This is a genomic window from Shewanella sp. MM_2022_3 (assembly GCF_022557375.1).
In the GTDB taxonomy this organism is placed as follows: domain Bacteria; phylum Pseudomonadota; class Gammaproteobacteria; order Enterobacterales; family Shewanellaceae; genus Shewanella; species Shewanella xiamenensis.
The window spans coordinates 56,748-287,433 of record NZ_JAKZGV010000001.1 but is presented as its reverse complement, the minus strand read 5'-3'; the positions used below and the strand labels follow the sequence as shown (position 1 = coordinate 287,433).

171 protein-coding genes and 3 pseudogenes (2 of these 174 only partly in view) are annotated in these 230,686 nt (G+C 48.5%); 107 read left to right on the top strand and 67 right to left on the bottom strand.

What is annotated here, in order from left to right; translation table 11 throughout:
- From MMG82_RS01160 to rraA, 11 genes are all read right to left on the bottom strand, one after another.
- A protein-coding gene (locus MMG82_RS01160) for a diguanylate cyclase (RefSeq protein WP_037422639.1) crosses the window boundary here: on the bottom strand, positions 1-1,285 show its 5' portion. 593 nt of this gene lie to the left of the window's left edge; only the first 1,285 of its 1,878 coding nucleotides appear in the window; it begins with the start codon at positions 1,283-1,285; its stop codon lies beyond the left edge, outside the window.
- On the bottom strand, positions 1,278-2,081 hold the full coding sequence (locus MMG82_RS01155) for a TatD family hydrolase (RefSeq protein ID WP_241406286.1): 804 nt from the start codon (positions 2,079-2,081) through the stop codon (positions 1,278-1,280). The genes MMG82_RS01160 and MMG82_RS01155 overlap by 8 nt, the downstream gene beginning before the upstream one ends.
- On the bottom strand, positions 2,081-2,611 hold the full coding sequence (locus MMG82_RS01150; RefSeq protein WP_037422753.1) for a hypothetical protein: 531 nt from the start codon (positions 2,609-2,611) through the stop codon (positions 2,081-2,083). The genes MMG82_RS01155 and MMG82_RS01150 overlap by 1 nt, the downstream gene beginning before the upstream one ends.
- Before the next feature lie 44 nt (positions 2,612-2,655).
- Positions 2,656-3,405, bottom strand: coding sequence for a twin-arginine translocase subunit TatC (tatC, locus tag MMG82_RS01145; RefSeq protein WP_037422645.1), 750 nt, complete (start codon positions 3,403-3,405; stop codon positions 2,656-2,658).
- Between the two features lie 3 nt (positions 3,406-3,408).
- Entirely contained in the window at positions 3,409-3,858 is a 450-nt protein-coding gene (tatB, locus tag MMG82_RS01140) for a Sec-independent protein translocase protein TatB (RefSeq protein ID WP_037422648.1), read from the bottom strand.
- A 6-nt stretch (positions 3,859-3,864) separates the two neighbouring features.
- Positions 3,865-4,122 carry a Sec-independent protein translocase subunit TatA gene (gene tatA, locus MMG82_RS01135; protein WP_037422651.1) on the bottom strand — a complete coding sequence of 86 codons (258 nt, stop codon included), beginning with the start codon at positions 4,120-4,122 and terminating at the stop codon, positions 3,865-3,867.
- Positions 4,123-4,181: 59 nt separating this feature from the next.
- Complete coding sequence (gene ubiB, locus MMG82_RS01130) at positions 4,182-5,831, bottom strand: ubiquinone biosynthesis regulatory protein kinase UbiB (protein WP_037422654.1); 1,650 nt, start codon at positions 5,829-5,831, stop codon at positions 4,182-4,184.
- Entirely contained in the window at positions 5,828-6,448 is a 621-nt protein-coding gene (locus tag MMG82_RS01125) for an SCP2 sterol-binding domain-containing protein (RefSeq protein WP_241406285.1), read from the bottom strand. Before MMG82_RS01125 ends, ubiB begins: the two co-directional genes overlap by 4 nt.
- A complete protein-coding gene (gene ubiE / locus MMG82_RS01120) occupies positions 6,448-7,203 on the bottom strand; it encodes a bifunctional demethylmenaquinone methyltransferase/2-methoxy-6-polyprenyl-1,4-benzoquinol methylase UbiE (RefSeq protein WP_037422660.1) in 756 nt (251 codons plus the stop codon). Before ubiE ends, MMG82_RS01125 begins: the two co-directional genes overlap by 1 nt.
- A 241-nt stretch (positions 7,204-7,444) precedes the next feature.
- Positions 7,445-8,497 (bottom strand): formimidoylglutamase, encoded by a 1,053-nt coding sequence (locus MMG82_RS01115; protein ID WP_037422663.1) that lies wholly within the window; start codon positions 8,495-8,497, stop codon positions 7,445-7,447.
- Between the two features lie 130 nt (positions 8,498-8,627).
- Entirely contained in the window at positions 8,628-9,113 is a 486-nt protein-coding gene (gene rraA / locus MMG82_RS01110; RefSeq protein WP_037422666.1) for a ribonuclease E activity regulator RraA, read from the bottom strand.
- A gap of 323 nt (positions 9,114-9,436) precedes the next feature.
- Between rraA and MMG82_RS01105 the strand changes: the two genes are divergently transcribed.
- The 4 genes from MMG82_RS01105 (at position 9,437) to MMG82_RS01090 (ending at position 13,245) form a co-directional block, all read left to right on the top strand.
- Entirely contained in the window at positions 9,437-9,685 is a 249-nt protein-coding gene (locus MMG82_RS01105; RefSeq protein WP_011073879.1) for a YgjV family protein, read from the top strand.
- 351 nt (positions 9,686-10,036) lie between these two features.
- On the top strand, positions 10,037-10,549 hold the full coding sequence (locus MMG82_RS01100) for a phosphatase PAP2 family protein (protein WP_055647629.1): 513 nt from the start codon (positions 10,037-10,039) through the stop codon (positions 10,547-10,549).
- Positions 10,550-10,621: 72 nt separating this feature from the next.
- On the top strand, positions 10,622-11,662 hold the full coding sequence (locus MMG82_RS01095; protein WP_240292903.1) for an MJ1255/VC2487 family glycosyltransferase: 1,041 nt from the start codon (positions 10,622-10,624) through the stop codon (positions 11,660-11,662).
- Positions 11,663-11,802: 140 nt separating this feature from the next.
- Positions 11,803-13,245: a thioesterase gene (locus tag MMG82_RS01090; protein WP_241406284.1), complete on the top strand. Its 1,443-nt coding sequence runs from the start codon at positions 11,803-11,805 to the stop codon at positions 13,243-13,245.
- A 63-nt stretch (positions 13,246-13,308) separates the two neighbouring features.
- Here MMG82_RS01090 and MMG82_RS01085 read toward each other — a convergent pair whose 3' ends face one another.
- From MMG82_RS01085 to MMG82_RS01070, 4 genes are all read right to left on the bottom strand, one after another.
- Positions 13,309-13,920, bottom strand: coding sequence for a DedA family protein (locus MMG82_RS01085; protein ID WP_241406294.1), 612 nt, complete (start codon positions 13,918-13,920; stop codon positions 13,309-13,311).
- A 167-nt stretch (positions 13,921-14,087) separates the two neighbouring features.
- Positions 14,088-15,008 carry a manganese-dependent inorganic pyrophosphatase gene (locus MMG82_RS01080; protein ID WP_011624271.1) on the bottom strand — a complete coding sequence of 307 codons (921 nt, stop codon included), beginning with the start codon at positions 15,006-15,008 and terminating at the stop codon, positions 14,088-14,090.
- A gap of 130 nt (positions 15,009-15,138) precedes the next feature.
- Positions 15,139-15,600, bottom strand: a complete 462-nt coding sequence (locus MMG82_RS01075) for a YhcH/YjgK/YiaL family protein (protein WP_241406283.1) — start codon at positions 15,598-15,600, stop codon at positions 15,139-15,141.
- Positions 15,601-15,727: 127 nt separating this feature from the next.
- Positions 15,728-18,121, bottom strand: coding sequence for a TonB-dependent receptor (locus tag MMG82_RS01070; protein ID WP_241406282.1), 2,394 nt, complete (start codon positions 18,119-18,121; stop codon positions 15,728-15,730).
- Positions 18,122-18,428: 307 nt separating this feature from the next.
- Between MMG82_RS01070 and MMG82_RS01065 the strand changes: the two genes are divergently transcribed.
- From MMG82_RS01065 to MMG82_RS01035, 7 genes are all read left to right on the top strand, one after another.
- The gene (locus tag MMG82_RS01065) at positions 18,429-19,487 is read left to right on the top strand and encodes an alpha/beta hydrolase (RefSeq protein WP_203432632.1); all 1,059 of its coding nucleotides are present in this window, start codon (positions 18,429-18,431) and stop codon (positions 19,485-19,487) included.
- Positions 19,488-19,628: 141 nt separating this feature from the next.
- A complete protein-coding gene (locus MMG82_RS01060) occupies positions 19,629-20,204 on the top strand; it encodes an LON peptidase substrate-binding domain-containing protein (protein WP_047536660.1) in 576 nt (191 codons plus the stop codon).
- 52 nt (positions 20,205-20,256) lie between these two features.
- Complete coding sequence (locus MMG82_RS01055; protein ID WP_241406281.1) at positions 20,257-21,183, top strand: pseudouridine synthase; 927 nt, start codon at positions 20,257-20,259, stop codon at positions 21,181-21,183.
- A 314-nt stretch (positions 21,184-21,497) separates the two neighbouring features.
- Positions 21,498-22,886 carry a hypothetical protein gene (locus tag MMG82_RS01050; RefSeq protein WP_241406280.1) on the top strand — a complete coding sequence of 463 codons (1,389 nt, stop codon included), beginning with the start codon at positions 21,498-21,500 and terminating at the stop codon, positions 22,884-22,886.
- Positions 22,883-24,211, top strand: a complete 1,329-nt coding sequence (locus MMG82_RS01045; RefSeq protein ID WP_241406279.1) for a glycosyltransferase — start codon at positions 22,883-22,885, stop codon at positions 24,209-24,211. The genes MMG82_RS01050 and MMG82_RS01045 overlap by 4 nt, the downstream gene beginning before the upstream one ends.
- Positions 24,211-25,266, top strand: coding sequence for a biotin/lipoyl-binding protein (locus MMG82_RS01040; RefSeq protein WP_203432641.1), 1,056 nt, complete (start codon positions 24,211-24,213; stop codon positions 25,264-25,266). Before MMG82_RS01045 ends, MMG82_RS01040 begins: the two co-directional genes overlap by 1 nt.
- Before the next feature lie 181 nt (positions 25,267-25,447).
- On the top strand, positions 25,448-25,804 hold the full coding sequence (locus MMG82_RS01035) for a hypothetical protein (protein ID WP_037422696.1): 357 nt from the start codon (positions 25,448-25,450) through the stop codon (positions 25,802-25,804).
- A 1-nt stretch (position 25,805) separates the two neighbouring features.
- On the opposite strand, the gene MMG82_RS01030 is transcribed toward MMG82_RS01035, so the two are convergent.
- The gene (locus MMG82_RS01030; protein WP_241406293.1) at positions 25,806-27,653 is read right to left on the bottom strand and encodes an alkaline phosphatase D family protein; all 1,848 of its coding nucleotides are present in this window, start codon (positions 27,651-27,653) and stop codon (positions 25,806-25,808) included.
- A 180-nt stretch (positions 27,654-27,833) separates the two neighbouring features.
- On the opposite strand from MMG82_RS01030, the gene MMG82_RS01025 reads away from it, so the two are divergent.
- Genes MMG82_RS01025 through MMG82_RS01010 form a run of 4 tightly spaced genes read left to right on the top strand, consistent with a single transcriptional unit; the run spans position 27,834 to position 31,095 of the window.
- Positions 27,834-28,754 carry an SDR family oxidoreductase gene (locus MMG82_RS01025; protein WP_241406278.1) on the top strand — a complete coding sequence of 307 codons (921 nt, stop codon included), beginning with the start codon at positions 27,834-27,836 and terminating at the stop codon, positions 28,752-28,754.
- A gap of 2 nt (positions 28,755-28,756) precedes the next feature.
- Complete coding sequence (locus MMG82_RS01020; protein WP_088586598.1) at positions 28,757-30,040, top strand: HAMP domain-containing sensor histidine kinase; 1,284 nt, start codon at positions 28,757-28,759, stop codon at positions 30,038-30,040.
- Positions 30,037-30,582 carry a response regulator gene (locus tag MMG82_RS01015; RefSeq protein WP_037428969.1) on the top strand — a complete coding sequence of 182 codons (546 nt, stop codon included), beginning with the start codon at positions 30,037-30,039 and terminating at the stop codon, positions 30,580-30,582. Before MMG82_RS01020 ends, MMG82_RS01015 begins: the two co-directional genes overlap by 4 nt.
- Before the next feature lie 36 nt (positions 30,583-30,618).
- The gene (locus tag MMG82_RS01010) at positions 30,619-31,095 is read left to right on the top strand and encodes a hypothetical protein (protein WP_144346444.1); all 477 of its coding nucleotides are present in this window, start codon (positions 30,619-30,621) and stop codon (positions 31,093-31,095) included.
- Between the two features lie 60 nt (positions 31,096-31,155).
- On the opposite strand, the gene MMG82_RS01005 is transcribed toward MMG82_RS01010, so the two are convergent.
- The 10 genes from MMG82_RS01005 to MMG82_RS00960 form a co-directional block, all read right to left on the bottom strand.
- Positions 31,156-31,866, bottom strand: coding sequence for an SDR family oxidoreductase (locus MMG82_RS01005; RefSeq protein WP_144346443.1), 711 nt, complete (start codon positions 31,864-31,866; stop codon positions 31,156-31,158).
- A gap of 25 nt (positions 31,867-31,891) precedes the next feature.
- Positions 31,892-33,469 (bottom strand): cryptochrome/photolyase family protein, encoded by a 1,578-nt coding sequence (locus tag MMG82_RS01000; protein ID WP_241406277.1) that lies wholly within the window; start codon positions 33,467-33,469, stop codon positions 31,892-31,894.
- Positions 33,470-33,785: 316 nt separating this feature from the next.
- Positions 33,786-34,697, bottom strand: a complete 912-nt coding sequence (locus MMG82_RS00995; RefSeq protein ID WP_241406276.1) for a hypothetical protein — start codon at positions 34,695-34,697, stop codon at positions 33,786-33,788.
- A gap of 514 nt (positions 34,698-35,211) precedes the next feature.
- Positions 35,212-35,799: a DMP19 family protein gene (locus tag MMG82_RS00990; RefSeq protein ID WP_241406275.1), complete on the bottom strand. Its 588-nt coding sequence runs from the start codon at positions 35,797-35,799 to the stop codon at positions 35,212-35,214.
- A 79-nt stretch (positions 35,800-35,878) separates the two neighbouring features.
- Positions 35,879-36,265, bottom strand: a complete 387-nt coding sequence (locus MMG82_RS00985) for a DUF971 domain-containing protein (RefSeq protein ID WP_133178288.1) — start codon at positions 36,263-36,265, stop codon at positions 35,879-35,881.
- Between the two features lie 145 nt (positions 36,266-36,410).
- Positions 36,411-37,739, bottom strand: a complete 1,329-nt coding sequence (gene hslU, locus MMG82_RS00980) for an ATP-dependent protease ATPase subunit HslU (protein WP_055648059.1) — start codon at positions 37,737-37,739, stop codon at positions 36,411-36,413.
- A gap of 18 nt (positions 37,740-37,757) precedes the next feature.
- On the bottom strand, positions 37,758-38,282 hold the full coding sequence (hslV, locus tag MMG82_RS00975; protein ID WP_011073856.1) for an ATP-dependent protease subunit HslV: 525 nt from the start codon (positions 38,280-38,282) through the stop codon (positions 37,758-37,760).
- 254 nt (positions 38,283-38,536) lie between these two features.
- The gene (gene fliB, locus MMG82_RS00970) at positions 38,537-39,715 is read right to left on the bottom strand and encodes a flagellin lysine-N-methylase (RefSeq protein WP_241406274.1); all 1,179 of its coding nucleotides are present in this window, start codon (positions 39,713-39,715) and stop codon (positions 38,537-38,539) included.
- Positions 39,716-39,958: 243 nt separating this feature from the next.
- Complete coding sequence (locus tag MMG82_RS00965; RefSeq protein WP_047540133.1) at positions 39,959-40,546, bottom strand: type II secretion system protein; 588 nt, start codon at positions 40,544-40,546, stop codon at positions 39,959-39,961.
- Between the two features lie 424 nt (positions 40,547-40,970).
- On the bottom strand, positions 40,971-41,573 hold the full coding sequence (locus tag MMG82_RS00960; protein ID WP_037422732.1) for a response regulator: 603 nt from the start codon (positions 41,571-41,573) through the stop codon (positions 40,971-40,973).
- Between the two features lie 208 nt (positions 41,574-41,781).
- On the opposite strand from MMG82_RS00960, the gene MMG82_RS00955 reads away from it, so the two are divergent.
- On the top strand, positions 41,782-43,587 hold the full coding sequence (locus MMG82_RS00955; RefSeq protein ID WP_088586605.1) for a sensor histidine kinase: 1,806 nt from the start codon (positions 41,782-41,784) through the stop codon (positions 43,585-43,587).
- Between the two features lie 78 nt (positions 43,588-43,665).
- Here MMG82_RS00955 and MMG82_RS00950 read toward each other — a convergent pair whose 3' ends face one another.
- Positions 43,666-44,577 (bottom strand): LysR family transcriptional regulator, encoded by a 912-nt coding sequence (locus tag MMG82_RS00950; RefSeq protein WP_055648056.1) that lies wholly within the window; start codon positions 44,575-44,577, stop codon positions 43,666-43,668.
- Between the two features lie 111 nt (positions 44,578-44,688).
- Here MMG82_RS00950 and MMG82_RS00945 point away from each other — a divergent pair, with 111 nt between their 5' ends.
- The 3 genes from MMG82_RS00945 to MMG82_RS00935 are packed head-to-tail and all read left to right on the top strand — an operon-like array spanning position 44,689 to position 47,470.
- Positions 44,689-45,825: an alkene reductase gene (locus MMG82_RS00945; protein ID WP_169548644.1), complete on the top strand. Its 1,137-nt coding sequence runs from the start codon at positions 44,689-44,691 to the stop codon at positions 45,823-45,825.
- Positions 45,825-46,469, top strand: coding sequence for an ester cyclase (locus tag MMG82_RS00940; RefSeq protein ID WP_241406273.1), 645 nt, complete (start codon positions 45,825-45,827; stop codon positions 46,467-46,469). The genes MMG82_RS00945 and MMG82_RS00940 overlap by 1 nt, the downstream gene beginning before the upstream one ends.
- Complete coding sequence (locus MMG82_RS00935) at positions 46,466-47,470, top strand: polysaccharide deacetylase family protein (protein ID WP_241406272.1); 1,005 nt, start codon at positions 46,466-46,468, stop codon at positions 47,468-47,470. The genes MMG82_RS00940 and MMG82_RS00935 overlap by 4 nt, the downstream gene beginning before the upstream one ends.
- A gap of 60 nt (positions 47,471-47,530) precedes the next feature.
- On the opposite strand, the gene MMG82_RS00930 is transcribed toward MMG82_RS00935, so the two are convergent.
- The 9 genes and pseudogenes from MMG82_RS00930 to MMG82_RS00890 form a co-directional block, all read right to left on the bottom strand.
- Positions 47,531-48,691, bottom strand: coding sequence for a putative sulfate/molybdate transporter (locus tag MMG82_RS00930; protein WP_241406292.1), 1,161 nt, complete (start codon positions 48,689-48,691; stop codon positions 47,531-47,533).
- Between the two features lie 259 nt (positions 48,692-48,950).
- Positions 48,951-70,946 (bottom strand): VCBS domain-containing protein, encoded by a 21,996-nt coding sequence (locus MMG82_RS00925; RefSeq protein WP_241406271.1) that lies wholly within the window; start codon positions 70,944-70,946, stop codon positions 48,951-48,953.
- A gap of 12 nt (positions 70,947-70,958) precedes the next feature.
- A complete protein-coding gene (locus MMG82_RS00920) occupies positions 70,959-72,284 on the bottom strand; it encodes an HlyD family type I secretion periplasmic adaptor subunit (protein WP_050991409.1) in 1,326 nt (441 codons plus the stop codon).
- Positions 72,277-74,361 carry an ATP-binding cassette domain-containing protein gene (locus MMG82_RS00915; protein ID WP_037430690.1) on the bottom strand — a complete coding sequence of 695 codons (2,085 nt, stop codon included), beginning with the start codon at positions 74,359-74,361 and terminating at the stop codon, positions 72,277-72,279. The genes MMG82_RS00920 and MMG82_RS00915 overlap by 8 nt, the downstream gene beginning before the upstream one ends.
- 2 nt (positions 74,362-74,363) lie before the next feature.
- Positions 74,364-76,013, bottom strand: a complete 1,650-nt coding sequence (locus tag MMG82_RS00910; RefSeq protein WP_241406270.1) for an ABC transporter transmembrane domain-containing protein — start codon at positions 76,011-76,013, stop codon at positions 74,364-74,366.
- A gap of 818 nt (positions 76,014-76,831) precedes the next feature.
- Positions 76,832-78,220 carry a tetrathionate reductase family octaheme c-type cytochrome gene (locus tag MMG82_RS00905; RefSeq protein WP_241406269.1) on the bottom strand — a complete coding sequence of 463 codons (1,389 nt, stop codon included), beginning with the start codon at positions 78,218-78,220 and terminating at the stop codon, positions 76,832-76,834.
- 47 nt (positions 78,221-78,267) lie between these two features.
- Entirely contained in the window at positions 78,268-79,998 is a 1,731-nt protein-coding gene (locus MMG82_RS00900; protein ID WP_241406268.1) for a DUF3373 domain-containing protein, read from the bottom strand.
- A gap of 179 nt (positions 79,999-80,177) precedes the next feature.
- A complete protein-coding gene (locus MMG82_RS00895) occupies positions 80,178-80,507 on the bottom strand; it encodes a c-type cytochrome (RefSeq protein ID WP_011718452.1) in 330 nt (109 codons plus the stop codon).
- A gap of 492 nt (positions 80,508-80,999) precedes the next feature.
- Positions 81,000-81,732: pseudogene (locus tag MMG82_RS00890) on the bottom strand (SDR family oxidoreductase).
- Positions 81,733-81,891: 159 nt separating this feature from the next.
- On the opposite strand from MMG82_RS00890, the gene MMG82_RS00885 reads away from it, so the two are divergent.
- Complete coding sequence (locus MMG82_RS00885) at positions 81,892-82,731, top strand: LysR family transcriptional regulator (protein WP_023266905.1); 840 nt, start codon at positions 81,892-81,894, stop codon at positions 82,729-82,731.
- 64 nt (positions 82,732-82,795) lie between these two features.
- Here MMG82_RS00885 and MMG82_RS00880 read toward each other — a convergent pair whose 3' ends face one another.
- On the bottom strand, positions 82,796-84,334 hold the full coding sequence (locus tag MMG82_RS00880) for a tetratricopeptide repeat protein (RefSeq protein WP_172589031.1): 1,539 nt from the start codon (positions 84,332-84,334) through the stop codon (positions 82,796-82,798).
- A 236-nt stretch (positions 84,335-84,570) separates the two neighbouring features.
- Between MMG82_RS00880 and MMG82_RS00875 the strand changes: the two genes are divergently transcribed.
- Both MMG82_RS00875 and MMG82_RS00870 read left to right on the top strand, forming a co-directional pair.
- Positions 84,571-85,053: a hypothetical protein gene (locus MMG82_RS00875; RefSeq protein WP_241406267.1), complete on the top strand. Its 483-nt coding sequence runs from the start codon at positions 84,571-84,573 to the stop codon at positions 85,051-85,053.
- A 418-nt stretch (positions 85,054-85,471) separates the two neighbouring features.
- Positions 85,472-86,647 carry a type III PLP-dependent enzyme gene (locus MMG82_RS00870; protein ID WP_037422364.1) on the top strand — a complete coding sequence of 392 codons (1,176 nt, stop codon included), beginning with the start codon at positions 85,472-85,474 and terminating at the stop codon, positions 86,645-86,647.
- Positions 86,648-86,709: 62 nt separating this feature from the next.
- On the opposite strand, the gene MMG82_RS00865 is transcribed toward MMG82_RS00870, so the two are convergent.
- Positions 86,710-86,922, bottom strand: coding sequence for a DUF465 domain-containing protein (locus MMG82_RS00865; protein WP_037428200.1), 213 nt, complete (start codon positions 86,920-86,922; stop codon positions 86,710-86,712).
- 413 nt (positions 86,923-87,335) lie between these two features.
- Between MMG82_RS00865 and udp the strand changes: the two genes are divergently transcribed.
- Entirely contained in the window at positions 87,336-88,094 is a 759-nt protein-coding gene (udp, locus tag MMG82_RS00860; RefSeq protein WP_037422367.1) for a uridine phosphorylase, read from the top strand.
- Between the two features lie 108 nt (positions 88,095-88,202).
- On the opposite strand, the gene MMG82_RS00855 is transcribed toward udp, so the two are convergent.
- On the bottom strand, positions 88,203-88,955 hold the full coding sequence (locus MMG82_RS00855; protein ID WP_144376309.1) for an outer membrane protein OmpK: 753 nt from the start codon (positions 88,953-88,955) through the stop codon (positions 88,203-88,205).
- Between the two features lie 488 nt (positions 88,956-89,443).
- Between MMG82_RS00855 and MMG82_RS00850 the strand changes: the two genes are divergently transcribed.
- Genes MMG82_RS00850 through MMG82_RS00840 form a run of 3 tightly spaced genes read left to right on the top strand, consistent with a single transcriptional unit; the run spans position 89,444 to position 91,793 of the window.
- Positions 89,444-89,914, top strand: a complete 471-nt coding sequence (locus MMG82_RS00850; protein ID WP_241406266.1) for an NfeD family protein — start codon at positions 89,444-89,446, stop codon at positions 89,912-89,914.
- Between the two features lie 11 nt (positions 89,915-89,925).
- A complete protein-coding gene (locus MMG82_RS00845; protein ID WP_037422376.1) occupies positions 89,926-90,861 on the top strand; it encodes a slipin family protein in 936 nt (311 codons plus the stop codon).
- Positions 90,861-91,793, top strand: a complete 933-nt coding sequence (locus MMG82_RS00840; RefSeq protein WP_037422379.1) for a stomatin-like protein — start codon at positions 90,861-90,863, stop codon at positions 91,791-91,793. The genes MMG82_RS00845 and MMG82_RS00840 overlap by 1 nt, the downstream gene beginning before the upstream one ends.
- 217 nt (positions 91,794-92,010) lie before the next feature.
- Here the strand turns inward: MMG82_RS00840 and MMG82_RS00835 are convergent, their stop codons facing one another.
- From MMG82_RS00835 to priA, 4 genes are all read right to left on the bottom strand, one after another.
- Positions 92,011-92,235, bottom strand: coding sequence for a hypothetical protein (locus MMG82_RS00835; protein ID WP_023266915.1), 225 nt, complete (start codon positions 92,233-92,235; stop codon positions 92,011-92,013).
- 567 nt (positions 92,236-92,802) lie between these two features.
- A complete protein-coding gene (locus MMG82_RS00830) occupies positions 92,803-93,504 on the bottom strand; it encodes an SPOR domain-containing protein (RefSeq protein ID WP_241406265.1) in 702 nt (233 codons plus the stop codon).
- Positions 93,505-93,507: 3 nt separating this feature from the next.
- On the bottom strand, positions 93,508-95,253 hold the full coding sequence (gene argS / locus MMG82_RS00825; RefSeq protein WP_037422386.1) for an arginine--tRNA ligase: 1,746 nt from the start codon (positions 95,251-95,253) through the stop codon (positions 93,508-93,510).
- A 111-nt stretch (positions 95,254-95,364) separates the two neighbouring features.
- Positions 95,365-97,578: a primosomal protein N' gene (priA, locus tag MMG82_RS00820; protein ID WP_172588112.1), complete on the bottom strand. Its 2,214-nt coding sequence runs from the start codon at positions 97,576-97,578 to the stop codon at positions 95,365-95,367.
- 104 nt (positions 97,579-97,682) lie between these two features.
- On the opposite strand from priA, the gene MMG82_RS00815 reads away from it, so the two are divergent.
- From MMG82_RS00815 to MMG82_RS00650, 34 genes are all read left to right on the top strand, one after another.
- Positions 97,683-98,744 (top strand): FimV/HubP family polar landmark protein, encoded by a 1,062-nt coding sequence (locus MMG82_RS00815; protein WP_069454187.1) that lies wholly within the window; start codon positions 97,683-97,685, stop codon positions 98,742-98,744.
- A 179-nt stretch (positions 98,745-98,923) separates the two neighbouring features.
- The gene (gene rpmE, locus MMG82_RS00810; RefSeq protein WP_037422397.1) at positions 98,924-99,136 is read left to right on the top strand and encodes a 50S ribosomal protein L31; all 213 of its coding nucleotides are present in this window, start codon (positions 98,924-98,926) and stop codon (positions 99,134-99,136) included.
- Positions 99,137-99,649: 513 nt separating this feature from the next.
- Positions 99,650-100,894, top strand: a complete 1,245-nt coding sequence (locus tag MMG82_RS00805; RefSeq protein ID WP_069454188.1) for a malic enzyme-like NAD(P)-binding protein — start codon at positions 99,650-99,652, stop codon at positions 100,892-100,894.
- 215 nt (positions 100,895-101,109) lie between these two features.
- Positions 101,110-103,020 (top strand): RNase E specificity factor CsrD, encoded by a 1,911-nt coding sequence (csrD, locus tag MMG82_RS00800; RefSeq protein WP_241406264.1) that lies wholly within the window; start codon positions 101,110-101,112, stop codon positions 103,018-103,020.
- Between the two features lie 238 nt (positions 103,021-103,258).
- On the top strand, positions 103,259-104,137 hold the full coding sequence (locus MMG82_RS00795) for a hypothetical protein (RefSeq protein ID WP_037428193.1): 879 nt from the start codon (positions 103,259-103,261) through the stop codon (positions 104,135-104,137).
- The gene (locus MMG82_RS00790; RefSeq protein WP_037422409.1) at positions 104,134-104,736 is read left to right on the top strand and encodes a PilN domain-containing protein; all 603 of its coding nucleotides are present in this window, start codon (positions 104,134-104,136) and stop codon (positions 104,734-104,736) included. Before MMG82_RS00795 ends, MMG82_RS00790 begins: the two co-directional genes overlap by 4 nt.
- Positions 104,733-105,383, top strand: a complete 651-nt coding sequence (locus MMG82_RS00785) for an MSHA biogenesis protein MshJ (RefSeq protein WP_140907714.1) — start codon at positions 104,733-104,735, stop codon at positions 105,381-105,383. The genes MMG82_RS00790 and MMG82_RS00785 overlap by 4 nt, the downstream gene beginning before the upstream one ends.
- Positions 105,370-105,687 (top strand): MSHA biogenesis protein MshK, encoded by a 318-nt coding sequence (locus MMG82_RS00780; RefSeq protein WP_055648039.1) that lies wholly within the window; start codon positions 105,370-105,372, stop codon positions 105,685-105,687. The genes MMG82_RS00785 and MMG82_RS00780 overlap by 14 nt, the downstream gene beginning before the upstream one ends.
- A gap of 14 nt (positions 105,688-105,701) precedes the next feature.
- Positions 105,702-107,381 carry a pilus (MSHA type) biogenesis protein MshL gene (gene mshL / locus MMG82_RS00775; protein ID WP_188871778.1) on the top strand — a complete coding sequence of 560 codons (1,680 nt, stop codon included), beginning with the start codon at positions 105,702-105,704 and terminating at the stop codon, positions 107,379-107,381.
- Between the two features lie 6 nt (positions 107,382-107,387).
- Positions 107,388-108,317: an AAA family ATPase gene (locus tag MMG82_RS00770; RefSeq protein ID WP_241406263.1), complete on the top strand. Its 930-nt coding sequence runs from the start codon at positions 107,388-107,390 to the stop codon at positions 108,315-108,317.
- Positions 108,314-109,597: a tetratricopeptide repeat protein gene (locus tag MMG82_RS00765; RefSeq protein ID WP_241406262.1), complete on the top strand. Its 1,284-nt coding sequence runs from the start codon at positions 108,314-108,316 to the stop codon at positions 109,595-109,597. The genes MMG82_RS00770 and MMG82_RS00765 overlap by 4 nt, the downstream gene beginning before the upstream one ends.
- Entirely contained in the window at positions 109,594-111,354 is a 1,761-nt protein-coding gene (locus MMG82_RS00760) for a GspE/PulE family protein (protein WP_037422422.1), read from the top strand. Before MMG82_RS00765 ends, MMG82_RS00760 begins: the two co-directional genes overlap by 4 nt.
- A gap of 2 nt (positions 111,355-111,356) precedes the next feature.
- Positions 111,357-112,577 (top strand): type II secretion system F family protein, encoded by a 1,221-nt coding sequence (locus MMG82_RS00755; RefSeq protein ID WP_037428181.1) that lies wholly within the window; start codon positions 111,357-111,359, stop codon positions 112,575-112,577.
- A gap of 38 nt (positions 112,578-112,615) precedes the next feature.
- The gene (locus tag MMG82_RS00750) at positions 112,616-113,113 is read left to right on the top strand and encodes an MSHA biogenesis protein MshF (RefSeq protein ID WP_172589024.1); all 498 of its coding nucleotides are present in this window, start codon (positions 112,616-112,618) and stop codon (positions 113,111-113,113) included.
- A 75-nt stretch (positions 113,114-113,188) separates the two neighbouring features.
- Positions 113,189-113,806, top strand: a complete 618-nt coding sequence (locus tag MMG82_RS00745) for a prepilin-type N-terminal cleavage/methylation domain-containing protein (protein WP_023266932.1) — start codon at positions 113,189-113,191, stop codon at positions 113,804-113,806.
- Positions 113,807-113,876: 70 nt separating this feature from the next.
- The gene (locus MMG82_RS00740) at positions 113,877-114,392 is read left to right on the top strand and encodes a type II secretion system protein (protein WP_241406261.1); all 516 of its coding nucleotides are present in this window, start codon (positions 113,877-113,879) and stop codon (positions 114,390-114,392) included.
- Between the two features lie 250 nt (positions 114,393-114,642).
- Positions 114,643-115,131: a prepilin-type N-terminal cleavage/methylation domain-containing protein gene (locus MMG82_RS00735; RefSeq protein WP_241406260.1), complete on the top strand. Its 489-nt coding sequence runs from the start codon at positions 114,643-114,645 to the stop codon at positions 115,129-115,131.
- On the top strand, positions 115,121-115,675 hold the full coding sequence (locus tag MMG82_RS00730) for a prepilin-type N-terminal cleavage/methylation domain-containing protein (RefSeq protein ID WP_241406259.1): 555 nt from the start codon (positions 115,121-115,123) through the stop codon (positions 115,673-115,675). Before MMG82_RS00735 ends, MMG82_RS00730 begins: the two co-directional genes overlap by 11 nt.
- Positions 115,675-116,523, top strand: a complete 849-nt coding sequence (locus tag MMG82_RS00725; RefSeq protein WP_172589617.1) for a type II secretion system protein — start codon at positions 115,675-115,677, stop codon at positions 116,521-116,523. The genes MMG82_RS00730 and MMG82_RS00725 overlap by 1 nt, the downstream gene beginning before the upstream one ends.
- On the top strand, positions 116,513-116,968 hold the full coding sequence (locus MMG82_RS00720) for an MSHA biogenesis protein MshP (RefSeq protein WP_144344825.1): 456 nt from the start codon (positions 116,513-116,515) through the stop codon (positions 116,966-116,968). Before MMG82_RS00725 ends, MMG82_RS00720 begins: the two co-directional genes overlap by 11 nt.
- Positions 116,961-120,728 (top strand): DUF6701 domain-containing protein, encoded by a 3,768-nt coding sequence (locus MMG82_RS00715; protein WP_144344826.1) that lies wholly within the window; start codon positions 116,961-116,963, stop codon positions 120,726-120,728. The genes MMG82_RS00720 and MMG82_RS00715 overlap by 8 nt, the downstream gene beginning before the upstream one ends.
- Positions 120,729-121,067: 339 nt before the next feature.
- Positions 121,068-122,117, top strand: a complete 1,050-nt coding sequence (locus tag MMG82_RS00710; RefSeq protein ID WP_007651015.1) for a rod shape-determining protein — start codon at positions 121,068-121,070, stop codon at positions 122,115-122,117.
- A 44-nt stretch (positions 122,118-122,161) separates the two neighbouring features.
- Positions 122,162-123,190: a rod shape-determining protein MreC gene (gene mreC / locus MMG82_RS00705; RefSeq protein ID WP_037422442.1), complete on the top strand. Its 1,029-nt coding sequence runs from the start codon at positions 122,162-122,164 to the stop codon at positions 123,188-123,190.
- Complete coding sequence (mreD, locus tag MMG82_RS00700; RefSeq protein ID WP_037422445.1) at positions 123,190-123,678, top strand: rod shape-determining protein MreD; 489 nt, start codon at positions 123,190-123,192, stop codon at positions 123,676-123,678. Before mreC ends, mreD begins: the two co-directional genes overlap by 1 nt.
- A gap of 2 nt (positions 123,679-123,680) precedes the next feature.
- A complete protein-coding gene (locus MMG82_RS00695; RefSeq protein WP_037422448.1) occupies positions 123,681-124,265 on the top strand; it encodes a nucleoside triphosphate pyrophosphatase in 585 nt (194 codons plus the stop codon).
- A gap of 109 nt (positions 124,266-124,374) precedes the next feature.
- On the top strand, positions 124,375-125,841 hold the full coding sequence (gene rng / locus MMG82_RS00690; protein WP_051714234.1) for a ribonuclease G: 1,467 nt from the start codon (positions 124,375-124,377) through the stop codon (positions 125,839-125,841).
- Positions 125,841-130,091, top strand: a complete 4,251-nt coding sequence (locus MMG82_RS00685; protein WP_241406258.1) for a YhdP family protein — start codon at positions 125,841-125,843, stop codon at positions 130,089-130,091. Before rng ends, MMG82_RS00685 begins: the two co-directional genes overlap by 1 nt.
- Positions 130,015-130,863: a carbon-nitrogen hydrolase family protein gene (locus MMG82_RS00680; RefSeq protein WP_047534428.1), complete on the top strand. Its 849-nt coding sequence runs from the start codon at positions 130,015-130,017 to the stop codon at positions 130,861-130,863. Before MMG82_RS00685 ends, MMG82_RS00680 begins: the two co-directional genes overlap by 77 nt.
- A gap of 109 nt (positions 130,864-130,972) precedes the next feature.
- Complete coding sequence (gene tldD, locus MMG82_RS00675; RefSeq protein WP_047540118.1) at positions 130,973-132,421, top strand: metalloprotease TldD; 1,449 nt, start codon at positions 130,973-130,975, stop codon at positions 132,419-132,421.
- 153 nt (positions 132,422-132,574) lie between these two features.
- The gene (locus MMG82_RS00670; protein WP_241406257.1) at positions 132,575-133,993 is read left to right on the top strand and encodes a TolC family protein; all 1,419 of its coding nucleotides are present in this window, start codon (positions 132,575-132,577) and stop codon (positions 133,991-133,993) included.
- On the top strand, positions 133,983-134,957 hold the full coding sequence (locus tag MMG82_RS00665; RefSeq protein ID WP_037430615.1) for an efflux RND transporter periplasmic adaptor subunit: 975 nt from the start codon (positions 133,983-133,985) through the stop codon (positions 134,955-134,957). Before MMG82_RS00670 ends, MMG82_RS00665 begins: the two co-directional genes overlap by 11 nt.
- Before the next feature lie 89 nt (positions 134,958-135,046).
- A complete protein-coding gene (locus tag MMG82_RS00660) occupies positions 135,047-136,258 on the top strand; it encodes an ABC transporter permease (RefSeq protein ID WP_241406291.1) in 1,212 nt (403 codons plus the stop codon).
- A 1-nt stretch (position 136,259) separates the two neighbouring features.
- Positions 136,260-137,405: an ABC transporter permease gene (locus tag MMG82_RS00655; RefSeq protein WP_241406256.1), complete on the top strand. Its 1,146-nt coding sequence runs from the start codon at positions 136,260-136,262 to the stop codon at positions 137,403-137,405.
- A gap of 631 nt (positions 137,406-138,036) precedes the next feature.
- Positions 138,037-139,368, top strand: coding sequence for an APC family permease (locus MMG82_RS00650; RefSeq protein WP_047536238.1), 1,332 nt, complete (start codon positions 138,037-138,039; stop codon positions 139,366-139,368).
- A 415-nt stretch (positions 139,369-139,783) separates the two neighbouring features.
- On the opposite strand, the gene yjgA is transcribed toward MMG82_RS00650, so the two are convergent.
- Positions 139,784-140,317, bottom strand: coding sequence for a ribosome biogenesis factor YjgA (yjgA, locus tag MMG82_RS00645; RefSeq protein ID WP_037422477.1), 534 nt, complete (start codon positions 140,315-140,317; stop codon positions 139,784-139,786).
- A 161-nt stretch (positions 140,318-140,478) separates the two neighbouring features.
- On the opposite strand from yjgA, the gene pmbA reads away from it, so the two are divergent.
- Positions 140,479-141,822, top strand: a complete 1,344-nt coding sequence (gene pmbA / locus MMG82_RS00640; protein ID WP_037430621.1) for a metalloprotease PmbA — start codon at positions 140,479-140,481, stop codon at positions 141,820-141,822.
- Between the two features lie 121 nt (positions 141,823-141,943).
- Here pmbA and MMG82_RS00635 read toward each other — a convergent pair whose 3' ends face one another.
- On the bottom strand, positions 141,944-144,070 hold the full coding sequence (locus MMG82_RS00635; protein ID WP_156143176.1) for a TonB-dependent receptor: 2,127 nt from the start codon (positions 144,068-144,070) through the stop codon (positions 141,944-141,946).
- A gap of 197 nt (positions 144,071-144,267) precedes the next feature.
- On the bottom strand, positions 144,268-145,113 hold the full coding sequence (locus MMG82_RS00630) for a transporter substrate-binding domain-containing protein (RefSeq protein WP_037422483.1): 846 nt from the start codon (positions 145,111-145,113) through the stop codon (positions 144,268-144,270).
- 253 nt (positions 145,114-145,366) lie between these two features.
- On the opposite strand from MMG82_RS00630, the gene MMG82_RS00625 reads away from it, so the two are divergent.
- Positions 145,367-145,600 (top strand): ribosome alternative rescue factor ArfA, encoded by a 234-nt coding sequence (locus MMG82_RS00625; RefSeq protein WP_037422485.1) that lies wholly within the window; start codon positions 145,367-145,369, stop codon positions 145,598-145,600.
- A 200-nt stretch (positions 145,601-145,800) separates the two neighbouring features.
- Here MMG82_RS00625 and rimO read toward each other — a convergent pair whose 3' ends face one another.
- Positions 145,801-147,246, bottom strand: coding sequence for a 30S ribosomal protein S12 methylthiotransferase RimO (rimO, locus tag MMG82_RS00620; RefSeq protein WP_037422487.1), 1,446 nt, complete (start codon positions 147,244-147,246; stop codon positions 145,801-145,803).
- 393 nt (positions 147,247-147,639) lie between these two features.
- Between rimO and MMG82_RS00615 the strand changes: the two genes are divergently transcribed.
- The 3 genes from MMG82_RS00615 to MMG82_RS00605 all read left to right on the top strand — a co-directional run bounded on the left by MMG82_RS00615 (position 147,640) and on the right by MMG82_RS00605 (position 150,236).
- A complete protein-coding gene (locus MMG82_RS00615; protein WP_241406255.1) occupies positions 147,640-148,350 on the top strand; it encodes an oxidative stress defense protein in 711 nt (236 codons plus the stop codon).
- Between the two features lie 186 nt (positions 148,351-148,536).
- A complete protein-coding gene (locus MMG82_RS00610; protein WP_172591345.1) occupies positions 148,537-149,313 on the top strand; it encodes an EAL domain-containing protein in 777 nt (258 codons plus the stop codon).
- Positions 149,314-149,444: 131 nt separating this feature from the next.
- Entirely contained in the window at positions 149,445-150,236 is a 792-nt protein-coding gene (locus MMG82_RS00605) for a class I SAM-dependent methyltransferase (RefSeq protein ID WP_172591346.1), read from the top strand.
- A gap of 897 nt (positions 150,237-151,133) precedes the next feature.
- Here the strand turns inward: MMG82_RS00605 and MMG82_RS00600 are convergent.
- Positions 151,134-152,237, bottom strand: coding sequence for a phosphoribosylaminoimidazolesuccinocarboxamide synthase (locus MMG82_RS00600; RefSeq protein ID WP_241406254.1), 1,104 nt, complete (start codon positions 152,235-152,237; stop codon positions 151,134-151,136).
- Between the two features lie 697 nt (positions 152,238-152,934).
- Between MMG82_RS00600 and MMG82_RS00595 the strand changes: the two genes are divergently transcribed.
- From MMG82_RS00595 to nrfD (MMG82_RS00580), 4 genes are all read left to right on the top strand, one after another.
- Positions 152,935-153,564, top strand: a complete 630-nt coding sequence (locus MMG82_RS00595; RefSeq protein WP_172591347.1) for a pentapeptide repeat-containing protein — start codon at positions 152,935-152,937, stop codon at positions 153,562-153,564.
- 378 nt (positions 153,565-153,942) lie between these two features.
- Entirely contained in the window at positions 153,943-156,225 is a 2,283-nt protein-coding gene (gene phsA, locus MMG82_RS00590; RefSeq protein WP_172591348.1) for a thiosulfate reductase PhsA, read from the top strand.
- Positions 156,226-156,237: 12 nt separating this feature from the next.
- Positions 156,238-156,804, top strand: a complete 567-nt coding sequence (locus tag MMG82_RS00585; protein ID WP_039978442.1) for a 4Fe-4S dicluster domain-containing protein — start codon at positions 156,238-156,240, stop codon at positions 156,802-156,804.
- 2 nt (positions 156,805-156,806) lie between these two features.
- Positions 156,807-157,751, top strand: a complete 945-nt coding sequence (gene nrfD, locus MMG82_RS00580) for an NrfD/PsrC family molybdoenzyme membrane anchor subunit (RefSeq protein ID WP_172591349.1) — start codon at positions 156,807-156,809, stop codon at positions 157,749-157,751.
- A 163-nt stretch (positions 157,752-157,914) separates the two neighbouring features.
- On the opposite strand, the gene MMG82_RS00575 is transcribed toward nrfD (MMG82_RS00580), so the two are convergent.
- Complete coding sequence (locus tag MMG82_RS00575; RefSeq protein WP_172591350.1) at positions 157,915-158,658, bottom strand: sulfite exporter TauE/SafE family protein; 744 nt, start codon at positions 158,656-158,658, stop codon at positions 157,915-157,917.
- 107 nt (positions 158,659-158,765) lie between these two features.
- A complete protein-coding gene (gene metJ / locus MMG82_RS00570) occupies positions 158,766-159,080 on the bottom strand; it encodes a met regulon transcriptional regulator MetJ (RefSeq protein WP_172591351.1) in 315 nt (104 codons plus the stop codon).
- 222 nt (positions 159,081-159,302) lie between these two features.
- On the opposite strand from metJ, the gene metB reads away from it, so the two are divergent.
- From metB to metF, 3 genes are all read left to right on the top strand, one after another.
- The gene (metB, locus tag MMG82_RS00565) at positions 159,303-160,466 is read left to right on the top strand and encodes a cystathionine gamma-synthase (RefSeq protein ID WP_241406290.1); all 1,164 of its coding nucleotides are present in this window, start codon (positions 159,303-159,305) and stop codon (positions 160,464-160,466) included.
- An 11-nt stretch (positions 160,467-160,477) separates the two neighbouring features.
- Complete coding sequence (locus MMG82_RS00560) at positions 160,478-162,871, top strand: bifunctional aspartate kinase/homoserine dehydrogenase II (protein WP_188869328.1); 2,394 nt, start codon at positions 160,478-160,480, stop codon at positions 162,869-162,871.
- Positions 162,872-163,119: 248 nt separating this feature from the next.
- Complete coding sequence (gene metF, locus MMG82_RS00555) at positions 163,120-164,013, top strand: methylenetetrahydrofolate reductase (RefSeq protein WP_037422525.1); 894 nt, start codon at positions 163,120-163,122, stop codon at positions 164,011-164,013.
- A gap of 55 nt (positions 164,014-164,068) precedes the next feature.
- Here the strand turns inward: metF and MMG82_RS00550 are convergent, their stop codons facing one another.
- Complete coding sequence (locus tag MMG82_RS00550; RefSeq protein ID WP_241406253.1) at positions 164,069-165,973, bottom strand: methyl-accepting chemotaxis protein; 1,905 nt, start codon at positions 165,971-165,973, stop codon at positions 164,069-164,071.
- Between the two features lie 218 nt (positions 165,974-166,191).
- On the opposite strand from MMG82_RS00550, the gene slyA reads away from it, so the two are divergent.
- From slyA to MMG82_RS00505, 9 genes are all read left to right on the top strand, one after another.
- Positions 166,192-166,665, top strand: coding sequence for a transcriptional regulator SlyA (gene slyA, locus MMG82_RS00545; RefSeq protein WP_241406252.1), 474 nt, complete (start codon positions 166,192-166,194; stop codon positions 166,663-166,665).
- A gap of 8 nt (positions 166,666-166,673) precedes the next feature.
- Positions 166,674-167,747, top strand: a complete 1,074-nt coding sequence (locus MMG82_RS00540) for an HlyD family secretion protein (RefSeq protein WP_241406251.1) — start codon at positions 166,674-166,676, stop codon at positions 167,745-167,747.
- 16 nt (positions 167,748-167,763) lie between these two features.
- Positions 167,764-168,792: a DUF2955 domain-containing protein gene (locus MMG82_RS00535; protein WP_144344847.1), complete on the top strand. Its 1,029-nt coding sequence runs from the start codon at positions 167,764-167,766 to the stop codon at positions 168,790-168,792.
- 190 nt (positions 168,793-168,982) lie between these two features.
- Positions 168,983-169,609: a c-type cytochrome gene (locus MMG82_RS00530; protein ID WP_037430398.1), complete on the top strand. Its 627-nt coding sequence runs from the start codon at positions 168,983-168,985 to the stop codon at positions 169,607-169,609.
- 10 nt (positions 169,610-169,619) lie between these two features.
- On the top strand, positions 169,620-170,675 hold the full coding sequence (locus tag MMG82_RS00525; protein WP_241406250.1) for a c-type cytochrome: 1,056 nt from the start codon (positions 169,620-169,622) through the stop codon (positions 170,673-170,675).
- A gap of 828 nt (positions 170,676-171,503) precedes the next feature.
- Positions 171,504-172,130, top strand: a complete 627-nt coding sequence (locus MMG82_RS00520) for a hypothetical protein (RefSeq protein WP_241406249.1) — start codon at positions 171,504-171,506, stop codon at positions 172,128-172,130.
- A 94-nt stretch (positions 172,131-172,224) separates the two neighbouring features.
- The gene (locus MMG82_RS00515) at positions 172,225-172,626 is read left to right on the top strand and encodes a hypothetical protein (protein ID WP_172590137.1); all 402 of its coding nucleotides are present in this window, start codon (positions 172,225-172,227) and stop codon (positions 172,624-172,626) included.
- A gap of 698 nt (positions 172,627-173,324) precedes the next feature.
- On the top strand, positions 173,325-173,720 hold the full coding sequence (locus tag MMG82_RS00510) for a cysteine-rich CWC family protein (RefSeq protein ID WP_241406248.1): 396 nt from the start codon (positions 173,325-173,327) through the stop codon (positions 173,718-173,720).
- A gap of 330 nt (positions 173,721-174,050) precedes the next feature.
- Complete coding sequence (locus MMG82_RS00505) at positions 174,051-174,407, top strand: cysteine-rich CWC family protein (RefSeq protein ID WP_144374833.1); 357 nt, start codon at positions 174,051-174,053, stop codon at positions 174,405-174,407.
- Positions 174,408-174,411: 4 nt separating this feature from the next.
- Here MMG82_RS00505 and MMG82_RS00500 read toward each other — a convergent pair.
- Both MMG82_RS00500 and MMG82_RS00495 read right to left on the bottom strand, forming a co-directional pair.
- Positions 174,412-175,527, bottom strand: a pseudogene (locus MMG82_RS00500) (energy transducer TonB).
- A 159-nt stretch (positions 175,528-175,686) separates the two neighbouring features.
- Positions 175,687-176,502: a hydratase gene (locus MMG82_RS00495; RefSeq protein ID WP_241406247.1), complete on the bottom strand. Its 816-nt coding sequence runs from the start codon at positions 176,500-176,502 to the stop codon at positions 175,687-175,689.
- A 319-nt stretch (positions 176,503-176,821) separates the two neighbouring features.
- Here MMG82_RS00495 and MMG82_RS00490 point away from each other — a divergent pair, with 319 nt between their 5' ends.
- Entirely contained in the window at positions 176,822-177,796 is a 975-nt protein-coding gene (locus MMG82_RS00490) for a DMT family transporter (RefSeq protein WP_037422558.1), read from the top strand.
- 23 nt (positions 177,797-177,819) lie between these two features.
- Positions 177,820-178,443 (top strand): HAD-IA family hydrolase, encoded by a 624-nt coding sequence (locus tag MMG82_RS00485; RefSeq protein ID WP_037422561.1) that lies wholly within the window; start codon positions 177,820-177,822, stop codon positions 178,441-178,443.
- Positions 178,444-178,486: 43 nt separating this feature from the next.
- Here the strand turns inward: MMG82_RS00485 and MMG82_RS00480 are convergent, their stop codons facing one another.
- From MMG82_RS00480 to uvrA, 6 genes are all read right to left on the bottom strand, one after another.
- Positions 178,487-178,861, bottom strand: coding sequence for a hypothetical protein (locus MMG82_RS00480; protein WP_188869338.1), 375 nt, complete (start codon positions 178,859-178,861; stop codon positions 178,487-178,489).
- Between the two features lie 67 nt (positions 178,862-178,928).
- The gene (locus MMG82_RS00475; protein ID WP_156143179.1) at positions 178,929-179,084 is read right to left on the bottom strand and encodes a hypothetical protein; all 156 of its coding nucleotides are present in this window, start codon (positions 179,082-179,084) and stop codon (positions 178,929-178,931) included.
- Positions 179,085-179,250: 166 nt separating this feature from the next.
- Positions 179,251-181,122, bottom strand: coding sequence for a DEAD/DEAH box helicase (locus tag MMG82_RS00470; protein WP_037422567.1), 1,872 nt, complete (start codon positions 181,120-181,122; stop codon positions 179,251-179,253).
- 191 nt (positions 181,123-181,313) lie between these two features.
- Positions 181,314-182,348 carry a M28 family peptidase gene (locus MMG82_RS00465; protein ID WP_241406246.1) on the bottom strand — a complete coding sequence of 345 codons (1,035 nt, stop codon included), beginning with the start codon at positions 182,346-182,348 and terminating at the stop codon, positions 181,314-181,316.
- Between the two features lie 84 nt (positions 182,349-182,432).
- Positions 182,433-182,771, bottom strand: a complete 339-nt coding sequence (locus tag MMG82_RS00460; protein WP_224021592.1) for a hypothetical protein — start codon at positions 182,769-182,771, stop codon at positions 182,433-182,435.
- Positions 182,772-182,843: 72 nt separating this feature from the next.
- On the bottom strand, positions 182,844-185,696 hold the full coding sequence (uvrA, locus tag MMG82_RS00455; RefSeq protein ID WP_241406245.1) for an excinuclease ABC subunit UvrA: 2,853 nt from the start codon (positions 185,694-185,696) through the stop codon (positions 182,844-182,846).
- A 408-nt stretch (positions 185,697-186,104) separates the two neighbouring features.
- Between uvrA and MMG82_RS00450 the strand changes: the two genes are divergently transcribed.
- From MMG82_RS00450 to yidZ, 6 genes are all read left to right on the top strand, one after another.
- Positions 186,105-187,472: an MFS transporter gene (locus tag MMG82_RS00450; protein ID WP_241406244.1), complete on the top strand. Its 1,368-nt coding sequence runs from the start codon at positions 186,105-186,107 to the stop codon at positions 187,470-187,472.
- Positions 187,473-187,580: 108 nt separating this feature from the next.
- Positions 187,581-188,300 carry a single-stranded DNA-binding protein gene (gene ssb / locus MMG82_RS00445; RefSeq protein ID WP_047536353.1) on the top strand — a complete coding sequence of 240 codons (720 nt, stop codon included), beginning with the start codon at positions 187,581-187,583 and terminating at the stop codon, positions 188,298-188,300.
- Between the two features lie 220 nt (positions 188,301-188,520).
- A complete protein-coding gene (locus tag MMG82_RS00440; protein WP_241406243.1) occupies positions 188,521-189,114 on the top strand; it encodes a hypothetical protein in 594 nt (197 codons plus the stop codon).
- Positions 189,115-189,398: 284 nt separating this feature from the next.
- A complete protein-coding gene (locus MMG82_RS00435) occupies positions 189,399-192,230 on the top strand; it encodes a M16 family metallopeptidase (RefSeq protein WP_241406242.1) in 2,832 nt (943 codons plus the stop codon).
- 200 nt (positions 192,231-192,430) lie between these two features.
- Complete coding sequence (locus MMG82_RS00430) at positions 192,431-193,621, top strand: MFS transporter (RefSeq protein WP_047540344.1); 1,191 nt, start codon at positions 192,431-192,433, stop codon at positions 193,619-193,621.
- Positions 193,596-194,561, top strand: a complete 966-nt coding sequence (gene yidZ / locus MMG82_RS00425; protein ID WP_047536357.1) for an HTH-type transcriptional regulator YidZ — start codon at positions 193,596-193,598, stop codon at positions 194,559-194,561. The genes MMG82_RS00430 and yidZ overlap by 26 nt, the downstream gene beginning before the upstream one ends.
- Positions 194,562-194,578: 17 nt before the next feature.
- Here the strand turns inward: yidZ and MMG82_RS00420 are convergent, their stop codons facing one another.
- Positions 194,579-197,296: a DEAD/DEAH box helicase gene (locus MMG82_RS00420; RefSeq protein ID WP_241406241.1), complete on the bottom strand. Its 2,718-nt coding sequence runs from the start codon at positions 197,294-197,296 to the stop codon at positions 194,579-194,581.
- A gap of 369 nt (positions 197,297-197,665) precedes the next feature.
- Here MMG82_RS00420 and MMG82_RS00415 point away from each other — a divergent pair, with 369 nt between their 5' ends.
- Positions 197,666-199,027: a DUF4397 domain-containing protein gene (locus MMG82_RS00415; protein WP_037421894.1), complete on the top strand. Its 1,362-nt coding sequence runs from the start codon at positions 197,666-197,668 to the stop codon at positions 199,025-199,027.
- A 77-nt stretch (positions 199,028-199,104) separates the two neighbouring features.
- Here the strand turns inward: MMG82_RS00415 and MMG82_RS00410 are convergent, their stop codons facing one another.
- Entirely contained in the window at positions 199,105-200,541 is a 1,437-nt protein-coding gene (locus MMG82_RS00410) for a LysM peptidoglycan-binding domain-containing protein (RefSeq protein ID WP_037421898.1), read from the bottom strand.
- Positions 200,542-200,889: 348 nt separating this feature from the next.
- Between MMG82_RS00410 and MMG82_RS00405 the strand changes: the two genes are divergently transcribed.
- The 5 genes from MMG82_RS00405 to MMG82_RS00385 all read left to right on the top strand — a co-directional run bounded on the left by MMG82_RS00405 (position 200,890) and on the right by MMG82_RS00385 (position 205,763).
- Positions 200,890-202,218 (top strand): leucine-rich repeat-containing protein kinase family protein, encoded by a 1,329-nt coding sequence (locus MMG82_RS00405; protein WP_172590854.1) that lies wholly within the window; start codon positions 200,890-200,892, stop codon positions 202,216-202,218.
- A gap of 109 nt (positions 202,219-202,327) precedes the next feature.
- Positions 202,328-204,106 carry a sel1 repeat family protein gene (locus MMG82_RS00400; protein ID WP_241406240.1) on the top strand — a complete coding sequence of 593 codons (1,779 nt, stop codon included), beginning with the start codon at positions 202,328-202,330 and terminating at the stop codon, positions 204,104-204,106.
- 67 nt (positions 204,107-204,173) lie between these two features.
- On the top strand, positions 204,174-204,584 hold the full coding sequence (locus MMG82_RS00395; protein ID WP_055647846.1) for a DUF2391 family protein: 411 nt from the start codon (positions 204,174-204,176) through the stop codon (positions 204,582-204,584).
- Between the two features lie 92 nt (positions 204,585-204,676).
- Positions 204,677-204,907, top strand: coding sequence for a hypothetical protein (locus MMG82_RS00390; RefSeq protein ID WP_088586666.1), 231 nt, complete (start codon positions 204,677-204,679; stop codon positions 204,905-204,907).
- Between the two features lie 154 nt (positions 204,908-205,061).
- Entirely contained in the window at positions 205,062-205,763 is a 702-nt protein-coding gene (locus tag MMG82_RS00385) for a DUF3581 family protein (protein ID WP_037421914.1), read from the top strand.
- A gap of 109 nt (positions 205,764-205,872) precedes the next feature.
- On the opposite strand, the gene MMG82_RS21545 is transcribed toward MMG82_RS00385, so the two are convergent.
- From MMG82_RS21545 to dsrO, 4 genes are all read right to left on the bottom strand, one after another.
- Positions 205,873-207,183, bottom strand: a complete 1,311-nt coding sequence (locus MMG82_RS21545) for a PAS domain-containing methyl-accepting chemotaxis protein (protein WP_347154030.1) — start codon at positions 207,181-207,183, stop codon at positions 205,873-205,875.
- Positions 207,184-207,418: 235 nt separating this feature from the next.
- Positions 207,419-210,526 (bottom strand): tetrathionate reductase subunit A, encoded by a 3,108-nt coding sequence (locus MMG82_RS00370; RefSeq protein WP_241406239.1) that lies wholly within the window; start codon positions 210,524-210,526, stop codon positions 207,419-207,421.
- Positions 210,527-210,574: 48 nt separating this feature from the next.
- Complete coding sequence (gene nrfD, locus MMG82_RS00365; RefSeq protein WP_241406238.1) at positions 210,575-211,675, bottom strand: NrfD/PsrC family molybdoenzyme membrane anchor subunit; 1,101 nt, start codon at positions 211,673-211,675, stop codon at positions 210,575-210,577.
- Positions 211,665-212,420: a sulfate reduction electron transfer complex DsrMKJOP subunit DsrO gene (dsrO, locus tag MMG82_RS00360; protein WP_037421925.1), complete on the bottom strand. Its 756-nt coding sequence runs from the start codon at positions 212,418-212,420 to the stop codon at positions 211,665-211,667. Before dsrO ends, nrfD (MMG82_RS00365) begins: the two co-directional genes overlap by 11 nt.
- Before the next feature lie 205 nt (positions 212,421-212,625).
- On the opposite strand from dsrO, the gene MMG82_RS00355 reads away from it, so the two are divergent.
- From MMG82_RS00355 to MMG82_RS21640, 9 genes and pseudogenes are all read left to right on the top strand, one after another.
- Complete coding sequence (locus MMG82_RS00355; RefSeq protein ID WP_241406237.1) at positions 212,626-214,563, top strand: PhnD/SsuA/transferrin family substrate-binding protein; 1,938 nt, start codon at positions 212,626-212,628, stop codon at positions 214,561-214,563.
- Positions 214,560-215,171: a response regulator gene (locus tag MMG82_RS00350; protein WP_241406236.1), complete on the top strand. Its 612-nt coding sequence runs from the start codon at positions 214,560-214,562 to the stop codon at positions 215,169-215,171. Before MMG82_RS00355 ends, MMG82_RS00350 begins: the two co-directional genes overlap by 4 nt.
- Positions 215,172-215,397: 226 nt before the next feature.
- Positions 215,398-219,069 carry an ATP-binding protein gene (locus MMG82_RS00345; RefSeq protein WP_241406235.1) on the top strand — a complete coding sequence of 1,224 codons (3,672 nt, stop codon included), beginning with the start codon at positions 215,398-215,400 and terminating at the stop codon, positions 219,067-219,069.
- Positions 219,070-219,077: 8 nt separating this feature from the next.
- Positions 219,078-219,731 (top strand): hypothetical protein, encoded by a 654-nt coding sequence (locus MMG82_RS00340; protein WP_037422308.1) that lies wholly within the window; start codon positions 219,078-219,080, stop codon positions 219,729-219,731.
- Between the two features lie 42 nt (positions 219,732-219,773).
- Positions 219,774-220,994, top strand: coding sequence for a hypothetical protein (locus MMG82_RS00335; RefSeq protein WP_037421933.1), 1,221 nt, complete (start codon positions 219,774-219,776; stop codon positions 220,992-220,994).
- Positions 220,982-221,854, top strand: a complete 873-nt coding sequence (locus MMG82_RS00330; protein ID WP_241406234.1) for a Wadjet anti-phage system protein JetD domain-containing protein — start codon at positions 220,982-220,984, stop codon at positions 221,852-221,854. Before MMG82_RS00335 ends, MMG82_RS00330 begins: the two co-directional genes overlap by 13 nt.
- 390 nt (positions 221,855-222,244) lie before the next feature.
- The gene (locus MMG82_RS00325) at positions 222,245-223,489 is read left to right on the top strand and encodes a dicarboxylate/amino acid:cation symporter (protein WP_241406233.1); all 1,245 of its coding nucleotides are present in this window, start codon (positions 222,245-222,247) and stop codon (positions 223,487-223,489) included.
- A gap of 294 nt (positions 223,490-223,783) precedes the next feature.
- A pseudogene (locus MMG82_RS00320) lies at positions 223,784-224,410 on the top strand (cache domain-containing protein); the annotation flags it as partial.
- Between the two features lie 42 nt (positions 224,411-224,452).
- Positions 224,453-225,490, top strand: coding sequence for a methyl-accepting chemotaxis protein (locus tag MMG82_RS21640; RefSeq protein ID WP_347154066.1), 1,038 nt, complete (start codon positions 224,453-224,455; stop codon positions 225,488-225,490).
- 111 nt (positions 225,491-225,601) lie between these two features.
- Here MMG82_RS21640 and MMG82_RS00310 read toward each other — a convergent pair whose 3' ends face one another.
- A complete protein-coding gene (locus MMG82_RS00310; RefSeq protein WP_037421945.1) occupies positions 225,602-226,090 on the bottom strand; it encodes a TIGR00645 family protein in 489 nt (162 codons plus the stop codon).
- A gap of 609 nt (positions 226,091-226,699) precedes the next feature.
- Between MMG82_RS00310 and MMG82_RS00305 the strand changes: the two genes are divergently transcribed.
- Positions 226,700-227,269, top strand: coding sequence for a hypothetical protein (locus tag MMG82_RS00305; RefSeq protein ID WP_037421948.1), 570 nt, complete (start codon positions 226,700-226,702; stop codon positions 227,267-227,269).
- A gap of 607 nt (positions 227,270-227,876) precedes the next feature.
- A complete protein-coding gene (locus MMG82_RS00300; RefSeq protein ID WP_241406232.1) occupies positions 227,877-228,920 on the top strand; it encodes a DUF4325 domain-containing protein in 1,044 nt (347 codons plus the stop codon).
- A gap of 157 nt (positions 228,921-229,077) precedes the next feature.
- Here the strand turns inward: MMG82_RS00300 and MMG82_RS00295 are convergent, their stop codons facing one another.
- Complete coding sequence (locus MMG82_RS00295; RefSeq protein WP_241406231.1) at positions 229,078-230,055, bottom strand: class 1 fructose-bisphosphatase; 978 nt, start codon at positions 230,053-230,055, stop codon at positions 229,078-229,080.
- Positions 230,056-230,351: 296 nt separating this feature from the next.
- Between MMG82_RS00295 and MMG82_RS00290 the strand changes: the two genes are divergently transcribed.
- Positions 230,352-230,686: the 5' portion of a S9 family peptidase gene (locus MMG82_RS00290; RefSeq protein WP_241406230.1), read on the top strand. Its footprint extends 1,957 nt past the window's final position; only the first 335 of its 2,292 coding nucleotides appear in the window; its start codon is at positions 230,352-230,354; the stop codon falls past the right edge of the window.

Genomic DNA, 230,686 nt, shown 5'->3' with positions numbered 1-230,686 from the left:
CCATTTGTTCCAGTCTTTCGTTAGTTTCTGCTTCTACTTTTAATGCATCTTCACGTGCGCTACGAATTTTTTGTGCTTGTTTTAGTGCTTCTTGTTGAATGCGTTGTTTGGCTTTACGTTCGTCGTTATAGCGGATAGCAAGCACGAGTGACATAAAGATGATTTCAAAGGTTAACCCCAGCATTACAGGTGTCTGAGGTTTGATATTCAGCTCGATAACGCCTAAATACAGTAAGCTACTCAGGCACGCACCCGTCAGCATACTCACCCAGCCAACAGTATAAAGTTTGGCTAATTTTTGCCCTCTAGCGGCTTGAATAATTGCGAGTATCATCATAATGATACTGAGCACGACAACCGAGATAATCTCAATGTAAAGTACAGTGCCATAACGCAAAAAGGGGACTAATAAACAGATTAAAAGGATATAAACGGCACTATAACGGCACATCAATAGCATGCGGCGATTATAGTATTTTAATTGTAAAATTTTTTCGGTAAACATTAAGGCGAAAGCCATAACTAAAGGGAGTAGCACAGGAACCATCAGTTGCTGCAATGTTGGCCAATTAGGCCAGAGGAAGCGGAATGCGAAACCATTAATCGTAGCAACTAAGAGAGTCATGCTAAGGACGTAGCCGGAGTAATAGCTGTAACTGAATGAACCAGAAGCTAACGCGATAAATAGACTGAAGATACCTATGGCGGCGAGTACCCCAAGCTGAAATCCATGTTCGACAGCTGTTGATTCCGCTATTTGCGCCAAATCGTTGGCCGACCACAAATTTAAAGGAACGGCCGCATTGCCTTCCGTTTCAATATGTATATAAAAGGTATGTTGTTCATTGGTGTTAATTTTAAAAGGGTATAGAAAAATATTACTCAGCAGTGGACGCTGTTTATAGGGAAGTGTATCTCCCATATACGTTGTGTTGACGAGTTGGTTATCTACAAGATGGTAAATAGTTACTTTATCTAATAAGGGATTATCTAAGGCAAGAATGCGTGAAAGGCTTTCGTTGTTACTACTAAGATTAACTGACAGCCAAAAATTATGCAGGCTAAGACGTTGAATATCTTTACTGGTAAACTTATGCCATTGTGCCTTGGGAAGTGCTTCAATGTCCGCTAACTGACTTTCAGAATGGGGATGAGTCACCATTAGCCAAGGTGTTAGACTGAGCGGCGTCGGAGTGTGTTCATTGATGTTGATTATGCTTGCGAAGCTACCAGATGATATGAGCATGCTGATAAGCAAAACCAATAAGCAACTTAATTTAGCCATTCTGTTGACTCAAATTAAAAAACGCTAGGCTATTTTGATAGCATTGTTCTGCAAATTCAGCCGGATCTTCTCCGCGTAGATTGGCAATATACCGAGCAATATAAGGCAAATATTCGGGTTTATTTTTACTGGATTTAGGCTTAGGACGCATGCTACGCGGTAGCAGATAAGGACTATCTGTTTCGATCAATAAACGATCTTTTGGAATCAATGGCACTAGCGCTGCTAATTCTTGGCCACGCCTTTCATCACAAACCCAACCTGTAATTCCTAAGTGTAAATCGAGATCGATATAAGCTTCCATTTGCGCTTGGCTGCCAGTAAAGCAGTGCAATAAAGCGCCGCGAAGATGTGGGCGGTACTCACTAACGATGCTTAAAAAATCACTATGGGCATCTCGCTCATGCATCAGAACGGGTTTTTGAAGGTCAATCGCCTGTTCTAATTGGGCGATAAATGCTTGGCGCTGAGCCGGACGGGGGGAAAAGTCTCTATTGTAGTCTAGCCCGCACTCGCCTACAGCAACAACCTGTGGTGCTTCACATAAATTTGCGTGAATTTGTTTGGAATCAGTTTGCCATTCGCTAGCATGGTGGGGATGCACGCCTGCGGTGCAATAAAGCTGGTTAGGGTAGTTTTGGCATAATTGAATGGCTGCCGCGCTTTCACTTAAATCACTGCCAATAACAATTAACGGCGAAACCCCTTGGTCCGCCGCTGCTTGTATGATTTGCGTTATGTCTGGTTCGAGTGCGCTGCCAAGCAAGTTGACAGCGATATCTATATAAGATGACATTATTTTAGGCGTTTTACCCTCACCTTAGCATTACGACTTTCTGTGCCCATTAAGAAAGAACCAAGCGCTGCTTTTTCGATAAATACTTTTTCACCGACTTTGAGGTTGAACTTACGGTTTTCGGTTTGTTTCCAAACTTGGCCATTGGTAAAGGTAATCTTTAAGGCACCGTAGGCATCTTCTGCTATTGACTCCACATCGAGATAAATTTTGTCAGTCGTATTCTCTTGGACGCGTTTAACTTCCATACCGAAATTATCTTCGACATTGGTCGCGGCGGCAGCAACAGGAGCTGCAGTCGCCACAGCTGCAGGGGCCGCTGCGGGAGTGACAACGGGGGCGACAGCTATCAGTGCCGTGGTGTTATTGGTCACTGTGGTGACTTGAATGCTTGCTGCGAGATTGTCATAGCATACCAAGCGCTCGAGTTTGTCTGCTATCCCTGCACATTGAGTTAATTGCTGCTCAATACCGGCATTAGCCTGTGCAGATACCAGTAACACTGCACCAGTCAGTAGAGTTAAACGCATCCCAGTTTCCTTATTATTATTTTCCTCTAATGCCGATTGAGGCATTAGTCATTCGTTGGTTGTTCTTCATCGGTCTCGTCATCAGGTTTACTGTAAAAACGAGCCGCAAATAATCCGCCTTCGAACAATAACAGCATTGGCACGGCAAGCATAGTTTGGGAAATAACATCAGGTGGTGTGAGCAGCATACCCACCACGAATGCGCCGACAATAATATAGGGGCGTTTTTGCTTGAGATCTTCAGGTGTTGTCACACCGGCCCAGCAGAGTAAAACAACGGCAATCGGGATCTCAAAGGATAAGCCGAATGCAAAAAATAATTTCAGTACAAAATCAAGATAGCTGCTGATATCGGTTGCAACTTGTACTCCCTCTGGAGCAGTGTTGGCAAAAAAGCCAAATACAACTGGGAATACAACGTAATAAGCGAAGGCTATACCTAAATAAAATAGCACTGTGCTGCTAAAAAGTAGCGGCATAACTAAGCGTTTTTCATGCTTATACAAACCCGGTGCTACGAAGGACCAAATTTGAAAGAGCACATAGGGTACGGCCACAAAAAATGACAGAACTAATGTCAGTTTAAAAGGGGCGAAGAAAGGTGCGGCCACATCGGTCGCAATCATACTGCCACCTAAGGGCAAAGACTGCATTAAAGGGATTGCCATGTAATGGTAAATATCATTTGCCCAATACACACTACAAATAAATACAATCAATACACTGGCAATGGATTTAAGCAGCTTGGACCTAAGTTCAAGCAAATGGCTGATAAGTGGCTGCTGTTGCGACATGAATTATCCGTTAGCTTTCGGGTTAGAACGGGTATCCTCGCCCTGAATGGACTCACTATGTGGGGCGGAGGAAGCCGAAGTTGGACTCGCCTCGGTAGAAACCGTTTGGCTTGCAGGATTGTGGATCTGGTTTTCCTGTGCACTGGGAATATCTTGCACTTGGTAAGGACGATTCACTGACTGCGCGGCTTGCTTCAATTGATCGATTGACTCTTGCAGCTCGGGAGAGAGGTTAGATAAACCTTTGCTCTCCGCTTTTTTGAGGTCGGCGTGCAACTGCTCGATCTTTAGCTCTTGCTCAAGTTCTTCTTTGACTGAGTTGGCCATGCGTTTCATCGCGCGGATCCAACTGGTTACTGAACGTACTGCAACCGGTAGACGTTCGGGGCCAAGAACGACCAGCCCCAGAACACCGATCAGCAGCAGCTCCATAAAGCCGATACCGTCAAACATAAAGAGTTACGCCTGTTCTTTGTGAGACTCAGGTTTCTTTTCAGTCGCCTGTTGAGTTGGTTGTGCGGTTTGTGCTGTTTGCACTGGTTTTGCCGCTTCAGTGTCTTCTAGCGCCTTTTTATCTTCTTCTGAAGACATGGCGTTTTTGAAGCCCTTAACAGCACCACCTAAGTCACCACCCAAAGAGCGTAATTTCTTAGTTCCAAACAATAAGACAACGATTAACGCGATGATAAGAAGTTGCCAAATACTAATGCCACCCATGAAGGTATCCTCTTAATTGATATCGGTTCTATTATGAACCTCTGATTAATTAGTGCTAGCTAAAATTTACGATTCTTTGGCCTAGATCGCCATCCGATAATCCACAGTACCGTACCTGAAATCAGGCACACGTAAGGGCTCAACAGTGTAGCGTCTTGGTTGAACAATAACGTGCCACAGATCAATAAAATTGCAGAAGTGATGAGTAAGTAATTACTCTTATGTGCTTGCTGCTGGTATTTCAGATACTTATCTAGCATTTGTTGCTGAGAACTCAGCAATTTCCTGCCTAATTTAAGGTTGTCATAAATTAGTTCAGGGAATTCCGGAAGTTTATCAGACCAATATGGCAGTTTTGTGGATACCTTTTTAAACATGGCTTTAGGTCCCACTTGCTCGGCCATCCACTGCTCTAAAAAGGGTTTAGCGGTCTGCCAGAGATCCAGTTGCGGATAGAGCTGACGGCCTAAACCTTCAATATACAGCAAAGTCTTTTCGAGCAGCACGAGCTGAGGCTGCACGACGATATCAAAATGCCGTGCGGTACGGAACAGCTCTAACAACACATGCCCGAAGGAGATTTCATCTAAGGGCTTGTTAAACATGGGTTCACACACGACCTTGATGGCTTGTTCAAAAGCTTGCAGATCGGTTTTTTCCGACACCCAGCCCGACTCAATATACAGTTGCGCGATGCGGTGATAATCACGATTGAAAAACGCGAGGAAGTTTTCCGCGAGATAGCGCTTATCGACCTCACTGAGCGTGCCCATAATGCCGCAATCAAGGCCGATGTAGTAAGGATTTTCGGGATGTTCGCGGGAGATAAAAATATTTCCCGGATGCATATCCGCGTGGAAAAAGTTATCGCGGAACACTTGGGTGAAAAATAGCTCTACGCCCCGTTCGGCTAGCAGTTTAAAGTTTGTGCCTTGTGCCTTAAGTGCAGCGATATCCGATACTGGAATACCGTAAATCCGTTCCATCACCATCAAACGTGGATAACAAAACTCTTCATATACATAAGGAATATAGAGCGCGTCTGAGTCGAGGAAGTTATTACGTAGCTTAATGGCATTGAGGGCCTCAAGCTTAAGGTTGAGCTCCCCTAAAATGGTGACGCGGTAATCTTCAATCACCTCGGCTGGGCGTAGTCGGTTACCTTCGCCAAGAAGATAATCGATGACCTTCGCCGTTTGCGACATCAGCAGGAGATCGGCCTGGATTTTAGTTTCTACGTTCGGGCGCAGCACTTTTAATACCACGGCCTTGCCATTGGATTTAAGCGTGGCGGTATGCACTTGGGAAATCGAGGCCGAGGCTAATGGCGTTTCATTAAAGTCATCAAAGAAGGTCTCGATTGGTGCTTTAAGCTCAGCTTCTATCGCGAGTCGGGCGAGTGCGCCATCGAAGGGAGGGACTTTATCCTGCAACATGGCAAGCTCTGTCGCCCATTCATCACTCAGTAAGTCACGGCGGGTGGAGAGCATTTGCCCTAGCTTGATATACACAGGGCCAAGCTCTTGCATTGCTAGCTTTAAGCGCTCGCCACCGGATTTACCTTTGTGTTTATTACGGATCCAAAACAGACTATTGCGGGCGAGTTTAAAGTACCAAGGGGTCATCTTTGGCGGTAAAACATCATCTAACCCATATTGCAATAGGGTCTTAATCACATGATAACCGCGGCGGATACTGGCAAGGGTCATGGCTTAATTGAGTCTCTTAATTGGGCAATCCGTTGTTCGAGCGCGCGAGTGTCGGTAACTAAGTCATTTATTTGATCGCACAAATGAATAAGCTCAATCCGATGGGGCGCAAGCCGATACTCTTCGATAGCGAGTTGCCCTAAATGGGAGCGGGTTTTACGCAATACTTCAAGTGCCAAACCTTTTGCCTGATGGCTTGTACTGATGAGCTTGTGAGTAGGGCCGTCACCCAAATAACGCGAAATGGGTTCGGCAAAATCAAACTCTATGCTACGTAGATATTGGCTAAAGCTTTGTAATAAGTTCAGATCGCCTTCGAGCTTGAGCTTATCTTGCTTGATAAGTTCAGTCAGGTTGGCACCTTCTGACACGCGATAAAGTGTGGTTGCATCAGCGTGCAGACTGACATCAACATCGCCTTCATAGCGACTCATTACTTGGATTTCTTTGGCAAAGACCAAGTAAATTGGCCAGTTGAGTTGCGTTAATTGAATACGAAATACTTTGCCATGTAGCTGGCGCTGGCGCGCATAGGCGTCACCCGCTTGGGTCTGAAGTTGTTTCAGACCCATCTCAATCGCGGCGCAGGCAAGTAACACCACTTCTTGCGGCATCATTAGAATTTATAACCACGGTGCAGGGCGACAATGCCATCGGTCATATTGGTGTAATCGACCTGTTCAAAGCCCGCATCCACCATCATTTGCTTAAGAGTGTCTTGATCTGGATGCATCCGAATGGATTCGGCCAAGTACTCATAGCTGTCAGCGTCTTTAGTAATGAGTTCACCCATCTTTGGTAAGACTTTGAAGCTATATAAATCATACACTTTACGCATGATTTCATGCTGGGGCTTAGAAAACTCTAATACCAATAACTTACCACCAGGCTTAAGTACGCGGTTCATAGAACGAAGCGCTGCGTCTTTGTCTGTTACGTTACGCAGACCAAAGGCGATGGTGATGATATCGAAGTGATTATCGGGGAAGGGCAGTGCTTCGGCATTGGCTTGCACGTAGCTGACATTGTTGACAATGCCTTTGTCACGTAGCTTAGTGCGGCCCACTTTTAGCATAGAATCGTTGATATCAGCTAAAACCACTTCGCCTTTATCACCCACTAAGTGAGAGAATTTAGCGGTTAAATCGCCCGTACCACCGGCAAGGTCAAGCACCTTCATACCCGGACGAGCGCCAGATACTTCAATGGTGTAGCGTTTCCAAAAACGGTGAATACCGAAGGACATAACGTCATTCATGATATCGTACTTGGCGGCAACCGAATGGAACACGCCAGCAACGAGATCGGCCTTTTTATCCGCCTCTACGGTTTTATAACCAAAGTGGGTATTTTTAGATTCACCCTCAGACATCAATGTATTCCTATTGTTTTGCAAAGTATTAGTGGCGAGTGTAAGCCATCGCCTGCATTTGCTGAATCTTTGATCTATCACTCTGTGATCGAGCTAGTAAACTCTCCTCAAGGCGTTAGCTTAAAGAGTTTGGCTTTTGCCAGTGTTTAGTGTGTCGACCCGATAAAATGGACTGGCATTAGACCACAATATCAGGATTTGGTGAATAGCTTCGCGCCTGTAAGGGTACAAGCAAACGATGCTATCGGGCTAAAAATTGGCATCTTGCTTGTACATAGGCATAAATTAACTCGCTGATACTTTGACCCACGTCCCTAAAGCCCGCCTCTATGCCGGCCTCATGACAGCTTGGTGCGGCTTCGGCTAAATGTAAATAAGCACAGGGACATCGGCTGGCGATATAGCTAATGTAGTGGGCGGCATCGAGTAGGGGAATTCCCGCAGCTGTAGAGGCACTGCTCGGCATTTTGGCGATGGCATCGACATCCAACTCTAGCGCTACTGGGAGCGCTGTTTGGTTAAGTTTGTTGGCAATATCCTGTAGCGCCTGTGTCAGGCTAATCTCTCGGCGAATCCAAATTTGTTGGAGGCTATGCCAAGTGCCACCAAACTCGGTGAGTTGTTGTAAATTGGCCTCGCTGTTTTTGAGCTCGTGCAAACCGAGCACATGGTAATACCCCAGCGCACCGCGATTGGCGGCGTAACTAAAGCCATTACCGCTGTGACGCCCTTCGAGCAGGCGAAAATCACTGTGCGGATCTAAATTCACTGCGGCAACTTGGCGTTGATAATGGGCCGAGGTCGCCATTAACAGGCCATAGGCATTGTTGTGGCCGCCACCAATCACTATGGGTTCAAGCCCTGCCGCTTGTATGGCGCTGACTAGTTTAATCACCCGTTCATCGAGCTGCTCAACTGCTTGGCGTAGATGGGTTAGGCTCGCGCCTTCGCCATCCTGTGCCTGTAATTGCAGATCCGCCGTATGAACTTGTCCTAAAATCAGGCATTCGGCGCCCGAAAGAAAACGATTCGACTGTAAATTCAACCACTGGCGCATGCTGGTGGTAAAGGCGTCGGTGGCACCGCCTCTGCCTAGGTTAGCCCGTGGGCCGATATCTTCACCCACTCCGACAATGGCAAATTGTGCACCATGGGCTTTAGCGGTGGTGAGTATCGTTTCTAATGGATGTTCATGGTTAGCCAAGTGTACGCATTGGCCTATTTTGGTCTCACCGGCTCGCGGGCTAACGAGACTGGCGATATCGGCTTGGGTAAATGGGATAAATTCAGACATAGATTAGTATTCTTATCGGGTAGGGACAGGGATATTGTGGCGTACCCAAGGACGAATATTCAATGGTACTTAATGGTATCTGCCAATAAAAAAGCCAGCTTAGCTGGCTTTCTTTCGATGTTATTTAGCATTACTCGATATCGAGTGGTTCTGGCGATAGAATGACGCCAGTGTTATCGGCATAGATATGATCGCCTGGGAGGAAGGTCACGCCGCCAAAGTTGACCGGGATATCGACTTCACCCACTGAATTGCCATCGGCGCCCACAGGAATTGAAGCAAGGGCTTGAATGCCGATGTCTAATTCTTCCAGCGCATCCACATCGCGTACTGAACCGTAAACGATAATGCCTTCCCAGTTGTTGTTGACTGCGATTTCTGCGATAGATGCATCGATCAGGGCGCGGCGTAATGAACCACCACCGTCAACCAGCAAGACTTTACCTTGGCCATCTTCTTGTAAGACCTCGGTGATTAGGCCGTTGTCTTCAAAGCACTTAATGGTGCTGATAGAACCGCCAAAAGAGCTACAACCACCGTAGTTACTGAACATGGGCTCGACTACATCTACGACATCTAAGTACATGTCACATAGTTCTGAGGTGTTGTATTCCATATTTACACTCCTATTGATCCGCGTTGCGTACAGTTTAGCGAGTTTACGCCAGTATAAAAGGGATTCCTGAAAAGAAAAGTGTTATCAATCACGGTATTGTTGCACTTGGACGTTAACACTTATGTTGTAAACTTTCGTCACTTAACAGGTGTTTATCCTCAAAACTTGATATCGGTCATTAAATAACGGTTTTTTATTACAACTCTGTTGCGCGTTTTGGTATTATATCCCAAGTTTAAATTAACTTACTTAACTTAATTTGCTTTAGGGGCAAGGACCCCCCGTTACGCTTATGGACGGTAGAGGGCCTTCGAGAGGTGCCTATGGAAGCTGTAAACACGATTGAAATTATTGGTTATTTTGCCTCAGTAATGGTGGCAATTTCACTTATGATGAAGAATATCATCTGGTTAAGATGGTTAAACTTTGTCGGTTGTACCTTGTTTGTTATCTATGGCGTATTTATTTCAGCCTGGCCTGTTGCGGGGATGAACGCCTTTGTTGCCTGTATCAATATTTACCATTTGACGAAAATTTACCGCGCTAAAGCGCTGGAACAAGCTGTCGCTTGAAGGTTTTCTGACAGTGCTGCCCGTTCATAGCAACTGGGTAGCACTGTATTCTCCCCGTACGTTTTCCCTCTTGCTCCAATTGATCGCTTCATTCCTCACCATTTTCGCCACAGGTGTCATAAAACTTTAGGCCTGATGTCACTTTACCGTCATCGCCAGTTCTTAGTCTCACCTTAACACTGAGCACTTAAGCCATCTCTGTTTAAGTTGTCGTAGGTTTAGCGTGGGGTTCTATCGTGAAATAGTCGTCTGAGAGGGCGTTAACACATGCAGACGCTAACAGCTGTCGAGAGAATGCACTCATTAACATCGCCATGATACTCGCTGGCATGCCAGCAAGGAGCCTGTTTTATGTTGAGTTACATTACAGACTTAGATAAGCGCATGTTTTACCGCATTGTGGATTTGAGCCAACGTCACGGTGTTTATGCTTGGGCGAAGCGGATATCGGCAACTGGAGATGGGCATGTGTATCTGTATCTCTCTGTTGGGTTGATGCTGACACACTCCCAAGGGCAGAACCTGTTCAATCTACTGTTGGCGAGTTTTTTGATTGAATTGCCGTTGTACATATTACTCAAAAATAGCATTCGCCGTACTCGACCCTGTCATGCCTTGGTTGGGTTTGAAAGCGGCTTTGAACCCTCAGATCGTTTTAGCCTACCTTCGGGACACACGGCGGCCGCCTTTGTGATGGCCACAAGTGTGGCGCAGGTGTATCCCGTGGCTGCGCCTTTTGCTTACGTATGGGCGCTCTGTATTGGTGCCTCACGTATTGCGCTTGGGGTGCATTACCCCTCAGATATTGTCGCCGGTGTTCTGTTAGGTACGGGGGCTGTTTTGCTTGTGCATCCCGTGATTTAACACAATCAGGCACTCATTCGTTGGATACCTCCTTGATTCACCACTCTTTCATTCACAGTTAAAGGATAAGCAATGCGAATACTCTACGGAGTTCAAGGCACAGGGAATGGTCATTTAAGTCGTGCTCGAGTGATGGCAAAGGCCTTAGTTGAGCACAATATTCAAGTCGACTTTTTGTTTTCGGGGCGCAAGCCTGAAGATTTTTTCGATATGGAGTGTTTTGGGGATTACCGCGTCCAAGCAGGGATGACTTTTGCTACGCACTCAGGGCGAGTCAATATCACGCAAACGGTGAAGCAGAATTGTTCCTTATCGTTGCTTAAGGATATTCAAGCGCTGGATCTGAGTTGCTATGATCTCGTTCTAAATGATTTTGAACCCGTATCCGCATGGGCGGCGAGGCGCCAGGGAGTCCCCTCGATTGGGATAAGTCATCAAGCTGCCTTGACTCATCCTGTGCCTAAATTGGGAAGCACTTGGTTGAATGAGTTACTACTCAACTACTTTGCACCGGTGGATGTGGCTTTAGGATGCCATTGGCATCATTTTGGTTTTCCGATCTTGCCTCCCTTTGTCGAAGTGGATGTCAGCCCTATTGAACATACCCATCAAATATTAGTGTATTTACCCTTCGAAGAGGCGGATGTGATTGCCGATTTTTTTAAGCCTTTTACGGATTATCAGTTTTTGGTGTATCACGCCAAGCAGCCTACCAAACGCATTGCCGATCATATTCAATGGCATGGGTTTAATCGTGATGGATTTAAACAGCATTTAGCGAGCTGCGGTGGTGTCATCGGTAATGCGGGATTTGAGCTGGCGAGTGAGGCGCTGACCTTAGGGAAAAAGTTGTTGGTCAAGCCGCTGATTGGTCAATTCGAGCAGCTATCGAATGTGGCAGCGCTACAATTATTGGGCGCGGGTGACAGTATGATGAGCTTAGATATCAGCGCGGTTAAGCGTTGGCTTAAGGCCGCATCGCCAAATCCCATTGCCTATCCGCAAGTCGGTGATGCTTTAGTGAAATGGATAGGGAGTGGTCAGTGGCAGAATACTACACCATTGTGCGCCGATCTTTGGAGCCAAGTGAAATTGCCAGACACATGGCGCTAAGATTGATGTGAGCACTGTGATAAAAGGTTATTTCCGCTCTAGCTGGGAATCTGGGGTTAGCGTATAATTTGGCCAATTTGCTGTTAGCCCCAGCAGCGTGTCTTTATTGGCCTAGTCTGGCCACAATTTAGTTGTCATAAATGAGCCTTAAGAAGTTTACTCAGTACAAGTTACTGTTTTTAATGTTGTTGTCCCTCGGTATTTTGCTTCCTTTTATTCCCGACCAAGCCTACCACATGCCCGGCCCTGATACTGCCAAGCAAAATCTGCATGTGATTGAATTTAATGATCAAGGTCAGCCCCACAATGATGGACAATGGCAAGCGCTTAAGGCGCGGATTTTACAACCCAATAATGGCACTGCGCCTGAGTTGCTGATTTTTGTCCATGGCTGGCACCACAGTGCCAATCCTAAGGATGAAAATTTTGTCGCTTTCGAACAGTTTTATCAGCAAATGGCGGCCTCTGATTCTCAACGAAACTTGCTCGGCTTATACATCGGTTGGCGGGGAGATAAGTACGATCCTTTCTGGCTCGATGGTTCGGATGATGCTACTAGTTGGATTGAACCATTGGATTTCCCGACTATTTTGCAGCGTAAAGCCGTAGCAAAACGCATAGGGCAAACGGGTTTATCGCAGTTACTGGATAAATTGGATGGATTGGTCGCTGAGCATCAGTTACTGCGTTATACCGTTATCGGTCATAGTCTTGGTGGCTTAGTCGTGTTGCACGCCAGCAAAGATAGAATTAAGGCGGCTATCGATAATGAGCAAGATAACCCGAATCTATTCTTACTGTTAAACCCCGCCGCGCCAGCGCAGGATTTTAAACCGCTCGATACTTTGATGAGCTTAGATAGGCAAAAACCGAGTATGGTGGTGTTGCAATCTAAGGGCGATTTTGCGGTAAAAGAAGCGTTTAATTACATAAAAGATGGCGAACGGGCACTGGGTAACTCTTGGGCAATAACCCATGATATCGATAAATGTTCAGGCGGTAACTGTGCTACGCCGATGAAAATGCCTTCAGCATTAATGGCTCACGATCAGCTTCCTGGTTGTATGATGACGTTGCCGCATTCGGGCTGGAAAATTCGAGCCCGCTTACAGGCAAGGCGTAGTGTGCAGACCTGTCCCGATGCCAATATGCAGGCGGTTTGGGTGCTGGCTGTGTCCGATGAAATTGTCTCTGGGCATAATGGGATCTTAACGTCGGATCACGCTAAGGCGCTGTCCGAGGTGATGGGTATGATTGATTTATATCGAAATCAATTGCCTAAACATGCGGTTGAAAGCCCTGCGAATGAAGATTTAGCCACCCTTGCGCCAGAGCCTGAAGCCACAAATACAACCAGTGGCCAAACGAGTACTCCAGACGAGCCTGTGGTTATTGTTGAACCTGTTGCTGAAGCTGAAAACCCATCACAGCAACCAGAGCCTCCAGTACCGATTAAGGCAGAATCAACCTTGGAATTGCCACAGCGGGAAGGTGTAAAGGAAGAATCGCCACAGGCTAATCCAGCGAATGAGCATCAACCGCTAGAGGAAACGCCACCTCGACCTAAAGTTGAGAATGAGTAACTCATTACTACAATTGGGTTACCACAATCTCGGCGGTAAAATGAGCATATGGAAGTGCGCACTTTATTGATTTTTCATTTGCCATTTACGCCAACTTAGCAGCAGTAACGAGATTAGCAACAGGCTAACGATCGCCCATGTGGGATATTTATGTTGGTGATAAAACGCGAGTATTGGGGCGATTTCATCGCGGATTAACACTGGTCCTAGACCAAAAAGGGTTACCCAAATGCTGGTGGCGAGTAGGTTGCCCATCACAAATTGTTTAAAGGGCATTTTGGCTAGCCCACAGCCAATAAACATAAACTGCTTAAGCCCTTCGACAAAGCGGCTGAGCACTAGGGCGGCTATGCCATACTGGCCAATCACACTGTGGATCTTGTCCTCAAGCTGCGGCTTTATCCAACCTTTTCGCAGCAATACCTCACCGAAGCGGCGACCGATAAAGTAGCCCAAACTGTTGCCACTCAGGGCGGCTGCGCAGGCAACGATGAGGACTAATGGCAGCGACATTTGCCCCGTCGCGGCCAATAAACTGGCAACAATCAATAAGGATTGCCCAGGTGCGGGAATGCCAAATCCTTCGACGGCAATAGCGATAAACAGCAGCAGATAGCCGTATTGCTGCAACCAAGGTGTCATTTCGGTGATTAGGTGTTGTAAGGCTTCAGGCATGATGAAAACAGGGAACAAGAATGAATCATCCCATCTTACTCGGCGTAGCCAAATTTGGGATAGCTTTATGAGCAAAGTTTCATGCCGATTTTATGGAATGGCGCATATTCAAGGCACAAAAAAGCCGAACTGAGTTCGGCTTTTTTGTATGACAACTTAATGGTTGCTTAAGCGAAAGCGGCCTGCAGTTGCGGCACAACTTGCTTCTTACGGCTTAAAACGCCGTCTAACCACACTTTGCCATCGACTGGGGTTTTACCGTAGGCACGGTTGACCAGATCGGCATCGTCAGAAACCACTAAAAGCTCTGAGCCTTCTTTCATAATGTCTGTCAGCAGTAACAGTACGCTGTGACGGTTGCCTTCAACCTTCAGTGCTTTGATATCGGCTTCCAGTTCGGCTTTGATTGAATCAAATACAGACAGATCAATCACTTCTAACTGGCCGATACCCACTAAGTTACCGTTCATGTTGAAGTCTTTAAAGTCGCGCATCACGAGATCGCGTGCTGGCGTGCCTTCAACAGCCGATTTGACCTTGAACATTTCCATGCCCAGCGCTTTAAAGTCTTCAACGCCAGCGATTTCGGCTAAGGCCTCAACGCAGCGGATGTCGGCTGTAGTGCAGGTAGGTGATTTGAAGATCACAGTGTCGCTCAGGATGGCGCACATCATGATGCCAGCGATATTTTTAGGGATGGCAACTTGGTGGAAGTCGTACATCATCTTAATAACTGTGTTGCTGCAACCAACAGGGCGGATCCAGCACTCTAAAGGCGTATCAGTGGTCAGATCGCCTAATTTGTGGTGATCCACAATCCCTACGATGGTCGCTTGAGCGATATCGTCCGGTGCTTGAGTCAGCTCTGAGTGGTCAACAATGTAGACCTGCTCGCCAGCATAGCTGGTTTTGTATTCTGGCGCTTCAAAGCCAAAACGCTCCAGAATGAAAGCGGTTTCGGGTGATAACTCACCTAAACGTGCGGCAACGGCTTCTTCACCGATTTGGTTTTTTAGATAAGCTAACGCGATAGCACCGCAGATTGAATCAGAATCGGGGATTTTGTGACCGACAACGTACATAGGCATTTCAGGGACTCTCCTTTAAATTTGTGGCAATTTTAACAATATTTCGCCCGATTCGGAAATAGCCAAAGCGCATATCACTGCGCCTTAAGCGGCTATTTCTGCCAAAACTTAGGCATTGTTGACTCAGATTTTAGATCTTCACTTTAATCACGACTTTACGTACTGCTGTCGGTGTATCACTCGTACCGGGCATATGCATATCGCCGGGGAAAAATAATGCGAACATACCCGCCTTTAGTTTAATGTAGGAGGCGTTGGCTTTATTTGACTCGTAATCGAACTCGGCGTAATCGTGTTTTTCGAAATAAGGTTTTGATGGGGTTTGGTCGGCCAATGGTAGATAGCCAAACTCTTCTTCGCCACTGACCACATACTGCACATCGATGTATTTTTGATGTACTTCAAAGGGTTCGGTCGATTGTGGTTTGGTGTGGTAGTCGTTGACTATCACGAAAATATCCTCGCCATCGAGGGGATAATTGCCAACGGGCAGTTGGCTAAAGTCAGTGCTGGCAAGATGCGCTAATGCCGTGGCAATGCGTGGGCTGAGTGATTGATAAATATGGCGATTAGCTAAGGTATCGACAATCATGAGGTACTCGATATGGCGTAAGTAAATGAGTGAATTGTAAAGATTATAATCAGTTCACCGCCGTTAGAACATAAGCGATAGACATAAAAAAACAGGCCATAAATGGCCTGTTTTCATTGTTTGCGGCTTAGTAAGTGTACTTGGCTTCGAGGAAGTAGTATCCCCCATTAAATCCAAACGGTGTATTGGTTAACGGATAGACGAAAATACCATTGAAGTTATTGTCATCTGGGCGTTTTTCAGGATACACATCAAACAAGTTTTGCACACCAGCGGTGAAGCTTAAGGCATCGGTTGCGGCGTAGCGCACGGATAAATCCATCACCCATTGGTCACTGTAATTCACATCACCCGTTGAGTAACCCACAGTGTAATCGCCGAAGTAGCTGAGGCGAATATTAGTCTTAAAGTCACCTAATTCATGGGTCAGACCTAGGTTACCCGTATTGTGCGGCGTGGCCGAGGTCATGCGGGTTTGTTCGATATTATCGAAGAGTTTAGGTCCGAGTCCGTCCAAAATTTCAGGGAAATGAATATCTTGGATTTCAGTTTTGTTATAGGCGTACGCCAAGTTGGCGCGTAAATCGCCCCAGTTGCCGAGATCAAAATCTTGGCTCACCACTAAATCGACGCCGCGAGTACGGGTATCGACGGCGTTAATAAAGAAGCGCGCCGATTCAGCATTGGTATTGGCCAGCGCCGCTGTAACTGCGGGCGAGTCGTTTGGCGTCACTGAGCTTGAGAGGATAATCCTGTCATCGATTGAAATCTGATAGGCATCCAAGGTCAGGGCTAGGCCAGTATCATTGGTGTAGACCAAGCCTAAGCTGAAGGATTGCGACAGCTCTGGGTCGAGCTCGTTAATGCCTAGGGCCTTAGTCACTGGCGATAAAGTGTTGAAAGTGCCTGATTCTGTTGGCACTAACTGGCCGGTAGTCGGATCAGGATTAAACAGGGTCGAGATATTGCTGAAGTACAACTGTTGTACGCTCGGCGCTCTAAAGCCTGTGTTCACTGTGCCACGCAGGGCTAAATGGTCGGTGAAGTCGTAACGGCCTGCGAGTTTCCAACTGGTGTTGCCGCCAAAGTCTGAATAGTTTTCGTAACGCAGCGCTGCCGCCCAATAAAACTCTGTGGTTAATTGGTTTTCAAGCTCGACATAAACACCGGTATTGTCGCGAGTTTCATCGACTTCTGACTCAGGCGTAAAGCCAGTGAAGCCTTGGCTGCCCGCTGCACGGTTATCATAACCGCCATTGATATAAGAACCCGGTTCGCCCGCCTCAATCTGATAACCGTTTTGGCGCCAAGAGACGCCCGTCGCCACTAAAATCTCAGAGTCATTGGCAAAGTTATAGTAGCGCGAGGCATCGATGTTTAGGTTTGCTTCGCTGGTGGACAGTGTGCCGGCATCGAATTCGGTCGGGCTATCTGGGCCGAGTGATGCATTTAGGGTGTTGACAATGTTGTATTCGAACGAGTTTCCGCCATAGCCCGCTGAGGTATCGATATTCCATTCACCGAGGGTGAACTCGTAACCTAGGACTAATGATGAATCGATGATCTTAGGATTGATCTGCGGTAAAAAGCCGTCGGGATATAGCTCGGTCAAGTTACGAGCATCGAGCGCGCGGCGATAAAATGCGCCGGATTTGGTTTCACGCTGGCTAATGCCACCGAAGGCATAGAGTTTACTGTCGCTTGAGAAAGGCTGCGCTGCGTTGATAAATAAGCCTAAGTTATCGTATTCGGCGTCGCCCACTTGGTGGCTCTTGCGGTTGAAAGTCACTTCACGTGGATCGGCAGAACCGTCTGGCAGCTTAGGATATTGTTGGCGTGGATCTAAGCCTGCGCGGTTGGTGCTGTCTTTATGGTGAGCTTCAACGCCAATATTCACAAAACCGTCGTTGTTTAAACTGATCCCGTGGTTCACACCAACGCGCCATTGTTCACCGTCACCCAGATAGGTTTGTCCGGCTTGAGCCGACACGCTACCGCCTTGGTCGTTGTCTTTTAAGACTACGTTTATAACACCGGCAATCGCATCTGAGCCGTATTGTGCCGAAGCGCCATCACGCAGGATTTCGATGCGTTTAATTGACGTCATCGGAATAGCGTTCAAATCGACGTTAGATGAGCCCTTGCCGACAGTGCCGCTTAAATGCACCAGCGCCGAACCATGGCGGCGTTTACCGTTTACCAGTACTAGCGTGTGGTCAGGCGACAGGCCGCGTAAGCTGGCAGGGCGCACCGCGTCTGAGCCATCGGTGACCGATGAGAAGGGGAAACTGTAACTTGGCGCGGCAAATTGCAGCGCCTTAGCGGTTTCGGTCATACCGGTTGATTCGAGTTGCTCCGCGGTAATGATATCGACGGGGGCAACGCTGTCGGTTGCGGTGCGTAGGGCGATCCGCGAGCCGACGACTTCAATTTTCTCAACGTTGCTGGCCTGTTCTTCTGCTTGTACGACAGGAAAAACCAAAGTTGAAGATACTGCTAATGCGATAACGGCTGGACGCATAAAACCTCTCAATGTGGAGTAACCTTTAGGCTGGAACGAAAACATTGAACCAACGAAAGTAACAATTCGATAGGGCGAAGGTTATCACTGTAACAATTGTTACATCTAGACAGAAAAGAACTAACTCAGAGCTTACTGTTCTAGATAATTCTTGAAAGCCAGTCGAATATGTCGCCATAGGAGAAGTGATGGGCTAAGTGAATAAAATCATCTAGATCCATTAGGTGGGTTGAAGGTTTATCGCGCTTGGCGACTGTGTTTTAATGGCACGAAACCTCAGGTTTGAGGCACTTTAAGGAGTTAAGTTTTGCCCGCATTACGCTTTCTTGCAGGTCCTACGGCCTTTAACATTATTAGGGAACAAGGTCTGCATCCCGATGCTTTTACACAACTATTGGCGGCATCCGGTGGACCCAAATGGTTAGGGATTGCGGGGCTTGATAAGTATCTTTTTGCTGAATTTTTTAAAGATAGGCAAACGCCGCTATACACCTTAGGGGCATCCTCTGGCGCCTGGCGTTTAGCCTGTTTAGCACAGCAGGATCCACTACAAGCCTACGCACGTTTAGAGGATTACTACATTGGCCAACGGTATGAAACGATACCGACACCGCATGAGGTGAGCGAGCAGGTGAAGGGCATAGTCCAAGGAATTCTTGGCGAGACGGGTGGTCGCGAGATAGTCAATCATCCCTTTATTCACAGTCACTTAATTGCCTGCCGCGCTAAACACATCAATCGTCTTAGCCATAAATTGCCATTAGCGGCTGGGCTGGCGATGGCGGCTGCGACCAACCTCATTAGCCGCAAAACCTTGGGCTGGCATTTCGAGCGTGTGGTGTTTAGTCAGCAAGTGGCAGCATCACCTTTTAAGCAACTTGACGATTTACCCAGCCAGCAGGCGAGGCTCACCGAGGCCAATATGGATGCTGTGATGTTGGCAACGGGATCTATTCCATTAGTGCTTGCGTCAGTCTCACGGATTGATGGCGCGCCCGCGGGGCAATACTATGATGGCGGCATCACCGACTATCACTTCGATTTGCCCTTATCCCATACTATTATGGGATTGACCCTGTACCCGCATTTTTATCCCCATATGAGCCCTGGATGGTTCGATAAATCCTTGACCTGGCGCCGAGCGCGCACCAATTACCATAACGCCTTGGTGCTGGCGCCTTCGGCGGAGTTTGTGGCGTCACTGCCTTTTGGTAAGGTGCCCGACCGTGAAGACTTTAAACAACTGGATACTGCGCAGCGGATGCAGTATTGGCGCCGTTCTGTTGCCTTAAGCGAGCGGCTTGCTGACGAATTTGCCGAAGTGTATGCAAAGGGCAATGTCGCAGTACACTTAGCGCCGCTGTAGGGTGAGAGGGGTAAACTCGGCCTAAATGCTTTTTACCGTCAGCGACTTTAGGAAGGAAATTATTTCTCCTGCTACACTCTAAATTAATAAGGTGTGGCTGATTTTTGAGCACATTCTTGTATCAGTGGGCAGGAGGTTGCTATGCAAACACGAGAAATGGCGTTAATTATGCGCGATGCCTTGTTGCTGCCACAGGGAAGGATTGAGGTCCGCGTAGTCGAGCCGGGCCAATTGCGCATGGTCGCGGATGTGTTAAAAGGCAAATACGATTTAGCGTTTGCGGCGAGTAAGCCCAGCGGCAATCCGCCCTGTTATCCGACTGCGACACAGTGCGAGATTATCGATTTTAATCAGTTAGAAGATGATACCCTCAGCATCGTTTTAGAGGGGCGCCAAAGGGTTAGTATTCTCTCCGCGGCGCAAGCAAAAGATAAGCTGTGGATGTCCCGCACTTTGCCTTGCCAAAATTGGCAAGAAGAGCCGATAGAAGGGGAGTTCGAACTGATCAGTGCTGCCCTTGAACAATTCTATGAGGTAAACCCTGACTTACTGGAGTTGTATTCCCAAGTGCATTTAGAGGATGCGGCCTGGGTGAGCCAACGTTGGTTAGAAGTGCTGCCCATGTATAACCGCGATAAGCTGGTGTTGGTGAATCAGCCCGACTGCCATAAAACCATGGATTTTGTATTGCAACTTATCAAGTCCCATGTGGACTGAAAAACCACACCAAGGCTAAAATAGCGGCTCATTATCGCCGCTAGTTGTTTCTATGACTCAAACCGCCCGTGCCGCCCAACCTTCTTTTGTGGTTCTCCCCCTAGAAGTGGTTGATAAACAAACCGTATTTTCTTTTTTGATCGAGCATTATGCCCATATTGGCGAAGCGGTTTGGCGTCAGCGCATCCTCGATGGCAAAGTGCATTGGCAAGACGGTAGCTTGATTGGATTAGATACAGCCTATCGCCCAACGGCGAGGGCATATTACTACCGTGAAGTCCCAGTGGAAGCGAAAGTCCCCTTCGAGTCGCCGATTTTGTTTCAAGATGACAACCTTATCTTGGCCTACAAACCGCATTTTTTACCCGTCACCCCCAGCGGTGATTATGTGAATGAGTGCCTAGTGCACCGTTTACGCTTAAGCACTGGGATAGACACTATCGCCCCTGCCCACAGGTTAGACCGGGAAACCGCTGGCGTAATCCTGATGACGACTCGCCCAGAGACGCGGCATATTTATCATCAGCTATTTATCGATGATGCGATCCGTAAAGATTATCAAGCGATTGCCAAACTCACCCCTGAACTTTTGGCACAATATGCCAGTGGGGAATTAACTTTACCAAAGCATTGGACGGTCAAAAATCGCATGCAACGCAGCGAACCCAGTTTTACTATGAAAATAGTTGAAGGCATGGCAAATACTCACTCGGAGATAAGCTTGGTTGCGATTAAAGGCGAGTTTGGTTTATTTCATTTAAGCCCTATTACCGGTAAAACTCACCAATTGCGGGTGCATATGCAAAGTCTTGGTATGCCATTATTAAATGATCGCTTTTATCCGACATTATTACCTAAAGGGCCGGATGATTTTACCAAGCCACTACAACTCTTAGCGCAGCGATTACGTTTTGTTGATCCTCTTTCGGACAATAAACATGATGTTCAATGCGAACACTTGTATATAAATATCGATTGATGTTATTTATTTGTGTTGAAGCTCGTTTATTTGTTTTTTAATACCCTGTCTTTAGTTGAAATATAAGTTTTATCTGTTTATATTTATTGTTCTTAATAAATAATTAAGGTCAATATTGCTGTGGTTTAAGCTATTTTTGATACTTTGTGTTACATCTGTTTTTGATGTTCTCATTGCTCTAGCCTAATCTAGGATAAGATTAAGCGTTAGAAGAGTCTTCTGATGATAACTCAGTGTAAGAATTACTTTTATAAGTTATTACATGGATGTTTGCTTTTATGATGGGTGTTTTTATATCTGCGTAAGGTTTTTATATGACATCTACATATTCAGTAAGTATTGCAGACGATTGTTATTACGAAAATTTTATTTGGATTGGTCCTTGCCATAGACAATCTTGGTATCCTGATTTTGATGCATTTAATTCTGTTGAAGCTTTGTTAGAACTGGGGCATTCAGCAGAACTAATTGTATTATCGTTGCAGGCGGAAGAACAAGATAAGTGCCTCCGTGTTCTTAGAGAAAATGATGCTACTTTTTTGAGTCATATATTAGTCTGCCATGAAAGTGCCTTATCTCCTTATTTAGCAAATGGTTTATGGAATGCTGAATATAATGAACACTATCAAATATACAAACTGAAGAAGCAGCAGGTTAAGTTAGATTATCAAGATGATCCTCGTTATAAGCTGCTGGCTTATCTGTGGTGTCATCACAATGCCATATTAGAACCGCATTCCGTACCTGAAAAAAAATACCTCTATGATTATCCGTTATTACGCTGTTTTGGTATTCATCCTGAGGAAAGCTTTACTTGGTTGGGCGAATTACAAAAATCTCAGTTGATTGAAAAGGCTGAATTATCTAATCGATTACGTTTTTGCCCTGGGTGTCATTCTGGGCATCTTAATTACATCGATGTCTGTCCCCAATGTCATAGTATCGACATCGAGTTGCAAAGTAGTTTGCATTGTTTTAACTGTGGGCACGTTGGTGCTCAAGCATCATTTCGCAAGTTGAACACGCTAAGTTGCCCAAACTGTTTACAAAGCCTGCGTCACATTGGGGTGGATTACGATAGGCCGATAGAGAATCAGCATTGTAATAGCTGCCAAACCTTGTTTGTCGATGCTGTGGTGGAGGCAAAATGCTTGCATTGCCAGCTCAGCAGCAAGTTAGATGATTTGCATGTAAGGAATGTGTACAGCTTTAAACTGGCGATCCCAGGGCGTACCTTAGTTCGTCAAGGGCGTTCGCAATCTTGGTTCGCCTTTGAGCCAGGTGAGCAAATGACCAGTGCACAGTTTTTTTGGTTGGTTGATTGGCAAAATAAATTGGCGAAACGCCATCATCAAACCCATTCTATTTTGTCGATTCAAATGCTCAATGTAGATGAGTTTTTGCAGGCAGAGGGCGAGGCGAAGGGCTTTGCTCAGCTTGATGCCCTGCAAGAGCGGCTGCGAAGCGTTATTCGGGTGACTGATGCATGCAGTAATTATACCCGTGATGGTTTGCTGATGTTACTGCCCATGACGGATATGAGCCAGCTAAAGAGTATTTATAAGAAGTTGTTTGATCTTAAAGAATTGCAATCCGCATCTAAGATTGAACTCAGCGTAAAAGCCCTAACCTTGCCCGCGGACATTGGTGAAAATGTGGGTGAATGGCTAACAGATCAATTAGTTAAAGCTAAGCCAATATGAGTGAATTCAACACCATCAGCTACATGGTGCTCGATATCTGGCACCAATTGGCTGAACACTTAAGCTTTTTCGCTTGGCTGGTGCCGCTCATACTGCTGTATGAGGCGCCGCTAATGCTATTGGTGCTCACTGGCATTATGCGGTTTTACTACACCAACTTCGTACAAGTGCCTCGGCAGTCACTTTATAAACCTAAAGTGTCCTGTGTGATCACTTGTTATGCCGAGGGTGAAGCTGTCAAATCGACAATCGATTCCTTTATCGAACAGGTTTATGACGGTGAGATAGAGATCATTGCTGTTGTTGATGGTGCCGTCCAAAACGCACTGACTTATCAAGTTGCGATGGCGGCGGCCAAGGCTTGCCAAGCACCAAATCGCAAGGTGGTGGTGTTGCCCAAGTGGCAGCGCGGAGGCCGGGTGTCGACCTTAAATGCGGGGCTATCAATTGCCACGGGCGACATTGTGATCAATGCCGATGCGGATACCTCGTTCGACAATGACATGGTGTCGCAGATAGTGCCCTATTTTGAAGATCCTAATGTGCCCGCTGTTGGGGGCGCATTAAGGGTTCGCAATGTGAATGAGTCGATATTGACTCGCATGCAGTCGATTGAATATCTGATCTCAATGCAAGGTGGAAAAACCGGACTTGGGCAATGGAACCTGCTGAATAATATTTCTGGGGCTTTTGGCGCTTTTAGGCGGACCTTTTTAATTCAAATTGGCGGCTGGGATACCCATACTGCTGAAGATTTGGATTTAACCGTGAGGATTAAGCAATACTTTAAGCGTCATCCAGACTGGCGTATTCCTTTTGCGACCTTGGCCGTTGGCCATACAGATGCGCCGGCCGATCTCAAAACGTTAGTGTTACAGCGCCTGCGTTGGGATGGGGATTTATTATTTTTGTATTTTCGCAAACACTGGCCAGCCTTTACGCCTAAGCTGCTCGGCACCGGAACCTTTATCTTTACCTTGCTCTATGGTTTCTTGCAGAACGTGTTGATGCCATTTGTTATCGTATTTTATTCCATCGGAATAGTGCTGAGTTATCCGTGGCAGTTTATTACCTCAATTTCGTTCACGATTTATGGCTTCTATTTTGCCATCTTAGTGTTCTTCTACTTGATGGTTTTATTAGCAATTTCGGAGCGATTGTCCCAGGACTTACGTTTAGCCATTTGGTTACCTTTATATCCGTTTTATGCGCTGTTTATGCGTTTAGTGTGTCTATTTGCGCTATTGAATGAGGTTTTTCGCCGCTCCCATGAAGAAAGTTCAATGGCGCCGTGGTGGGTTTTGAAACGTGGGAGAAAGTTCTAATGAAAGTGAATTATCAACCGAGCGACAAAGCGCAACGACCAACTGATGACAAAGGCATAGGGGTAAAATATGCCGCAGCTAAAAGAGGGGGCTTTAAAGGGCGTTGGTACTTGTTATTAACCTTAGTTATTGCACCTGTAGTTGTGGTCGGCTGGATATTACTGCGCCCTCATTTGTTTATTTTGGCCAGTGGCATAGTGACTACCGAACCCTTAGAGGTGCGTGCCCCAAGTGCTGGAGATGTGGCCGCGATTATGGTGAAACGAGGTGATGTGATTACCAAGGGAGCCGATATTCTCACCTTAGTAGATACGCAGTTAGATGCTCAGATCCAAGAGTTAGAGAAGCAATTATCTCAGCTTGAGTTTGATCATCTCAGCATCAATGCTGAAATCCTCGCGCAATTACAACAGCGTATCGATGTCGCGGCTGAAGGTGTTACGCGGCAGAATGGTTTGCTTGATAGTTTTGAGCGTTACCAACGTCAAGGTGTTGTTCCCACGGCTGATATGGCGGCGGTGTTACAGGCGCATACTGCTGCAAAAATGGCGCTTGAACAGGCAAAAGTCGATTTGATGCAGGCACGTCAACAGCAGAAAACCGAGTTGCTTGCGGGGTCCATCGCTCAATCAAAATATAATATCGAGCTGCAGTTAGCTCGATTAAGAGCGCAAGAGTCGCAATTACATATCAAGGCGCTTAATTCGACTCGCGTGGTCGATGTGCTAGTACAAACGGGAGAGCATATAGTCGAAGATAAACCCCTCGTACTGCTCTCGGGGCGTAAGGAGGCGGTCATCTTTGCCTATCTTGAGCCTAAGTACTTGGAATACACTGCTATTGGTCAAAAGGCAACCATCAAGTTACCCAATGGCACTCGGTTACGCGCCGAGATCTCTGAACCCACCGAGCTGGTGGGGCGCTTACCTAAGCAATTGTCAGGTCCCTTCGATGGCGAAAAACCCGTATTGAAAATCACCTTGAAGCCGGAAACTGATTTGCCTACTGCTATTGAAGGAGTTCCTGTTGAAGTGAGTTTCGATTATCTTTGGTAGCCATTCCTATTGGATAAATGTCGCTCTCAATAAAGCGAAGTGAGGGCGGTGTACAAATTTTAATACTGTTCTGTGCGTGCCAGCTTTGGTTTTAAACTAGTTGGCGGTAGCCTTATATGGTTATGATACTGTCCGACCAACGTTTCAGTGCTGCGTTTTATCGGCCCATTAGGATGGTAAGATGACCAAATCTGCAATCATTTCAATTTTGCTCTGTCTCGCAGTGCTTTTAGGCGCCATGTATGTTGGTAACTGGACGAAACATCCTTATGTTCATGAGTTGACAACAGAGATCCGTAAAGCGAGTGCGGTAATCGAACCCAAAAAGCCAAGTGCAGAGATCATGCAGGAGGATGAGAGTAAAGCCGAATCGTCATCCTCACCAAAGGTCATTTGGGATCAGATGTTAGATAATACCTCGCCGCTAAAGCGTCCCGAGTCACAGCTATTTAATCAGAGCTTACCCAAGCAAGAAGATAGCGCGGTAACGCCAGCTAATTCGGCCGTGGTTGAAAAGCGTGTTGAACCGTTGCAATAAGCTATTCTTGCCTCGGTGGTTCGAACCGAGTTTCGCTCATATCCCCATGTAATACGGCAATTTTAGTGGGCTCACCATTATCAGCTAATACCAAAATGCCGATGCCGCTGCGGTTGACTAAACGCTTGCTCCGTTCGCCATTTGGCCGTCTGCCCCGTAATGACATTCGCTTTCGCTTGGTAAATAGGTTCAATGGTGAGAAGTGGCCGTAAAGCCAACCATTGAGCTTGTCGAAAAGTGGCAGCAGTTTTTCGGGGAACTGGTTTTTAATCCCGCTACAGGTAATTTGGTAAATATTTGGGCTGCTACGGCGAAAGCGAATGCTGATGTCATAGGCAAAGGAATAGTGCACATCCCCCGAGAGGATAACGAATTGCTCTGGGGTCTTGCGGTGCATAAAGATGCTTAGCAAAGCATTGGCTGCGCCCGGATGCGCCATCCAGTTTTCCGCATCAACCAGCAGCGAAGCGCCCATAAAAGTGGCCATGCGTTGCACCGCCTCAATCACTTTGACACCAAACATCGGCGCGGGCGAGACGATAATGACCTTAGATTGACCAAGTAGCGCCTGCTGTAAATCCATTAAGGCTTCCCAATCCATTAAGCCCGAGGGTTTGGCGAGATTCGATTCGCTGCGCCAACGGCGGGTGCGAGTATCGAGTACAACCAGCTTGGGTGAGGTGTCTAAGCTGTAATGCCATTGCTCAAATGTCAGTAAGAGATCAATCAAGGCATCCTGAGTGTTAGGGGCGGGGCGATTGAAAAACGCATCTAACTTTGGGCGAACCTCGGCATTAAATTTATCCGGTGCATTACCTAATCCTTGGAATAGGGTATAGGCAATCAAGGCATTACCAATGATTCGTTTAGAAAATGCATGACCGTAGGCGGCTTGTTCCCATTTAGCGGTGAGATTCCAATCATCGGTAATATCATGGTCATCAAACATCATATACACGGGAATATGCGCCATAAGGCGCCTAACCTGAGTGAGTCCCGCTTTAAAGGCCAGTAAGTTTTGCCATTCTTTTTGCCAACGCAGCTTGTTGGCGGCAGAGAGACCGTCGACATCCTTGGGTAAATCAACCAACTCCCATAGTTCGGGCGACCAAGTGAGTAGGTATAGGGCAATCATCTCACTCAGGCTAACTAAATGGTTTTCAGCGATGGATGAGGTAAATATCGGATGGTTGACATACCAGCGCCAAAGCGCAGTTTTGGCGGGATATTCGGTACGTGGCAGCAGCGTTTTATGGCGTAAGTACAAGCTATCGGCTTGATAACGGATTGCCTCGCTTCCCGCAATAGTGGCGCCGTGAAAGGCTTCATGGTGCAGGCCGAGTTTTTCGATCACCTGACCAATGGCGCATAACATGGGGCCAGCCACATCATCCACATAAACTTGATCGCCACTGAGCATTAACAGGGCTGGGCGCTGCTGCGAATCCTTATCGATAAGTGTTGCTAGCTTAGTATCGGCGGCGACTAAGGCATCCTCGCTATGGTGGTGGGGGTTGCGGCATGAGCCATGCCATACCTGTTTGAGTTCGGTGCAAAAGTAAACCTGGGGTGAGTCGGCACCGCTATAGTGCAATCCATTGACACCATTGAAAATATCGCCAATCTCCTTAGCCGAAACGCGGTATGGAATAGCCGTTTCAGGCGTAAGCAGTGTAGGTCGCGACACACTAATCAAATATTGAAAGGCGTGCTTGCCGAGTGGTATGCAATGGACTTCTTCCTCTGCTAACCCATAACTTTGCTCCCCTAAGGCCAGTTGTAACTCAGTCAATGGCTCGCGGCTCACAAACCAGAGGGTAAAGTGCGAGGCATCGCAGTGGCGCAGCATCGGGCCTGCGAGGATAAGGGGAAGTGCTTGAGTCAAATTCAGCCTTTTGTTGTTAATCAGGTCGAGTGGGATAAACCCAAATCAGCTTAAGTACGGGCAAATAAGAGTAAACAAGTGCGTTGAATATGAAAAGCTTTTAGAATTATCCGCCAAATGGGTGGCTAAGGAGTTTGGGGCAATATGGCAAATATTATGGTGACGGGCGCAACCGGATTGCTCGGCAGGGCGGTCGTTAAACAGTTAACTGCCGCAGGGCATAAGGTGATTGCCACCGGCTTTAGCCGCGCCGAAGCGAATATCCATAAACTCGATTTAACCCAAGCTATTACAGTAGAAGCCTTTATTGCCCACGAACGGCCAGAGATTATCGTGCACTGTGCCGCTGAGCGTCGCCCCGATGTGTCCGAGCGCTCGCCTGAGCAGGCTTTGACGCTGAATTTGAGCGCCAGCCAAACCCTTGCTAAGGCCGCTAAACAGCATGGAGTTTGGCTGCTGTATATCTCAACCGACTATGTGTTTGATGGCACAACGCCGCCCTATGCCGAAGATGCCGCACCCAATCCAGTCAACTTTTATGGTGAGTCTAAATTACAGGGCGAAACCTGTGTGCTGAATACCGACAGCAGTTTTGCGGTATTACGTTTACCTATCCTCTACGGAGAAGTGACTCAACTGAGCGAATCTGCGGTATTAGTGTTAATCAATCAATTGTTAGATAGCAGGCCGCAGCGGGTCGATGCTTGGGCCATTCGCTCGCCCACCTCGACGGCGGATATTGCTGGCGCCATCGCTAAGTTGCTCAAGCGGCAGTTACATGCTGCCGATGTATCAGGGATTTATCATTTTAGTGCGCCGCAAACCATGACTAAGTACCAAATGCTACTGAGCTTAGGTGAGTTATTGGCGATTGATACTGCGCATTTAACTCCAGAAATGACACCGATGGATAGCGCTAAAAGGCCGCAGGATTGCACCTTAAGTTGCGGGCGTTTAGCGGCGCTGGGCATTTATTCTGAGTTGGAATTTAGCGCAGGGCTTAATCAGGCGCTCGCTCAATCCAGTGCAGCACTTGCAGCTGCTGGCCTTAAGCTTAAGGAATAATCATGGTTAAAATTTTAGGAGCGAATCTGCAAGCCGCCGACCAAGTGGCGCTGCTGCGCACCTTAGGTTTATTGCTGCAAATTGGTTTGACGTTGTTTGCCGCCGATACCTTTGGCCTGAGTTTGCAAATGGAGCCGCTCATGCACGTTTTTGTGCTAGAGGTGCTCTATCTTTCGCTCACATTAGCATTACGTAAACCCTTGTTTGCGAAAGAGCGTGGTCTGTTTATCGCCCTAAGTCTGGATACGTTGTTTTGGATCTCTTGGCTGTATTTTTCGGGCGGGGCGACCAATGCGTTTATTTCGCTATTATTGTTACCTATCGCCTTGGCCGCGGTCACATTGCCCATTTGGGCCCCTTGGAGCCTGACCGCGATATCAACCCTCGCCTATAGCTTGATGATTTTTACCGTGCCAGAGTCGCAGATGCAGCACCACGGCATGGATATGAGTTCCCACTATTTAGGCATGTGGTTTAACTTTGTGATTTCAGCCTTAGTGCTGACCACCAGCGTGGCGCTGATCGCCAAACGTATGCGCCGTCAGGATGCGCAGCTTGCCTATATGCGCGAAGGGCAGTTAAGACAAGAACAGTTAGTGGCGCTCGGCACTGTGTCGGCGCAAATGGCCCATCAATTAGCGACGCCACTCTCAACACTGCATTTATTGCTCGATGAATTAAGGGAAGAAACCCCCGAACCCTCAATAACCTTAGTTGAAATGGAAACCGCACTGGGGCGTTGTGAGCACACCTTGGCGGAGCTGCGATTGGCAACGGAGTCGATTCGTGACCGTCGTCAGCGGCCTCAAAATCTCACTGAGCTGGTGGCTGGATTAAAACAGAAAACCCAGTTATTGATGCCGCAAACAGAACTCAATTGGTTGATAACCTGTGAGCCTAAGCTGCTAGAAGAAAAGCAGATCTTAACCGATATGAGCTTAACCCCCGCGATTATGGCCTTGATTGAAAACGCCGCCCGCGCCAGTGTCGAAACCATAGGTACTTCGCAGGTGGATATTAGCGTCGATTGTTCGCCAAGCGAGGGGCAGGCTTATTTGCAGATCCGTGATTATGGCGCGGGTATCGCCCCTTCATTATTGCCACAATTAGGCACCTTATTAATCGAAAGCCCTAAAGGCTTAGGCGTAGCCTTGTTACTGAGCCATGCTAGCTTGGAGCGTTTAGGCGCGGAGCTTATTCTGGCAAATCATCCCCAAGGCGGCACAGTGGCGCAAATTCGTTTTACACTCTTGGCGCCTAAAGTACCAACTGGAGAAACCGTATGAAACGGCTATTGATTATTGAAGATGATCAAGCGCTTGCAGGTATTTTAGCGCGGCGTTTGACTCGCCATGGGTTTGAATGTCGTTTAAGTCACGATGCCAGTAGTGCCCTGCTGGTGGCGCGTGAGTGTTGCCCAACCCATATCCTGCTGGATATGAAATTGGCCGAGGCCAACGGCCTGAGTTTAATTGTGCCGCTGCGTAATTTGTTACCCAAAGTGGTGATGGTGCTACTGACGGGCTACGCCAGCATTGCCACCGCGGTGGAGGCGATTCGTCTTGGCGCGGATAACTATCTGGCTAAACCCGTCGATACCCAAACCCTGCTAGCTGCCTTTGAGCTTGATGCTTACCCTAATACCTTGCAAGAAGATGATGTTGACGACTCACCGCTTAATCCTAAACGGCTGGAGTGGGAACATATTCAGCAGGTGCTCAATGCTAATCAGGGCAATGTGTCGGCTACCGCTCGGCAACTGGGTATGCACCGCCGTACCTTGCAGCGTAAGTTATTAAAGAAACCGGTGAGTGAAACGGGCCGCTAAAGTAAACGAGTATTCGCTCAAGGAAGGAGGCGTGGAATGCGTGAGTATGATGGTGTTGAGGTGCGTTATCGCAGGCCCGATGCCGATTTAGCTAAAAGCTTACAAGTGGTTGAAAATCTATTGGGCTTTGCCCCCGATCCGCAGCAGTTAGACTTTGATTTATCCTTTTGGGCGGGCGGTGCTGGGGTATACGATAAGTTGGCGATCTCCTGCAATGTCACGCCCGAGCAGTGGCAAACACTCAAGCAAAAGCTGGACTTATATTCCCCCGAAGAGATGGTTGCGAGGGATGATTGCCGTGAGGACTTTATTTGGTTAGTCGCCGACGATGGGGAGTGCAGTGATATTTTGGCGGCTTCGGCGCAGTTTATTAACGACAATAAAGCTGCCTTCCAAGAAACTTGCCTTGAATCCCATGCCATTTATTTCAGCTATATGAGCGATGTGAACGGCTGGACCGCCGTATGGGGGCAAGGCAGCCGCATCAATTATGCCTACTTTTGTCAGGGTTAAGAGGTGCCAAGGTTAAGAGGTGCCAAGGTTTATCTGTATCAGTGCTAAACGCTTGTGTCGCTACCAAGGCAGTTCTACCCCATCGTAGGCCAAAAATTGCCCTGTTTGAGTCGGGGTGGCATTGGTAATAATGCCCACTAAACACTGGGCAACGTACTCTGGTGTAAACAATTTTTCTTTGGGCACACTCTGCTGAAAAGGTTTGGATAATGGCGTATCCGTAGTGCCGGGATGCAGTGACAGCACCACGCAGTGTTTGATGCTTCTTTGCCATTCAATCGATAGCGTTTTAAGGAACATATTCAGCGCCGCTTTCGAGGCGCGATAACTGTACCAGCCACCCAAGCGGTTATCGCTAATGCTGCCGACTCTCGCCGAAATCACCGCAAATCTTGCTGAGTTACTTTGTTTTAAGGCATGGTAGAAGTGTTTTGCCAGCATCATGCTGGGAAGGGTGTTTAGCTTGATATTATCCAGGAAAAAGTCCCCATCGAGGGTCTGTAAGCTTTTTTCTGGCCCCTTATCCTCGGTGTGCAGCATGCCAATACAGTTAATCAGCCAATCTAACTGGGGGATATTTTGACTCAGTTGCTTAATTTCCTCCTCAAGGGTGATATCCAACTGATGCCAGATAACGCCATCGTCTCGCCCAGTATCGGGCCTATGCTGTTTATAGGTCGCATGAATAGTGGCTTCGGGATAGGTTTCGCCAAGCTTATTGACCATCGCTTGACCTATACCACCGCTGCCGCCCAGTACTAGAATATGCATGGCTTTTCTCCTCAATACTCAGTCGTTATAGCCGTTCAAGTTGCGCTATATGCTGTTCCGCAGTGGCCAAAATCGCCTGTTTAACCGACTCCTCGGTGTTATCCCAAGTGCGGTACAGCATGGCGATGCGTGGATTATGGGTGAGCTGTGCGCGGTGTTTATCCATAAAGCGCCAATATAGGCTGTTAAATGGGCAGGCTGATTCGCCGCTACGTTCTTTTATCTTGTAATGACAACTGCCGCAGTAATCACTCATTTTATTGATATAACTGCCGCTTGCGGCATAGGGTTTAGTGCCGACGATGCCGCCATCGGCGAATAGCGCCATGCCACGAGTGTTGGGCATTTCGACCCATTCAATCGCATCCACATACACGCCTAAGTACCATTTATCCACTTCATCGGGGGCGATTTCGGTCAATAAACAAAAGTTGCCAATCACCATCAAACGTTGAATATGATGGGCATAGGCAAAATCCAGTGACTGAGATAAGGCGTGGTGCAGGCAATTCATTCGAGTCTTGCCATGCCAAAAGTAGTCGGGCAGCTTGCGCGTGGCCTCGAGGGCATTAATGTTGGCGTAGTTGGGCATATTCGCCCAATAGATGCCGCGCACATATTCACGCCAGCCGAGGATTTGCCGAACAAAGCCTTCGACCTGGGCTATCTCAATAAAAGGATTAGCATGATAGTGCTCAATCACCGCATTGATCACTTCTAATGGGCTGATAAGTTTGGCGTTTAAGCTAAAGGACAGCCGACTGTGATACAGGCTCCACTGCGCTGGATGTTGCTGAGTCATCGCATCTTGAAACCGGCCAAAGGCGGGCAGGCAGTATTCACAAAAATACTGAAGTAATTCGAGGCTTTGTGCGCGGTTTATCGGCCAGAGTAAATGCGTATCCGCCTTGCCCATAGTATTAATCCCATGGCGTTGAAGACGCTCGAGAATGTCTTGCACATTGTGGCCAAACATCAAGGGTGTTGGGAGCGATTTGATATCTTGGGATTTAAGCTTTTGCCTGTTGTTGGCATCAAAATTCCACTGCCCGCCAACGGGCTTGCCATCCGTCATTAAGATATTGAATTTTTTGCGCATTCGCCGATAAAAATGCTCCATCAGCCTGTGTTGCCCTTGGGGGAATTCCCTATCAATTTCGTCAAAGGGGAATAAAAAGTGCTCGGTATCGACGCAATTCACCACGGCATTGGCCAACTTCAACTGGCTTAGTTGCGCGAGGAGTCGATATTCGTCAGGCCGTTGATATTCAAACTTAATCGCCCCCGTTTCGGCGACAAAATACTCTAGTAATGCGTTGAGATCGACAAAGTCTTGGGTATCGTCGAGGGTGAGGTAACGCACTTGATGCCCCGCAGCGCCAAGCTCGCTGGCAAACTGCGCCATGGCGCCAAAGAAGGCGCAAATCTTTTGCATATGGTGCGTCACATAGGTATTTTCTTGATGCAATTCTGCGATTAAATACAGCACCTTAGGGTCGACTTGCTGATACCAAGTATGCAGGGCGTTAAGCTGATCGCCTAAAATCAGCCTGACCGTATGGAAGTGCTGTAATTGCTGCTGTGATTGCTGCCGTAATTGCATTTGGTGGACTCTGGTGGATGACTGTCGCGGTTACATATTTCGCGATGGGATATTGCTGAACATTACGGATTGCAGCACTGTGAGGATCACAAGGCGGGGTATTTGTCGGGATTTCGACAATAAGGTTTACCTAAGCTCGGTTTGATTGCTTTTTAAAAGCAAAGTCAAAGTCGTGGGGCTTCCAAACTTCTGATAGTTAGGTATTAGCTGTTAATCTCAAAAGAATCTTGCCTGCACCATCTTTTACCTTCTTTACGTTTGCGCACAACCTGCACTGACTAAAAATTTAACAATGGTTGTTTCAATAACATTCTTGTTATAAACAACTTCCACTTACATACCATTTACTTATGTTAGGAAAAGGTCGATTCTTTTGGCTTAGGTTTAATCGAACATTATCCCAATCTAACAATAGTGGAAACTTATCTATAGGAGTTGCTGTTGGTTCATCTATTTCCACCATATAAGCATATATTCCTAGTGCATCACCTTTATTCGCTTCTTTGTAACGAACAATTACACCTTCAATATCTGTTCTGGAGGATGAAACATTTTCTTGTATTAGCTCTCGAACCCGACGGTGTACATTGCTAAAACTACCAACATAGATTCTTATAGCTTTAACCAGTTCAACTTTTGAGGGCATTTCATTGAAAACAACTTTTTTAAAGTCTTTATTTTGGGACAAAGTCTCTTTGGTTGAGTAGATTTTCAATTTATGGATCAATTCTCTAGTTTTGTCTTCACCAATCCATGTACTTGGTAAAGAGATTGAATCTACTGCTAAACCGTAATGTTGGACGTGGTTTCTTAAGGCTTCCATGAATCTATATTCAAAGGAAGTGTCGTACTCTTCACTAAAGTAACTTTTTACTTCTTTACCATATTCTTTTTTACAGTTCATACAAATACGAACATGCTTCTCTAAATGGTCATAATATAGCTTTGTTGAAGTAAGTAGGTTTACTACTCTTCTATTTATTTCACTTTGTATTTCATACATATGTTGATATGAGGGAGTATCAAAAATCATTTTCTGAGTAAGTTGAATTAAAATTTCCTTTTCTAATTCGAAGAAGTTAGAGGCAAGAAGATCGTACTTTTCTTCAATCGCTTTTGCCGATAAAAGTACTTCTCTTGAGCGTTTCAGTTTGTCAAACTCTAACTCATCAATTTTTAACGCAACAGTTGGCCCAATTATCATTTGCTTAATAAAGAAGTGCTTCATATTTTCCTATTCGATCTACTTATGACATTTGTATAATGTGCAAAAATAAAGGACATGCAAGACTTTTTTAGATTACAGCTAACACTGAACTCACAGAAGTTCACCTCCCCTCGGAGTTGCCGCAGGGCGAATAGACAAATTGCGTGAGTCTTGCCATGGATGGCAAGCTAGCTTTCGCAGGTGCAGGGGCGAATGAAAATCAGTGATTTTCGCGCTTATGAGCGAGAGGTAGGGACTGCCGAACTGGGCGCTTTACATGGATGTAAAGCCCATCCTTCGGAAGCGATAGCAAATTTGGCAATGAGCCCAAGGGGCTTTCAACTCAGTTAGGGGCGTCTTGGAGCATCCAAGGGCGAAGGCCAAAGGCCGTTTTGAGCGCGAGATAGGGATATCGAGCTGGCTATTTAACATGGACGTTTTTGATAGGACGAGCAGTCCTCCTTGGTCGGCTCTTTATTAAAAATCAGGGGGTGAAGCCCCACGACTTTAAGTGTTATTGCGATAAATAGAATATTTATCGGCTAGATACGACCAATCCAGTTTGTATTGCATAGCTCTCTAGCTTGATATCAAGATTATCCAAATCTTTATAAAACTCATCATCGAGTTGATTGAGTCGGGCTTCGGCGACTGGATTATCGGTTGCGGCGAGGCGTTGGTCTCTGTCGGTAGGGACGGGATGGTCGCCAAATACCGCCTGTTTAGCCTGTTGTAATAGGGCTAACGAGTGCAAAGCGCCAATTTGCTGAAGGCCGCGCTCGGCAACTTCATAATGCCCGCCCGATGAGTTATCGAAGTACTGGATAAAGCCGCCGTTATAGACTTCGCCAGAGAGACAATTGACGGCGTAATAGTGCTGCGCCGCTTCGCTTAACGTGTGAAAGCCCTGTTTATCATCGTGCACCCGCACCACAATATCTCGCCACAGCGCTCTAAAAGGGCAGGTTTTATCTAATTCCCGCTCCTTTTGATAATAGGCTTTTGCCTGTTCGATATTTTCGCGATTGCCGTTTTTGCAGGGCATACATAAGCCTGCGTTTCGCTCGGCAGTGCTGGGCATGATTAAGGTTTGGCAAGCTGTGCAGGGGACTTTTTCCGACATTATCTTTCCTTAGACTCGTCAGCGGGTAAGCACTCAAGGAGAGTCTTGAGCGCTCTCCTTGAACAATGGCGTTAACTGATTAGTTGTACTTAATATTCATCGCGATCAAGGGTTCGCGGGAAGCCTTTTCGGCTCGCAGGCGTGCTAGGTACTTTTCCCATAGTTCCACTTGGTGAGTGGCGAGATCATAAAGCACTTGCCATGAGAACAGCCCAGTATCGTGGCCATCGTCGAAGACGATTTTTACCGCGTAGTTACCTACGGGTTCGATGCGGGTGATATTCACATTTTTCTTATGGGTGACCAGCTTAGGGTTACCGTGACCATGCACTTCGGCGGAGGGAGAATAGACGCGTAACATCTCACAGCTGAGTTGATACTGCTCGCCGTTATCGAAGCTGATTTCTAAAATGCGCGATTTACGCTTGAGCTTAAGATCGGTGACATTGGGTGTGCTAGTGGTCATAGGTAGTGCCAAGAAAATGCTGAGAATGGACAAGCTGTAACATAACAATTTGTGGCTAAGGTTACAAAGTGTAAGCCTTAGCCACAGTCACAATTTTGCACTCAATGTTCGGAACGAACATTGTAGGCTTGGATAACAGCCCTGGTTACAGGATAAAGCGGCTTAGGTCTTCGTCTTGAACCAGATTATCTAAGTGAGCACTCACATAATCGGCATCAATCACAAATGAGCTGCCAGACTTGTCAGAAGCCTCATAGGAGATATCTTCCATCAGCTTTTCCATCACGGTATGCAGACGACGGGCACCAATGTTTTCGGTGCGCTCGTTCACCTGCCATGCCGCCTTGGCAATGCTCTCAATGCCTGACTCGGTAAACTCAATGGTTACGCCTTCGGTCGCCATCAGCGCGATATATTGCTCGGTCAGTGAGGCATGTGGCTCGGTTAAAATGCGTTTAAAATCATCGGCTGATAACGCATCTAGCTCAACGCGGATCGGTAAACGGCCTTGTAGCTCAGGGATTAAATCCGATGGTTTTGACATCTGGAATGCGCCCGAGGCAATAAACAGAATATGGTCGGTTTTCACCATGCCGTGTTTAGTGGTTACCGTGCAGCCTTCGACTAAAGGTAATAGGTCGCGCTGTACCCCTTCGCGGGAAACGTCTGGGCCTGAGGTTTCGCCACGTTTACAGATTTTGTCGATTTCGTCGAGGAACACGATACCGTGCTGCTCAACCAATTCAATGGCTTGCTCTTTTAAATCTTCTTGATTTACCAGCTTGGCCGCTTCTTCTTCGATCAACAGCTTAAAGGCTTCTTTGATCTTCATTTTGCGACGTTTAGCCGGTGCTTGGCCCATATTTTTAAACAGGCTTTGCAGTTGGTTAGTCATTTCTTCCATGCCGGGCGGTGACATGATTTCAATACCAATTTGTGGCTGGGCCACGTCGATATCGATTTCTTTGTCATCTAATTGGCCTTCGCGCAGCTTCTTACGGAAGATTTGACGGGTATTGGAGCTGGTATCGCTTTCCGTGTTATCCCAGTCATTTTTCGGCTTGGGCAGAAGGGCATCGAGAATGCGCTCTTCAGCGTGTTCTTCGGCGCGTTGGCGGCATTTGCCCATTTGCTGCTCGCGGGTCAGCTTGATGGCGATGTCGGTTAAATCACGGATGATTTGCTCGACTTCTTTACCCACGTAACCCACTTCGGTGAACTTAGTGGCTTCAACCTTGATAAATGGGGCATTGGCGAGCTTTGCCAAACGGCGGGCGATTTCAGTTTTACCTACGCCAGTTGGGCCAATCATCAGAATGTTTTTTGGGGTGACTTCTTGACGGAAATCGGCATCTAGCTGCATGCGGCGCCAGCGGTTACGCAGGGCGACGGCGACGGAACGTTTGGCCTTTTTCTGGCCGATAATGTGGGCATCCAGTTCGTGGACAATCTCACGGGGGGTCATTTCAGACATAATATTCCTCACGCCCTGTTAGTAATTAAGTTCTTCAATTGTCTTGAATTGATTGGTGAATACGCAGATATCGCCGGCAATCGTCAATGACTTTTCAGCAATTTCCAGCGCCGATAATTCGGTATTTTGCAGTAGTGCTAACGCCGCCGCTTGGGCATAGTTACCGCCCGAGCCAATGGCGACTAAATCATGCTCCGGCTGCACCACGTCACCATTACCTGTGATAATAAGTGAGGCTTCGGCATCGGCGACCACAAGCATGGCCTCGAGTTTGCGCAGCATACGGTCGGTACGCCAATCTTTGGCAAGTTCAACAGCCGATCGTAATAGATGACCTTGGTGCATCTCGAGCTTGGACTCGAAACGCTCAAATAGGGTAAAAGCGTCGGCGGTGCCGCCAGCAAAACCTGCTAATACTTTATTGTGATACAAGCGACGCACTTTTTTGGCGTTACCTTTCATGACGGTATTGCCTAGGGAGACTTGGCCATCGCCGGCGATGACAACTTGGTTATTACGGCGTACTGATACGATAGTGGTCACAATGAATCCTCTTCTCTTGCCCGCAATGAAAATCCTGCGGTGGATGATGGAGTAAATATGGGGATGGATAGTCAGAATTCAAGTTATTGCAGAAAAAGCCAATGGGGTTTGCGTGTTCGCGCGCCTTTTGCAACCAAATAACGGCAAACGGGGAAGTGGCGGCCTGCTTCAGTCTTGCCACGACTGAAGCGTCGGCTGATTCGCAAAGACTGCCGTTGGCGCTATTTCGGCAGTCTCGGTTTTACCATAGGCGATCACGAGGTTTTTAATAGACTGATGGCGGCGGGAATACTATCAATACCACATTCTTGCAGGGTCTGATTGATGCCCTCGGCAAATTTCGCTTTATGTTGGCGCACAACGCTATAGATCTGAAAACAAAGCACTATGTCACTTTCTGTCAGTCCATTATTTTTAAATGCCATGGCAGATAAGTAACAGCGGATCATAAAGCAATCTATCACGAGCAGGCGAAATGCCATCCAAGGCTGCTGTGAATCACTCATGGGGAAATGCTCATGGTAAAGCGAATATAAAATATAACGGTCAAATAAATCCTGATAATTGCTCAACGCAGGCAAGGCTTTTTCTTCCCACGCTTTATTTAAATCGTCAATTTGATATTGATTACTCTCATTACACAGCAAACCAATTGCGTCATTAAGCGAGGTAAAACGAGGCTTTAAGCTTCTTGAGTGGAGTTTGCATAATTGATCATGTATGGAAACAAAAGCATGGGTTTGAGGCTGTGGTGTGTAGGGTATTTTTTGATATTGCTCATCGATTTGATTGGTTTGGGCCAGCAAGATTAATTGTTCAAAACGCTGATCTATTTGTGCAATAGGAAGAGTATTTTGCCTCACTTGGTCACTGACTTTTACCAATAATCCTATGGCCATGAGTGCCTGTTGCCAATCCACACCCATATTAATTAATAAATCCAAACTGTAATCGTAGGTTTTTTCTAACCATGCAGGATTGGCCGCGGTTGGACGTTTGGCGCCACCGCTCTTTGCCTCAAATTGAAATGCATTGGCGTCAAATAGCACCAAGCGGGCAGCCTCAGGGCAAGATATCGTTAAACTTTCGTATTTAGTGGTTGCGATAACATTGTCACTACGGGGGTAGGTTTTACAGGTGTGACTTAAGGCTGTTTCACCAGCAGCCGCATGGATGGAACATAACTTCTGCTCGTTTACAAACGGGCATATTCCATTGGCGTTAAGTTTGATTTTTGCCCACTGATTAGCATCGGTTTTGGTTTCAATAAATGCCTCTTTGGCAAGAGACGCGAGTTTTGGATGGTTAAGGGTATTTTTGTAGCTTTTTTTGTCAAAAATGATGGTCCAGTCATGGCAGCAACTGTCTTCACATGCGGCACCTATACAACTGAATTGTGAAGCGTAGCCTGGTGTAACAATGAGATTATTCATTGGCGTTTATTCATCTGAGTGTTCCATAAACAAAAAGGTAACAAATCTATAGGATTAAGGCCAATCTTTGGTGAATTTGACGGCCGAGTGTAAAAGAAACCTTAGTGTCTACTCTTAATGAAAATGATGCGGAGGAAAACAAAGTCACTATAGGATGGATAGTCAGAATTCAAGTTATTGCATAAAAAGCCACAGGACTTTGTTGATTTTTGTCCTGTGGCGAAAGCGGATATGCTGGATGGATTAAGGTGCAGATAACGAGGAGCGGCCGACAACAGTTCGTCCATCGAGGGGATAGTATTTTAGCTCCCAATTCTCGCTGCCAAGGCGGCGATCATCCGACACATAGTTAAAGTAACAATAAGTATTAGGGTCACTTATCGCGCCGCCGCTATACCAGTAGACGATGTCGATATTGGGTGCTTGTTGCGTTTCCCAATCCGTGTGTGTGGTAAGGACAAAGTCCTGATTATCGAGTAACGATTGCCACAGTTCTCCGCAGTAAGCGCCTTGTAATTGAGTGCCTTGGCTGCTGCTTTGAGCCGTGTCTTTTCCGAGTGGAAAGCCCGTGGTGGTCGAGTCGATAGTGCCATCACCATAGCAAGCGAGATTTTGGGTATATCCCGAGTGTCCGCCCGCAAGCCAACAACTGTGATACAGCTTGACGCCAGAGGTAAAAGCAGCAAAAGCAGCTTTTGCCCGAGTATCGTGGGCATCTTGACTTAGATTCATAAAGCGCGGGGCTGCGACTACAGCAAGAATGCCTAAAATGATGATAACCACCACTAGTTCGATTAGGGTGAATCCCTTAGATGTGTGTAAACGACTCATACTGCTCACCTGTTGCCAAGATAGTCGCATTCTAACTTCATTTTGAAAAATTATCATTAAGTTATTGATAGATATTAATTTAGTTAACAATAGCGCTACATTGGTTGTTCGGGTTTTGGGCGGCGAGGCGGGGTTTGTAGGGATAAAAAAATCCCCGAGAACACTGGCCGTACTCGGGGAAAGGTTCAAAAGCAGTGGATCTTTAATGCCTACGGAGCATAAAGGAGAGAACCTAACTTTAGTGTGGCAGTGAATGGTGTTTGATACAAAGCCAAAGATGCAAACTGCGACAGCTTGTCGCAGTTTGGATGAAAACGCCGCCATCAGCGCATTCTAAATGGTCTGAGTTATATGGAATGAGCGGTTTAATCGTGACAAGCGTGGCGAGAATATATTGCGATTGTTTAGCGTGCTGGTCACTGATTTATAAAACAGAATTTAGATTTCCTAAGTGTTGTACTAACTCTGCCATATTGTTCACTTCAAGCTTTTTCATAATCTTTGCGCGATGCACTTCGATGGTTCTTAAGGATAAATACATGGCTTCGGAGATCTGTTTGTTGGTCATGCCTTGAACCACATGGGCTAATACTTGTTGTTCGCGCTCAGTCAGTTGGGCAAATTTCTGCTGCAGACTCTGTTGCTCAAAGCTGGATTGGCTTTCTTTATGTGCTTTTTCAATCGCTTGTACAAGGGCTTTACCCGACACAGGTTTTTGAAAAAAGTCGCATGCGCCTTTACGAAAAGCGCTTAATGCCATGGGTAAATCACCGTGCCCAGTGAGAAAAATCACTCCTAATGGACTTTGGGTTTCAAGTAGTTTTTGCTGCACTTCTTGGCCAGTGATCTCCGGCATTCGGCTATCTAAGATGACACAGCCCGCTTGAGTTAACGGGCATTGGGCTAAAAAATCCCGTCCACTGCTAAAGGTTTGTACTTGGTAGCCAAATTGCCCGAGCATAAATCCTAAAGAGTCGAGAATCGCTTCATCATCATCGACTAAATACAGTGGCAGCATAGTGGACATGGTTTTCCTTTTGGTGGTGGGGCTCTTTATCAGCTTAAGCCTGCCTTGTCGTAGGCTCAATTTTAAGCCTAGGTCTTGGGAGGTTTATCACTAAATTAGTCAAATCACTTTAGGGGGAATGCCAGAGTTTGGTGTTATTCACAGCATCATTTTGGCCTTGCGTATAAAGTACTCCGAATACAAAAGCATACAAGACAGGGCGATAGCAATGAGAACTTGGTGTAGGGCAATACTCGTGAGCTGCATATTGAGCGTAATGATGCTTAATTTGTCCTATGCCGATGAAGATATTCCCGTTCATGAATTTAAAGTGGGAGTGCTGGCGAATCATGGGGTGTTGCAGGCAAAACAGCGCTGGCAGCCTATGATGGATTACCTTAGCGAAAACGTCCCTAATAGCCGTTTTGAAGTGGTGCCTGTCGACTTTAATGGTATGCGTAGCCAGTTACTGAGCAATGAATTGCAGTTTATTGTGACTAACCCCGGCCAGTATCTGCACTTGAGTAATAATTTCCCCCTCTCTTGGCTCGCGACCATGAAAAGCCGTAAACATCAGGGCAGCACTTTTACCATAGGCGCGACCATTATTGTGCGTGCCGATAGCCCTATACGTAGCTTGCAGGATTTACGCGGTAAGAATGTGGTTGCTAGCGATCCGCAGGCACTTGGTGGCTATCAGGCTGCGATGGGATTACTGCATAAAATGGGTTATTTACCGGAGCAATTCTTTGGCCAAGTGCGATTTTTAGGATTTCCCCTCGCGCCGCTGATCTATCAAGTGCGCGATGGGAGTGCCGATGCCGCCATTGCGCCTTTTTGTACCCTAGAGGAAATGATTGAAACAGGGCTTATCAATAAGACGGACTATCGTGTCATTCATCCAACCCATCCTCCTGGATATGACTGCGAGGTGAGCACCCAACTCTATCCTAATTGGTCATTTGCGGCGGCGGATACGGTTTCGCCACGGATCACCATGCAAATCACCCGCGCCTTGTTTGACCTGCCCCCAGACCATGTGGCGGCGATTACCGCCGATACTTTAGGTTGGACTGCGCCGGTGAGTCAGCTAAAAGTGATTGAATTATTTAAAGAATTACAGCTGCAAGGTGCATCACCTCCCTTATATCAAACCGTGTATAAATGGATGGAGAAAAATAAAGAGTGGGGTGGGGTATTACTGCTGATCTTTATTGTATCGACCATTTATCACCTGTGGCTCGAATATAAATTCCGCCAAAAGAGCGAGTTTTTAGTCAGTACTGAGCGGCAATTAAAAGACAAGGCATTGCAGTTAGAACGCTTACAAAGTGCGGCGATCCTTGGGGAAATCGGTGCTGGGTTGGCCCATGAGCTAAATCAACCGATTGCGGCGATAACCCAATACAGTGAGGGCGCCATGATACAGCTAGAAAGGCTGGGACAGGACAACCCAGAGCTTTATGATATTTTGGGTAAAATCAATGCGCAGTCGATACGGGCCGGGGCGGTAGTACACCGTATTCGTGGCTTGCTTAAACGCCGTCAGTCGAAGGCCGAACCGCTGGATGTGACGTTAGTCGTCAAAGAGGCACTGGCCTTATTACGCCGAGAATTAGACCGAGCGGGGGTACAAGTTGACGTACAGGTGCAAGGTCGTCCCTATGAATTGATGGGCGATAGTGTTGGCTTAAGTCAAATGTGGGTCAATTTGGTGAAAAATAGCCTCGATGCGCTGGAAGCATGTGAGGATAACCGTGCACGTAAGTTAAGGATTGAGATCCACTATCAACCCACTGAAATCAAAGTATTGGTAATTGATAATGGCCAAGGTTTACAGGGGCAAGCTAATGAGTTGATGGCCTCTTTTGCCTCCACCAAAGATGCAGGGCTCGGATTAGGTTTAGCGATCTGTAAGGATGTCGTCAGCCGTCACCACGGCAGTATTGAGATTGAAAACTGCAAGCAATCGACACAAACGCCATTGCCTTGGCAGCAAGGCTGTGTGGTGACGGTGATATTACCTCGGGGCTAGAATGAATCGCCGCAGAGTTTTTAAGTATCTATCTTCAGTTGCGGGTGCAAGCTACTTTTTATCAGACCCAATTATCGTTTAAGGCGCGGGATATTCTTGGCTAAATTGCAGCAGTTTTTGGGCTAAAAATTCAATAGTGCGGCGAATTTTATGGCTAGGATAGTCGGTTTGTAGATAAACCAATTGCAGTGGCACCGCAGGCGCGAGTTTATCGGCTAAGATAAGCTGTAGTCTGCCTTCGGTGACATCCTGCGCCACATCGAGCCAGCTCTTATAGGCGATACCTCGCCCCGCCAGCGCCCAATCGCGCACAACGGCGCCATCATTGCAAAAGCGTTTGCCTCTTACTTCAATCTCTACGGTTTCACCATTATGGCTGAATTTCCATTTCTGCCATGGCTCGCCGCCACGATTTAAGATCAACACTTGGTGTTGGCTCAGCTCGTTCAGTGTTTGCGGCTCACCATATTGTGCAAGATAAGCGGGGGAGGCGACGAGCACCCTTGGCGTCATCGACAGTTGGCGCCGTTTTAGATTGGAATCTTCCAGCTGGCCATAACGCAGGGCTAAATGGATATTTTGATCGATGAGATCTGTCATATGGTCGCCAAAGTACAGCTGAATCGACAGCTCAGGCGCGCTATCCATCAGCTCATCTAGCCAATTGCGGATCCGGCTGCGGCCAATGTCCGAGGGCAGGGCAATGCGCACTTCGCCCTTAAGCTCGCCCCTATGCTCGGCCAAATTAGCGGAAGCGGTTTCGAGTAACGCAAGGGCAGGTTTAGCTGCATCGAGAAATATTCGCCCTTCTTCCGTGAGTTGCAACCGCCGAGTTGATCGCGCAAATAGCTGACAACCTAACTTTTTTTCAAGTCGTTGCAGGGCCGCACTCGCGGCGGCGGGCGTCATGCCGACTTCTTTACTGGCGGCGGACAGGCTTTCTAGTGCAGCAATACGCAGGGCGAGTTGCAGATCATTTATATGATACATATCAAATTATTTTTGAAAATGATTTAAATAATAGGCTGATTATCAATATAGATTAACTAATGCACAATTGCATCCAGATATTCAATCATCATTTATGGTTCGGGAGTGCATATGAGTTTATTTACAGCCTATGAGTCAGCGGCACTGACACTGCAAAATCGTATTGTTATGGCGCCGATGACACGGGCGCGTACCACGCAACCGGGTAATATCCCTAATGATTTAATGGCGCAATATTACGCCCAGCGTGCGTCGGCAGGGCTTATCATCAGTGAAGCGACCCAAATTTCCGACGACAGCCAAGGCTACTCATTTACCCCCGGCGTCTATACCGAGGCGCAAATTGATGGCTGGAAAAAGGTTACTGCGGCGGTGCATCAAGCGGGTGGAAAAATCTTTAATCAAATCTGGCATGTAGGCCGAGTGTCCCATCCGATTTTTCAGCAGGGTGCAGCGCCGATTGCACCATCAGCGATTGCTCCTGTTGGTACTAAGGTATGGATCGTTGATGAGGAGCATCCCGAGGGACAAATGGTAGATTGCCCCGAGCCGAGGGAAATGACCCAAGCGGATATCGACCGCGTGGTGGCCGACTTTGCCAACGCAGGGGCAAATGCCGTTGCCGCGGGTTTTGATGGCATCGAAATCCATGGTGGTAATGGTTATCTCATTGACCAATTCCTGCGGACTAATTCTAACCATAGAACCGACGCCTACGGCGGCACGCCTGAAAAACGTATTCGGTTTTTATTGGAAGTGGTTGAAGCGGTAAGTGCCCAGATTGGCGCCGATAAAGTAGGCGTTCGCCTCGCACCCTATGTAACCTTTAAGGATATGGCCTGCCCTGAGATTGTCGATACTATCCTGTTGGCCGCCAAACACTTATCGGCGTTGGGCGTAGCGTATTTGCACTTGTCGGAAGCCGATTGGGACGATGCGCCACAGGTGCCTGAGTCTTTCAGAATCGAGCTTCGCAAAGTGTTTAAAGGCAGCATTATTGTGGCGGGGCGTTACGATGTCGAGCGTGCCAATGAGGTTATCGAAAAAGGTTATGCCGACTTAGTGGCCTTTGGCCGTGCCTTTATTGCTAACCCCGATCTGCCCTATCGATTAGCCAATCAATTACCCCTATCGCCCTTCGATAAGGGGCCATTATTTGGCGGCAGTGCGGCGGGCTATACCGATTATCCTAGCTATCAAGCGGCACTGCGCGCCGTCATCCGCTCTAGTGACGATGAGGTGGCATAATGCAAAACCGTATTTATTGCCCTGTTTCTCCTTGGATAAGAGTAGGTTTGTGGAGCTCAGGATTACTCGGCTTAGCCATTATAGGCTTTGCGCTTGCGAGTCTAAGTATGACGGCGTTTGCCGCTCAAGGTGGTTCAACCCAAGCCAGTGTTGATGTCAAAACCGCTCTTACTCCTAAGGTAACGGCAATGGAGCTGATCAGCGATGGTTCACCACAGGCTGAATCTATTGCCCACGCCGCTTTGCTATACGCTAGTTTTTGGGATACCGGTGATCCGACATTTGCCCGTTGGGCATTAGCGACCCGTTTTATTGATCGCACCTTGCCCGAAGGTCGTGCACAGGGGATTAGCGGACCGCTCGACGCCTCTAAAACCTTTAGGGCGGCGGTGCCAGATCTCTCGGTAACCGTTGAGCACTTGCTGGTAGTCGGTGACCGTGCGGTTGTGCGCCTCCGTTTTTATGGCCACTTTACGGGGACCTTTGGTGAACAGCGTGGTCAAGGGCAAAAAATTGATTTTCGCGCCGTAGATATGTACCGCGTGCGTGAGGGTTTTATTACTGATAACTGGCACCTAGAGGATTATCAAACGCTATTTAACCAGCTTGCCTCTAACGCTGTGACCACAGGAGCGAAGTCATGAATCAACGTCGACAATTTTTAAAGACCAGTTTACAGGCGGGCGGCGCTTTGATTGCAGGGGTAGGGCTGAGTCAGTCAGCCTTTTCAATGGGAGTTCCGAGCTTAGTGGCGGTCGATGATCAAACTCAAACTTCGGTAGGAGGCAGTATGAATAAGCGTTTTTGGCCTAATGGCGAGCAACTAGTGATCTCTATATCCATGCAGTTTGAGGCTGGCGCGCAGGATAAAAACGCTGAAGGGCCGTTTCCACCAATGGAGAAAGGCTACCCAGATACGATTACTCCCAGTTGGTACGACTACGGGATGAATGAAGGGATACCGCGTTTGCTGCGTATATGGCGTAAGCACAATATTCACGTGACATCCCATATGGTGGGCCGCGCCGCCGAATTACATCCACAACTTGCTAAACAAGTGGCGGATGAAGGCCATGAGATTTCAGGCCATGGGCAGACGTGGACGCCGCAATACAGTATGTCGCCAGCGCAGGAACGTGATTCTTATATCCAGAGTATCAATACCTTAGAAAAGATCACTGGTCAGCGTCCCGTCGGGTTTAATGCGTTTTGGATGCGCCACAGCACCCAAACCTTAAATATCCTACAGGACTTAGGTTTTATCTATCACATTGATGATTTATCAAGGGATGAACCTTCAACTATCCCTGTGCAGGGTAAACCGTTTGCCGTGGTGCCTTATACCTTGCGCAACAATGATATAGGTCGCTTTGGTGGTAACACTGCGATGACGGCTGCCGCCTTCTTACAGGAGCTTAAAGACGAATTCGATATGCTCTATCAGGAAGGAGCATCGCAGCGGCGGATGATGTCGATTAGTGTGCATGACCGTATCGGGGGCACGCCAGGTCTTGCCAATGCCTTAGACAAGTTTATTCAATACGCGAAAGAACACTCAAAAGTGGGTTTTATGCGTAAGGATGCGATTGCTAAATGGGCGCTGGCGCAAAAGGATACGCCAACCAATCCTGCAAGAACATTTTAAGAGATAAAAACACAGCACAGGGATGTGCTGTGTTTTTTACTTTCTTGGGGATATTGGCGCTTAACGCATCGCGAGCATGGCCCAAGTGCGGCGACCTTGCTCAAGAAGAATCCCCACGGCAAGCCCTGCCGCGGCGTTAATGGCTAGGCAGGTCACAGCGGTAGATAAGATCACAAAGATACAGAAGGGCTTACCATCAATAAGGCGTTTTGACCACGCCAGTTGCAAACCGCCGATGGACAGCAAACTGCCGAGAATTGCTACAGGAATAAGCCCGAGCAACCATGCCATTTGGCTATCCCAAAACAGGGCGATAACCACACAAGTACCGCCGAAGATTAATGGTGCGAGGTGGGTTCGTGCGCCAAAGTGATACTGCACCGCAAGTCCTCCTGCGCCATGGCACATGGCCGCTGCACCAAAAGGCGCGAGTAATAAATTGGCCAGCCCAGAGCTAATGGCCAAGTTTTTAGGCGTGAGTTTAGCGGCGTCTTCGGGGAATTTTTCCTGCGCCATGGCCGAGGTGGCTATCACTGCATTGGTTAAGGTGAGGGCGAGCTGGGGCAACACCAGTAAAATCGCCGCCGAGCTCCACTCATTAAGGCTCGGCCAAGCCCAATGCAGTGAGGCGCTCAAAGCGGGAATCGTCAGGCTGCTAGTTATTTCGGTTTGGCTGTTGGCTTGCCACAACATACCCGCTGCGATAACGAGTGGCATGGCAAGGTAACGCAATGGCAAGAATTTACTCACAAACAGTAAGGCAAACGCGCCGAGTCCGAGCAACCAAAAGTCACTCATCATCTTAGTGCCCATCCACATCAATTGCAGACCAATCGCTAATTGAATCCCCACACTCACTGCTTGGGATAATTGCTTGGCAAGCCAAGTAATGGCGCCGCTAAACGCCAAGATTAACAGAATGATACCCATCAGCATGGCACTGGCTTGGAGCATCCCTGGCGTTAAGCCTTGGGCGATCACAAGGGCAGCGATGACCTTCATGGGCTGAACTGGGATCGGACGGCGATAAAATAAGGCGCTAAAGATGGCGAATAGGCCAAAGCCTAAAAATATCCCTTGGGGCGAAAATTGGTTTAGGGCAATTAATCCCAAGACTAAAGGTAAAAATGTGCCTAAGTCAGCAAAGGCTCCGCTGGTTTCACCGAGTAAACGGTTGAGCGGTTGAGTAGGGTGCTGTGTTGGGGTTTTGCCCGCGGTCATAGAGGTTGCCACAATTGAACATTGCCTACTTAGGCAAAATAAATGCCAGATATTTAAGGAGTTAAAGGGGATATAGGGAGTAATTTTCTGAGGTTTTTTTAAGCCGAGAGACATTTTGGCTGTCGAGCGGATGATACTGTGGCCTAAATGTCAGTTATGCACTTTTAGCCTAATAGACCCTAGGTACCTGCCTAGGGTCTATTGCGGATAAGTTATGGTCAGCGAAGAGAACAAGATAAATATTTGTTCTTCCCTTTGACTACATTTGGTTGTGCATGTCGTTTAGAGCGGAATGTAAGAGATCATCATCGTTTGGATTCACCTCTAATTGTGCATGTTCTCCCTGAAAGCCATACTGGTCCAAATGAGGTGTTTTGTGTTCCTCAATCAGTGGATTTTCAAAATGGTTAATCGTAACCATATCTAACATATCAGTATCCATATCTTGGAATGTTGATGATGGTGTGTTTAACGTTGCCAGTTCAATCGGTGTAGTTGGTTGTTGCTCAATAGAATCGGGCATCAGTCCCACCATTTGCAGATAGTGATCGATAGGGGATGTGGTTGCTTGCGCGGAAAAATTGCCTCCCTCAAAAAGGGTTGTATCGACAGATTTATCCTGCGCTGGGTTAGTTTGAGCAGTCTGTTCGTCTACAGATCCCACTAGGAGACTGGCATCATAGTTAACACTACTGACATTCAAGTGGCCACTTGACGCCAAATCAAGGTCATGTGCCGAAGTGGCTAGAGTAGCCGGCTCTGCAACATCAAGATTAACGCTGTCTATAGCTTCAAAGTTTGCTTCATCACTTGATTGTGATGATGTTTGCGCATGGAGTTGCAACTCTCCAAAAGTATATGGCCCGAGGTAGTCTGCCAATGGCGAGACCGCAGTGCCATCCGCCGCACTGCCAAGATCGACGTGTTGCGATGTGTCCGCAAAGTGCAGGTAATCAGCGAGCGGTGAGCCGGTACCACCCTGCTCGTTGGTTACAACTTTAGTGAATACCGGCACCGAGTCGTGACTCTCATCTGTACTATCAGTTGAGGAAGGCAAAGTACTCGCTGCATGGTTCGACAAATCTGATTGATCAGCCTGATGATGCGCGTCCTCCACAATTCCAGCATGCTGTTCAGCGTCAGTGCTTGGTGCCTGTGGCGCCGGAGGAGCAGGTCTGGTAGAGCGCACCGCACTGTCGTCGATACCAGTGATTTCAAGGTGAAGTACTCGCTGATCACTGGTGCCATGCTTATCCGTTGCTACCACCGGAATATCTAGAGAAAGTTTATGCCCTTGAGCAAGGTGATGATAGGCAGCATCGGCAGGGTTGAAACTGAAACTACCGTCTGAGTTAAGCGTAAATCCAGCAACGTGTGCACTGGTACTGAAGGTTCTAGTATCGCCTGAATCCACATCCGAGGCTTGTATGTGACCAGTCAGACGAGGGCCTCCCTCTACAACTGTCAAAACTCCATTCAGATTAGGCATGGCAACTTCCGATGTGGTTTTCTGCACAGAAGATTTGCCGCTGTAGCTGGTGCCATCACCAAAAATAATATCCTCTATATTGTTGGCGGTCCCCCAGCTTTTTCCGGTGGCTATCTCCGTAACCTGTACGTTTCCATAGTTGGTGCCTGAATCGACATGATTAGCAGACGAGGTAATCCGATAAGCACTAGCAGGTTTATCCAGCACAATGTAATCCTTTGGATCTCTCCCATCACTGCCACCGCCATCGGCACCGTGAACAGTGGCCGCATCGCTGAAGACAAAAATATCTCCAACAGAATTGCTCCCATGTGCGTTATGACTCAGAGCTGCGTAATCTGAGGCTTGCCAAACCCGCTGATGGGCGCCTGCGTGTACGACGCCGTCAACAATGGAGAATCCACCTCCTGACGCACCACCATCAATATTGATTACGGTATGCGGAGTTGTGACGCCTGTGATTTGGGGGCGATCATTCGTTCCCGTAATCTGGATAGTCAGATTATTTGTAGCAGTTGCACCGGAGCCATCCCGCACCTCGACAGGGATCGTAAGCGTTTGCGTCTGTCCCTGAGCGAGATGTTGGTAGGCAGCATCACTGGGGTCAAAGGTATAACTGCCGTCAGCGTGCAATGTGAAACCGGAGATTTTCGCGGTGGTGCTGAACGCTTGAGTGTCGCCTGTATCAACGTCGGTAGCGACCATCCTGCCGCTCAACTGTGCACCATTCTCAGCGACACTCTTGCTTTGTGCCGCAAGCGTAGGTGCATCGTTCGTGCCGTTGATCGTTACTGTAATGGTGTGCGCCGTGCCGTCCACAGAATGCACGGTTATCGTGTCCTGAAGAGCGTCATGTCGCCCCAGTGCCTGGATGCGAGGATCAGCGTTATTGGCAACGAAATTCCAGTGACCGTTTGCGCCGACCTCAAATTGCCCCAATCCCTTGTCGCCTGATATCAGGCTGCCTGCGGTCGTGCCGGTCGGAATCAGCCGGGACTCGGCAGCGCCATCCGGGTCGGTCACACTCAGGGTGCCCCCCGTACTCAACTTGCCCCGCAATACATGCTGGTCTTCGGTGACGGAGCCGCTGTCTTGTCCGGAAATGATTGCCGCATCGGGCGCTGCAGACAGCATCATGGTTGCCGTTTGGCTCACGCGCCCTCCGTGCCCATCGACAAGATCGTAGTGGAACGTCACCTGACCGTTGTAGTTCGCGGCTGGCGTGAATGTATAGCTGCCGTCTCGGTGGCTCACCAAGCTGCCGTGATCGGATGTAATGTTGGTGATGCTCAGGTTGTCGCCATCCACATCGCTGACATGCGCCAAGAGTTGCGCCTTGCTCAGGACAAACACAGCATCCTCTCGGCTAGCCGTTAGCACCTCGACTTGGGATACTTTCGGGACGTCATTTCTGCCGGTGATGGTAATGATGAGATTTTCTGTGTCGCTCGCCCCTTCGCCGTCGGTCACGGTGATCGGAATGGTGAGCTTCTGGGTCTGGCCGGCGGCCAGATGCTGGTAAGCAGTATTAGCCGGATCAAAGGTGTAGCTGCCATCGTCATGGAGCACAAAGCCTGCAGTGGTGGAACTGGTGCTGAAGTTCAGGACATCGCCATGGTCTACATCTTGCGCCACCATCTGTCCGCGTAGCACGCTGCCGTCTTCAGTCACTGACTGACTCTGCGCCTGCAGCACAGGCGCGTCATTGCTGCCCTGCACGGTGATGTGCAGCTCATGGCTGCTACCATCGGCGCTGTGCACCATCAGGGTGTCGGTCAGCGTCTCACCGGCCTTGAGCGCCTGCACGGCGGGGTCGGTGTTATCCAGGCGGTACTGCCAGGCGCCCTGCTCGTCGAGGCTGAAGTGGCCGTGCCGCCCTTTCGCGTCGGCCAGGGCGATGAAGTGCGCTTCGCCGGCATCAGGGTCGACCACGCTCAGCTGGCCGCTAACCTGCGCCTGCGCGGTATCCTCGGTGAGTGTTCCGCTGTCCACCCCGCTGATGGTGGCGGCGGTGCGCTGGGAACTGCCGAACAGCTGCACGGTGACGGTGTGACTCGTGCCATCAGCGCTGGTGACGGTGAAGTTTTCGCTCAGGGATTTGCCTGCCGCCAGCAACAGCAAGGCGCTCTGATGACCATCGGCTTGGTAATGCCAGAGGCCCTGCGCGTCGATGCTGAACTGGCCGTACTGGCCCTTGACATCTTGCTGGGCGGTAAAGTGAGCTTGGTCACCATCGGCGTCGAGCACAGTCAAGTGACCCTGAGTCTGCAGTTGAGCGTCACCATCGACGAGCACGCTGCCACCGTCGGCACCGGCCAGTACTGCGGCCGATCCGTGCGGGTTGAGTAGGCTATGGTTGGGCACACTGCCAAGCGTTCTGATGGCAACGTCGTATTTGGCGGAGCCCGCATAATCCAGCTGCTGCGGATTGCCACTGTTGTTCACATAGAACGAACTGCTAGCGCCCGGCGTTCCCTCGAGAATCAGTTGTGAGCCAGGATGGCTCTTGATCAGTTCGACTAGATGCCCCAGTGGTATATGTGTGCCAAAGGAATCTTGATGAGTGAAGCTCTCCAATACATGGCCATCGGCGGCCACTACTGTGGGTGTGCCGCCCGTAAAGGACAGCTCAAGGCCACTCAGGTTAGCGATATTGCCCGAACTGATTGCGCCCCCTATCGCGGGCCAAGGATCCAACTGGTTGAATAGTGAGTTTGCCACATGGGCCATCACATCCAGGTATGCATCATCCGCCCCCTGAAGAGCAACGCTGATGGTATGTGCCGTGCCATCGAAGCTGTGCACAACAAAGCTGTCACTGACGGTCTGCCCCTTGACCAGCGCCTGCACGGCCCTGCTGTTGTTATCTGCTTGGTAAACCCAGGCACCATTCTTGTCCAGGCTCAGATGGCCGTAATGGCCCGCAAGATCCTGAATTGGTTGGAAGACCGCCTGGCCGGCATCGGCATCGGTCACCTGCAACTGGCCGCGAGCCTCCAACTGATGGGCGGCATTGAGATTCTGATCCTCGGTGACTGTGCCGCTGTCAGTGCCGCTGATCACCGCATCCTCGGCCGTGCCCTGGATGCTTAGGGTGATCTGATGGGTCGTGCCCTCGGCACTGATGACGCTCACCACCTCGCTGAGCACTCCCGGCAACGGCGGCGTCTGCCATGCTAGGGCCAGGTGCACCGCAGCGTTCTCCGGGTCGGTGAGCATGGTAGAGCCGGAGAGCGGCAGGCCATGCAGCACCCCCATATCGCCGCGATCGTGGACGAAGAATTGTACATCGCTCTGCGAGCCTTGCAGGTGCACTTCATAGCCTGTGCCCTGATGTAGCCAGCTCAGCAGCTCGTCCACCCCGAGCGTGCTACGGCCCTGGGCGTCCATCGCATAGACCACTGGCGTTGTGCCCGATGGGCCACTGAGCACAATGGCAGCGCCCTGCACCGTCAGATCCAGCACGCCGGCTAAGGCGCCCGATTGCCCTTGCGTCAGCGCCTCGCCCACTGCATGAAAGCCCTCCATAGTGGACTGCACCAAAGCTTGCCCTAGCGCCTGGGCCATATTGCCGGTCTCGCCCAGCGTGCCGCCCGGTTTGAGCGCCTGCACCTCAGGCTTGTTGTTGTCCACTGTGTAGCTCCAAGCACCTAGGGCATCGATGCTGAAATGGCCATACTGGGTTGCCACGCCATTTTGCGCGACAAAGTTGGACTGGCCAGCATCGGCATCCTGGATCTGTAATTGCCCCGAAGCATGCAGTAGACCTTGGGCATCGACGTTCTGATCTTCAATCACTCGGCCTGTGTCGACGCCGCTGATGGTGGCACCATCGTTGGTGCCAGTGAGCGTAATCGTCAAATTCGCAGTGCTAGTTGCGCCAGTGCTGTCGGTAACTGTGATGGGGATAGTGAGCGTCTCAGTCTGGCCTTGGGCTAGATGTTGGTAAGCCGCACTGGCTGGGTCGAAGCTGTAGCTGCCATCGGTGTTGAGCGTGAAGCCATCGACCCCATTGGCGAGACTGAAGGAGAGTGTGTCACCGGTATCCACATCCGTGACCACCATCTGCCCGGTGAGTTTGGCGCCATCTTCGGTGACCGATTGGCTTTGCGCCGTGAGCACTGGTGCATCGTTGCTACCAGTGAGGGTCACTGTGACTGCATGGTTAGTGCCATCGGCGCTGGTAACGGTGAAGCTGTCGGTGAGGGTTTCGCCCGCCTTGAGCTGCTGAATGGCACTTTGGCTGTTATCGGCGCTGTAGCGCCACTGACCGTCGGCGTCGAGGCTGAGCGTGCCGTAACTGCCCGCCACATTGGTTTGTGCGGTGAAATGGTCCTGGCCTGCATCCGGGTCGCTGATTGTGAGTTGTCCATGGGTTTCGAGCTGGCCTGCGGTCAGGTTGGCATCTTCAGTGACGGTGCCGCTATCGACACCCGCAATCACGGCGCCGTCATCATGGCCGTTGATGGTGATGGTCACTGTGTGGGTCGTGCCGCCCACAGACTGGACGGTGATACTGTCGGTGAGGGTTTCGCCCGCCTTGAGTTGTTGAACCGCGCTCTGACTGTTGTCGGCGCTGTAGTGCCACTGGCCGTCGGCGTCGAGGCTGAACGTGCCGTAACTGCCCGCCACATTGGTTTGTGCGGTGAAGTGGTCCTGGCCCGTATCCGGGTCGGTGATTGTCAGTTTTCCATGGGTTTCGAGCTGGTCTGCCGTCAGGTTGGCGTCTTCAGTGACGGTGCCGCTGTCCACTCCCGCAATCACTGCGCCATCATCATGGCCGTTGATGGTAACGGTGATCTGGTGAGTGGTGCCGTCGACCGACTGAACAGTGAGGCTGTCGGTCAGTGTGCCGGTCTGTGAGAGCGCTTGAACAGTCGGGTTGGTGTTGTCCAGCGTGTAGGTCCAGTGGCCGTCCGCCGCGAGCGTGAAGCTGCCATAGCTGCCAGCGGCCTTCGTCTGTGCCGTGAAGGCGGCTTCCTGATCATCGATGTCGGTGACGGTGAGCTGGCCCGCCGTGGTGAGCTGGGTGTCTTCGGTGACCGCACCGGCATCCGTGCCGCTGATGACGGCGCCATCGTTGCTGCCGCTGACAGTGATAACCAGCTGCTGGGTGGCGGTTGCGCCTGCACTGTCGGTCACGCTGACCGGAATGGTCAGTGTCTCAGTCAGGCCTTGAGCCAGATGTTGGTAGGCCGCGTCAATTGGCTCGAAGCTGTAGCTGCCATCGGCGTTGAGCGTAAAGCCATCTACCGAATTGGCGAGACTGAAGGTGAGTGTGTCACCGATATCCACATCCGTGGCAACCATTTGGCCAGTGAGCAACGAGCCATCTTCGGTTACCGATTGGCTTTGCGCCGTGAGCACTGGCGCATCGTTTGTGCCGATGATATCGACGGAAATCGTGTGAGTGGTGCCGTCGGCGCTATGTACGGTGAAGCTGTCGTGCAGGAGCTGGCCTTCGCCAAGCCGCTGGATCTCAGTCTTGCTGTTGTCGACGCTGTAGCGCCAATAGGCCTGGCCGTTGGCCTGCGGGGTCAGGGTAAAGCTGCCGTAGCCGCTCAGGCCCGCGCCCTGCTGGGCCGGGAAGAGGCCTTCGCCGCTGTCCACATCGCCCACGCTGAGGTGGCCTTCGATGGCGGTGTGCTGGTCTTCCTTGATCTGGCCGGGCGTGCCGTGGTCAGTGATGGTGGCGCCGTCGTTGGTGCCGGTGAGCGTAATCGTCAGGTTCTGAGTGCTGCTGGCCCCGGCGCCGTCAGTCACGGTGACCGGGATGGTCAGCGTCTCGGTCCGGCCGGCGGCCAGGTGCTGGTAGGCCGCGTTGGACGGGTCGAAGCTGTAGCTGCCGTCGGCGTTCAGGGTGAGGCCGGCCACCGGCTGGTCGATGTGGAAGCTCAGGGTGTCGCCCGCATCCGCGTCGCTGGCCTGCATCTGGCCGCTGAGCAGGGCGCCGTCTTCACTCACCGACTGAGTTTGCGCGAACAGCACCGGGGCGTCGTTCTTGCCGTAGACCGCCACCGAAACCACATGGCTGGTGCCATCGGCACTGGTCACCATGAAGCTGTCGGTCAGTTGGGCGCCGGCCTGCAGGTTCTGCACCGCCGACTGGCCGTTGTCCACGCTGTAAACCCAGTGGCCGCTGGCATCAATGCTGAAGCTGCCGTAGGTGCCGGCCACATCCTTCTGCGCGTTGAAGTGGCTCTCGCCGGCATCGGCGTCGCTGATGCTGAGCTGGCCGCTGGTCTGCAGCTGGCCGGCGTGATCGACGCGGATGTCGGTGACCGAGATGGTCAGCGAGTCGCTGGCATCGGGCACGGCTCCCGCTGCGCTCAAGGGGGTGGGCAGGCCGTCGATGGGCACACTGCCCAAGGTGTTGTTGTGCACGTTGTAGCGCACATTGCCGGCGTAGTGCAGCTGCCCCTGGTCACCGCTGTCGTGCAAGTAGAAAGCACCGGAGCCGCCCACCGGCCCGTCCAGCACCAGCCGCGCACCCGGATGGCTCTTCAGCAAGTCCACCACCTGACCGAGGCCGATGTCGTAGCCGAACATGCCCTGGTTGCTGCCACTGGCCAGCACATGGCCATCCGCATCCACCACGTGGGGGTTGCCGCCGTAGAAGCTGAGAACCACGTTGCCCAGACTGCCCGCATCCTTGGCGTCGATCGCGTTGCCGATCTGTTTGAACAGGAACACGTTGCTCTTGAGCGTGCTGACGATGCTGGACAAAAGGTCGTGCTGGATCTCGTCGGCGCCCTGGATGCTCAGGCTCAGGGTGTGGGCCGTACCGTCGACGCTGTGCACGGTGAAGCTCTCGGTGGCGCTCTGTCCCGCGCCCAAGGCCTGCACGGCGGGGCTGTTGTTGTCGGCCTTGTAGACCCAATGGCCATCCGCACCCAGCGAGAGATGGCCGAACTTGCCGGCCAGGTCTGAGAGGGGCGTGAACTGGTCGCCACCGGCGTCCGGCGTGCTGGCGTGCAGCTGGCCTTGGGCGATGAGCTGGCCGCCGCTGACGTTCTGGTCTTCGGTCAGGGTCTGGTGATCCTCCCCGGTGATGACCGCGGCATCGTTCTTGCCGGTAATCGTGACGGTCACCTGATGCAGGCCGCCATCGGCGCTGGTCACGGTGAAGGTGTCTGTCACCTGCTGGCCGTCCTTGAGCGCTTGTACCTCGTGCTTGCTGTTGTCGAGCTGATAGCTCCACTGGCCATTGTCCAGCAGCGTGAAGCTGCCATAAGTACCGGCGGTATTGCTTTGCGCCACGAAGTGCGCTTCGCCGTCATCGACATCCGTGATGGTCAGTCGGCCTCTGGTCGCCTGTGTTGAGTCCTCCGTGGTCGCGGCGCTAATGTCACCGCCAATCACCGCGCCGTCGTTGGTACCAGTCAGGTTCAGGCTGAGGTTCTGCGTGCTGCTCGCGCCCGCGCTGTCGGTCACCGTGATCGGAATCGTCAGGTTCAGGGTCTGGCCTTGGGCTAGGTGTTGGTAGGCCGCATTGGACGGATCGAAGCTGTAGCTGCCATCGGCGTTGAGCGTAAAGCCATCTACCGAATTGGCGAGACTGAAGGTGAGTGTGTCACCGGTATCCACATCCGTGGCCACCATCTGGCCAGTGAGCAACGAGCCATCTTCGGTTACAGATTGGCTTTGCGCGGTAAGCACTGGGGCATCGTTGCTGCCGGTGATTGTGATAGTGACGGTGTGGGTCGTGCCGCCCACTGATTGGACGGTAAGGCTGTCGGTGAGGATTTCGCCCGCTTTGAGCTGCTGGATAGCGGTTTGGCTGTTGTCGGCGCTGTAGTGCCACTGGCCGTCGGCGTCGAGGCTGAACGTGCCATAACTGCCCGCCACATGGGTTTGTGCGGTGAAATGGTCCTGATCCGCGTCCGGATCGCTGATCGTCAGTTGACCATGGGTTTCGAGCTGGCCAGCCGTCAGGTTGGCGTCTTCAGTGACCGCGCCGCTATCGACACCTGCAATCACAGCGCCGTCATCATGGCCGTTGATGGTGACTGTGATGGTGTGGGTTGTGCCGTCCACCGACTGCACGGTCAGGCTGTCGGTCAGCGTGGCGTTCTGGCCAAGGGCCTGAACCGCACTGTTCTTGTTGTCCAGCGTGTAGGTCCAGCGGCCATCGGCTGCCAGCGTGAAGCTGCCGTAGCTGCCCGCGGTGTTCGCTTGCGCCGTGAAGGCCGACTCCTGGTCGTCGATATCGGTGACCGCGAGTTGGCCGCTAGTCGTGAGCTGGGTGTCTTCGGTGACCGCGCCAGTATCTGTGCCGCTGATGAGGGCGCCATCGTTGCTGCCAGTGAGCGTAATCGTCAAATTCGCAGTGCTAGTTGCGCCAGCACTGTCGGTCACGCTGACCGGAATGGTGAGCGTCTGAGTCTGGCCTGCGGCAAGGTGTTGGTAGGCCGCGTTACTGGGGTCAAAGCTATAGCTGCCATCGGCGTTGAGCGTAAAGCCCGCCGTCTGGGCGGTGGTGCTAAAGCTTTGGCTGTCGCCGGTATCCACATCGGTAGCAACCATCTGCCCACTGAGTTTGGTGCCATCTTCGCTGACAGATTGGCTTTGCGCGGTAAGTACCGGCGCATCGTTCGTGCCGACGATATCGACGGAAATCGTGTGAGTGGTGCCGTCGGCGCTATGTACGGTGAAGCTGTCATGTAGAATCTGACCTTCATTCAGCTGTTGGATCGCGAGCTTAGTGTGATTGGCTGTGTAGCGCCAATAAGCTTGGCCATTGGCTTGCGGGGTCAAAATAAAGTTTCCGTAGCCGTTTAGACTGCTCCCCTCTTGATTGGGGAACACACTTTCACCGCTGTCTGTATCGCTGACGCTGATATGGCCTTCTATGGCAGTATGCTGGTCTTCTTTGATTTGGCCGGGTGTTCCATGGTCGTTGATCTTGGCGCTATCGTTGGTACCTGTGAGCGTAATCGTCAGGTTCTGCGTGCTGCTGGCCCCGGCGCTGTCGGTCACTGTGACGGGGATGGTGAGCGTCTCAGTCTGGCCTTGGGCTAGATGTTGGTAGCTGGCGTGGGATGGGGCGAAGCTGTAGCTGCCATCGGCGTTCAGCGTGAAGCCATCGACCGCATTGGCGAGACTAAAGGTGAGTGTATCACCGGTATCCACATCCGTGGCAACCATCTGTCCGGTGAGTTGGGCGCCATCTTCACTGACGGATTGGCTTTGCGCGGTGAGTACCGGCGCGTCGTTGCTGCCAGTGAGGGTAACGGTGACTGTATGATTAGTGCCATCGGCGCTGGTAACGGTGAAGCTGTCGGTGAGCGTGGCACCGGCTTTGAGTTGCTGGATGGCTGACTGGTGGTTGTCAGCACGATAACTCCACTGTCCGTCTTCGCTCAGGCTGAAGTGGCCATAGGTTCCTGCCGTATTGGGCTGCACCGTGAAGTGTGCTTGGCCGAGGTCTGGGTCGCTGATGCTTAGTTGGCCACTCGTCTGCAATTGGCCCTTCTTGACGGACAGATCCTCGGTGACTGTGCCCTGGTCGGCGCCACCGATCATTGCGCCGTCGTCCTTACCTGCAATGGTTACTATGACTTGGTGCGTCGTGCCATCGGCACTGGTCACCGTAAAAGTATCCGTCACGTGCTGCCCAGTCTTGAGTGCCTGCACCTCGGGCTTGTTGTTGTCTAGCTGGTAGGCCCACAGGCCATCTGTGTCGAGGTTGAAGCTGCCGTAGGTGCCAGCTGTATCGATTTGCGCGTTGAAGTGAGCTTCGCCATTGTCTGTGTCGCTCACCGTTAATTGGCCGGAGACTACCCGTGAGGCGTCTTCTGTTGTGGTACCGCTGTCTACACCACTGATCACCGCGCCATCGTTGGTGCCTGCGACGGCGATAGTTAGGGTCTGAGTCGCTGTTGCACCGTGCTCATCGGTAACGGTAATGGTAAAGGTCTCGCTGCCAGATTGTCCACCCGCCAGCCCTTGGGTCGCTGCGCGATGGTTATCGATCGTGTAGGTCCATTGACCGCTGTCCGCGTCGATGGCCACACTGCCGTAGGTGCCAACGGTATTAGCAATCGACCATGCGAGGTGCGAACCTGCATCAACATCTGAGGCTGTCAGTGTGCCGCTAGTGGTCGTTGTCGCTGAATCTTCGGTGATAGAACCAGAGGTACCGGTTACCGCCGAAATAACGGGTGCATCGTTAGTGCCATTGAAGGTAATCAAAGCTGTTTGATGCACAGTTTGCGTTGCGCTACCGACCGTCTCGCTGATGTCGTACTTAAGGTAGATGGTGTGCGTCGCGCCGGCGGCCAGACGATCATAGTCTGGGTGGGTTGGGTCGATCTGGAGGGAGTGGCTATCCTGACTGAAGATAAAACCGCCCGGAACAGTGCTGGAGAAATGCTTGCCGTCGGTGGAATACATGAGGTTTTGTACCGTCATGCCATCGGCACCGTCGAGCAGGTCGAGTGTGGCGATAGTACCGCCTTCAGTGACCGCCTTGCTAAGACTACCTTCGTCGATGATCTCGGTTGTGGTGTGCAGGGTAGTGCCATAGCGGTCGGTGGTGGTGACGTCCACCGCCCATTCGTGGTTGCCGACCTTATCTATCTGGGAGTGCGGCACAGTGACTGTCCACAGGCCGCCGGTAACGGTCGTGGTGAGGTCGAAGGTATTAGCTGGGTTGAGCTTATCAACGAGGTGCACAGTAACACTGCTGCCATCGTAGACGCGAACGGCCGAGCCGTGGACGGTGATATCGCCAGTGGTAACCTCGTAAGCATTACCGCTCCAATGCCCACTTTGGCCCGGGTGATTGGCGCCGTGAACATGGTGGATGTCTCCAGCAGTAGTCTGCACCGCCAGAGAGTTGTCGATACTGTTTATAGCTAATAGGCCGTGTGCTTCGATGGTGAGAGTGCTCTGAGCATTACTTGTTGTCGTGCCGTCAGAGACGGTAATCGTGACTGGTACCTTGTCCCCTGTAACGCCAGTAATCGGTGTAAATACCCAGTTGTCGCCGTGGCGGCTAAACGTACCGTACTGGGCGTCAATGCTGACGCTGCTGATCGAAAGCGTGGTGTCGTGGTCAACGTCGCTGGCGTGAACCAGAGCCAGCAACTGAGTCTGGGTGTAGGTCTGGCTGCATGCATCGCCAATCGATCCCATATCTGTGCCCGCTGTGACAGTCGGCGCATCGTTCGTGCCAGTCAGGGTGACGGTGACTGTGTGGGTCGTGCCGCCCACCGATTGCACGGTAAGACTGTCAGTGAGGGTTTCGCCTGCCTTGAGTTGCTGAACCGCGCTCTGACTGTTGTCGGCGCTGTAGTGCCATTGACCGTCGGCGTCGAGGCTGAACGTGCCGTAACTGCCCGCCACATTGGTTTGTGCGGTGAAATGGTCCTGGCCCGCATCCGGATCGGTGATTGTCAGTTGTCCAGATGTGCTGATTTTTCCAGTCGTCACGTTACTGTCTTCAGTGACTGCGCCGCTATCAACCCCCGCAATCATGGCGCCGTCATCATGGCCGTTGATGGTCACTGTGATGGTGTGGGTCGTGCCGTCCACCGACTGCACGGTCAGGCTGTCGGTCAGTGTGGCGTTCTGACCTAGGGCCTGAACTGCTGGGAGACTGTTATCGAGCGTGTAGGTCCAGTGGCCATCGGCCGCCAGCGTGAAGCTGCCGTAGCTGCCTGCGGTGTTCGCTTGCGCTGTGAAGGCAGACTCTTGGTCGTCGATGTCGGTGACCGTGAGTTGGCCTTGGATTGTGAGAAGGGTGTCTTCGGTGACCGCGCCAGTATCTGTGCCGCTAATGACGGCGCCATCGTTGCTGCCTGTGAGCGTAATCGTCAAATTCGCAGTACTAGTTGCGCCAGCGCTGTCGGTGACTGTGATGGGAATAGAGAGCGTCTCAGTCTGGCCTTGGGCTAGGTGTTGGTAGGCCGCGTTACTGGGGTTAAAGCTATAGCTGCCATCGGCGTTGAGCGTAAAGCCATCGACCGCATTGGCGAGGCTGAAAGAGAGTGTGTCACCCGTATCCACATCCGTGGCGACCATCTGTCCGCTGAGTTTGTTGCCATCTTCGCTGACCGATTGGCTTTGCGCGGTGAGCACTGGCACATCGTTCGTGCCGACGATATCGACGGAAATTGTGTGAGTGGTGCCGTCGGCGCTATGTACGGTGAAGCTGTCGTGCAGGAGCTGGCCTTCGCCAAGCTGCTGGATCTCAGTCTTGCTGTTGTCGACGCTGTAGCGCCAATAGGCCTGGCCGTTGGCCTGCGGGGTCAGAACAAAGCTGCCGTAACCGCTCAGGCCCGCGCCTTGCTGGGCAGGGAAGAGGCCTTCGCCACTGTCCACATCGCGCACGCTGAGATGGCCTTCGATGGCGGTGTGCAGATCTTCCTTGATCTGGCCGGGCGTGCCGTGATCGGTGAGGGTTGCGCCGTCGTTGGTGCCGGTGAGCGTAATCGTCAGGTTCGCAGTGCTAGTTGCGCCAGTGCTGTCGGTCACGCTGACCGGAATGGTGAGCGTCAGCGTCTGGCCTTGGGCCAAGTATTGGTAGGCCGCGTTACTGGGGTCAAAGCTGTAGCTGCCATCGGCGTTCAGGGTGAAGCCCGCGACGCGGGTGCCAATGCTGAAGTGCAAGGTGTCGCCCTGATCCACATCGGTGGCGACCATCTGACCGCTGAGGCGGCTGCCGTCTTCCGTCACGGATTGGCTTTGCGCGGTGAGCACTGGCGCGTCGTTGCTGCCAGTGAGGGTCACTGTGACGGTATGATTGGTGCCATCGGCGCTGGTAACGGTGAAGCTGTCGGTGAGCGTGGCACCGGCTTTGAGTTGCTGGATAGCGGTTTGGCTGTTGTCAGCGCTGTAGCGCCACTGACCGTCGGCGTTGAGGCTGAACGTGCCATAACTGCCCGCCACATTGGTTTGTGCGGTGAAATGGTCTTGGCCTGCATCCGGATCGCTGATTGTCAGTTGTCCAGACGTGGTGATTTTTCCGGTAGCCACGTTACTGTCTTCTGTGACTGTGCCGCTATCGACACCTGCAATCAGGGCGCCGTCATCATGGCCGTTGATGGTTACTGTGATGGCGTGGGTCGTGCCGTCTACCGACTGCACGGTCAGGCTGTCGGTTAGCGTGGCGTTCTGGCCAAGGGCCTGAACTGCACTGTTCTTGTTGTCCAGCGTGTAGGTCCAGTGGCCATCGGCCGCCAGCGTGAAGCTGCCGTAGCTGCCTGCTGTGTTCGCTTGCGCCGTGAAGGCAGACTCCTGGTCGTCGATGTCGGTGACCGTGAGTTGGCCTTGGGTTGTGAGCTGGGTGTCTTCGGTGACCGTACCGGCATCTGTGCCACTAATGACGGCGCCATCGTTGCTGCCGCTGACGGTGATAACCAACTGCTGGGTGGCGCTTGCCCCCGCGCTGTCGGTTACGCTGACCGGAATGGTGAGCGTCTGCGTCTGGCCAGCAGCCAGGTGTTGGTAGGCCGCATTGGATGGATCAAAGCTGTAGCTGCCATCGGCATTGAGCGTAAAGCCATCTACCGAATTAGCGAGGCTGAAGGTGAGTGTGTCACCGGTATCCATATCCGTAGCGACCATCTGGCCCGTGAGCAACGAGCCATCTTCGGTTACAGATTGGCTTTGCGCAGTGAGCACTGGTGCGTCATTGCTGCCAGTAAGGGTCACTGTGACGGTATGATTGGTGCCATCGGCGCTGGTAACGATGAGGCTGTCGGTGAGCGTGGCGCCGGCTTTTAGTTGCTGGATAGCGGTTTGGCTGTTGTCGGCGCTATAGTGCCACTGACCGTCGGCGTCGAGGCTGAAGCTGCCATAACTGCCCGCCACATTGGTTTGTGCAGTGAAGTGGTCCTGGCCCGCATCTGGGTCGCTGATCGTCAGTTGTCCAGACATGGTGATTTTTCCAGTAGTCACGTTACTGTCTTCCGTGACTGCGCCGCTATCGACACCTGCAATCACGGCGCCATCATCATGGCCGTTGATGGTGACCGTGACGGTGTGTGTCGTGCCGTCCATCGACTGCACGGTCAGGCTGTCGGTCAGCGTGGCGTTTTGGCCAAGGGCCTGAACCGCACTGTTCTTGTTGTCCAGCGTGTAGGTCCAGTGACCATCGGCCGCCAGCGTGAAGTTGCCGTAGCTGCCCGCAGTGTTCGCTTGCGCCGTGAAGGCCGACTCCTGGTCGTCGATGTCGGTGACCGTGAGTTGGCCACCAGTCGTGAGCTGGGTGTCTTCGATGACCCAGCCAGCATCTGTGCCGCTAATGATGGCGCCATCGTTGCTGCCTGTGACGGTGATAACCAGCAGCTGGGTGGCTGTCGCGCCTGCGCTGTCGGTCACGCTGACCGGAATGGTCAGTGTTTCAGTCTGGCCGGCGGCAAGGTGTTGATAAGCTGCATTGGCTGGGTCAAAGCTGTAGCTGCCATCGGCGTTGAGCGTAAAGCCATCGACCGCATTGGCGAGACTGAAGGTAAGTGTGTCACCGGTATCCACGTCCGTGGCGACCATCTGTCCGCTGAGTTTGTTGCCATCTTCGGTGACCGATTGGCTTTGCGCGGTAAGTACCGGCGCATCATTGCTGCCAGTAAGGGTGACTGTGACTGTGTGGGTCGTACCGCCAACAGACTGGACGGTAAGGCTGTCGGTGAGGGTTTCGCCCGCCTTGAGTTGTTGAACCGCGGTTTGGCTGTTATCGCTGACGTAAGTCCAGTGTCCTGCTTGATCGAGGCTGAACGTACCATAACTGCCCGCCACATTGGTTTGTGCAGTGAAATGGTCCTGGCCTGCATCCGGGTCACTGATCGTCAATTGTCCAGACGTGGTGATTTTTCCAGTAGTCACGTTACAGTCTTCCGTGACGGTACCACTATCGACACCTGCAATCACGGCACCATCATCATGGCCGTTGATGGTGACGGTGATGGTGTGTGTCGTGCCATCCATCGACTGCACAGCAAGGCTGTCGGTCAGCGTGGCGTTCTGGCCAAGGGCCTGGACTGCTGGGAGACTATTATTGAGCGTGTAGGTCCAGTGGCCATCGGCCGCCAGCGTGAAGCTGCCATAGCTGCCTGCGGTCTTGGCCTGCGCCGTGAAGGCTGACTCCTGGTCGTCGATGTCGGTGACCGTGAGTTGGCCACCAGTCGTGAGCTGGGTGTCTTCGGTGACTGCGCTGGCATCTGTGCCGCTGATGATGGCGCCATCGTTGCTGCCGCTGACGGTGATAACCAGCTGCTGGGTGGTGGTTGCTCCCGCACTGTCGGTCACGCTGACCGGAATGGTCAGTGTCTCAGTCTGGCCTTGAGCCAGATGTTGGTAGGCCGCGTTACTGGGGTCAAAGCTATAGCTGCCATCGCCGTTGAGCGTAAAGCCAGCCGTCTGGGCTGTGGTGCTAAAGGTTTGGCTGTCGCTGGTATCCACATCGGTGGCAACCATCTGTCCGCTGAGTTTGTTGCCATCTTCGGTGACCGATTGGCTTTGCGCCGTGAGCACTGGCGCATCGTTCGTGCCAGTCAGGGTGATGGTCACTGTGTGGGTCGTACCGCCAACAGACTGGACGGTTAGGCTGTCGGTGAGGGTTTCGCCCGCCTTGAGTTGCTGGATAGCGGTTTGGCTGTTGTCAGCGCTGTAGCGCCACTGACCGTCGGCGTCGAGGCTGAACGTGCCATAACTGCCCGCCACATGGGTTTGTGCAGTAAAATGGTCCTGGCCCGCATCCGGATCGCTGATCGTCAGTTGTCCATGGGTTTCGAGCTGGCCAGCCGTCAGGTTGGCGTCTTCAGTGACGGTGCCGCTATCGATACCTGCAATCAGGGCGCCGTCATCATGGCCGTTGATGGTTACTGTGATGGTGTGGGTCGTGCCGTCCACCGACTGCACGGTCAGGCTGTCGGTCAGTGTGCCGTTTTGGCCTAGGGCTTGGACTGCTGGGAGACTATTATTTAGCGTGTAGGTCCAGTGGCCATCGGCCGCCAGCGTGAAGCTGCCGTAGCTGCCCGCGGTCTTGGCCTGCGCCGTGAAGGCCGACTCCTGGTCGTCGATGTCGGTGACCGTGAGTTGGCCACCAGTTGTGAGCTGGGTGTCTTCGGTGACCGTACCGGCATCTGTGCCGCTGATGATGGCGCCATCGTTGCTGCCTGTGACGGTGATAACCAACTGCTGGGTGGCGGTCGCCCCCGCACTGTCGGTCACGCTGACCGGAATGGTGAGCGTCTGCGTCTGGCCTGCGGCAAGGTGTTGATAAGCTGCATTGGATGGATCGAAGCTGTAGCTGCCATCGGCGTTGAGCGTAAAGCCATCGACCGCATTGGCGAGACTGAAGATAAGTGTGTCACCGGTATCCATATCGGTGGCAACCATCTGTCCGCTGAGTTTGTTGCCATCTTCGGTTACAGATTGGCTTTGCGCGATAAGTACTGGCGCATCATTGCTGCCGGTGATTGTGACGGTGACGGTGTGGGTCGTGCCGCCCACTGATTGGACGGTAAGGCTGTCGGTGAGGGGGTCGCCCGCCTTGAGTTGCTGAATGGCACTTTGGTTGTTATCGCTGACGTAAGTCCAGTGTCCTGCTTGATCGAGGCTGAACGTGCCATAACTGCCCGCCACATGGGTTTGTGCGGTGAAGTGGTCCTGGCCCGCGTCCGGATCGCTGATCGTCAGTTGTCCAGACGTGGTGATTTTTCCAGTAGTCACGTTACTGTCTTCAGTGACTGCGCCGCTGTCCACGCCAGCAATCACTGCGCCATCATCATGGCCGTTGATGGTGACAGTGATGGTGTGGGTCGTGCCGTCCACCGACTGCACGGTCAGGCTGTCGGTCAGTGTGGCGTTTTGGCCAAGGGCCTGAACTGCACTGTTCTTGTTGTCCAGCGTGTAGGTCCAGTGGCCATCGGCCGCCAGCGTGAAGTTGCCGTAGCTGCCCGCGGTGTTCGCTTGCGCCGTGAAGGCTGACTCCTGGTCGTCGATGTCGGTGACCGTGAGCTGGCCACCAGTCGTGAGCTGGGTGTCTTCAGTGACCGTATCGGCATCTGTGCCACTAATGATGGCGCCATCGTTGCTGCCTGTGAGCGTAATTGTCAGGTTCGCAGTGCTAGTTGCGCCAGTGCTGTCGGTGACTGTGATTGGGATTGTGAGCGTCTCAGTCTGGCCTGCGGCAAGGTGTTGGTAAGCCGCATTGGCTGGGGCGAAGCTGTAGCTGCCATCGGCGTTGAGCGTAAAGCCATCGACTGCATTGGCGAGACTGAAGGTAAGTGTGTCGCCGGTATCCACATCCGTAGCCACCATCTGGCCAGTGAGCAACGAGCCATCTTCGCTGACCGATTGGCTTTGCGCTGCAAGCACTGGCGCATCGTTCGTGCCGACGATATCGACGGAAATCGTGTGAGTCGTGCCGTCGGCGCTATGTACTGTGAAGTTTTCGTGCAGCATCACTCCTTCGCTGAGCTGCTGGATTTCTGGCTTACTGTTGTCGAGCTGGTAGCTCCATCGGCCGTCTGCACTCAGGCTAAAGTGGCCGTAAGTGCCAGCCGTGTCGGTCTGCGCTACGAAGTGTGCTTCACCATCGTCCACATCGGCCACACTGAGCTGGCCGGTGGTGATCTGGGCGTTGTCTTCTTTGGCACTGCCAGTGCTGACTCCGCCGATAGTCGCGCCATCGTTGCTGCCGTTGAGCTTGATTACTAAGTCCTGGGAGCTGGTCGCGCCAGCGGCATCGGTCACTGTAACAGGAATGGTGAGCGTCAGCGTCTGGCCGGCTGCCAGGTGCTGGTAGCTGGCATGACTGGGGTCGAAGCGCCAACTGCCGTCGGTGTTGACGGAGAGACCATCCACTGGCTGCGCGATACTGAAGGTGAGCGTATCGCCACTGTCGGGATCCGTCGCGGTGAACTGCCCAGTGACCTGTGCGCCATCTTCGGTGGTGTGCACCGTGGCAATCGGATTCAGCGTGGGCACATCGTTGGTGTTGTTCACGGTGAGCTCAAAGGTGGTGCTCACTTTTGCGCCGCTGCTGTCGGTTGCAGTGAGAGTGACGTGTGTTGTGCCCACATCGCCATTGGTGGGCGTACCCGAGAAGGTGCCTGTAGCCGCATCGAAGTGCAGCCAGGCCGGCAAGCTGCCGGTGCTCAAAATCAATGTATCGCCGGTATCGATATCGGCAAAGGTGCCCGCAGGAATGCTGAAGCTGAAGGCAGTATCTTCCGTTGCAGTCGTTGTGACCAAGCTTTGAGCCACTACTGGTGCATCGTCGCTGCCCGTTATCGTCACTGTTAGTGTGTGGTTTGTGCCGTCTGCACTCGATATTGTCAGGCTATCAGTGAGGTGCTCACCGGTATTGAGCTGCTGAATAGCTGTTAGTGTGTTATTGGCTGTGTAGGTCCAGTTACCGGTAGCGTCTATGCTGAAATGTCCGTAGCCAGCACTGCCTGTGACATCGGTTAGTGCCGCGAACTGGGCTTGGCCTGCATCGGGATCGGTTATGGTTAATGTGCCGTGTGCCTGTAATTGCCCATGCTGGACAGATTGATCCTCGACAAGCGTTGCAGTGTCGGTTCCACCGATAATCGCTTTATCATCAGCACCTTTGATCAGGATCTCGATCTTTTGGGTCGTTCCATCCAACGCTTTTACAAACAGGGTTTCAGTTACGAATTCGCCATGTTTGAGAGCTTGTATGCTGGGATTGTTGTTGTCTGCTATGTAGGTCCAATGGCCATCACTATTGATAGATAATACGCCGAATTGACCTTGGCGCTGTTCGGCTGCAAATCCTGCTCGCCCGGTATCGGGATTGCTGACCCAGAGTTGACCATCTGTATGGAGTTGTCCTTGAGAAAGGCGTTTGTCTTCAAACACTCTCACTACTGATGTGCCCCTAATCACAGAGTGATCATCGGTACCATGAATGGTGATGGAGATGGTTTGCTGTGTGCCATCTTGGGTTTGCACCACAAGGGTATCAGTGATGGATTCTCCGGTTTTGAGTGCTTGAATTGCTGTTTGCGAGTTATCTGCGATGTAGGTCCAGTGGCCTAATTCATCAATGGTGAGGGTGCCAAACTGACCAGATTGCTCGGTCGCTGTAAATAAGTGTGGTCCGTGGTCGTTATCTGTAATGGTAAGGTTGCCATTAGCTCTAAGCATGCCTTGGTATGTGTCACTATCTTCAGTGAGTGAGGCCGAGGTTGTACCTGATATTTCGGCCTTATCATCGGTCCCGTTAATCGTGACTGTGATGTTTTGCGCGGTGCCATCGGCGCTGTGGATGATAAAAGTATCGGTTAGATGTTCACCCGATCTAAGGCTTTGAATGGTTGCTTGGGTGTTATCAGCGTTGTAGATCCAATGGCCGTTTACATCGATCGTGAGATAGCCAAATTGTCCTTGTAATGAATCTGCCGAAAAATGCGCTTGATTCTTATCTGGATCTTGGATGCTTAATTGGCCTGATACCGTTAATTGACCGTTGATCGTCTGAGTATCTTCCGTCACTAAACCTGTCATCTCGCCTTGAATGATAGCGGCATCATCAGCGCCATTCACTTGAATACTGACTTGTTGGCTTACTGGATGGCCTGATTGATCGGTTGCTGTGACGGTAAAGGTTTCCGTCACCTGTTGGCCAGAGAATAGAGCAAGCGTGGCGTTTGCATGGTTATTTAGTTGGTATTGCCATTGGCCCGTGAGTGGATTGATGCTTAGTTGGCCATATTGACCTTGTCCATCAAGCACTGCCCAAGTGATTACATCGTTATGATCGGGATCGACACTGCGTAGTTGCCCCATCACTGTCTGCAAGGAGTCCGCCGCATTAATGCTAGCAAGGTGCGATCCTAAAATTTGGGGCAGATCGTTACTGCCTTCGACATCAATGATGATTAGAGTGCTGACTTGTTCGCCATTGGGACCGCTGACAGTAACCGTAAATTGTTCGGTTTGATGCTCACCTTCGGCTAATGCATCAGTCTTAGGCGCATTGTTATCGAGTTGGTAATGCCACTCGCCAGTGATTGGATCGATATCAAGGCGACCAAATTGACCTTGATGTTCTGCGACTGTCCATTGGAGTGACGTTATTGCTTCACCATGGGCATGCAGTTTGCCAGAGATGCTCGCCGCTGGGGCATCTTCTTTAATAGATTGATGGGTGACTTGTTCGTCAATGCTCAGTGGTGTGTGGTGTTGCTCAGTGCTAATAATCGGAGGACGCACACTTTGAGTCAATGTGGTCCTCGCCATTGATACCGTTAATGCTGTCGGTTCAATCTGCTGCTTAATATCTCCAATTTCAGGGAGTTGGCTGAGGGTAACAAGGGGAGGCTGTGTGTCGTCAAAATGCGGACCTTGCCCTAAATGGGTTGATTCACTCGAGCCATAATCTTGGAACTTAGGGATGATTGTGGTTTGTGTTTCAGCTGCATTTGCTTGCTGCTGTTGTTCTAGCAAGGTTTTTTCTGAATCAGTACTTGCAGACTGTGTAGTTGAATGACGGTTATCAATATCTGCATCTGCCGTAGTCGATTGCGAATTCGATTTTTGCTCTGTCGATTGTTCGGTATTAGCAAGCTGCGTTGTAGCATGCGTGGCTAAGCGCCAAGACTGAGTTGCCACAATATCTGGGGTTGCAGAGTTTTGGACTTCGCTCTCTCTAAATTCCTTTGCCTTGAGCTTGGCGACATCTTTATCAAGTTTTTTAGCGGCAATTTCAGACTTTTTGGCGAGTTTTGCTGAAATTCGACTTTTACGTTTTGCGGTTGAGAGCGTTAATGGTTTTTTTGGGTTCATAGTTAGTGCTTCCTAGCGTTCACCAAAGGCTTCTGTCACATTGGTAAATACGGGTTTCCACAGGTATTGGAAGACGGTTTTATCCCCAGTGATAATATCCGCTTCACCAGTCATACCGGGGATCAGTTCCAACTTATCGGGTCGTTCGCCAAAGTAGGGCTTATCAATCGAGATTTGTACTTTATAAAAGACACCGCCTTTTTCATCTGCATCTGTGCTTGGGGAGATACGTTTGACGATCCCATCGAGTGCCCCGTAGCGACTGTAATCAAAAGCATCAATTTTTATGCGTGCTTTTTGTCCAACACTGACAAAGCCAATATCCCGAGGGGACAGTTTGGCCTCTAGGAGAGCTGTTGGCGTGGTGGGAACGATCACCGCAACGGTGCCTCCAGGTTGAATCACACTCCCTGATGAGGTGTTAGGAATCGATTGAATAATGCCATCAACGGGGGAGGTGATGGTGTTTTGTTGCACCTGCGAATCGGAGGATTTTAAACGTGCCGTAATCCCCAATAATTCAGCTTGTGCATCTGTGCGTGCTTCACCCACTTCTTTAAATAATGTGGCTTCCTTTTGCTCCAACTGTCGTTGAAGATTTTCAATATCCCGCGCCAATACTTGCTGTTTACCTTCCATACCTTTTAGCTCACGTATATAGGAGTCTAATTTTTGTTGAGATTCCAACATCGTGAGCTTAGAGACTGCCTGCGATTCTTTGATGGACTCCATCATATTGATGGTTTGTTGGGCCGAATTTATTTGATGTTTCAGTGGCGGAATTTCTTGCTCAAGACTTGCCAGCTCGGCCTGAGATTTAGCGATTTCAGCGAGAGAAGATTGAATGATGGCTTGTTTTTCATTATTCATCCGTTCGAGATCACTAATATGTCCTTTCACAAGATTGGGATGACTTTCAACATAGGCATCAAAGTTGGCTTCTCTTGACTCGATAAAAGCACTGTAACGCTCAATTTTGAGCACTAGATTAGCTTGTTTACTTTCCAGCTCTTCAGCGGCAGCTTGGCTATCAATAGCGATAAAGTTGGCGAGAACATCACCTTTTTTCACTAAATCTCCTTCAGAAACCAAGATAGAGGCTAAGGTTCCTCCAGAAAAACTTTGAATCACTTGTTGATGTCCAAGGGGGATAACTTGGCCTTTCGCTTTGGCAATTTCTTCAATATCGGTGAGCAGTGACCAAACAAACATAACGAACACTGAACCCGCAATAAAATAAGTGATTTGTTTGACGATGCGTTTTTCAGCTGGTGTTTCAATGGCTTGAGTGAACTCATGTTCTGGCAAAGAACGATGGTTAAGTTGACGATCATTCATTGAGAGTTATCTCCATACTAGCCATTAATTGGGTTTCATCGCTTGCTGTGGGTTTGTTTGGAATAGGGCCGGCATAAACCACTGTGCCTTTATTTAAGATAACGACCTTATCAGCATGCTGGATCAGTTCTTGATCATGGCTAGTAAACAAAATAGTCGTTTTGCCCTTTAACTTGGTTAAGGTTTCGATAAAGGTTTTTTTCGCAAAAGGATTGCGATTGGCTATGGGTTCATCCATGACAAGCAAAGGTGATTTTTTTAACAGAGCTCGAGCCAGGCTGATATAGCCGCTACCAACCACTGAAAACATATTGGCCCCCTGTGCAGATAAACTGCGATGTAAATCGCCACCGAGCACCTCTTTTAAAGCGTCGCCTCCAGCCTCATACAGGGCTTGGCATAACTCCTCATCGGTGGCATCGGGTTTCGCTAAACGTAAGTTGTCTGCTAACGATCCTGGCAGTAGCTCGGTGTGGGTTGGGCTGAATGCAGCCCATTGGCGTAAAGCTTCGGGATCAAATTGTTTCAGGTTTTTGCCATCTAAAGTCACAAAGCCGGCCTGTGTATCAATCACGCCTATAGCTGCCAGCAATAAGGTCGTTTTACCACTGCCATTCGGACCGATGATGGCGACGGTCTCTCCTGCTTCTACATCAAATGTGACGCCAGAGAGTGCAGGCTCTGCTTCTGCAGTGTAGCGAAGGGTGACATGTTTAAAGCTAAGTGATGGCGCTTTATTTAAGTTGGGTCCATCGAGTCGGAGTTGATTAAATTCGGTCGTTACTTCCATAAAACGATCAAACTGGGTGATAGTGTTGGTTATCATGTTAATTTTAGGCATAGAAGAAAATGCTAATTGAGCAGGGCCTGTAATGCGCCAAATTAACATACCACAGGCGATTAACGCGCCGGGTGATATGCTTTGATTTAACACTAAAAAAATGCCACAAAACACGGTAACTAAGGCTGTCATTAGCCCCATAGCATGGGCAACTGCCGCATTAAGTCCATTACGTTTGGCATATATAAACTGTTGACGGCAGTGCTCGCGGCAGCGACGGATAAAATCCGCGTACCAGCCTTCGGTTTCCCCTGCGGTTTTGAGCTCTAATACATTCTTGGCTAGTTCATTGAGGCTGTTTTGGTAGTCACTGCTGATGGTTGGGCTGGCGGCTTGGGTAAAACGGTTTAGGGCTTTCATGACGAGGTAAAACAGAATGAGCATACAAAGTGGCACTAATACTAACCAACCACTGAGAACGGTGATGGCAATTAGCGCCACTATCGTAAAGGGCAAATCAATCAGCCCGGCTCCGCTGGGGCCAGACAGCAATCCTCTCACCTTTTCGGCATTACGAAGTCGTGCCAAATGATTCGATAGTCCCACTCGGGATAACATCATCAAGGGCATACTGAGGAGTTGATTAAAGGATACGGCTGACAGATCTCGCGCTAATTTATTGCTTGCACTGGCCAGCACTTTGGCGCGCAGCAATCGGCTTGCAATAAAAATGCTTAAGGCAAGCAATGCACCTATTGCGATCCCCGGCAAAATATCAGGGGCTTGTCCTCCTATCACTCTGTCGTATACCGCCATTGTAAAAAGCGGTATCGCTAATCCGGTTAAGCTGGAGATAAGGCTTAATAAAAAAACGGGTTTGAACCACTTTTTTTGCTGCTTAAACTGGCTGGCAAAGCGACTCCTTTTTTGATTGATAGATGGCAGGCTATTAATAATAAAAACTTTTCCATCAGAAGGGAGTGTGAGTGGCTGCCATTGTTGGTGTGGACCTAAATACTCAAAGGTATGATGGTTGCGCCGTCCTATCTGCGGTTCTCCCTCTTCAGGTAGGAGCAGGAAAGGATAGATTGTATGGCTGAGCATTTCAGGATCAATAGAGCGTAGGTCGGCCACAACATGATGTTTTTTGAATAAAACATACGCATCTAAGTAACTCGCATCATCGACTAACGCGCTGCGTTCAATATTCTTAGCTTGGGCATTAAGTCCTAGTTGATTAAATAGTGTGACTAATAGGGATTTTAAATTTGGGACAGACTGCGCTTGGTTATGCATTGCTAAAGTTCCCCATTTGACGACATAGTTGCATCCCCTTGCGATGAAATATGGATACGATAGTCACTGATCGCCGTAATTTCCGTAAAATAGGAGGCCACAATGAGGGTTATGTGGTTTTTGAGTTCGAGTAACAAAGCGAGTAGGCGTTGCTGGGAGTCTGCATCGAGGGAGACCATAGGCTCGTCGAGTAACAGTATCGAAGGGGATTGTGCAAGCGCTCTGACAATGGTGATGAGTTTGATAGCCCCTTGATTGAGCATTTGGTTGTCATTATTACCCACTAAGGTTTGATAACCCGCAGGCAACTGCGCAATCGTGGCAGATAAGCCCAGTTTGTCTGCCAGAACCATGGCATAGGCTTCTCGCTCATGACGAAACAGAGTCAGGTTATCCAAAATCGATCCTGCAAATAACGTTGCCCATGGTGGCACATAGCTAATAGATTGACGATACTCAAGCGGGTCATGTTCAGTCAGTGGGATAGAGTCGATTTTGATCGTCCCCTCAGATACTTGATGATAACCGCCCACGGTACTTAATAATAAACTGGCATGTGTGAGTGGATTTGAAGTGACAGTGACAAGGCTACCCGCGGGGATTGTCAGGTTAATGTGCTTAAGCTTTGCCCCCGTTTGTTGTGCTGATACCTGTTCAAATTCAATAGGGCCTGAGGGTAATTTTTGGTGGTAAACCTGAGTGCCATTCAAGGATTCTGGCGGCGAGGCTATGATTTCATTAACATCCTGCATCGCAGACTGAGCGGTAACAAACTTTGCTTTTAAACTGCCGATTGCACTTAAGGGCGCTACGGCTCTGCCTGCAAGGATTGAACATGCCGCTAATCCCCCTGTTGTTAGATCGCCATTTAAGACTTCAAAACAGCCAATCAGCACCAGTGCCAGTGTGGTGGCCTGCGAGGCCCCTTGGATCCATTCTTGTAACTTGGATGATAGCCAATCAACCTCATTTTGCTGCGCTAACCTTTGGTAGTTGATTTTTTTGTAGGCATAAGTAATTCGCGATTCTAACGCTAGGGACTTTGCAGTCGTTAAGCCTGATAAGACTAAAATGAGTAAACGGGTTCGTTCATCATCGCTGATGGCGAGTTCTCGGGTGGCGACGGAGAGTTTTTTGCCTATTTGCCACACGCCAATGCCTGCTATCCCCCAAACCAGTATGGGGATAAAGACTAAAGGCCCACCAATATAGGCAACTAAGGCTAAAAATATGATAATAAATGGAAAATCCATTAAGGCAACAGCAGCTTGCCCTGAGTAAATTTCTCGCATGGTTGCAATACTGGTGATACCTTGGAGTATTTTGCCTGATCCTAATTGCTCAATGTGATGGTAATCCGCCTTCATTAGTCGGTCGACAAATTGAGTGGTGGTTTGCAGTTCATAATTTGAAGCATTGAGAGCAAGCAACCAACTGCGTGTATAGCGCAACAACAGCTCTAGTAGTATGGCGATCCCAACGCCAATTGCTAATACACTGGCAGTGCCATAGGCTTCATTGGGTAAAATCCGGTCATAGATTTGTAGCATGGTGAATGGTAATGCCAGTGACAGCACATTAATCAGGGTGGATGAAAGCAAAAGCTCGGAAAATGATTTGTGCTGTGCCAATAGACGTAAAGATTCGATCATGTTTCATACACCTTAATATAGCATTACATTCATCACGAAAATCAGAACCGCAACTACATCCTAATTAACACTATCATTAACAATTTGTTGTGTACAACATCAAGTAAGTGAATTTTATTACTTATTTAGCTTAGTCTTAATATGTTGATTTTGAATAATTGTTAATATTTTGTTTTTATCGTGTTTACTGTTGTCATGGTGTTTTCAGTGATGTTAGACAGTTTCATCATGGTTTGTAGTGATAGTGGGGGATGAACAAGTCATGGTGCAAAATAAAGTAGGCGATTATTTTTCTCGTCGGGGTTTGCATTCGGATTGGTGCTAGCAAAAGGCGGGTATTGCATCATGGCTAATAGCGTTATCGCGCTAGATTTGATTTGAAGAGGCTCGCAACTCAATTTCAAAGGTATATGACTTAATCAACTCGACAATGACTGGAAATGCCTCGTTTAGGCACTATTGTGACTTCTACCGCTGAATGAGAACGTCTCTTTAAACCGAAAACCTTTTACTCTAGTTTTGTCCACTGACCGCAATTTATAAAGATAACCAATTCATCTAGTCGTATGTCGTAACACTCCAGGATTAAACGGTCTTGAAAGTCGTAGGGCGAGATAAAATGTAAGTCTGGCGGTGGTGACATCATACTCACTCAGGCAAGTCACGAATTTATTGGTTGCATTTACTCGTCTATTAACTCGAATTAAGGCGATGTTGTGAGGTAAAAAGAGAGCTTAGCCAACGGCATCAGCTCTCGAAGGTCGCAGGGAAGCGATAATCGCTTTAGCCTCGGATAGGCTTTCAGCGAGTCAGTACGATTATTGTTGTTTGTGTTTAGGGCCTTGTTTGTTTTTCATCGGGTCACCTTGATAGCCCAAGGCTTGCCAATCGAGGCGAGTGCCTTTGTTGTGGCAATCATTACAATTAAGCGCTTGTTCTTTTGGTGAGACCATGTGGTTGATCCGCCACCACATTTCGGTGGCGGCAAAGTCATATTCACCACTGTATTTGATGCCTTTTTCAATCATGGTGGTGTTAACCTCCATGCCCAGTTTCGCCGCTAAATTCCAATCAAACTCGCTCCAATATCCGCCTTTGCCGTAGGTTTTCGGGGTGATAAAGATATTGAGTTTTTTGTCGTAAATCTGCTTACCTGTATGTACCTTAAAGGGATAAATCTTGGCTTTAGCGTCGTTAATGTCGCCCATAGGGTAGGTCAGCTTGGTGACGACTTTCGGGTCCATCTTGTCCCCCGCCATATAAGCGTTTGCGGTGCCGTTGTACCAAGCGTACTGTGGCTTGACCATTTTTTCCCACACAAAGTCACCCTTTTTCTTCTGATAGGTGTGTTTGCCGTATTGATCTACGGTCTCAGGTTTATCATCACCCGCAGTTGACCAATCCCAGTGCATCTTGGTGGGCTCATTCTTAGCGAAGAATGGAATATGGCAGGTTTGGCAGGCCACGGTTGCGGTATGGGTATTGAGCTTTTTGTTGCTGTGCGGCGCGCTCTCGTGGCAGTTTTCACAACCAATGTGGTCGAGGCCGCCTGGGGAGACGCCCATGGCATTACCCGAGATTTGATGCTTTTCAGTGGTATGACAGTTTTGGCATTGGAAGTTATTGCCGTCGCTGTCCATGTGCACATCGGTGGCTTTATCGGGATAGGCCATAGAAGAGTCGAGATCCCCGTGCTTGACCGCATCACCACCGCCACCATAGAAATGGCAGCTACCGCAGTTATCCCGCACGGGTTCACCCACGTTTTGCGCGATCTTCACCAGATCGAGTTTAGCCATAGGCTCGCCTGCACCAGCGGGGTCTTTCACATAGGTGCCTGTAGTGTCGTGGCAGACAAGGCAGTCCACTTTAGTTTTGTCTTTAAAGTCAAAAGTGTTGTCCTTCCAGCCATAGCCTGCGTGACAGCTAGTGCAGCGAGGCTCGTTGCTGGAAATTGACACACAGAAGTTATTAATACTGTTTTTCTTACCGCGTAATACGGTTCTATCGGGTAGCTTTTGTTCTAACTCCCATGTCCAGTGGGAGGTTTTCATCATATCTGTGGCTTGTTCTTCGTGGCAGGTTAAGCACTGCGTCGTGACTTCAGAACCTGTGGCGAAGGGGCCTTTAAGGACGTCTTTATGGGGATTAGCGGCCTGCGCTTGCAACGCTATACCCGCCAAGGCAATAACAATGAGTTTTTTCATTCTGTACTCCTGCCCTCGGCGATACCGAGGGCTGAATGGCGTCTAGGTTAGAAGTTAATAGTCAGCGAGGCGTTCACATCGAAGGCCTTATCGACCACCGGCAGCATTGAGTAGGCTGAGCCCGCTAACACGTCATCGATTTTTTGTGGTGCGCCCACAGGCGTGCCGCTACCTGTGTATTCGTAGTCGTAGTAGAGTCCGGCCAGTTTGATAAACATCTTGGGATTGATATCAAAGATGTAATAGGCTTCGCCAACGTGGCCACGGGTGGCTAACTTGCTGCCAATAGGGTCATCTTGAGCTTGGGTGAAGGGCGTCCAGTATTCGGAACCATAGTTATATTCCAAACCGAATTTGCCGTAGGGCGCGGGGATTTGAATACCCACATAGATGCCATAACCATCTTTGCTCTCGGTATCATCGCTGGTTTTCGGCACCATGATGATTTCGGTCCCAGTGCTGTTGAGTTCCGCTTCAAACACCGCATCGGATAACATGCCGCCGAACATGCCGGCATTGCCATTTGGCTCTGCGCGCGTCCAGCCTAGTGACGCAAACCATTTGATATCGTTAGCTTCTTCCCGTGCAAAGCCAATGCCGCCAAGGTACATATCACCAATGACGCCGCTAGGTTGCACTCGGGTGACAAAGTTAAAGTTGTCAAACTTTTGCATATCTTGGTACATGGTGGGGGCAAAAATGCCTGCCAGTTGGGTCGGGAAGGCCATTGTGCCTTTAAAGCCATCGTTGACGTCTTTGGCACCAAACAGGGTGAATTGCAGGAAGTTAGTACCATCGTTAATAGCATCGATATTAAAGCCACCGAGATGAGTATCTTTGGTAACGATATCGCCAAACATTTCGCCATTACCCCATTGGGATTCAAAGCCTTGGCCATAACAGAAGCGAACCACTTGCCCCTCAACGCCAGTGATTTCCCCTAGGTTGTAGCCTAAGGTGGCACCGTCGAAGTTAAAGTTAACTAAATGGCCTGAAGGCGTACCGCCACGCAGTTCGTTTTCACGGTAGTGGCTTGGTGGGCCATAGGTAGATGGGCGGCGGCCAATGGAGAGGTAAAACTCGGAGCCGTTGATGTTTTTCCAGTCGAAATAGGCGCGCTCGACCCGCAGCCAGTCACCACTGGTGTTGCCGCTGCTGGTGCCATCCATTGTGAATGAGCGCCAAGAGTCGAACACTTGCACGCCTGTGGAGTCGCCCCAGTTTTTGTACATGCTCAGACGACCGGCAAAGCTGACGTTATCCCATACCTTGGCCTTAAGGTTTAACCGCAGGCGAGTGGTGTAAAAGATATCGTTATCAATATCTTGGATATGTTGCTGCGCGAGTACATAGGGCATGACGCCCTGTAACATGCCATTTTGAAAGGCGGCGGCCAGATCGGGATTGGCTTGCATCATCTGGCCGAGTGGCGAGTTAGGATCGTTTGGCATCCCAAAGGCGCCGGACATGGCCTTGGCGCCAAAGTCATTAAAGTCCACCTTAATGGCGGGGTTCCAAACAACATCGCGGTAATGCAGTGAGTGGGCCTTGGTTCTAAAGTCGCCGGTGATTTCTAGGCGGTCTAACGAGGTGTGGCGTTCGGTTTTATCGACGCGGCTATTGAGTTCATCGAGCTGTTCGGTGATATCGGCCAGTTGTTGTTTCAGCTCGGCCATTTTTTGGGTGTCGGCTGCTGTTTCGTTGGCTGCGGCAAAGGTTTGGCCGGACATAAACAGCGCATTAGCAACCAATATCGAAATGAGTGTACGTGTACGCATAGGGTTTCTCCCTGAGTGTTCCGCTGGCACTGGCTCAAGGCTCTGTGCCAAATTTACCCAACAGGAGTCCCTAGGGTGTGCTCCCCATGTTGCTCTTATTGGGCTTTAATTTTTATATCAATGGGTTAACTTGCAGTTGCAGGCCTGCGGTTATCCCTTTGCTTTAGGCTTGGCAGCGATTAACCGCAGGTTTGCGGCTGCTCCGAGTCGGCGGCATGGTCATACAGAAATTGCTGTATATCTTTGAGATCTTGCTCGGTGAGGCCGTTGAATACCTCAGGTTTGAGTTTGTGTTTATCTTTGTCGAAGAAGCGATCCCATTGGCTCATGGTTTTGCTCATTGGGGTTAGCTCGCCACCTTCACCACCTTGGCTATGGCAGGCTTTACATTCTTTTTTATAGAGGTGTTTCCCTTTTTTAGGATTACCCCCTTCGGCGGCATAGGCTTGAAGGCCTAAGCTGCTAATTAGTGCGACGGCAATTGCGATCTTAGTTGAAGTTTTCATCATCTCATCCTTTCTTAATTGTCATTCACATGACTTTGTTGGTGGAATGTGGCTATTGCTTCCACCTTGTGAATAAATTTATCAAAGGTGATGGGATGTTTATTTGAGGTATATCACTTTCATTAAAAAAATCTAATTGATAAAAATTTCATTGATAAAAATCTAATTGACTGAAGAGGGAGTGACTTTGACAGATATTTACATTTTCAAAAACAACAGGTTGTTTTTACAGCTAAATTAGTGTTTTGTGTAATAGAGTGGATTTAAGGTTGTAAAGGTCTGAAAATGGAAGTGATCGAGTTAACACTTTGTAAAATTTGCAATATCTAAAGTAGTTATTCGAAATGATTTAGCTCCATTTTCGCTGTATGGAGGGGGAGATTTTGTCTACTAGGTGTTGATAACGCTTGACTGAGTTTTAAATTTTTTAACGCAGCTGCACTCGCACACTGCGTTTCACCCATGATTCTGGCGAGGTCGCGCCAAGTAAGTCGCTTAAGGTTGCTGGCGTGTTGGCGCTAACACTATCTCACGCACACAGACATTTTGTGGTTGTTGCCAGGCAAAGAGTGCCGCTGCGGCAACGTTTTCGGGGGCGATCACCCCGCCCATTTGTGTTTTCCAATCATGGTAACCCGCTTTGATAGCGTCATCCGTTGTGTGGCTTAAGAGTTCTGTTTCTACCGCGCCAGGGGCGATGGTGATCAGGCGCACGTCATCCATTGCCACTTCTTCACGAATATTTTCGGTTAAGGCATGCACGGCAAATTTAGTGGCGCAATAAGCCGCATGGTTGGGGGAAGGTCTTACGTCCCGCCACTGAGCTGATGTTGATAATGGTGCCCGTTTTGCGCGCCTTCATTCCGGCTAAAACCGCATGGATACCATTGAGTACGCCCATTACATTGATATTGAGCATACGGCTCCACTCGTTAGGATCTTGGGTATCGATTTGCCCAAGCAACATGACGCCTGCGTTGTTGATTAGGCAACCCACAGGGCCAAACTGTGCTTCCGCTTGGTTAATCGCCGCCTTGATAGCGTCTGCATCGGTTACATCAACGCTGATGGATAAACTGTTTGGTAAAGCAAGGGCTTGCATTGCCTCGACGCGGCGCGCTAACAGTAAGAGTGGGTGTCCGGCAGCACTAAAACTTTTAGCGATAGCTGCGCCAATACCAGATGAAGCGCCTGTGATCACAACGAGGGATTTATTGGGCTTTGTCATTTGAGTTTCCTATCTTTATCTGCGAAGAATACGGTTAATTGAGCAATATCTAGCTTGTTCATCAGTATAGATGGGGATTTTTAGGCTGGAAAATACTTATTCCCACTGGATATGATAGGATTTTCCTATGACATATGCTGGGCAGACTGGTGAAGGCTGATGGTAGATTTACGCTTATTACGCTTTTTTATCGCAATTTATGAAGAAAACAATATTACCGCGGCGGCAACACGTTGTTATGTCAGCCAGCCCTCGCTCTCTGCTGGGCTTAAACAGTTAGAGGAAGAGCTTGGCGGCGCCTTATTCGAGCGCAGTAAAAAGGGCGTAAAAGCTTTGGATAGTGCCCACTATCTTTATCCACTGGCGGTTAAGTTGGTGGAGGAAGCCAGTAAATTACCCGCTCTATTTATGGCAAAAGCGAGTCGACAAAAGCTGCGCTTAGCCGTGATGCCCGATCTGAGTCAGCGTCGTCTTGCAGGGTTATTAACTCAAATCAATCAGGCGATTAGCCATTTAGATTTAGAGCTGGTGGATTATCAAAGCCCTGCGGATTGCAGGTTAACCTTAGACAGTTTACGCCATGAGGATGAAGTGTTTTTTCCGTTATGGGAGGAGGACTATGTGCTGTGTGTGCCGAGTGAGCATAGGCTTGCGCAGCTCAGCAGTATTCGCCCCGAAGAGTTAAGCCAGTATGACTTTATTGAGTGCCCACCCTGCGAGGCGCATCAGCAAACCATCGGCTTACTCGCCTGCAGCAATTTGTCGCTCAATTTGGTGGCGAAGGCGGAATCTAAGTCTTTAGTGATGTCGCTGGTTCTGGCGGGATTTGGCGTGAGTTTTCTCCCCGATGGATTAATCGAAGACGAGCCTCGACTTAAACAGATTAAATTCGATGGGCCTAGGATGTTTCGCCGTATTGGTTTGTGCTATCCATCCCATCAAACCGTTGCGCCTACGCTGGCAACATTGCTGCGGCATTTGAGCAAAACCACGGCTTAAGCCGTGGTTTTTAATAATAGGGTTTGGCCAAACGGCTAAACCCTAGTAATCAGCAATTTAATCCTTATTCATTACTCTGTAAGTAAGGTGCTAGCTGAGTTTCAATCCTCTCGATTTCATCTTGGGCATACAACAACTCGGACTCTGTTAAGCGGGATTGAGCCTGTTGCTGATACAAAAGCTGATCGCTATTCATCCCGTATTTGCCAAAGTTGCGCAGTAATATGCTCGACCAAATATATGTCTGAACCGGTTTATCAATCGACTCATGGCGGTTGATATCAACGAGGGCTTGCATGCCATCTTGGCTGCCCAAGTCGGCAGCTTTACGGTACCAAGTCTCTGCGGTTTGCAGCGCTTCGCGGCTCGGATGTTCACCCTTGCGGCAGATTTCTGCTTGGTTAAGGTAGTAATAAGTTTGCTGCTCATCGGGGATAGGATGTTGATGTAGAAAGTTATTACACAGGTTTTGGGCTTCGCGGATCTCTAGGGTGCCCAAGCGCTTACTGAGCTTCTCATATGCGTCTTGATAGTCAGTAATATGGCTCATGGCCGCCAGTTGGTAATACATTAAGGCTTTAATCGGTTGGCGTGATACGCCTAAGCCTTCCTCGTAGATTTTACCTAGACCGAATAGGGCTTCTTCTTGCCACTGGGACGCCAGCGTCTCGAATTCTGTTCTTGCCTGCTGGTAGTCATTATCCGTTTGTGGGTCGAGTAGTTTAAGGTGTGCCAGCGCTAATTTGGCAAAGACATTATCAGCGGCGCAGGATTTTTCTAGCCAGTGGCGGGCCTTGCCGTAGTCGACGGCAAAATCTTCACCATAGAGGAAACGTTTGCCTAGGTAATACTGGCGAAAATCATTTTCTGCGGCATATTCGCTGAGTAGGGCTTCGGCACGGACGAGATCCTTGGGGCCACCTTGGCCTGCGGCCAGCATATGGCCTAGGTTATCTTTTGCGAGTTCATCACCGGCGGCGACGGCTTTCTCAAAGTATTCCCGCGCTTTGCTATAGTCGGGCGTGACACGTTCATCATGCCAGTAGAGTGTACCTAAGTGGTAATAGGCATCTTGGTTTCCTTGGGCAGCCGCCTTTTCGAACCAGTAAATGGCTTGGGTTGCATCGGGATCGAGAAAGGGTTGTCTGAGATACAAATAGGCGAGCTCATATTGAAACTCGACTTGCCCCGCTTCAGCACTGGTTTTGAGCTGTTCTACCTGTTCGCGTAACTGCTCGGGTGTTTGTGCCTCTGTGGCGACCAAGCTAGTTAGGGTGAGCATGGGTAAATATTGCGGATCGATCTCGGCGGCTTTTCGATACCAATATTCAGATGCCTTGGGATCGGCGGGGACTTGTAGAAATCGACCCGAATACAGCTCGGCCATGGCAATGGCGGCCACGGCAAATCCCTTATCAACGGCTTGCTGAATATAGTTTAGGCCTGAGTTGACTTCGCCCTGATTGATTAATGTGAGTCCATGATTGAGTAGCGCCGAGGGTTCCCCTGCGGCAAGCGCTTCGGCTTGAATCTTCTTTTTTTGGTACTTTGCGAAAAAAACAAAGAGTACGATAAAGGCTATAATGATAAGTATCAACAACATAGTATTCCGTCACTATCGATATTTTGGCAGCACAGTAAACTTGTAACAGACTAAAATTGCAAGTGTACTGTTTGAAGTTAGGTCGCTAAGTCTGATATATCCCATGCGGGTGGACGTCTTTTAAAGACGTATTCGTGATGCATTGTGAAGCGTATCATGTAATAGCTCGGATTAAATGAGCAGGATACCAGACTCGGGTATGCTATTGCCCGTATCTAAAATGGAGCTAAGTGTTTATGAGAAAGCTGTTGTTGTGCCTGTCCTTCCTTTTCACTCCCATGATGGCGTTGGCTACAAGTTATGTAGCGGGAGACGCGATAAGCCCTATTTCATTGCAAGATCAAAATGATAAGGCGGTCAGTGTTACCGAACAAACCAAAGTAGTGCTCTTTAGTCGTAGCATGAAAGGTGGCGATATCATTAAAGAAACTCTAACGCCTTTAACGGGGGATAAGTTTCCTGCGCATTTAGTTTATGTGGCTGATATCAGTGGTATGCCATCGCTGATAGCCAAATTTGTGGCTGTACCACAAATGCAGGAACTGCCTTTTGCCATTGGTTTAGACAGGGAAGGGCAGATTAGCCGCCTATTGCCCGATAGCAAAGATATGGCAACCATGATTTTATTGGATAATCTCAATATTCAAGATATTGCTTACTTTGACTCCAGCGAAGCCCTAGGCCAAGCCTTAGTCAAATTAAATGAGTCACAGCAGTAAAGTCGTAGGACTACGCCCTATCTGAGGGGGAGATATTTCCCCCTCTTTTATATCTGACTAATCCTTATATAACACTACAGATGTGTTTTCTCGCTCGGTATTACTACGCCGTGGAACTTAAGGTTCATCCTATCGTTTTCTCCCTGATAATCTGCCCTTAGCTAAAGTGGCTGCCATCTTAAAAAATTCATTTTTAGCGCTAATAAAGCTCAAGATTCTTTGCAGAACTCTTATGCATAATTATCTGTTTTAAAAATAGTTTTTTTAGGTCCAATTCGGCTTAATATTTGTTGGAATAAAAAGTTAGTTATTAAGCATAAAAATTCGTTGCGTTAACTAAAAAAATAGCGTTTACTGCGCACGTTTTTAAGACACATAACGACTTTTTATCATCTGACCCAAAGGAGACTCTGGCCCAATGAGCCAATTTCAATCTATTGATGTTGCTGACTATTATGATGCTCAAACCTTCAAACGTATTGAAGAGTTTGCGAAGGATAAAGCGACCCCGTTCGTAGTGATTGATACCAGTATCATTGCGAAACAATACGATGACATGGTTAATAGTTTTCCTTATGCCAATGTTTATTATGCAGTTAAGGCAAACCCCGCGGCTGAGATCCTGACATTACTAAAAAATAAAGGGTCAAACTTTGATATTGCCTCGATTTATGAGCTAGATATGGTTATGAATGTCGGCGTTACAGCTGACCGTGTTAGCTATGGCAATACCATTAAAAAGCGCCAAGATGTACGTGCTTTTTATGAGCGTGGCGTGCGTATGTATGCATCGGATTCTGAAGCTGACTTACGTATGATCGCCGAAGAAGCGCCAGGTTCACGCATCTATGTGCGTATCCTGACCGAAGGCACAGACACCGCCGATTGGCCACTGTCTCGTAAGTTTGGTTGCCAAAATGAGATGGCTTATGAGCTGTTAGTGTTGGCGAAGGAATTAGGCTTAGAACCCTACGGTATTTCATTCCACGTGGGTTCACAGCAACGTGATATCGGTGCTTGGGATTCGGCGATTGGTAAAGTGAAAAGTATCTTCGATCGTTTGCGCGATGAGCACAATATTGTATTGAAGATGATCAACATGGGGGGCGGTTTCCCTGCGAATTATATCGACAAAACCAATCAACTCGGTGTCTATGCTGAGCAAATCACTCACTTCCTGAAGGAAGATTTTGGTGATGATCTTCCCCAAATTATTTTGGAGCCGGGTCGTTCGCTGATCTCTAACGCTGGGGTGCTGGTGTCTGAGGTGGTGTTGATCAGTAAGAAATCCTACACCGCATTAGAGCGTTGGGTGTTTACCGATGTGGGTAAGTTCTCTGGTTTAATCGAAACCATGGATGAGGCAATTAAATTCCCAATCTACACCCATAAACAGGGTGAGCTGGATAAGTGCGTGATTGCTGGCCCAACCTGCGACAGCGCCGACATTATGTATGAGCACTACAGCTATGGTTTACCGAATGACCTAGCGATTGGAGACCGTATGTACTGGTTAACCGCCGGTGCTTACACCACGACTTATTCAGCGGTGTGCTTTAATGGCTTCCCACCACTGAAGGATTACTATCTGTAATCGGTCTTAGATAGCAACAAAAAGGGCGCTGCGGCGCCCTTAGTTTTTCCCGTGATAGCAGCTTAGCTGTGGGATTTGAGAATTTGATAGATCTCTTCTTTTAAGTGGAGTTTTTTGCTCTTGAGCTCTTTCACTGCGGGATTGAAATCACTACCGACACGTTTTTCCAGTTGTTTGATTTCCTCATCTAATTGATTGTGCTCGTTGAATTTACGTTGAAAATGAGCATCTTGGGTCTTTAAGGTGGTAATCAGATCTCGGTACTCTGGAAACATTGGCGTTCTCCTTGTCGTCTTTCTACTGTGCTTTGGTTTCGTCTTAACCCTAACCTTAGGCATAATGAATAAACGTGATATGGATCAATATTTGTCCTTCTACAGGTTAATACTAAAGCGTGATTTCAGCAAATCAGCTATAAATCAATGATCTATATCTTTTATATTGCTTGATGTGGCGATTGAGTCAGATCTGACTCACACTTTATTCCACGTAATTGATACAAGCTCACAGAAGCATCACAGATTTGCTATCTTTGTGATCAAGCTGTAATAGATTTGGTAATTACATTACGGATGAACAATTCTTCTTGCCGATAATTCTGTGATCAAGTTAACCTTCACCGCTTCGATACTAGGTTAAAGTCGATTATATAAGAATTTTACTATCAAAAATGAAAGGGGTTTTCACGATGGCTGATGTATTTCATTTAGGTTTGACCAAAGCGATGCTCGATGGCGCTACGTTGGCGATTGTGCCAGGCGATCCTGAGCGTGTAAAACGTATTGCTGAGTTAATGGATAATCCAACGTTTCTTGCAAGCCACCGCGAGTACACCAGCTACCTAGCGTATGCTGATGGTAAGCCAGTGGTGATTTGTTCTACCGGTATCGGTGGTCCATCAACGTCGATTGCAGTTGAAGAGTTAGCGCAATTAGGCGTGAATACCTTCTTACGTGTTGGTACTACAGGTGCGATTCAACCCCATGTGAATGTGGGTGATGTGATTGTGACTCAAGCGTCAGTACGTTTAGATGGCGCGAGCTTACATTTTGCACCAATGGAGTTCCCAGCAGTGGCTAACTTTGAATGTACCACAGCTATGGTTGCTGCGTGCCGCGATGCGGGCGTAGAGCCACATATTGGTGTTACCGCATCTTCAGATACCTTCTATCCAGGTCAAGAGCGTTACGACACTGTCACTGGCCGTGTGACCCGCCGTTTTGCTGGTTCAATGAAAGAGTGGCAAGAAATGGGCGTGCTGAACTATGAAATGGAATCAGCTACCCTATTTACTATGTGTGCGACTCAAGGTTGGCGCGCTGCCTGTGTGGCGGGTGTGATCGTAAACCGTACTCAACAAGAAATTCCTGATGAAGCAACAATGAAGAAAACCGAAGTCAGTGCGGTTTCTATCGTGGTTGCAGCGGCTAAGAAGTTACTCGCGTAATCTTGGTTCAATATCACTCCCCTGCAAAGCGAGTGGCTCAATAACAAAAAAGGTGCCTTGGGCACCTTTTTAATGTTCAAAAGTAACTTTGATTTTTGCCAGTCACGGTTAGAAGTGGTACTGAGCAATCACAGAGTAAGTGTCTTGGTCGACACCTTTCACGCCGTATTTATTGGTCCACAGATCGTACTCGATACCTACCAGCAGTTTATTTGCCTTATGGTCACCAAATAGGCTCTTACCTAAATCGTATTTAAGCTGAGGGTTAAAGTGGAAGTTCTCTTCATAACCACTGTTGTCTGTTGCAAATACCCAATCGATAAAGCCATCGAGAATGATGTTAGCAGACCCTACAGGGATATCGATTCTGAATACTGGGGTGAACTGCCAACCATCACTGATGTTGCCTGAGCTCATCGCATCGCGACGATAGGTGTTGAAGTTAAGGTAAGTAAAGTAAGGCACGGCAACATCGACCCCTAAGCCATAGAGCAAGCTATGCACAGGGCCTTCACCTTCTTCGTAGGTGAGGGCTAATGAAAGATCGGTAATTGGGCCGAAGGCAATCTTTTCGCCGAGGATTTTACTCGCGCTAAAGCGCGGTGAAATCTCTCCGTAGGTGGTGCTATCCATGCCCGTGTGGTCGCCTTTGAAATAGATAAAATCTTGGAAGGCAAACCAATCACCGTATTTCCATGCACCAGCGGTTTCGAGTGTGACTGTCGTTTGCTTGTCCGAAGGAGCCAAGTCGTAGTCTTCGCCATAAAGGGCGGTTGCACTGAAATCCCACCACTGTACTAAGTCACCAGCAAATGCTTGAGGTGAAAGCATTAATGCTAGACATAGGCATGTCTTTTTCATTGTTATTTCCTGTTGTAGGGGTAGAGGTTAATAAGGTTGTACTCAGTTCCTGCTCTGTGCACTGTATGGCAAAGCGACTCAGGTGTTGTGTCTTGAGTCGACCCCCGACAGAGAGCTAGGTCAAAAGTGCGGGCAATATATGCAAAAATTTACAATTATTCAAAGTTTTTATCGAATGTTGTTGTGAAAATCACATAATCATATTGTGGGTTTGTATTTGCTTAATTTATTGATTTTGTATGATTATTTATTGTTTCCATTCTTGTTTGTTGATGTTTTAAGCTAACTTTTTGAATTGATTGTGCTTAATTTTAGAACAGAAACCCATAGCGTTTTCACTATAAGGCGATTCAGCCTATTAGTCAGCTTCAGTTATTTCCCTTGCTGTCGTGTAAAAATCGGCGTATAAATTTATGACATATTATGTCGCGCGTCTGTTGTTCTGCTGCTATAGTGCTGCACTGGATGCTCTCATTTCAGGGGGAAATATGGAGTTTTCGAATCTGATTGTCATCTGGTCTATTATCGGGATTATCTTGATGCTAGCGGAACTGGTGATACCCGGAGGTATAGTTGTGCTTCTTGGTGCCGCCTGTTTAGTGGTCGCAGGTGCCTTAGGTATTGGCCTAGTGGAAGGCCTAGTTCAAAGTCTGACACTGTGGTTTATGTCGGCCATTGTTCTATTGCTTGCCTTTCGGCAAGTCACACAAAAATTGGTCGGTGGGGATTCCCATGTGGACAACACCGATGAAGAACTTGATATCTACAATCAAATCGCTCGAGTGAAACAAACCATAGGCCCAGGACAAACGACAGGAAGAGTCGAGTTTCAAGGGAGCGAATGGCCCGCATTGGGGGATGGTAGTGTCATTGCTGCGGGCACTGAGGTCAGGATTATCTGCCGTGAAAACATTGCCCTAGTGGTTGAGCCTGTTCATCAGGCAACGTCTCAAAACTAAAGGATGAGTCTATGTTTGTGTTTACCTTAATCATTTTATTTGTCTTGTTTATTCTCTATAAGCTCATGCTAATAGTGCCAATGCGTGAGGTGCATGTCATTGAGCGTTTAGGGAAATTTCGCACAGTACTCCAACCGGGATTTCATTTCTTAATTCCCTTTTTCGACCGTGTGGCCTATCGCCACGATACCCGTGAGCAAGTGCTCGACGTGCCGCCACAAAGCTGTATCTCCAAGGATAATACTCAGCTTGAAGTGGATGGTTTAGTCTATCTCAAGGTCATGGACGGTAAATTAGCGAGCTACGGTATTGAAAACTATCGTAAAGCTGCCGTCAATCTGGCGCAAACTACGATGCGTTCTGAAATCGGTAAGCTCACTTTGAGTGAAACCTTTTCCGAGCGTGACCGCTTAAACGAATCCATAGTGCGCGAGATTGATAAGGCATCTGAGCCTTGGGGGATAAAAGTGTTACGTTATGAGATCCGCAATATCACGCCATCGCGCCACGTGATCCATACCCTAGAAAAACAAATGGAAGCCGAGCGCCGTAAACGCGCTGAAATTACCCTAGCCAATGCTGAAAAGGCTGCGATGATCAATATGTCAGAGGGGGAACGCCAAGAAGCGATTAACATTTCTGAAGGCCAAAAACAGAAGCGTATCAACGAAGCTAAGGGCACAGGCCAAGAGATTGCCATTATTGCTAAGGCAAAGTCCGAAGGCATGGCAATGATTTCCCAAGCGTTAGCGGTTAATGGCGGTACCGATGCGATGAATATGTTGTTAAAAGAGCAGTTTATTGCTCAGGTTGGTAAGATCCTCAACGATTCGCAAGTGTCGGTCGTCCCGGCTGAAATGGCAAAACTCGAAGGATTCTTCGAAGGAATGGAACAAGTCACCCAAACCGTGGCTGGCCATAATGCAACTAGCAAAGGAGCACGCTAATGGAAATCCCATTGAATACTGATGTCGCAGTAATGGTTATTTGGGGACTGATTTTCGCCATATTTGTGATTAAGCTGTTCCAATCCATTCGTTTAGTCCCGACTAAATCGGCCTATATCGTTGAGCGTTTAGGTAAGTACCACTCGACGTTAGATGCGGGTTTCCACACCCTGATCCCATTTGTCGATAAAGTGGCTTATATCCATGACTTAAAAGAAGAGACTATCGACGTGCCACCACAGGAGTGTTTCTCGAGCGATGAGGTGAATGTGGAAGTCGATGGGGTGATTTATATCTCTGTTACCGATCCTGTGAAGGCAAGCTACGGCATCACCGACTATCGTTATGCGGCTATCCAGCTGGCACAGACCACCACGCGCTCAGTGATCGGCACCTTAGATCTCGATCGCACCTTCGAAGAGAGGGATGTGATTTCCGCTAAGGTAGTGGAAGTGCTCGACCAAGCAGGCGCCATGTGGGGGATCCGCGTGCATCGTTATGAGATTAAAAACATTACGCCGCCCGAGACGGTGAAAAACGCCATGGAAATGCAAGTGAATGCCGAGCGTGAGCGCCGTGCATTACTGGCAAAGAGTGAGGGTGATAAGCAGAGTAAGATCAATCGTTCCGAAGGGATTAAAGCGGAAACGATTAACCGTTCTGAGGGGGAAATGCAGCGTCGTATCAACGAGGCCGAAGGTAAAGCGGAGGAGATTTTAACGCTGTCGCGTGCCACGGCGGAATCGATTGAACGTTTAGCAACAGTGATTGCCGCTCCTGGTGGCCATAACGCACTGCGTATGCAACTCGGTGAGCAGTACTTTAAGCAGCTTGATGGGTTAAGCCAAAAGTCTAGCCGTATTGTGTTGCCCGGTAATATGGTCGATTTCGATTACTGGATGAATAGCATAGGCTTAAAAGAGAAAGCTTAAGACACTAAACCATGCAGTTGCTTAAATATTCATAACTTAAGCACCAATAAACCTAAGGCCAAATAGTGATATTTGGCCTTATTTTTTGCGGTTTTGCATAGGATTGACAAGGATGATTGGTTGAAAATGTTTCGGACGAATGTATCTAATTGACGCGGTACAGGGGGAATTCAATGAAGCCATCCGTTGGCGTTACATTGTATTAAGACTAAGCGCGTTAATAGGCCAAACGTTCAGATATTTCGGAGTGGGAATGGGTTTCGATAAGCCGCGCTATAGTGTCTTGTTCAAGTACTGCTAAGGCGGAAATTTCGTTGTAAATCTTATCCTGCACATCTAAAGGCATGTGAACATGCTCCATAAACATCCGGATACTTAAGGCGTCACCACTTTTGAACAGTTGGCTAAATTCAGAGGCTTCGATCTCGATTAATGCATTCATAATACTTCACCCTGAGGTTGGTTTTTGGAGAGTAGACAACAGGTTTTGCTGTTTATTAAGAGATACGCCTAAGTTTGATCTAGGTCAATTAAACGCCATATTAATCTTTCTTAATAAACAAATTTACTGTGTAAAAATAGGTGGTTATAAATTCCATAAAATGAAGTTGTGACTTATACCAATCACATTAAATATCTAATCAGTTCAGAGCCTCACAGGCATCTCAATCCAAGGCGCATTGACGCAGAAATGGTTATTCCCTTTTAAGTCAATGTAACACGGGAGTGAGATGCCTGTGAGGCTCCCGAAGGGCGGGGTTGAACGTGCTTTATACTGCGTTTAAGGCTTTCGACAGAGCGCCACTATGCCTTCAAGCCTTCGCCTTGTCTAAAGCCCGTTTAACTCCCGCTGAATGAACAGATATTTAATACGATTGGTATTAGCTCAATGTTTAAAGCGAGGCGAAAGAGGGTGGTTGGGAGCGGACTTCAGTTGGCAAGAAGATAAAAAATCGCGGCGCGTGATGGCTCACGCGCCGCGATTCAGAGACTCATTTTCCGAGTAGGATTACTTAGGAATGGCTAAGAGTTGGCAGCCATTGATCCCTGCATTTTGCAAGGTGTGACGCTTACGCTCGGCATCACGTTTGCGCTCATAAGGCCCGAGGATGACTTTGTACCAAGTGCCTGAGGTGCCCTCAATTTGTCTGACCTGCGCTTCTAATCCTTGGAATGCAATCACGGCCTTCATCTGGTTCGCCTGCGACTCCTGACGGAATGAGGCGCACTGCAATTGATATTGCTGTGGAGCACGCGTTGCCACGACATCAGGAATATCCACTTCGACGTGTTTATTCTCAAGCTCGTCCAGATAGGTCCATTCTTCCTTGGGTTTTGGCGGCAAGGCATTCGGATCTTTCTTCGGCACTTCAACTTCAACTACCGGCTGTTCCTCTACCGGAGCGGCGACGGCGACTTCTTGGCGCTCAACCTCTTTCACCTTTGGCGTTAGCGTTGCAGCGGGTTCTCTTGCCTTCACTTCTTTTTCTGTTTTGACTTCTACAGGCGCTTCCTGCTTGGCCGTGTCTTTAATGCTCCACAGAAAATAGCCAAAACTGCCTACAGCAATAAAGGCAAACAGGATCAGAGGAATTGGAAGTTTACGGCGAGGAGGGGCCTTTTTAGCCGCAGGCCTTGCGCGTGTCGCGCGAATCGGGCGCGGTTTTGCGCCCGATTGCGGTCTTCTGTTGGCATAGTCACGATTGCTCATGGCTTACATCCGTTCTAGGGTTTCGATACCTAGTAGATTTAGGCCTTTTTGCAGAGTGCTCGCCGTCAGTTGTGACAGCAGTAAACGACTGTGTTTTTGCTCGTCGTTATCGGCTGCAAGCACTGGGCAGGCCTCATAGAAACTAGAGAAAGCCCCTGCTAATTCATAGAGGTAACCGCAGAGCACATGTGGTTGGCCTTTGTCGATAACACGGCTTAGGATTTCACCAAACTGCGCCAGTTTGTTGCCTAGATCTTTCTCTTTTTCGTGGTCGAGTACGATTTTGGCTTGGCTTAAGTCAACATCGGTTGCACGCTTGAAAATGCCAGCGACACGGGTGTAAGCGTATAACAGGTAAGGCGCGGTATTGCCTTCAAAGCTCAGCATTTGCTCGAAGCTGAAGATGTAATCGCTGGTACGGTTTTTCGATAGATCAGCATATTTTACCGCGCTGATCCCAACTACGCGGGCAATCTCTGCAAGTGTCGCTTCATCCATATCTGGATTCTTACTGCGAACTAATTCCAGCGCGCGGCTGTTGGCTTCGTCGAGCAGATCAACTAATTTCACCACACCACCAGTACGGGTCTTGAACGGACGGCCATCTTCGCCATTCATAGTACCAAAGCCTAAGTGCTCGAGTGACATATCCTCGCGGACAAACTTGGCCAGTTTGGCAAGGCTAAACACTTGCTGGAAGTGCAGTGCTTGGCGTAAATCAACAAAGTACAGCACGCGGTCGGCTTTGAGTACACTTGAGCGGTAACGCATCGCGGCTAAGTCGGTTGTGGCGTACAGGTAACCACCATCGGCTTTTTGAATGATAACCGGCAGTGGTTCGCCTTCTTTTGTGCGGAAGGCCTCTTGGAAGACCACTTTGGCGCCGTTGCTTTCGGTCAATAAACCTTGGGCATCTAAATCTTTAACAACTTGCTCTAAATCAGCGTTGTAGGCGCTTTCACCGTGCACATCGGCGCGGGTTAAACTCACCCCTAAACGCTCGTACACTTCGTGGCAATGGCTTAGCGAAATATCGTTAAACTCGCGCCACAGTTTGTTGCAGTACTCATCACCGGATTGCAGTGCAACCACAAGCTGACGGGCGCGGGTAGCAAATTCGGCAGACTCGTCAAAACGCAGTTTGGCGGCGCGGTAGAAGGTTTCGAGATCCGATAACTCTAATTGGGCTTGTTCGCCATTGGCTGCACGTAATTCTTCCATGTAAGCCAGCAACATACCAAATTGGGTGCCCCAGTCGCCCACGTGGTTTTGACGGATCACTTTGTGGCCTAAAAACTCGAGGGTGCGCACCACGCTATCGCCGATGATGGTTGAACGCAGGTGACCTACGTGCATCTCTTTGGCGAGGTTGGGTGATGAATAATCCACAACGATAGTTTGTGGTGCGGGTAATTTGATCCCTAAATGCGCATCGCCAATCGCGGCTTGTAATTGGTTAGCCAGTGCGCTGTCATCGATGAAGAAGTTGATAAAACCTGGGCCTGCAATTTCAACTTTTGCCACATAGGCGGAGGCGGGAAGGTTGTCGATGATCAGCTGTGCTAATTCACGCGGATTTTTACCTGTTGCCTTGGTTAGCATCATGGCTACGTTGGTTGCCAAGTCGCCATGGCTCTTATCCTTGGTTCGATCTACTTGAATTCGGGCCTCAAAATCCGCAGGTAAAATACCTTGTTGTTTAAAGGATTCGATAGTTTGTTCAAGTAATGATTGGATATGTGATTTCATGGGTTAATTAGCTACTAACTTTAAGAGTGAATACAGGGAATAACCGCGTATTTTAGCCGTTTGTGGTGACTAATTGCTATCTTCCCGATGATTTTTTATCAAATTATTGAATCACAACAGATCCTGTGGATCCCTATCTAGGCTCCAGCGGCAGCGTTTGGCTTCGGGCAGTTGTTCCACAAGCGGATAAATACGCTCAAACTCCTGCTGTAATCTATGTCTATGTTTGGCTTGAAACATCAACTGACGGCGGAACTTACCGGCCTTTCGATCGAGTGGTGCGGGCATTGGGCCGATGATTTCAAACTCTTTATCTTGGGGCAGCAAGGATGCAAACGCATTAAGAAAATTGTCAGCATCTAAGGCAGAATGCGCCTCGGCGCGCACCAGTACCATATGCCAAGCGGGTGGCAAGAGCGCCATTTGCCGTTCTTTTAATTGGCTGCGGGCAAACTCACCATAACCGCGGTGGAGTAAATCCCTAAGGATCGGGTTATCACTCTGGTGAGTTTGCAGAAGGACTGTACCGGGTTTATTGGCCCGCCCAGCGCGGCCCGCCACTTGGGTATAGAGTTGGCCGAAGCGCTCTGGCGCCCTAAAGTCGGCGCTAAATAGCGCACCATCGACATCGAGTAAGCCCACTAAGGTAACATCAGGGAAGTGGTGCCCTTTGGCCAGCATTTGGGTGCCGACGAGGATCTTATACTCGCCCTTATGAATCGCACTTAAATGGTTTTCAAGTGAACCTTTAAGGCGGGTGGTATCGCGATCGATACGTACCACTGGATATTTTGGAAACTCCAATTGCAGTGCTTCGGCGAGCTGCTCGGTACCAATACCTTGCCCCATCAACATGGTGCTGCCGCAATTATGGCATTGCCTTGGGATGGCATATTGATTACCACAGTGGTGGCAGCGAATTTCCCCAAGGGATTGATGTACGGTAAAAAATGCATCGCAGCGGTCGCATTCATGTAAGTGCCCACACTCGTGGCAGAGCAGTGCTGGCGCAAAGCCGCGGCGGTTTAAAAATAGTAATACCTGATTGCCAGCCTCTAAATGGCTGCGGATCTCGTTGATCAGTGGCGCCGACATGCCCGCCTTGAGGGGCAGGTTTTTAATATCGATAATACCTTGGCGTACTTTTTTAGCATTACCAGCCCGCTCACCGAGTTGCAGATGATGATAACGGCCACTGAGCGCATTTTGCAGGCTTTCTAGGGAAGGCGTTGCTGACCCTAAAATCACTGGGATTGATTCTAAATGCCCACGCATTACCGCTAAGTCGCGGGCATGATAGCCAACGCCTTCTTGCTGTTTAAAGCTGCTGTCGTGCTCTTCGTCGAGGATGATTACACCGGGAAATGCCATCGGCGTAAACAATGCTGAGCGAGTACCAATGATGATGGCCGCTTGGCCACAGCGAGCTTGCCGCCAGGCTTCGAGGCGCTGATTGTCGGTTAAACCTGAGTGTAGCACGGCAACATTCACTTTAAATCGGCGTTTAAAGCGATTGATGGTTTGCGGCGTGAGGCCAATTTCAGGCACTAGAATAAGTGCTTGTTTACCTTGCTTAAGGATATGTTCGAGCAAGGCTAAATAGACTTCTGTTTTACCCGAACCGGTAATGCCCTCGAGCAGAGTACAGTGATATCCTTGTTGCTGGGTTAATACCGTTACGGCAATTGCTTGCTCTTTATTTAGCCTGTGGGGCGTTTCATCAAGTTCGAGTTGGCTGCGCCAATCGAGATTGAGCTCGGCGAGTTTTTCGTGGCGGGCAATCCAGCCTTTATCTTCTAAGGTTTTGAGCGCGGTCTTGTTCAGCGCTAGGCTGATGACTTCTTCCTGGGTGAGACTGGTTTGTTTTAGCTGTTCGAGTAATTTTTTTTGAGCGGGCGCGCGCTTTAAGGTTTCTGGCGCAATATTACTGCCTAGCTCTGTGATGTGCCAGTACTGGATTTTTTGTGGCGCGGCATCTAGGCCCTTGCGCAGTGCTACAGGTAAGGCTTGAGTGAGCATTTGGCCTTGGCTGCAAAAGTAGTATCGGGCCGCCCATAGGGTTAATTTATAGAGCGATTCTGGCAATAAGGGCGCGTCATCAATAAACTCTATAACGAATTTCAGTTGCGTTGGCGCCAGATCGCAACTGTCAGTAATGGCGGTGACGAGACCAATAAGTTGTTGGCGTCCAAAGGGGACTTTGACCCGAACGCCAATTTGTGGCTTGGCTTGGGGGCTATCATCGCTTTGCTCGTTTGTCTTTACGCGATAAGTAAAGTTTTGCCGCATAGGCACAGGTAACGCAACTTCAACAAACAGTGACATATGCTGGGCGAGTCTAAAAGGGAAATGAGGTTTAGTGTACTCAGCGCGGCTAGCAAGGGCTAGTCCTAATGACAGTTTATCCAAGGATAGTTGAGAGTAAGTAAATGACTAAAATAGCGAAATCATTAGGACTCTTTGCCTTAGTATGCAGTGCTGCTGTGCAGGCACAGGTTTCCCATGTCAGCATCAACAATCGGATGTTTGAATTGGGCGCCTATCCCAAAATGCGCGTGAATGTGATCAGTGATAATCAGGATATGACGCGGCTTGAGTTTGTGTTGCATCAGTCCAGTGGTGAAGAAAAGCTGATGGCTGAGCAGCTTAATCGTTTTTTGATATTGCTGACGGGAGTTGAGGATGTCACTGATCCTAAGGCACGCTTGTTAGTTCGTGAATATCGAGTCGATCGCTGGTATGAAGTGAAAAATCTGCCGCTGTTTGATAATACTTCCTCTGCGACGTCTTCAGTATCGCAAGCAAAAACCGCGGTTGTTAAATCAAGCAAAGCAGCCAAAGCCGAAACTAGTCAGTTGGCGGCAAGCTCTGCTAAAAGTGACAAAACCACAGTTAAATCAACTAAGGTTGTGCAAGAGGTGAATTTAGTCACCGCTGAAGCAGATGTTGCGCCCGTTATTGTGGCGGCTGTGACGGCAAACGTTGCTGCGCCCCGCGCTTCTGGATTTACCTTCCCAGAGGATAAGCCTGACGCGAAAGCATCCTCAGCTTCGAGTTTGTCTACAGAACCTTCTATCGCTAAGCCATCGACCGAACCATCTGCTGCCCAAGTCTCATCTGCAAACGCAGATATGGCAAAAGCTGATAAGAGTATAAATGGGATTGATGTGTCTGAAGCTAAGACAGCCGAAGTGACTAAGATTGCTAGCTCGACAAATGCCAATGCAACAAGCTCGGGTGAGTGTATGTTGGATTATCACAACGAGACCCTATGGCGGATTGCCAATCGCTATGCCCTTGAGTGGCAAGTCAGTGTATATGGTGCGATGTTGGCGATTCATGACGCTAATCCTAAAGCATTTGCTAAAAATCGTATCAATGCCTTAAAGAAAGATGCCATTTTAACTTGTCCATCGGCTGAGATACTCGCGCGTTATCCCGATGCACAGGCCGCTAAGGCGAGTTTCGAAGATAGGGAAGCTGGCCAATAAAAGCTGAGACAAATGGGCAGTAAACAAGTGGATTATCGTTAAAATGCTCAGATAATCTACTTGTATCCGCTTAGGTGATACTGTAATATCCTGCGCCCTAACATATCCGTTATTAACTGCATGTGGTGTCCGACTTCGGGTTGGAAGAGCGACATGGCCTTACTTTTGAGGTAACCCCAATGAAACCAGGTATCCACCCAGAATATGCAGTAATCACTGCAAACTGTACTTGTGGCAACGTAATCAAAGTAAACTCTACTGCTGGTAAAGACCTGCATTTAGACGTTTGTGGTGCATGTCACCCATTCTACACAGGTACACAAAAAATTGTTGATACAGGCGGTCGTATCGACAAGTTCAACAAGCGTTTTGGTATGCTTGGCAAGAAATAATTGCGTTAGCAATATTTCTCTCGAAGGCGCCTCTGGCGCCTTTTTGCTTTTTGTCGTTAGCTGGCACGTAATCGCTACTTTTTAGCCTTTCTGGTACGACTTCAATTAAAAAAACACCACTATCACTTTCTTCCTGTTGAAATTGCGCAAAATCGACTTATTTATAGTAATTAACGATAAGATAATGCGGGTTAGTGTCTTTATTGTAATTTAGTCAACATTTTTTAGGTTTGACCACAGTTTTACCCTTGTTTTATTGCATATTTTCGTTTGTTTTCTACAAAATTAAACAGGTAATCATCCGTTATCGACTAAGATAAGTTTGTAAAACTTAGCTTAGGGCGACAATTCAGCCGTAAAGGCGAAATTTCTCAAGATCTTATTTAAAATGTGACCTAATTGGCGTATCTTACCCCGACCTGCCACCCTGTTTAAATCACCCATAAATGAGGTGATCTTGAGTCGGTCGGCCTTACTTCCATACTTATAAATGTCGCATTTCAGGATGTTAAAATGTCAGATATTCGTCAACAAGCACTCGATTATCATGAATTCCCCGTTCCCGGTAAAACTGCAGTATGCCTCACTAAACCTGCTGAAACGAGCCATGACCTCGCGCTAGCCTATAGCCCTGGTGTGGCTGAACCAGTACGTGAAATTGCCGCTAATCCTGAAAATGCATATCGTTATACCAACAAAGGTAACACTGTTGCCGTTATTTCTAACGGTACGGCGATTCTGGGCCTAGGTAACTTAGGTCCATTGGCTTCAAAGCCAGTTATGGAAGGTAAGGCACTATTATTCAAACACTTTGCTAATATCGACTCGACCGATATTGAAGTAACGCATAACACTGCTGAAGAGTTTATTAATACAGTTGCGGCCATTGCTGGCACCTTTGGTGGGATTAACCTCGAAGACATCAAAGCGCCGGAGTGCTTTGTTATCGAGCGCGAATTGATTGAGCGTTGTAATGTGCCAGTGTTTCACGATGACCAGCATGGCACAGCCATTGTTACCGCAGCTGGCATGATTAACGCTTTAGATATTCAAGGTAAACTGATTAGCGATGCCACTTTTGTGTGTATGGGTGCTGGTGCGGCTGCCATTGCCTGTATGACCATGTTAGTGAAGTGTGGTGCTAACCGCGCCAACATTTACATGCTTGACACCAAAGGCGTGATCCATGCGGGTCGTACTGATCTGAATGAATACAAAGCCTTGTTTGCGAATGAGACTGACAAGCGTACCTTGCAAGATGTGATTAAAGGCGCTGACGTTTTCTTAGGGCTATCCGGCCCAAATGTGATTGGTGCTGAAGAAGTGGCCATGATGGCGGATAAGCCAGTGATTTTTGCCTGCTCAAACCCAGACCCTGAAATAAAACCTGAACTTGCCCACGCGACGCGCAGCGATTTAATTATGGGCACTGGTCGCAGCGATTATCCAAACCAAGTGAACAACGTGCTGTGTTTTCCGTTTATTTTCCGCGGCGCATTAGATGTGCGTGCATCGTGCATTAACGATGAGATGAAGATTGCGGCTGTGCATGCCATTGCCGGATTAGCGAAAGAAGAAGTCCCAGCAAGTGTACTTAAGGCTTATCCAAAGGTAAGTTCATTAAGTTTTGGTCCTGAATATGTGTTACCAAAACCGATGGATCCACGTTTATTACCGCGCGTGGCCCGCGCCGTGGCGCAAGCGGCCATTGATTCGGGTGTTGCTGCAATAACGACTTTGCCCCAATATGCGGATTAAGCGACAACAGAATTAATAGAAGAAGAGGCTAATTAGCCTCTTTTTTGTTTTAACGTTGGCTGAAATCTCTGCTATTGGCGCGATTTTCAATGTCTTTGAAAATAAATCCTAGGTTGCCTTTTAGCTTATGCTACTGAATAATCTTGAGTAGCATTTGTTTAACTCATGTTAAGAGTGCACCAATAATTATAATAATCCTGCAGGATAGCGGCTCGATGAAATTCACTCGAATGTTAACAACAAAACTAACCAGCTTCTGGTTAATGTCTTTAGCCGCTATTGCCTTCGTGTTTTTACTCAGCGCAATGATGAGTTTTGTACAATTAACCTATAAGTTTCAGCAGCAGAAAGTGTCTGAACTTGAATCCCTTCTAATAGAGCATTATCACTCCCAGCCCGATTGGGAGTTGGAGTCTTGGCTGCCTCCCATGTTGCTGGCGTATAACGCCGTTGAATTTCGTTTAACCATGAAGAGCGAAGTGCTTTTCGCCTATCACGGCAATGTGCAGACGCAAAATGCCATGGTGTATACCCATTTGCTCGATCCTCAGTCGGGTCTCACAATGGCTCTGAGCTTGCCACAACCTTTCGAACATTACAGTGTGAGTTGGTATGAGTTGCTTATCTTGGGCATTGGTTTGCTAGCTGTGATTGCTTTGGTTCGTTTCGGACATATATGGTTTTCGCAGCAGTTGGATGGTATTGAGGAACTTGCTCAGCGCAGTCGATTAATTTTACAAGGTAAACATGAACAAGCGCTGGCAACCCCTGGTAATGGTAAGCCAAGGCTAATCAATAGAGCCTTAACCAAACTGCTTGAGGAATTGCAGGATGCCCATAAGGAACGAGGTCGTTTCGATAAGTTTATTCGCTCCAATACCTTTTTAGATGCGCAAACCCGTATTGGTAATCGGTTGTTTTTAAATAACCGCCTCGATGCCATGAGCCATGACCAAGGTATGGTCGCTCATGGGGTGATTTATCTGTTAGAAATGGATGAACTCGATTTGATACAGCAGGCAAAGGGTGAAGCTGCTGTTAAAGAGTTACTCCATGCGACGGTCAATAGTATTAACTCTATCTTGCAAACCTTGCCGAACAGTATTTTTGCGCGGCGTAACCATAATCAATTTGCGATAGTTGTGCCCCACGTCTCTTTGATTGAGGCAGATCAGCTCGCCAGTAAGTTACTTAAAGTCTGCTTGAGTCAAACCTTGCCCGATGATGTGGACAATAGAGATAACTTTTACCACTTGGGCTGTGCTTATTTTACCGCCGGGGATAATGTTAATCAGCTGCTTGATGAGGCCGATATGGCGTTACGTGCTGCTCAATTACAAGGTAATAGTAATTGGTTTATGTACGATAAGGGCGCGATTGATGAGGAGTTTGCCAAAGGTTCAGTGCGTTGGCGCAGCTTCTTAGAGAATGCCTTAGTTCAGCGGCGTTTTTATCCCTTTAGTCAGCCCATTATGGATTTAGATGGGGGAGAGCACCATAAAGAGATCTTTACCCGGGCGCGCGATAATCAAGGGACATTAGTGCGGGCGACGTTGTTTATCCCCATGGCAAACAAATGTGGTTTGATGCCACAAATTGAACGGCAGATGATTGAGCGTGTATTGGGGTTGCTCGGCCAAGAGCAGCATAAAGATCAAATCTATAGTGTGAATCTTAGCTTAGATAGTTTGATGAGCCGGGCCTTTACCCAGTGGCTTAAAACGACCTTACTTGAGCATCGCCATCTGACACCTCAACTGATTTTTGAGGTGTCAGAGGATATAGTGATCCAGCATCAAGACAAGCTTCAGCCTAAACTCGATATGATCCGTAAGATGGGAGCTCGTCTGTGTGTCGACCATGTTGGACAACAGGTTGTTGGCACTTACTATATCCGAGAGTGCCATTTCGACATGATTAAACTGCACCGTTCTATCGTACGTCATATTCATTTACGCCCTGAAAATCAATTGTTTATTCGTAGTTTAATCGGTGGTTTGTACCGTACTGAAGTGCAAGTGTGTGCGGAGGGGGTTGAAGTGTTTGAAGAATGGCAAACTTTGCAAATTCTCGGGGTGGGGATGGCCCAGGGCATGTATTTTAGCGATCCAGCAGAGGTGTTATAAGTCGTATTGTTTTCCCCGAGTGATGTGATCCTCGTGGAAGAATAGGGCTGGGTTGTTGAATTTCTCTATAAAATTCACAGATTAGCGGATAAACTAGCCTGTGCCAAAATTATGACGCTGGATATGACGAATTTCGCATTCTAAATGCTGTGAGCTTATCTCCGTCTGGTGGTGTAGAAATAGCGCAATTCGCTGGCTTATCACTCAAGCTTAACTTTATCGGAAGACAGGCATTTTTATGGATAAAGGACTTTTTGCTCGGTTGGCCTTTTGGCGAGCCAAACAGACGGGTGTTGCACTGGGGGTGTATGTCTGTGCTGATAAGCTGTGGGTCTATGCACCTGCCACCGAACGTCTGCATGAGCAGTGGGTTTCTTTTGAATTACAACAAGATCAATGGCAAAGTGTCTTTGCTGAACTTGCCAGCACTTTCCCCCATGCCGCTTTACAGATCACTCTTAGTAGTGGTCGCTATCAATTGCTCGTCGCCGATAAACCGAATGTCGATAGTGAAGAATTATCTCAAGCTTTGATTTGGTCTATCAAAGATATGGTCAATATTCCTGTGCCGCAAATTCACTTGGATTATTTTGAGTCCCCTTTGCCAAGCAATAAACTCAATGTTGTCGTGGTTGATAAAGATAAATTGATCAATATGGTTCAAGCCATCAGTGAGCAAGGTTTGACTGTTTTAGGGATTAGCATCGAAGAACTCGCGATGACCAACCTGTTTATCGATGATAATCAGGCAAGATTGGTCGTTAGCCATCATTCTGGGCAGGAGTTGTTACTGACGGTGGTAAAACAGGGGCTGTTATATATGCAGCGCCGTGTACGCGGTTTTAGCCAATTAGATAAGGCTGAAGTGGATGAACTAAACTATGGATTGGCAGATAACTTAAGCCTAGAAATTCAAAGATCTATGGATTATTTTGAGAGTCAACTGCGCCAGCCTCCAGTTAACTCCATTGAGTTATTTGCCGACGGTGCGGTCGATGCCTTAGCGAAGTTGGTGTCGGCCAACTTTAATCAAGCTGTAAACGTGGTTAATAAGACCTCCGTTGGCGCGAAAATGGCGGGATTGGCCTTTAGTGAGCTTTCACGAGGTGACGAGTGATAAAATCGAGAGTCAACCTATATTCTGCCGCCCTATTGCCGCCAAAGCAGAGCTTAACCTTCGCTAAATTAATCAGTTATACCGTAGGCTTGTTAGTTGTCTGCGGTGCAGTCGCCGGTTTTAGCTATTGGACATTAAATGAGTCTGTGCAGGCGCTAAGCCAAGCGTCAGCGCAAAAACAGCAATTTGACCAGCAAAAGGCGGAGTTTGAAGCACAAATCGCCGCCCGTAAACCCGATCCTGAGTTAGTCGCGCGCGTCGAGTTAGAGTCACAGCAGCTCGAGCTAAAGCAATTATTAATGAATGAGCTGGCACTGCGTTCCTCCCTCACCAGCCGAGGTTTTGCACCTGTATTGAAGGATTTGGCTATGGTGGCCGATGCGAGTGTTTGGCTTAACCATATTGTGATTAACGAGCAGCACTTTATGTTTGAAGGATTTGCTGATCATCCACAGAGTATCCCGCTTTGGGTGAGTAAGCTAAAAGCGACCCAGACCTTAAAAGGGCAGGCTTTTTCGTCTATGACTATGGATCGCGGTGAGGATAAACCGCTGGCTTTCACGCTGACGAGTGAGACCCCAGAGGAGCAGGCGCGATGAAAGCCCAATTTGAACAATTAGCGCAAAAGTTTGATGCTCTCAGCCAACGCGAGCGTGGGCTAATCGCCATTGCCCTGTTAGCACTGATCGCTATGTTGGCTTATATGCCTATTGAGTCGCTTTGGAAACAACAGCATTCGACGGCGCAGCAGTTAAAGGTCATAGAGCAAGAAAATCAGGTTTCGGTGCAACAGATTGATTTATATCAGCAGCGATTAGCACTAGATCCCAATCAGGACTATCGCCAGCGTTTAACCTTGCTACAGCAACAAAACCAACAGCTTGATACTCAGCTTAACGAGCAGATGGTCGATATGGTGCCCGCCGATTATATGCCTGAACTATTGGGTAATCTGCTTGGGCAGGTTCAGGGAATTACCTTACAGAAGTTTACCTCTATCGCGCCCGTACCACTGCTTGCGGTGGGTGAAGAGAAAAAGTTGAATTTGTATAGCCATGGGATCCGCATGAGCTTAGAAGGTGATTATTTCTCGGTATTGCGTTTTGTTGAAGCAGTAGAAGCCATGCCCGACAAACTTTACTGGAAACGCCTCGACTATAAAGTGGCTGATTACCCCAAAGGGAAAATCGATATCGAGCTTTATACCTTGAGTATTAATAAGGACTTTATCAGTGTTGCTCAATAAGCCTTATATTTTCATCGCATTACTGGTTATTTCGGCACAAGTGTCGGCTGAAAACTTACGGGACCCTACTTTGCCCGGTAAAGGCTATTCGGCTGTAGGCGCTGCGAGTCAAAATCAGCATCAAGCCTTAGTGCTCAACAGTATTGTCAGCTCAGGCAACACGGCTTACGCCGTGATTAATAATAAAATTGTGTCCGTAGGTGATAGCATCCAAGGGGTCAAAGTCGTGCGTATTACCCCCTCGTCAGTATCACTTTCTGACGGACGGAAATTAGCATTATTTCAAGCAATAACAGAGAGATAGGGAATAAGACTCAGATGACCGCCATTAAATACTTCACACCTCTACTCTCACTTTGCCTTATGGCTTGCCAAACCACAGATAGACCGCAGCCTATGGCATCAAAAGAGGCTCTTTCTGCGTCGATGCAGGCCGCGAAGCAGTCAACGCCACCTCCGCCAGCCGTTATGCCAGACGCGGTGCAGCGTGAACTGAATACTAATACCTTAATGGGCAGTTTAGCTGCGCCCATGGAAACTGAACGTCGTATTGATGTTTCTGCCCATGATGTCGATGCGAGGGTGTTTTTTCCGAGCCTCGTTCAGGGCACCCCCTTTAGTGTGGCGGTGCATCCCGATGTGCAGGGCACGATTTCATTGTCGCTAAAAGGCGTGACATTGAGCGAAGCCATTCAAGTGGTTGAAGATATTTATGGCTATGAGGTCAGCCGTGAAGGACGTATTTTGCGAGTATTCCCTGCGGGGATGCGTACTGAGACTTTTCCGGTCAATTACTTATACATGGTACGCGATGGCCTGTCGTTAACCTCGGTGAGTTCGGGTCGAATTTCCGATAACAGCAACTCGAATAACAATAACGGCAATAATAACTCGAATAACGGTAACGTTAGTGGCAATAACAATTCGAGCAACGGTAATAATGCCAACAATAACAGCAGCGATAGCAGCAATGGCACCTTTATCCGTTCGCACACTAAGACCGATTTTTGGGGCGAGTTAAAAGAAACCTTAACCGCCATTGTGGGTGACACGGGCGGCGGTCGCCAAGTGGTCGTCACTCCACAGGCGGGATTAGTGACGATTCGTGCCTATCCGAATGAATTACGTCAAGTGCGTGCTTTTTTAAGTTCGGCAGAGACACATTTACAACGCCAAGTGATCCTTGAGGCAAAGATCCTCGAGGTGACTCTGTCTGATGGTTATCAGCAGGGGATTCAATGGCAAGCGCTTGGCTCAGCGTTAGCAGGGGGAAATACTCAGGTAGAAGTAGGTACGTCTGCTGGTCCAGGTTTGAGTGATCAAATTAGCTCAACGCTGGGTGGCGTAACGACGATTAGTTTCAAGGGTGCGGATTTTGCGGGGATGATTAACCTGCTCGATACCCAAGGTGATGTGGATGTATTATCCAGCCCAAGGGTGACGGCATCGAATAACCAAAAAGCGGTAATTAAAGTCGGTACCGATGAGTATTTTGTTACCGATGTTTCATCAACTACTGTGGCTGGCACTACGCCTATTACGACACCTCAAGTTCAATTAACTCCCTTTTTCTCGGGGATTGCGTTGGATGTAACTCCGCAAATCGATAAAGACGGCAACGTATTACTGCATGTTCATCCATCGGTGATCGATGTCAAAGAGCAGGAAAAAGGCATTGTAATCAATGACCAACCTTTAAAGTTACCCTTGGCGCAAAGTGAAATTCGCGAATCAGATACTGTGATCCGCGCGGCTTCTGGCGATGTTGTCGTCATTGGTGGTTTGATGAAGAGTGAAAACTCAGAAGTGGTATCGCAAGTACCGTTGCTTGGGGATATTCCTTGGGTGGGTGAACTGTTTAAAAACCGCAGTAAGCAGAAGAAGAAAACCGAGCTGATTATTATGTTAAAGCCGACCGTGGTGGGCGGGGATACGTGGAAAAACGAGTTAGAGCGTTCTAAGACCTTACTCGACCGTTGGTATCCAGAAAATAAGTAAGCTTTCATGTATTTGAAGCACTTTGGACTCAGCCAAACGCCATTTTCGTTAACCCCTAATACCGGATTTTTTTTCGGGTTATCCCCGCACGTAGAGGCGCTGCAAGTATTGCAGACTGCCCTACAAACCGGGGAGGGTTTTATCAAAGTCACAGGCGAAGTGGGCACGGGCAAAACCTTAATCTGCCGTAAGTTGATTAATGAGCTGCCGCAGGGCTTTCATTGTGCGTATCTACCCAATCCTTATCTCACCCCCGCCGAGCTGCGCTGGGCGGTGGCCAATGAACTTGGATTAAAATACACCAGCGAAATCGATCAGCAGCAACTCACTGGACTTATTCAGCAACAATTACTCGCCCTGAGCGCCCATGGTCACGCCATTGTATTAGTGCTGGACGAAGCGCAGGCCTTGCCCGATGAGAGCCTCGAAGCGTTGCGGCTGTTTACCAATCTTGAAACCGAAAGCCGTAAGCTGTTGCAAGTGGTGCTCTTTGGTCAGCCCGAGTTGGATGAGCGATTGAAGCGCCAAGCCTTTAGACAACTGCGGCAGCGCATCACCTTTAGTTACAGTCTGCGGCCGTTAACTTGGGATGAAACCGATGCCTACATTCGTTACCGCTTAGCGGTGGCAGGCTATGCGGGGCAAGCATTATTTAGCCCTAAACTGACGCGTAAAATCGCCGAGGCATCACGAGGCATTCCGAGATTGATCAATATTTTAGCCCATAAAGCCCTGATGCTCAGTTTTGGCGAAGGGGCAACTCAGGTGCGCATGACCCACATTAAGGGCGCGATACAGGATACCGAAGATGCCAGTCGCGGTTCGCAAAACTGGCCGACCTATATGGCGATCGCGCTGATAGTATGTGCAGCGGCGATTGGGGCATTGCTGGCATCTGGCGTTAACCTGCAACAGTTGTGGGGAGGCTCCGCATGAGCGTGATCAACAAGATGCTGCAGGATCTCGATAAACGCCAGCAGGGGCATTCTCTCAGCAATGTGGCTGTGCATCAGGCCCAGTTTCTGGGGCGTCCAAATACATCACGTAAATGGTTAGTCATCAGCTTAGTGTCACTGTTTGTAGGTGGTGTGTCGGTTTATGCCTTTCAGGCCATGTACGACTCAAGGAATGCCACTGATAACAGTGTTAACACTGTGGTGAGTGTGCAAACTCCGTCGGATAACACAAACCCACAGGCAGATACGAGTTCTATGGGAGCAGAAACGGGAGCAGAAACGACTATACCAACAGAGCCAACTGCGGAGATGGTGCAAGTGAGTCCGTCGTCGACAGATACTCCAGCAAAGGATATGTCGGCGTCAGTAGAATCTGCCCCAAGTATGGCTCAATCTCCCCGTGTTAATGCGGCGCCCGTTGAGCCAACGAGTGAACCGACAACCGAATCAGTTGCGGTAAACACCTCAACCGATACGGCTAACAAAGCGGCATTAACCCAAGAGTCGGTGCAGGCACAAACTGAGCCACAACAGATTGCGGTTAAAGCAAATCAAGCGGAAGTTAACGTAAATCAGAGTGAAGTAAAAATAACCCAAACAGAGGCCAAGGCGAGTGAGCCAGTCGAGTCTGCTGCGGCTCAGCCAACAGGGCAAATGGCGGTGACGGAAGTAAAGCTTTCTCCAAGCCAGTTAGCACAAAAACAACTGGTATTGGCGAGCGATGCCGAAAAGCAAGGTCAGTTGGTTAAGGCGATGGATTACTACGCTAAAGCGCTCAAGCTTGACCCGAGCTTACACGAGTCGCGCAAACAACTGGCAGCGTTGCACTATGGTCAAGGTGAGCAGCCCCAAGCGGCCGAAGTGTTAGCGCAGGGACGATTACTTTATCCGCAAGAGTTTGAATTTGCTTTGTTATTGGCAAGGGTGCAACATGCGATGGGTGATACTGACGCAGCACTTGCCAGCCTTGCGCAAATTCCCGATAGTCATCCTTTAGCTCGGCAAAAGTGGTTAGCGCAGACGGATTTAGCCCAAAAACAGGGGCAATATCCGTTAGTTGAACAGGCTTACCGCAAGTTATTGCAGCAGGAGCCGCAGCAGGGGAAATGGTGGATGGGATTAGCCTATGCTCTTGACTCTCAAAAGCAATTTACCCAAGCCAGTCAAGCCTATCGTACAGCATTAAGCTATTCCGGTTTATCAACTCAGGCCACGGCTTTTATTGAACAACGTTTACAGCAACTAGGAGATAGCCAATGAAACCCAGATTAAAGATGCGTTTGGGCGATCTGTTAGTTCAAGAATCCATTATTACCGAAGAGCAGTTGCAGCAAGCCTTGGGCGAGCAGCGAAAGACGGGCCATAAACTTGGCCGAACCCTGATTGAGCTGCGCTCTATTACCGAAACTCAACTACTGCAATTTTTGTCGCAGCAGTTAAATCTACCGCTGCTGGATATCAGCAAACGCCCAATTCCCACCGAGGTGGTGAATCTGATCCCTGAGGTGCAAGCAAGGCGTTTTCGTGCCCTTGCGGTTGAAGATCGGGGTGATACGGTATTAGTGGCCATGAGCGATCCGGCGGATTTGCAGGCGCTCGACCATTTAGAAAGCTTAATTGCGCCGAAAAAGCTCAGTGTCGCAGTCGCACCCGAGCAGCAATTACTGCAAGCCTTCGATAATCTGTATCGCCGCACCGACCAAATCGCGCAAATCGCTGGTAAGCTTGAAGAGGAATATGCTGCAGATCAAATGTTTGATTTGGCGAGCCTGACCTCGGGCGATAGCGATAATGAAACCACAGTGGTTAAGTTGCTGCAGTCGATTTTTGAAGATGCGGTGCAAATGCGCGCCTCGGATATTCATATTGAGCCCGGCGAAAAAGCCCTGCGGATCCGCCAACGTATCGATGGCCAGTTACACGAGACCATTCTAAATGAAGTCAATATCGCAGCGGCCTTAGTACTGCGGCTTAAGCTTATGGCTGGGCTGGATATTTCTGAAAAACGTCTGCCGCAGGATGGGCGTTTCCATATGGAAATTAAGGGCCACAAGATTGACGTGCGGATGTCGACCATGCCGATTTACCACGGCGAATCTGTGGTGATGCGTCTACTCGACCAATCCGCAGGCTTGTTGACCTTAAATGAGACGGGGATGCCGCCACATATTTTGGCGCGTATTCGTAAACAGATTAAACGTCCCCACGGCATGTTGCTGGTGACAGGGCCTACGGGTAGCGGTAAAACCACCACCTTGTATGGCATCTTAAGTGAGCTCAATACTGCGGATCGTAAAATTATCACGGTAGAAGATCCGGTCGAATACCAATTGCCAAGGATCAACCAAGTTCAAGTTAACCATAAGATTGGACTCGATTTTTCGAACGTGCTGCGCACTACTTTGCGTCAAGACCCGGACATTATCATGGTCGGTGAGATGCGTGACCAAGAAACCGTTGAGATTGGTCTAAGGGGCGCACTTACGGGTCACTTTGTGTTATCCACATTGCACACTAACGATGCGGTAACCAGCGCGCTGCGTTTACTCGATATGGGCGCCGCCAGTTACTTAGTGGCGAGTGCGTTAAGGGTGATTATTGCCCAGCGTTTAGTGCGCCGCGTGTGCCATAACTGCGGGGTGGAATATCAGCCTACGGCGCAGGAAAAAGCCTGGCTGAATAGTGTGAGTCGTCAGGACTTTTCATCGGCCAAGTTCCGCATTGGCACGGGCTGCCAAAGCTGCAATGGCAGTGGTTATCGCGGCCGTATCGGTATTTTTGAGATCCTCGAGTTGGATGAAAAGATGATCGATGCGATGCGTACCGGTAATCCACAGGATTTTGCCCGTGCAGCCCTGCAAAGCCCAAATTTTACTCCACTCGCCGAGTCAGCACTGCAATATTTGAGCGAGGGCATGACGACCATTGAAGAGGTGGCTAAGCTAGTTGAGGATGTGAGTGAGTCGCAGGTGCCACTCTCGCGGGATATTATCAGTCAGCAAGGCGTTGAGGCGTAATTATGCCGGTTTATCAATACCGTGGACGCAGTGGACAAGGTCAGGCCGTAACGGGTCAGCTCGATGCTGCCTCAGAAAGTGCTGCTGCCGATATGCTGTTAGCGCGCGGCATTATTCCCTTGGAAGTCAAAGCGGCAAAGGTGACGAAGTCATTTTCACTGATACAGCTCTTTGGTAGTAAAGTCGGCTTAGATGAACTGCAAATTTTTACCCGGCAAATGTATTCGCTAACGCGCTCGGGGATCCCAATTCTGCGCGCCATTGCGGGATTATCCGAAACTGCCCACTCCCAACGGATGAAGGATGCACTGAATGATATTTCAGAGCAGTTAACTGCTGGGCGCCCGCTGTCGTCAGCTATGAATCAACATCCAGATGTGTTTGATTCTCTGTTTGTTTCTATGGTTCATGTGGGTGAAAACACTGGTAAGTTAGAGGATGCTTTTATTCAGCTCTCGGGCTATATCGAGCGTGAGCAGGAAACCCGCCGCCGGATTAAGGCCGCGATGCGTTATCCGATATTTGTATTGATTGCCATTGCGTTGGCCATGGTGATTTTAAATATCATGGTGATCCCAAAATTTGCCGAAATGTTTGCCCGTTTCGGTGCCGACTTACCTTGGGCGACTAAGGTGTTGATTGGCACATCTAACTTATTTGTTCACTACTGGCCTTTGATGTTACTGCTACTACTCGGAACTATTATTGGGATCCGTTATTGGCACCATACGGAAAAAGGTGAAAAACAATGGGATCAGTGGAAATTACATATTCCCGCCGTGGGTTCGATTATAGAGCGCTCGACTCTTTCCCGTTATTGCCGCAGTTTTTCGATGATGTTAAGTGCGGGCGTGCCGATGACGCAGGCGCTTAGCCTGGTCGCCGATGCGGTAGATAATGCGTATATGCACGACAAAATTGTCGGGATGCGCCGTGGTATAGAGTCAGGCGAATCTATGCTGAGGGTATCGAATCAAAGCAAATTGTTTACGCCACTGGTACTGCAAATGGTCGCCGTCGGTGAAGAAACCGGCCAAATTGACCAACTGTTAAATGATGCCGCCGATTTTTACGAAGGTGAGGTTGACTATGACCTTAAAAATCTTACCGCTAAGTTAGAGCCGATTTTAATCGGTATTGTGGCCGTTATTGTGTTGGTACTGGCGCTAGGTATTTACCTGCCGATGTGGGATATGCTCAATGTGGTTAAAGGCGGGAAGTAATGCCAAGTCGAGAGTTTAACTCAATTAGGGTCAAATAGATGCAGAGCCAACAGAAGGCTGAAAGCAATCTGTTACGGGTTTATGGGCGGCTCGTTAGCTTGACCTTGGTGCTGATTATTCTCGCGGTGATTGGGGTTAAATATTTTACCGCTATGCCACAACTTGCCGCCCGAAGTGTGGAGGTCGAACATAGTCGCTTCTTAAATGTGTTGGCTATGGTGCGCTCCCAGTGGCTATCCCTTGGCAAACCACAACAAATGCGACTAGATTGGGAAGTGTTTAATGAGCAAAACACTCATAATGAGCAGCAAACGCTGGTGATCATGAGCGCGCAGGGATGGCCGCAACCGACCGAACTTAGTGACCAAGGTTGCCAAGCCTTATGGTGGCAACTCATGGGGCAGGAGGCGGCGGATAACTCCCTCATTGGTAGCTATTTTCTCAAGGATAATAGCTGCCGTTATCGCTCACAAAATGGGGATAGTATTGGCTATCAACTAAACTCTGGCAGGGTCATTTTTTTGACGAACTCCTAAAATATTGTTAAGTAACGGGCTTTTATAAACTGATTTAGCTGTTAGAATGGACTTTCATCAAGTAGGGGGAAACTAATGAAGACTAAACAAAATGGTTTTTCATTGATTGAACTGGTCATAGTGATCGTCATTTTGGGTCTGTTAGCGGCAACGGCAATCCCACGTTTTTTAAACGTCACCGATGATGCTGAAGATGCCAGTGTGGACGGTGTGGCGGGTGGTTTATCTACAGCCGTGAGTTTTGTGCGTTCACAATGGGAAGTCGATGGTCGCCAAAATAGCAGTGTGATCTTAGATGGTACTTCTGTTTCACTCGACCCACGTTTTGGCTATCCAACGGGTACCTCTGGTACCGATGCAACGGCGATGACGGATGCAAGCTGTCAACAGGTATTCAATACGGTATTGCAAAGTGCGCCGCGTAATGTGCTCTATTCGCAAGATGCGCGAAATCAACGTTATACCGTACGCGTTATCGATGGTGCGGGTGGCAGTACTAATTCAATTGCGGGTACAGCAGTGAGCGGTTTGGATTTATGTGTTTATCACCAAGTGGCCTCTCTGGTGTTAAACCAAAATACAGGTGTGCCAACTCCAGCACCAGATTTATCAACCACAGGCGCTAAAGGCGTGGTTTATAATCCAGGTACAGGCAAAGTATTAAGTTTCACTCAAACACCATTTACGCCTTAATTTAATGTTTTAATTGGTTTATCTTTTAATTAGTTTTAGTTAATTGGTTCTCAAAAAAGGGTAGTTTTATATGAAAAGACAACAAGGTTTTACCTTAATCGAATTAGTCGTAGTGATCATTATCTTAGGTATTCTTGCTGTCACAGCAGCACCTAAGTTTATTAATCTGCAAGGTGATGCGCGTGCGTCTGCATTACAAGGTCTAAAAGGTGCAATTCAAGGTGCAAATAGTTTAGTGTTTTCTAAAGCGGCATTAGCTGGTAAAGAAAAGGGATCACAACCAACCTTTTCGTTGGGAGACACTGGAACAATCGCAATTCTTGATGGTTATATGCTGGCAACAAAAGCTTCATTAGAAGCTGGTATGGATATTACTTTTGACGCTAAAGCTGATCCTCAGCCTGTTACTGCAGATTGGATTATAGATCCAACAGCTGGTACACCGGGTACTGCTAAGATTTATCAACATGGCGCACCTGCAAATTGTTTTTTAACTTATACAGAAGCAAAAGCGGCTAATACTTCAGCAAATCCAGCCACCCCAGGTGAACTGCCTAAGTATGTAATTACAGATAGCGGTTGTTAATTTGAATTACTGAAGAAGGCCTGCCTAGCAGGCCTTTTTTTTAGGTCAGCTATCTATCGGAGTGTTGGCTGTAATAAAATGAATTTGTTAATTATTTCTTTTGTTTAGGTGAAATATTTGCCTTACGAATCAAGTTGGCAGAAACTGAACCTAGAACCTAGAACCTAGAACCTAGAACCTAGAACCTAGAACCTAGAACCTAGAACCTAGAACCTAGAACCTAGAACCTAGCATCACGGCAAAGCGGACAATGCGTAGATTTTCCACCGGCAGACAGTTTGGGTTTACCTTAGTCGAACTTGTGACCACTATTATCCTGATTGGGATTTTGTCGGTGACGGTATTGCCGCGCTTATTTAGCCAGTCATCCTACAGTGCCTTTAGCTTGCGTAATGAGTTTATGGCCGAGCTGCGCCAGGTTCAGCAAAAAGCCTTAAATAATACCGATAGATGTTACCGCGTAGTCGTTTCAGCGACAGGCTATCAAGTGAGTCAGTTTGCCAGTCGCGATAGCACTGGTTGTACGGGCACGCCTTTATCTCCTAACCCTTTATCCAGCCAAGCTTTTCAAGGTGGCGCGCAGTTAGCTCTTATCAGTAACAATGCCAAGAGCTTTTATCTTGATTTTGATATCAATGGTCGAGCGTCGCTTGCGTGTAATGGGCCATGTATCAATGTGATTGCCAATGACACTGTGGCGATTAATATCTCCAGCGAGGGCTATATTTATGCGAATTAACCCTCGGCTGTTTTCGATAAGTACATCAATAAAAGCATCCTCAAAAGCTAAACCACAACAAGGGTTTACTTTAATCGAATTAGTGGTCGGCATGTTAGTCATTGCCATCGCTATTGTGATGCTCAGTAGCATGTTATTTCCGCAGGCGGATCGCGCCGCCAAAACTTTACACCGAGTAAAAAGTGCCGAGCTTGCCCATTCGGTAATGAATGAGATTTGGGGCAAACGTTATGATCAAAACACCAATGCCAATGGCGGAGTGCCGGCTTGCGGGAGTCCATTAGGCAGTAGTTGCTCGGCCGTCTTAGGGCCAGAGGCGGGAGAGGGACGCAACGATTTTAACGATGTGGATGACTATCACGGCTTAACCCAACACGCCACAATGCTCAATTCCAGCCAAACTTATGCAGAGGCCTATCCCAACTATCAACTAAGTGTCACTGTCGCCTTTGGGCCAGCGTCTAATACCAAGTTAGTGACCATTAATGTCACCACGCCAGATAACGAAGTGATCACTTACAATTTGGTAAGGAGCAATTACTAATGCGCTCTTTATCAATGAAGCGTAAGCATTTATGCGCAAAGGGTTTTACCTTAGTTGAAATGGTCACTGTGATCCTGATCTTAGGCATTCTAGTGGTCGGGGTGAGTAGCTTTATTATTTTCGGCACGCGGATTTTTGTGGAGTCGAGTTCGGTCGATCAAGTGCTAAGCCAAAGCCGCTTTGCCATTGAGCGTATGACCCGCGAGCTGCGTAGCGCAGTGCCTAATAGTGTGCGACTCAATGGTAATGGCTTAACCTATCAGTGTGTTGAATTTGTCCCTATTGAGACGAGTACCACCTATTTAGCAATGCCGATTGCGCCGAGTACAGCAGCGCTAACGGGCACTGTGATTTTAGATAATCTGACCAGTAAGATTGCAGCGAACCAATATGTGTGGATTTATCCTTTAACCGATAGTGATGTGTATAACAGCGCGAGACAAAAACGCGCACAGATTAACACCGTTAGCAGCGCCGCAAACCAAGTGACCTTAACCTTTACGGCCAATACGAGGTTTGCCGAAGCCTCTCCGCGGCAGCGGATCTATTTTGCTTCAGCACCTGTGAGTTATTGCTTTGAGAAAGCCTCATCGGGCAATGAGTTAACCTTAACGCGTTATACTGGCTATGGGTTGAATGCCAGCCAGCCAACACCTTCGGATATGAGTTCGGGCGTGCTAATGGCACAGAGCGTGGCTAATGTGTTGAGTAATAACGCCGATTTACCGTTGATTTTAACGCCGTCGAGCCTAGTTAATAATGCGATGGTGCACCTACAACCACGGTTTAATGTCAACGGCGAGACATTTCAATATCGACATCAAGTGCAGGTGATTAATGTCCCTTAACTTAGTTAGCCTATCGCGCTCAGAGTATTGTCAGTCTTCGGTTCGGCGCCAAGCAGGTAGCGCCTTAGTCATCGGTATTTTTGTTATTACCGTGATGTTTCTATTGGCCGCCGCCTTAATCAACATAGTCGAAGATGCCGATAGCGGATTAACTCAAGAGGTGTGGGGAACCCGGGCTTTAGCCGCGGCGAATAGCGGTGCCGATGCCGCATTAGCGCAATTATTCCCATTGAATGCGCCTGCCAACGCTACGGCGACTTGTACCAGTGTTGCAAACTCTTGGACGCCGCCCGATGTGGTGGGCTTTCATGCCTGTAGCGTCAGTTTAAGCTGCACATCCTATGCAGTTGGCGCTGTCACTCAATATCGGATCAATAGTAAAGCGGTGTGTGAGAGTGGTGATACTCGTGTGAGCCGTCAAGTAGAGGTAGAAGCCCGTGGTTAGACTTTTGATGATATTAAACTTGGCACTACGTTTTCAAACTCATTATATGCGTGGCTTATCGTCTAATTTACTGCTTATATTTTTTATTCTTACCTCATCGCCAACTTATGCTGCAATTGATTGCAATAGTGTATTTCCTGGGCCAATACAGAGTTTTAGTAGTACCGGCGAACTCTATATGCAAAGCGGTGCGCTCATTGAAAATTATAATGTTTTAGATGTTTGCTTTAAAACGGTAAAAAATTACCATGAAATGAATGCGAATGCTTGTGGTATAGGGAGGTGTCAGATTTCGGGGACTCCCAGTTTGGCAAGGGCAGCACCCACTTTTGTCAGTAGCTCTACCTCTGCAACCAATACTGTAGCCAATTGGACAACGCCTTCTGTAGAGCTTGGAACGACAGCGGGTTATGGTCAACGATTTAATAGTAGTCGTTGGGATATAGGTACATTAACGATTAATACAGGCGGTAATGTCACCGTATCTGATGCTTATTCAACATATGTTATAAAAGATCTGACGTTTTATAATGCAGCGACCATGACCTTAAAGGCTGGTAAAACTTATATTATTGATGGCGATCTTAACCTGAATTCAGGTACGTTAAATATAGTGGGTACAGGCGATACCAAACTGTATATTAAAGGTAATTTTACCATTGCTCTCTCATCAGTTTTTAATGCGCCCACCTCTGTTGATGTATACGTAGGCAATAGGCTAGAAGTACAAAGTAACGCTCAGATTCAAGGGAGCTACTATGTCGCCGATAATGCGACGTTACTCAATAGTGCGGTATTGGTAGGTAGACTCAGTGCTAAAAACGTCACCCTAGGCAGCAATAGTAAGGTGATTTATGATGCCGGTGCACCTGTCTTACAATGCTTTAATGATACTTTTTCCCAAAGTGCATTAAGCAGTGACTGGGTCGTTTCCCGCAGTAGCGGCACTTTTACGCCATCGATTCGTAGTGGCCGTTTACGCTTAACTGAAGCTTCATCTAATCAATCCACCGCATCGACCTATCAACGATTATTCCCTGCCGCGGCAAACTTAGTGGAGATCCAGTTTGATCATTATGCCTATGGTGGCAATGGTGCCGACGGTATTGCGTTAGTGTTATCTGATGCCGCGATCACTCCCCAGCCTGGTGCCTTTGGTGGTCCCTTAGGTTATGGATTCAAGCCCGGTATTAGCGGATTTGCGGGGGGCTGGCTAGGTATTGGGATCGATGAGTTTGGCAACTTTTCCGGTGAAGGCGGGAGCATAAATCTTTCGGGACAACGGCGTCAGTCAGTTGCTGTTCGCGGTTCTGGTTCAGGCACATCCGGTTACCGTTATTTGCGTGGGACTTGTAATAATGGCACGACCAATACCAGTGGTAACTGTTTATCTCCCACGGTCGATGGCAACAATGTGTCACCAGCACATAGATATAAAATCACTATCGACTCGCAGGTATCCGGTCAGTCGATGGTGAAGATTGAACGTAATACGGGTTCGGGATTTGTCACCTTAATTCCCGCTTTTAATGCCATCGCGCAAACGGGACAAGCGGCAACACCGAGTGATTTCTTACTCTCGCTTACAGGGTCAACCGGTGGCTCGAATAACAACCATGAAATTGATAACGTTCAGATTTGTGCGTTGAAATCTAATCCTATTGGCGCGCAAATCGATCATTTTGAGTTTGACCATACGGGTCAGGGGTTAACCTGTAATCCCGAAACTGTGACAATTCGAGCCTGTGCAAACGCCAGTTGTAGCCAGCTTTTTACTGACCCTTTGACGGCGACCTTGCTACCTGAATTCGCCTCCGAAGGCGTATGGATTGGTGGTAATCAGGTGAGCTTTAGTGGGGGTACTACGCAATTACAATTACGGCGCAATACTGCTGGCATTGTGACTTTAGGTGTAAAAGGTTCGAGCCCGACAACCAAACCTTTAAGTAAAACCCTTTGCCGTATCGGAAATGGTGGCCTGAGTGAAAACAACTGTTCACTCACCTTTGCCGACAGTGGTTTTGTCTTCGATGTGCCTGATAAGCGTGCGAATCGCCCCGAGCAGGTAGTAGTTAAGGCTGTGAAAAAATCTGATGTGACTCAGCAGTGTGTTCCAAGCTTCCAAAGTCAGACTAAGACGCTGAATTTCTGGAGCAGTTATCAGACCCCAAGTGCGCCTATCTCGCCGAAAGCCGTCACGATCAACAATACGGCAATTAGTAGCTCGAGCGCCTCGCCAACGGCGCTGAGTCTGTTATTTGATACGAACGGACAAGCAAATATTGCGGTGAATTATCCCGATGCGGGTAAATTACAGCTCGATGCGCAATATATTGGTAGTGGTAATGAACAAGGTCTAGTCATGACAGGCTCCGATCAGTTTGTCAGTGTGCCGGCAGGATTATGTGTCAAAGCCGTGGATGCCAGTGCTAGCTGTCCAAGTGCGGATATGAGCTGTAATGCTTACCGTAAAGCGGGGCAGAATTTCGGTATGACAATACAAGCTATGGCTTGGGAAAAAGATGGCGATACGGATTTTTGTTCGGGCAACTTATCAACTCCTAACTTTAGCGACCAAGCCATGAAGCTTATCAGTAAAGTTGTGGCACCAAGTATCGCCAGTGGTGGCCATGATGGGGTGTTAGGCGTCACTTCCTATAGCCATACCGCGCAAACTAATAATCTCAACACCATCAGTAATCAAAGTATTAGCGAAGTTGGCGTATTTCAAATTACGGCGCAGGCGAGTCCTAATTATCTTGGCTCAGCCAGCAGTTTGAATATTCCGATTGGCTATTCAACCAATATTGGTCGCTTTGTGCCCGATAGATTTTTAGTGGGAGATGTTTCTGTCTTACCTGCCTGTGGCAGTTTTAGTTATATGGATCAACCTTTTCCTATGTCAATGAGCATCAAAGCCTTGAATATCGGCGGCGCGGTGACACAAAACTATTTCCCACCATTCTCCCTTGCGACCGCGAAATTGGTCGGAGAAAACAATAACAATGGTGTCGATTTACAGAGTCGCTTAAGTGCCTTGCCTGTAAAGGTTGATAGTTGGAGTCAGGGTGTGGCGATGGTCGATGGTACTTATCGCGCTTATTTAAACCGAGTAACCCCAAATGTGACGACGAATCTTTATCAAGACGGTCCCTTCGAGCTGCTCGATATTGGCGTGCAGTTGCTGGATAACGATCCTCGGCCAAATGGACTTTACAGCTATGTGGCCTTACCGGATATGGATGCGGCATCTTCGGGCGCTTGCACTAACTGTAATGCTAAGAAAATCACCACTCAACTCCTACGCCACGGCCGAGTGGTGATGGATAACACCTATGGCCCAGAGACTGAAATCCTTAAAATGCCGACAAGAGCTGAGTATTGGAATGGCACTAGTTGGGTAATAAATGGAAATGATAGCTGCACCATTGCCACTTATGGTTTAGGTTCGCAGGTGGATAATGCAGGCCTTGGCTACAATTTTGACCCGGATTTAGCCACGGGGCAGAGTATTACTCGCACTGGTGCATCTTCAGCATTTCAAGCGGGGCAATTTGATTTGCTGTGGCGAGCTCTCACCTCTAGTGGCAACTTATATCGCGGTCAAGTGACCGCGCCTTTAGACGTACCGACTTGGTTAGAATGGTATTGGAACTGGAATGGGGTGTCTCCAACCAGCTTATCCGATCCCCGTGCGAGTGCATTTTTTGGGCGTTACCGTGGTCATGACAGAATCATCTACTGGCGAGAAGTTAATTAGTGGGGTAGATCGATTTTGCTGAATTGGAATTAGTCCGTAGTGATTTATCGTTATGCGATGCGTTTTGTTGCATGAACTCAAAGCATCATGCTAAGGCTAAAATGCAAGATACAGGTTTTACGCATGTTGCCAGCTTGTATTAAATGGGGTTTTGGGTTGTTTGATTTTTGTTCAATAAGGCGCGTTTATCGATTAAATAGTGTTTTTGAGTGGTCTATTTGAAAAAAAATCACTCCATTAGCGATTGTTAACCTCAACGGTCTTGTGGAATCAGGGTGGCATTGATAAAGTTAGCTGATTTTTCTTTTCTTCTGACTCCACAGAATACAGGCTAGTTACATGTTCAAGAAGCTGCGTGGCATTTTTTCTAATGATCTATCGATCGATTTGGGTACAGCTAACACCTTAATTTATGTTCGTGATGAAGGCATCGTCCTCAATGAGCCTTCAGTTGTTGCTATACGTGGCGAGCGTAACAGCTCTGGTCAGAAATCTGTAGCGGCTGTAGGTACAGAAGCTAAACAGATGTTAGGCCGTACTCCTGGCAATATTCAAGCAATCCGTCCAATGAAAGACGGTGTGATTGCAGACTTTTATGTGACAGAGAAAATGTTGCAGCACTTTATTAAGCAAGTGCATAACAACAGCTTTTTTCGCCCAAGCCCACGTGTTTTAGTCTGTGTTCCCGTTGGCGCAACGCAAGTTGAACGCCGTGCAATCCGCGAGTCAGCCATGGGCGCGGGTGCCCGTGAAGTGTATTTGATTGAAGAACCAATGGCCGCGGCTATCGGTGCTGGTTTACCTGTGTCTGAAGCCACTGGTTCAATGGTTGTTGATATCGGTGGTGGTACCACTGAAGTTGCCATTATCTCCTTGAATGGTGTGGTATATTCTTCTTCTGTGCGTATTGGCGGTGACAAGTTTGATGATGCCATCATCAATTATGTTCGCCGTAATTACGGTAGTTTGATTGGTGAAGCGACCGCTGAGCGTATCAAACACACTATCGGTACTGCTTATCCAGGTGATGAAGTATTAGAGATTGAAGTCCGTGGTCGTAATTTGGCCGAAGGTGTACCTCGTAGCTTTACGCTCAACAGCAACGAAATTTTAGAAGCGTTGCAAGAACCATTATCGGGCATTGTGAGTGCGGTTATGGTGGCACTAGAGCAATCACCACCAGAATTAGCTTCTGATATCTCTGAGCGCGGCATGGTGTTAACCGGTGGTGGCGCCTTATTGCGTGATTTAGACCGTTTATTGATGCAAGAAACGGGAATTCCAGTCATGGTGGCGGATGATCCATTGACCTGCGTAGCGCGCGGTGGTGGTAAAGCCCTTGAAATGATTGATATGCACGGCGGCGATCTGTTCTCCGAAGAAACCTAATCTAACTTCGGTATAGGGCGGCTAATCACCGCCTTAGCTTTCCTATGAAGCCAATTTTTGTTCGTGGTATTTCGAACCAGTTCCGTTTAACACTGGCAATTATCCTGTCGGTGATTTTGCTTGCGGCAAATCACCGCCTTGAGCCTGCCCGTGAATCCCTTTCATCCGCTTTAAGCCCTATTCAATACCTCGCGAGTGTCCCCAGTGCGATCCTCGATTGGTCTTCTGAGAGTTTTGCGACCCGCAATATGTTGGCGTTGCAAAATAAAGAGCTGTTAAGGCAACAATTATTAATGAGTGAACGCTTACAGCGTTTCGAGCATTTACGTCAGGAAAACGAACGCTTACGCGCCTTGCTAGGTTCGCCTGCCTATCAGGATTCTCTCAAGATGGTTGCAGAGGTCATGGAGGTTGCCAGCGATCCTTCCCATCATTATGTGGTTTTAAACCGAGGTTCCCGCAGTGGTGTCTTTGTTGGTCAGCCTGTTGTGGATGCGCAAGGTGTGGTGGGGCAAGTTGTGCAGGTCAGTGAGATGACTAGCCGAGTGTTACTACTGTCTGATGTGTCCCATGGCTTACCCGTACGGATTACCCGTAATGATGTGCGCCTTGTCGCCAACGGGACGGGGGAACTTGATGAAATTGAGTTACGCCATGTTGCCAAGAGTACCGATATTCGTGTGGGCGACCTACTGGTCACTTCTGGCTTAGGTAACCGCTTCCCTGAAGGGTATCCGGTTGCGCGGGTAGTGGAAGTCTTTACCGAAGATGGCCAAAGTTATGCGCGAGTCACGGCTCAGCCACTGGCGGCACTCGACCGTATTCGTTATCTCCTGTTAATTTGGCCATCGCCAGATTCGGGTGTGACACTGCCTAATCAAGTGCCAGTACCGGCCGCAGATCATCCTGCACAAGACGTTAAGCCTGATACCAGTAATGGAACGCCAACGACTCAAGGCGGTACTCAGGGCACAAATGTCAATGTGGTACCCAGTAATCCCAATGCAGCATCCAGTAACGCTAATGGGGCATCTAACGCTGCTACTACCCAACCGCCAGCAGAGGTGCACTAATGAGTTTACAAGCTGCTAATGGACGCATCGCGGTTTGGCTAACCCTATTTGTTGGGCTCTTAAGCCAAATTATGCCACTGCCAGTAATTGTTGAGGCCTGGCGTCCTGATTGGTTACTGATGATTTTGATCTATTGGTCCATTGCGTTGCCCCACAGATATAACATTCTGACGGCTTGGGTTATGGGCTTAGCTCTCGATATTCTCTTGGGCGCGACTTTAGGTGTTCGATCTTTGGCAATGTCGTTGGTGATTTATATTGCTATTTTACATTGTCAGCGTTTACGTAACTTCCCGAAATGGCAACAGTCGCTGGTCATAATGCTGTTAATTGCTATCTATCACCTCATTGTTTATTGGGTTGAGTTTGTGATGGATGGCGCAACATTCCACTCTGAACTGTTTTTGCCTGCACTATCGGGCCTCGTTTTTTGGCCTTGGATTTTTTGGATTTTACGTCGCATTCGACGTCATTATAAGGTTCGTTAGTTGTGAATTTAGTTTTAGCCTCGACATCGCCGCGCCGGAAAGAATTACTGACTCATATTGGATTCGGACGGGCTGATTTTACGTTTGCGCAAGTAGCACCAGATATTGACGAAACTCCGAAGACAGGAGAGTTACCACGGGATTATGTTCAGCGCCTTGCGGCTGAAAAGGCCCAGGCTGGGCTTGCATTATGCTCAGGTATGTCACAGCCTGCTGTATTAGGTTCTGATACTATCGTGGTGCTTGAAAATGAAATATTAGGTAAGCCAGTTGATGAGGCCGATGCCAAGCGGGTACTACGTGCGCTTTCTGGAAGAGCACACATTGTGATGACCGCCGTCGCCTTAGCAAGTGTCAATCATACCGCAGTGCGTTTAGTTGAAACCTTAGTGCGTTTTTGTGTGCTTTCTGATGCAGATATCGATGCCTATGTTGCCTCACAAGAGCCCATGGATAAAGCGGGCAGCTATGGGATCCAAGGATTAGGTGGCTGTTTTGTCGAGTCAATTGATGGTAGTTACTCCTGTGTTGTCGGTTTGCCATTAGTCGAAACTCGCCAACTCTTATCTGAGGCGGGCATTATCTAGTCTGCGGTATTGGTTTTCAGGCTTAAAACATACTGAGATTAATTTAATTTCCCTAATGGGGTGAGTCGTGAATACCAGTCGCTTAAATCCGAATAAAATTCAGCGCAAGATGGGTTCAGAATTACTGATTAATGTAACCCCGTCTGAGGCGCGCGTTGCCTTGGTCGAGCACGGCGTGCTGCAAGAAGTCCATATTGAACGGCGCATGAAGCGTGGTTTGGTGGGCAATATTTATAAGGGCAAAATCAGCCGTGTGTTGCCCGGCATGCAAGCCGCCTTTGTGGATATTGGCTTAGATAAAGCCGCGTTTCTACATGCCTCCGACATAGTGCCGCATACCGAATGCGTCGCCGATGTGGAGAAGGGCCATTTTGTTGTCCGTGATATCGCCGAGCTGGTTCGCCAAGGGCAAGATATTATGGTGCAAGTGGTGAAAGACCCTCTGGGCACTAAAGGTGCGCGCCTAACCACAGATATCACACTGCCCTCCCGTTATTTGGTGTTTATGCCTGGCTCGAGCCATGTTGGGGTGTCCCAGCGGATTGAGCAGGAAGAAGAGCGTAGTCGTCTTAAAAAAATCACTCTGCCATTCGTCGATGAAGACGGCGGCTTTATTATCCGCACCGCCGCCGAGGGCGTAGGTGAGGACGAACTTGCCCAAGATGCGGCTTTTTTGCGCCGAGTATGGTCTAAGGTCTCCGAGCGGCGTCAGCGCCGTGGCGTAGCATTACTCTATCAAGATCTGGCCCTGCCGGTGCGCATTGTGCGCGACTTTGTCGGCACCGAATTAGACCGAATTCAAGTCGATTCGCGCCGCACCTTTGCCGAGCTGCAAGCCTTCGCCCAAGAGTTTATGCCGGAAATCGCTGACAAGATTGAGCACTATTCTGGCCCTGCGCCGATTTTCGATTTGTACGATGTCGAAAATGAAATCCAGCGCGCTCTGGGACGTAAGGTGGAGCTTAAATCTGGCGGTTATCTGATTATCGATCAGACTGAAGCTATGACTACGGTCGATATCAACACTGGTGCCTTTGTGGGCCACCGTAATCTTGAAGAAACCATCTTTAACACTAACCTTGAAGCCACCCAAGCGATTGCACGGCAACTGCGGCTGCGAAATCTCGGCGGCATCATCATTATCGACTTTATCGATATGCTGAGCGACGAGCATAAAACGCGGGTACTCAATAGCTTAAATAGTGCGCTCGCCAAGGACAGAGTTAAGACCAATGTCAGTGGTTTCTCTGGGTTGGGTCTAGTTGAAATGACCCGTAAGCGCACCCGCGAGAGCCTAGAGCATGTGCTATGCAGTGAGTGTCCAGCCTGTCAGGGCACGGGTAGCATGAAGACGGTAGAAACTGTCTCTTATGAAATCTTCCGCGAAATTATTCGCTTGAATCGGGCCTATGACGCCGACGAGTTTTTGCTTTACTGCTCGCCCGCTGTCTATAACAGCTTAAGTGGAGATGAAAGTCATTTGGTCGCCGAGCTTGAAGTTTATATAGGTAAGCGTATTCGCCTGCAAAATGAGCCTATGTATTCCCAGCATAAATACGACGTGGTGATGATGTAGTGGCAACGCTTTTTACTGCTAAAAAACTAAGCCGTTTTTGCTGGCAATTACTGGCACTGATCTTAGTCTTGTTTGCCTTGACGGTAAGCTTGATCCGTGGATTATTGCCTCAGGTCGATGAAGTACGCCAGCAGTTAGTTGAGTATGTAAAAAGCGAATATCAAATTGATATCCAAGTTGGCGAGTTATCCGCCCACTGGCAGGCCTTTGGCCCAGCGGTAACGGTTGATAATCTAGTGATCCCTACGCAGGACAAGCTCCCTGTTACCGTGTTGGTGAAGCATGTCCAAATCAAATTGGATTTTTGGCAATCGCTACTGACCACCAGTCCACGCATTGAAGATGTCAATTTCGATGGTGTTCATATTGCCCTCGATATCGATAAATTATCGGGTAATAAGGCGCAGGGGGCGGCCAATCAAACGGCGCAAACCGATTGGTTGTATAAGCTGCTCTTAAAGCAGCTCGAGCGTTTCTCGCTGACGGATGCTTCGGTGCAACTGCTTAGCTTGCAACATGAATATCGACCCATTCATATTCGTCACCTCAATTGGCGTAATAGTGGTGAGCGCCACCGCGGCGCGGGGGAGATTTACCTCGATAACAATACCTTGGTTAAGGAATCGCTCAGCCTGCAACTCGATATTAACGGCGATGCTACAGCGCCCGAGAGTTTAACTGGACAAGTTTATCTGGCGGCTCAGTCCTTAGATTTGGGCGAATGGGCATCACGCCAACCTAATCCCTATGATCCAAGCAAAAAACTGCCCTTAGAAGGGATAGTCAATCTTAAGGCGTGGTTTGATTTTGCCCATCGAAGTTTACGTTCTGGACTCGTGCAGTTTGAGCCAAGTTGGTTGCAATGGTCGATGCAAGGTCAACCGCAAAAGTTTGAGATCCAGTCCGGTAGCATTCATTGGGAGCCAAACGCGGCAGGTTGGGAGATCAGCAGCACTCATTTGGATTTTGTCACCAATGGAGTGCATTGGCCCGAGCTGAAGTTTGCGGCCAAGCAGCAAGACGATGCTTTATATGCCTATGTTAGCCGTTTGGATTTACCGACCTTATTTCCACTCTTGCCATTATTTCCGGGTGTCGATTTAGCCGTATTGCAGCAATGGTTTCAGCTCGCGCCCGAGGGTAGCGTCGGACCGATTCGTCTCTATCAAGCGGCAGATCAGCCTTTGCTCGCAAGCACTAGCGTTAAGCAATTGCACTGGCAGAAAGTGGAAGGAATACCCAATATCAACCCCTTGGATCTGAAGTTGCAATGGCAGGATGAAAAGTTAATTTTTTCGCTTCCCGAGCAAACTTATACCTTCGATTTTGGCGATCAATTTTCAGCGCCTTTAGTGCTGCATGGCGCGGCGTTAACCGGTGCCTTCGATACCCAAAGGGCAACCTTATCTGTGCCTCAGGTGCAGTTCGAAAACGACGATATTGGTCTTGCTGCTGCTCTAAAGCTGGATTTTAGCGCTGCTACCAGTATGTCCCTTGCCGCCAATGTTGAAGTCAAAAATGCCGCCAATGCGGATAAATACTTCCCGATCAAAGCCATGGGCGAGTCACTGGTTGAGTATCTGGATGGTGCGATTAAAGCGGGGCAGAGTCAAAACGCCCAAGTATTATGGCAGGGGGCATTATCGAGTTTTCCCTTTGAGGATAATAGCGGTGTGTTCCAAGCGGCATTTACCTTAAACAATGCCGAATACCAATTCCAACCAGATTGGCCCGCAGTCACTGATCTTTCCCTCGATGCCTTGTTTGAAAATGCCCGCATGGATATCTGGGTTAACCAAGGAAAGTTGATGAATGTGGTTGCCGATGGTGCCCACGTGTTTATTCCCGAGTTAGGCGAGCATTCGCTGTTAAAAATTCAGGCCGATCTTGCGACCCAAGGCAGTGCTGCGACTCAAGTGCTACAGGCTTCTCCCCTTGCCGATACTGTGGGCAAAACCTTAAAGGTTGTGCAAGTGCAGGGCGCGATAACGGGGAATTTAGATATTAGTATTCCCTTGTATGAGGGTGAGGCTGAGGATATCCGCGGTCAAATTATGTTTGATAACACGCCGGTGTTTATTGCGCAGCCAGGGTTACAACTCAAGGCGGTGAAGGGCACAGTGCAATTTGCCAACGAGATAGTCGAAGGCAAAGGGATTAAGTCTCGCCTGTTTGAGCAGCCCTTGGAGTTTAGTTTTGTCACTCAACCCGAAGGTAAAGATTTTGCGCTGAATGTGGATATGAAGAGTCGTTGGGATCTCAGTCGTTTACCCTTAGAGTTACAAAATCCCTTAAGTAAGTTTTACCAAGGTAAAGTCGCTTGGGGCGGTAACTTGAGCATGATATTCGATGAGCAAGGCTATCAAATTCAAGCCAATTTAGGTTCCGATCTGGTCGGTGCCACCTTAACATTACCGGGCATTTTCGCAAAACCTGCTGACGAGCCTAGGCCTTTAATGGCCGAGTTTTCTGGTGATCAGCAGACTTCAACCCTGAGGGTAAAACTCGATAAACAAGCTGAGTTTATTGGCGGCTTTGAGGCTGAAAAAGGTACGCAATTCAATTATTTTGATCTGCTATTAGGGCGACTCTTCGAGGCTACCGAGGTGCCCAATACCGAGCTTGGACACATTAAGATCGATGTAACCAGTGGCAAGTTAGCTAATTGGTTACCCGTAATTAATGCCTTTGTTGCTTCAGATAACAAACCGACTCGCACTGGTATTTTGGTGGAAGAGGCAAATAACGCTAACTTATTCCCTTCAGTGGCTGGGGTTGATGCAAATATCGGCAAGTTTGATTTATTAGGGCAAGGGCTTACAGAGTTGAGACTCAGCGCTAAACCCAATGAAAATGGTTGGCGCTTCGATGCCAAAGCTAGTGAGTTTGAAGGAACGGTAGATTTTTACCCTAATTGGTTGACGCAAGGTTTAAAAGTGACTGCCAGTAAGTTCTATTTTTCACCCAATGTGAAGCCTGAAGGTGAAGCGGATTTTGCGGCGGAGCAGGTGCTCACTAATTTGCCGCCCGTTGCGGTGAATGTAGAGGATTTTCGTTTTTTCGATAAGCCATTTGGCCAGTTAGTGGTGCAAGCAAGTCCGCAAGCCTCGGGTTACCGCATTCAGACGTTATCTTTAACCACTCCTGAGGTGTCTTTGCAGGGGAATGGGATTTGGCAACAGCAGAATGGTCAAAATCAAACCGAGTTATCCGTCAGTTTGAATGCTAGTCAGTTTAGCTATTTGAGTCACCAACTTGGGATCGATCCCGGTGTAAATGAAGCTCCATTGAAGGTGAATGCCGAGCTAGCTTGGCAAGGTGCACCCTATGCGTTTTCCCTTGAAACCTTGAATGGTAAAGTTAAATTTGAATTGGGCAAAGGCCATTTATCCCAAGTGAGCGATAAGGGCGCACGGATTTTCTCACTGTTTAGCCTCGATTCATTAGTACGTAAATTGTCCTTAGATTTCAGTGATGTATTTGGTCAAGGCATGTACTTCAATTCCTTTACCGGTAATCTGCAAATCGATAATGGTGTAGTGAAAACTACGGACACTGAAATGGATGCGATAGCAGGTAATATGAAGGTGCGCGGCTATACGGATCTCACCAGCGAAAGCTTAAATTACGATATCCGTTTTGTGCCGCAACTGGCCTCAAGTGTGCCAACTGTGGTGCTGCTCAGTACCAGTGCGTGGACGCTCGGGCTTGGGGCGTTTGCCTTAACCAAAGTGTTAGAGCCTGTGATTGAGGTGATCTCTGAGATCCGTTTCCGAGTAACGGGCACTATGTCTGAGCCTGTGGTAGAGGAACTGGAACGTAAGAGTAAAGAGATTGAAATCCCCGAGTCGATTCTGCCTATGGTGGGGGGCGAATTGCCAGCGCTAACCGAGGGTGCTGAGCCGAATGATGCGCCACCCGTCAAGAATAGCGCCCCGACCAAGACAGACGATAAGCCGCCCGTCGAGCCCGAAAAAAACAACGAGCAACCTGCGCTAGATGCTGATAAAGCTAAAGAGAAACCTGTAAAAGCTGTTAAGGAAGAGACATCGCCGCAAACGCCGACGCTCCCTAAGGTTGAGCCTGCTGAGCCGCCTAAAGCCGAACCAGAACAACCTAAGCCTGTGAGCCCCAAGGTGGTATTGTCGATAAACACAATTCAAGGAGATAGTCATGCGCATCAGCCTGTTGCAATGTCAGAGCAGTCGCGACGTCAGTGCGAATCTGTTGTTTATCGAATCGCAGCTTGAGGAATTAACCCGTGAGTGCCTGCAATGGGACAAAGATGCCCCGCATTTAGTGGTGTTACCCGAATGCAGTTTATTGTTTGGTGGCCATGAGAGCCAGCAACTAGCCTATGCGGGCGATAGTCATCACAGTCCGTTAAAATCTGCCTTAAGTGCCTTAGCTACGCGCTATCGGGTGTTTATGGTGGCAGGGACGATTCCTGCGCTGGCGGAGGATGGGCGCATCTACAGCCGTTGTTATTTGTTTGATGATAAAGGTGATACCTTAGGGCAATACGATAAACTGCATCTGTTTGATGTGGATGTCGCCGACGGCACTAAGCAATACCGCGAGAGTGAAACCTTCTGCCCCGGCAATCATATCAGTGTCATCGACACCCCTTTTGGCAAAATTGGCTTGACCATCTGTTATGATTTACGCTTTCCGGACTTATTTAGGGCGCTGCGCCTTGCGGGAGCCGAGATTATTACCGTGCCTTCGGCCTTTACTAAGGTCACGGGAGAAGCCCATTGGCAGGTGTTATTACAGGCCAGAGCCATTGAAACTCAATGCTTTATTTTGGCCGCAGCCCAATGGGGCGCCCATAACCAAGGTAGTCGTGAGACCTGGGGGCAGAGCATGGTGATAGGCCCTTGGGGCGAGGTAATTGCCGAGCAGAAAACCGGTACAGGTTGGGTGCATGCCGATATCGATGTGGCCGAGGTGCACAGCATCCGCAGTAAAATGCCCGTGGCGCAACATAATCGCTTTACTGCACCGAACCTTAAACCTTGAACAGATTAAGCCTTCAACAGATTTAGATGAAATAGACTCACAGCGAATTTAAGTTATTTTAAAAATGAGTGAGTTGCCAATTTTAGCCAAGCTTTCAGAGAGAACCGCGATGCCTTTTTTAGCACAAGTAGAGCAAAGTTTATTAAAGGGTGGCTTAGCCCTAGATGGGTTACAAAGTTATTTAAACACCATACATCAACATAAAGTCGATTTTTCCGATCTCTATTTCCAAGGCAGTCGCCACGAATCTTGGGTGCTCGAAGATGGCATTATTAAAGATGGTAGCTTCCATATCGAACGTGGTGTCGGTGTGCGTGCTATCAGCGGCGAGAAAACCGGTTTTGCCTATGCCGATGATATTACGCCAGCGGCCTTAAGCGCTGCGGCCGAGGCGGCGCGCGGTATTGCAGGGGCGGGTGAGCAGGCCAAGGTTCAGGCCTTCAAACGCCGACAAGCCTTGGCGCTGTACGATAGTCTCGACCCTATCGCCGCCATGGAGGAAGTGAAAAAAATCAACCTGCTGAAAGAGGCCGATGCTTATGTTCGTAGCCTCGATAGCCGCATTATTCAAGTGGTGATTAGCCTCGCGGGTGTGCACGAAGAAATCTTGGTCGCTGCCAGCGATGGCACCTTGGCTGCCGATATTCGCCCGTTAGTGCGCTTTAATTGCAGCGTGATTTTAGAAGAAAATGGCAAGCGTGAACGTGGCAGTGCCGGTGGCGGTGGTCGTCACGATTACAGCGTGTTTATGGTAAATGATGAAACCGGTTTATCTATGTGCTTTGCCTTTGCCCGTGAAGCGGTGCGTCAGGCACAAGTTAACCTCAATGCCATCGATGCGCCCGCCGGAGAAATGCCCGTGGTGCTCGGTAATGGTTGGCCAGGCGTGTTATTGCACGAAGCTGTAGGCCATGGTCTGGAAGGCGACTTTAACCGCAAGGGTAGCAGCGCCTTTAGTGGCATGGTTGGCCAGCAAGTGGCGTCGAAACTGGTGACTGTGGTGGACGATGGCACGCTTGCGAATCGTCGTGGCTCATTGAGCATCGACGATGAAGGCGTACAAACCCAGAGAACCGTGTTAATTGAAGACGGTATTCTTAAAGGTTACATACAAGATAAATTAAATGCGCGCCTGATGGGTGTGGCACCAACGGGTAATGGTCGCCGTGAATCTTATGCGCATCTGCCGATGCCGCGGATGACCAACACTTATATGACGGCGGGCGAGTCCGACCCAAGCGAGATCATCAAGTCGGTGAAGAAGGGGATTTATGCGCCTAACTTTGGTGGTGGTCAGGTCGATATCACCTCGGGCAAGTTTGTGTTCTCGGCCTCTGAAGCCTATTTGATCGAAAATGGTGAAGTGACTCAAGCGATTAAGGGCGCAACCCTGATCGGTAATGGCCCTGAAGCCATGAGTCAGATTTCCATGGTGGGTAACGACATGGCGCTAGATAAGGGCGTTGGTGTATGTGGTAAGGATGGTCAAAGCGTGCCTGTGGGTGTCGGTCAACCGACCCTTAAGCTCGATAAGCTGACCGTAGGCGGTACTGCGTAAAACGAGAAGCTAGAAGCTAGAAGCTCCTACCTTGATTGGCTAAGTGCTTATTTTAGAACCCATCTTACACTTCCTGTGGTGGGTTCTAGCCGCCTTCCATGATGGATGTTATCATTTGCAAAGGAAATTAGAGTAACTACTCTAGAGGTGTTAATGAAACTATCACGTTTGGCATGGCTGTGTTTATTGCCTTTGCCCTCACTATTGCCGTTAGCGGCCTACGCCCAGCCCAGTAGCTTTACTGAGGCTTGGCAGCAAGTGCTTAAGGTGAGCGATAAACTCCAGGCTCAATCCCAAGAGGTGAATCGCGCCAAGGGCGAGCAAGAGGCGGGCGAAAGTTTAAATCTGCCGTCCCTCAGTCTGAATGGCAGTTATACCCACCTCGAAAAACCAATTGAATTAGATTTAAGGGATCTCAATCCCCTAGCCTCGGGTTCATTGCCATTACCTCCTGAATTAGGTGGCATATTGGCGAGTATTCCAGGTTCATTATTTGTCACGCCCTTTACCGAGCAAGATATTTTTCGCGCCAGCTTACAGGCGATGTGGCCGATTTATACCGGCGGCCAGATCACTGCGGCTCAAGGCATTCATGCCGCCATGGTGGCCGAGAAGCAACAGGAATTACAGTTAGCGACCCGCGACTTATTCACTCAGTTAGTCGATAGATACTATGCCGTCGACGTGACTCAATCCCTCGTCAGCACCCAAACCGAGCTGGTGGCTTCCTTAACGAAGCACGTTGACCACGCGCTAGCGATGGAGCGCGAAGGACAAATCGCTAAGGTCGAGCGCCTTAATGCTCAAGTTGCCTTAGATAACGCTAAGGTCAATTTAGGCAGCGCTCGCCGTCAACATGAAATGGCCGTGATCGCCCTATCGCGCATGTTGCAACTGAGTGATGTCAGCACTAACTCACCTCTATTTGTGTTGCCGCAGGCGCCTTCATTGGGGGATTTGACCCAAGTGACCCTGAACCAGCATCCCGCACTTAAACTGCTTGAGGCTAAAGAGGCGCAGGCGAATGGCTTGGTTTCCTTAGAGAAAGGTAAATATCACCCCACGGTTTTCCTCTTTGGTAATTACACCTTATACGAAGATGACAGCTTGTTTTCTAAGGTAGAACCGGACTGGATGGTCGGTGTCGGTGTAAAAGTGCCCTTGCTGAGCCGCGATGGCCGCAGCGGTAAAGTGGAAGCGGCTAAGAGTGCCTTGCTGCAAGCCCGTTACACTAAGGCGCAGACACGCCAAGACTTAAGTTTGCTGCTCGACCAAAGTTACCGCCAGTTATTACAGGCCGAAGAAGAGTTCAAGGCCCTGAATACCTCACTCGAACTGGCCACCGAGAACCTGCGTTTAAGGGAAATCGCCTTTAATCAAGGGCTTTCAACGTCTATCGATAGGGTCGATGCCGAATTAAAACTGAGCGCCGTTAAAACCCAGCAGCTTGGTGCCAGTTATCGCTATGTGCAAGCCTATGCCAGATTAATGGCCATCAGTGGTCAATTAGATGAATTTATCGGTCGCAGTGCCACAGGCACTCAATCGCAGGAGACTATCAATGCGCGCTAACAGAATTCTTGCTCTCACGGCGTTGGTCGCATTAGGCCTTATTTTAGCCTATGGGCTCAAACTGGCTTATAGCCCAAAGCCGAGTGTGTTGCAGGGGCAGATTGAAGCCCGCGAATATAACGTATCCTCTAAGGTGCCTGGGCGGGTCGAGCAAGTGCTTGTACGCCGTGGCGATAGTGTCAATGAAGGTGATTTGTTATTTGCGATCCACAGCCCTGAGCTAGATGCCAAGTTGATGCAGGCCGAAGGTGGCCGTGATGCCGCTAAAGCCTTGCAACAAGAGGCAAATAATGGTGCCCGTAGCCAAGAAGTGATGGCAGCTAAAGAGCAATGGCTTAAGGCGCAAGCCGCGGCAACACTGGCAAAAACTACCTATACCCGCGTTGAAAACTTATTTGCTGAAGGAGTCGCTGCACGGCAAAAACGCGATGAAGCCTTTACCCAGTGGCAAGCGGCAAAATATACAGAACAAGCGGCGTTAGCCATGTATCAAATGGCCGAAGAAGGCGCGCGGGTCGAAACCAAAGCTGCTGCGGCGGGGAATGCGCGTATGGCCGAAGGCGCGGTGAAAGAAGTCAGTGCCATTATGGCTGATAGCCAAATGCGTGCGCCTAAATCTGGGGAAATTAGCGAAGTATTATTGCAAGCAGGTGAACTGGCGCCGAGTGGTTTCCCTGTGGTGAGTCTGATTGATATGCAGGACGCTTGGGCGGTATTCCAAGTACGTGAAGATCAACTAAAGCGTTTTAAAAAGGGCGATAAACTGCAATTAACACTGCCAGCGCTGGATAAAACGGTAGAGTTTACTGTCTCCCATATCAGTGTGATGGGGGATTTTGCGACTTGGCGTTCGACCGAAAGCGGCCACGATTTTGATATGCGCACCTTTGAGGTTGAATTACGCCCAACGGCGCCAATTGCTGATCTGCGCGTCGGTATGTCTGTGTTGCTCAGTGCAGAGTAACGACTGTGACCAAGTTACCGAGCGAGCCTAAGCCATTGAGCGAGCATGGCACTAACGCCGATGCGACAGAGTCTGCCTCCGTAGGCTTTATGGCGTTGTTCATGGCATTGGTGCGCCGCGAGCTTAAGGCGCTATGGCGCGATCCTTGGCAACTAGCCCTTATCAGTTACATTCCGTTACTGGGGATTTTGTGCCTGTGGTGGTTATTTAGTGCAGGTTTACCGCGGCAGTTGCCCGTGGCGATTGTTGACCAAGACCATAGCCAACTCAGCCGGATGTTGACCCGTCAACTCAAAGCAAACCCTGTGACAGATCCCCAGAGTTTTACCGATCTTTCCTCGGCCATTACCGCGATGCAGCAGGCGCAGGTCTATGCGGTGGTAGTTTTCCCCTATGATATGAAAAAGGATCTACTCACAGGTCATACACCCACTATCGATGTGCGTTATAACAGCCAATTTTTGTTGGTGGGAAAACTGCTATCGAGCCAAATTCAGCTGAGTTTAGGAGATGGACTGTTACAAGTCGCAGGGCTAAAGCAACTGATGACGGGCACACCAAAATCCCAAGTGGCGGTGAATTTAAGCCCGGTCAAAAGCCAGACCACGGCATTGTTTAATCGTAACAATAACTACATTGGCTTTTTAGTGCCGCCGGTATTGGTAGCCCTTTGGCAGTTGTTATCTATGCTGGTGATGGCTAACAGCTTAAATCGCGAGTTACACCTTAATGCCGCACAGTCAGAGGAGGGGATCTCCAATCAATTGACCGAGCATTTTTGGCCTAAGGTGTTGGCTAAAATCCTGCTGTTTACCCCTATCTTGATGCTGCAAGGCGGGTTTATCCTCGCTTGGTTGTATTTGTATCTGGCCCTGCCTTTTGCGGGCAGTATAGCGCTGCTGCTGTTTGCCCAGTTGATCATGCTGTTGGCGGTATGGAGTTTGGTGTTACTGGTGTTTGTGCTGATGCGTGATAGCGCGCGGGTCATCAGTTTTTGTACCGCATTATTTGCACCAGCCTTTGCCTTTATGGGGATCACTTTTCCTACCCACGAAATGCCACAACTTGCCCAGTGGTGGCGGCTCATTATGCCATCGAGCCATTATATTGAATCCCATGTGAGCGTGGTCAGTTATGGTGCTACTTGGTCAACGATGGCGCAGCAATTGAGTAGTTATTGGGGATTTATTTGCCTGCTCCCCGTGATTTATACCTTGGCGAGTAAACTACTGCCGATAACGCTAACCCCCAATTCGGTAGCGGCTGACACCGATACATCTCTATCAGTGAAGGGGCAATAACATGAATTTATGGCAGTTAGTGCTCACTGAATTAAAGGCGATTATTAGCGATAAGGCTATCGCTGTGACCCTATTTGGCGGTGTGCTGTTTTATTCGGTGCTCTATCCCTTGCCTTATTTGCACCAAGTCCCAACAGAACAGCAGCTTATCGTGGTGGATTTAGACCATTCTTCCCTGAGTCGTCAACTTATTCGCCATGCGGATGCCAGTGCAAAAATCCAAGTGATAGGCCAAGTCGGCTCTATCTCCGAGGCGAAACGCTTTATCGAAACGGGTAAGGCGCACGGTTTATTGGTGATCCCCGAAGGATTTCGCCGCGATTTGTTGTTCGGTAAGGGCGTAACCTTAAGCTACGGCGGTGATGCCAGTTACTTCTTGATTTACTCTGCTGTGGCCGAAGGTCTTGTCAGTGCGGGGATGGATGCCGGTAAACAAATTCAATGGATTGGCATGCTCGCCCAGGGGAAAAATCCTAAAGAGGCCAAGCAGAACCTCAACTCGCTGCACTTAAATAGTGTTCCTGCGTTTAACCCAAGCCTAGGCTATACACCTTATGTCGTGCCGGGGTTATTTTTACTGATCCTGCATCAAACATTGCTGATCGGTACTGGCATTTTAGGTGCAGGCCAGTGGCGCCATCAGGGCTATTGGCAGCAGGTGTCGCCGCTGCAATTGGTTTGCGGTCGAATTATGGCGTTTATGTTGATTTATATGGTGTTTACCAGCTTTTATGTGGGCTATTGCTACCACTGGTATAACGTGAGTATTCAAGCGCGCTTTGGCCTGGTCGCACTGTGGCTATTACCGTTTTTACTGGCGACGGCGGCGGCTGGAGTCGCAATGAGCACCTTGTTTACCCGCCGCGATTTGCCTACTCAAGTATTGCTATTAATTTCAATGCCAATCCTGTTTGTCTCAGGCTTTGTCTGGCCGATTGCCTTAATCCCTGAGCCGCTTGTGCTGGGCTCGCAGATTATCCCTGCGGTGCCCGCCATTATGGGGATGTTGGAGCTGAACCAAATGGGCGCGACGTGGGCAAGTGTACTGCCAAAGTGGTTACAGCTTTGGGGATTATTTGCGGCATTTTTTGGCCTTGCCATTTTAGGGATTAAACGCCGAGCAAATGTATTACAAATATCGATATAGGCTTTAGATTCGCTCGTTTCTTGCCTGTGTTGAGTTATTCTTCTACAGATATTGTTGCCATTGTTAGGGCGTGTTGACGTTTCAGGGTTATTTTTGCAGCTTTATGCAAGGCAAAGTCCGTGCAGTGTAGTTATTCTACATAAACGGATGATAACGCTGCAGAAAAGTCAGCCAAATGCTGCCCGAAGGGTTCGTCTGGCAAGCCCTTGCTCTTACTTTCTGTCATAAGAGCCGCTCGTCATTTGAGTAGAATAACGACACATCATTCCTCGTTTCGCGAGCACGAGCTTGCCAGAACGAACAAAATCTAATCTCGAAACGTCAACACGCCCTAATCTAGGAGACATAAAAGGCACTTAATGTGCTTATTGGGTTGTCTTCTACCCTGTTTTGGGCGAAAATGCGCGCCGAAAAAATAACCGAGGTATTCATTGCCTCGGTTATTTTCTTTTTGAATATATGGGTTTTAAACCAATAGAGGCCGGTAAACATCCGGAAATGATACGAGGTTCGCTTGAACCTACTTTACTGAGGACAATTCAATGGGGCTGTTGTTTACCGGATTTTCGGTCATTGCCGTCAATCAAGATGTTGCGTTAGTCATTCCACCGACGGCACTCGGAGGTGGTATATGAGCCAACAAAAACCGGGCTTAAAGCAAAGCCTTAATCTATGGCAAGTGGTTGTGATGGGGCTCGCTTACCTCACGCCTATGGCCGTGTTTGACACCTTCGGAATTGTTTCTGAGATCACCTCTGGCCACGTGGCCACCTCTTACTTGCTCGCATTAGCGGGTATCCTGTTTACCGCTTTTAGCTACGGTCATTTAGTGCGTAAATATCCCTATGCGGGGTCGGCTTATACCTATGCCCAAAAAACCTTTAGCCCAAATGTCGGTTTTATGGTGGGTTGGTCATCGCTACTCGATTACATGTTTATGCCGATGATCAACATGTTATTGGCCAAAATCTACCTTACTGCCATGTTCCCCAACGTTGAACCTTGGATTTTCATCTTTGGTTTAGTCACCGTCATGACAGTACTCAACCTGAGAGGCATTGATTTAGTTGCGAATTTTAATGGCGTTATCGTATTTGCTCAGATAGCCATTATCTTAGTCTTCATCGGTTTAATGGCCCATAGCTTGTCCCTTGGCGAAGGTGAAGGGGTCATTGCCAGCGTGCGTCCATTCTATTCCGAAGAGATAACCTTAGCGCCGCTCTTTACTGGCGCGACCATTCTGTGTTTCTCCTTCTTAGGCTTTGATGGCTTAAGTTCATTGAGTGAAGAAACCAAGGACGCTAAGCGAGTGATCCCCCGCGCCATTGTACTGACAGCGCTGATTGGCGGGGTGATTTTTGTGAGCGTGTCCTATTTCTTACAACTCTATTTCCCTGATATTTCCCGCTTCCAGCAGTTAGACGCTGTGCTGCCTGAGATTGCCCTGTATGTGGGCGGTAATTTATTCCAGTCTATCGTGCTGGTGGCGACAACGATTGCGGTGCTAGCATCGGGCATGGCGGCTCATGCGGGGGTGGCGCGCATCCTCTATGTGATGGGGCGCGACAATATGCTGCCCAATAAAGGTTTTGGTTATGTTCACCCTAAATGGCGTACTCCGGCATTTAACGTGATTCTGGTGGGGTTACTGGCGCTTTCGGCGGTGTCATTTGATTTAGAAATGGCCTTGGCTTTGGTAAATTTCGGTGCCTTAGTGGCTTTTACCTTCGTAAACCTGTCGGTGATAGTGCAGTTTTATATTAAAGAAAAACGTAATCAATCCCTTAAGGAACATTTGCAGTATTTCATCTTGCCCCTGTGTGGTGCGGCGACCATTGGCGTGCTGTGGATAAACCTCGAGCCTCAGTCCTTAGAACTTGGCTTAATTTGGGGAGCTGTAGGGATGTTGTATTTGGCGCTGCGCAGCCTACGTTTGCGCAAAGCGGTAGAGTTGCAGAGTTAACTAAGGTATTGACTCATAAAGTAACAGCACTGAGGTATGCTAATGTCGTTCGCTTAAGAGTGAACGACATTTTTTTACGCCGACTGGAGACGCCATGTTGTTCGTTTGCAAAACTCGTGGATAAAATTTTCCCAGTTTTGTTGACCCATAGAAAGCAAGGTTAGAGACATTACCTTTTGCTAAATCGCGCCTAGCGCCTAAGGCAATATTCCGAAGTGCGGGGATTGGGGCGTGTTGACTTTCAGGGTTATTTTGTAGCCATATGCTGGCCAAGAGGGTGTTCTGGCAAGCTCTTACTCTTACTTTTAATCATAAGAGCCGCCCGTCATTTGAGTTGAATAACGGTGTGTTATCCCTCGCTTCGCGAGCTAGAGCTTGCTTGAACAGTAAAATGTAATCTCAAAAACTCAACACGCTAGTCTTGGATTTCGCTGCGTAAATATTTAAACAGCTCTTTTGAGGATTTAGACTCAGGACCTTTCGCCAGCTCTTTGGTTGCTTGGCGCACTAAGGTACGCAGTTTTTGTCTGTCCAACTGTGGGTAATGTTCCACTAAGGTTTGGATTTCACCGTCGCCTTGGGTGAGTAAACGCTCACGCATTTTCTCGAACATTTGCAACTTGGCGGTTTCGTTGCTGTTTTTGTTAAGCACGACCGCGAGCGACGCCTTGATAGGTTCAATATCGACGTTACGCATCAGCTTGCCGATATACTGCATATGGCGGCGATAGGCTTCGGTCTTTGGTTTAATCTTATGAGCTTGCTGAATGCTGTCGTACAAGTGCTCGTCCAGCTCGATTTTATCTAGCTGGGTTTTGCTGAGTGAGACCAGTTCCATACCGACTTTTTGAGCCGCTTCGCAGTCACGCTTATCCTCAGTTTTACTGACATAATCGTCGTTACTGTCATAGGGCTGTTTAAAATGTTCTGAATCACCAACAATCTTCATATAGATAAAACCTCAGTTAAATAACGCGCTAATAATAACATCTCCCGCCAAAATTCGCCTAGTTAAAGCGCGATTCAATCAGTAAAGCGCGCAATAAATAATGAGAATGGGATAGGTGTTTGTTATGCTAGCGGCATTGCCTATAACGAAAGAGTTGCTTTGTGTCTTTGAACAGAATCGATAGTGAATTGACCGCGCTGAAAGATGCGGTTGCTGTGGCCCTCGAATATGCGAATAAATTAGGGACAAATGCCGCTGAAGTGGCGATCAGTAAACAACAGGGATTATCGGTTTCAACCCGTTTAAAGGAAGTTGAAACGGTAGAGTTTAATAAAGATGGCGCCCTCGGTATTACGGTTTATCGCGATGGTTGCAAGGGCAGTTCATCTACCTCAGATCTCAGTCCTGAAGCCATTGCTCTTGCGGTTAAAGCGGCAGATGATATCGCCCGTTACACCTCGGCCGACCCGTTTAGCGGTTTAGCCGATAAAGCCTTAATGGCGACTGAGATCCGCGATCTTAAACTCTATTATCCTGAAGATATTTCCCCCGACGAATTAGCCCAATTGGCCATTCGCGCCGAAACCGCGGCGCTCGATGCCGATCCGCGCATCAATAATTCTGACGGCGCCAGTGCAAACGCCCATACGTCGGTTAAGGTTTACGGTAATAGCCACGGCTTCTTAAATGGCTATTGCAGCTCGCGCTATAGCTTAAGTTGCAGCGTGATCGGTGAAGACAGTGACGGCAATATGCAGCGGGATTACGATTACACTATCGCCCGTAAATTCAATGAGATGCTTTCACCTGAATTGGTGGGGCTAAAAACCGCCGAGAAAACCGTGAGCCGTTTAGGGGCACGTAAGATTGCCACCACCCGTTTGCCAATATTACTGGCGCCAGAGATTGCGACTGGCTTAATCGGCCATTTGATTGGTGCCATCAGTGGCGGTAGTTTGTATCGTAAATCAAGTTTCTTACTCGATGCCATTCACACCCAAATCTTCCCTGACTGGTTCAGCATTGAAGAGCAGCCGCATCTATTAGGCGCACTAGCCAGTGCCAACTACGATAGCGAAGGTGTGGCGACCCAAGATAGACGCATCATCGACAGTGGCATATTAGAAACCTATTTACTAACCAGTTATTCGGCGCGCAAATTGAGCCTACCTAACACAGGTCATGCGGGCGGCATTTACAACTGGACGCTGGCGCACACTGGCCAAAGTTTCGATGAGTTAGTCAAAGGCATGGGCACTGGCTTGATTGTCACAGAAGTGATGGGCCAAGGCGTGAATATGGTGACGGGGGATTATTCCCGTGGCGCCGCTGGTTTTTATGTCGAAAATGGTGAAATCCAGTTCCCCGTTGAAGAAATTACCATTGCTGGCAATCTTAAGGATATGTTCCGTGGGATTCAGGCGGTCAGTAAGGACTTCGATTTACGTTCATCTATCCGCACCGGCGGGATCTTATTATCCGAGATGAAGGTCGCAGGTAACTAGCCAGCGGCATATAACGGTTCAGTCAATTGAAACACAAAAGGGCAAATGCAGCTGCATTTGCCCTTTTTGATTTAACTGATCCGCCCTAAATTGCATCACCACTTGTTAGCGGCGGTGCTCATTAGAATTTGTAGCTGGCACTTAATTCAAATGAGCGACCCGAACCTGCGACTTGGCTAAAGCCACCCGTGCTATCAGCCTTAAACTCGGCAAGGTTGACACCACCCAGCGGTAGTTCGTAGTAAGTATCAAACAGGTTGTTGATTGCAAAGGTTAAACTCAGCTCTTGCCATTTAACACTACTGCTTAAATTTAACAGCGAATAGCTGTCGGTCTCATTTTCTAAACGGCGCTCATCGACTTTATCCTTAGTCGCTACCCATTGCCATGATAGGCGGTTTTCCCAATCACCCAGTTGATGGCTAAGGGCTAACTCGGTTTGTAGCGGTTTGATTTGATAAAGTGGCTCATTACCCTCATCACGCTCGCCGCGGGTGATATCGAGCTTACCCTGCATCTGCCATTTACCGCTGTCGGTATTGGCTAATAGGTAGACCGCACTAGACTTAGCGCCATATAAATTGGCATCTTCGTTGGTGAATTTAAGGATATTGCGTTTACCACTGGCAAGGCCAGTACGGTTAAAGCTGCCAATCACCTCGGCATCAATATAGTCTGTCACCGCGCTATACCAAGCCGTGGTAGAGAATTGCCATTCATCGCCATTAAACTTGTAGGCCGCGCTCAGAGTATGCGCCGTTTCGGGCTTAAGATCGGGGTTGCCGACATAGCCGTTACCGTCGCCATACCAGCCAATCATAGTGGTTGCCATCACGCCGCGGCCCCAGCTGTAACGCTCGTACAGGTTTGGTGCGCGGTTTTTACGGGCTAAGCCAAATTCCAATTGTTGTTTGGCCGATAGCTGATAACGCGCCAGCAGCGTAGCATCGATAAGGTTATCGTCACGGCTTCTATCCATGGCATTAAAGGCTTTTGCCGCCTCGGCATCCACATTGGGCATGCCCATCATGGGCATATTGCTGTAAGCCTGCACTTCGCCCGTATCTGTGGTGACATATTCATAACGCACCCCAGCAGACAACCACCAGAGTGGCGTGAGGTTTTGCTGCCACTCGCCATAAACTGCGGCGCGGCGGCGTTCACCGTCATTGATATTGATATAGTCATTGGGTGCCATCATAGTGCCTGGCACCGCTGGCCAAGTATCATCGAGTTGATAGTTATAAAATTCCTGGCCGATGAGTAGCGTGCTGTTATCGCCCATGGGTAGGCGCCAATGCAGTTGGTAGCTGTAATCGCTACCCTCTGTATTCATTGGCATCTTGCCGGTTTTTTCTGGGGTGAAGAAGCCCATTTCATGCTTCACACTGTGCCAGTTTAACTGGGCACTAAACTCGCCGTCGTTGTCTAAATCCCGCAGATAGCGGACTAGGGCACCGTAGCTCTTGTTATCCGTCATATCCATGTATTGGTTAGGAAAACCTTGGAATGGAATTGCTTGGTGCGTTAGCTTAATCGCCAGTTGTTGTGTGTCATCGCGCCATGCCGCTGTTAACGCATGGTTTTGGGCGCGATAGAGGGTATCGAGTACTTTATCGCCGTGACCATCGTGGTAGCTATTGGCGTCTTCATAGGCGCCTTGATAGCTGAAACTTAGGTCCTTACTGGCAATCCCAGCCTTCGCGCCGAGTAGGAATGCATCGCTGGTGCTGCGGTATCCCGATGAAATCTCGCCGCTTTCGAAGCTGAGGTTGTCGCTGTCGTTAAATTTAGGATTCAGGCTATTAACCTTAATCACCCCGGCGATATTGTCACCGCCCGCACTGACAGGGGACACGCCCGCGACCACTTCTACCGAGCTGATTTGATTAGCAGAAACATAGGAAAGTGGTGGGTTCATTTGGTTAGCGCAGGAGGCGGTGATATCCGCACCATCGACTAACACTTTAATGCGATCGCCCATCATGCCATTGAGCACAGGCAAGGCGGAAACGCCGCCCGCTTCGGAGAAATCGACGCCTTGATCTTTCAGCAAAGCATCGGCCGAGCCTAAGGCATTACGGCCAATACTCTGTTCGCCATGGACTTGAATACGTTCAATTTGAGTCTGATTTGTCTCGTCGGCTATGGCCTGTGAGGCAACTGAAGCGCCTAATGCTAAGGTCAGCGCGCTGGCGATTGCGGAGCATTTAAAGCTGTGGGGAATAGTTGAAGCGTTTGCAGCCATCTTATTGTCTTCCATTCACTTAGATAAATTGCGCTGCATTATAAAGATCATCTAAGTGTGACAAGTGCGGCATATTGTCGCAGAGCTTATAAAGATAAAGCTGAAATAGCGGCCTGAAGTTCTCGCTAGCACTAAGATGAGGATAAGCTAGCGCCAAGGTGAGGATATCAAGCGGCGCGGTTTAACACGCCCTTGGATTAACCGAAGTGATTAAAGTAGATCCGCTGGGTTTCCCCCTCTGCATCCATGGCGGCGAGTGCTTTGGCAAATTCATAGGCCTTTGAATCTTCAGCGAGTACGCTTGGGCTGTTATTCGGACTTAAGGGAAGATCGGCGCGATAGTTAGGGTTATGTTGCCCACGAAAATGGCGGCTTTTTTTCGAAAATCCCAGATACATAGCTTGAGGTTGCTGGCAGCAATTAGGGTGTAGCTTAAATTGGCTTGTATCTCGATTTTTAAGGTAATAACTGATGGTTGCTTGATCGTAGATAAAAAAGTCCCCTTGGCCACTAATAAGGTAATCTAAGGCCTTAGGCACATTGAGTTCAGGTGGTTTACGGACCGACATGGTTTCGGATATACCATTAAAGTCGTAGCTGCCCGGGGCAATTAATAGCGTCATACCGCTCTGTGATAACTGCTCTAATGAACCAACATTTGCCGCACCCGCTCGGCTAATTCCAATAATGCGCTCCGACAGACCGTTAGGAATAAAATAGGTAAATTGGGCACGTTCTTCACTAAAATGCAGCCCAGGATAAAAATCGATATTTCCGAGTTTGAGATCCCGCAAAATACGCAGTTTAGGTGCTCGAATTACCCGCAATTTACATCCCACTCTTTCGGCCGCGACTTGGTAAATATCGTAGTAAAACCCTTGGTTATTAGGTTCCTGTTCGATAAAGGGGCGGCGTTCACTGGTGCGATAGCCCATGCTAATAACACACTCAGAGCTTGAAAAAGCCTGCGCTAGGCTGGGGGATAGGATGAGTAATAGGCAAAGTAGGCTCAGTAATGGCCGATAAATCACTGCAAACGGCAAAATTAATCACTCCCTATCCTGTGATTACAAAGAGTAATCGTATCGCTAAATAGCGACTTAAAATGAAGGCTTGTTAGCCTAATGTATTATTTTTGTTGGATTAATCTATCATACTTTTTGATAATAAAAAGAGCGATTCTTTGCGGTTTTGCACAAACTCTGTACATCTTTTTAGATTGGTTTATAGTGTCGCCGCTGGCTGAGAATGATTAACTTGGCCCTTGACCAATATAGGATGAATTGAGGAGTCATTATGACTAAGGTAAATGTGGCAAAAGTAACAGCCCAGAGTGTGCAAGAGCATGAAAATGGTCGCGGCACCATTACAGACAATGCACTTAAGGCGCTGGTGACCAGTCCGTTATTTCGGATGCGTACCGAAAAGCCGAAAAAGGGCAAAGGGTCTTATAACCGTAAAGCAGCAAACCGAAAGGGGTATCAGCACAGGGGCGATACCCCTTTCGACTTTATGGGGATGATGTTTTAACGTTTTTGCCGCGTTAATCCTGCTCATTTAATCCCTGCTAGACTCCTCCCTCACATTGCCTTGCGATTTCCTTTTCAATCCCTTTTGTCGCACTATCTAGCCTTCAACTATTGAGAGAATTAGCCAGATTTTGGCCATAAAAAAACGAGCCACAATTGAGACTGTGACTCGTCTTATTAAAACTTGAATGATTTGAAGGCTTAAGCCTCGACTTCATCCTCTGCATCGGCATCCACTAACTCGGCCCACAGATCGTGCTCGTCCGAGTGAGTGATCACCGCGCGAACTAACATGCCGGGTTCGAGTTCAGTTTCACCGTTGATAAATACCATGCCGTCGATTTCTGGGGCATCGGCGAAGCTGCGGCCAATCGCGCCTTCTTCGTCAACATCATCGATCAGAATATCCATAGTACGGCCAACGAAACGGGCTAAACGCTCAGCGCTGATCTCGGCTTGGACTTCCATAAATCTGTGGTATCTGTCTTCTTTGACGTCTTCACTGATAAGTTCAGCGATGGTGTTGGCGACAGCGCCTTCCACTTCTGAGTACTTGAAGCAGCCAACGCGGTCGAGGCGCGCTTCACGCAGGAAGTCGAGCAGCATTTCGAAGTCTTCTTCGGTTTCGCCAGGGAAGCCCACGATAAAGGTTGAGCGGATCACCAAATCTGGGCAGATTTCGCGCCAACGTTGGATGGCTTCTAACTGACGGTCAACACGGCCTGGGCGCTTCATCATCTTCAGAATGCGTGGGCTGGCGTGCTGCATTGGAATGTCTAAGTAAGGCAGAATTAAACCTTCGGCCATTAATGGGATCAGATCGTCAACCCATGGGTATGGGTAGATGTAGTGTAAGCGTACCCATGCGCCCATCTTGCCCAGTTGGCGAGCAAGGCTGGTGATGTCTTGCTTAACTGGCATACCGTTCCAAAAATCGGTGCGGCCGCCCTTGTCTTTACCATAGGCAGAGGTGTCTTGACTCACCACAAGGATTTCTTGTACGCCAGCTTCAACTAAACGTTTGGCTTCATCTAATACGCTACCTGCGCCGCGGCTATCTAAATCGCCACGCAGTGCTGGGATGATGCAGAAGGTACAACGGTTGTCGCAACCTTCTGAAATTTTTAAGTAAGCGTAATGTTTAGGCGTTAACTTAACCCCAGTTTGTGGGATTAACGAGGTAAATGGGTTGTGCTCAGGTTTTGGCACGTACTTGTGTACATGCTTTAACACGGCTTCGTAGCTGTGTGGGCCAGTAATTTCGAGCACGTCTGGGTGCACTTCACGGATTTGGTTTTCTTTAGCGCCTAAACAGCCCGTTACGATTACTTTGCCGTTTTCTTCTAGGGCTTCGCGCACCGCATCTAAGGATTCTTCAACCGCAGCGTCGATAAAACCACAGGTGTTAACGATTACCAGATCGGCATTGTCGTAGCTGTTGGTGACTTCATAGCCGTCGATGCGTAACTGGGTCAGAATGCGCTCTGAGTCCACGAGGTTTTTTGGACAACCTAAAGACACAAAACCGATGCGATTGCCTGTGGCAGCATTGCCCGTATTAACAGAGTCAGCACTGGCGGCTTCCAATGTTTTGGCAGGGGTCTCAAGCGTGGTAGTTTGCTTAGGATGAAAAGTTTCAACTGTCATGGTGTCTCGCTGATGCTGATAAAAGAGCGCCGTAAAAAGAGCGCGGATTATACCTGAAGTGATTAAAAGGTACAGTGTCTTTGGGTGAAAAGTGTACAGCTAAGAGCGCGTTTCTACCAGTTAGGGACTGACTGGCTCGTATGCGTGCTCGTATAGGAAGTCACTACAGCAGCTTGAGTGCTTGTGGGTGAGGATTTTAGCGATAGGCTGATAAGTTTTGCCAATTTAAAAAGTTTTAAAAAAATTAACCCTTTTTATGTTTACCCGCGTTTATAGGGATAGTTTGTATGATTCGTTTGTATGGCTAGCAGATGGCGAGTCACACTTTTAGCTGATAGCCATCGCATTAGAATCAAGGCAGTCTCGCCTTAAATGATTTAGTTGGAGTTAATAATGAAGCATTCTCTTTTAGCTGTATTAGTGGCTGGTGGTCTTTTCTCTGGTGTATTTACTGCCACCGCAGTGGCTGCCGATGTGGACTTTCCCCATATCGAAACCATGGGCGTAAGCCAAATTCAAGTCGAGCCGGATATGGCTGAGCTTAATGTCGAAGTGGCTGTCACCGAGAAAGACGCTAAGGCGGCTAAGGATAATTCGGATGCGGCGGTGGCGAAATTTATCGCCCGTTTGACGGCCGCGGGGATTACTAAAGAGCAGATCCAAAGCGCCAACTTAAATCTGCAACCCCAATATGTGTATGCGCAGGATAAAGCACCTGAGCTAACTGGTTACACCGCGAGTCGCCAAGTCACTGTGACTATTAACGATTTAGCACGTTTAAATACGATTTTAGACTCCGCCTTAGAGGAGGGGATCAACAGGGTTAATAATATCGCCCTTAAATCGAGTAAAGAGGCCGAGTATGTGGCCAAGGCGCGCCAAGCGGCGATTGTCGATGCCAAACAAAAAGCAGAATCCTTAGCCAAGGGATTTGGGGAAAACCTAGGTAAGATTTGGCAAATTCGTTATTACGATCAACGCCCAGTGCAACCAGTGATGTTACGTATGAATGCTAAGGCCGATGCCATGGGCGCCGCCGAAAGCTATCAATATGGCCAAATGACTATCGAAGATAGAGTCGAAGTGGTTTATAAACTCAAATAAGTCATAACGAGATGCAATGGATGAGGATTCTTTGGCTCATCCATTGCTGTTATGGGGCGCAATCGGTTAATTCTGAGTCAACATATTTACAATATTGCATGTTTTAACAGAGCCAAGGCACTAAACGCTGGCAAAATTAGCGATTTATCCCCACACTGAGAGAGGATAAGGTTATGGAGACCTATGATGGATTTTCCCTCTCGAATCAAGCAACAAACCTGTATGGACTGTTTAAGTGGTAAGTCACTCGGATTTGAAATTCGTATGGCATTTCAGCCCATTATCGATTGGCCAAATCAGCAGATTTACGGTTATGAAGCCCTAGTGCGCGGCCCAAATGGCGAAGGTGCTGCTTGGGTGTTTGAGCGTATAAACGAAAGCAATAAGTACTACTTTGATCAGGCTTGTCGGGTCAAAGCCATTGAAACCGCCGCTAAGCTTGGCCTTGATAAAATATTAAGTATCAACTTTTTACCTAATGCGGTTTATAACCCTGAAACCTGTATCCGCGCCTCGATTGAAGCCGCCGACCTCTTTGGTTTTAATATTCATAACATCATGTTTGAAGTCACTGAGGGTGAGCAAATTGTCGATAGAGCCAAATTGAGCCGTATTTTTGACAGCTACGCTAAACGGGGATTTATCACCGCCATCGACGACTTTGGCAGTGGTTTCGCTGATTTGAGTTGGTTAGAGTTTTTGCGCCCTCAGGTATTAAAACTCGATATGGAGTTGATCAGAGATATCCATTTAGACAAACAAAAACAGTTTGTTATCGATGAAGTGCTCGGGATTTGTCGCACGCTTAACACTCAGGTGTTGGCCGAAGGGGTCGAGAGTAAAGCGGAGTTAGACTATCTTGTTGGCCGTGGTATTCATTATTTTCAAGGTTACTACTTCGCCAAACCCCAACTCGAGTATTTAACTACCTTTGACGCCTTAGATTGTTATGCTGCGCTGTAGCATTGTTTTATTGAATTAATGTGCTCCAAGTGCCTTGCACTCAGATTGGTTGTGGAATTGTGTGTATCGGTTCTGGGCTAACTGATATATCATGCGCCACCCTTAATTGCCCATGCCTTCTCTTCGCTGCTATGTCTTCTAACGCGCTTTATACCGATCTATCCGGTTATTACGATTTAATGTGCTCCGATATTAACTATCAACAACAGAGTGCGAGCATCCATCGATTGCATCAGTTCTTAGGGAATAATGGTAAACAACACCTTGATTTAGCCTGTGGCACTGGCCCACATGTACGGCATTTTATCGACCTTGGTTATCAGTGTAGTGGCCTAGATATTAATCAGCCGATGCTCGATATGGCCATGCGTCGTTGCCCTGAGGCCCAGTTTAATCTGCAAGATATGACCGCCTTTTATCTTGAGCAGCCAGTGGATTTAATTACCTGTTTTTTATATTCCATCCATTACAGTGCGGACATAGAGCGCCTAAAAAGTTGTATCGCCAGTGTGCACAGCGCCCTGAATGACGGCGGGATATTTTGTTTTAACTCGGTTGATAAGCACCGCATCGATAACCGCTTATCGATTAAGCATTTTGCCGAGTTTGAGGGGCATCATTTTGCCTTTGAATCTGGCTGGCATTACAGTGGTCAAGGTGAAAACCAGTCGTTAAATCTAAGCATTGCAAAGCGTCAGCAGCCTTTTACTCAACTCACTGATGTAGACACCGATGCTGATACATCTGCGCATCATACTGAATCATGGCAAGACCAACATACTATGGTCGCGACCAGTTTCGCGGAGCTGCAAGCGTTACTCGCGCCATATTTTGAAGTGCATATCTTTGAACACGATTATGAAAAAATCGTCCCATGGGATTTAAGTTCAGGTAATGCGCTGTTTGTCTGTGTGAAGATTTAACCTTGGGTTGAAGGTGTGACAACTTGGGATGTTAGCTCTTATGTTCTTGCTAGTACATGAAATTGCTTAAGTTTCATCAGTTCTGTTAGCAGGCTAAATCAAAGTCAAAATCAACGTCGTGGGGCTTTATCTCACACTTGTTTATGTAGATGTATCGTCATTGCGGCCTAACGGCCGAGGTTTTAATCGAGCCTGTGTGGCCGTCGCCAATAAACTCGCGAGAATGGCATGGGTTATCGCGGCGCGTGAGGAAGAGTATCGGCTTCCAGTATAGTACTGAATAGATTCAATAAACGTGAATAATTAACCAACCAGCAAGTTGCTAAGACACTTGATTTGATGATGAGACAGTCAGACTGATCTACTAAAAACCTTAGTCGGGCATAGGCTCATTACGAAGCCGCAGGGATGATAAGGACTGTAGAAGCAGATATCCATCAGGGCCAGAGGGATCCCTCAATAACAGGCCGGATATATGGGTGCAATGAACTCTTCTCAAAATCGTTATCGAATGTCTTGCAAACCGGATGGGTCCATATATGCCTCGCTAGCTTTCGTAGGTGCAGGGACGCATCCTTCGGAAGCGATAGCAATTTATCCATAAGACCAAGGCTAGTCTCTAATGCATGTAACTTCGCTAGGGGCGGCAAGGGAGATCCAAGAGGGAATTGCTGTTGATCCCCTCTTGGTCGGGTGTGGGGTGAAGCCCCACGACTTTGACTTTGATTTTAAAAACAGCAAACGAAGTTTGGATTATCTATTGCTTTGCTTGCTCAGCCCTAATGCGAAGTATTCTTGTATGACCAATATGAATACAATTTTGTACAAACAAAAAAGGCGCCTAAGCGCCTTTTTCAATTTAGGTTGAGGGTAACACCCTAACCACAGCAGAGCTGATTAAACAATCAGATCATACTCTTCCCGTAGGATCTTAATAATATCTGCCTTAGGATTGGCTGGCAGCGGAATTGCCGCGCCGGTCACTTTCTCGGCGATGCCGGTGTAAGTGCGTGACACTTGCATCATCGCCTCTAATGGCAGGGCGTTATCACGGGCGAGGGCTTCGCGCTCTGGCATTCTGTCCTTGTTGAGCAGAATATCCGGATCGGGGAAGTGGTTCAGCAGGAACTGACGGAAACCTTCCTTAGAGTTTTCAAGGATTTTACCATCGCGGTAGGCGGCGCCGTCCCAAATGCGGGATGAGTCTGGGGTGCCCACTTCATCCATGTAAATCAGTTTTGAGTTGCCGTTTTTATCGGTCACATAACCAAACTCGAACTTGGTATCCACAAATACTTGGTCAAGGTCGGCCAGTGCTTTAGCGATCACCTTAAAGCCATCTTTTAACAGCTTCTCGTACAGGTCGATATCTTCTACCTTTTCAAAACCAAAGGCTTGGTAGTTGGCTTCGATATCGCTGCGGCTGATGTTCACATCGTCCTGCGCGGGCACACAGGGAATACCAGTTAAAATACCTTTGGTCGAAGGGGTGATCAGCAAATCAGGCAGCTTTTGATCTTTCTCTAAGCCTTCTGGCAGGGTGATACCGCAGAATACGCGCTCGCCCTTGGAGTAGGCGCGCCACATGGAGCCGGTAATGTATTGGCGGCAAATGGCTTCAACTTTAATTGGGCGGGCTTTTTGGACTATCCAAACGAAGGGATGCGGAATATCTAAAATATGGCTGTCGGCTAAACCATTTTCGGCAAATAGCTTAAACCAATGATTAGAAATGGCATTTAATGCCGCGCCTTTACCTGGGATGCCTTTTAATCCGCCTTCACCGTGGAAGATGCAGTCGAAGGCGGAGATGCGATCGCTAATTACCATAATGGCAAGCGGCGTATCTTCGGGCACATTGTAGCCCTTGGTTTTGATTAAACGGCGGCTGTCGGCGTCGGTTAGCCAGTAAACGCTACGTACCTTGCCGCTATGAACTGGGCTATCGGTGCGGATGGGCAAATCGTTGTTTACGGCTAATACGGAATCAGCAAGACTCATGACGAGTATTCCTTTGGATAGAGAGTGTAGGGACGAGTTTTTTATTCGTTGCGGTGTGCTTAAGCATAAGATGCTTAGCCACCTTTTTATTATTGACCAATAGCTTATTGCTCAGTTTGCGTAAAGCCTTGGTGAAGGTTAAGCGTAAAGCGAATAGTGGATTTTCGGGCGATGGGGAGAATAACGTTTGTCTAGATATGGGGTGAAAATGAAACGCAGAGCAAGGTTGGCGCCAGAGTAATACTGGTCTGCTCAAGCGGGGAACCCCCGTGCCATTTTGCTCGAAAAGGCTAACCATTAATCCCAGAGAACCTTGTTAGACAGCCGCGAAAAGTGGCGCCATTTTACCTTTATTCGCAAAATTTTCCACGGCTATTTGTGCGCATCTGTGCGGCGTGTCGGCACAAAGTGAAGGCTGGTAAAAGTAAAAGCTGAAAATGCCTAAAGCGGGAGCGTCGCTCGCAAGCGTTTGAAGCTAGATTGTGGGGCTAGGTTGTTGAGCATAAGTGCTGAGCCTATATTCGATTTATGCCAATTTAGCCATGTAGTGAGTGGCGTTAATCGGGGTATTATCTGCGGCTATAGTGCATCAGCTTGAGGCGCCGCTTCTCGCTTTAACAGCTATTTGTTGTGGATTCAAAAAGACAATTTGCCTATTAGGACGTGCCTAAGCCGTGATGGAGAATATGGAGCGAGTATGACGACAGATGCAAAAACGCCAATGATGGCGCGCGTAGCCTCACAGGGGCGGTATTTTTTCTCGCAGCAATTTATCGCCTTAGCCGAGAGCCAAAGCCAGTGGCTGGACCTTGAGTTTGAAGAATGCGAGTTCCACGATTGCCAATTTAGCGACAGTACATTCCGTAACTGCAAGTTTATCGATTGCCGTTTTGTGGGCTGTAATTTGAGCCTGCTCAAGGTGCCCTTAAGCCAATTTAACGGTGTGAGTTTTGAAGAATGTAAACTGGTGGGCATAGATTGGACTCGCGCTGCTTGGCCGAGATTATCCTTTGCGGCGCCTTTTAGCTTTAGAACCTGCATCTTAAACGACTGCTCTTTTATGGGGCTTACGCTCGATGAAATGGTGCTCGAGGGCTGTAAGGCACAGGATGTGGATTTCCGTGAAGGTAAGTTTAATCGCGCCAACTTTAGTTACAGCGATTTTCGCCATAGCTTATTCGGCCGCACCGAGTTGATGGAGGCAGATTTCTCCGAGGCGACCGATTACGATATCGATATTTTTAATAATAAAATTAAAGGTGCTAAGTTTAGCCGCGACGAAGCCGTTCGTTTACTCAATGGCTTAGAGATCAACCTAGTCGATTAAGCTGCCATTTTACCGAGCTTGTTTTGGTAATTTTTTAGATTTTTTTAGGGTGTTTTTTATCTCAAAATTTAGGCGGGTTAAGCCCTAAATGACTCGCCAATTCAATTGATCCTATTCACAAATTTTTAGAGTATTTTTAACTTTTAGTTGCCGCAGATCACACCAAACTTGCCTATGTGGTTTACCACAATAGCCGCATACCTCTTTCGAGATAACAATTACCCTGGAACAGCAAAATGCCAACGTTTTTTAAGGCATTGGCATTAATAACTAAAAACCTGTGAGCAGATTTAGCCTTTAACCGCAGTGGTGACAAAAAGCCTAAGTTTGCGTGTGCCAATTGGCGCATAAGGGTGGATGAGTGTGATGGAGGTAACCATGATTGAGCTTAATAGGCGAACCTTTTTAAAGGGCGCAGGGGCCAGCGGTGCAACGTGCGCCTTGGCTAGCCTGTTGCCAGGCAGCTTAGCGGCATTAGAAAGTAAGCAGCTGAAGGGAATGGGCAAGGAAATTGCCAGTATTTGTGAGATGTGTTCGACCCGCTGCCCGATTTCAGCGCGGGTGATTGAAGGTAAAAACGTCTTTATCAGTGGTAACAAGGCGGCTAAATCCTTTGGCGGTAAAGTCTGTGCCCGTGGTGGTGCTGGCCATAGTTTACTTTACGATCCACAGCGGATTGTGAAACCACTCAAACGGGTTGGCGAGCGCGGCGAGGGTAAGTGGGTTGAAATCAGTTGGGATGAAGCCTATCAACTAATTGCCGATAATCTCAATAAAATCAAGCAAGCTCACGGCCCAGAGGCGGTGGCGTTTTCCTCAAAATCCGGTTCGCAAGAAAAACACCTATTCCACCTCGCCACGGCGTTTGGTAGCCCAAATACCTTTACCCATGCCTCAACTTGCCCAGGTGGTTATGAAATTGCCGCTAAGGCCATGTTTGGCACTAAGGTAAAGCGCGACTTAAGCAACTCCAAATACATCATTAACTTCGGCCATAACCTGTACGAAGGCATCAACATGTCCGAAACCCGTGGCATGATGGCGGCGCAAATGGATAAAGGCGCCAAGCTGGTGGTATTTGAGCCAAGATTCTCAGTGGTTGCCGATAAAGCCGATGAATGGTACGCGATTCGTCCCGGCACCGATGTGGCCGTCGCTTTAGCCTTATGCCATGTATTGATTGAAGAAAACCTTTACGACAAGGCCTTTATCGAGCGTTATGTGGAAGGTTTTGACGCCTTCGCCGCCGAAGTAAAAGCCTACACCCCTGAGTGGGCCGAAACCGTTTCCGATGTGCCCGCCAAAGACATTCGCCGTATTGCCCGTGAATATGCCGCTAAAGCGCCCCATGCTGTAGTGGATTTTGGTCACCGAGCCACCTTTACCACCGAAGAGTTTGAAATGCGCCGCGCGCTTTACGCTGCCAACATATTGATTGGCAATATTGAGCGTAAGGGCGGTATCTACCTAGGTCAAAAGCCTAGCGATTATAACAAGCTCGCGGGTGAAGATGTGTCGCCTGTGCTGGGTAAACCCGGCGTGAAAGATATGCCAAAACCAGCGGCAAAACGTATCGACCAAGTGGAAGAGCAGTACGCCATGATGTGGTCAGCGGGCGGGATTTATCAAACCATCCTCGATGCGACCTTAAGTGCCGTGCCCTACCAATTACACGGTTGGGTGATGTCCCGTACTAACCCAATGCAAACCATGACCGACAGAGCGCGTGTGGTCGAAGCCTTGAAAAATCTCGACTTTGTTGCCGTGTGCGATGTGTATATCAGCGAAACCGCCGCCTATGCCGACGTGATTTTACCTGAGTCAACTTACCTTGAACGCGATGAGGAAATCGCCGACAAGTCAGGTAAAAACCCTGCCTACTATGTGCGCCAACGGGTAGTTGAAACCTTAGGGGATACTCGTCCTTCATGGCAAATCTTTAAGGATATTGGCCACAAATTGGGCCTGAGTGAATTCTACCCTTGGGACAACATGGAAACCCTGCAACTGTTGCAGGTAAACCGCGACACAGATCTGCTACGCCGGATCAAAGACGAAGGTTTTGTCAGCTTCGGTAAGCCGATAATGCTGCGCGAACCTAAAATGGTGGCCGAATTTACTAAGGCTTACGCCAATGCCAAACCCGTGGATGAAGACGGCACCTACGGCAGTTTACTCAGCTTTAAAACCCCAAGCGGCAAGATTGAATTGACCTCAGCCAAGGTTGAAGCCATGGCGCCAGGACGCGGGGTGATTAAGTTCCGCGAAGTGCAGCTTAAAAAGCCTAATGAACTCTACTTTATCCAAGGTAAGGTTGCGGTACATACCAATGGCGCGACCCACAATGTGCCCATGCTGGCGAATTTGATGTCGGATAACGCCGTATGGGTTCACCCAGATACCGCGAGCAAATTAGGCATCAGCAATGGTGACCCTATCCGCTTAACCAGTAGCGTAGGTACAGAAGAAGGCCATGCGTTAGTCACCCCGGGCATTCGCCCCGATACCGTGTTTGCTTATATGGGCTTTGGCTCTAAAAACAAAGAGTTGGTCAGAGCGACAGGCAAAGGTATCCACTGTGGAAACTTATTGCCCCACGTTACCGCACCTGTGTGTGGCATGACAGTACACACCACTGGCGTCACGCTGGCAAAACGCTAATTGGAGGCTCAAATGACTAAAAGATATGTGATGGTGCACGATGAGAACAAGTGCATCGGCTGCCAAGCCTGTAACGTGGCTTGCCGCAGTGAAAACGGCGTACCAGAAGGGGTGACCCGTTTACAGGTGAGAGTCGAAGGGCCCTATGGCGAAATGCCACATCTGCACTTTAAGTACCACAGAGTGTCGTGTCAGCAGTGTGAAGATGCGCCCTGTGTGAAGGTGTGTCCAACGGGCGCGGCCTACGTTGGCGAGGACGGCATTGTCTCTATCCACGGCGACAAGTGTGTGGGTTGTATGTACTGCGTGGCGGCGTGCCCCTACAAAGTGCGTTTTATGAATCCCGAAACCAAAGTGGCTGACAAGTGTAACTTCTGTAAGGACACCCGCTTGGCCCGTGGAGAACAACCAGCCTGCGTGACTGTATGTCCGACCGATGCATTGGTGTTTGGCGATGCTAACGATCCACAAAGTGATGTGGCAAAACTGCTTAACACTAAGATCACTTACCAAGATAAGACCCATTTAGGCACTCATCCTAGGGTATATCGCGTTCCTACCAAAAGAGGGGGGATTTGATTATGAACAATACTTGGGGCGATATGGCACAATATGATCCCGTCACTTGGCACTGGGTCATCGCCGTGTATCTGTTTATGGCGGGTTTATCCGCCGGAAGTTTGCTGATTGGCATTGGTTTGCGTTGGTTCAATCAAGAAAAAACGCAAATTGAGAGCAATATTCTCAAGGCCGCGGCGATTATTGGCCCTGTGGCCATCAGCTTAGGTTTGGCTTGTTTAGTGTTTGATTTAACTAAGCCTTTCCACTTCTGGTTGATTTTAATTAACTACAACTTCCAGTCCGTTATGGCGATTGGGGTACTAGCGCTACTGGCTTACTCACCCTTGGCATTTGCCTACGCGATTCTTGTGCTGCGTGACGATTTGCCAAAGTGGGGCTTAGGTTTCTTAGTGCCTATCGCTAAGCTGCTGATGCCCTTTAGAAAGCTGATTGAAGTGCTATTGTTTGTCCTCGCGATCGGTGTAGGCGCATACACTGGCTTCTTAATTTCGGCGATGAATGCCTATCCGATGCTGAACACTGCGGTATTACCAGCGCTGTTCTTGGTATCTGGTTTATCGGCGGGCGCTGCGGCCAATGCGGTGCTGGCGCTGGTGATGTTCAAAACCGATAGTCACGACAAGACCTTAGCCAAAATGCATGGCTTAGAGCTGCCAGTGATGGCAATCGAAATCATGTTCCTGTTTATGTTGTTCTGCGCCTTGTACTTTAAGGGCGGTGCGGCGGCTGCGGCGCTGGCATCACTCACCTCTGGCGTGTGGGCAAGCGTATTCTGGATTGGCGTGGTCGGGATTGGCTTTGGTGTGCCATTGCTGTTTATGCTGTTGCCTGCCGCAACTCGCCACAGCAAGGGCGCGATGATTATGGTGGCCTGCGCCAGCTTAACCGGCGTGTTAGCACTGAGACACTTTATCGTGTATGCAGGACAAAGCTACCTGAGCTAAGTGATGTTAGCGAATGCTCTAACCCATGGCATTCAAACTAGCGCAACAAATATGAGTATTACTTTAATACGATTAAGTGATACTCAAATGGGTTACAACACGCATCCCTGCAAGCAAAAAGCACCGGTAACGGTGCTTTTTTATGGCGGCAATTGGCAGAGGATTATTGCGGCAATAGCTCAATCACAGATTTCACCGTAAGCACTAAGGCGCTGATAGCACAGAGGGCTAAGGTCGCCATCTTGGTCTTATGCTTATCCACATTCCCCACCAGTTTGCCCGCCACTAAATAGCCTAAAAACACTGAGGGCAACAGCATCAGGGATAACCATAAATGCTTAACTTCGAGCAGGCCCGTCACCCCAAGAATGACCAGCGCTATGGTCGAGCTGAAGATAAAGAAGGCTGATAGTGCGGCGCGAAACTTTGAGGCATCCTTACCAGCCAACAGAATCGCCATCGGCGGACCACCAATGGCGGCAATATTACCGAAGATCCCCGATATCACGCCCGCGCCAAATAGCGTCGCTTTATTCACTGGCAAGCTAAATTTATACAGACTCAGCACCACGGCGACTGCCACAATGGCTGCAATCGCTAAACCAAGAATCGGCTGCGGCGCAAACAGCAACAGGCTGGCACCGATAAAACCTCCGGGTACTCGACCGATAAGCGCGTATTGCAAGCCATTGAATTCTAAATGGCCGCGTTCACGCAATAGGGTGAGTAGCGCGATGGAAAAGCCCATCACAATCACGGGGGCGGGCACTAATTCGGGGTCGACAATATACAGCAGCGGACTCGCCACCACAGCAAGGCCAAAGCCAATCAGACTTTGGGTGAGGGCACCTAAAAACACAATCACAGACGCAATAGCGAGCGTTTGTGGATCTATCAAGGAGAACATAGGATTCCATCAAAACAAAATAGGGATCGTTACTCTAACCCATCAGGCAAGATGAGTATTAACGATCCCTAATGATTAGGTGCGGCAGGATTATGGACGCCTGAGCGTTATTCCATATCTTCCCACTCGATCCCCATTTCGTCCATCAACCGCTTCGCTTCAGCGGGGATGCTGTCTGGGCACTCTTTCGACAGATCGGTATCATCAGGCAGAGGCTGGCCAGTGTAGGCATGCAAAAATGCTTCGCACAACAGTTCGCTATTCGTTGCGTGGCGCAGGTTGTTGACCTGACGACGGGTACGTTCATCCGTGAGGACTTTTAGCACTTTGAGCGGAATAGACACAGTAATTTTCTTTACTTGTTCATTCTTCTTGCCATGTTCAGCATAGGGGCTGATGTATTCCCCATTCCATTCAGTCATTGACTCACCTGTTATAACGCTAAATTCGGGGCAGATTTTAAACCCTTACAGATTACAGTCAAATTATTGCTACTATTTCTTAGTGATTGCAAACAGATTTCTTTATGTTTAGACGTCTAAACGTCTTAACGCCTATTGACGATACCACTGGGCTTAGGTACATTTAGACGTCCAGACATCTCTTTGTGAACTTAGGAGTTCCCGATGACCGCAGGTAAATTAGTGACCGAACGTCAATTAGCCACATTGGCAGTGCGTCAGGGTATCGAAAGTGATACTCAGTATGGCGCTGTGGTGCCGCCAATTTACCTGTCGACGAATTACGCCTTCGATGGTCATAAAAATCCTCGTGAATTTGATTACAGCCGTTCCGGCAATCCTACCCGCAGCATCCTAGGTGATGCCCTAGCTAAGCTGGAAAAGGGCGCAACCGGTGTAGTGACTTGTACTGGCATGGCAGCCATTACCTTAGTGACCACTTTACTGGGACCAGATGATTTACTGGTGGTGCCCCACGATTGTTACGGTGGCTCTTACCGTTTATTCACCAACCTCGCGAAAAAAGGCCAATTTAAACTGCTGGTGGTCGATCAAACCGACGCCCAAGCGCTTGAGCAAGCCATCGCCCAGCAACCTAAGATGGTGTGGATTGAAACCCCATCTAACCCTCTGCTGCGAGTCGTCGATATCGAATCTATCGCCAAGGCGAGCCACGGTGTGGGCGCGTTAGTGGTAGTGGACAACACTTTCCTCTCGCCAATTTTGCAGCAACCGCTATTACTGGGTGCCGATATCGTTATCCACTCCACCACTAAGTACATCAATGGTCACAGCGATGTGGTGGGCGGCGCGGTGATCGCCAAAGATCCTCAACTCGGCGAGACCTTACATTGGTGGTCAAACACCTTGGGCTTAACGGGTTCAGCCTTCGACAGTTATCAAACCCTGCGCGGTCTGCGTACCTTAGCCGTGCGCATTCGTGAGCACCAAAACAATGCCCAGCGTATTGTGGACGTGCTGACGAGTAGTCCTGTGGTGAGCAAAGTGTATTACCCAGGTCTTGCGGATCATCCCGGCCATGCCATTGCCGTCAAGCAACAAAAAGGTTTTGGCGCTATGCTGAGTTTTGAGCTTAAGGGCGGCGAGGCCGAAGTGGTCGCCTTTTTAGATGCGTTAAGTTTATTCAGCGTGGCTGAGAGTTTAGGCGGCGTCGAGAGTCTCGTAGCCGTGCCCGCGACCATGACCCACAGGGCGATGGAGCCGCAAGCGCGTTTTGAAGCTGGTATTAAAGACACCCTATTACGTTTGTCGGTTGGTATTGAAGATGCCGACGACTTAGTTGCAGATATTCAAGCAGGATTGGCCGCCGTCGCGGCTTGTCAGTAGAGGAATAATAGATGGCACGTTGTCACTTACATAAATTTGGTGGTTCCAGTTTAGCCGATGCCGATTGTTATCGCCGAGTCGCCCATATTCTGTTAACCCATGGCCATAGTGATGATCTGGTGGTGGTGTCTGCCGCGGGTAAAACCACTAACTTTTTATATAAATTATTGTCCCTGCGCGATAGCAACCAATTATGGCAGGAAGAGTTACAAGTCCTTATCAGCTATCAGCAGGGCTTGATTGAGCAGCTGTTATCTAACGAGCAGGCGCGGGATTTACGTGAGCGTTTAACGACGGATAAAGCCCAGTTAATCAGTCTATTATCTTTAGATTCCCGTAACGATTACCAAATTAGTCATGTGGTGAGTTTTGGTGAGCGTTGGTCAGCGCGTCTGATGGCAGCGCTGCTGCGTGAATCTGGCGTGGCCGCAAGTCATGTGGATGCCTGCTCGATTTTAGTGGCAGATGAGGCCGCTGTGCCGCAAATCCGTGTGCAAGAATCCCGCGCCAAAGTGCAAGCCTTACTGGCCGCGCATCCTAACGAGCGTTTAGTGATCACCGGTTTTATCTGCGCCAACGAGCGTGGCGATACCTTGTTATTGGGTCGCAATGGCTCTGACTTTAGCGCCAGCTTAATTGCCAGCCTTGCCGATATTGAGCGCGTGACCATTTGGACCGACGTTGAAGGGGTATTTAACGCCGATCCCAATAAGATCAACGATGCCAAGTTACTGAAAAGCATGTCACTTGCTGAAGCGGACCGCTTGGCGCGTTTAGGCTCACCCGTGTTGCATTCACGTACTTTGCAGCCGCTGTTTAACACTGAGGTGAGCCTAGCTGTGCGTTCAAGCTACGCCTCCCATACCGACTTTACCCTGATTGCGCCGCACAGTTCCTCAGCGAGTGCGCCCGTGGTGACCAATCTAAATGCCGTGGTGTTATTTGGCTTTAAGATCGCGGGTGATGTCGCCAGTCTGCTCGAGCAATTGGTGGAGGCGGGATTAACACCACTGGCACATTGGGTATCGGCGCATCAACGGCTTGAGCTTGCCTATACCGCTGAAAACCAAAAACAAGTACAAAAATTATTGGATGCGCAGGCCGAAGCCCTCGGCATTAAAGATCTGCAAATTAATACCGAACTCGGCTTAGTGGCACTCGTGAGTGCCGATGCCGAGCATTATCGCCGCAGCTTTGCCCGTTTACTGAGCCGCGATGCTAAGCCCTTGTTCAGTGGTGACTTAAGTTTGGTGACCTTAGTGCCACAGTCGCAGGTTAATCTGCTGACACAAAAAGTGCATCGCCGCTGTGCTGGCCCGCGTAAACGCATTGGCGTATTGCTGCTGGGTGTGGGCAATATTGGCGAGGCGTGGGTGAAGCTGTTTAAGTCAGTTTCTCCCTCGTTAAATCAAGAGCTTGAAGCGCAAGTCGAGTTAGTCGGTCTGGTTACTTCCAGTAAAGCCCTGATTAAGTCTACGGGGGTGGATCTGGAAAGCTGGCAGCAGGAATTTGATACTGAAGCGACTCCTTGGCAGTACGAGCATCTATTTGAACAATTAGAACAACTTAACTGCGATGAACTGATTGCATTAGATATCAGCGCCAGCGCCAGTTTAACCCTGCAATACCCAGAGTTTTTCGAGCGCGGCATCCATATGGTCAGCGCAAACAAACTCGCGGGTTCTGGCCCACTGCCTTTTTATCGCGAGCTTAAAGAACAACTCGGTTATCGCCGTTTATTCTGGCGCTATAACGCCAGCTGCGGCGCGGGTTTACCTATTCAGCACGCCTTAAACGATCTGCGTAACAGTGGCGATAGCGTTGAAGCCGTGGGTGGGATTTTCTCTGGCACCCTGTGTTGGTTATTTGAGAAATACGATACCAGTAAACCCTTCTCGGAATTAGTGATTGAAGCACGTGGTTTAGGGATTACCGAACCCGATCCTCGGGACGATCTTTCTGGTCGCGATATGCAGCGCAAGTTGCTGATTTTAGCCCGTGAAATCGGCCTAGAAATCGAGCTTGAGGATATTGAGCTGCGCTCCTTAGTGCCTGCCCATTTAGCGGATATTCCACTGGAGCAATTCCTTGCCCGCATCGGTGAGCTGGATGATGAATTATTGCAGCAATATGGCGCAGCGGCGGAACAAAACAAAGTGCTGAGATATGTCGCCTCCTTGGATAATAGCGGCGCAGTCCTTAAAGCCGAGGTGGGATTACAGTGGATTGATGCGAGCCACCCCTATGCCAATCTGACGCCCGGTGACAATGTGTTTGTGATCCGCTCAGCTTTCTATCAAGGTAATCCTTTGATTATCCGTGGGCCGGGTGCGGGCCGTGAAGTGACGGCAGCAGCTGTACAATCGGATCTAACACAGATCTGCCGCGATCTATTGCAAGAATAGATTTAAATTCAAAAGCTTAAAGGACTCATTTGAGTCCTTTTTTATTGGCGAAGATAAGGACTAAAATCAAGGTGATCAACGAGGGATAAGAAAATGCCAAAAAGGGGGATTTTTTGGCTTGACTTAACAGCCAGTTTCTCTAGTATATGGACATATAGACGTCCAAACGTCCATATGGATTAAACTACTGCATTAATAGTCGTACCAGTCGCGATAAGTGTCGCACTCGGGCGGTTGAGGAAATACACATGGCTTTTCATCACGCACAACATTCACATTCGCTAAACCAAAGTTTGTCTGAACTTAATGGCGATATTAATGTTTCTTTTGAGTTTTTCCCGCCATCAACCCCCGAAATGGAACAGATCCTGTGGAACTCTATCCGCCGTTTAGAGCCGCTGAATCCTAAATTTGTCTCAGTAACCTATGGGGCAAACTCGGGTGTGCGTGACCGTACCCACGGCGTGATTGAACGTATTCAACAAGAAACCAACCTAGTCGCTGCGCCGCACTTAACCTTAGTGGATGCCAGTGATGAAGAGCTGTTAGATCTGGCAAAGCATTACTGGAAATCGGGTATTCGCGACATAGTGGCGCTGCGTGGTGACTTGCCTGCGGGCAGCCCAAAACCGACTCGCTTTGCGGTGGATCTAGTACGCTTACTGCGCTCAGTGGCTGACTTTGATATTTCGGTCGCCGCTTATCCAGAAGTGCACCCAGATGCGGCTAACGCTCAGGCGGATTTGATTAACCTTAAGCGTAAAATCGATGCCGGTGCGAGCCGTGCTATTACCCAGTTTTTCTTCGATGTGGAATCTTACCTGCGTTTTCGCGACCGCTGTGTTGCGGCGGGGATTGATGTCGAAATCGTACCCGGTATTTTACCCGTGACTAACTTTACCCAGTTAAAGCGTTTTGCGGGCATGACCAATGTGAGCTTACCAAGCTGGTTACATAAGCAGTTTGATGGCCTTGAAAATGATGCCGGAACCCGTCAGCTGGTGGGCGCAAACGTGGCGATCGATATGGTGAAAGTGTTGTCCCGCGAAGGGGTAAAGGATTTCCACTTCTACACCTTAAACCGTGCGGAATTGACCTATGCGATTTGCCATACCTTAGGGGTGCGCCCAAAGGCGGTATAACGTTAACAGCATAAAAAAACGCCGCTATTTAGCGGCGTTTTGTTTTGCTTGAATCCTAAATCCTAAACTGAGCGAGAAGTGTGGTTAAGCGCATCGACAACTGTGCTAACTCGTCTCCCGCCCGAGCCGTTTGCTCAGCACTCTCGGTGGCATTGGTCGTAATATCATTAATATTATTGACGTTTTTATTGATTTCCGCCGACACAGCACATTGCTCGTTGGCAGCGCTAGCGATTTGAATGTTCATTTGACTAATGGTGGATACGGCTTGGGTAATGGCTTCGAGCGCTTCCCCCGCCTCGTGCACCAACGAAACACAGTTTTGCGTGGTGGCGGTACTGGTATTCATGGTACTGACGGTGGATTTGGCACTCTGTTGCAAGGCTTCAATCATCTGCTGAATTTCGCTGGTTGAAGCTTGAGTACGGCTGGCGAGCGTACGTACTTCATCTGCCACCACCGCAAAACCACGGCCTTGTTCACCCGCACGGGCGGCCTCAATGGCGGCATTGAGGGCGAGCAAATTGGTTTGATCGGCAATATTACGGATAACGACTAATACCGAGTCAATCTGCGCTGTATTACGCTCGAGTTCGTTGATGGCCGTGGCAGCATGGGCTATTTCATCCGCCAGCAGACTTATAGTCGAAATGACCTTTTCAACCAGCAACTTACCATGTTCAGTTGACTCGCTGGCGTGGGTTGCTGCGTCGGCGGCATCAGTCGCATTGTGGGCAACTTCTTGTACTGTTGCCGCCATTTCATTCATGGCGGTGGCGACTTGTTCTGTCTCGAGGTGTTGCCGTTTTGCCATTTGCTGAGTTTCATGGGTAATGGCAGACATTTCTTCGGCCGATGTCGCCAGTAAGCTGGTAGAGTCAGAGACTTGAGCAACAGTCGCGTGGATTTTCTCAGCAAAGCGGTTAAAGGCGAGTGCAAGTTGCGCAATTTCGTCTTTACTCTTCACTTCAATCCGGCGGGTTAAATCGCCTTCACCTTCGGCAATGTCATTGAGCGCATTGGTTGTTTCGGCAATGGGGCGAGTAATACTCTTAGCGATAAACCAGGCAATCGCGGTGCCAATTAGGAAGGCGATAAAGCCTATCAAAATGAGTTTAAAGCGAATATCGGACATCGCTTGTTCGGAGTGGCTTCTGTCCAGTGCAATATCCAGCACACCAAAGGTTTTGCCCGAGTAGTCTTTCATCCCATGACGATACAGGGCGTAACTCTTGCCGTCTAAATCGATGGTGCGAATCACTTCAGTACCTTGCATTACCTTGTTGAGTTCGCTGGAGGCGCTGGTGTCGGTGGTAAAAGTGCCACCAAAGGGGACAAAGTTGCCGTCCTTAGGCAGCAAAAGAGTTATCTCAGCTTGGTAGGCATTTTTAAAATTGTCGAAGAAGGGCTGGCCAAATGACATGCCAAACTCGACCGAACCCGTATGTTGCCCTTGGTAAGTCATGGGCACTAGGCCACGGATACCTAAGCCTTCGACCCCGTATTCTAAGCCGCTCAGTGGCTGTTTTTGGGTGTTGGTTTCGACAATGGTTTTACGAATCGCGGTGAGGTCATCACCAAATTTTTCAGGGCGATGCAGGCGTAAAAATGAGGTCGCGGGTGGAGTATGAAACTGAAACTGTTGCACAGCAAAATCTTGTTTAAGGCGGGTAAATAACGGCAGAGTACGTTGTAGCAGTTCATTGCGGTCGCCCTCGGCAAAGCTGCTTTGGATCTCTGGGGTTAAAGAGATTAAGGTTGCCATTGCCTGCGCCCTTTGCCCTGATGAGGCTATATTAGCGACTGCGGTTTCGTACAGTTTATGTAGTTCCCTTTGCTCGGCACCGCGAATTTGGCGACTAAATTCCGATAGCACCAGCGGCATGATAAAGCTCATCACCGCAAATAGCAGTAGGCTAATGCCTAATACTATCCGAGTGCTAATGTTTAAATTCTTCACAGCGAACCTCCAAATATCCGTATGTCAGCCTGATTATCTTTTAAATATTATAGAGATACTGCTTTTTATATTTGAGAGCGCGCGAGCCTTTTTCAGTTGTTTTTCGATTTTTTGCGGATTTCGTGGCAGCGTGCACAGATCTTTTATGGGTATAAAATATTTACTTAGCCTGCTAACTAAGTATAATGCTTAGCAGGCTAAGTAAATGGATAAGCATCATGTATAAAGAACTCGAGCGATTAAAGGAGTTATCCCTAGCGGAACATTTGGGTCGCTTACACCGACTATGGCGCACCGTGGCGGATGTGGAATTAGCGCCGCTCGGGTTAACCCATCCTCGCTGGACGGCATTGTGGAAGTTATTGCGTCTGGGTGACAACGTGAGCCAAAAAGTGTTGGCGGACGCGCTAGAAATCGAATTGGCTTCTTTAATGCGCACCTTAGGACAGCTTGAGGAGCAAGGTTTAGTCGAGCGTCATTGCTGCACTAAAGATAAGCGCGCCAGAATTGTGTCCTTAACTCCAGCGGGTAAAGACGTATTAAAGCAAGTCGAAGCGCGGATTATTAGTGTACGTGGTGAATTATTAGCGGGAATTAGCGCCGCTGAGCTTGGTGAGTTTGAACGCATCATTAGCCTAATTAGTGAAAACGCCTTGGCCAAGTTGGCCAACAGCACAGATATTCTTGAGTGAGAAATAACATGACACCGGATCAACAATTTGCCCGTTTGGTCAAAATCGCCATGCTCGGTTTTGTGGCTGTGTTTGGCTATTTTATGTTTGCCGACGCTATGATGCCCTTAACCCCACAGGCCATGGCAACCCGTGTGGTGACTAAGGTGACTCCGCAGATCAGCGGCAAGATCCAAAGCATTAATGTGCACAATAACCAAGTGGTCGCCAAAGGCGATTTACTGTTTCAAGTCGACCCCGCGCCATTTGAGTTGGCTGTGTCACATGCCAAATTGGCCCTAGAGCAAGTGCGTCAGGACAATGCGGAGCTTGATGCTTCTCTTTTAGCCGCTAAGGCAGAAGTCAATGCGAGTGCGACGGCTGCCCAGCAAAAACGCCGCGAAGCCAAACGGTTAGATGCACTTTATGCAACCCATGGCGTTTCGCAGCAGTTGCGTGATCAAGCCGATAGTGATGCGGCCGCGGCTGAGGCGAATTTGTTAGCCGCTAATGCCCGCCTTGAAAAGCTTAAAGTGAGCCGCGGTCTCTATGGTGAAGATAACCTTAGAGTTCGCCAAGCGATGAATGCGTTAGCGCAAGCGGAGTTGAATCTGTCTTATACCCAAATCCGTGCCGACCAAGATGGCGTAGTGACTAACCTGCAACTCGAAGTGGGCAGCTTTGCCGCCGTTGGTCAGCCATTACTCGCCTTAGTTTCTGATAAATTGGATATTATTGCCGATTTTCGCGAAAAAACCTTACGGGGCGTGAATGCCACTTATCCCGCATTAATCGCCTTTGACGGTGAGCCGGGTCGCTTGTATCACGCCCAAGTGAGCAGTGTCGATGCAGGGGTGAGTGCGGGGCAGTTTGATGCCAATGGCCGTTTAGCCGCGCCGCAGGAGTCGGACCGTTGGGTGCGTGATGCGCAGCGCTTAAGACTGCACTTAGTCTTAGATAACAGCGAGTCAGGCAACAGTGTAATGAATAACCTCCCCGCAGGGGCGCGCGCCACAGTGCAATTGCTGCCCGACAATACCCTGTTTAATCTGCTTGCCAAGGTGCAGATTAAGGTCATTAGCCTGCTCCATTACATCTATTAATATCAAGGCAATTTGCATGTTGTTACGCCACAGCCCATTAACCGCCAATGATTTACGCCAGTGTTTGCGCATTGCCACTGGCGGTACCATTGGTTTTACCCTGTGTAAGCTATTTGGTTGGAGTAATGGGGTGTTTTTTACTGTAACCCCAATGTTATTACTGGGTTTAGTCCCTGTGATAAGTGGCCATGCGGTAAGGCAATTATTGGCATCATCTGCCATTGCGGGGCTTGAAGTCGGCCTGCTTGGAGGCTTCTTCGGTAGCCACCCAGGCTTGATGACACCGATTGTCTTCCTGCTGTTTTTGTATCGTTTTGCGGCGATGTCCCGCGGTAGCCTGTTCCTCTTTGGTGCCAATGGCGTGCTGAGTTTAAGCATTATGCTGCACTTTGCCAGCTATCCGGGCACAGATCTGAATGATCTGATTTTTAGTAACTTTTGGGCGACAGGGCTATCAGTCATCATCGCCTATTTAATGACTGCACTTTGGCCGGATGTTGAACCTCGCGCCGCCTATCAACCCGGCCCTAAAGCACCGCACCGTATGCGCCATGAGGCGTTGCTCGGTGCCAGCATTGCCACGCTCTCTTTCTTAGTGTTTCAGATTTTCGATCTGCGTGATTCGATGTCGGCGCAGGCAACCACCTTGCTACTTTTATTCCCCATGCATTGGAACGGGGCGTTGGATTATGCCCGTAAACGTGCCATTGGCACCTTGCTTGGGGTGTCTTTTGGGGTGATGGTGCAACTCTTTCTCTACGATTGGTCAGGATTGTTGATCCTGATTGTGCCGCTGCTGTGGCTTGGCTTAATGTTGTTTGCGCAGGCCCATGTAAAAGAGGCGAGCGGCTCAGGTGTGGGGTTTGGTGCTATGACGACGTTAGGGATTTTGTTTGGCCAATACTTAACCCCAGGTAACGACTTAATTTTTAGTGCCCTGTATAGGGTGAGCAGCATTTTTGTGGCGATAGTGGCGACGTTATTCCTCTGTTATCTGCTGCATAAGTTATTGAATAGCTTTGAAGCGACCCGATTTGGTTACTAAAAGGTTAATATTAGATTTTTTTAATGCTTGTTCCGCTTCCGTGCAAGGAGTATGGTGTTTTGATGCGTTTAGTGTGGGCTAAACGTAGAACGCACCACTCAATTATCTCTTTTTTAGCGACCTTGGTTTAGCCGTTAACGCGGTTTTTCAAGCGTTTTCGTGTGATTCAAGGTTTGTTCAAGGATAGAAAATGAATAATAAAATTAAAACATTAGCCAAAGGCATCGCGCTCATTAGCGGCTGTGCCTTGACCTCTGTCGCCATCGCTAACACGGCAACAATCCCGCCAGCGGGACAAATCTGCGTGACCTGCCACGGCGTCGAAGGTGAGGGCATTGAGCCACTTGGCCCTCGCTTGGCCGGACTCTCTAAAGAATATATCACCACCCAATTACAACATTTTCAGGCAGGTGTGCGCCAAAATGCGACCATGATGCCGATGGCGATGACACTGCAAGGTGATGGCATTGAGCAAGTGGCGAGTTATTTCTCCGCCAAATTACCTAAAACTGAGATTAAGCCTGTGCTTAGGGGCGAACAAATCACCTTTAGCGATGATACCGCGCGCTTAGCCTATCAAGGTGATTGGTCTCGCGGCTTACCGGCTTGCGTGACATGCCATGGCCCCTCGGGTTTAGGTGGCGGGCTGTTCCCGCGTTTAGCGGGTCAGCAGGCCAGCTATATCAAGACGCAACTGTTGGCGTGGCAAGCTGGCACACGTAAGGGAGATGTGGACGGCATGATGGCCAATGTGGCTAACAAGCTGACCGCCGCAGAGGTGGATGCCTTAGCGAACTACTTTGCGAATTTGAAATAAGGAGCCAGCCATGAAATCTTCTGCCATCTTACTATTGGCCGCCATGGGCGTGCTGACAGCTCAGGTACAAGCGGCGCAAGAATTACCTGATAAACAAGCGCCATTGCCCTCAGTCCCTAAAAATCCTGATCAAACCTATCTTACGCCTAGACCCTTAAGCGCGATTCCCGAAGGTGCCTTCGGCGATAAAGTACGCTTGGGTTATCAGTTATTTGTGAATACCCAGCAGCTGAGAGATAAGTATGTGGGTAATGAACTTAACTGCGCCAACTGCCATATGGATGCGGGCCGTAAGGCGAATGCGTCACCGGTGTGGGGCGCCTATTTTGCCTATCCCGCGTATCGTAAAAAAGACGATAAAGTAAATACCTTTCAAGAGCGGATACAAGGCTGCTTTAACTATTCGATGAATGGTAAAGCCCCCGCTGCGGGCAGCCCCGAACTGGTTGCGCTATCGGCCTATGCCTACTGGTTAGGGATGAGTGGTTTAATGGATGCGGTTAACCTTGATGGCCCTGTGCCAGAACTCAGCGATGCCGAATTGGTAAAAGGCGCAAAACGTGAGGATTTCCCACTGCCGGACGCCCTAGCCAAAGCCATGACAGTGGAGCAACGCGCGAATCTGCCGGGCCGTGGTTATCCTGAGATCCCAAAACCAGAACTTGCGTTCTCACCCGAGCGCGGCAAAGCAGTGTATACCGCCCACTGCCAAGCGTGCCATGGCGCCGATGGTCAAGGCCAAGCGATTGCTGGTGTTTACTCTCTGCCACCATTATGGGGCCCAATGAGTTACAACTGGGGCGCGGGGATGCACAGGGTCAATACAGCCGCATTCTTCATTTATGAAAACATGCCTTTCGGTAAGAGCATGCAGTTGACTAATCAACAAGCTTGGGACGTTGCCGCTTACATCAACTCCCATGAACGGCCACAGGACCCCCGCAATAAGGGCGATGTGAAACAAGCGCAGGAAAAATACCATAACGATAACGACTATTACGGTGTCGACGTCGATGGCAAAGTGCTTGGTACTGGTTCTTATCCGGTGTTTCCGAAAAAGTCTTAGTTGAGTAGCTCTCATTCAGTGCTCGCGTTATTAAGTAAGGTGAGTAACTGGATGGGAGGCTTATTAAATCGCCTTTTGGTGTTCAGTGAATATGTGAGTCATAGCGGCCTAACGGCCGAGGTGAATCAAAGTCGTAGGGTTTCACCCCTGATTTTTAATCAAGAGTCGACTAAGAGGGGATCAACAGCAATTCCCTCTTGCCTCTTTGTTAATAAGAGTCCTCGCCGAACAACGTCCATGTCTAACTGCCAGTTCGCCATCCGTGGCTCTCGTTCGTAACGCTGCTATGCAGCACTCACCCTAGCGAAGTTACATGCATTGGTTAGTGGTTTCGTGCTTATTCGAAAATCACTAACGCTTCCGATGGGGCGTCCCTTCCCCCCGAAAGCTACGCAGACTTCCTGTCTGCGTCACGCGATTTTCTTCAACGCCCTTCAACAACTTCGCAGGGTAGGGTGAACTTCTGTTGCCTTAGTGCTAGCTGTTAGTCCTAAAGATTTGTGCTTGTCCCATCTTTCTGGGAAATTTATAAACTAACTTTAAAGTGAGCCTATAAAGGTATCGGTTTTTGTTTGGATGTTTATGCAATCAACTGAAATTATTACCCTTTCACTTTGCCTAATACTATTTACCGCGCCAAAATACTTCTCGGTAAATAAGGTCGCGATTTTTCTGGATGAAAAATGTTGAAAGCCCACTGAGGATGATGCTAACTTATTGGCATCATTAAATTATTTACTCATTTATTCCTATGTCTAACTCTATTCGGGTTGGGTTTTATTAGAAGAGCAGGTAATACACTGTTAACACTCACTGGAGCTACGTGGCGTGGATTATGAATTTTGGAAAGCAGCAGGTAATGGATTGATTGAGCTGGTAAAGGTTTCTGGCCCATATGTTGTTGCCATATTAGGGGCTTTTTTTGGATATTTGGGTAACAGGAATGCCAAAGAAATTTCGATTAAAGTAGCCGAGTTACAAAGTGAAAAAGATTTAAGTTTGCAGAGGGAAAATCATCGTTTTGAGGATGGAAAGCGGATCTCTGGAATCAAGAAAGACGTTATCGACCGCGTAATTAATGAGTTAGAACCTGTTTATAGCAACACATTGTTGTTGGTTAAATCGTACTATTCCATGTGTAGCTCGGGAGAGTCATTTAACAAGCCGCTGTTTAATCAGCTTATAAGAGATAGATTTTTTGCAGATGTAAAGCCACAGGATGAGGCTAATTCAGCCATGGCCAGAGTGTCGGCATATGTGAGTATTTTAGCCGACGCAAATATGACGCTGGAACTGATTAACCTTCAGAATTGTATTCTGGAATGCACCGGTGTCGTTGAATGGGATGATAAAAATTGGGGCGCAGAACACACTGAAAAAGTAAGAAAGTTGATGGAACAACTCCAGCTAACTTACATGGGGCTGTTTATCAAGCTAGGAAAATCGCTTCAATAAAGTGTTAACAAGGCCAGGCACGGCGACGGCTTTTTCGTTGCGGCTTCGCCTCCACTACAAAGCCGCGCGTGCTGGCGGTGTTAGGTGATCGCAGATGTTTTCTCCGTATTTTATAACTGATGAAAATTTGGGTTTGTACCCAGAAGTGGATGTACAAACAGATGCAAGCGGTGGTGTTGTTATAAAGCTAGCATTCCACTCGCAGGTAATAGAAATGTTCTTCCGCCAAGTGATTGCATTCTATTGTGTTGAAGAAAGTAATTACGAGTTGTCTCCGCTACCGGGTATGCCTAGTGACGTTGACTTTGTGTCGCTGGAAAAAGGGGCAAAAACATCTCCAATTTGGAAGGCTTCAGCCAATTACCGGCGCAGTCTTTATGCTCATCTTGATTCATATCGTGTAGATGCATCATTAGAATCTTATTTAATTTTTGGCGCCGATTACGTGGTTTTGGTTGAGTCAATCGGTTTAGTAGATGTTAAGGTTGCAACTTAAGCACCTAACAATCCGCGTCATTCGGGGCCTGCGGCCCCTGCTACGCTCACAAGTTCGCGCGCATGCGCGGGGCGTTAAATTGCAGCCAAGTAAAAGTTGGGACAGGCACAGATTTTGGGGGGATTAATAGTTCGTACAGTAGCTACAGAAGTTCACCTTCCCCTGCGAAGTTGCTGAAGGGCGTTGAAGAAAATCGCGTGAGCGAGGCATGGATGCCTCGCTAGCTTTCGGGGTACAGGATGTACCATCGGAAGCGTTAGCCATTTTCGAATAAGCACGAAGCCACTAACTAATGCATGTAACTTCGCTTGGGGCGGCAAGGGAGATCCAAGAGGGAATTGCTGTTGATCCCCTCTTGGTCGGGGGTGGGTTGAAGACCCACGACTTTGACTTATCTCGGCCGAAGGCCGCAATGACTCACATACTTACAGCGATAACCTTGCCAATTCAAACGCTAAACAAACCAGCATTAGTGGGGTGAAACCCCACGACTTTGATTCACCTCGGCCGTAAGGCCGCAATCAATATTGCATTGTGCTAAACAGAGCCAATCTGGAAGCCCCACGACTTGTAAACTAAAGCATTCAAACGTAGTTTGGAAAGCTATAAAGTCTAACTTTGGTGTAAATCAACTCAGCCTGAGTTGCAAAAAACCATTATTATTTCTGCGTTATCACTCCGATGCCATAAGGATTAATGTGCCTAAAGACTTACCAGAACCTCAGTTCAATGCAGCGCAGCTGTGCCCTTTATGCCAAGGGGCGAATCAGTGTGCAATGACTCTTGGCGCCGAGATCAGTGACTGTTGGTGTGCTAAGCAGAGGTTTCCTTATCTGACTCAATTACTATCTGGCGATTTGGCGGCGGGGTTATCGACAGGCGATGCATCAGGACTGAGTGCTGATAAGTTAGCGCAACTATTATCTCAGCCCGAGAAAGATCGGACAGGCATAACTCTTTCCGGGTTTACTGCCAGCACAGCAGTAATAGGAGTTCACCATCCCCTCGGAGTTGCCGCAGGGCATTTGCGTTCGTTGCGTGAGCGAGGCATGAATGCCGAGATAGCGTCAGTCGAATCAAGGACGAGCGTCTGACGCGATAGCATAAGGACGCTAAATGCCCAAGGGGCTTTCAACTCCGTTAGGGGCGTCTTGGAGCATCCAAGGAGGATAGGACGAGCAGTCCTCCTTGGTCGGGTGTGGGGTGAAACCCCACGACTTTGATTCACCTCGGCCGTAAGGCCGCAATCAATATTGCATTGTGCTAAACAGAGCCAATATGGAAGCCCCACGACTTGTAAACTAAAGCATTCAAACGTAGTTTGAAAAGCTTTAAAGTCTAACCTTGGTGTAAATCAACTCAGCTTGAGTTGCAAAAAACCATTATTATTTCTGCGTTATCACTCCGATGCCATAAGGATTACCGTGCCTAAGCACTTACAAGACGTTCAGTTCGATACCACGCAGCTGTGCCCTTTATGCCAAGGGGCGAATCAGTGTGCAATGACTCTTGGCGCCGAGATCAGTGACTGTTGGTGTGCTAAGCAGAGGTTTCCTAATCTGACTCAATTGCTATCTGGCGATTTTGCGGTAGGTTTATCGACAGGCGATGCAGCGGGGCTGAGTGCTGATAAGTTAGCGCAACTATTAACGCAACCTGCGACGGCTTGTATTTGTGAGACTTGTTTAAGCCGGATAAAGCGAGTGCTAACTACTTCTGCTTCAGAAGATAAAAACAGCCCATCGGGATTAGGCGATGGGCTGGGATATGAGGTGAAGTAACCGATTAAGACTTATCGGTGAAATAGTCTATACGCACAGTGGTTTGTGCTGGCACGGGCTTGCCATGTTCAAACTTCGGGGCATAGCGCCATTCTTCGATCATTTTCAGTGTGGATTTTTCAAATAGCACACCGCCTTTGGATTCGAGCACTTCAGGATTTTTCACAAATCCCATCTCATCAACTGTGAAGTTAAGGGTCACATAGCCGCTTTTACGTTGCATGAGGTAGGACTTAGGGTATTTGGGTACCGTGCGAAATAGCGGTTGTTGCTCTTGCGTGTCGGCCCAAGGTCGCATTTTACCGATAGCGATACAGTGGGCGGTGGACTCGTCACGCTTTCCTTGGCGCTCATACAGTTCGACTAAATAAGCGTGGGCGCTTAAGGCATAGGGATGGCTAAAGTTAAGGGCGTCAAACTGCTTAACCACTTCTAAAAGCAACGGAATCGCCTTGTCATCATGCTTTTCGGCATATTCAACAGCACCGACGACATAGGTGGCTTTGACTCTGTCGAGGGCATTTTCGGGCAGGATTTCTTTGTAAGTTTCATAGGCCTCGAAGGCATAGTCTCTTACCTTAGCAGTGTACAATTCTGTGTTGCTGAGGCGAGCAAAGGTTGCCATTTTTACATCCGCCAACAGCTTTTTATTTGCAGTTTTTTCAGCAATTTCAATAGCATCTTAAAAAAGCCCTTTCGCCACAGCCAGCTTAGGTGAGGTTTCCGCTGCGCCGAGTATCGGGTCGATAAGCTCGGCAGCATGCTCGCCGTAATGCTTTTTATAATTGCTTAATGCGAGTTGATATAACTCATTCGCCTTAGCTGTTTTTGGCAAATTCTTTTCTTCAAACGGGTAAGGGGCGACTTGCTTCTCTATCGCACCAGCCCAGTTCATGGCGAGGTTAGCTAAGTCGACACTGTCCTTGGCATATTGAGCTTCGCCCAATTCGAAGGCCCTTTTGGCACTGGCTTCTATTTGGTCGTTATCACCTTGTTTGAGTGCGGCTTGGTAGTCACTGTAGGCTTGGGGAAATGTGTTTTCCGAGGCGGTTAAAGGTAACGAAGTACTTAAGGCTAAAGCAAATAGACTGGCTAAGGGTAATATTTTTCCGTCTAACATCTTGTATATCCTTATGTTTAGTGTCTTCGGATAGTACAAATGTTTCACTCTTGATACAAGTTTGTTTTCGGCAGTTGGTCGCTAGGGGAACGCTAAGAAGGTAAGCCTTTGCCTTCCTTCTTACTTTGCCTATGGGCTTGGCACCCTTTAGGCAGAGACTTATTTAGTCACAAACTGCAAACCAAATTGGCCTAACTCACCGTAGTGGAATTGGCAGGTTTGATTGAGTGGCAAATCTAATACCCCCGCATAGGAGCCAGTGATCACATATTGTCCTCGGGTTAAGCCAATCCCTTGGGCGGATAAAAAGTTGACTAACCAGTAGAGTCCGGCCTTAGGGAAACCGTTCGGATGAACAGCGGCTTTTTGCAGTGTTTCGCTCTGTTGCTGGTCGTAATGAGCAATTTCAACACTCAGGGCGAAATGGCCTGTTTCTCTCTCGGCTGGTGCAGATAGTTCTGGCCCTAGCCATAGGCCTTGATTGACTAACCCATCGGCGAGGGCATCGAAGTGATTAGCTTCGCTGGGGTTTTGATAACGACTTTTGATAAGTTCTAAGGCGAGGCGGGTTTTACCTAGGGCGGAGTCGATTTCTGCCTCAGAATAGGTCGTGGCACGTGGCGGTAAATCGTTGCCGATTTCAAAGGCGAGCTCTGGCTCGACACGGGCAAGCCCTTTGCTTGAAGGATAAAGCGGGCACTCGGCGGTTTCGATATACACATCGTGTTGATAGATGGGCGCCACTACGGTTTTTTCTGCCGTCGGGAGTAGACACTTCCAACCCGCAATCGGGTTGCCTTGGGCGCTAAATTGCTGCGCAATCGCTTGTTGGATGGCAAAGGCGTGGGAGAAATCCTTGGGTCTTAACGCTTCTTGCAACAGGTCGCCCGCTTCACCTTTAGCGCGGCGCTGCGCGAGTTCTTGTGCTGCTGCGTTAATGGACTCAAGCTGTGCTTTCGTGTCTATTGGTGGCATTTGTTATCCTAACTGACTTATTTTCAAAGACTTATATAGAGTGGCTTATGCCGCAATAAATGTGCACATAAGGTATCAATTGACTCTATAAATCCAATCTGGGCCAAAAGAGAAATTGCGCTCAATATACCTTTTTGTGTCGGCAAAGGCTTGATAAAACTTATCTTCAAATGCTGAGTATTTATCGCCGAGCAAGATTGATTGAGTGTCAGCTTAACTATCCAAACAGGCGGATAAGTTAATCGCTTTTTAGGCTAGATCTTAGTGCGCCTCAGTGCCAGAATGGCGTTCCTTTCTGCTGTACTACTGGGACTTTTCCGTGAATCAAAGCCACTCTGGATCCTTGGCAAATAACCATGCTCAATTGGGGTTATTGTTTATTTCTGTTGCCGTGTTGTTTTGGGGAATTTTACCTATAGCGCTTAAGTTATCGGGGAGTTTTATCGATCCGGTGACCTTGACTTGGTTTCGGTTTTTGGTGGCGCTCTTGGTCAGTATTTTTGTGCAGTGGAGTGCCGGGAGTTTGAAACAGTTTGCGGCGCTCGATGCCAAGGTTTGGCTCAGGCTTATCCTCGCTGGATTGTTTTTAATGCTTAACTATGTGTCATTCGTCTATTCCCTCGACTATTTAGCCCCGGGCGCAGCGCAACTTAATTTTCAAACCTCGCCATTTTTCCTCGCCTTTGGCGGTGTGTTATTTTTTAAAGAGCGCCTCAATGCGGTGCAACTCAGTTGTTTTGCCGCTTTAGCCTTAGGGATGTTAATGTTTTTCCATCCCTTTTTAGATTTTTCCGCCACCGATAACCATGAGATCTGGCTTGGGGTGATGATAGTGCAGTTTTCAGCATTGTCATGGACCACCTACGCACTGCTGCAAAAGTCACTGTTGAACCGTTTGTCCCCCGCCAACGTACTCTTGGTTATCTATGCCTTAGGTATTTTTGCGATGGCGCCCTTTAGCGACTTTAGCCAATTTGCACAAATGGATAGCTTCGACTGGCAAGTGGCGCTGTTTTGCGCCGCCAATACCTTGATTGCCTACGGTTGTTTTGGGCAATCGATGAAGTATTGGCCGACGGCACAGGTGAGCGCCATGTTGGCGTTAACGCCAGTATTTAGCTTTAGTGCCACGGCGTTAGTGGTGAGTATCGGTTGGTGGCCTGACGTGTTTAAGGCCGATGAGTTAGATGCTTTATCGCTCTTTGGCATAGGTGTGATTATTGTCTCTGTGATGGTGGTGCAGTTGCTGCCCCTGTATCGCCAGCGCCGCGCGAGACGTTTACAACCCATTTAACTGGCAGCTGAATAGGTATCCTAGTGATCACACGCCTGACCGATATTGAATTAGAACAGATCCGCGGGGTTATCTTCGATCTCGACGGTACGCTTGCCCATTCAAACCCTGACTTTAAAGGCTTAAGAGCGGCATTAGGTATTGGATCGGGTACCGATATTCTCGAACATATCCATAGCCTTGAGACTACTATGGCCAAGATGCAGGCGCTGGAAATTGTCCATGACTACGAGCTTGCCAGCTCGCGCCAAGCGAGCTGGATTGAAGGCGCGCAGGCGTTGATTGCGTTTTTAAAGATGCGGCAACTGCCGCTGGCGATTTTGACCCGCAATATGCCCGAGGCAGCCAAAATCACCATCGAAAAACTCGGTATTGATATCCCTTTAGTGCTGACTCGTTACGATGCAGAGCCTAAACCTCACCCGCAGGGTATCCACTTGATTTGCGAGCAATGGCAGTTGAGTCCGGCGGATATCTTGTATGTGGGGGATTATCTATTTGATCTGCAAACCGCGCAAAACGCCGGTAGTCGCTGCGCCCTCTACTGCCCTGAAGAGGTGCCCGACTATGCCCACGCGGCGGATTTACTCATTGGCAATTATCAGAGTTTTATTGAAGCTTGGGCAGTGGCAATCCCAAAAGACTAAGTGCACACGATGCCAGATTGATAAGGTTTTATATCACTTTATGTCAATTCTCACTCGATGTGTTTGCGGTTAGGGAATCTTGCTTATCTTGTTTTAGCCCAAGCCGAATACTGTCGAGTAATGCCACTAACCAGCAGAGTAAAAAGCCATAGAGCAGTTCATTGGCATTGGCAATTGTGGTCTGGGTTTGTTGGGTGATTTCGGCAGAAATCACCCCGATATCAAGCGGTAAGGTGCCGTTTTGAATATCTAAGGCGATCACTTGCGCCACTTGATAGATTTGCATGAGTAGCAGCACAAGGCTCACGACCGCTAAGCTAAAAAATACCAGTGCAGTGCGTTTATGTTTTAGGTAAAAATGGCCGCTGCCGGGGGCGACAAAGGCGGATAAAAGACCAGCGCTAAGAGCTTTTTTCATCGAAATACACTAATTGCATTGCTAAAGATTACGCCGACACTAATAGACATGCTGGCTTAAGTGCAAGTTAATTTGCCATTGCGACTAACAATCCAATAAACCCCGCAAACAGGGTACAACCGACGAGCACCATGATTAATAAAGTCTTATCTTCGCGGCATGACTTAGCGAGCTCGGGCAGTGCCGAGATAAATGGGTAAGTTATCAGTGCTAAAAAATCCATTTCTGTCCTTAAGTTAGGCATCCACGTATTGACTATACCTGCTCGAAATATCAACTGGCCAGCGAAGTTTGAGTTGAAGCGATTTTTAGATAACAAAAAAGGAGCCGAAGCTCCTTTTTAATGCGTTTGTTTTAATGCGCTTGACCTAAGGGTTTAGGTTTGCGGATTACTCTTCGCGTGGTTTACGTGGTCTACGCTCGCCTGCTGGCTTGTCTGAACGAGGTTTGCGGTCAGCAAATGGCTTGTCACCCGACGCTGCACGTGGCTTACGATCACCGGCTGGGCGGTCGCTACGTGGACGACGGTCGCTACGGGCACCACGGCCAGAGTCAACAAAGACTTGGTCGCCAGCTTCACGGATATTCAATGGCTTACCACACACACGCACTTTCTTCAGGTGTTGTAGCACATCTTTTGGCATGCCATCTGGCAGGTCAACAGTTGTCACTGAATCATAAAGTTGGATTGCACCGATATAACGGCTGTCGATATTGGCTTCGTTTGCGATAGCGCCAACGATATTGCCTACACCTACGCCATTTTCACGACCTACGTCGATCACATAACGGCACATTTTCAGGTCTGGATTGTCTTTTAACGCTTCAGCGCTGCCTAAGCTTGCTGGCATTGGACGAGATTCACGGCTGCGTCGTTCGCCACGGTCAGCACCGCGGTCTGAACTACGTTCGCTACGCTCACTGCGTTCATCACGAACACGTTCTTGAATCGCAGGTAATTGCAGTGGACGTTCCTGTTGAACTTGGTGCAGCAGGGCTGCCGCGAGCAGATCGGTATCTACTTCAAGTTGCTGGCATAACTGAGCAACGGCTTCACGCATAAATTCGAGATCGTTGTTCATGGTTTGAGCAAGCTGCTCACCTAAGCGTGACAGGCGACGTTCTGCAACGGTTTCTGGGCTTGGTACTTTCATTGGCGAAATACGGCTGTTAGTCGCCCGCTCGATAGTGCGCAGCATACGCATTTCACGGCTAGTGACGAACAGAATTGCCATACCATTACGACCAGCACGGCCAGTACGACCGATACGGTGGACGTAAGCTTCTGTATCGTATGGAATATCGTAGTTTACTACGTGGCCAATACGCTCAACGTCTAGACCACGGGCCGCAACGTCAGTCGCGATCAGAATGTCTAGCTTGCCGTTTTTGAGTTGTTCAACTGCACGCTCACGGGCTTGTTGGTTCATATCACCATGTAAAGGTGATGATGCATAGCCACGGGCTTCAAGTTTTTCAGCTAATTCAACGCATGAGTTACGAGTACGAACGAAGATGATGATACCTTCAGTATTTTCAACTTCTAATACGCGTACTAACGCTTCTAATTTATTGTGCTGTGATACCTGTACGAAACGTTGTTCGATTGATTCAACTGTCGTTTGGCTAGACTCGATACGCACATGTACAGGGCTACGTAAATGCTGGTTAGCAACACGTTTAATTTGCTCTGGCATTGTGGCCGAGAATAGTGCCAATTGGCGCTCGCTTGGCGTGTGCTCAAGGATCCATTCGATATCATCGATGAAGCCCATTTTTAGCATTTCGTCGGCTTCATCGAGCACGAGTGCTTTTAATGAATCGAGTTTTAACGTGCCACGACGCATATGGTCCATTACACGACCAGGCGTACCCACGATAACTTGTGGACCACGTTTGAGGGCATTCAACTGTTGTTGCATGCTTTGACCACCGTAGATCGGCAGTACATGGAAATTCTTAATAAATTTGGCATAGCTACTGAACGCTTCAGCAACTTGAACTGCAAGTTCACGCGTCGGTGCTAATACTAAAATTTGCGGTGTGGTTTGGCTGGTGACTTTATTCAGCAGCGGCAGCGCGAAGGCGCCAGTTTTACCTGTACCTGTTTGCGCTTGACCTAAAATATCTTTGCCAGCCATAAGTGGATCAATACTGGCTGATTGGATTGGCGTTGGTTTTTCATAACCTAGCTCGTCAAGAGCACGCAACAAATTCTCGGATAGGCCGAGTTCACGGAAAGTTCTTTCATCGGATGACATTGAGTTGTAGCCTTGTGGATGCGCGCGGATTGGCGCTTAAGTTTCACAGACAGAAAATCAACCCCGTGTCGATTTCCCGCGAACGACGGATTATAGCAGCATATAAGCCGCTTTACCAATCCGGATAAGGATAAATCCACCGTTTGAGGAGGTTTTTTCGCAAAAACTGAGCAAGAAACGCGCCACTTCGGCTAATTTTTCAAAAAGTTGCCATCGAGTTTAATTAATTCAAAAGCCGATTCCGCTACCGCGGCGAGAAAAACATAGTCCAAGGTCTCGTAGGTATCCTCCGGCGTATGATATTGCGGATGGGTGGGCACACCAAAATATAGCCAAGGGATTTTAGTCTGATGAAAGGGATAATGATCCGACGCTCTTAGCCAATTAGTGCTCTGGATACTTCTCCCCACAGGCTTAGGGTGACTGAGTTTGATGCACAGGCCGTTAGATTGATTCAACATTGGCCTAAATTGAGGAAATTGATAAAAGTTGCGGCTGCCCTCAAGGTAAATCGCGTAAGGGCGACTTGGGTGGCCAATCATATCCAGATTGAGCATCAGTTCAAATTGCGCTTCAGGCATTCGCTGTTTGAGTTGCTCTACTAAGGCAGTGCTGCCAAACAGTCCAGGTTCTTCGGCATCGGTCGCGACAAACATTAAGTTAATGTTGGGGAGTGAGTCGGGTGCAGCGCGTTGCTGCGCTTGCCAGTGGTTGGCGATGGCGAGTAATGCGGCAACGCCGGAGGCATTGTCATCGGCACCGTGGTAAACCTTGCCGCCACTCACGCCGAGATGATCATAGTGGGCGACTACAATACGCCATTTATCCGTAGGTTGTCGCGCTGGCGCTAAGGCGACCAGATTGCTTCCCACCTCTTGGCTAAATAGGGTGGAATATTCGAAGGGAACCTCGAAGGTTGTTCCCCAAGGCTTAAGGCCTAGTTGTTGAAACTGGCGGTTTAAATAGTCGCGCGCCTTGGCAGCACCTTCTGTTTGGGTTTTACGCCCCATTAATTCTGCTGAGCTGAGTGTTGCTACTGTTTGCTTAAGATCTGCGGGGGCAGCCCAATTCAATCGAATCGCCTCTGGTGAGCAAGTATATTCGGCAGGTTGGCTAGTGCAGGCCATGAGTCCCATACATAGGCTAAGGGTAAAAAAGTGCAAGAAGCCAATGCATGGAGACCATGAGCGGATGATTGCAGTGCGTGCGTATGCCAAATTGCCCATGATTATCCTTAAGGTTGGCAATAGGAACGATCAATCCTAAGCCTAACAGGGATTTAGCTAGAGTGCATGGGCACTAATGTGGATTTAATCTAATACCTGGATCTCGGGGGAGAGCGCCGCCTCTTGGTGCGGGCTTAAATTAAAGTGCTCTAAGCCTGAGACCAAATGTGTGCGCGAGCACAGGGTGACCTGAGTATTTTTGGTGAGTCCACCTTGGGCAAGCGTGGTGACTCGGCCATCGGGTAATGCCAGTAGGCTATTTTCTGCGGTGCTATCTAAGACAGTAACTTGTAAACGAGTGGGTTGACCGATAATCGGATCGATAGCCGCGATAGCAAGTGCGAATAGCATTAGGCCTAAACAGGTAATGAGCATGACATTAACGCGACTTAAGCTGGTTAAGTTGGGGCGATGTTCTAACAAAATATCCTCCTCGATGGAGTGCGCCTTGGGAGTGTTCTCCCAAGGCGTCGTTGAGGTTGAAGCCTTACCTGATTATGACTGCGTTGCTAGTTGTGCATCCCGCTCCAGCAGCGGCTTTAAGAAGCGTGCCGTGTGTGAGGTAGGATGCAAGGCTACTTCTTCTGGTGTGCCTGTGGCGAGGATTGTACCGCCGCCACCGCCGCCTTCAGGGCCTAAGTCGATAATCCAGTCTGCGGTTTTAATCACATCCAGATTATGCTCAATCACCACAATCGTGTTGCCGTGGGATTTGAGTCGATGCAGTACATCCAGCAGCAATTGGATATCGGCAAAGTGCAGGCCTGTGGTTGGTTCATCCAATATATACAAGGTTTTACCGGTATCGCGTTTGGAGAGTTCCTTGGCCAGTTTTACCCTTTGGGCCTCACCGCCAGATAGCGTGGTCGCGCTTTGACCTAACCGCACGTAGGACAAACCCACATCCATTAGGGTTTGCAGTTTGCGGGCAATAGCTGGCACGGCATCGAAAAATTCGCGGGCATCTTCCACCGTCATTTGCAGCACTTCGTGGATATTCTTGCCCTTGTAGCGCACTTCTAAGGTTTCGCGGTTATAACGTTTGCCCTTACAGGCATCGCAGGGCACATACACATCGGGCAGGAAGTGCATTTCGACTTTAATTAAGCCATCGCCTTGGCAGGCCTCGCAGCGACCACCTTTGACGTTAAAGGAGAAGCGCCCGACCTGATAACCACGGGTACGGGATTCCTGCGTTCCGGCAAAAATCTCCCGAATAGGGGTAAAGATGCCAGTATAAGTGGCGGGGTTTGATCGCGGAGTGCGGCCAATCGGGCTTTGGTCGATATCGACCACTTTATCGCATTGCTCCATGCCGACAATGCGATCGTAAGGCGCGGGCTCATCGACGGTGGCGCCGTTGAGTTGTTTGTGGGCAATTCTAAAGAAGGTGTCGTTAATCAGCGTCGATTTACCTGAGCCCGATACTCCAGTCACACAGGTGAATAATCCCACAGGGATGGTTAAATCTACATTACGCAGGTTATTGCCGCGGGCGCCGTAGAGCTCAATCACTTGTTTCGGGTCGAACGGCGTACGTGGAGTGCTGATATGAATATTGCGCTTACCCGAAATGTACTGCCCAGTGACGGACTCGTCGCAGGCGATAATTTTCTCAATCGGACCGTCGCAAATCACTTCACCACCATGGACGCCAGCGCCTGGGCCGATATCGATAATATGATCCGCCATACGAATCGCGTCTTCATCGTGCTCTACCACAATCACTGTGTTGCCTAAATCCCGCAGGTGGATCAGGGTTTGCAGCAGACGCTCGTTATCCCGCTGGTGCAAGCCGATAGAAGGCTCATCGAGCACATACATTACGCCGACAAGCCCGGCACCAATTTGGCTGGCTAAGCGAATACGCTGCGCTTCACCGCCCGAGAGGGTCTCGGCCGAGCGTGATAGGCTTAAATAGTTAAGGCCAACATTGACGAGGAAACCTAAACGGTCGCGCACTTCCTTGAGGATTTTTTCAGCAATTTGGGCTTTTTGGCCGTTGAACTCGAGTTTGTCAAAATAATCTAGGGCTTCACCAATTGACCAAACGGTCAGTTTTGGCAAGTTAAGATCGCCAATAAATACGTGACGGGCTTCTTCACGCAGACGCGAGCCGCCACAGCTTTGGCAAGCTTGGGTGTTGATAAACTTGGCCAACTCATCGCGCACCGCGTTACTTTCGGTCTCACGGTAACGCCTGTCCATATTATTTAAGATGCCTTCGAAGGGATGATTGCGCACCACCACATCACCACGGTCGTTGATGTATTTGAAGGCGATGCTGTCTTTACCTGAACCGTAGAGAACGATTTTTCTCACCTTATCCGACAACTGTTCGAAGGGAACTTCGACATCGAACTTATAGTGGTCGGCCAGCGAACTTAGCATCTGGAAGTAATAGAAGTTACGTCTATCCCAGCCGCGAATTGCGCCGCCAGCCAGGGATAACTCAGGGTTGGTGATCACTCTGTCAGGATCGAAAAACTGTTGTACCCCTAAACCATCGCAGGTTGGGCAAGCACCGGCTGGGTTGTTAAAGGAGAAAATCCGTGGCTCAAGCTCGGCCATCGAGTAACCACAGTGCGGGCAAGCAAAGTTGGCCGAGAAGATTAATTCTTCAGTGGCGCCTTCATCCATGCTGGCGACCACGGCAATCCCACCCGAGAGTTCGAGCGCGGTTTCAAAGGATTCGGCGAGGCGCTGCTGGATATCGCTGCGGACTTTAAAGCGATCGACCACCACTTCGATGGTGTGTTTAACGTGTAAATCGAGGGTTGGCGGATCAGTTAAGTCGCAGACTTCGCTGTCGATACGGGCGCGGATATAACCTTGAGCCGATAAGCCTTCGAGTAATTTAACGTGCTCACCCTTACGGCCGTTGACCACGGGCGCCAGCAGCATTAAGCGGCTATCCTCGGGCATTTCTAACACTTTATCGACCATCTGGCTCACGGTTTGCGCCGCCAGCGGTTGGCCATGAGTCGGGCAGCGCGGTTCGCCCACGCGGGCAAACAGCAGACGTAGATAGTCGTAAATTTCGGTGATTGTACCCACAGTCGAACGTGGGTTATGGGAGGTTGATTTTTGTTCGATGGAAATCGCCGGGCTTAAGCCTTCGATATGGTCGACATCGGGCTTTTCCATCAAGCTTAAGAATTGGCGGGCATAGGCAGAAAGAGACTCAACGTAACGTCGTTGGCCTTCGGCATATAAAGTATCAAATGCTAGGGAAGATTTGCCTGATCCCGATAACCCTGTGATAACGATTAACTTATCCCTTGGGATAGTCAGGTTGATATTTTTGAGATTGTGGGTCCGTGCGCCGCGTATTTCAATCTTATCCATCTATCGCTCAAGTCTTATGCTTAAAAAAATGAGCCTAAGTATCGCACAGTTCGGCGGCTGAGTTTAGTCGATTCTGTGATCTCTATTCTGGGTTGGCGGTAAGCCAATGCTTGGCCGTGGTCGATATAATCGTGATGAACCTAGCGAATTAACTAAGATTAATCCAAGTATGAGGGCAAGCCTAAGCTTATCTCTGTAAGTATCAAGTTAACTATTTGTAGCGAATCGACTTTTAGATAAGCCTTTAAAATAAAGACCTAAGGCCGTAACCGTGCCTTTTAAACGGCGTCGCGATGGGGCTGGACAACCCGTTAACTACGAGTGCTTAGGACGGTTTTTCCTTTTGAGCAAATGCTTTGTGGTGTGCTAACATGCGCCCCCTAAAAGACTTCAATCCAAGGCAAAATCATGGGTAACAACGGACTTTCAGGAACCGAGACAAGAGTCGCGTTTTCTTTAGCCAGTGTATTTGGTTTACGCATGATGGGCTTGTTTATGATCATGCCCGTCTTTGCACTTTATGGTCGGCATTTAGAAGGTTTTTCACCCCTTTGGGTGGGCATTGCCATCGGTGCCTATGGCTTAACTCAGGCCATTTTACAGATCCCTATGGGGATTTTATCAGACAAATATGGCCGTAAACCTGTCATTCTTGCAGGCTTAGTGGTGTTTGCCATCGGCAGTTTAATTGCCGCCAATGCCGAGACTATCTATGGCGTGGTGTTTGGCCGTGCTGTACAAGGAATGGGCGCGATTGCGGCCGCTGTGCTGGCGCTCGCGGCCGACTTAACACGGGATGAGCAACGTACCAAAGTCATGGCGATTATTGGTATGTGTATCGGTGGCTCGTTTGCACTGTCGTTACTGGTTGGCCCGATTGCGGCGCAGCATTTAGGCTTATCAGGGTTATTCTTTTTAACTGCTGGGCTTGCGGTGTTAGGCATGTTGATTGTGCAGTTATTGGTGCCCAATCCCATTTCCCACGCACCTAAGGGCGATACCTTAGCGGCACCCGCGAAGCTTAAGCGCATGTTGACCGATCCGCAGTTGTTTAGGCTCGATGCGGGGATCTTTATTCTGCACTTAGTGTTAACCGCCGTGTTTGTCGCCTTGCCACTCGACTTAGTCGATGCGGGCCTGGTGAAAGAAAAACATTGGATGCTGTATTTCCCTGCTTTTGTGGGCGCATTCTTCTTGATGGTGCCGTTAATCATCATCGGGGTGAAGCGCAAGAATACTAAGGCGATGTTCCAAATTGCTTTAGTTATCATGATGTTTGCCCTTGCGGCCATGGCGATTTTTTCGAACAACCTCTGGGTATTGAGCGTGGCCGTGCTGCTGTTTTTTACTGGCTTTAACTACCTTGAGGCGTCGCTGCCGAGTTTGATTGCGAAATTCTGCCCCGTGGGTGAAAAAGGCTCGGCGATGGGTGTTTATTCGACCAGCCAATTCTTCGGGGCCTTTTGTGGCGGTATGCTCGGTGGCGGTGCGTACCAATTAGTCGGTGCAGTGGGCGTGTTTATTGTCGCGTTGGTGTTAATGGGCATTTGGTTATTGCTCACCTTAGGGATGGAAAATCCTGTACTGCTTAAGAGTTACACCTTAGAGGCTGCCGTTAAAGACAAAACCCAAGCCCGTGATATGGCGGCGCAACTGTCACAATTGATGGGTGTGGTTGAAGCGATTGTGGTGCTAGACGAGAAAGTCGCTTATCTCAAAGTTGACGAGCATTTCGATTTAAGAGAAGCCCGAGCTGTGTTAGGCTCTGCTCAATAATATGTGTTATTGCCGCGAATACTTAGGGATGCGGATTTTCCCTTGCGGCAACAATTATAAACAACATACTGAATTAACAGATTATTTAAAGAATCGCAGGAGATTTCAATGGCCAGTCGTGGTGTTAACAAGGTAATTTTGGTTGGCAATTTGGGACAAGATCCAGAAGTGCGTTATATGCCAAACGGTAACGCAGTCGCAAACATCACCGTTGCGACCAGCGAATCGTGGAAAGACCAACAAGGTCAACAGCAAGAACGTACTGAATGGCACCGTGTGGTTCTGTTTGGCAAGTTGGCTGAAATTACGGGTGAGTACCTGCGTAAAGGTTCACAGGTTTACCTCGAAGGTAAATTGCAAACGCGTAAGTGGAAAGACCAAAGCGGTCAAGATCGTTACAGCACTGAAGTGGTTATCGACCAAAGCGGTAGCATGCAAATGTTAGGCGGCCGTAACCAAGGTCAAGGCCAAGGTGCCCCAATGGGTGGTATGCCACAAAACGGCGGTTACCAATCAGCCCCACAACAAGCTGCTCCTGCGCAAAATCAATACGCGCCAGCACCGCAAGCGGCTCCGGCTTACCAAGCACCAGCGCCACAACCTCAATCTGGCTACAATCAGCAGCCAGCTCAGCAAAGCTATGGTCAGCAACAGGCGCAGCCCCATGTTCAGCCTCACGCTCAGCCACAGCAGGGCGGTTATGCGCCTAAGCCTGCAGCTCCTGCGTATCAAGCGCCAGCGGCACCTGCGCAGCGTCCAGCGCCACAGCCACAACAAAACTTCACTCCAGATTTGGATGATGGTTGGGACGACGATATCCCGTTTTAATTTTCCAACTTTTACAGTGGAAACATAGTTTTTTAAAAGCCCTGCAATATTTTGCAGGGCTTTTTGTTTATATGTGGCTTATCTTTCTTTGAATAATTTTATTTACTTAATTGTTAACAGTTATTGCTGTTTAGGGTAGATTGTTTGAGTCCGCTAAAGGGCTTGAACTTTTGAAAATAAATTAACGTTATGACGACTACTAAAAGAAAGGAATTCTTCCATGGAAGATGTAATAAGTCAGGAAAATAATCCATTAAAGAGCGATGAAAAACAAATAACAGTAGATAGCAATATTCATAGAGTACCACTGTTTCATGTTTCACTTGCTAAATTTGTTATTATGTTTTTTGCTACCTTTGGTCTATATCAAATATACTGGTTTTATAAGCAATGGCAGGCATTAAAAGAGTATTATGATTTAGATGCATGGCCAATTGCTCGATGCATTTTTACGGTATTTTTTACACTCTCTTTGTTTGTTTATGTTAATGAATATATTAAAGAAGATAATAGAAGTTATCGTTGGAATCATTCTGCTTTGGCGACAGTTTACGTTTTACTTGTCGTAGTCTCTAGTGTTCTCAATCAAATTGAGACTTTACCGACATCTTTGATTTTAATTTCTATTGTTATACCTTTAGCCGTTTTGTATCCATTGTATGAAGCTCAAAAAGCAATTAACTTTGCGCTTGAACCTTTAGACTACGAGGATAATTCAAGTTTAACTTGGTTGAATTGGGTTTGGATTGTTCTTTTTGGTTTTTATTGGGCTATGGTTATCTATGCATTAACTGTGTTAATCAGACTAGCTTAATTTAGAATAGAACAGGCTTTAATTAAGCCTGTTCTGAATTAACAATATGCGATAGAGGAATATCTTTTTATAAAGTTAACAACGAGTTTTCCCTCATATACTTTCAATTTCTAATGTCGTTTTCTCTATTAATGCATGTTTTTTGATATTTTAAGTACGCTGTAAGGTATTGATTTTGTGACTTAAAGCGTTTTTGTGGTTATAGTGAAAAGTCAATTTATCAGTATTGAGGTAAGCATTTTCTCCGGTTAATGAATCGAATGTTGGAGAGAAAGTGAATTTTTATGAGCAATTTCAAGAAAATCCAGTTTAAACGTCTATGGCTATGGCTGTTCCTTATCAGCATGGCTTTACCATTAAGTGCGGTTGAAGCGCCTCTGTGGTCTGAGTCGGCCAACCTGCCTTTAAGCGAACGAGTGCACAGTGGCACGCTTGCTAATGGGATGCACTACCTGTTAGTGAACAACAAAACCCCTGAGCAAGCCGTGATTGTCCGTATGCGGGTGGATGTAGGCTCGGTGATGGAAACGGATGCCGAGCAGGGTCTGGTGCATTTTTTAGAGCATATGGCGTTTAATGGATCTACGGGACTCGCGGCGGGGGAGATGATCCCTACCTTACAACGCATAGGTTTAAGTTTTGGGGCTGATACCAATGCGGTGACTGAATTTCAGCAAACGGTTTATCAGTTTAATTTACCGAGCAATAGCCAAGATAAAGTCGATACCGCTTTGTTTTTAATGCGCGAAATCGCCAGTAATCTGTTGCTTGACCCCGCGCTAATCGAGCGCGAAAAAGCGGTGGTCTTGTCTGAACTGCGTGAACGCAGTAGTGCCGATTTAGAAAACTATCGCCACCAGTTAGCCTTTTTAATGCCGCAAACCTTGCTGTCGCAGCGCTTTCCCGTAGGTGAGGCGACGAGCATTCAAAATGCAAATCGTGAAACGTTATTGTCCCTTTATCAGCGTTTTTATACGCCATCTCGCACCACCTTAATCGTGGTGGGTGATATCGATGTCGGTCGTATCGAGCAAAAGATCAAGCAGCAATTTACCGACTGGAAAGCTGCGCCACAGGCTGCTGGGGTGAAGGCACAATCCATAGGCGTGGTACAGGCTAAAACCGCTATTGAGGCGGCGGCATTTTTTGATCCAAGCCTGCAAACCTCGGTTTCCCTCGGGCTGTTAAAACCGCAAATCCCTAAGCCAGATACGATTGCACTGCGTGAGCAGGAGATGTTATTAGATATTGCCCACGGCATTTTGTATCGTCGTTTAGAGTCACAGTTGCTACATAGCCAAGGTTTGTATGGCGTGAGTCTACAAATTGGGCCGCAATACAATATTGCCTACGGCACGCAAATGACGCTGGGAACGCAGGAAAACAACTGGCAGCAAGGGCTTACGTTGTTGGAACAAACACTACGTCAGGCGCTGGAATTTGGCTTTAGCCAACAAGAAATCGATCAGCAACTTAAACGAATTCACAAGGGCTATCAGCTTAGTGCCGCAGGCAGTAACACTATCCACAGTGTGAACATTGCCGACAGCTTAGTGAGTGCGGTAGCGAGCAGGCGCGTGCCTGTGGAGCCAGAGTGGCAATTGGCTCTGTTTGAAAAGTTGATGCCGAGTATCACGCCGCAAAAACTGCATCAGTTGTTTAAACAGACTTGGGAAGGGACGCCTTATCTGTATCTAACCAATAACAAACCCATTGAAAGTATTGAAAAGCAACTCTTAGCCGCCTACAACGCGAGCCAAAAGCAAGCCGTAAAAGCGCCCGAAACCAAGAGTATTGCCGAGTTTGGCTATAGTCAATTTGGTGAGGCTGGACAGATTGTGGCCGATCAGCGCGATGCCACAACTGGCATACGAAAGCTAGAGTTTGCTAACGGTGTGCGTCTCAATTTAAAACCTACATCCTTTAATCAGGGGCTGACGTTGGTGAGTCTCAATATTGGCTTTGGTGAGGTGCCATTCCCCGAGCTAGATGGTTTGTCTTACCTGTTTAATAGCGCCTTTGTGCAGGGCGGTTTGGGACTTCACGATTTAGATAGCTTGCAGGAGATTTTTGCAGGCCAAGATATCTCGGTCAGTTTGAGTTTACGTGAGCAGAGTTTTGGTGGCGAGATCAGCACCAATGCAGCCGAGCTTCGCACCCAATTAGGTGTACTAACGGCTTATCTAGTCGACCCGGGGATGGATAAGCAAGCCGAGCAGTTATTCCGTGAGCAAGTGATTGCCGAGCAGCAGAGCATTCATAGCAATCCACAACTGGAGTTTTCGAATCAATTTGCGCGAATTGCCCATAATGGCGACAAACGTTATGGCTACGGCAACCCTGATGAAATCCTCAAGCGTCAGTTTACTGAACTCGCACCCAGCTTCCATTCTGCGGTGCAGCAAGGGGCGATTGAGCTGGCCATCGTGGGTGATTTTGATGAGGACAAAGCCATTGCTGAGGTTGCACAAACCTTAGGAGCGATTTCCCGTCAGCCGATCCCTAAGGGGCAGACTATCGTGCCTGTGTTTCCCAACGTGCCAGCACAAATGAGCCTGACGCATTATGGTCAGGTCGATATGGCGGCGCTCGCGCAGGTGTGGCCGACAGCGGATATGAGTAATCCCCGTGAGCTGGTGGGTTTAGGTTTGCTCGAGCAGGTACTAAGCATCTTACTTACCGAGAATGTGCGTGAGAAAGCGGGGGCAAGTTATTCGCCTTCTGCATTCTCATATAATGATTTAAATCCAACGGGATATGGTTATCTCGGCCTATTTAGTGTGACCACCACTGCCATGTTGCCTGAGGTGGCTAAGCATTATGCCGCCGCAGTTAAGCAGGTTAAAACGCCTTCGGGGATCAGTGAGGATTTGCTCAATCGCGCCCGTCAGCCGGTGCTGGAGTGGATGCAGATGGCGCCGCAAAGTAATAACTTCTGGTTAGATTTGGCCTCAACCGCCCAAAGCCAGCCGGAGCGTTTTGCGACCTTTAACCAACGCTTGGCGTTGGTACAGCAGATCACGCCCGCCGAGTTAAGCCAATTGGCGCAGAAATACCTCAAGGATGATAGGCGTTTAACTATCGAAACCTTATCTGCACCCGTCACGGCTCCGTGAGCCATTAAACCGCAATTTATCTGAAGACCTACCTCCTGTGATACTCGTGTCACAGGAGGTTTGGTTTTTATTGGTGATTGAAATATTTGTCGGTCGTAATTGGAAATAACCGTTGTCGAAAATGCCACTCACGCTTAAGCGAAACCCGCATTAGGCTAAGCGCCATATTCTTGGAATGCGGTGATATGAGTGGTGATGTGATGTTTCGATATCTTTTATGTAGTTTTGGCTTGGTCCTAATGTATCCGACGGGGATAGATATGTACTTAGTCGGGTTGCCGCAAATTGCGAGTCAACTTGGGGCGAGTGAGGCACAGCTGCACATTGCTTTTTCTGTGTATCTGGCTGGCATGGCGACGACTATGCTGTTTGCAGGCAGTTTAGCCGATAGGATTGGGCGTAAACCCATTACACTTTTTGGCGCCTTTCTGTTCGCGCTAGCCTCCTACTTTGCGGCGGGCTCACAGACCAGTGATCTATTTTTAATCGCGCGCTTTGCGCAAGGCATTGGTGCGGGTTGTTGTTATGTTGTCGCGTTCGCGATTTTGCGTGATGTCTTAGACGATAAGCGCCGAGCCAAAGTGCTCTCAATGGTGAATGGCGTGACCTGTATTATCCCTGTGATCGCGCCTGTGATTGGCCACTTAATCATGCTTAAGTTTCCATGGCCTAGCCTGTTTTACACTATGGCGGCGATGGGATTACTGGTATTCGCTCTTTGTCTATTGGTATTGCGTGAAACCCATTCTAAAGCAGCATTTCACACGCAAGCTTTGCCAAGTGTGCAAAAGGAATCCTTTAAACAAGGCTTTTTTATCAGTCGCGTGGTCATAACGACCTTAGGTGTGACCACGATTTTAAGCTATGTGAATGTGTCTCCCATGCTGATTATGGGGCAGATGGGGTTTGACCGTGGCCAATATTCCAATACCATGGCAATGATGGCATTGGTGAGTATGTTAGCCTCATTTTCTACGCCCTTTTTGCTTAACCAGTTTAAAGAAAAATCATTAATTTTGTTCTCCCAAGGGTTATTCGTTGCGGCCGCCTTAGTGTTTATCTTGACTCAATTGGGCGGGGTTAGTCATTCATTCAACCTCTTAGGGTTTGCTTTTGTTTGTTCTGGTTTTTCAATTGGATTTGGGGTGACCATGAGTCAGGCGCTTAGTCCATTTGTGGCTCGGGCAGGAGTGGCCAGCTCATTACTGGGGATTGCCCAAGTGTGTACTTCTGCTTTGTATATTTGGGTGATGGGTCTGCTCGAAGTGAGCGCGATTAATATATTATTAGCTATCCTCAGCGTTGGTGCGCTGGTAAGCATCACGCTAATGTTAGCGGTGCCTAAAATGTCGGAAATGGTAGTTAATGAGCAAATCCCTGAGTCGGCTTGACCTCAATCTGTTGTTTACTTTTCAGCTGCTATCGCAGGAGCGGAGCGTGTCTAAGGCCGCTAAAAAGCTCAATGTGACGCCATCGACCGTGAGTAAATCCTTGGCGAAATTGCGCGATTGGTTTGACGACCCACTATTCATTAAAACGCCCCAGGGATTGCAGTTAACGCCATTAGCCCAAAGCATGGAGCAAGACTTAGCCGATTGGTTGCAAAGGGGCAAACAGCTTATGGGCAAGCGCGGGGACGATATGGCAAAAGGGCTCAGTTTTGAGCTAATGCTTGAGTCACCTTTATCGCTCATTATGCTTAATCAATTAACGCAGGCGATTTACCAACACTACCCTGATGCAAAAGTGAAGGTGCGAAATTGGGATTATGATTCACTAGAGGCCATTATTCGCGGTGAGGCTGACATAGGTTTTACTGGCCGAGAAAGTCATCCTCGCTCCAAGGAGTCCCTTGATTTATTGCCGTATTTTATCGATTTTGAGGTTTTATTTACCGATCTTCCCCAGGTGTATTTGCACCGCGATCATCCCGCCTTGCAGGAAGAGTGGAATATAGACACTTTCTTAAAATACTCGCATATCAATATCTTGTGGGAAAAGAGCGAAACCTGGGCCTTAGATGATGTGCTTATTGAGCTTGGGTTAAGTCGTAATACTGTGCTGACCTTGGCCAGTTTTGAGCAGTCACTGTTTGTTGCGGCAGAGCCACACCACAGCATGCTGGCAATAGCGCCGCAATATTGTGAGCAATATGCTCGCCAATTACACCCTGACTTAGTCACTCGCCCCATCCCGATAAGTGGCGAATATCTTAATAAACTCGCCATTCCTTTTACCTTGATTTGGCATAAGAGAAACAGCCACAACCCCAAAATCACTTGGCTGCGAAGCAAGATAAAAGCGATTTATCAGCCGCGTGGGTGTGATTAAGGCTGTTATTTGCAGCATTAATTCGGTTGGTTTATACCCAATTGCTGGCAAATATATTGGATGCACAATTCTTGCTGCTGACACCATAATCCGTAGCTGACGGGGATAAGTTTAATCCCTGCGCGCTGTAACAGTTTATACAGTTCAATATCGAAAAAGTCCGCCCATGGCCCTGGGTAACCGATTAAATCTATTGCTAAATATTGGTTGCCATAGCGGCACAATATATCCAGTTCTAGCCCCGCCATATGATAGGCGCGCCAGACTGTTATGCCTTTTGCTTCAATCGCCTGTGCCACCGACTGGCCGAAGCTATCGAGGGCATCGACATAATTGTGTGCCGCTTGAAATTGGCCCGCCGATGCTAAGTAAGTTGCCAGTAAATTATTGTTGGGGAGCTCATGCGCTTGTACCGATAAAAATAGCCACTGCATTTGTTTAGCGCGGGTGATGGCGACATTGAACATATCTTCGCGATTTAAATACACGGCGGCGCGGCTGTCGTTGGCCGTAATGCTAAACGACAGCAGCATAATATCGCGCTCTTCCCCTTGAAAACCAAAGGGCGTGGCAATCCGTAATTGATGACGTTCTATTTGCTGCGAGCTAAAGCGTGCGAGGATCTGCTGGGATAAATACTCCGTCTGATTGCGAAAGCAGGAGAGTACACCAATGCTGGCGGGCACTAATACATTTTCTTGTTCATCAATCAGTTGAGCTAACTTTTCAATTAATGCCTCCGCTTCTATGGCGTTAATTCCTTTACTATCACGGCTGCCAGTCACCTGGACTCGGTGTAAGTGCCCTGAACTTGTGCAGGGTCTGTGCTGCATAATCTTCAGCATACCTTGATAAAACTGCTGATTACTAAATTGGATCAGCTCAGGTTTACTCCGAAAATGCTCATTTAAAAATACTACTTGGGATTGGCTCGCAAGGGATTGCGATACTAAGTCGAGCATACTGGCATCACGGTAGCTCATTAGGCCGCGGCACTCCGCAGCAAGTCCGAGTTGGGTCTGGATTTGGGTTTGTTTTGCACGGGATAAAAACGAGAAATGGCGCAGCTGTTTACTGTCGCCCACCACCAGTGCTGCTTTTGCCCGCTGCAAGGCCGGTAAACATGCGGCAATATTGGCTTGGGTGGCTTCATCAATAATCACTAGATCAAACATTTGCTGCTCCATGGGCAGCACTTTATGCAAGCTGGCAAGGCTCGATAACCAAATGGGAAAGGTTTGCTTTAAGGCATCAAAATCCGTCTTGTAGAAGCCGTCGAGTTGCTTAGCGGACTGGCGAGCGCGAAGTGCACTGGCAAAACTCACCAGCGTACTGCGCTTATGTTTGAGCAATTGGTGTAATCGATAGTGAGTGGCCAATTGTAAGTATTTGAGGCTTAAGTCTTCTTTTTGGGCGATGAGGGCGGTTAATTTATCGAGCACATCCCATTGCTGAGCAAACTGTTTGATCCCGGCACGGTAAGCCCAGTTGTAAAATCCTAAGCGCCAGCGTGATTGTCCTTGTTGTAAGGTCGCCAGTTTTTGGCCGCGACGTATGGCATGGCGGCAATGGTGTATAAAACCGGCTTCCATTTTGGTTTGCTGACGAGTCACAGTATTAAGTTGCTGTTTTGCACTTAATAGCAACCTATCCGATATGGTTTCATCAGTCGCTGGATGCTGGCCATGGAGCATTTCATCTATCTGGTTTTTAAGGACTTTAATAAACTGCGGCGAGCCAGCTCGAATAAGGCTGCTCCCAAGCTGGAATTGCTGCTGCAACTTGTCGGCAATCACATCAACGGCAACGTCGGTGTGGGCGACAATGAGGACAGATTTACCCCTTAATACCTGCTCCGCCGCCACGGTGGCGATGGTGTAACTTTTACCCGTTCCCGGTGGGCCCGATATCTGCCCCAAAGTTTGATTGGCCGCCACCTTTAAGGCTTGAATTTGCGCGCGGCTTAATAGCCCTGGAAGATAAGCTTCTTGGGTGTCGACATTGTGATTAACTGAATCTCGAGTTGGCACTTGCTTAAATAGCGCTTGAAGCGGCGCAGACAGTGAGGGTGCTGTAATGAGATTGTCGAGTTCGTGCAATATGCCGCGACTGGCCTGCGAACGCTCTGCAAGAATAATTTGGCTGCGACTAACCATAAACTGCCCACGTTTACGGCTAAGCTGAGTGAATTCAGCCTCATCGATCAGCTTGGGAAAATGCAATAAATGACTGGTATCAACATCGGCTTGGCCTGCCCGCAGCCAAGCTATCCAGCCACTGACATCCGTTGGATTATTGCGTAACTCTTGACTTAAGCTGTGTCCCTCAACGACTAATTTTTCTAACAGGGCTTCGTTGATGGTGAATGATCCGCCGCCAGAGAAGCTGTGATTAGATTCGAGGTAAATGTTATCGCCATCGGCCTGTAACAGGCATTCACGGTACAGCAGTGGCGTGACGACTTTACGTTTTTCGCCATTAAGCTCGACAGTGCCGCAGAAAAACAGACAACAGTGCAATAATACTTTTTCTCGCAGATACAAGGCACTACGCGCCATTAATACCGAGGCGGGAGCAAATGGCACCGGTAAGCGAGGCAGAAAGCCACTGCTTAACTCGTCTTCACCTTGGAGCAATAGCTTTTCTTGTTCAGCAAGTTTGTGGCTAGACCAAAGGTTAATTTCAGCACTATCGTGTTGAAAACACTGTTTGTAGTAGTTAAGAATCCCTTGCAAACCCTATCCATCCCTAAGGCTTAATTGGCGATGCGAGAGTAACCCAATCGTATAAGACGAACAAGGTTGTCGCGTATCTTGGGATGGAGCCAAAGCAGGTTAAAGTCCGAACGTCTGTGCTTAAAGCCAAATAATTTTTAGCGTAAAAGAAGTTATTTGAGTTGTAAGTAAACGTATCGCAAAAGGTATTTGTATCAATTCAGCGCTCGAAAAATGTGATTTGTATCAATATTAGCTTGGTTGCTGAAATGTTTGTTAAGTGTTTGAGTTTGTAAAGTATTTGTTTTTGTTTTGAGTGGAAATTGCCATTGTTGTCATTGTATAACTGCGTAGACTGAACTGAAATTTTGTCTGCAAATGAGGGATACAATGCTTAACAATAAACTCAAAGGATTCGCAGTAATGACCTTCGCCTGTTTAGGGGTTACTGCTTGCGGTGGCTCCGATAATAACAAGGATGAGGATACCTCCAAAACCGATACCTATGTGCAATTTTACAACGCGACAGTTGGCAGCACTGATACCGCGCTGAAGATTGGCGATAAAACCTATGAAAGTGTGAGTTACGCCGATGCGATGCCACGCTTTACATCAACTCCCGGCGTCAGTGCCGTCGAGGTGATGGGTAAGGATGCGGCAAATAAAGATATTTCGCTCTATAAAGAGAATATCGATTTAAAAACGGCAACTGATCATTTCTTTGTTTTGCATGGGGATTTTGCCTCGCCAGCCCTTTTGAATATCAATTACTCGCGCACCGAGCTTGATAAACAAAATGCCGAGGCAGACAAGAGCAAAATGCAGTTGTTGATTGCCCATACTGCAACCAATGCACCAGCGTACGATGCGTATATTGCCAAGGCGGATAAAGGCTTTGCCGATGCGGTGATGCTTGGCAGCGTCTCCTATGGTGAGGTTTCAACGCCACAAATTTTGGATACGGGCGACTACAAAATTTATCTGACTGCCGCAGGGACGACCAATATCAGCTACACCACGGCGAGCATTAGCTTTAAAACCAAGGTGCCCTATAAGTTGATTTTAAGGGAAAGCTTTGGCGCATCAGCCGCTAAAATCAGTTTAGACAGCGTCGACTCTACCACCAATGTGCGTAACCATGTCGCCCTCGAAAGCAGTGTTGATTTTAGAGTGTTTAATGGCTTGGCCACACATAATGTTGATGTGAAAGTGGTGAGTAGTAAACAAGAAGCGCTATTTAGCAATGTGGCCCCCTTTGGCGTAACAGCCTATAAAGGTGCCGAGTTTAATGACTTTGGCGTGAGCGTATTTGACCATACTAGCCAAGCGAAATTACTCGACAATGTGCTAATCACCCTTAATCAAGATGATATTAAAACCATCTTTATTTACGAGCAGGGCAGCCAAGTGAAGGCGATGGAGATGAAACAAACTCAAACGCCAAGTCCCTACAGCTTCAAGTTCGATATCGTGAGTTTTGCCGATAAGAGTAACCTGACTTTGTACTTCTTAAAGGCGAACGACACTATTGATACGGCAACCTATAAGATCAGTGCGGTTAATCCGACAGCACCGCAATCATTAGTGGTGCCTAAAGGTGAGTATTCGATTAAGGTCATCTCGGTAGAAAATGGCTCAAAAACGGTGGTTTACGCCTCTGATATGATCGATTTTAATAATCAAGACAACGTCACTATGGTGCTGAATAAGGATGCCTCAACTAGCTTTGGCTATAACCTAGTTAAGCTTTAATCGCAGCGGTTGAGCTGTAAATAAATTGGGCAATAAAAAAGCACTACCTAGGTAGTGCTTTTTCGTATTAATAATCTCTATTCTGACAGTTTTAGCTCTTGGCCGGGTTTAATAATGCTCTTGGCATTGAGCTGGTTCCACTTCATTAAATCGGCGAGTTTCACCTTGTTTTTACGCGCGATTTTATCCAGTGAATCCCCTGATTTTACTTTGTAGGTTTTGGCTTTAGCCGCTGGTTTCTCGGTCGATTTTGAGGTGGCGGCTTTAGTGCTACTCGCATTCGCTTTTGTCGATGATTTGTCGGTTTTAGCCTTAGCTTTTGCGGGCTCTGGCTCATTATCATTAGCCGCCATTGGCGTTAATAGCGTGAGCTCTTGGCCGACTTTTAGGCGATCAGAGGTCAGATTATTTGCCTGTTTTAACTCTTTGACTGATAAATCAAATCTAGCTGCGATCGAACCTAAGCTATCACCGGATTTCACGATATAAGTTTGGCTGTCGTAACGTTTTTGAGCATAGAGCTTGTGCTGATTTTCTTGATAGTGGCCAATGTTTTCAATCGGCAGGGCAATTTGGTATTTGCCTTTACTGGGGATCACGTTTTGACGGTATCCAGGGTTATAGGTTTTGAACTCCGCTTTAGTGAGTCCCGCAGCATTGGCGATTTGGCTTATTTCAACGCCATTGGGAGCGGGTAAGCGTTCCAAAAATGGGCGGTTTGCAATCGGCATTACTTTGAGATTGTAATGGCTTGGGGCGCGGATAATTTGGATAAACGCCAGCCACTTAGGCACGGTTTGTACTTGGCGAGCAGGAATATTCAGCGACCAGAAATCCGTAGGTTTGCCTTTAGCTTTGTTTCTATCGATAGCGGCTTTAATCACTAATTCGCCACTGTTGTAGCCCGCAACGGCGTTAATCCAGTCGTTACCTAAGGTGTCGTGTAAGTGCTGCAAATAGTCGAGTACGGCATCGGTCGAGGCCAATGCATCTTTGCGACCATCGTAGGCTGAGTTGATCGTTAGGCCAAAGTTTCGGCCCGTAGCGGGGATCATTTGCCAAAGTCCGGCGGGGCCATTTGCTTGCGCCAGCGGGTTATAACCACTTTCAACAATTGGTAATAGTGCCAGTTCGAGCGGCATATTGCGGGCTTCGAGTTGACTCACAATATAGTATAAAAATGGCTCGGCACGCTGGGTCACCTGAGTCATAAACTTTTGCTTGTCATCGAAAAAGTTACGCTGTTTGCGTACTTCTGCATCGTCATGCACATCAATAGTACGGGCGTGTTGAATTTTCTCCCATACATCGGCATAGCGTTCGTCGACAATCTCTTTTTTATCATGATGAGATTGTGTGGTATCTCCGCTATCACCTTCAGCTTCTGGGGCTGTGGTGGCAAATTCCATGGGCGAGGTTTGCGCCGATGTTGTCGCACAGCCACTGAGTTGGGCTGTCAACATGGCGATCATTAGCACTGCTAATGCACTCGGTTGGCGAAAGGTTTTCCGCATGATTATCCTGTCATTTTTGCTAACTTGGCGTTATACCCAAACAACCTAACTCGATGCAGGCTTCTGTGTTTAAGACTGCCGAAACGGAGTGTTTGTGTACGCCATTTCTGTATTGCAGCAATTCAAAATGTGGTCGACATTTGTCCTTGATGCACCTTGAATGAGAGCACCCTAGGCGCTCTGAAACTGATATCTTTAGGTTGCTTGGGTATAGATAATGTTGCACATGCTAATCTGTTTTGCGGTTTCTGGATAGCTTTGCTGATAATTTGACCACCTAGGTCACATTTAGATTTACCACTAAATAAGCTAACATAGCAGCGATTTTTCATTGATGTGGGTTAGAGAGTGCAGACGTTAACGCAGTTAAAAGCAGGACAATTACAAGGGGTTACTCGATTACAGTTGGTTGAAAACCTCACTGAATTTCCGCAGGAAATCTTTGATTTAGCCGATACGCTGGAGATCCTCGATTTATCCAATAACCAGTTAAGTTCACTGCCCGATGATTTATATCGTTTAACCCATCTAAAGATTTTGTTTGCCTCCAATAATCGCTTTGAAGTGCTGCCAGAAGTGTTAGGTCAGTGCCCCAAATTGGAGATGATTGGCTTTAAGGCTAACCAAATTCGTGTTGTGCCAGAGGCATCGTTGCCCCCACAAACCCGCTGGTTGATTTTAACGGATAACCAAATCACCGCCTTGCCCGAGCGCATGGGGCAGTTGCATCGTCTGCAAAAATTAGCCTTGGCAGGTAATCGCTTAACTTCGCTGCCCGCATCTATGGCCCAATGCCATAACTTAGAATTAGTTCGTTTGTCGGCTAATCAACTGCAAGCGCTTCCAAGCTGGGTGCTTAAGCTACCCAAACTCACTTGGCTGGCGTTTGCGGGTAATCCCTTTAGCCATACCTTGGTTGATCCCCATGCCGATGTGGCGAGTATGCCAAATGTGACATTAGCGGACATTGAGCTCGGTGAAAAACTAGGTGAGGGGGCTTCTGGCATTATTTACCAAGGTCGTTGGTTAAATCCTGCTATGGTGGCTGCTACTGGGTGCGAACATATTGCGGTTAAGTTGTTTAAGGGAGAGGTGACCAGTGATGGCTATCCTGCCGATGAGCTAGATTGTTGTTTAACTACGGGCGCACATCCAAATCTCATCAAAGTCTTAGCCCATATTAGTCAACAGGATCAACTTGGTTTAGTGATGGAACTGATTCCTCAAGGATTTAGTAACTTAGGTTTACCGCCATCTCTAGCGACTTGTACCCGAGACACCTTTAAAGCGGGGACCGAATTTAGCCTGAAGGGCATAACTGAAATCGCTTTGCAATTAGCTGACACCCTAGCGCATATGCACGGGAAACAAGTGAGCCATGGTGATGTCTATGCCCATAATATGATGGTTAATCAGCAAATGGCGCTGTTGTTCGGTGACTTTGGTGCCGCCTCAAACTTAGCAAAATTGCCTACATCGGAACGTGATGCCATGCAGGCTATTGAGGTGCGTGCCCTAGGGTGTTTACTTGATGACTTATTGCCCTTTGCCGATAACGATGGAAACGACGCGCTGCGAGTTCAACTGCGGCAGTTAAAAGCACACTGTATGCAGCCGGCGTTATCTTGTCGCCCACGCTTTAGTGATATCGTGAAGACATTAGCTGCACTGCGCTAAGTTTACGTATGTGGCATGCAGCAAATGCAAGGGATCATGGGGTGAAAACCAACGCAGAGACATTTAATCAAGAGCGACTAAATCTCATCAGCAATGGAGAGCTGGCATTATGAGTTCGATTTCAAAACTGGTTTGGCTAAGCTTATGCTTAAGCTCGTTTCTCTCGGCGCCCGTTTGGGCGGGATTTTGGGATAGCCTGTGGCAGCGAGAGTTGCCTGTTGACCAAACTACACCACCCAAGAATGCACAGCGTTTTGAGTTTATGGGGAGTTTACCTGCTCATACCCAACTAGAACTTGTGGGCTATTACACTTCCTCTGTTTGTACCCGTAAAGAAATCCGTTTCCCGAATGGTGATATTGCTAATCCCTACCGCGCCACACTGAATAAAAGCTCGGTATTGCGTCAATCGCTTGAAAGTGGCGCTGCCGCTAAACCATTCACCCTTACGTTAGCCTTACAAGGGGGCGGAGATTGCGATTGGCAGTTGGAGGACTTAGTCCTTGACCTTAACTTGATGCCAAGTCATCCCATATGGCAAAGGGTTAAGTCATTAAAAGACAAATATTTACATACGTCACCATTATTAACATCGAGCGAGCCACCGGCCAAAGCTTCGCCCCATGATGGATTTTATTTAAGCCAAGAGCTAACTATCGAACCCATACTTGCTGGCAGTGAAGAAGATACTCATCTGGTTGCCGCGTTACCGCTTACCCTTAATCCCGTGTATTACCCAGTGGTTATCTATAGCCCCAAAACAGACAGCCCCTTTGAGGTAAAGCTTAAGAGTAATTTGCAGTCGACCAGCAGTTTATGGTCGAGCAGTGCAACGCAAATGGTGCGTTTCGATAAAGAGGCTGTGCTGCGGGTGCAGTTTAATCCAGAGGTTTTGCCTGATTATCAAGTGAATGTGTGGCGCCAAGCTGACGATATTTCGGTGCATTACCCCGATGGTACCGAATATCGTTATCCGCGTGGAGATGTGCATCTCTATGCCTATGGTAAGCCTGAATCTATGCTCAATACCTTAAGCGCAAGCACCAAGGCCGAAGATAAGCGATTGCTAGCGCACATCTATTGGGCAGGTCATGCACTGGCGCAGGATGAAGAAAAAGCGCGCAAATTCTACCGAGAGGCGGCCGAGGGTGATGACTTAATTGCTATTCAGTGGATGCAATCACAGGCCGCCTATGCGGGGGAGGTTGAGCAGAGCCAATATTGGTTACAACGTGCGGCTAGGCTTGGGGATATGGATGCCAAAATGGCACTTATTCGTAAGCCCTTTGAGACCATACTGCAAGGCAAGTCAAATACCGCCGAGGCAAAAAGCGCAGAAGTTAAGGCTTGGGAGCAGTTAAAACAGTTGGTTAGTCAAGGTGTGCCAGAGGCTATAAGTATGATGGCTCTCTACCAAGTATTGCCTTGGTCGCCCTACCATGATGCAGCGGCGGCATTAGCCAATTATCGCTTGAGTGTGCAGGCTGACCCCGCTTTGGCCCTTAGCGCTGCCAGTGATTACTATTATTGGCTAGAGGATTTTGAACAAAGCCAAGAGTTTTGGGAGATTGCCGCCGAGCGGGATTTGTATGCTGCCGCAGAATATGCCGATATCTTATTGAAACCAGCGCAGCGCAACCCACAAAGAGCTCGTTATTGGCTTGATAAGGTTGCCTCTCAAGCTGAAAAGCAAGGTATTCAACAAGATGTGCTTGGTAAGGCTTATTTTCAATTGGCCAGTTTACTCGATGCTGGAGAGGGCGGCGATGCCGATCCTAAGCGTGCACAAATCCTGTACCAGCAAAGTCTCGTATTGGCTGAGCGTTTTTCAAATGATTATGCCGCTCAAGCGAAAGAAAGACTCAAATCCCTTGAAGAGCGCCTGTAGCTAAGTTAACAGGGATAACTCGATAACAGGCTTATTCAAGTCATAGGCAAGACAGGGAGATTAAGCTATGGCTTTTCAATTTGATACCTATCATTTTAATACCGAAGATGCGATTCAAGTGTGTGTAGGTGCCTTTGCGCTCGCTGTGCCCATCGGTTTTTCTGAAGAGGCATGGCAACTCGGAGAAACCTTACCACTACTGAATTTGCTGATGTTATTTGGTTTGTCGTTGCTGTTTCTCGGAGCGTTTACTTACCAGAGTGTGTTCCAACAGAATATTCGTCACCGCCTGCCGGTATTTATTTTCCGGATTATTATTGCCTATTTGATAAGTGCTTGTGTCGTCAGTTTAGTGCTCTTGTGTCTCGATAAATTGCCCTTAATTGACGACACCATGACTTCCTTTAAACGGATTATTGTGATTAGCATGCCCGCTTCTATGGGAGCGATTGTAGTAGATAGCTTTGATAAGGAATAAGTTTGGGCTGATGTCATGACTTTTGTCACTGGTGCATTTAGGTTATGTTGCTCATACTGGAACCCAATAGATCGATTGTAAAAGGACGCATTATGAACCCAGCAACCCTTGCATTACTTATCCCGATTTTTGCCATTGTGGGAGGATATGCGGTCGCGATTATGAAAATCCGCGAGCGCGGTAATTCTGCCAATAATAAGCTTCAGGCAGATAACCAGTTGTTACATATTGAACTTGATAAACTTCGCGAACGGGTTGAAGTATTAGAGCAGCTAGTGACCGATGAGAGTTTTCAATTAAAGCGTGAATTTAAGCGAGTCTAGTCCTAACAAATATGGTCATGGTGCAGCCGAGTGCCATGACTCTAGCTTGTATCTAGTTGCTCAAGTCATCGGGTGAGTGAAATGCCAAAACTGAGGTAGACTCGTGACAATTATGTTGTTAGCCCAATGTTGAGCCATTAAAGAACGAGTGAATATGTTTCTATCGCCTTATTTTTCAAAGCAAAATCAATCAATTTCTGTTTCTGCACAACAAGCCAGTGACTTCGCTAAAAAAATCGCTCAAGACTTTAACCCTATCCACGATGTGGGCGCAAAACGTTTTTGTGTGCCTGGCGATTTGTTATTTGCCTTAGTCTTAACCCAGTATGGGCTAAGCCAAAGCATGAAGTTTACCTTTGCTGGCATGGTCGGTGATGGGGTTGAGCTGCAATTTCCTGAACAAGTGAACGATAGCTTTTCGATTTGCGATAACCGCGATAAAACCTATTTACATGTCACTCGCCAAGGTGATGCTAGCCGTTGTGATGCACAAACCGAATCTTTTATTCGTAATTATGTGGCCTTCTCGGGACACAATTTTATCGACATTCTGATGCCCTTAATGAAACAACATCAAGTGATGATCAATCCTGAGCGTCCCTTAGTGATCTACGAAAGCATGTCATTCGACTTGACGACACTCGACTTTGTTGAAGTAAACCTATCGCTTGTAGAACAAGAGCTTAAGATTGATGGCAAGCGTGGCGATGTGACGCTGCACTTTGAACTGCACAGCGGTGATATCTTAGTCGGTACCGGAATTAAAACCTTAGTGATGAGTGGCCTTCGCCCCTACGAAGAGGCGCAAATGCAGCAGATGTGTGCCGCCTACGAAGGGCGAAAAACCGAGTTTTAATTTGATCTAAGGCCCGCTTTATCGGTCAGGTCACTAGGGCGAGATAATTGGGGATAAACAGTGGTTTGGGATAAGGATTGACTGTATCCCAAACCAAGGCGTTTTAATGCTAACGATGTTGCTCATCAATCGACAGTTGGGATACGGTATTGGCGACATTTTCCGCGCCAGTACGAATGTGGCTCATCACAGTTGTCACTTCTACTAACTGCTGTTTACCTTGTTCAGCGATTCGCTCCACCTCGTTCATCATGCTGGTGGCACTGGCGGTGAGCTGGCTATTTTTCTCAACCACTGCGGCAATTTCATTGGTGGATTTACTGGTTCTTGCGGCAAGCTGACGTACCTCATCGGCCACTACAGCAAAGCCTCGTCCCTGTTCGCCAGCACGGGCCGCTTCTATTGCTGCATTAAGTGCTAGTAGGTTCGTCTGGTCAGCAATGGAGCTTATGGTAGCGACAATCGCTTGAATACTTTGGGATTGCTCATTGAGTTGGGTAATAGATTTAGTGGTTTTTACCGTTTGTTCCGCGATAGCATTTGAAGTATTAACTGTCGCATCCAGTAATTTAACACCTTCAATAGCTTGCTCTACTGTGAGTTGGGATGTCTCAAGTGCAATATCCGCCGCTTGTCGTACAGCATGACTTTGCTCAATTCTTTTAGTGATATCACTCGCAAATTTAATGACTTTAACCACTTTGCCATTTTCATCCACCACAGGGTTATACACGGCCTCTAGCCATACAGAATTCCCATAGGCATTTTTACGCTCGAAGAGTCCTTGTTGATATCTACCGTGTTTGAGTTCATCCCAAAAGCGCGGATTCTGTTGATAAAAGGCATCGAAACATAATATTCGATGGTGTTTTCCTACGATTTGCGCAGCTTGATAACTCATGGTTTTTAAGAATTTTTCATTAGCCTGCAAAATGGTGCCATCGGGTTTAAATTCAATAATGGCTTGGGCACGATTAAGCGCAGTAAAAATGGCCATTTGATCATCGAGTTTGTGTTTATCTTGGGTGATGTCAGAGGCAATTTTCATAATTTTGATGACTTTACCGTCCATCTTGATCGGAAAATAAGTAGCCCTTAACCAGACCTCTTCGCCATCTTTACGGAACCGTTGAAAATTGCCTTCTTTAGGTTGGCCAGATTTTAGGCTTGTCCAAAACTGCTGGTAGCTAGGTGAATTGGCTAATTCTGAGGAGCAGAATAATCTATGGTGTTTGCCGACGATCTCATGCAGGCTATAACCTATTTCATTCAAAAATATATGGTTAGCATCAATGACAACGCCTTCTGGCGAGAATTCGATAGTGGCAATACAATCCTTTATTGAGTCAATAGTGGCTTCAGCTTCCTTGCGTTTAGTTTCACTGATTTCAAGGCTTTTACGTAATGAAGAATTAAACACTGAAGTACTCCTAATGAGTTTGGCAAACTCAAAAACGGCTATGCGACATAATGCCCAAAAATCTGAACCACATGGATAGTGTTAAATATAGCTAGGATTTTAGTCGTTGCTTGATTTCTGAGTCATTTATTAACAAGTAGAATACTCCCAAAGAGTTGGGTTAGATCATTTTTTATAAAACGGGGCAGGATAAATTGATAGCCAAGGTAACCTCCTTGTTACCTTGGCTTAGGGGTTAAGCGATTTTTTCTATTTTGGCTGGGAGTCCTTGCCGCGCCGAGGCGCCGCTGGCCCAGTCCACCAGCGGATAGCGCCCATGGCGGCTTGGGTCGAACAGATTCAAGTCGTTCATATTGACCCCGACGCGGATCAGCGGATTGGCGGCAATCTTTTTATCATCGATGACTATATCCCGCGCGCCTAACTCCTTATGGCCATAACCGTGCTCGATGGCAATGCAGTCGGGATGTACGCCCGCCACACATTCCACCAAGGCCACCACACTGCCATTAGGCGTACTGATCTTGACCGTATCCCCGGTCTTGATACCAAAGCGCTTGGCGGTTTGCTCATTGATGCGCACCGGATTATTGGGGTGTACTTGGCGTAAACGGTCCGAACCTATACTCATCGAACTCATGGTGTGCGACTTATAACTGCTGATCAGCAGCGGCCACTGTGACTTATCGAATGCTTGCTCCAAGGGCGTGCCGTTGGCGAGCGCAGGGTGATAACGCCGTGGACAGCCACTCATATATTCGCCGCTTAAGCTATTGCGCCGACTGCCCACCTCTGGGTTCCACAGCATTAAGGGTTTTGGCCAAACCTTGCTGGGGTTGCCCGCCTCGTCGCGACTGGCGCTGATATTCTCAAAGCGGCCGCCACGGGCAAATAAGTAACTGACTTTTTTGACCTCTTCAGATTTGAGTCTGGCATTGAGTTCCGCTTGAATGCGCCCAACACCACTGAAGTACATATCTTCGGCAGTGATATCGGCAACGGGTTTACCCAGGTAAGCCACGTTTGCCGCGCCGTAGAGCGAAAAGTCAGCCGCGCGAGTCAGCGGGTGTAGACTGCCATCGGCGGCCTTGACCGCATTGGCTCCAAAACCGGGCAGATTAAGTTTTATCGCCACTTGGCTAAGGAAGGATTCCATACAAATCACATCGCCATCGGCGGTTTTGGCGACCCTGGGCTCGACAATCGGCCAGCGGCCGGTGGCTTCTTTGGTGAGTGTGCCATGCCACGCGGCGCTCCAGCCCCAAGATTCATAGGTTAAGGTGTCGGGCACTATGTAGTCCGACAGCGCCGAGGTCTCATTGATAAAGCTGTCGATGCTGATAAATAGCGGTAATACTTTGGGATCTTTTAATTGTTCACCAATGGCTTCGCCGAGACCCGCCTGACCATAAATCGGGTTACCCATGTGGTTGATCCACGCCTTGAGTCGATAGGGATAACCGTGCACCGCCGCGGTTAAATGTTCGCCCAGCAGGGGTGATGAGATGGGGAACCAAGGTTCCTTCGACGGATAGGGCGACTCACCGGCTTCGATTTTACGGCGATATTCAGAGGTTTTTTCGTAGGGGAACTTAGAGCGGGAAAGGAATACGCCCTTAGGTTCGACCATGCCGTCAAAGTCCTGCAAATTGTACCTTGGGCCAGCACCAAAGGCGGGGAAGCTGCCGCCCTTAGCTATCGCACCGCCCTTAAGATTTAGGTTACCTATCATGGCGTTAAGCATCATGATCGCCCATGCACTGTAAAAACCGTTTGCACTCATAGTGCCGCCGTGGGAGATCACCGCTGCCTTAGTGCCATGGCTAGTAAACTTGTGGGCGAGTGCGGCAATTTGCGCCTCGCTGATATCGCACTCCTTGGCGTAGTCGGCCATCTCGACACTGCGCGCGGCTTCACTGAGTAGCTGAAAACTGGATTTCACGCTCAGCTCACCCTTTGGCGTATTCACGCTTTGCTCAACCTCAAGTTGCGCCTTGGCGCATTGTCCGACTGGTAGAATCTGCCCAGTAGCGGCATCGACAACCAGTGGAGAATCCTGCTCGCCATAGGCTTTGCCTTCGAAGGGCAAGCCGAGATCGCTGGCATACAAATATTGGCCGTATCTGGGGTGATTCGGCGTGCTGATGATTAGGAAGCTGGCATTACTAAAGCCTCGGTAGCCTGCTGCTTTCGCTGCCTCGGCATTGGGCGCGGTTAAAAACGCACTGGCGTAGCGCTGGTTATCGATAATCCAGCGCAGCATGCCCATAGCGAGGGCGGAGTCGGTCGCGGGGCGGATCGGCAGCCAAGTATTGTTACCTGCGCAGGGCTGGTTCGAGGTATTGGGTAGCATGGGCGACACCACCACATAACTAAATTCTCGCCCATCGACCCGAGCGTTGGCCAACTGCCGCGCTTGGCGTTTAAAAGGGTTGCCCGACTGCTGCGGTGAAGTACCGATAAACAGCAAAAACTCGCTATTGTCCCAGTCGGGCTTAAGGTGGGCGTATTTCTTTAAATCGTCGAGCAGGGCACCCGCACCTGCGCGATAGGTAAAGCCGCAATAGGCGCCGTGGTTGGCAAAATTTCGCGTGCCGAAGCTATTGAAGGTAAAGCGTTTAATGATCACATCTCGGCCTTCATCCGAGGCGTTCGATACCAATAGCTGGTTGGCCTTGGGGCCATATTCAGGATTATTGGCATCGAGTGGCGTACTGATATCGCGAATTGCCCTTAAGCCTTCGACATACCCCTCACCAAATAAGTCACCGCCATCGACAACCTCGGTCAGCAGTTGCTCGAAACTAATGCTTTGCCATTGCCCACTGCCGCGCGGCCCTACTCGTTTAAGGCATTGGGTGACGCGATAGGGACTATCTAGTTGTTCTAACATGGCATTGCCACGGGCGCAGGCGGTGGAACGCCCTTGTAAGCCCTGCTCTTGATAGGCGCTTAAGCCGACTAAGGCGGTTTTGATCGGGGTATCGAAGTCGATATGTTCCCGCGCCGAGAGCGGATGATAGGGATTGCCGCTGATGCGGAGAATTTTATCTGTCTTATTATCGATACGGGCTCGCACGCCACACTTGGTCCAGCAGCCGAGACACATGGTATTGGCGATGCGTTGTTCATCGTTGCCAATCAGCTGGCCTGAGGTTAAATCCACTTTATATTCAGGGGCTAGCGAATTGCCATGGATGGGATCTTGGGTGGTTTTTCCCGAACTACCATGCACGACCCCTTTGCCCATTTGCGCTAAGGTATGGCTGTAACCTGCGGCAAATAATCCCACGCCACCCGTCACAGCTGCGCCTTTGATAAAACGACGTTTACTCTTATCCATTATGGACTCCTTAATGCGGTAACTTCTTAATATGAACGGTGCTGTGGCTCACAAGGCATGATGGGCTGAGCGAGGTTGATAGCGAATAAATTCAGACACTAACACCATCAATGCGATCCAGAGACCAAAGGTGCCCGCAATACCTAATAGCCCCTCTGGCCCCCAAGGCAGTTGGTAGAAATAAGTGCCCGCGCCGTATTTTGGGTCGGTTTGCGCTTGGATAAGTACAATCCAGCGAAATCCCCATGCCAGATGCACCGCCGTTAAACTGACGACTAATATCAATACCGAGGGGAGGCGGCGTACTGCCAGAACTAAGGCCAGCAAAGCGAGGGTAACCAATACCCAGAACGCGGCGAGTTGCCAGCTTGGGCTGGTGTCTAATAACAACGCCGCTTCGTGCGCGGAGCCGTTATCGAATAAGGCCCAGCCGATAAGACACAGGGCGAAGAGACCAAAGCTTGCCCTGACCCATTGCAGTAATCTGTCTTGGGTACTGGCTTGATAACCGTGCAAAACACGATTGAGCAGGGCGAGAGTACCGCAGGCGGCGAGCAGGGCACTGGTTGCCATCAATGGCGGCAACCAATAGGTATGCCAGAGCGGCCGTGCTTTGATCGCCATGGTTTCCATTCCGGTATAAAGCGCAATGGAACACGCACTTAATGTGGCGATTAGCGCAATGGGTTTCAGCCATTTATCACTGCTCCAATTACCGAACCTGAGCCATTGACCGATACGGCTTAACCAATCCGCTTCTTGAGCAGAATTTGCCAGAGAAGAGTGTGCCTGAGGCAAGTAGGGCCGCAGTAACAACCAAGCAAACACTAGACTCGTGCCCGAAAATATCGGCAGTAAAAAAGCGCCGTACCACATCCACGAATGCGGTCTGATTTGGGCATAGAAATGCCATGCCCGCAGCGGTTGGTGCAGGTCAGCAAGTAGCGCAATCGGCGCGACTATGCCGGCGGTAAGCATCAAACAGGCGCAGAGTTTGAGCAGTCTGGCATCGGTTTGTTTCGCACTGAATAAATGGATGGTCGCCACCCACACACTGGCGTAGGCCAAACCCATCAGAAAAAAGTATTGCACCGCCCAAGGCAGCCAAGTGATGGCGATATCTGGGGTAAAGATTTCTTTAATGACCATGGTGGATCTCCTCGCCAGTGTCAGTCAGTAGGGTGCGAACAGGGGCTTGGCCGTTGATACGATCTTCAAAGGCGCTGTTCATGCCGATATAAAATACTCTGGGGGCCGTATTGGCATCGGGCTTGAGTACCTTGATATCTGTCTTATTGGCTGTGAGTAACTGACTGATTTGACTATTAGGATCGTTCAGATCGCCAATCACCCTCGCTTCACCAACGCAGGTTTCGACACAGGCGGGCAGTAGTCCAGCTTCGAGCCTATGGGCGCAGAAGGTGCATTTATCGGCACTGTTGGTCTCATGGTTGATAAAGCGGGCATCGTAGGGGCAAGCCTGCACACAGTATCCGCAACCGACGCACCATTCGTTGTTGACGACCACAATGCCATCTGGGCGTTGGAAAGTGGCTCCCGTGGGACAAATAGGAATGCAAGGCGGGTTCTCACAGTGATTACACAGTCTTGGCAGCATTAAAAATGCGGGTGGCGTGGTAGCATCCTGTTGTGACACTTCGTATTGCTGTACCGTGGTACGAAATTGCCCCAAAGGTGGCAGGTTTTCGAAGGTGCATGCCACGGTGCAGGCTTGGCAGCCGACGCAGCGGCGCAAATCGATGACCATACCGTAGCGTTTGCCTGTAGGTGCAGGTTCAGTCTGTTGTGCCTGCACTTGCACGACGGGAATGAGCGCGGCGCCGACACTCACACTGGCCATTTTTCCGAGAAACTGACGTTTACTCTTGTCCATAGGATTTCCTTCACTCTTACAGATAAAACGGGTCGAAGACCGCGGGTTTAGCGTTAAGCGCATTCTGTAAAAGGGGAGGTGGCATCTCTATAGTGGTTTTCCACATATCGGATAGGGACTTGATCTAGCGCAATAAATATCAGTTAGAATGACCTTTAAGAGTTTAGGGGTTATTGTTTAGGATTGAATCTTAAAGCTTAGGAGAATGGATACAGTGTTGGGTTTTGTCGTATCAACCAATGGCTGGCGAATGGCGGTGAAACTCGTCATCGTATTGTTTAGCCTACTGAGTATCTCAGCCATGGCAGAAGTTTTGGCCACTCAGGATAAAACTGTAGGCGCATTAACTGTTGCTCCTGCGGGAGAGTTGATGGATGAAGCTGGCGCAAACTATCAAGTGGTCGATGTCGGCGTATTGGCAATACGGGGCTATAAGAGCACAGTCAATCGTTGGCAACCTTTGATGGGCTGGCTAGAGTCGCAAATACCTAACAGTTACTTTAGATTGCATCCCTTAAGCCTTGAAGAATTAGCCAAAGGCGTTGAAACCGAAGCTCTTGACTTTGTTATCACTAACCCTGGGCAGTCGGTGATGTTGGCGCGGCAATTTTCCCTGTCTTGGCTCGCTACCCTTCGAAGCCCAATCAATAATGGCGCTGCGATGCAAGTGGGGTCTGCGCTGGTGGTCAGAGCCGATTCGCCCTATCAGACCTTAAAAGATCTTAAGGACAAGCGACTCGGGATTGTCTCTAAAAATGCCTTCGGCGGTTATCTCACTTTAGTTTATGAGGCGCAGCTTAAGGGGGTAGATTTACCCCATTTTGTAGGAGAAATTATCCCCTTAGGTTTTCCACTCGATAACCTTATTTATCAGCTCGGTGCGACAGATAAGCCAAGCGATAAATCCCCAAGTTTAGATGCGGCAATTGTGCCCGTATGTCAGCTTGAGCAAATGCAGGCCGAAGGTTTGATCAAGCTGCAAGATTATCGGGTGCTCGATAATCAGGCGCCTGCGGGGTTTCATTGCCTAGTCTCGAGTCGGTTATATCCCAACTGGTCTATGGCTAAAACCAACCGTGCGACCCAATCCCTCGCAAAACAGGTGACTCAAGCCCTACTAGCATTACCCGAAGACAGTCCCGCCGCTAAAGCCGCCGAATCTGCGGGGTGGACCACGGCCGTGAGTCAACTGGCGATAGATCAACTGCTTAAAGATCTGGATATGCATCCACTGCAAGCCCCTTGGTGGCAGCGGGCATGGCAATGGGTAAAACTGCATCAACATTGGGCTTGGTTTGCGTTGACCATATTGGTATTGCTCAATGTCTACCATTTCTGGCTCGAATACCGCTTTAGTCGCCGCGGCCGAGAGTTAATCAATACCCAGAGGCAACTCAGTGAAAACCGAGCCCTGCTGGAGCACGCTCAGCGCATTGCGATTGCGGGGGAGCTTGGGGCGAGCCTCTCCCACGAACTCAACCAACCTTTGGCGGCGATTGGCCATTATTGCCATGGCGCCGAGGTACGTTTACAACGTGGGACCAGCCCTGAAGAATTACAATCCGTGCTGACTTTAATCCAGCAAGAAGTCAGCCGCGCCGACAGTATTATCAGCCGTTTACGTAATTTATTGAAAAAGCGGCCTGTGTCTAGGCAGCCTCTGTATTTACATCAGTTAGTGAACGATACTGCGCCGCTGCTCGCCTATGAGCTGGAGCAGCACCATATCCAACTTTCAACCAATGTGAGCGGCGAAGCCTATCAATTGCCTTTAGATGAAGTGGGCATGCAGCAACTATTGCTCAACCTTTTGAAAAATGCCGCCGATGCCTGTGTGCAACGCCAGCAGAGCGAGGTCGATGCGTCGAAACCCTATCAGCCCACGATTGATATCGACCTGCGTTACCAAGAACACAAGCTACTGCTCACGGTCACAGACAATGGCACAGGTTTAACTGAGGATGCCAATCTGCTGATGCAAGCCTTTTATTCGACTAAGTCGGAGGGCTTAGGGCTAGGGCTGGTGATTTGCCGTGATATCGCCGAGAGTCATGGTGGCCGCTTTAGCCTAGAAACCGCTTTAAGTGGCGGCTGCCAAGCGCAGGTATCCTTACCCCGTAAGTTTGATGGAGCACCAGCATGAGCCACGAATTGCCCGTGTATTTAATCGATGATGATGAGTCGGTGCGCCGCTCGCTGCGGTTTATGCTCGAAAGTTATGGCTTGAATATCCGTGACTTTGATAGCGCCGAGGCGTTTTTTGCTGCCATCGATTTAAGCCAGCCGGGTTGCGCCTTAGTCGATGTACGTATGCCGGGTTTAAGTGGGCCGCAGTTACATGCGCAATTAGTGCAGCACAATAGTCCGCTGGCGGTAATTTATTTGACTGGCCATGGCGATGTGCCCATGGCGGTGGAGGCGCTAAAACGCGGGGCGGTGGATTTTTTCCAAAAGCCCGCTGATGGCGCTAAGCTCACGGACGCTGTGGTAAAAGCCTTGGCGAATGCTAAGGAGCATTATCAAGATAACCAATATCTTCAGACTTATCTGTCGCTCACACCGCGGGAGCGGGAAATTCTCACTCTGATCGCCAAAGGCTATAAGAATCAGGAGATCGCCGATACGCTGTGCATCGCCATGCGCACGGTCGAAATTCACCGTGCGAACTTGATGAAAGGCATGCAGGTCAGCTCGCTCGCCGAGATGATGTTAATCTACGGCCGGATTGCCGATCGCCTTCCCCCCGCATAAAACTACTCTTTGTTAGGGCGAATTGGCGTATCCTTGGCCGTTTGATGTGAGCTAACGCATTCAGCCCTAGGTGCTTAATTGCCAAGGCTCGACGATTGCCTTATTTTAGGGGCTTAATTTTAAGGCCACGATTTTTAACATCACCATGTTTGAAGTTCGATGCCGCTTTTGGATGACCTTATCGTTCGCTTTTACATAAGGTGCTCCCGTTTGGATAAGGAATGAAATGCCAAGTTTGATTCGTATTGTGCTGATTGATACGCACCTTCCGGGCGTTGTGGAACTCGCCCTCAATGGCCATACCAATATTTGTGGTACTAACGCCTCGGGTAAAACCACGCTACAACGTTTAGTGCCGGTATTTTATGGCGAATATCCTAGCCGCGTGGTGCCTTCAACCCGTGACAGTTTCGAGCGTTGGTACTTGCCACACGATTCAAGCTACATCATTTACGAATACCAAAAGGCCGATGGCTTGCTCTATCAAGCCGTGCTCGCCTCGGCGGGCGATGGTAAAGGCGTGAACTACCGCTTTATCGCCAAGGGTTTTGAGTTAAGTGATTATATTAAATCGCAAAATGGTGACACTATTTTATGCCATAACATGGCGGAACTTGGCCGTGATTTAAAACGCCAAGGCGTAGCTACCACCAACTTGCTCAACACCCGCGAATATCGCGCGATTATTCAAAACGATCGGACTTTGTTAAGCACGGGTAGCAACCGCAGCGAACTGCGGGCCTATGCGCGCCAATTTGCCCTGTGTGAAGGCGAGCATTCACTGCGCCATATCGAAAAGCTCGCTAAAGCGGTGCACTCCAAAGAAGGCAAAATGGAAACGGTCAAATCCATGATCGCCGCCATTTTAGAAGAAGACGGGGTAAATCCGCCCAGCTCGCGCTTAAACCCACAGCGCGTCGAAGCATGGATCCGCGAGAGCCAGTTAATCCAAGGTTTTGAAGTTATCCGCCCCGAGTTTGAAAAGCTCGAGCAGGAATTTAACCAATTACTCAGCGCCGAGATGCGCCTCTCGAGCCTGTCCCGAGGTTATCGCAATGACGAAACCCTAGAGGCCGATCGTTTAGAGATCCAACAAACTCTGTCTAAGGAGCTGAATTTAAAGCTTCGGATGTTGGACGACGAATGGAAAGAAGTGCGCGATGAGCTTAACCTCGACCTATCCGCCGCCAAGGGTGACGTGGCTAAGTGCGAGTATGAGTTAGATGCCATTGAAGATCAGCATGGCGCCTTTTTAGATGCCAATATCGAGCAAGCCAAGGCCGATTTGGACATGCTGCCAAACTGGCGCGCTGACATGGAAAACTTAAGCGAGCGCCATAAGTTACAAACTGAAAAACACCAAGATATTGAAGCGGCTTACAATGCCCGCCGCAGCAAAATTGGTGAGCAGTTAAACCGCGAGCTCGAAGGCTTACACGCGGATCAGGACAAACAGCGCGAAGCGCGCGACAAACAGCGTGAAGTGGCTAGAGCCGACCTAGATGCCCTCGAAGCCCAATGGCGCAGCCAAATGGATGCGGGCAAGGCGAGTTTTAGCGAGCAGGAATACCAATTTAAACTCAATGCCGCCGAGCTTAAGTTACGTGTTGATGGCGTAACCTACACCGAGGAAGAAAAGTTAAGCCTAGCTATTTTCGACGAGCGGATTCACCGCGCCGACGAAGAGCAAGAAAGCTGCAATGCCAAGGTGGAGCGCTTAACTAGCGATGAGCGTAAATTGCGCGCCAAACGCGACCAAGCCAACGAAGCGCTGCGCATTGCTAGCCTGCGGGTTAACGAGCGCCAAACCGCGCTCGATGAACTGCACCATATGCTGTTCCCGCAGTCCCATACTTTACTTGAGTTCCTGCGTAAGGAAGCCCAAGGTTGGGAGCAAAGTCTGGGTAAAGTGATTGCGCCAGAGTTACTGCATCGCACCGATTTACACCCAAGTGTGATGGGCGAGAGCGACACTGTGTTTGGGGTGCATTTAGATCTTAAAGCCATTGATGTGCCTGAATATGCCGCCTCCGAGCAGGAGCTACGTATTCGTTTAAGCAAGGCCGAAGAAGCGCTGCAAAGCGCGCAGGAATTGCAGGCCGAGGCCGAATCACAGTTGGTGGCGATTAACGGTGAGCTGGATAAACTCAGCCGCGAACTCACCTTTGCCCGCACAGCTTATAAGAATAGCCGCGATGATTTACGTCGTCTGTTCGATGAAAAACGCAGTGAGCAGGACAAGATCAACAAGGCGCTGGCCGAGCGTAAAGCCTTTGCCCAGCAGCGTTTAACTCAGCTCGATGGCGAGTTAAAGCAGCTTAAGCATCAACATCAACTCTGGCTCGAAGAGCAAAAAGAGCAGGCGCTCGAAGCGCGCATGGAAAAACAAGCCTACTGGCAGGAAGTCATTGGCGCGCTCGACAATCAACTGGGGCAAATCAAGGCCACTATCGACGCCCGCCGCGAAAGCGCTAAGGCTGAGCAAAAAGCCTGTGAAACCTGGTACAAAAACGAGCTTAAATCCCGCGGTGTGGATGAGGACAATATCCTTAAACTCAAGCAACAAATCCGTGAGCTTGAAACCAAAATCAGCCGCGCCGAGCAGCGTCGCAGCGAAGTATTGCGCTTTGACGATTGGTATCAACACACTTGGCTTATCCGTAAGCCCAAGCTGCAAACCCAGTTAAGCGACGTGAAACGTGCCGCCTCAGAAATCGATCAGCAGCTTAAAGCCAAGACCCAAGAGGTGAAAACCCGTCGCCAACAACTCGAGACCGAACGTAAGGCCTCGGATGCGGCGCAGATTGAAGCCTCTGAAAACTTAACTAAACTGCGCGCCGTGATGCGTAAGTTGGCGGAGCTGAAACTGCCCGCCAACAATGAAGAAGCCCAAGGTAGCCTTGGTGAACGTTTGCGTCAGGGCGAAGATTTACTGCTAAAACGCGATTATTTGATGGGCTCGGTTAAGCAATATGTGGAGCATTTCGACTCTGTGATTGCCAGCAAGTCAGGTTCAGGCTTAGCCGAAACCTGGGAGCGTGCCCGCGAAGAGTCGAGCTTTATCAACGACAAAGGTATTCGCCTGTTGGATTACCGCAAGCTTGTGCCGCAGCTTGAACAGCTACTCAATGTGATTGTGCCGCAATCCATTATGGCGCTGCGCGAGCAGGGGCGGATCTTCGGTGTCGATTTAACCGCCTTTTACGATGTGCTGGCCGATATTGACCGTCGCATCGCTTCGCAGAGTGCGCGCATTACCCGCGAAGTGGGCGAGGAGTTATTCCTCGATGGCGTATCGGAATCTGCGGTTCGTATTCGCTCTAAGATCAGCGAATTAGAGTTTTGGCCCGAGCTTGAGCAGTTTGTTAAAGCCTTCAAAAATTGGAAAGCCGACGGCTTTAATGGTCTGCCCGATGAGGAATACACCAACAGCATGCGCCGCGCCTTGGATATTATTGGCCGCGCTGCACTGACGGGTGGCATTTCAAAGCTGCTTGAAATCGAGCTGCGCCTCAAAGAGGGTAATAGCGATTTGATTATCCGCACCGACAGACAGCTGAACGAATCCTCGAGCCACGGGATGGCTTACCTGATTTTATGTAAGTTCCTATTGGCATTTACGCGCTTGTTACGTGGCCGTGCCGATGTGACCATTCACTGGCCGATCGACGAACTTGGCACGCTGCACCACACCAACGTGAAGAAGATTTTCGATGCCTGTGGTAACAACAATATCAGCGTGTTAGGCGCTTTCCCGAACCCAGAGTCAGAAGTGCTGAACCTGTTTGAGCACCGTTACATTATTAATAAACAAACTAAGAAGTTGCAGGTGGTGAAGCCCAAAGCCAATCCGATTGCCGATTTGTTGAGTAAACGCCTGAGCAAGGAGGCCATCTAATGAGTGCCATGAACGAATCTAACCAAACCGTCTTAGTCGGCACGGGCGCAATTATCGAACTCTTGCTCAAGGGCGAATTTATTTGCCGCACCACCAATGAAGATGGTTGGCGCGCGTTGAAAAATAACAGCACCCGCGAGCGGGTCGAGGCTTATCTAAATCAAATCAACCGCACCGTGGCCTCGGCCGCCGAGGGTGATGTGTTTTTCTGTGGTTATTTGCAGTTAGGCGAGAGCGAGCGCAAGGTGATTTCATCGCAGTTTAAGGATATTTGTCAGGCACTTATTCCTATGGTGGAGTGGCTGGTATTAGTGCAGGAAGCCAGCGGCCAAGATGCCCCCTTAAGCGAAGGTGCGCCAGTACGGTTAACCGAGCTGCAAAGCCGAATTGAAGATACGCCCGCGTTTCGTGAGCAGTTGGCCAAACTCAGCCAATACCGCTTATTCGGCTCAACCAGTACCAATAGTGATGCGCAAATTAAGTTAGTGTTCAAACGCTTAGTGGAGCTTGGCTATCTGGTGCGCCCCAACGTTGAAAAGCAAATTTATATCGCGACGGGCAAGCTGGATTATCTGTACGAAGTGATCCGTTTTATTGACGAAACTGAAGGCCTAAGCCTAGAGGCGCAGGCGGAAACGGCGACCCAGCGGGATTTACTATGATGCTTTGGACAATCATCTGCGGTGTAAACCAAGGAGGCCGTGATGAGCAGTAACTTACATCAGGCTGGGGTTAAGCTACTCAAGCAGTTAGGCCGCCATGCTGACATCATTATGGACGCCTATTTAGCGGGCTCGCTCAATGAAGATGCCCATGATCCCGCCGTGGTTGAAAAACTCAAACAGGCAGGGATTTTATGGCGCCCAGAGCCAGACCAAGAGCTGCGCCTTAAACGCTCGGTGCGTGCCTTGCTCGAAGAAGGTTTAAGTGATGAGCGCAATCGCCAAATCGACTCCAACGTCGGCTCGGCGCTCGCCACCATTAAAACCTTGGCCGACCATTATAAAGAAGCGCGCCACAGCTCAGATTACAGCGCTGCCGAGGCGTATCTGTCTGATTTAAGTGAGCATGTGTATAGCTTTGCCGACAGTTTGCGCTATTCGATCCGCGTGTTGTGGGGGCGCATCAACAACGAGTTCGGTTATGTCGGTACCATTAACGCTAAGATCCGCGAAAACGAACTCGCCCAGAGCCAAGTGTCTGAATTACTTAATGGTTTGGAGATGTTCCAGTTTAGCGAATTAGGCGAAATCGCCGGTGATATTCGTGAGCTGCGTAAGCTGCTGGTGACCACCTTGCAGGAAACCATGAGCGACTGCGCCCAGGAGCTCAGTGTGGTGCAGGGACGGTTGCTGGAACTTCTCGGTCGCTTTAGGCAAATTCGTGGTCGTACCCGCTTGCTTAAGGGCTGGTTACTGTACACCGATTTGCATCCGGATTACCGTCCTGCGGACCATGTGTCCCACAAGGAAATCCCGAGTCTTTTCAATCGCGCCGAAGTGTTATTGGCACCAGCGTCTGTGGATGTGCATAACGCCAGCCAAGAGCTTGAGCTGATGAATATCGTCGCCCACATTAAGTCGATTAGTCGTCAGGGCATAGTTGAGACTGTGCGCGAGCATGATGTCAGTGTATCGCTTACCCAAAGCGAAGACTTTGATATTCCTGATAATCCACTCAAGCAAGCGGTTGATACTTACTTCGTCGATGTGATTGAGTCGGGCTTACGTCAATCGGCGCTCGATTACTTAGTCGAAAAAGCCCTGCCGTGGGATGCCGAAAGCTGGATTTATCAAGTGATTGGCGGCTACGAAGGCTTGCCCGATGAGCATAAGGCTTACTTCGAGTTAGAGCCCTTAGGCGAACCTCACCCCATCTACAGCGGTAACTTTATTATCCGCGACGTGGAATTATGGCTCGCCTAGGTAAACAGCAGTTGCAACTCTTGGAGAGCGTTTATCTTAATCGTTCTTCAAGGGTAAAACTTAGCCCGAATTGGCGAACGATTTACCGTGAGTTAGAAGTAGGCGAGCTGGATGGTGCGGAAAAATATTTGTGTTTTGCGCCAAGGGATTTTGAGTTGCTGCGCCAAGGCGTATTGGCAAAAGAGGGCGTGGATTTACAGGCACTGGACTTTAATCTAGACCGCATCGCCATGTCCGCCCAAAGCCAGAATGAAAAGCTGGCGAACATCCGCCCCGAAGCCGAGTATGTTTTGTTGAAGTATCTCGGTTTTGAATCGCCGCCCTTGGGGATGTCTGCACGGGCCTCATTACGTACTCCCTTAGATGAGGCGCAAATCCATTGCGATGAGCTTGATGTTAACGCCATCTTAGTGGTTGAAAACCTAGATATATTCGATGCAATAACCCAAGCGCGCTTACCTGCCGAACTTAGCCGCATTATGGTGATTTACCGTGGCAGCGGCCACCATTCCCCCATCGGTGTGCGGCAGTTTTTACAGGCGATGGCGGGTAAAATGCCGATTATTGCCTTTACCGATCTCGACCCCGCAGGGCTGCAAATTGCCCATACCTTAACGGGCATGACCCATTGTATTGTGCCGCAGTTAGCGCTTTTGGCGCCCAGCGAGTTACTCGCTATCCCACAGATTAATTCCGCTGATGACTTTGCTAAGCAAGCGCCTCAGGCTAAATATTTACAGTCAGCCGACTTAAAAAATTGGCAGCAATTAAGCCGTTGGTTAACTCAGCAACGAATTAGCATTAAACAGCAGCACCTGCTGTCGCATCGGCTTGAGCTAGTGCTACTGGCATATTGTTAGTCGTTATCCTTCACCATCTCTCTGTTAAGTTCGATATCTGTAGTTTTTAATACTATTTAAAGTATTTATTCAGTTTTTAAATCTAGTCTTATTCGGTATTAATCGATTAATTGTGTTTATTTGGTTTAAATAGTGTTTAATTTTTGATTTTTTAACTTATGTATTAATAGCGTGATTATTAATCTATGATTTTATTTTTGTTATAAATCAGAATAATACAAAATTTTTGTGATGAGTTTGGCTTAATTGAAAATGAAATAAGTAAATTTATTCATTGAATTTACTGCCAGCATGTTTCACTATCCCCGCCTGAACTTAAAAGGGAATGGCGATGTTGCTCATTAGGGAAGATGAATATCAAAAGATGAGCTATCTGGGAAAACGATCAGCATGATGAAATCACTTTCGACACGGATCTTTATCGGTCTATTTGCGGGACTTATTCTTGGCACTTTAGTGCAGTATTTTTTAAACGATATTGGCTTTTTTTCAGGCAATTTAGTCGAATTGGCTAGCGGCGTCGGCACTATGTTCGTCAACATGATCATGATGTTGGTCGTACCTCTGGTATTTGTCAGTATCGTTTGCGGTGTGTGCGAGCTGCAGGACTTAAAAAGCTTTGGGCGCTTAGGCGGCAAAACCTTCGGCTTTTACATAGTGAATACCGTAGTGGCTATTTCTACCGCTCTTTTAGTGGTGCTCCTGCTCGACCCAGGTAAAGGTGTCGATATGAGTAGCACCGATGGTGTCGCCATTACCGCGACCGAACTCCCCAGCTTAATGGCGCTGTTGATTGATATTGTGCCGCGTAATCCGGTAGCGGCTTTTATGTCGGGCAATATGCTACAAGTGATCTTTATGGCGCTGATGTTAGGTGGAGTGATGAAGTCCCTCGGCGAACATGTGGCTGGTGCGGTACAAGGCTTTCAAACCGCCAATAAAATCATGATGAAGCTGATTTCTGTGGTGATGAGTCTTGCGCCTTTCGGGGTGTTTGCGCTGATGTTTAAGTTAGGTGCTACCTTAGATGCCGCGGTATTTATGAGTGTGCTCGAATACCTAGTGATCATTCTAGCCCTGCTGTTGTTGTGGATTTTTGTGGTCTATCCGTTGGCGGTCGGTATGTTTACACCGATTTCGGCCAAGACCTTTCGGGCGAAGACGCAGGAGCAAGTGCTGTTTTCACTGTCTACCGCCAGCTCCAATGCCACGATTCCTGTGACTATGCGTACCTTGACTGAAAAACTCGGGGTTAACCGCGCAGTGGCTGGCTTTGGCGTACCGCTCGGGGCGACCATGAATATGGGCGGCGTGGCGATTTATATCACGATTGCGATTTTCTTTGTCGCCAATGCCTTTGGTATGCCAATCACCAGCGAGCAATTGCCATCGCTGCTGTTTAGTATCTTTTTATTATCGGTTGGCGCGGGTGGTGTGCCCGGTGGCGGTATGGTGATGATTGGCGTGTTAATCCATCAAATGGGTTTACCGATTGAAGCCTTTGCGATTGTGGCCGCGCTGGATCGCATCATCGATATGGTGCTGACCTCTTGCAACGTAGTGGGCGATACCGCGGTATTGACCATAGTCGATCAAACCGAAAAAGTGCATGAGCTTGAGTTAGCCAAGAATTAACGTCCTCAAGCATCTTTTTAAATACTAAAGCCACTGATTAAAGTGGCTTTTTTGTTAAATAAATCAGGATTGATATTGGTCTATTTACTTGCCTTTTGTCGTTGCGACAACAATCAATCCTCTGAGCTTGTTCAGCCTAAATACGGCCTTTATTTGAGCTAAAAAGTAGCTAGTCCCAAGGTGAGTTGTTACAAATCCATAGAGTACTTTTATCAAATTAAAAGTGGCTAAATAAATGAAACTTCAACCATACTGATTTATAAGCTTGAATCACTTGGAATATTAGGAGGCACCATGGCTGGATTTTGGCAGACAGTCGGAGGCCGATTACTCAGCATTCCGTTACTCGCATTGTTGGGCTTTGTGGTATTGGGTCTAATGGAGCTAAATACCCTTAACCAGAGTTTGATTAAGGGGAGGGAAGATCGTGTTGTGGCGATTATTGATAGTGGCCTGAGCGTCGTTAAACATTATCAAGCTCTGGAGCAAAGCGGTTCGTTAAGCACTGAACAGGCGCAGCAGCAGGCCATGGCGACCATTAAGGCCATTCGTTATGATGGCGCGGAATATATTTGGATTAACGATACCGGTCGGCCTATACCCAAAATGGTTATGCATCCAACGGTATCGGCTCTGGACGGTACCGTATTGGATCGGCCCAACTTTTATCACGCCACCTTAATGCGTAACCGTGATGGCAGCCAATAACAGCCCCTCAATAATGCTAACTTGTTCGTCAGTTTTGTTGACGTGATCACCCGTTATGGCAATGGCTTTGTTGAATACCAATGGCCTAAACCCATAAAAGGCGGGGGAGTAACCGAGGAGCGCTACGCTAAGTTGTCTTACGTGGCTAAGGATGATAAATGGGGTTGGGTGCTGGGCTCTGGTCTTTATATTGATGATGTTAAGGAGGCCTTTTGGGCGGTGGCTATCCGAGTTGGATTAGTTGTCGTGGTTATTATGGCGCTGACCATAGGTGTGTCGTTATTTATCCGTCGCTGGTTATTACAGGCACTCGGCGGAGAACTGGCGACAACAAAAGCACTGGTACAGCTGGTTGCAACAGGAGATTTTTCGGTGAACTTTGGCTTGAAAGCGGGAGATCACGATAGCCTGTTAGCGGCATTAAGTGGTCTTATCAAGCAATTACGCAATATTATCGGTCAACAGTCGTCGATGGCAGAGCAATTGGTCGAGCAATCTGAAGCGCTTGATCATACCAGCCAACAGACACAGCACATTTTACAAAATGTGATGGATCAAACTGCCCAAGTCGCCACCGCGGTGAATGAAATGACCTCGACCTGTGAGGACATGGCTCGCAGTGCGACTATGGCCGCTAAAGCGACAAGGGACGCCGACAATGAAGCTCAAAATGGGGTAATGTCCGTCGGGCAAACGATAACAGCGATTGATGCGCTTAAACTGAAACTGGAGCAAGTCTCTGATGTGATCGGGCAGTTATCTAAACGTGGTGATGAAATCGGCGCGGTCACCGATGTGATTGGTGCTATTGCGGAGCAGACCAATCTATTGGCTTTAAATGCTGCGATAGAAGCGGCACGAGCTGGCGAAATGGGGCGGGGTTTTGCGGTGGTGGCAGATGAAGTTCGCACCCTTGCTAGCCGCTCTCAAGCGTCAACTCAGGACATTAATAGGCGTATTCAAGGTATTCAGCAAGACTCAGTCAACGCTGTGCAATCAATGGCGCAAAGCCGAACCGAAACAGAACAGACAATTGCCTGTTCTCAACGGGCCAATGAGGCACTAACGCGTATTAACGCCGCGGTGTCGAGCATTACCGATGTGAATGACCAACTTGCTAGCGCAACAGAACAACTGGCCGTTGTGTCGGGGACGATTAATCAGAATATGGAAAATATTGCGCAGGCGGTAGAAAACACCAATATCAAATCTTCAGAATTATCGACTGCTAGCCATCAACTGCGGAAAATGGCTAATGAGATGAAAACATCTCTGAGTCGTTTTAGGTTATAAAGGGCTGATAACTATAAATGTTGATGGTGCTGCTAAGTTAATACTAGGTTTTACCTAGGCTGGAGTGAAAGGGGCGGGAACTGATGTTCAATTCCCGCCCGTATTACATGCTTATTTGCGGGTCATTTTATCCAAATAGCCCATGGCAAAAGCGGATAACACAAAGGTGATGTGGATTAACAGATACCACATGATTTTGTCGTTATCGATGTTCTTCACATCCATAAAGATTTTCAGCAGATGGATCGACGAAATCGCCACAATTGACGCCGCCACTTTGTTTTTCAGTGAGCCTGAATCTAATTTACCCAGCCAACTGAGCTTCTCACTGTCTTCACCCACATCCAGCTGCGAGACAAAATTCTCATAGCCAGAAAACATCACCATCACAATCAAGCCGCCCACGAGGGTGATATCAATTAAAGACAGGGTCACCAGCACCAGATCCACTTCGGTCATCGTAAAAATGATTGGCAGAATATGGAAGATTTCTTGGAAGAATTTAATGCCTAAGCCGAATAACACCAGACTTAGCCCCAAGTAGATCGGCGCCATAATCCAGCGTGATGCATACATGAGTCTTTCAAATATTTTTTCCATTTGGAGTAAACCCTTAGTGGTTAAAGCACAAAAATCGAATCTATGATGCTAAAACAATAACATACTGGGTTAACGCCGCGCTATCGGCCAATCGCAAAGGCGTGAGGTATATGCGGCTAAGCCCTAGATATGGCATAGCTGATTTGGTGTTGTGGCCTTACAGCCGAGGTGAATCAAAGTCGTGGGTCTTCAACCCACACCAGACCAAAAGGGGAAAAACGCCTGTTCCCCTTTTGGCTTATTTATAAAACATGGCCCGGTGTCCCTAGCGAAGTTACATGCATTGATTAGTGGCTTCGTGCTTATTCGAAAATCACTAACGCTTCCGATGGTACATCCCCTTGATGTTAAACAGAGAGTCCGAAAGCTATCTCGGCCTCCATGCCTCGCTCACGCGATTTTCTTCAACGCCCTTCAGCAACTTCGCAGGGGAAGGTGAACTTCTGTTGCCTTGGTGTTAGCTGTTAGTCCTAAAGATTTGTGCCTGCCTATCTTTCCCCTCTCCTGTTTTTTGAATGACATTTGTCATCCGTAATTGCTGACAACTCACACTGCCGTGATTTAGCGGATGCAGGGATACTTAAGCCATACCAACAAGGAGGCTTAATCATGCAACATCAATCACTGGATCAACAACTTATCGAATACCGCCAAAAACGTGCTTTAGCTATGCCCTTATCAGGCATGATTGTATGGACGCTATTGTTTATCTTGAGTTTTATTCTGCCAGCATCGCAAATGGTGATGGCAACATTTATCGGCACGGGTTCTATTGTCTATCTTGCTATGGGAGTCTCGCGTCTTACTGGTGAAAATATCTCCTTCAAGAAAAGCACTGATCGTAATTGGTTTGAGACTGTGTTTTTGGCTGCCATGGGGATGAGTTTTTTAACCTTTAGCATCAGTATTCCCTTTTTTATGGAAAACTATTTAGCCTTGCCCTTCGCCCTCGCCGTGCAAACAGGATTAATGTGGTTGGTTTTCGGCGTGTTAGCGGCGCAAAAGGTGGCGATTGTACATGCAATTGTGCGCACTGTGGCTTGCGTGGCTGCCTTTATGTTGTGGCCTGAGTTGAGTTTCCAGCTTCAACCTTTGATTGTGGTGGTATGTTATGGTTTTTCGATTCCACTCATGGAACGTCGTTGGAAGATTCAGCAAAATCTTTGTGTTGCAAGTTAGTCTTTCGGCCTTACGGCCGAGGTAGGTCAAAGTTGTGGGGGGAATCCCACACTTGTTTATGTGGATGTAAAGTCATTGCGGCCTTACGGCCGAAATAAATCAACGTCGTGGGGCTTCACCCCACCCCCGATAACAATGCTGGTTTGTTTAGCGTTTGAATTGGCAAGGTTATCGCTGTAAGTATGTGAGTCATTGCGGCCTTACGGCCGAGGTGAATCAAGGTCGCGGGGCTTCGCCCCCCTGATTTTTTAATAAAGAGTCGACCAAGAGGGGATCAACAGCAATCCCCTCTTGGATCTCCCTTGCCGCCCCCAACGGAGTTGAAAGCCCCTTGTGCTCATAGCCAAATTTGCTATCGCTTCCGAAGGATGCGTCCCTGCACCTGCGAAAGCTAGCTCGCCATCCATGGCGAGACTCACGCAATTTGCCTATTCGCCCTGCGGCAACTCCGAGGGGAGGTGAACTTCTGTGAACTCGGCGTTTGCTGTTAGTCTCAAAAGAGTTACGCCTTTCCCATATTTCCTAGTGTTGTTTACTATAATTTAAATTGACAAAAAAGATGTAAAAGTTGACAATTGTGTGTGTTTGTCAATTTTTAGGGGGGTATATGCGAGCAGTTACTAAGCGTACTGAAAAAATCAGAAGTCAAATCTTAAGAGATGTGATACGCCATCCCAATGATATTGCTTCACATATTTCCGATATTTTTGGGATTAGTCGGCAGGCGGCAAATAACCATTTAAAGACTTTGGTTGATACCGGTTGGTTGGTTGCTCATGGAACTACTCGCAATCGCACCTATACACTTGGTATAAAAAGAGAGAACAGTGTCTCAGTATCTTTAAAAGGTAACGTCTCTGAAAGTGATATTTTTTTTACTCACTTTGCAGCCATTGCTGAAGGTCTCAGTAAAAATGTAGGTGACATTGTTTTTTATGGTTTCACTGAGATGGTGAACAACGCGATTGATCATTCACAGGGTACTAGTTGCTATATTCACATGCTTAGAAATCAAGATGAAATAAAAATTAGTATTTTAGATAATGGTGAAGGGATTTTTCGGCGAATAAAACGCTTAAAAGACCTTCCAGATGAAAAACAAGCCATTTTAGAATTAGCTAAAGGGAAGCTTACTACAGACCCAAAAAATCACTCTGGGCAAGGTATTTTTTTTACATCAAGAATGTTTGATAAATTTGCAATTTCTTCAGGCGAATTGTATTTCAGCCATAACCACGAAAGTGAACTTGATGTATTAATGGATAGTGATGCCACTGGCGAAATGGATTATGGGACCTACGTTTCAATGAGTATTTCATTAAATTCAACGCGAACGGATACAGAGGTTTTTGAGAAATTCACAGCAGGTGAAGATAATGATTTTGCTTTTAATAAAACCATAATCCCCGTAGCATTAGCTAAATTTGGCAATGAACAACTGGTGTCGCGCAGTCAAGCAAAACGCTTGTTAACTCGTATTGAGCATTTCCAGTTTGTATATTTTGATTTCGCTGGTATTGATAGTATTGGTCAAGCATTTGCTGATGAAATATTTAGAGTTTATAAACTGCGTCACCCAGAGATTTCATTAAGCTATAGTAATGCAAATCAAGATGTAACTAATATGATTACACGTGCTATTGCATCTTAATGGGTGATGTTGTTCATAATTCTTTGTTCTCTCGATCTTGATTTACTTCGGCTATAAGGTTGCATGAAGAGAAAGCCACTGTGGTTAGTGGCTTTTATCATAAAAAAATCAAAGCTTAAGCGATTCGGCTTAGTCTAAATCAGGTTCTTCGCGCTCTTTATTTACGAGAATCCGAACCATGGTAGCTTAGGCAAGCATCCACTTCATTGGCGCTACCAAGGATAACCGCAACGCGTTGGTGAATTTGCGTTGGTTGAATATCCAGAATGGTTTCATAACCGGTAGAGGCTTTACCGCCAGCTTGCTCGACTAACAAGGCCATTGGGTTGGCTTCGTACATTAAACGCAGCTTGTATGGCTTTTTCGGATCTTTATTGTCGGTTGGATAAGTAAAGATACCGCCGCGAGAAAGTACGCGGTGTACGTCGCCCACCATGGCGGCAATCCAACGCATGTTAAAGGATTTTTCGCGCGGGCCAATTTTGCCTAGCAGTAAATCGGCGATATAGGTCTGCATTGGCGCTTCCCAAAAACGTTGGTTCGACATGTTAATGGCGAACTCTTGGGTGTCTGGGCTGATGCTCATGGCCGCGTTGGTCAGTAAAAATTCGTTGGTTTCTGGGTGCAGGGTAAAGAGTTGCACACCTTGGCCTGTGGTGAGGGCGAGCATGGTTGATGGGCCGTAGAGCACATAACCTGCGGCTAACTGATTGCGGCCAGATTGCAAAAAGCTCGTTTCAGTTAACTCGCCACCTGGAGCGGGCAGGACAGAGAAAATGGTGCCGACCAGCGAGTTGATATCAATATTCGATGAACCATCTAAAGGGTCGAAACACACCAGATATTGACCATTGGCGCTGACTTCAACCACATGATCTTCTTCCTCAGAGGCGAGGCCGCGCACTGTACCGTCGGCTTTTAATGCATCTTTGAGCATATCGTTGGTGATGATATCCAGTTTCTTCTGGGTTTCACCTTGGACGTTTTCCTGTTCGGTCGCGCCTAACACGCCGGCTAAGGCACCGTGACGCACGGCATGGCTGATGGCTTTGGAGGTGTCGGCTAAGGTCAAAATCAGTTGCGCGAGGGATTCGTTCACTGCCTTTGAGGTTAAGTGCTGGGCAAGAGTCTGCATGTTAGGTCCTTTAGGGGTTCAACATTGAGGTCAATTTCATTATTTGCCGCGAATAATAACTCAGTTAGTCGACAATTTCAGCGATGTTGCTGCGGGTTTTAATCAATTTAAGCCAAGAGGGTTATCCCTTTGTGCAAGACTGAGTGGGTTATCTTGAAAATTAAGCTAACTTAAGAAGTTTGCCTGCTAATTTGTATCTGTATATTGCCTGCGCTTTTTATTTAGGCTGTGCCTTGGCACAATGGCGGCAGTTTTTCATCGTCCATCAAGGGCGAATATGCTTCCAAGGAATAATAATGACTAAAAATGGGTTAGCTTCTTCCCTGCGCTCGGTGACATTGGGCGCCTCATCCCTACTGATAGCGAGTCAACTGGCCATGGTTTCTAGCACGATATTTACCCCCGCCTATGCACTTGAGGGCGGCACAACGCCGCTGACTATCGAGCGCATGAATGCGTCTCCAGCCTTGGCGGGTACGAGTCCCCGTGGATTAAAGTTATCCCCCGATGGCCAAAGGGTGACTTATCTGGCGGGACGTAAAGATAACCAAAACTTTTACGATCTCTGGCAAATGGATGTGAAGACGGGCGAATCTAGCCTGTTGCTGAATGCCGATAAGTTGGCGAGCAA

Coding starts and splice junctions, on each gene's coding strand:
- MMG82_RS01155 (WP_241406286.1), bottom strand. CDS start 2,081: ATGTCATCTTATATAGATATCGCTGTCAACTTGCTTGGCAGCGCACTC.
- MMG82_RS01150 (WP_037422753.1), bottom strand. CDS start 2,611: ATGCGTTTAACTCTACTGACTGGTGCAGTGTTACTGGTATCTGCACAG.
- tatC (WP_037422645.1), bottom strand. CDS start 3,405: ATGTCGCAACAGCAGCCACTTATCAGCCATTTGCTTGAACTTAGGTCC.
- tatB (WP_037422648.1), bottom strand. CDS start 3,858: ATGTTTGACGGTATCGGCTTTATGGAGCTGCTGCTGATCGGTGTTCTG.
- tatA (WP_037422651.1), bottom strand. CDS start 4,122: ATGGGTGGCATTAGTATTTGGCAACTTCTTATCATCGCGTTAATCGTT.
- ubiB (WP_037422654.1), bottom strand. CDS start 5,831: ATGACCCTTGCCAGTATCCGCCGCGGTTATCATGTGATTAAGACCCTA.
- MMG82_RS01125 (WP_241406285.1), bottom strand. CDS start 6,448: ATGATGCCGCAAGAAGTGGTGTTACTTGCCTGCGCCGCGATTGAGATG.
- ubiE (WP_037422660.1), bottom strand. CDS start 7,203: ATGTCTGAGGGTGAATCTAAAAATACCCACTTTGGTTATAAAACCGTA.
- MMG82_RS01115 (WP_037422663.1), bottom strand. CDS start 8,497: ATGTCTGAATTTATCCCATTTACCCAAGCCGATATCGCCAGTCTCGTT.
- rraA (WP_037422666.1), bottom strand. CDS start 9,113: ATGGAATACAACACCTCAGAACTATGTGACATGTACTTAGATGTCGTA.
- MMG82_RS01105 (WP_011073879.1), top strand. CDS start 9,437: ATGGAAGCTGTAAACACGATTGAAATTATTGGTTATTTTGCCTCAGTA.
- MMG82_RS01100 (WP_055647629.1), top strand. CDS start 10,037: ATGTTGAGTTACATTACAGACTTAGATAAGCGCATGTTTTACCGCATT.
- MMG82_RS01095 (WP_240292903.1), top strand. CDS start 10,622: ATGCGAATACTCTACGGAGTTCAAGGCACAGGGAATGGTCATTTAAGT.
- MMG82_RS01090 (WP_241406284.1), top strand. CDS start 11,803: ATGAGCCTTAAGAAGTTTACTCAGTACAAGTTACTGTTTTTAATGTTG.
- MMG82_RS01085 (WP_241406294.1), bottom strand. CDS start 13,920: ATGCCTGAAGCCTTACAACACCTAATCACCGAAATGACACCTTGGTTG.
- MMG82_RS01080 (WP_011624271.1), bottom strand. CDS start 15,008: ATGCCTATGTACGTTGTCGGTCACAAAATCCCCGATTCTGATTCAATC.
- MMG82_RS01075 (WP_241406283.1), bottom strand. CDS start 15,600: ATGATTGTCGATACCTTAGCTAATCGCCATATTTATCAATCACTCAGC.
- MMG82_RS01070 (WP_241406282.1), bottom strand. CDS start 18,121: ATGCGTCCAGCCGTTATCGCATTAGCAGTATCTTCAACTTTGGTTTTT.
- MMG82_RS01060 (WP_047536660.1), top strand. CDS start 19,629: ATGCAAACACGAGAAATGGCGTTAATTATGCGCGATGCCTTGTTGCTG.
- MMG82_RS01055 (WP_241406281.1), top strand. CDS start 20,257: ATGACTCAAACCGCCCGTGCCGCCCAACCTTCTTTTGTGGTTCTCCCC.
- MMG82_RS01050 (WP_241406280.1), top strand. CDS start 21,498: ATGACATCTACATATTCAGTAAGTATTGCAGACGATTGTTATTACGAA.
- MMG82_RS01045 (WP_241406279.1), top strand. CDS start 22,883: ATGAGTGAATTCAACACCATCAGCTACATGGTGCTCGATATCTGGCAC.
- MMG82_RS01040 (WP_203432641.1), top strand. CDS start 24,211: ATGAAAGTGAATTATCAACCGAGCGACAAAGCGCAACGACCAACTGAT.
- MMG82_RS01035 (WP_037422696.1), top strand. CDS start 25,448: ATGACCAAATCTGCAATCATTTCAATTTTGCTCTGTCTCGCAGTGCTT.
- MMG82_RS01030 (WP_241406293.1), bottom strand. CDS start 27,653: ATGCTGCGCCACTGCGATGCCTCGCACTTTACCCTCTGGTTTGTGAGC.
- MMG82_RS01025 (WP_241406278.1), top strand. CDS start 27,834: ATGGCAAATATTATGGTGACGGGCGCAACCGGATTGCTCGGCAGGGCG.
- MMG82_RS01020 (WP_088586598.1), top strand. CDS start 28,757: ATGGTTAAAATTTTAGGAGCGAATCTGCAAGCCGCCGACCAAGTGGCG.
- MMG82_RS01015 (WP_037428969.1), top strand. CDS start 30,037: ATGAAACGGCTATTGATTATTGAAGATGATCAAGCGCTTGCAGGTATT.
- MMG82_RS01010 (WP_144346444.1), top strand. CDS start 30,619: ATGCGTGAGTATGATGGTGTTGAGGTGCGTTATCGCAGGCCCGATGCC.
- MMG82_RS01005 (WP_144346443.1), bottom strand. CDS start 31,866: ATGCATATTCTAGTACTGGGCGGCAGCGGTGGTATAGGTCAAGCGATG.
- MMG82_RS01000 (WP_241406277.1), bottom strand. CDS start 33,469: ATGCAATTACGGCAGCAATCACAGCAGCAATTACAGCACTTCCATACG.
- MMG82_RS00995 (WP_241406276.1), bottom strand. CDS start 34,697: ATGAAGCACTTCTTTATTAAGCAAATGATAATTGGGCCAACTGTTGCG.
- MMG82_RS00990 (WP_241406275.1), bottom strand. CDS start 35,799: ATGTCGGAAAAAGTCCCCTGCACAGCTTGCCAAACCTTAATCATGCCC.
- MMG82_RS00985 (WP_133178288.1), bottom strand. CDS start 36,265: ATGACCACTAGCACACCCAATGTCACCGATCTTAAGCTCAAGCGTAAA.
- hslU (WP_055648059.1), bottom strand. CDS start 37,739: ATGTCTGAAATGACCCCCCGTGAGATTGTCCACGAACTGGATGCCCAC.
- fliB (WP_241406274.1), bottom strand. CDS start 39,715: ATGAATAATCTCATTGTTACACCAGGCTACGCTTCACAATTCAGTTGT.
- MMG82_RS00965 (WP_047540133.1), bottom strand. CDS start 40,546: ATGAGTCGTTTACACACATCTAAGGGATTCACCCTAATCGAACTAGTG.
- MMG82_RS00960 (WP_037422732.1), bottom strand. CDS start 41,573: ATGTCCACTATGCTGCCACTGTATTTAGTCGATGATGATGAAGCGATT.
- MMG82_RS00955 (WP_088586605.1), top strand. CDS start 41,782: ATGAGAACTTGGTGTAGGGCAATACTCGTGAGCTGCATATTGAGCGTA.
- MMG82_RS00950 (WP_055648056.1), bottom strand. CDS start 44,577: ATGTATCATATAAATGATCTGCAACTCGCCCTGCGTATTGCTGCACTA.
- MMG82_RS00945 (WP_169548644.1), top strand. CDS start 44,689: ATGAGTTTATTTACAGCCTATGAGTCAGCGGCACTGACACTGCAAAAT.
- MMG82_RS00940 (WP_241406273.1), top strand. CDS start 45,825: ATGCAAAACCGTATTTATTGCCCTGTTTCTCCTTGGATAAGAGTAGGT.
- MMG82_RS00935 (WP_241406272.1), top strand. CDS start 46,466: ATGAATCAACGTCGACAATTTTTAAAGACCAGTTTACAGGCGGGCGGC.
- MMG82_RS00930 (WP_241406292.1), bottom strand. CDS start 48,691: ATGACCGCGGGCAAAACCCCAACACAGCACCCTACTCAACCGCTCAAC.
- MMG82_RS00925 (WP_241406271.1), bottom strand. CDS start 70,946: ATGAACCCAAAAAAACCATTAACGCTCTCAACCGCAAAACGTAAAAGT.
- MMG82_RS00920 (WP_050991409.1), bottom strand. CDS start 72,284: ATGAATGATCGTCAACTTAACCATCGTTCTTTGCCAGAACATGAGTTC.
- MMG82_RS00915 (WP_037430690.1), bottom strand. CDS start 74,361: ATGCATAACCAAGCGCAGTCTGTCCCAAATTTAAAATCCCTATTAGTC.
- MMG82_RS00910 (WP_241406270.1), bottom strand. CDS start 76,013: ATGATCGAATCTTTACGTCTATTGGCACAGCACAAATCATTTTCCGAG.
- MMG82_RS00905 (WP_241406269.1), bottom strand. CDS start 78,220: ATGAAAAAACTCATTGTTATTGCCTTGGCGGGTATAGCGTTGCAAGCG.
- MMG82_RS00900 (WP_241406268.1), bottom strand. CDS start 79,998: ATGCGTACACGTACACTCATTTCGATATTGGTTGCTAATGCGCTGTTT.
- MMG82_RS00895 (WP_011718452.1), bottom strand. CDS start 80,507: ATGATGAAAACTTCAACTAAGATCGCAATTGCCGTCGCACTAATTAGC.
- MMG82_RS00885 (WP_023266905.1), top strand. CDS start 81,892: ATGGTAGATTTACGCTTATTACGCTTTTTTATCGCAATTTATGAAGAA.
- MMG82_RS00880 (WP_172589031.1), bottom strand. CDS start 84,334: ATGTTGTTGATACTTATCATTATAGCCTTTATCGTACTCTTTGTTTTT.
- MMG82_RS00875 (WP_241406267.1), top strand. CDS start 84,571: ATGAGAAAGCTGTTGTTGTGCCTGTCCTTCCTTTTCACTCCCATGATG.
- MMG82_RS00870 (WP_037422364.1), top strand. CDS start 85,472: ATGAGCCAATTTCAATCTATTGATGTTGCTGACTATTATGATGCTCAA.
- MMG82_RS00865 (WP_037428200.1), bottom strand. CDS start 86,922: ATGTTTCCAGAGTACCGAGATCTGATTACCACCTTAAAGACCCAAGAT.
- udp (WP_037422367.1), top strand. CDS start 87,336: ATGGCTGATGTATTTCATTTAGGTTTGACCAAAGCGATGCTCGATGGC.
- MMG82_RS00855 (WP_144376309.1), bottom strand. CDS start 88,955: ATGAAAAAGACATGCCTATGTCTAGCATTAATGCTTTCACCTCAAGCA.
- MMG82_RS00850 (WP_241406266.1), top strand. CDS start 89,444: ATGGAGTTTTCGAATCTGATTGTCATCTGGTCTATTATCGGGATTATC.
- MMG82_RS00845 (WP_037422376.1), top strand. CDS start 89,926: ATGTTTGTGTTTACCTTAATCATTTTATTTGTCTTGTTTATTCTCTAT.
- MMG82_RS00840 (WP_037422379.1), top strand. CDS start 90,861: ATGGAAATCCCATTGAATACTGATGTCGCAGTAATGGTTATTTGGGGA.
- MMG82_RS00835 (WP_023266915.1), bottom strand. CDS start 92,235: ATGAATGCATTAATCGAGATCGAAGCCTCTGAATTTAGCCAACTGTTC.
- MMG82_RS00830 (WP_241406265.1), bottom strand. CDS start 93,504: ATGAGCAATCGTGACTATGCCAACAGAAGACCGCAATCGGGCGCAAAA.
- argS (WP_037422386.1), bottom strand. CDS start 95,253: ATGAAATCACATATCCAATCATTACTTGAACAAACTATCGAATCCTTT.
- priA (WP_172588112.1), bottom strand. CDS start 97,578: ATGTCACTGTTTGTTGAAGTTGCGTTACCTGTGCCTATGCGGCAAAAC.
- MMG82_RS00815 (WP_069454187.1), top strand. CDS start 97,683: ATGACTAAAATAGCGAAATCATTAGGACTCTTTGCCTTAGTATGCAGT.
- rpmE (WP_037422397.1), top strand. CDS start 98,924: ATGAAACCAGGTATCCACCCAGAATATGCAGTAATCACTGCAAACTGT.
- MMG82_RS00805 (WP_069454188.1), top strand. CDS start 99,650: ATGTCAGATATTCGTCAACAAGCACTCGATTATCATGAATTCCCCGTT.
- csrD (WP_241406264.1), top strand. CDS start 101,110: ATGAAATTCACTCGAATGTTAACAACAAAACTAACCAGCTTCTGGTTA.
- MMG82_RS00795 (WP_037428193.1), top strand. CDS start 103,259: ATGGATAAAGGACTTTTTGCTCGGTTGGCCTTTTGGCGAGCCAAACAG.
- MMG82_RS00785 (WP_140907714.1), top strand. CDS start 104,733: ATGAAAGCCCAATTTGAACAATTAGCGCAAAAGTTTGATGCTCTCAGC.
- mshL (WP_188871778.1), top strand. CDS start 105,702: ATGACCGCCATTAAATACTTCACACCTCTACTCTCACTTTGCCTTATG.
- MMG82_RS00770 (WP_241406263.1), top strand. CDS start 107,388: ATGTATTTGAAGCACTTTGGACTCAGCCAAACGCCATTTTCGTTAACC.
- MMG82_RS00765 (WP_241406262.1), top strand. CDS start 108,314: ATGAGCGTGATCAACAAGATGCTGCAGGATCTCGATAAACGCCAGCAG.
- MMG82_RS00760 (WP_037422422.1), top strand. CDS start 109,594: ATGAAACCCAGATTAAAGATGCGTTTGGGCGATCTGTTAGTTCAAGAA.
- MMG82_RS00755 (WP_037428181.1), top strand. CDS start 111,357: ATGCCGGTTTATCAATACCGTGGACGCAGTGGACAAGGTCAGGCCGTA.
- MMG82_RS00750 (WP_172589024.1), top strand. CDS start 112,616: ATGCAGAGCCAACAGAAGGCTGAAAGCAATCTGTTACGGGTTTATGGG.
- MMG82_RS00745 (WP_023266932.1), top strand. CDS start 113,189: ATGAAGACTAAACAAAATGGTTTTTCATTGATTGAACTGGTCATAGTG.
- MMG82_RS00740 (WP_241406261.1), top strand. CDS start 113,877: ATGAAAAGACAACAAGGTTTTACCTTAATCGAATTAGTCGTAGTGATC.
- MMG82_RS00735 (WP_241406260.1), top strand. CDS start 114,643: ATGCGTAGATTTTCCACCGGCAGACAGTTTGGGTTTACCTTAGTCGAA.
- MMG82_RS00730 (WP_241406259.1), top strand. CDS start 115,121: ATGCGAATTAACCCTCGGCTGTTTTCGATAAGTACATCAATAAAAGCA.
- MMG82_RS00725 (WP_172589617.1), top strand. CDS start 115,675: ATGCGCTCTTTATCAATGAAGCGTAAGCATTTATGCGCAAAGGGTTTT.
- MMG82_RS00720 (WP_144344825.1), top strand. CDS start 116,513: ATGTCCCTTAACTTAGTTAGCCTATCGCGCTCAGAGTATTGTCAGTCT.
- MMG82_RS00710 (WP_007651015.1), top strand. CDS start 121,068: ATGTTCAAGAAGCTGCGTGGCATTTTTTCTAATGATCTATCGATCGAT.
- mreC (WP_037422442.1), top strand. CDS start 122,162: ATGAAGCCAATTTTTGTTCGTGGTATTTCGAACCAGTTCCGTTTAACA.
- mreD (WP_037422445.1), top strand. CDS start 123,190: ATGAGTTTACAAGCTGCTAATGGACGCATCGCGGTTTGGCTAACCCTA.
- rng (WP_051714234.1), top strand. CDS start 124,375: ATGGGTTCAGAATTACTGATTAATGTAACCCCGTCTGAGGCGCGCGTT.
- MMG82_RS00680 (WP_047534428.1), top strand. CDS start 130,015: ATGCGCATCAGCCTGTTGCAATGTCAGAGCAGTCGCGACGTCAGTGCG.
- tldD (WP_047540118.1), top strand. CDS start 130,973: ATGCCTTTTTTAGCACAAGTAGAGCAAAGTTTATTAAAGGGTGGCTTA.
- MMG82_RS00670 (WP_241406257.1), top strand. CDS start 132,575: ATGAAACTATCACGTTTGGCATGGCTGTGTTTATTGCCTTTGCCCTCA.
- MMG82_RS00665 (WP_037430615.1), top strand. CDS start 133,983: ATGCGCGCTAACAGAATTCTTGCTCTCACGGCGTTGGTCGCATTAGGC.
- MMG82_RS00660 (WP_241406291.1), top strand. CDS start 135,047: ATGGCGTTGTTCATGGCATTGGTGCGCCGCGAGCTTAAGGCGCTATGG.
- MMG82_RS00655 (WP_241406256.1), top strand. CDS start 136,260: ATGAATTTATGGCAGTTAGTGCTCACTGAATTAAAGGCGATTATTAGC.
- MMG82_RS00650 (WP_047536238.1), top strand. CDS start 138,037: ATGAGCCAACAAAAACCGGGCTTAAAGCAAAGCCTTAATCTATGGCAA.
- yjgA (WP_037422477.1), bottom strand. CDS start 140,317: ATGAAGATTGTTGGTGATTCAGAACATTTTAAACAGCCCTATGACAGT.
- MMG82_RS00635 (WP_156143176.1), bottom strand. CDS start 144,070: ATGGCTGCAAACGCTTCAACTATTCCCCACAGCTTTAAATGCTCCGCA.
- MMG82_RS00625 (WP_037422485.1), top strand. CDS start 145,367: ATGACTAAGGTAAATGTGGCAAAAGTAACAGCCCAGAGTGTGCAAGAG.
- rimO (WP_037422487.1), bottom strand. CDS start 147,246: ATGACAGTTGAAACTTTTCATCCTAAGCAAACTACCACGCTTGAGACC.
- MMG82_RS00615 (WP_241406255.1), top strand. CDS start 147,640: ATGAAGCATTCTCTTTTAGCTGTATTAGTGGCTGGTGGTCTTTTCTCT.
- MMG82_RS00610 (WP_172591345.1), top strand. CDS start 148,537: ATGGATTTTCCCTCTCGAATCAAGCAACAAACCTGTATGGACTGTTTA.
- MMG82_RS00605 (WP_172591346.1), top strand. CDS start 149,445: ATGTCTTCTAACGCGCTTTATACCGATCTATCCGGTTATTACGATTTA.
- MMG82_RS00600 (WP_241406254.1), bottom strand. CDS start 152,237: ATGAGTCTTGCTGATTCCGTATTAGCCGTAAACAACGATTTGCCCATC.
- MMG82_RS00595 (WP_172591347.1), top strand. CDS start 152,935: ATGACGACAGATGCAAAAACGCCAATGATGGCGCGCGTAGCCTCACAG.
- phsA (WP_172591348.1), top strand. CDS start 153,943: ATGATTGAGCTTAATAGGCGAACCTTTTTAAAGGGCGCAGGGGCCAGC.
- MMG82_RS00585 (WP_039978442.1), top strand. CDS start 156,238: ATGACTAAAAGATATGTGATGGTGCACGATGAGAACAAGTGCATCGGC.
- nrfD (WP_172591349.1), top strand. CDS start 156,807: ATGAACAATACTTGGGGCGATATGGCACAATATGATCCCGTCACTTGG.
- MMG82_RS00575 (WP_172591350.1), bottom strand. CDS start 158,658: ATGTTCTCCTTGATAGATCCACAAACGCTCGCTATTGCGTCTGTGATT.
- metJ (WP_172591351.1), bottom strand. CDS start 159,080: ATGACTGAATGGAATGGGGAATACATCAGCCCCTATGCTGAACATGGC.
- MMG82_RS00560 (WP_188869328.1), top strand. CDS start 160,478: ATGGCACGTTGTCACTTACATAAATTTGGTGGTTCCAGTTTAGCCGAT.
- metF (WP_037422525.1), top strand. CDS start 163,120: ATGGCTTTTCATCACGCACAACATTCACATTCGCTAAACCAAAGTTTG.
- slyA (WP_241406252.1), top strand. CDS start 166,192: ATGTATAAAGAACTCGAGCGATTAAAGGAGTTATCCCTAGCGGAACAT.
- MMG82_RS00540 (WP_241406251.1), top strand. CDS start 166,674: ATGACACCGGATCAACAATTTGCCCGTTTGGTCAAAATCGCCATGCTC.
- MMG82_RS00535 (WP_144344847.1), top strand. CDS start 167,764: ATGTTGTTACGCCACAGCCCATTAACCGCCAATGATTTACGCCAGTGT.
- MMG82_RS00530 (WP_037430398.1), top strand. CDS start 168,983: ATGAATAATAAAATTAAAACATTAGCCAAAGGCATCGCGCTCATTAGC.
- MMG82_RS00525 (WP_241406250.1), top strand. CDS start 169,620: ATGAAATCTTCTGCCATCTTACTATTGGCCGCCATGGGCGTGCTGACA.
- MMG82_RS00515 (WP_172590137.1), top strand. CDS start 172,225: ATGTTTTCTCCGTATTTTATAACTGATGAAAATTTGGGTTTGTACCCA.
- MMG82_RS00495 (WP_241406247.1), bottom strand. CDS start 176,502: ATGCCACCAATAGACACGAAAGCACAGCTTGAGTCCATTAACGCAGCA.
- MMG82_RS00480 (WP_188869338.1), bottom strand. CDS start 178,861: ATGAAAAAAGCTCTTAGCGCTGGTCTTTTATCCGCCTTTGTCGCCCCC.
- MMG82_RS00475 (WP_156143179.1), bottom strand. CDS start 179,084: ATGGATTTTTTAGCACTGATAACTTACCCATTTATCTCGGCACTGCCC.
- MMG82_RS00470 (WP_037422567.1), bottom strand. CDS start 181,122: ATGTCATCCGATGAAAGAACTTTCCGTGAACTCGGCCTATCCGAGAAT.
- MMG82_RS00465 (WP_241406246.1), bottom strand. CDS start 182,348: ATGGGCAATTTGGCATACGCACGCACTGCAATCATCCGCTCATGGTCT.
- uvrA (WP_241406245.1), bottom strand. CDS start 185,696: ATGGATAAGATTGAAATACGCGGCGCACGGACCCACAATCTCAAAAAT.
- MMG82_RS00450 (WP_241406244.1), top strand. CDS start 186,105: ATGGGTAACAACGGACTTTCAGGAACCGAGACAAGAGTCGCGTTTTCT.
- ssb (WP_047536353.1), top strand. CDS start 187,581: ATGGCCAGTCGTGGTGTTAACAAGGTAATTTTGGTTGGCAATTTGGGA.
- MMG82_RS00440 (WP_241406243.1), top strand. CDS start 188,521: ATGGAAGATGTAATAAGTCAGGAAAATAATCCATTAAAGAGCGATGAA.
- MMG82_RS00435 (WP_241406242.1), top strand. CDS start 189,399: ATGAGCAATTTCAAGAAAATCCAGTTTAAACGTCTATGGCTATGGCTG.
- MMG82_RS00430 (WP_047540344.1), top strand. CDS start 192,431: ATGTTTCGATATCTTTTATGTAGTTTTGGCTTGGTCCTAATGTATCCG.
- yidZ (WP_047536357.1), top strand. CDS start 193,596: ATGAGCAAATCCCTGAGTCGGCTTGACCTCAATCTGTTGTTTACTTTT.
- MMG82_RS00415 (WP_037421894.1), top strand. CDS start 197,666: ATGCTTAACAATAAACTCAAAGGATTCGCAGTAATGACCTTCGCCTGT.
- MMG82_RS00410 (WP_037421898.1), bottom strand. CDS start 200,541: ATGCGGAAAACCTTTCGCCAACCGAGTGCATTAGCAGTGCTAATGATC.
- MMG82_RS00400 (WP_241406240.1), top strand. CDS start 202,328: ATGAGTTCGATTTCAAAACTGGTTTGGCTAAGCTTATGCTTAAGCTCG.
- MMG82_RS00395 (WP_055647846.1), top strand. CDS start 204,174: ATGGCTTTTCAATTTGATACCTATCATTTTAATACCGAAGATGCGATT.
- MMG82_RS00390 (WP_088586666.1), top strand. CDS start 204,677: ATGAACCCAGCAACCCTTGCATTACTTATCCCGATTTTTGCCATTGTG.
- MMG82_RS00385 (WP_037421914.1), top strand. CDS start 205,062: ATGTTTCTATCGCCTTATTTTTCAAAGCAAAATCAATCAATTTCTGTT.
- MMG82_RS00370 (WP_241406239.1), bottom strand. CDS start 210,526: ATGGATAAGAGTAAACGTCGTTTTATCAAAGGCGCAGCTGTGACGGGT.
- nrfD (WP_241406238.1), bottom strand. CDS start 211,675: ATGGTCATTAAAGAAATCTTTACCCCAGATATCGCCATCACTTGGCTG.
- dsrO (WP_037421925.1), bottom strand. CDS start 212,420: ATGGACAAGAGTAAACGTCAGTTTCTCGGAAAAATGGCCAGTGTGAGT.
- MMG82_RS00355 (WP_241406237.1), top strand. CDS start 212,626: ATGGATACAGTGTTGGGTTTTGTCGTATCAACCAATGGCTGGCGAATG.
- MMG82_RS00350 (WP_241406236.1), top strand. CDS start 214,560: ATGAGCCACGAATTGCCCGTGTATTTAATCGATGATGATGAGTCGGTG.
- MMG82_RS00345 (WP_241406235.1), top strand. CDS start 215,398: ATGCCAAGTTTGATTCGTATTGTGCTGATTGATACGCACCTTCCGGGC.
- MMG82_RS00340 (WP_037422308.1), top strand. CDS start 219,078: ATGAACGAATCTAACCAAACCGTCTTAGTCGGCACGGGCGCAATTATC.
- MMG82_RS00335 (WP_037421933.1), top strand. CDS start 219,774: ATGAGCAGTAACTTACATCAGGCTGGGGTTAAGCTACTCAAGCAGTTA.
- MMG82_RS00330 (WP_241406234.1), top strand. CDS start 220,982: ATGGCTCGCCTAGGTAAACAGCAGTTGCAACTCTTGGAGAGCGTTTAT.
- MMG82_RS00325 (WP_241406233.1), top strand. CDS start 222,245: ATGATGAAATCACTTTCGACACGGATCTTTATCGGTCTATTTGCGGGA.
- MMG82_RS21640 (WP_347154066.1), top strand. CDS start 224,453: ATGGCGCTGACCATAGGTGTGTCGTTATTTATCCGTCGCTGGTTATTA.
- MMG82_RS00310 (WP_037421945.1), bottom strand. CDS start 226,090: ATGGAAAAAATATTTGAAAGACTCATGTATGCATCACGCTGGATTATG.
- MMG82_RS00305 (WP_037421948.1), top strand. CDS start 226,700: ATGCAACATCAATCACTGGATCAACAACTTATCGAATACCGCCAAAAA.
- MMG82_RS00300 (WP_241406232.1), top strand. CDS start 227,877: ATGCGAGCAGTTACTAAGCGTACTGAAAAAATCAGAAGTCAAATCTTA.
- MMG82_RS00295 (WP_241406231.1), bottom strand. CDS start 230,055: ATGCAGACTCTTGCCCAGCACTTAACCTCAAAGGCAGTGAACGAATCC.